This is a genomic window from Brevundimonas sp., assembly GCF_041648115.1.
Lineage (GTDB): Bacteria > Pseudomonadota > Alphaproteobacteria > Caulobacterales > Caulobacteraceae > Brevundimonas.
Genome location: NZ_JBAZPR010000008.1, coordinates 1 through 178,930 on the forward strand (window position 1 = coordinate 1; position 178,930 = coordinate 178,930).

178 protein-coding genes, 1 tRNA gene and 2 pseudogenes are annotated in these 178,930 nt (G+C 66.6%); 73 read left to right on the forward strand and 108 right to left on the reverse strand.

The window, feature by feature from the left end; genetic code table 11:
* Window positions 1-1,132: 1,132 nt before the first annotated feature.
* Entirely contained in the window at window positions 1,133-1,582 is a 450-nt protein-coding gene (locus WC597_RS08465; RefSeq protein ID WP_372692916.1) for a hypothetical protein, read from the reverse strand.
* A 110-nt stretch (window positions 1,583-1,692) separates the two neighbouring features.
* Here WC597_RS08465 and WC597_RS08470 point away from each other — a divergent pair, with 110 nt between their 5' ends.
* The gene (locus tag WC597_RS08470) at window positions 1,693-2,349 is read left to right on the forward strand and encodes a hypothetical protein (RefSeq protein WP_372692917.1); all 657 of its coding nucleotides are present in this window, start codon (window positions 1,693-1,695) and stop codon (window positions 2,347-2,349) included.
* A 241-nt stretch (window positions 2,350-2,590) separates the two neighbouring features.
* Complete coding sequence (locus WC597_RS08475) at window positions 2,591-3,601, forward strand: tyrosine-type recombinase/integrase (RefSeq protein WP_295218479.1); 1,011 nt, start codon at window positions 2,591-2,593, stop codon at window positions 3,599-3,601.
* A gap of 95 nt (window positions 3,602-3,696) precedes the next feature.
* Here WC597_RS08475 and WC597_RS08480 read toward each other — a convergent pair.
* Window positions 3,697-3,786: transfer RNA gene (locus WC597_RS08480), tRNA-Ser, on the reverse strand.
* A 139-nt stretch (window positions 3,787-3,925) separates the two neighbouring features.
* On the opposite strand from WC597_RS08480, the gene msrA reads away from it, so the two are divergent.
* The 7 genes from msrA (at window position 3,926) to WC597_RS08515 (ending at window position 11,101) form a co-directional block, all read left to right on the forward strand.
* Entirely contained in the window at window positions 3,926-4,576 is a 651-nt protein-coding gene (gene msrA / locus WC597_RS08485; protein WP_372692918.1) for a peptide-methionine (S)-S-oxide reductase MsrA, read from the forward strand.
* A 72-nt stretch (window positions 4,577-4,648) separates the two neighbouring features.
* A complete protein-coding gene (locus WC597_RS08490; protein WP_372692919.1) occupies window positions 4,649-5,986 on the forward strand; it encodes a 2-oxoadipate dioxygenase/decarboxylase family protein in 1,338 nt (445 codons plus the stop codon).
* Between the two features lie 52 nt (window positions 5,987-6,038).
* Entirely contained in the window at window positions 6,039-6,326 is a 288-nt protein-coding gene (locus tag WC597_RS08495; RefSeq protein WP_372692920.1) for a type II toxin-antitoxin system RelE/ParE family toxin, read from the forward strand.
* Window positions 6,326-6,625, forward strand: a complete 300-nt coding sequence (locus WC597_RS08500; RefSeq protein WP_372692921.1) for a HigA family addiction module antitoxin — start codon at window positions 6,326-6,328, stop codon at window positions 6,623-6,625. The genes WC597_RS08495 and WC597_RS08500 overlap by 1 nt, the downstream gene beginning before the upstream one ends.
* A gap of 77 nt (window positions 6,626-6,702) precedes the next feature.
* On the forward strand, window positions 6,703-8,550 hold the full coding sequence (locus tag WC597_RS08505; RefSeq protein ID WP_372692922.1) for an acyltransferase family protein: 1,848 nt from the start codon (window positions 6,703-6,705) through the stop codon (window positions 8,548-8,550).
* 153 nt (window positions 8,551-8,703) lie between these two features.
* Window positions 8,704-10,665, forward strand: coding sequence for a glucans biosynthesis glucosyltransferase MdoH (gene mdoH / locus WC597_RS08510; protein ID WP_372692923.1), 1,962 nt, complete (start codon window positions 8,704-8,706; stop codon window positions 10,663-10,665).
* Between the two features lie 118 nt (window positions 10,666-10,783).
* On the forward strand, window positions 10,784-11,101 hold the full coding sequence (locus tag WC597_RS08515) for a hypothetical protein (protein WP_372692924.1): 318 nt from the start codon (window positions 10,784-10,786) through the stop codon (window positions 11,099-11,101).
* A 15-nt stretch (window positions 11,102-11,116) separates the two neighbouring features.
* Here WC597_RS08515 and WC597_RS08520 read toward each other — a convergent pair whose 3' ends face one another.
* The 5 genes from WC597_RS08520 to WC597_RS08540 all read right to left on the reverse strand — a co-directional run bounded on the left by WC597_RS08520 (window position 11,117) and on the right by WC597_RS08540 (window position 13,735).
* A complete protein-coding gene (locus tag WC597_RS08520) occupies window positions 11,117-11,401 on the reverse strand; it encodes a GNAT family N-acetyltransferase (RefSeq protein WP_135193402.1) in 285 nt (94 codons plus the stop codon).
* Window positions 11,402-11,470: 69 nt separating this feature from the next.
* Window positions 11,471-11,854, reverse strand: coding sequence for a hypothetical protein (locus WC597_RS08525; protein WP_372692925.1), 384 nt, complete (start codon window positions 11,852-11,854; stop codon window positions 11,471-11,473).
* 10 nt (window positions 11,855-11,864) lie between these two features.
* Complete coding sequence (locus WC597_RS08530; RefSeq protein WP_372692926.1) at window positions 11,865-12,500, reverse strand: DUF4870 family protein; 636 nt, start codon at window positions 12,498-12,500, stop codon at window positions 11,865-11,867.
* Between the two features lie 83 nt (window positions 12,501-12,583).
* Window positions 12,584-12,982: a dihydroneopterin aldolase gene (folB, locus tag WC597_RS08535; RefSeq protein ID WP_372692927.1), complete on the reverse strand. Its 399-nt coding sequence runs from the start codon at window positions 12,980-12,982 to the stop codon at window positions 12,584-12,586.
* 3 nt (window positions 12,983-12,985) lie between these two features.
* Window positions 12,986-13,735 carry an SDR family oxidoreductase gene (locus WC597_RS08540; RefSeq protein ID WP_372692928.1) on the reverse strand — a complete coding sequence of 250 codons (750 nt, stop codon included), beginning with the start codon at window positions 13,733-13,735 and terminating at the stop codon, window positions 12,986-12,988.
* Between the two features lie 267 nt (window positions 13,736-14,002).
* Between WC597_RS08540 and WC597_RS08545 the strand changes: the two genes are divergently transcribed.
* From WC597_RS08545 to uvrC, 6 genes are all read left to right on the forward strand, one after another.
* The gene (locus WC597_RS08545) at window positions 14,003-14,959 is read left to right on the forward strand and encodes a hypothetical protein (RefSeq protein WP_372692929.1); all 957 of its coding nucleotides are present in this window, start codon (window positions 14,003-14,005) and stop codon (window positions 14,957-14,959) included.
* A 76-nt stretch (window positions 14,960-15,035) separates the two neighbouring features.
* A complete protein-coding gene (locus WC597_RS08550) occupies window positions 15,036-16,067 on the forward strand; it encodes a CBS domain-containing protein (protein WP_372692930.1) in 1,032 nt (343 codons plus the stop codon).
* A 170-nt stretch (window positions 16,068-16,237) separates the two neighbouring features.
* Window positions 16,238-16,708: an NUDIX domain-containing protein gene (locus tag WC597_RS08555; RefSeq protein ID WP_372692931.1), complete on the forward strand. Its 471-nt coding sequence runs from the start codon at window positions 16,238-16,240 to the stop codon at window positions 16,706-16,708.
* A 42-nt stretch (window positions 16,709-16,750) separates the two neighbouring features.
* The gene (locus WC597_RS08560) at window positions 16,751-17,356 is read left to right on the forward strand and encodes a hypothetical protein (protein ID WP_372692932.1); all 606 of its coding nucleotides are present in this window, start codon (window positions 16,751-16,753) and stop codon (window positions 17,354-17,356) included.
* Complete coding sequence (locus WC597_RS08565; protein ID WP_372692933.1) at window positions 17,353-17,799, forward strand: DMT family transporter; 447 nt, start codon at window positions 17,353-17,355, stop codon at window positions 17,797-17,799. The genes WC597_RS08560 and WC597_RS08565 overlap by 4 nt, the downstream gene beginning before the upstream one ends.
* Window positions 17,800-18,009: 210 nt before the next feature.
* Window positions 18,010-19,875, forward strand: a complete 1,866-nt coding sequence (gene uvrC / locus WC597_RS08570) for an excinuclease ABC subunit UvrC (protein WP_372692934.1) — start codon at window positions 18,010-18,012, stop codon at window positions 19,873-19,875.
* A 6-nt stretch (window positions 19,876-19,881) separates the two neighbouring features.
* On the opposite strand, the gene WC597_RS08575 is transcribed toward uvrC, so the two are convergent.
* Entirely contained in the window at window positions 19,882-20,253 is a 372-nt protein-coding gene (locus tag WC597_RS08575) for a PIN domain-containing protein (RefSeq protein ID WP_372692935.1), read from the reverse strand.
* Window positions 20,254-20,262: 9 nt separating this feature from the next.
* Complete coding sequence (locus WC597_RS08580) at window positions 20,263-20,550, reverse strand: antitoxin (RefSeq protein WP_372692936.1); 288 nt, start codon at window positions 20,548-20,550, stop codon at window positions 20,263-20,265.
* Window positions 20,551-20,567: 17 nt separating this feature from the next.
* Here WC597_RS08580 and WC597_RS08585 point away from each other — a divergent pair, with 17 nt between their 5' ends.
* Genes WC597_RS08585 through pgsA form a run of 4 tightly spaced genes read left to right on the forward strand, consistent with a single transcriptional unit; the run spans window position 20,568 to window position 22,592 of the window.
* Window positions 20,568-21,188: a carbonic anhydrase gene (locus tag WC597_RS08585; protein WP_372692937.1), complete on the forward strand. Its 621-nt coding sequence runs from the start codon at window positions 20,568-20,570 to the stop codon at window positions 21,186-21,188.
* 26 nt (window positions 21,189-21,214) lie between these two features.
* A complete protein-coding gene (locus tag WC597_RS08590; protein ID WP_372692938.1) occupies window positions 21,215-21,502 on the forward strand; it encodes a type II toxin-antitoxin system ParD family antitoxin in 288 nt (95 codons plus the stop codon).
* On the forward strand, window positions 21,499-21,954 hold the full coding sequence (locus tag WC597_RS08595) for a PIN domain-containing protein (protein WP_372692939.1): 456 nt from the start codon (window positions 21,499-21,501) through the stop codon (window positions 21,952-21,954). Before WC597_RS08590 ends, WC597_RS08595 begins: the two co-directional genes overlap by 4 nt.
* A complete protein-coding gene (gene pgsA, locus WC597_RS08600; protein ID WP_372692940.1) occupies window positions 21,951-22,592 on the forward strand; it encodes a CDP-diacylglycerol--glycerol-3-phosphate 3-phosphatidyltransferase in 642 nt (213 codons plus the stop codon). The genes WC597_RS08595 and pgsA overlap by 4 nt, the downstream gene beginning before the upstream one ends.
* On the opposite strand, the gene WC597_RS08605 is transcribed toward pgsA, so the two are convergent.
* Together WC597_RS08605 and WC597_RS08610 are read right to left on the reverse strand one after the other, a co-directional pair.
* Window positions 22,589-23,107 (reverse strand): TIGR02281 family clan AA aspartic protease, encoded by a 519-nt coding sequence (locus WC597_RS08605; protein ID WP_372692941.1) that lies wholly within the window; start codon window positions 23,105-23,107, stop codon window positions 22,589-22,591. The genes pgsA and WC597_RS08605 overlap by 4 nt on opposite strands.
* Before the next feature lie 75 nt (window positions 23,108-23,182).
* A complete protein-coding gene (locus WC597_RS08610; protein ID WP_372692942.1) occupies window positions 23,183-23,404 on the reverse strand; it encodes a DUF1289 domain-containing protein in 222 nt (73 codons plus the stop codon).
* A gap of 157 nt (window positions 23,405-23,561) precedes the next feature.
* On the opposite strand from WC597_RS08610, the gene WC597_RS08615 reads away from it, so the two are divergent.
* Both WC597_RS08615 and WC597_RS08620 read left to right on the forward strand, forming a co-directional pair.
* Window positions 23,562-23,714: a hypothetical protein gene (locus tag WC597_RS08615; protein ID WP_167762455.1), complete on the forward strand. Its 153-nt coding sequence runs from the start codon at window positions 23,562-23,564 to the stop codon at window positions 23,712-23,714.
* A gap of 116 nt (window positions 23,715-23,830) precedes the next feature.
* Window positions 23,831-24,628: a crotonase/enoyl-CoA hydratase family protein gene (locus WC597_RS08620; protein WP_372692943.1), complete on the forward strand. Its 798-nt coding sequence runs from the start codon at window positions 23,831-23,833 to the stop codon at window positions 24,626-24,628.
* A 21-nt stretch (window positions 24,629-24,649) separates the two neighbouring features.
* Here WC597_RS08620 and WC597_RS08625 read toward each other — a convergent pair whose 3' ends face one another.
* Genes WC597_RS08625 through WC597_RS08635 form a run of 3 tightly spaced genes read right to left on the reverse strand, consistent with a single transcriptional unit; the run spans window position 24,650 to window position 27,628 of the window.
* Complete coding sequence (locus WC597_RS08625; protein ID WP_372692944.1) at window positions 24,650-25,654, reverse strand: HlyD family secretion protein; 1,005 nt, start codon at window positions 25,652-25,654, stop codon at window positions 24,650-24,652.
* Between the two features lie 37 nt (window positions 25,655-25,691).
* A complete protein-coding gene (locus tag WC597_RS08630) occupies window positions 25,692-26,459 on the reverse strand; it encodes an ABC transporter ATP-binding protein (protein WP_372692945.1) in 768 nt (255 codons plus the stop codon).
* Entirely contained in the window at window positions 26,456-27,628 is a 1,173-nt protein-coding gene (locus WC597_RS08635; protein ID WP_372692946.1) for an ABC transporter permease, read from the reverse strand. Before WC597_RS08635 ends, WC597_RS08630 begins: the two co-directional genes overlap by 4 nt.
* Before the next feature lie 214 nt (window positions 27,629-27,842).
* Between WC597_RS08635 and WC597_RS08640 the strand changes: the two genes are divergently transcribed.
* The 6 genes from WC597_RS08640 (at window position 27,843) to WC597_RS08665 (ending at window position 36,298) form a co-directional block, all read left to right on the forward strand.
* On the forward strand, window positions 27,843-29,936 hold the full coding sequence (locus tag WC597_RS08640; RefSeq protein WP_372692947.1) for a S46 family peptidase: 2,094 nt from the start codon (window positions 27,843-27,845) through the stop codon (window positions 29,934-29,936).
* Window positions 29,937-30,123: 187 nt separating this feature from the next.
* Window positions 30,124-32,199: a S46 family peptidase gene (locus WC597_RS08645; protein WP_372692948.1), complete on the forward strand. Its 2,076-nt coding sequence runs from the start codon at window positions 30,124-30,126 to the stop codon at window positions 32,197-32,199.
* Window positions 32,196-32,705, forward strand: a complete 510-nt coding sequence (locus tag WC597_RS08650) for a GNAT family N-acetyltransferase (RefSeq protein ID WP_372692949.1) — start codon at window positions 32,196-32,198, stop codon at window positions 32,703-32,705. The genes WC597_RS08645 and WC597_RS08650 overlap by 4 nt, the downstream gene beginning before the upstream one ends.
* 206 nt (window positions 32,706-32,911) lie before the next feature.
* Window positions 32,912-33,487, forward strand: coding sequence for a TetR/AcrR family transcriptional regulator (locus WC597_RS08655; protein WP_372692950.1), 576 nt, complete (start codon window positions 32,912-32,914; stop codon window positions 33,485-33,487).
* Window positions 33,487-35,184, forward strand: a complete 1,698-nt coding sequence (locus tag WC597_RS08660; protein WP_372692951.1) for an MFS transporter — start codon at window positions 33,487-33,489, stop codon at window positions 35,182-35,184. The genes WC597_RS08655 and WC597_RS08660 overlap by 1 nt, the downstream gene beginning before the upstream one ends.
* Window positions 35,185-35,197: 13 nt before the next feature.
* On the forward strand, window positions 35,198-36,298 hold the full coding sequence (locus WC597_RS08665) for an HlyD family secretion protein (RefSeq protein WP_372692952.1): 1,101 nt from the start codon (window positions 35,198-35,200) through the stop codon (window positions 36,296-36,298).
* Here the strand turns inward: WC597_RS08665 and WC597_RS08670 are convergent.
* The 4 genes from WC597_RS08670 to WC597_RS08685 all read right to left on the reverse strand — a co-directional run bounded on the left by WC597_RS08670 (window position 36,295) and on the right by WC597_RS08685 (window position 42,576).
* Window positions 36,295-36,507, reverse strand: coding sequence for a hypothetical protein (locus tag WC597_RS08670; protein ID WP_372692953.1), 213 nt, complete (start codon window positions 36,505-36,507; stop codon window positions 36,295-36,297). The genes WC597_RS08665 and WC597_RS08670 overlap by 4 nt on opposite strands.
* A gap of 151 nt (window positions 36,508-36,658) precedes the next feature.
* A complete protein-coding gene (locus WC597_RS08675; protein ID WP_372692954.1) occupies window positions 36,659-38,092 on the reverse strand; it encodes an efflux transporter outer membrane subunit in 1,434 nt (477 codons plus the stop codon).
* A complete protein-coding gene (locus WC597_RS08680; RefSeq protein WP_372692955.1) occupies window positions 38,092-41,370 on the reverse strand; it encodes an efflux RND transporter permease subunit in 3,279 nt (1,092 codons plus the stop codon). The genes WC597_RS08675 and WC597_RS08680 overlap by 1 nt, the downstream gene beginning before the upstream one ends.
* A 3-nt stretch (window positions 41,371-41,373) precedes the next feature.
* Window positions 41,374-42,576 carry an efflux RND transporter periplasmic adaptor subunit gene (locus tag WC597_RS08685; RefSeq protein WP_372692956.1) on the reverse strand — a complete coding sequence of 401 codons (1,203 nt, stop codon included), beginning with the start codon at window positions 42,574-42,576 and terminating at the stop codon, window positions 41,374-41,376.
* 170 nt (window positions 42,577-42,746) lie between these two features.
* On the opposite strand from WC597_RS08685, the gene WC597_RS08690 reads away from it, so the two are divergent.
* A complete protein-coding gene (locus WC597_RS08690; RefSeq protein ID WP_372692957.1) occupies window positions 42,747-43,316 on the forward strand; it encodes a TetR family transcriptional regulator in 570 nt (189 codons plus the stop codon).
* 69 nt (window positions 43,317-43,385) lie between these two features.
* Here WC597_RS08690 and WC597_RS08695 read toward each other — a convergent pair whose 3' ends face one another.
* Both WC597_RS08695 and WC597_RS08700 read right to left on the reverse strand, forming a co-directional pair.
* Window positions 43,386-44,660: a sugar MFS transporter gene (locus WC597_RS08695; protein ID WP_372692958.1), complete on the reverse strand. Its 1,275-nt coding sequence runs from the start codon at window positions 44,658-44,660 to the stop codon at window positions 43,386-43,388.
* A 203-nt stretch (window positions 44,661-44,863) separates the two neighbouring features.
* Window positions 44,864-47,665: a TonB-dependent receptor gene (locus tag WC597_RS08700; RefSeq protein WP_372692959.1), complete on the reverse strand. Its 2,802-nt coding sequence runs from the start codon at window positions 47,663-47,665 to the stop codon at window positions 44,864-44,866.
* 289 nt (window positions 47,666-47,954) lie between these two features.
* Between WC597_RS08700 and WC597_RS08705 the strand changes: the two genes are divergently transcribed.
* Together WC597_RS08705 and WC597_RS08710 are read left to right on the forward strand one after the other, a co-directional pair.
* Complete coding sequence (locus WC597_RS08705; RefSeq protein ID WP_372692960.1) at window positions 47,955-49,760, forward strand: alpha-amylase family glycosyl hydrolase; 1,806 nt, start codon at window positions 47,955-47,957, stop codon at window positions 49,758-49,760.
* A complete protein-coding gene (locus WC597_RS08710; protein ID WP_372692961.1) occupies window positions 49,757-51,397 on the forward strand; it encodes an alpha-amylase family glycosyl hydrolase in 1,641 nt (546 codons plus the stop codon). Before WC597_RS08705 ends, WC597_RS08710 begins: the two co-directional genes overlap by 4 nt.
* An 8-nt stretch (window positions 51,398-51,405) precedes the next feature.
* Here the strand turns inward: WC597_RS08710 and WC597_RS08715 are convergent, their stop codons facing one another.
* Complete coding sequence (locus WC597_RS08715) at window positions 51,406-52,425, reverse strand: LacI family DNA-binding transcriptional regulator (protein WP_372692962.1); 1,020 nt, start codon at window positions 52,423-52,425, stop codon at window positions 51,406-51,408.
* Between the two features lie 103 nt (window positions 52,426-52,528).
* Here WC597_RS08715 and WC597_RS08720 point away from each other — a divergent pair, with 103 nt between their 5' ends.
* The 3 genes from WC597_RS08720 (at window position 52,529) to WC597_RS08730 (ending at window position 58,705) form a co-directional block, all read left to right on the forward strand.
* On the forward strand, window positions 52,529-54,595 hold the full coding sequence (locus WC597_RS08720) for a glycoside hydrolase family 97 protein (protein ID WP_372692963.1): 2,067 nt from the start codon (window positions 52,529-52,531) through the stop codon (window positions 54,593-54,595).
* A gap of 181 nt (window positions 54,596-54,776) precedes the next feature.
* Window positions 54,777-56,315, forward strand: a complete 1,539-nt coding sequence (locus tag WC597_RS08725; RefSeq protein WP_372692964.1) for an MFS transporter — start codon at window positions 54,777-54,779, stop codon at window positions 56,313-56,315.
* An 8-nt stretch (window positions 56,316-56,323) separates the two neighbouring features.
* The gene (locus WC597_RS08730; protein ID WP_372692965.1) at window positions 56,324-58,705 is read left to right on the forward strand and encodes a glucan 1,4-alpha-glucosidase; all 2,382 of its coding nucleotides are present in this window, start codon (window positions 56,324-56,326) and stop codon (window positions 58,703-58,705) included.
* Window positions 58,706-58,762: 57 nt separating this feature from the next.
* Here the strand turns inward: WC597_RS08730 and WC597_RS08735 are convergent, their stop codons facing one another.
* From WC597_RS08735 to WC597_RS08785, 11 genes are all read right to left on the reverse strand, one after another.
* Complete coding sequence (locus WC597_RS08735; protein WP_372692966.1) at window positions 58,763-59,458, reverse strand: TorF family putative porin; 696 nt, start codon at window positions 59,456-59,458, stop codon at window positions 58,763-58,765.
* A gap of 77 nt (window positions 59,459-59,535) precedes the next feature.
* Window positions 59,536-60,879, reverse strand: a complete 1,344-nt coding sequence (locus WC597_RS08740) for an ammonium transporter (RefSeq protein ID WP_372692967.1) — start codon at window positions 60,877-60,879, stop codon at window positions 59,536-59,538.
* 236 nt (window positions 60,880-61,115) lie between these two features.
* Entirely contained in the window at window positions 61,116-62,222 is a 1,107-nt protein-coding gene (leuB, locus tag WC597_RS08745) for a 3-isopropylmalate dehydrogenase (RefSeq protein WP_372692968.1), read from the reverse strand.
* Window positions 62,222-62,806 carry a 3-isopropylmalate dehydratase small subunit gene (leuD, locus tag WC597_RS08750; RefSeq protein WP_372692969.1) on the reverse strand — a complete coding sequence of 195 codons (585 nt, stop codon included), beginning with the start codon at window positions 62,804-62,806 and terminating at the stop codon, window positions 62,222-62,224. Before leuD ends, leuB begins: the two co-directional genes overlap by 1 nt.
* Complete coding sequence (gene leuC / locus WC597_RS08755; protein WP_372692970.1) at window positions 62,799-64,256, reverse strand: 3-isopropylmalate dehydratase large subunit; 1,458 nt, start codon at window positions 64,254-64,256, stop codon at window positions 62,799-62,801. Before leuC ends, leuD begins: the two co-directional genes overlap by 8 nt.
* Window positions 64,249-65,466, reverse strand: coding sequence for a 2-isopropylmalate synthase (locus WC597_RS08760; protein ID WP_372693081.1), 1,218 nt, complete (start codon window positions 65,464-65,466; stop codon window positions 64,249-64,251). The genes leuC and WC597_RS08760 overlap by 8 nt, the downstream gene beginning before the upstream one ends.
* 32 nt (window positions 65,467-65,498) lie before the next feature.
* A complete protein-coding gene (locus tag WC597_RS08765; protein ID WP_372692971.1) occupies window positions 65,499-65,750 on the reverse strand; it encodes an ACT domain-containing protein in 252 nt (83 codons plus the stop codon).
* Window position 65,751: 1 nt separating this feature from the next.
* Window positions 65,752-67,464 (reverse strand): acetolactate synthase 2 catalytic subunit, encoded by a 1,713-nt coding sequence (ilvG, locus tag WC597_RS08770; protein WP_372692972.1) that lies wholly within the window; start codon window positions 67,462-67,464, stop codon window positions 65,752-65,754.
* A gap of 19 nt (window positions 67,465-67,483) precedes the next feature.
* Entirely contained in the window at window positions 67,484-68,497 is a 1,014-nt protein-coding gene (ilvC, locus tag WC597_RS08775) for a ketol-acid reductoisomerase (protein ID WP_372692973.1), read from the reverse strand.
* Between the two features lie 3 nt (window positions 68,498-68,500).
* Entirely contained in the window at window positions 68,501-70,240 is a 1,740-nt protein-coding gene (locus tag WC597_RS08780; protein WP_372692974.1) for a dihydroxy-acid dehydratase, read from the reverse strand.
* A gap of 90 nt (window positions 70,241-70,330) precedes the next feature.
* A complete protein-coding gene (locus WC597_RS08785; protein ID WP_372692975.1) occupies window positions 70,331-70,483 on the reverse strand; it encodes a hypothetical protein in 153 nt (50 codons plus the stop codon).
* Between the two features lie 257 nt (window positions 70,484-70,740).
* Here WC597_RS08785 and gap point away from each other — a divergent pair, with 257 nt between their 5' ends.
* The 3 genes from gap (at window position 70,741) to fba (ending at window position 74,339) form a co-directional block, all read left to right on the forward strand.
* Entirely contained in the window at window positions 70,741-71,748 is a 1,008-nt protein-coding gene (gene gap, locus WC597_RS08790; protein WP_372692976.1) for a type I glyceraldehyde-3-phosphate dehydrogenase, read from the forward strand.
* 164 nt (window positions 71,749-71,912) lie between these two features.
* The gene (gene pgk / locus WC597_RS08795; protein WP_372692977.1) at window positions 71,913-73,109 is read left to right on the forward strand and encodes a phosphoglycerate kinase; all 1,197 of its coding nucleotides are present in this window, start codon (window positions 71,913-71,915) and stop codon (window positions 73,107-73,109) included.
* A gap of 144 nt (window positions 73,110-73,253) precedes the next feature.
* A complete protein-coding gene (gene fba / locus WC597_RS08800) occupies window positions 73,254-74,339 on the forward strand; it encodes a class II fructose-bisphosphate aldolase (protein WP_372692978.1) in 1,086 nt (361 codons plus the stop codon).
* Between the two features lie 317 nt (window positions 74,340-74,656).
* Here fba and WC597_RS08805 read toward each other — a convergent pair whose 3' ends face one another.
* Window positions 74,657-74,902, reverse strand: coding sequence for a hypothetical protein (locus WC597_RS08805; RefSeq protein WP_372692979.1), 246 nt, complete (start codon window positions 74,900-74,902; stop codon window positions 74,657-74,659).
* On the opposite strand from WC597_RS08805, the gene WC597_RS08810 reads away from it, so the two are divergent.
* The 3 genes from WC597_RS08810 to WC597_RS08820 are packed head-to-tail and all read left to right on the forward strand — an operon-like array spanning window position 74,901 to window position 76,713.
* Complete coding sequence (locus WC597_RS08810; protein WP_372692980.1) at window positions 74,901-75,410, forward strand: hypothetical protein; 510 nt, start codon at window positions 74,901-74,903, stop codon at window positions 75,408-75,410. The two genes, WC597_RS08805 and WC597_RS08810, sit on opposite strands and share 2 nt — an antisense overlap.
* Window positions 75,407-76,399 carry an RluA family pseudouridine synthase gene (locus tag WC597_RS08815; protein ID WP_372692981.1) on the forward strand — a complete coding sequence of 331 codons (993 nt, stop codon included), beginning with the start codon at window positions 75,407-75,409 and terminating at the stop codon, window positions 76,397-76,399. Before WC597_RS08810 ends, WC597_RS08815 begins: the two co-directional genes overlap by 4 nt.
* An 8-nt stretch (window positions 76,400-76,407) precedes the next feature.
* Window positions 76,408-76,713 carry a GNAT family N-acetyltransferase gene (locus tag WC597_RS08820; protein WP_372692982.1) on the forward strand — a complete coding sequence of 102 codons (306 nt, stop codon included), beginning with the start codon at window positions 76,408-76,410 and terminating at the stop codon, window positions 76,711-76,713.
* Here WC597_RS08820 and WC597_RS08825 read toward each other — a convergent pair.
* The gene (locus WC597_RS08825; protein ID WP_372692983.1) at window positions 76,710-76,844 is read right to left on the reverse strand and encodes a hypothetical protein; all 135 of its coding nucleotides are present in this window, start codon (window positions 76,842-76,844) and stop codon (window positions 76,710-76,712) included. The genes WC597_RS08820 and WC597_RS08825 overlap by 4 nt on opposite strands.
* A gap of 25 nt (window positions 76,845-76,869) precedes the next feature.
* Window positions 76,870-78,453 carry a DUF5605 domain-containing protein gene (locus WC597_RS08830; RefSeq protein ID WP_372692984.1) on the reverse strand — a complete coding sequence of 528 codons (1,584 nt, stop codon included), beginning with the start codon at window positions 78,451-78,453 and terminating at the stop codon, window positions 76,870-76,872.
* A gap of 296 nt (window positions 78,454-78,749) precedes the next feature.
* On the opposite strand from WC597_RS08830, the gene rpoH reads away from it, so the two are divergent.
* Complete coding sequence (gene rpoH / locus WC597_RS08835; RefSeq protein WP_135193456.1) at window positions 78,750-79,637, forward strand: RNA polymerase sigma factor RpoH; 888 nt, start codon at window positions 78,750-78,752, stop codon at window positions 79,635-79,637.
* A 48-nt stretch (window positions 79,638-79,685) separates the two neighbouring features.
* Here rpoH and WC597_RS08840 read toward each other — a convergent pair whose 3' ends face one another.
* From WC597_RS08840 to WC597_RS08875, 8 genes are all read right to left on the reverse strand, one after another.
* Window positions 79,686-80,498: a two-component system response regulator gene (locus tag WC597_RS08840; protein ID WP_372692985.1), complete on the reverse strand. Its 813-nt coding sequence runs from the start codon at window positions 80,496-80,498 to the stop codon at window positions 79,686-79,688.
* 74 nt (window positions 80,499-80,572) lie between these two features.
* Window positions 80,573-81,868, reverse strand: coding sequence for an adenylosuccinate synthase (locus WC597_RS08845; protein WP_372692986.1), 1,296 nt, complete (start codon window positions 81,866-81,868; stop codon window positions 80,573-80,575).
* A 132-nt stretch (window positions 81,869-82,000) separates the two neighbouring features.
* On the reverse strand, window positions 82,001-83,158 hold the full coding sequence (locus WC597_RS08850; protein WP_372692987.1) for a phosphoserine transaminase: 1,158 nt from the start codon (window positions 83,156-83,158) through the stop codon (window positions 82,001-82,003).
* A 46-nt stretch (window positions 83,159-83,204) separates the two neighbouring features.
* Window positions 83,205-84,128 (reverse strand): DnaJ C-terminal domain-containing protein, encoded by a 924-nt coding sequence (locus WC597_RS08855; RefSeq protein WP_372692988.1) that lies wholly within the window; start codon window positions 84,126-84,128, stop codon window positions 83,205-83,207.
* Window positions 84,129-84,216: 88 nt separating this feature from the next.
* On the reverse strand, window positions 84,217-87,915 hold the full coding sequence (locus tag WC597_RS08860; protein ID WP_372692989.1) for a glycoside hydrolase/phage tail family protein: 3,699 nt from the start codon (window positions 87,913-87,915) through the stop codon (window positions 84,217-84,219).
* A 169-nt stretch (window positions 87,916-88,084) separates the two neighbouring features.
* The gene (locus WC597_RS08865) at window positions 88,085-88,684 is read right to left on the reverse strand and encodes an NlpC/P60 family protein (protein WP_372692990.1); all 600 of its coding nucleotides are present in this window, start codon (window positions 88,682-88,684) and stop codon (window positions 88,085-88,087) included.
* Window positions 88,681-89,328, reverse strand: coding sequence for a DUF2163 domain-containing protein (locus WC597_RS08870; protein WP_372692991.1), 648 nt, complete (start codon window positions 89,326-89,328; stop codon window positions 88,681-88,683). Before WC597_RS08870 ends, WC597_RS08865 begins: the two co-directional genes overlap by 4 nt.
* Before the next feature lie 3 nt (window positions 89,329-89,331).
* On the reverse strand, window positions 89,332-89,943 hold the full coding sequence (locus WC597_RS08875; protein WP_372692992.1) for a TIGR02217 family protein: 612 nt from the start codon (window positions 89,941-89,943) through the stop codon (window positions 89,332-89,334).
* Between the two features lie 131 nt (window positions 89,944-90,074).
* On the opposite strand from WC597_RS08875, the gene WC597_RS08880 reads away from it, so the two are divergent.
* Complete coding sequence (locus tag WC597_RS08880) at window positions 90,075-90,707, forward strand: DUF805 domain-containing protein (protein ID WP_372692993.1); 633 nt, start codon at window positions 90,075-90,077, stop codon at window positions 90,705-90,707.
* A 112-nt stretch (window positions 90,708-90,819) separates the two neighbouring features.
* The gene (locus tag WC597_RS08885) at window positions 90,820-91,539 is read left to right on the forward strand and encodes a DUF805 domain-containing protein (RefSeq protein WP_372692994.1); all 720 of its coding nucleotides are present in this window, start codon (window positions 90,820-90,822) and stop codon (window positions 91,537-91,539) included.
* Window positions 91,540-91,593: 54 nt separating this feature from the next.
* On the opposite strand, the gene WC597_RS08890 is transcribed toward WC597_RS08885, so the two are convergent.
* The 8 genes from WC597_RS08890 to WC597_RS08925 all read right to left on the reverse strand — a co-directional run bounded on the left by WC597_RS08890 (window position 91,594) and on the right by WC597_RS08925 (window position 95,616).
* Window positions 91,594-92,142, reverse strand: a complete 549-nt coding sequence (locus tag WC597_RS08890) for a phage tail tape measure protein (protein ID WP_372692995.1) — start codon at window positions 92,140-92,142, stop codon at window positions 91,594-91,596.
* Window positions 92,132-92,317, reverse strand: coding sequence for a phage tail assembly chaperone (locus WC597_RS08895; RefSeq protein WP_372692996.1), 186 nt, complete (start codon window positions 92,315-92,317; stop codon window positions 92,132-92,134). Before WC597_RS08895 ends, WC597_RS08890 begins: the two co-directional genes overlap by 11 nt.
* Entirely contained in the window at window positions 92,314-92,604 is a 291-nt protein-coding gene (locus tag WC597_RS08900; RefSeq protein ID WP_372692997.1) for a GTA-gp10 family protein, read from the reverse strand. Before WC597_RS08900 ends, WC597_RS08895 begins: the two co-directional genes overlap by 4 nt.
* Window positions 92,605-92,694: 90 nt before the next feature.
* Window positions 92,695-93,105, reverse strand: a complete 411-nt coding sequence (locus WC597_RS08905; protein ID WP_055753040.1) for a phage major tail protein, TP901-1 family — start codon at window positions 93,103-93,105, stop codon at window positions 92,695-92,697.
* An 85-nt stretch (window positions 93,106-93,190) separates the two neighbouring features.
* Entirely contained in the window at window positions 93,191-93,604 is a 414-nt protein-coding gene (locus tag WC597_RS08910; protein WP_372692998.1) for a DUF3168 domain-containing protein, read from the reverse strand.
* Complete coding sequence (locus tag WC597_RS08915; RefSeq protein WP_372692999.1) at window positions 93,601-93,891, reverse strand: phage head-tail adapter protein; 291 nt, start codon at window positions 93,889-93,891, stop codon at window positions 93,601-93,603. The genes WC597_RS08910 and WC597_RS08915 overlap by 4 nt, the downstream gene beginning before the upstream one ends.
* A gap of 2 nt (window positions 93,892-93,893) precedes the next feature.
* Window positions 93,894-94,157 carry a head-tail connector protein gene (locus WC597_RS08920; RefSeq protein ID WP_372693000.1) on the reverse strand — a complete coding sequence of 88 codons (264 nt, stop codon included), beginning with the start codon at window positions 94,155-94,157 and terminating at the stop codon, window positions 93,894-93,896.
* 220 nt (window positions 94,158-94,377) lie between these two features.
* On the reverse strand, window positions 94,378-95,616 hold the full coding sequence (locus WC597_RS08925) for a phage major capsid protein (RefSeq protein WP_372693001.1): 1,239 nt from the start codon (window positions 95,614-95,616) through the stop codon (window positions 94,378-94,380).
* Window positions 95,617-95,891: 275 nt separating this feature from the next.
* Between WC597_RS08925 and WC597_RS08930 the strand changes: the two genes are divergently transcribed.
* Both WC597_RS08930 and WC597_RS08935 read left to right on the forward strand, forming a co-directional pair.
* Window positions 95,892-96,473, forward strand: a complete 582-nt coding sequence (locus WC597_RS08930) for a hypothetical protein (protein ID WP_372693002.1) — start codon at window positions 95,892-95,894, stop codon at window positions 96,471-96,473.
* 115 nt (window positions 96,474-96,588) lie between these two features.
* Complete coding sequence (locus WC597_RS08935) at window positions 96,589-97,383, forward strand: hypothetical protein (RefSeq protein ID WP_372693003.1); 795 nt, start codon at window positions 96,589-96,591, stop codon at window positions 97,381-97,383.
* Here the strand turns inward: WC597_RS08935 and WC597_RS08940 are convergent.
* The 9 genes from WC597_RS08940 to WC597_RS08980 all read right to left on the reverse strand — a co-directional run bounded on the left by WC597_RS08940 (window position 97,370) and on the right by WC597_RS08980 (window position 104,365).
* A complete protein-coding gene (locus WC597_RS08940; protein WP_372693004.1) occupies window positions 97,370-97,771 on the reverse strand; it encodes an HK97 family phage prohead protease in 402 nt (133 codons plus the stop codon). The genes WC597_RS08935 and WC597_RS08940 overlap by 14 nt on opposite strands.
* 191 nt (window positions 97,772-97,962) lie before the next feature.
* Entirely contained in the window at window positions 97,963-98,193 is a 231-nt protein-coding gene (locus WC597_RS08945; RefSeq protein WP_372693005.1) for a hypothetical protein, read from the reverse strand.
* Complete coding sequence (locus WC597_RS08950; protein ID WP_372693006.1) at window positions 98,190-99,362, reverse strand: phage portal protein; 1,173 nt, start codon at window positions 99,360-99,362, stop codon at window positions 98,190-98,192. The genes WC597_RS08945 and WC597_RS08950 overlap by 4 nt, the downstream gene beginning before the upstream one ends.
* 127 nt (window positions 99,363-99,489) lie before the next feature.
* Window positions 99,490-100,560 carry an acyltransferase family protein gene (locus WC597_RS08955; RefSeq protein ID WP_372693007.1) on the reverse strand — a complete coding sequence of 357 codons (1,071 nt, stop codon included), beginning with the start codon at window positions 100,558-100,560 and terminating at the stop codon, window positions 99,490-99,492.
* 38 nt (window positions 100,561-100,598) lie between these two features.
* Window positions 100,599-101,726: an SGNH/GDSL hydrolase family protein gene (locus WC597_RS08960; RefSeq protein ID WP_372693008.1), complete on the reverse strand. Its 1,128-nt coding sequence runs from the start codon at window positions 101,724-101,726 to the stop codon at window positions 100,599-100,601.
* Window positions 101,726-102,013: a hypothetical protein gene (locus WC597_RS08965; RefSeq protein ID WP_372693009.1), complete on the reverse strand. Its 288-nt coding sequence runs from the start codon at window positions 102,011-102,013 to the stop codon at window positions 101,726-101,728. Before WC597_RS08965 ends, WC597_RS08960 begins: the two co-directional genes overlap by 1 nt.
* A 189-nt stretch (window positions 102,014-102,202) precedes the next feature.
* A complete protein-coding gene (locus tag WC597_RS08970; protein ID WP_372693010.1) occupies window positions 102,203-103,375 on the reverse strand; it encodes a DNA-packaging protein in 1,173 nt (390 codons plus the stop codon).
* Window positions 103,347-103,880: a hypothetical protein gene (locus WC597_RS08975; RefSeq protein ID WP_372693011.1), complete on the reverse strand. Its 534-nt coding sequence runs from the start codon at window positions 103,878-103,880 to the stop codon at window positions 103,347-103,349. Before WC597_RS08975 ends, WC597_RS08970 begins: the two co-directional genes overlap by 29 nt.
* Before the next feature lie 26 nt (window positions 103,881-103,906).
* Entirely contained in the window at window positions 103,907-104,365 is a 459-nt protein-coding gene (locus WC597_RS08980) for a YcgN family cysteine cluster protein (RefSeq protein WP_372693012.1), read from the reverse strand.
* Window positions 104,366-104,482: 117 nt separating this feature from the next.
* On the opposite strand from WC597_RS08980, the gene WC597_RS08985 reads away from it, so the two are divergent.
* Window positions 104,483-104,797: an endonuclease domain-containing protein gene (locus tag WC597_RS08985; protein WP_372693013.1), complete on the forward strand. Its 315-nt coding sequence runs from the start codon at window positions 104,483-104,485 to the stop codon at window positions 104,795-104,797.
* A 149-nt stretch (window positions 104,798-104,946) separates the two neighbouring features.
* Here WC597_RS08985 and WC597_RS08990 read toward each other — a convergent pair whose 3' ends face one another.
* From WC597_RS08990 to WC597_RS09000, 3 genes are read right to left on the reverse strand one after another with little or no spacing between them, the layout of a single operon-like run.
* Window positions 104,947-105,285, reverse strand: coding sequence for a multidrug efflux SMR transporter (locus WC597_RS08990; RefSeq protein WP_372693014.1), 339 nt, complete (start codon window positions 105,283-105,285; stop codon window positions 104,947-104,949).
* Window positions 105,282-105,860 (reverse strand): TetR/AcrR family transcriptional regulator, encoded by a 579-nt coding sequence (locus tag WC597_RS08995; RefSeq protein WP_372693015.1) that lies wholly within the window; start codon window positions 105,858-105,860, stop codon window positions 105,282-105,284. The genes WC597_RS08990 and WC597_RS08995 overlap by 4 nt, the downstream gene beginning before the upstream one ends.
* 45 nt (window positions 105,861-105,905) lie before the next feature.
* The gene (locus WC597_RS09000; RefSeq protein WP_372693016.1) at window positions 105,906-106,499 is read right to left on the reverse strand and encodes a hypothetical protein; all 594 of its coding nucleotides are present in this window, start codon (window positions 106,497-106,499) and stop codon (window positions 105,906-105,908) included.
* 103 nt (window positions 106,500-106,602) lie between these two features.
* Between WC597_RS09000 and WC597_RS09005 the strand changes: the two genes are divergently transcribed.
* From WC597_RS09005 to WC597_RS09020, 4 genes are all read left to right on the forward strand, one after another.
* Window positions 106,603-108,417: an ABC-F family ATP-binding cassette domain-containing protein gene (locus WC597_RS09005; protein ID WP_372693017.1), complete on the forward strand. Its 1,815-nt coding sequence runs from the start codon at window positions 106,603-106,605 to the stop codon at window positions 108,415-108,417.
* 280 nt (window positions 108,418-108,697) lie between these two features.
* A complete protein-coding gene (locus WC597_RS09010; protein ID WP_295173307.1) occupies window positions 108,698-108,892 on the forward strand; it encodes a hypothetical protein in 195 nt (64 codons plus the stop codon).
* Window positions 108,889-109,677 (forward strand): hypothetical protein, encoded by a 789-nt coding sequence (locus tag WC597_RS09015; RefSeq protein WP_372693018.1) that lies wholly within the window; start codon window positions 108,889-108,891, stop codon window positions 109,675-109,677. The genes WC597_RS09010 and WC597_RS09015 overlap by 4 nt, the downstream gene beginning before the upstream one ends.
* Window positions 109,674-110,642, forward strand: a complete 969-nt coding sequence (locus tag WC597_RS09020) for an alpha/beta hydrolase (RefSeq protein ID WP_372693019.1) — start codon at window positions 109,674-109,676, stop codon at window positions 110,640-110,642. Before WC597_RS09015 ends, WC597_RS09020 begins: the two co-directional genes overlap by 4 nt.
* 21 nt (window positions 110,643-110,663) lie before the next feature.
* Here the strand turns inward: WC597_RS09020 and WC597_RS09025 are convergent.
* Window positions 110,664-110,810, reverse strand: a pseudogene (locus WC597_RS09025) (IS5/IS1182 family transposase); the annotation flags it as partial.
* 69 nt (window positions 110,811-110,879) lie between these two features.
* Window positions 110,880-111,063, reverse strand: a pseudogene (locus tag WC597_RS09030) (IS5/IS1182 family transposase); the annotation flags it as partial.
* 81 nt (window positions 111,064-111,144) lie between these two features.
* Between WC597_RS09030 and WC597_RS09035 the strand changes: the two are divergent.
* Entirely contained in the window at window positions 111,145-111,564 is a 420-nt protein-coding gene (locus WC597_RS09035; protein WP_372693082.1) for a tetratricopeptide repeat protein, read from the forward strand.
* Here WC597_RS09035 and WC597_RS09040 read toward each other — a convergent pair.
* From WC597_RS09040 to WC597_RS09080, 9 genes are all read right to left on the reverse strand, one after another.
* A complete protein-coding gene (locus WC597_RS09040; RefSeq protein WP_372693020.1) occupies window positions 111,561-112,088 on the reverse strand; it encodes a methylated-DNA--[protein]-cysteine S-methyltransferase in 528 nt (175 codons plus the stop codon). The two genes, WC597_RS09035 and WC597_RS09040, sit on opposite strands and share 4 nt — an antisense overlap.
* A complete protein-coding gene (locus WC597_RS09045; protein WP_372693021.1) occupies window positions 112,072-113,163 on the reverse strand; it encodes a bifunctional transcriptional activator/DNA repair enzyme AdaA in 1,092 nt (363 codons plus the stop codon). The genes WC597_RS09040 and WC597_RS09045 overlap by 17 nt, the downstream gene beginning before the upstream one ends.
* Before the next feature lie 58 nt (window positions 113,164-113,221).
* Window positions 113,222-113,431, reverse strand: a complete 210-nt coding sequence (locus WC597_RS09050) for a helix-turn-helix transcriptional regulator (RefSeq protein ID WP_372693022.1) — start codon at window positions 113,429-113,431, stop codon at window positions 113,222-113,224.
* Entirely contained in the window at window positions 113,424-114,125 is a 702-nt protein-coding gene (locus WC597_RS09055; protein WP_372693023.1) for a hypothetical protein, read from the reverse strand. Before WC597_RS09055 ends, WC597_RS09050 begins: the two co-directional genes overlap by 8 nt.
* 68 nt (window positions 114,126-114,193) lie before the next feature.
* Window positions 114,194-115,969, reverse strand: a complete 1,776-nt coding sequence (locus WC597_RS09060) for an SLC13 family permease (protein ID WP_372693024.1) — start codon at window positions 115,967-115,969, stop codon at window positions 114,194-114,196.
* A 109-nt stretch (window positions 115,970-116,078) separates the two neighbouring features.
* Window positions 116,079-117,212, reverse strand: a complete 1,134-nt coding sequence (locus WC597_RS09065; protein WP_372693025.1) for a hypothetical protein — start codon at window positions 117,210-117,212, stop codon at window positions 116,079-116,081.
* Window positions 117,209-117,544 (reverse strand): PadR family transcriptional regulator, encoded by a 336-nt coding sequence (locus WC597_RS09070; RefSeq protein ID WP_372693026.1) that lies wholly within the window; start codon window positions 117,542-117,544, stop codon window positions 117,209-117,211. The genes WC597_RS09065 and WC597_RS09070 overlap by 4 nt, the downstream gene beginning before the upstream one ends.
* Window positions 117,545-117,711: 167 nt before the next feature.
* Window positions 117,712-120,768 (reverse strand): TonB-dependent receptor domain-containing protein, encoded by a 3,057-nt coding sequence (locus WC597_RS09075; protein ID WP_372693027.1) that lies wholly within the window; start codon window positions 120,766-120,768, stop codon window positions 117,712-117,714.
* 401 nt (window positions 120,769-121,169) lie between these two features.
* Window positions 121,170-124,058: a TonB-dependent receptor domain-containing protein gene (locus WC597_RS09080; protein WP_372693028.1), complete on the reverse strand. Its 2,889-nt coding sequence runs from the start codon at window positions 124,056-124,058 to the stop codon at window positions 121,170-121,172.
* Between the two features lie 387 nt (window positions 124,059-124,445).
* Between WC597_RS09080 and uvrB the strand changes: the two genes are divergently transcribed.
* From uvrB to WC597_RS09095, 3 genes are all read left to right on the forward strand, one after another.
* Complete coding sequence (gene uvrB, locus WC597_RS09085) at window positions 124,446-126,800, forward strand: excinuclease ABC subunit UvrB (RefSeq protein WP_372693029.1); 2,355 nt, start codon at window positions 124,446-124,448, stop codon at window positions 126,798-126,800.
* A gap of 631 nt (window positions 126,801-127,431) precedes the next feature.
* Window positions 127,432-128,256, forward strand: a complete 825-nt coding sequence (locus WC597_RS09090; RefSeq protein WP_372693030.1) for a DUF3883 domain-containing protein — start codon at window positions 127,432-127,434, stop codon at window positions 128,254-128,256.
* Window positions 128,257-128,448: 192 nt separating this feature from the next.
* Entirely contained in the window at window positions 128,449-128,799 is a 351-nt protein-coding gene (locus WC597_RS09095; RefSeq protein ID WP_372693031.1) for an endonuclease domain-containing protein, read from the forward strand.
* 145 nt (window positions 128,800-128,944) lie between these two features.
* Here WC597_RS09095 and WC597_RS09100 read toward each other — a convergent pair whose 3' ends face one another.
* A complete protein-coding gene (locus tag WC597_RS09100; protein WP_372693032.1) occupies window positions 128,945-129,763 on the reverse strand; it encodes a hypothetical protein in 819 nt (272 codons plus the stop codon).
* Window positions 129,764-129,948: 185 nt separating this feature from the next.
* Here WC597_RS09100 and WC597_RS09105 point away from each other — a divergent pair, with 185 nt between their 5' ends.
* Together WC597_RS09105 and WC597_RS09110 are read left to right on the forward strand one after the other, a co-directional pair.
* Window positions 129,949-130,515, forward strand: a complete 567-nt coding sequence (locus tag WC597_RS09105) for a hypothetical protein (RefSeq protein ID WP_372693033.1) — start codon at window positions 129,949-129,951, stop codon at window positions 130,513-130,515.
* A gap of 292 nt (window positions 130,516-130,807) precedes the next feature.
* Window positions 130,808-132,292 (forward strand): DEAD/DEAH box helicase, encoded by a 1,485-nt coding sequence (locus tag WC597_RS09110; protein ID WP_372693083.1) that lies wholly within the window; start codon window positions 130,808-130,810, stop codon window positions 132,290-132,292.
* Between the two features lie 211 nt (window positions 132,293-132,503).
* Here the strand turns inward: WC597_RS09110 and WC597_RS09115 are convergent, their stop codons facing one another.
* The gene (locus WC597_RS09115) at window positions 132,504-133,850 is read right to left on the reverse strand and encodes an OmpP1/FadL family transporter (RefSeq protein WP_372693034.1); all 1,347 of its coding nucleotides are present in this window, start codon (window positions 133,848-133,850) and stop codon (window positions 132,504-132,506) included.
* 162 nt (window positions 133,851-134,012) lie between these two features.
* A complete protein-coding gene (locus WC597_RS09120; RefSeq protein ID WP_372693035.1) occupies window positions 134,013-134,780 on the reverse strand; it encodes a competence/damage-inducible protein A in 768 nt (255 codons plus the stop codon).
* Between the two features lie 99 nt (window positions 134,781-134,879).
* Here WC597_RS09120 and map point away from each other — a divergent pair, with 99 nt between their 5' ends.
* The 8 genes from map (at window position 134,880) to WC597_RS09160 (ending at window position 139,794) form a co-directional block, all read left to right on the forward strand.
* On the forward strand, window positions 134,880-135,698 hold the full coding sequence (gene map, locus WC597_RS09125) for a type I methionyl aminopeptidase (protein WP_372693036.1): 819 nt from the start codon (window positions 134,880-134,882) through the stop codon (window positions 135,696-135,698).
* 267 nt (window positions 135,699-135,965) lie between these two features.
* Complete coding sequence (gene radC / locus WC597_RS09130; protein ID WP_372693037.1) at window positions 135,966-136,691, forward strand: DNA repair protein RadC; 726 nt, start codon at window positions 135,966-135,968, stop codon at window positions 136,689-136,691.
* Complete coding sequence (locus tag WC597_RS09135; RefSeq protein WP_372693038.1) at window positions 136,688-137,212, forward strand: GNAT family N-acetyltransferase; 525 nt, start codon at window positions 136,688-136,690, stop codon at window positions 137,210-137,212. Before radC ends, WC597_RS09135 begins: the two co-directional genes overlap by 4 nt.
* A gap of 56 nt (window positions 137,213-137,268) precedes the next feature.
* The gene (locus tag WC597_RS09140) at window positions 137,269-137,511 is read left to right on the forward strand and encodes a BolA/IbaG family iron-sulfur metabolism protein (RefSeq protein WP_372693039.1); all 243 of its coding nucleotides are present in this window, start codon (window positions 137,269-137,271) and stop codon (window positions 137,509-137,511) included.
* Between the two features lie 4 nt (window positions 137,512-137,515).
* Window positions 137,516-138,415, forward strand: coding sequence for an oxidoreductase (locus WC597_RS09145; RefSeq protein ID WP_372693040.1), 900 nt, complete (start codon window positions 137,516-137,518; stop codon window positions 138,413-138,415).
* 92 nt (window positions 138,416-138,507) lie between these two features.
* The gene (gene grxD / locus WC597_RS09150) at window positions 138,508-138,861 is read left to right on the forward strand and encodes a Grx4 family monothiol glutaredoxin (protein ID WP_159849390.1); all 354 of its coding nucleotides are present in this window, start codon (window positions 138,508-138,510) and stop codon (window positions 138,859-138,861) included.
* Window positions 138,861-139,298 carry an acyl-CoA thioesterase gene (locus tag WC597_RS09155; RefSeq protein ID WP_372693041.1) on the forward strand — a complete coding sequence of 146 codons (438 nt, stop codon included), beginning with the start codon at window positions 138,861-138,863 and terminating at the stop codon, window positions 139,296-139,298. Before grxD ends, WC597_RS09155 begins: the two co-directional genes overlap by 1 nt.
* Window positions 139,299-139,386: 88 nt before the next feature.
* Window positions 139,387-139,794 carry a type II toxin-antitoxin system PemK/MazF family toxin gene (locus WC597_RS09160; protein WP_372693042.1) on the forward strand — a complete coding sequence of 136 codons (408 nt, stop codon included), beginning with the start codon at window positions 139,387-139,389 and terminating at the stop codon, window positions 139,792-139,794.
* A gap of 116 nt (window positions 139,795-139,910) precedes the next feature.
* Here WC597_RS09160 and WC597_RS09165 read toward each other — a convergent pair whose 3' ends face one another.
* A complete protein-coding gene (locus WC597_RS09165) occupies window positions 139,911-140,291 on the reverse strand; it encodes a hypothetical protein (RefSeq protein WP_372693043.1) in 381 nt (126 codons plus the stop codon).
* A gap of 275 nt (window positions 140,292-140,566) precedes the next feature.
* On the opposite strand from WC597_RS09165, the gene WC597_RS09170 reads away from it, so the two are divergent.
* Window positions 140,567-141,673, forward strand: a complete 1,107-nt coding sequence (locus WC597_RS09170) for an NADH:flavin oxidoreductase/NADH oxidase (protein ID WP_372693044.1) — start codon at window positions 140,567-140,569, stop codon at window positions 141,671-141,673.
* Between the two features lie 7 nt (window positions 141,674-141,680).
* On the opposite strand, the gene WC597_RS09175 is transcribed toward WC597_RS09170, so the two are convergent.
* The 3 genes from WC597_RS09175 to rpsD all read right to left on the reverse strand — a co-directional run bounded on the left by WC597_RS09175 (window position 141,681) and on the right by rpsD (window position 145,314).
* On the reverse strand, window positions 141,681-144,041 hold the full coding sequence (locus tag WC597_RS09175) for an EAL domain-containing protein (protein ID WP_372693045.1): 2,361 nt from the start codon (window positions 144,039-144,041) through the stop codon (window positions 141,681-141,683).
* Window positions 144,042-144,140: 99 nt separating this feature from the next.
* On the reverse strand, window positions 144,141-144,521 hold the full coding sequence (locus WC597_RS09180; RefSeq protein WP_372693046.1) for a hypothetical protein: 381 nt from the start codon (window positions 144,519-144,521) through the stop codon (window positions 144,141-144,143).
* 175 nt (window positions 144,522-144,696) lie between these two features.
* Window positions 144,697-145,314, reverse strand: coding sequence for a 30S ribosomal protein S4 (gene rpsD / locus WC597_RS09185; RefSeq protein ID WP_372693047.1), 618 nt, complete (start codon window positions 145,312-145,314; stop codon window positions 144,697-144,699).
* 251 nt (window positions 145,315-145,565) lie between these two features.
* On the opposite strand from rpsD, the gene WC597_RS09190 reads away from it, so the two are divergent.
* A complete protein-coding gene (locus WC597_RS09190; protein ID WP_159849368.1) occupies window positions 145,566-145,787 on the forward strand; it encodes a hypothetical protein in 222 nt (73 codons plus the stop codon).
* Between the two features lie 16 nt (window positions 145,788-145,803).
* On the opposite strand, the gene WC597_RS09195 is transcribed toward WC597_RS09190, so the two are convergent.
* From WC597_RS09195 to WC597_RS09235, 9 genes are all read right to left on the reverse strand, one after another.
* Entirely contained in the window at window positions 145,804-146,739 is a 936-nt protein-coding gene (locus tag WC597_RS09195; protein WP_372693048.1) for an MBL fold metallo-hydrolase, read from the reverse strand.
* 86 nt (window positions 146,740-146,825) lie between these two features.
* Complete coding sequence (locus WC597_RS09200; protein WP_372693049.1) at window positions 146,826-147,437, reverse strand: superoxide dismutase; 612 nt, start codon at window positions 147,435-147,437, stop codon at window positions 146,826-146,828.
* A 107-nt stretch (window positions 147,438-147,544) separates the two neighbouring features.
* On the reverse strand, window positions 147,545-147,769 hold the full coding sequence (locus WC597_RS09205; protein WP_372693050.1) for a hypothetical protein: 225 nt from the start codon (window positions 147,767-147,769) through the stop codon (window positions 147,545-147,547).
* A gap of 40 nt (window positions 147,770-147,809) precedes the next feature.
* On the reverse strand, window positions 147,810-148,649 hold the full coding sequence (gene fghA / locus WC597_RS09210) for an S-formylglutathione hydrolase (RefSeq protein WP_372693051.1): 840 nt from the start codon (window positions 148,647-148,649) through the stop codon (window positions 147,810-147,812).
* Window positions 148,646-149,068: a type II toxin-antitoxin system VapC family toxin gene (locus WC597_RS09215; protein WP_372693052.1), complete on the reverse strand. Its 423-nt coding sequence runs from the start codon at window positions 149,066-149,068 to the stop codon at window positions 148,646-148,648. Before WC597_RS09215 ends, fghA begins: the two co-directional genes overlap by 4 nt.
* On the reverse strand, window positions 149,065-149,319 hold the full coding sequence (locus WC597_RS09220; protein WP_372693053.1) for a hypothetical protein: 255 nt from the start codon (window positions 149,317-149,319) through the stop codon (window positions 149,065-149,067). The genes WC597_RS09215 and WC597_RS09220 overlap by 4 nt, the downstream gene beginning before the upstream one ends.
* 13 nt (window positions 149,320-149,332) lie before the next feature.
* Window positions 149,333-149,716, reverse strand: a complete 384-nt coding sequence (locus tag WC597_RS09225) for a VOC family protein (RefSeq protein ID WP_372693054.1) — start codon at window positions 149,714-149,716, stop codon at window positions 149,333-149,335.
* Window positions 149,717-149,718: 2 nt separating this feature from the next.
* A complete protein-coding gene (locus tag WC597_RS09230; protein ID WP_372693055.1) occupies window positions 149,719-149,934 on the reverse strand; it encodes a hypothetical protein in 216 nt (71 codons plus the stop codon).
* Between the two features lie 92 nt (window positions 149,935-150,026).
* Window positions 150,027-151,133, reverse strand: coding sequence for an S-(hydroxymethyl)glutathione dehydrogenase/class III alcohol dehydrogenase (locus tag WC597_RS09235; protein WP_372693056.1), 1,107 nt, complete (start codon window positions 151,131-151,133; stop codon window positions 150,027-150,029).
* 216 nt (window positions 151,134-151,349) lie between these two features.
* Between WC597_RS09235 and WC597_RS09240 the strand changes: the two genes are divergently transcribed.
* Window positions 151,350-152,060 carry an NAD-dependent deacylase gene (locus tag WC597_RS09240; RefSeq protein ID WP_372693057.1) on the forward strand — a complete coding sequence of 237 codons (711 nt, stop codon included), beginning with the start codon at window positions 151,350-151,352 and terminating at the stop codon, window positions 152,058-152,060.
* Window positions 152,061-152,121: 61 nt separating this feature from the next.
* Here WC597_RS09240 and WC597_RS09245 read toward each other — a convergent pair whose 3' ends face one another.
* Window positions 152,122-152,673 carry an OmpA family protein gene (locus WC597_RS09245; protein WP_159849344.1) on the reverse strand — a complete coding sequence of 184 codons (552 nt, stop codon included), beginning with the start codon at window positions 152,671-152,673 and terminating at the stop codon, window positions 152,122-152,124.
* A gap of 426 nt (window positions 152,674-153,099) precedes the next feature.
* On the opposite strand from WC597_RS09245, the gene WC597_RS09250 reads away from it, so the two are divergent.
* Entirely contained in the window at window positions 153,100-153,897 is a 798-nt protein-coding gene (locus WC597_RS09250; protein ID WP_372693058.1) for a hypothetical protein, read from the forward strand.
* Here WC597_RS09250 and WC597_RS09255 read toward each other — a convergent pair.
* The 5 genes from WC597_RS09255 to WC597_RS09275 all read right to left on the reverse strand — a co-directional run bounded on the left by WC597_RS09255 (window position 153,894) and on the right by WC597_RS09275 (window position 158,217).
* Window positions 153,894-154,220 (reverse strand): YnfA family protein, encoded by a 327-nt coding sequence (locus WC597_RS09255; protein ID WP_372693059.1) that lies wholly within the window; start codon window positions 154,218-154,220, stop codon window positions 153,894-153,896. The two genes, WC597_RS09250 and WC597_RS09255, sit on opposite strands and share 4 nt — an antisense overlap.
* 13 nt (window positions 154,221-154,233) lie before the next feature.
* Window positions 154,234-155,040, reverse strand: coding sequence for an RNA methyltransferase (locus WC597_RS09260; protein ID WP_372693060.1), 807 nt, complete (start codon window positions 155,038-155,040; stop codon window positions 154,234-154,236).
* On the reverse strand, window positions 155,037-155,270 hold the full coding sequence (locus WC597_RS09265) for a hypothetical protein (RefSeq protein ID WP_372693061.1): 234 nt from the start codon (window positions 155,268-155,270) through the stop codon (window positions 155,037-155,039). Before WC597_RS09265 ends, WC597_RS09260 begins: the two co-directional genes overlap by 4 nt.
* A complete protein-coding gene (locus WC597_RS09270; protein ID WP_372693062.1) occupies window positions 155,270-156,289 on the reverse strand; it encodes a S1/P1 Nuclease in 1,020 nt (339 codons plus the stop codon). Before WC597_RS09270 ends, WC597_RS09265 begins: the two co-directional genes overlap by 1 nt.
* Before the next feature lie 65 nt (window positions 156,290-156,354).
* On the reverse strand, window positions 156,355-158,217 hold the full coding sequence (locus WC597_RS09275; RefSeq protein ID WP_372693063.1) for a monovalent cation:proton antiporter-2 (CPA2) family protein: 1,863 nt from the start codon (window positions 158,215-158,217) through the stop codon (window positions 156,355-156,357).
* A gap of 165 nt (window positions 158,218-158,382) precedes the next feature.
* On the opposite strand from WC597_RS09275, the gene WC597_RS09280 reads away from it, so the two are divergent.
* From WC597_RS09280 to WC597_RS09300, 5 genes are all read left to right on the forward strand, one after another.
* A complete protein-coding gene (locus tag WC597_RS09280) occupies window positions 158,383-160,230 on the forward strand; it encodes a von Willebrand factor type A domain-containing protein (protein ID WP_372693064.1) in 1,848 nt (615 codons plus the stop codon).
* A 61-nt stretch (window positions 160,231-160,291) separates the two neighbouring features.
* Entirely contained in the window at window positions 160,292-160,699 is a 408-nt protein-coding gene (locus WC597_RS09285; RefSeq protein WP_372693065.1) for a CBS domain-containing protein, read from the forward strand.
* Window positions 160,700-160,775: 76 nt separating this feature from the next.
* Window positions 160,776-161,345 (forward strand): hypothetical protein, encoded by a 570-nt coding sequence (locus WC597_RS09290; protein ID WP_372693066.1) that lies wholly within the window; start codon window positions 160,776-160,778, stop codon window positions 161,343-161,345.
* A 90-nt stretch (window positions 161,346-161,435) separates the two neighbouring features.
* Window positions 161,436-163,820, forward strand: coding sequence for an ATP-binding protein (locus WC597_RS09295; RefSeq protein WP_372693067.1), 2,385 nt, complete (start codon window positions 161,436-161,438; stop codon window positions 163,818-163,820).
* 179 nt (window positions 163,821-163,999) lie between these two features.
* Window positions 164,000-165,493 carry a P-loop ATPase, Sll1717 family gene (locus WC597_RS09300; RefSeq protein WP_372693068.1) on the forward strand — a complete coding sequence of 498 codons (1,494 nt, stop codon included), beginning with the start codon at window positions 164,000-164,002 and terminating at the stop codon, window positions 165,491-165,493.
* A 79-nt stretch (window positions 165,494-165,572) separates the two neighbouring features.
* On the opposite strand, the gene WC597_RS09305 is transcribed toward WC597_RS09300, so the two are convergent.
* The 12 genes from WC597_RS09305 to WC597_RS09360 form a co-directional block, all read right to left on the reverse strand.
* The gene (locus tag WC597_RS09305; protein ID WP_372693069.1) at window positions 165,573-166,757 is read right to left on the reverse strand and encodes an acetyl-CoA C-acyltransferase; all 1,185 of its coding nucleotides are present in this window, start codon (window positions 166,755-166,757) and stop codon (window positions 165,573-165,575) included.
* 57 nt (window positions 166,758-166,814) lie between these two features.
* Window positions 166,815-167,786, reverse strand: coding sequence for a flavin reductase family protein (locus WC597_RS09310; RefSeq protein WP_372693070.1), 972 nt, complete (start codon window positions 167,784-167,786; stop codon window positions 166,815-166,817).
* An 82-nt stretch (window positions 167,787-167,868) separates the two neighbouring features.
* Entirely contained in the window at window positions 167,869-168,558 is a 690-nt protein-coding gene (locus tag WC597_RS09315; RefSeq protein WP_372693071.1) for a response regulator, read from the reverse strand.
* Window positions 168,558-171,245 carry a DUF4118 domain-containing protein gene (locus WC597_RS09320; protein ID WP_372693072.1) on the reverse strand — a complete coding sequence of 896 codons (2,688 nt, stop codon included), beginning with the start codon at window positions 171,243-171,245 and terminating at the stop codon, window positions 168,558-168,560. The genes WC597_RS09315 and WC597_RS09320 overlap by 1 nt, the downstream gene beginning before the upstream one ends.
* Window positions 171,246-171,824 carry a K(+)-transporting ATPase subunit C gene (gene kdpC, locus WC597_RS09325; RefSeq protein ID WP_372693073.1) on the reverse strand — a complete coding sequence of 193 codons (579 nt, stop codon included), beginning with the start codon at window positions 171,822-171,824 and terminating at the stop codon, window positions 171,246-171,248.
* Window positions 171,825-171,834: 10 nt separating this feature from the next.
* Window positions 171,835-172,116 (reverse strand): hypothetical protein, encoded by a 282-nt coding sequence (locus WC597_RS09330; RefSeq protein ID WP_372693074.1) that lies wholly within the window; start codon window positions 172,114-172,116, stop codon window positions 171,835-171,837.
* A 23-nt stretch (window positions 172,117-172,139) separates the two neighbouring features.
* Window positions 172,140-174,221, reverse strand: a complete 2,082-nt coding sequence (kdpB, locus tag WC597_RS09335) for a potassium-transporting ATPase subunit KdpB (protein WP_372693075.1) — start codon at window positions 174,219-174,221, stop codon at window positions 172,140-172,142.
* An 18-nt stretch (window positions 174,222-174,239) separates the two neighbouring features.
* Window positions 174,240-175,949: a potassium-transporting ATPase subunit KdpA gene (kdpA, locus tag WC597_RS09340; protein ID WP_372693076.1), complete on the reverse strand. Its 1,710-nt coding sequence runs from the start codon at window positions 175,947-175,949 to the stop codon at window positions 174,240-174,242.
* Between the two features lie 18 nt (window positions 175,950-175,967).
* Window positions 175,968-176,051: a potassium-transporting ATPase subunit F gene (locus tag WC597_RS09345; RefSeq protein ID WP_372693084.1), complete on the reverse strand. Its 84-nt coding sequence runs from the start codon at window positions 176,049-176,051 to the stop codon at window positions 175,968-175,970.
* Window positions 176,052-176,318: 267 nt separating this feature from the next.
* Window positions 176,319-176,936 (reverse strand): DUF1190 domain-containing protein, encoded by a 618-nt coding sequence (locus tag WC597_RS09350; RefSeq protein WP_372693077.1) that lies wholly within the window; start codon window positions 176,934-176,936, stop codon window positions 176,319-176,321.
* Between the two features lie 5 nt (window positions 176,937-176,941).
* Window positions 176,942-177,355, reverse strand: coding sequence for a DUF350 domain-containing protein (locus tag WC597_RS09355; RefSeq protein WP_372693078.1), 414 nt, complete (start codon window positions 177,353-177,355; stop codon window positions 176,942-176,944).
* Between the two features lie 28 nt (window positions 177,356-177,383).
* Entirely contained in the window at window positions 177,384-178,031 is a 648-nt protein-coding gene (locus WC597_RS09360; protein WP_372693079.1) for a DUF2491 family protein, read from the reverse strand.
* 138 nt (window positions 178,032-178,169) lie between these two features.
* On the opposite strand from WC597_RS09360, the gene WC597_RS09365 reads away from it, so the two are divergent.
* Entirely contained in the window at window positions 178,170-178,865 is a 696-nt protein-coding gene (locus WC597_RS09365; protein WP_372693080.1) for a YjfI family protein, read from the forward strand.
* Window positions 178,866-178,930 lie beyond the last annotated feature (65 nt).

The following is a 178,930-nucleotide window of genomic DNA, read 5'->3' on the forward strand; positions in this document are numbered from 1 at the left end:
GCAGCTGGGCGTCGCTCACCGTCGTTCTCCTAGCTGGTTGGACAGCCAAATGTTGCGTCTCGAGCGCCATCCTAAACACAGCCTAGAGGGTATTGGACCCGTGTCAGGAGATAACGGACTCTGACATTGAAAACACCTGACCCCCAGTGGGGACCATTAGGAATATCATCCTGTGGAGGATGATGCACACACTACGCACACCTGCGGCCCACCTAAACATTTGTTTTAAAACAAAAAATCTCGGGCGCACCCGACACCAAAGTGGTGCCAACACTGTCACACTTCCTTCATATTCCGAATACCTCAGTAAAGTCATGCACTTGGCCGGAGCCAACTTGGCGCCAACTTCGCTGCAGATCACTGCGTTAGAAGCGCGTAAAAAACGACGGCAGGTGGCCCAGCTCTGGCTTTGGCGCGGCCTCTTTCGAGGCCGTTTCCGGCATCGGGGACGTCGGGTCCGCAGGCATACCCTCCCCCTCCTGCTCCGAACGTTCCGGGACGGTTTGATTGGGCGCCTCGGCCGTGTCGGTTTGGACGACCTCCGTCCTCGGCGAAGGGCACGGCAAGTCCCCAGCCGGCTCCAAAGGTTCAGTTGCTTCGACCAAGACCTCCGGCGGCAATGGAGCGGAACCCTGGCCCCGACCCTGGCGCCGCAGGACCTTTGATCGCGCCCCTACGACTGCGACCGACCCAAGCCTCAACAACCCGTTTACGGCGCCCGCAACACTCGCTTCGAATTGGTCGAGCGCGCGGTCGATGCGGACACGAAACTGAGGATCCGTCTTTGACCTTTGTCGCCCCAAATAGGCGAGCGACCCCAGCCAGATCAGAACCGACAGCCAAGCGCCCTGGACGAAGCAGAGGCCGGCCCAGTCGAGGTGAGGCGCAATCCAATAGGCGGATCGCAGCTCCTCCGCAGCGAGCTCGACCACCCCTCCGTAGGGATGGCGAAGCGGAACGGTATGGATCGGCGCGCTGCTCAGGAGCGACTGGAGATCGGCCTCAAATGCACGGAGACTGTAGCCGATCGCCGTCGGCCCAGCGCGCCACGCCACGACGACCCAGACCACCACCAACCCTACGCGCAGCCACCGTGTGGCCTGGCGCTTCGCGGCGACGTAGGACCGCATGGTCAGCGACCGTTCAGGGAATTCAGGTGGTCTTCGCGCTTCAGGTGGTGTGCGACAAATGCATTGTAGAGGCCCCAAAGACGTTCATCGCCATCGGGATAAAACCTTCTGAAAGGTGACGGCGGTTGTAGACCAAACATTTCCGCTGCGCCCTTGGTGATGTCCTCTTTGATTTCTGTGAGCGGGCGCGTCGGGGCCAATTCCGGCTCAAAGATCTTCGCAGCGATCAGCAGCGACAGGCTCGTGTTCACGAAGCCGAAATAGGCGGCGCTCTTGGTGAAGTAGTTCTCCTCCGTAGCGCGATATTCCCGGATAATGAGCTCGGCGAGCTCGCTGATGGTGCAGTGTGACTTCGCGGAATAGCGGCGAAGGAAGTCTGCACTCTCCTCCGACAGACGGAGGTTCAGGCGGTGTTTGTGCAGTTTTCTGGACGGCTTGGGGTGTGACGGCATGGCTCTCTCCTGCGACCTAAGTCACCCCTACTAGCACCATAAACGGAAAACGTAATCCGGCTCCGCTTTTTGTTATTGACCTGAAATCTACCGGCACATACGGTTTCTCCATGAGCGATTATTTCCCCCCGTCCCACCTCGAAGCGGAGCATTTCCAAGCTTCGGAAGCGACCGTAATCACCGATGTTAACCCTCCGGTGCAGCGCTTATGGCGTCGCCGAGGCCTTTTGCCTGAATCCGAGGGGTGGGCAATGTTTAGCCCTCAAGAACTCCTACAAATGTCTTTGAGAAAAGTGATGCGCGAGATGGGCATGCCGCATGTAGACATTCTCATAGATTTGAGCGACGTCGTACTACAGGCAGAGGCTTGGGCGGCTACACATCCTGGAGCCATGAATTATCAGGACGGTCTCGATCCGGAGGTTCATCCTGGAACGCTATTTATTAAACCTCCACGGAGCCGTTACGCATGGTCAAGCACACCTTGGGATGACAGCTTCGACCTTAAGCTTGCCGCTGACTTAGAAAGTCTCGGCGAAATGCTGGCCAGCGAGGATAAGGAGCTATCCAACGGTATCGCGCTAATCGATCTCAAGGCGCTTGGTTTGGGCGTCGCTGAACGGGCTGGTACGGCGCTCTGGAATGTTAAGGCCGGCCCTGGTGACCATGACATCAACTTCGCTCGGATGGCAGCAAGCCAAGGCGACAAAGTAGCTCAGAAGGCCGTCGAAGCCATCGGTTATGAGTGGGACGTCAGCAAGCTATGAGCAGGCGCATTCCAGCGCGACCCACCATTCTGGAACCACGCGGCCTGAACCGCGAGCAAGCCAGCCTGTACGTCGGCATCAGCGTCTCAAAGTTCGACCAACTCGTGCTCGACGGTCGAATGCCAGCGCCCAAGCGCATCGACGCTCGAAAAGTCTGGGACCGACACGCCTTGGACACCGCATTCTGGGCTCTTCCGGACGATGGACCCGACCGCAACGAGAATCCTTGGGACGCGGCAGCGTGAAGAAAAAGCCCACTCACGTCAGCTACTACCACGACAAACACGGCAAACTTCGATGGCGATATCGGCGTGCCGGCTGCCCCGAGTCTCAGACGACTGAGCCGTTCGGATCGGAAGCTTGGTGGGCTTGGTATAATGCCGCGTCTATGGCTCAGCCTAGGCCAGTTGCGGAGAGCCGTAGTGCGCCGGGCTCCATCCATGCTCTCGGCGTCGCCTATTATGCATCGGCCGATTTCAACCGGCTCCGGCCCAGCACCCAGCGCACCTACAAGGGCATCTTCGACCGGTATCGCGACAAGTACGGCGCTAATCCGGTCGCGCTCCTAGAGCCGCGTCACATTCGCGCGCAGATGGACGCGATGGCGGCAACCCCTGCCGCAGCGAACAACATGCTGAAGGTTCTTCGGGCAGTGATGCGCTTTGGCGTGGAGAGGGGATTGGTGCGTACCAACCCAACGACCGTCGTGCGGGTGCTGCGGTACCGGAGCGAGGGCTTCCATACCTGGACCGAGACCGAGGTCGCAGCTTTCGAGGCCAAATGGCCCGTTGGGACCAAAGAGAGGCTAGGGTTCGACCTGCTGCTTTATACGGCCCAACGCTCAGGTGACGTGCGTCAGATGACCGTCCATCAGGTCCGCGACGGACGTGTTTTAGTGCGGCAGGAAAAGACAGGCCAGCTGGTCGATATCCCACTTCACCCAAAACTTCAGGCTTCGCTGGCGGCTCAAAAGATCGAACATCTGGCGCTGCTGACGACCCATTACGGCAAGCCCTTCACAGAGAAGGGCTTCGGAAACTGGGTGAGCAAGGCGGCCGACCGCGCCGGGCTGCCGCACTGCTCGGCCCACGGTCTACGCAAAGCAGCGGCCCGTCGTTTGGCTGAAGCCGGATGCTCTGCTCACGAGATCATGGCAATCACCGGCCACCAAACCCTCAAAGAGGTCGAGCGCTACACGCGCGAGGCCGGTCGACGCAATCTCGCCGATTCCGCCATGAAGCGGATCGGCTGAGCCAACGAAACAGGAACACTTTTGTCTAACATCGCTCCTGCGGTTAGACATATCAGGAGCTATAAGACTGATTATGCTTGGAAAAATTAAGAGCGTGGCGGACAGAGAGGGATTCGAACCCTCGGTAGGCTTTCACCTACACACGCTTTCCAAGCGTGCGCGATCGACCACTCCGCCACCTGTCCGTTTCACGCCACGTCTTGCGCGCCGCCGGAGGTCGATCCGGCGGGAGGCGGGCCTGATAGAACACCCTCGCCCCCTCGGCAAGCGCCTCTCGCATCCCCATATGGACTTCAACGCCATTTTCCGATGAGGGAGCCGCAAATGCTGTTCAAGAAAAGCCCCGAAATGCCCACGACCGAGACCGCCCTGCCCGGCCGCGCCGAGCCCCTGGCCACCGACGCGAACCACTATGTCAGCGGCAATCCGCTGAAGGGGCCCTATCCCGAGGGTTTCCAGACCGCCATCTTCGGAATGGGCTGTTTCTGGGGCGTGGAGCGCATCTTCTGGTCGTTGCCGGGCGTGTGGGTGACCTCGGCCGGCTATGCTGGCGGGATCACGCCGAACCCGACCTATGAGGAGACCTGCACCGGCCGCACCGGCCATACCGAGGTGGTCAAGGTCGTGTTCGATCCGTCCGTCGTCACCTATGGCGAACTGCTCAAGGCCTTCTGGGAAAACCACGATCCGACCCAGGGCATGCGCCAGGGCAACGACATCGGCACCACCTATCGCTCGGCCATCTACACGCTGAACGCCGAGCAGCAGGCCGAGGCCGAAAGCTCGCGCGACGCTTATCAGGCCGCCCTGACCAAAGCCGGGCGCGGAGCCATCACCACCGAGATCGAACCGGCCGGCGAATATTTCTACGCCGAGGGCTACCACCAGGGCTATCTGGCCAAGAACCCGGCTGGATACTGCGGCATCGGCGGGACCGGCGTGGTCTGCCCGATCGGGGTCGGCGTCGACGCCTGACGCTTCCATGCGGCCGCCGGGTTTCAACCGGCGGCCGACCGGCCTATGAGCGACGAAAAAGTGGGAGCGATCATGTCCGCCTTCGTCCATCCTGACGAGATCCGCAGCCGGTTCTCGGCCGCCCTGTCCGCCCTGTACCGGGCCGAGGTGCCGCAATACGGCGACCTGCTGACGCTGGTGGCGGACATCAATGCGCAGACGTTGAAAGCCGATGCCGGCGGTGCGGATCGGCTGGCGGCGTCCGGCGAACTGGCGCGTCTGTCGGAAGAGCGCCACGGCGCCATCCGCGTCGGCACGGCCGATGAATTGGCCACCATCGCCCGCGCCTTTGCGGTCATGGGGATGCAGCCGGTCAGCTATTATAACCTGGCGCCTGCCGGGGTGCCGGTCCATTCGACCGCCTTCCGCCCCGTCGATCCGGCGGCCCTGGCGCGCAATCCGTTCCGGGTCTTCACGTCGCTGCTGCGGCTGGAGCTGATCGAGGACGACGCCTTGCGCCAGGAAGCGGCCGCGAACCTGGCCCGCCGCGACATCTTCACCCCCGGCGCGCGTGAGTTGATCGAAACGGCGGAGGCCGCCGGCGGCCTGGACGAGGCCCAGGCCGACCGATTCGTGTCCGAACTGCTGGAAACCTTCCGCTGGCACGCCCAGGCGACCGTCAGCGCACAGACCTACGAACGCCTCGTCGCCGCCCACCGCCTGATCGCCGATGTGGTCAGCTTCAAGGGCCCGCACATCAACCACCTGACCCCGCGCACGCTGGACATTGATGCGGCCCAGGCGGCCATGCCCGCGCGCGGCATCACGCCCAAGGAAACCATCGAGGGCCCGCCCGCCCGCGCCTGTCCCATCCTGCTTCGCCAGACCAGTTTCAAGGCGCTGGAGGAAGCCATCGCCTTCCCCGGCGCGGAAGGCCCAAACCCTGGAGAAATGACCGCTGGAACCCACACCGCCCGCTTCGGCGAGATCGAACAGCGCGGCTGCGCCCTGACCCCCGCCGGACGCGCGCTGTATGACGCCGCCCTGGCGTCAAAGGATTTCTCGGCCCTGCCCGACGACTGGGACGCGCTGCGACGCGGCGACCTGGCCTGGTTCCGCTATCGCGCGACGCCTGAGGGTCTCGCCGCCCGCGCCGAGACCGCCGATCTGGACGCCCTGATCTCCGCAGGCCACGTCGTCGCCGAACCGATCACCTACGAGGACTTCCTGCCCGTCAGCGCCGCCGGCATCTTCCAGTCCAACCTGGGCGCCGAGGCGCGCGCGGCCGCCTATGCCGTCGATCCGGCCAAGGCCGACTTCGAGCAGGCGCTCGGCCGCCCGGTCCAGGACGAAATGGCCCTCTACCGCGCGGAACAGGATGCCTCGATGGCGGCTACGCTAAAAGCGTTGGGACTGACCGTCCCAATCTAAGTCTCCGTCAACCGTCACTTGACACACGTCACATCGATAACGATGTTGCCTCGTGCAGATCGAGAGCATCAGACACAAGGCGCTGCGGCAGTTCGCGGAGACCGGGAGGGGCAAAGGCCTGCCCGGCGCCCTGATCGGCCGTATCACCAATATCCTGGCCTATATCGACGCGATCGCAACGGAAGACGAACTGCTGGTCCCGCCCAACTTCGGCGCCCACAGACTGACGGGAGATCGCACGGGAACCTGGTCTCTGACGCTCACCCGGAACTGGCGGCTGACGTTCCGTATCAACGCGGCCCTCGGCATTGAGGACATGGACCTGGAGGATTATCACTGATGGCCATCCAACTTCATTCCGCCTTCGCAGTTCATCCCGGCGCTTGGCTGCGTGACGAACTGGTCACGCCCAGGGATCTCAGCGTCACCGCCCTGGCCGAGGCGCTGGGTGTGACGCGTCAGGCCGCCAGCAATCTGCTGAACGGCAAGGCAGGCGTGTCGGCCGAAATGGCCATCCGGTTCGAGAAGCTGTTCGGCGTCAGCGCCGATACCCTGATGCGCATGCAGGCTCGGCACGACCTGTCCAAGGCCCGCGCCCACGAACAGAACATCAGGGTTCGGCCGCTGGCCGCCGCCTGATCACTAGGCCCGCTTCCCACCGCCCGCGTCCATCCGGCGTCTTGCCTGATCCGCGTCCCCGGATCATAGAGCCGCTCGTGAACCCGTCCGCAGCCCCGTCCGTGCGCCGTTACGATCTCGACTGGATCCGGGTCGGCGCCTTCGGTCTGCTGATCCTGTATCATGTGGGCCTGGTCTACGGGGTCTATGACTGGCACATCCACAGCGCCCACACCTTCGAGTGGATGCGCGAAGCCATACTGATCACCAATCCCTGGCGGCTGACCCTGCTGTTCCTGGTGTCGGGGGCGGCGCTGCGGTTCATGACGTTCCGGCGCACCCCGCGCCAGGTTGCCCGCACCCGGTTCGCGCGTCTGGTCCCGCCGCTGATCTTCGGAGCGCTGGTGCTGGTGCCGATCCAGTCGTGGATCGAGTCTATGGACAAGGGCGGCTGGCCCGGCGGCCTCGCGGGCTATGTCGCCTGGCTGGGACATGAGTTCAGCTGGAGCGGCATCGCCGACGGCATCCCCGTCAACCACCTGTGGTTCATCGTCTATATCGCGGTCTACAGCCTGGTCGCCGTCCTGTTGTGGCGCGTGCCGGGCCTGATCGACCGGATGGGCGACGGTCTGGAAAAGGCGCTTCAGGGGCCGTGGCTGCTGGTCCTGCCGATCCTCTATCTGATCGCCATCCGCATCGGCCTGTTCCCCTGGTTCGGCCTGACCAACACCCTGCACAACGACTGGTACAATCACGCCCTGTCGCTGGTCGCCTTCCTGTTCGGCTTCAGCATCGTCAGGCGCGAGAGCCTGTGGCGCACGATGGAGCGCTATCGCTGGATCGCCCTGGCCCTGGCGGCGGTCGCCCTGCCGATCATGATGATCCAGGTCTGGCATCCGGGCGGCCGCGCCTTCTGGGGCGTGCCCAAGGCGGTCGTCTACGGCATCGACCAGTGGACGGTGATCGTCGCCATCCTGGGCTTTGGCTCAAGACATCTGCGCGACCGGGGCGGGCGGGCGCTGAACTATCTGACCCAGGCCACCTTCCCCTTCTATCTGGCGCACCAGACGGTGCTGGTCGCGGCGGTCTGGATCATCCGTCCCGCCAACCTGCCGGCGCCCATCGAGCTGCTGTCCCTGATCGCCATCACCTTCGTCGGCAGTCTGGCGGTCTATGAGGTCGTGCGGCGCATTCCCGTCATTCGTCCGCTGTGGGGGCTGAAGCCGCTGGACGACCGGCCCTGGCCGCTGGACCTCCAGGCCCTGCTCAAGCCCCGACTGCGCTATCACCGCCGGCGTCGCCTGCTGGGCGTGGGCGTCGCCGCGCCGCTTCTGGCCCTGACGGTCGTGGCCGCCGCCATCCTGGCCTACCCCGGCTTCAACAACGCGACCCAGTATCTCAGCGAACTGGGCGGGGCGACCGCGCGCGCGCCGATGATCTTCAATGGCGGGGTCTTCGTCGCCGGGGTCATGGCGGCGCTGGCGGGCGTCGGTTTCGGCCTGGCCGTCTATGCCCTGACCGGGGCGCGGGTCGCCGGGGCGGTCATCGCCGTGGTCTTCGTCCTGGCGGGGGCGGGCATGTCCGCCTCGACCCTGTGGCCCTGGCCCGATCCGCGCCACATGGTCATCAACCTGGCGCTGGGCATTCAGTTGGCCCCGGTTCTTCTGCTGTGGGGTCTGGCCAAACGCCGCGACCTGCCGCGCCTGAAGATCTTCCTGGCCGCTACCTTCGTGATCATGGCCATTCTGACGGTCCTGACCAAGCATCTGGTCCTGCCCGGCACGGTCAACAACGCCAACGTCGGCTGGTGGGAACGCCTCTACGCCATCGTCCTGGTTTGTTGGGTAGGGGTTGCGGCCTGGGTTCTGGACCGTAAACTGCTGTCGGTCGCCACGGAATCGTCGGCTCCTCGCCCGTCTTCCGCCGCGATCGAAGCTTCGCTGTAGATTTTCCCCCTCTTTTTTTGCCCATATCAACATTGCGTGATTGAAAATCGCGCGAATGTGATCGAGTATGGGGTTCGTGCTGCAGTGCAGCACTCCGCGTCTTCCCCAGCCCTCGGGAAGACATCCGGTTCACACGGGGGCGTCCAGAGCGGCATGAACAAGCTGGCGATCCGGCCTGTCGAACAGGCTGAAATCGAGACGACGAACCTGGCTTCCGGGCCCGCCTGGTCGTGGCTGCCCGACGAGGCGCCGCTGGCCATGCCGGTCCAGTCCCTGGCCGCGCCCGACGCCGTCGCCGACGTGACGCCCGCGACCTCGCCGCGCACGGTGGCCATGCGCCGCCTGATGCTGCTGGCCGGCACTATCGTCATGACCGGCCTGTCGGCCATCACCCCCTTCTACCTGTACGCCCGCAAGGGGTGGGACGGGACCGAGATCCTGGCCTTCGGCATCTTCATGGTGCTGATCACCGCCATCTCCTGCTGGTTCGTCAGCGGCCTGATGGGTCTGTTCGTCATGCTGCGCGGCAAGGACCAGGCGGACCTGGCCTTCTCGCCGCACCCGCCGCTGCCCCGCACCCGCACGGCCCTGCTGATGCCGCTGTATAACGAAGACGCCCGCGCCTCCTTCGCCCGCCTGGCGATGATCGACGGCTCGCTGGCCCGCCTGGGCGCATCCTCGGCCTTCGACATCTTCGTGCTGAGCGATTCGACCAAGGAAGACGCCGCCGCCGACGAGCGCTCGGTCTTCCAGTCGTTCCGCCTGGCCGCCAACTCCAAGGCCTTCTATCGCCGCCGCACCGACAATGCCGAGCGCAAGGCCGGCAACCTGGCCGAATGGGTCCGTCGTTTCGGCGGCGCCTATGAGAATATGATCGTCCTGGACGCCGACAGCACCATGGCCGGCGAGACCCTGCTGCGCATGGTCGACGCCATGGAACGCAATCCGGGCGTCGGCCTGATCCAGACCGCCCCGGTCATCATCAAGGCCCGCACTATCTTCGCGCGCGTGTCTCAGTATTCGGTGCGCCTGTACGGCCGCGTCGCCGCAGCGGGTCTCGCTTACTGGACCGGTTCGGAATCCAGCTACTGGGGCCACAACGCCATCCTGCGCACCCGCGCCTTCGCCGCCTGCTGCGGCCTGCCGCATCTGAAAGGCCGCAAGCCCTTCGGCGGTCACGTCATGAGCCATGACGTCGTCGAGGCCGCCCTGATGCGCCGCGCCGGCTGGGCCGTTCACGTCACCGCCTCACTGGACGGATCGTGGGAAGAGACCCCGCCGTCGATCACCGACTTCATCCGCCGCGACCACCGCTGGTTCCAGGGCAATCTGCAGCACCTGGGCCTGATCACGGCCAAGGGCCTGTCGCCCATGAGCCGCCTTCAGCTGGCCATGGGCTGCATGGCCTATCTGTCGTCGCCCCTGTGGCTGGCGTCGCTGATGGTCGGCCTGTTCATCCAGATGTTCTATCCGGTCGACTGGACCAGCTTCTTCTACATCCTGAACCCCCAGTTCACCCCCTTCATGCTGGCCTCCTTCCTGTCGGGCGTGCTGCTGATCGGGCCCAAGTTCATGGGCGCCGCCCTGGTCCTCAGCCGCCCGGCCGAGCTGCGCGCCTTCGGCGGCCGCCGCGCCATCGCCAAGGGTATGGCGGCCGAGATCGCCCTGTCGGCCATCCTGGCCCCCATCCTGATGGTCGCCAACACCAAGGCCTTCATCCAGATCGTCTCGGGCCACGACACCGGCTGGTCGACCCAGCAGCGCGAGGCCGATGGCCTGGCCTGGTCCGACGCCCTGCGCGCCATGCGCTGGCAGATGATCGCCGGCGTCGGCTTTATGATCCCGCTGTGCGTTCGCCCCGACCTGGCCACCTGGTTCGCCCCGATCGTCCTGCCTCTGCTGCTGGCCGCCCCGATCACCGTCTGGACCTCGCGCGTGCGTTCAGGCGACGCCATGGCCGCCAAGGGCTATCTGGTCACCCCGGTTCAGGACGGCGTCAGCGTTTCGCCGGCTGTCCTGCACACGCCGCGCTCGCCGCTGCGTGCGGTCGCCGGCGGCGTCCTGGCCCCCGTCGCCGCGCCTGCGATGGTCCCGGCCCGCGCGCCCGAGCTCTGATCGAACCAAAAGCGATGCGTGGCGGCCACAGCGCCGCCACAACCGTTACAGCCACGCTCGACGTGCGACGGGATCGCGTCCACCTTCGACTTTCAGCTCCTGCTGTGGACCCGATTCCATGACCAACAAGATCAACACCGACGCCAAGCCTGACCTGCGGATCGTGGAAACCGAGTCCGCCGTTTATGACCTGATGCGCGCGCCCGAGACCACCGCCGACCGCGTCAAACGCCTTCAGATGGAGGCCCATTCCTTGGCGCTGGAAGAGATCGAGGCGCTGGAGAAACTGCTGCTCGACGCCGCCGCCAAGGCCAGGGCCATCGCCGACGGCGGCGACGCCTATCCCGTCGGCGCCCGCGAGATCGCCTCGCGCCTCGCCGCCGACCTGCCCACCAAGGCCGAGACCATCAAGACCATCGTCCACCGCGTCGGCTAAGCGGCGTCAGCGGCGTCAGGCCAGCACGTCATCGTAGTCAGGATGCCGCTTGTGCCATGCGACGGCGTAGCTGCAGCGCGGAAACAGCTTCAGGCCCGTCTCGCGCGCATGTTCGGCCATCGCCTGCATGAACCGCCCCGCCGCGCCCGATCCGCGCAGCGACTGTTCCGCCTCGACGTGCAGGATCATCCGCGCGTCGCCCTTCACGGCATAGTCGGCCCAGACCAGGCCCGAACCTTTGTCGTCGTCGAACGCCTGCTCGAACCGGTTGTCGCCTTCGAGGTCTTTGAACTGTCCCATGCGTCTCTCCTTTGACGGATCAACCGCCAAGGCTGCGAGGGCGTTCCGTAAGGCTCAGATAGGCCCGTCCTAGATCGGTTTGTTGTTCAGCAGGTTCAGCAGGCCGATCACGCTCTTGACCGTGAACCACACGCTCAACAGGAACCACGCCAGGAGGAACAGCAGCAGGAAGGGAATGCCGATCAGCACGACCGAGGCCACGGCGCTGATCGCGATCCCTACCCAGGCCGCGATGGTCCACCAGAACACCGACCAGAACAGCGCGATCTGCGCGTCGATATGCTGGCGCGCCATGCCCGTCGCCGTCCCGCGCGAAACATAGGACACCACCAACCCGATAAGGACCAGCACGTTCGCGCTGGGGATCGATAGGATGAACAGGCCCCAGGCGATCAGCGCCCCGACCTTGCCTTCGGACTCGCGTCCGGCGATGAAATTGGGTTCGTTGGTCATCGTCGGTCCTTCAGAACAGCCAGCTGCGGGGGTTGGGAACGCCCTGCCCGCTCTTCAGTTTCAGCACCCCGAACGCGCCGCGCGCCAACACCCATATCGCCAGGGCGAACAGAACCAGCACGCCGATGTTGACCACGATCAGCACCGCCCCCAGCACCGCCGCGATCACCGCGCCCCACAGGGTCCGTTTCTGATAGACGAAATGGCTGGCCTCCAGCGCATCCTGCCCGTCGTCGCGCCGCGTCACCGCCAGCAAGGCCACCAGGCACGACAGGCCCAACGTCGGCACCGCCAGCAGGATCAGCACATAGACCGCATACAGCCGCATCGGCACGACCGGCGCCGCGCGCCTCTCGGTCTCGACCAGCCGCTCACGCACATCATGCGTCACTGGCGCCTCGGGCTGAGGCTCCGGCTTCTGCGCAAACGGCGCCGTCGGCCGCGTCATCTGTCCCGACAGGTCGAAAGGCCTGGGCTCGGGCGGATCGAACAGGTCCGGATCGCGCTCGTCCTGAGCGACCGGCTCCGGCGCCCGCGCCCGCGCCCGCCCGGCCAGCGACGCCGGCGAGACGAAGCCGACCTGGGCATCGTGATCGTGATCGTCGTTGGGGACCGCAGGGTCTTTCGGATCGCCGGGCTCGGCCATGAACATCGCTTCTCACACACCGGACGCCCGGCTGGACTCAAGGTAGCGACAATGGCCGTCCGTCAGTTTCGACGCAACCGCCCTTACCGCCCCAGCACGATCTCGCACCCCGGCGCGATCACGCCCACCAGCGCTCCCGGCTTTTCGATCCGCACGACCGCCCGCAGCACCCGCCGGTCGTCTAGGCACGCCCGCGCCAGCCGCTCGGCAAACGTCTCGACCAAGCCCACATGCCCCTCGGCCGCAATCGCCCGCGCCGCATTGGCCACGGTCTCATAGTTGATGGTGTCGCCCAGCCGCTCGATGGGCCGGGGCTCCAGCTCCAGCGTCACGTCGATCACCAGCCGCTGCAGCCGCCCCTGTTCGTGGTCATAGACCCCGATCCCGGCCTCGACCTCCAGCCCGCGCACGAACACGCTCAGTCGCTCGAAACGCAGCGGTTCTTCCGCCGGAAACGGCGTCACGTGAGAGGATGCAACCACGCGCTACTCCTGGATGTCGGGGGTGCGCCAGGCCAGGTGCTGGCCCCCGTCGACGGCGATCATCTGACCCGTCACCATGCGGGCGTCAATCAGCCACAGCACCGCCTGCGCCACCGCCTCGGGACTGCCGGGCGTTTCCAGCAGGGTGGCGCGCGCCTCGGCGGCGAAATCCTCGGGCGTCTGATGGATGGACGGCAGGGTCGGCCCCGGCCCCACCCCATTGACCCGGATGCCCGGCGCCAGCGCCTGGGCCAGGGTCTGCGTCGCCCACCACAGGCCGTTGCGCGACAGGCTGTAGGAGAAGAAGCGCGGATCCGGCTTCAGCACCTTCTGGTCCAGCAGATTGACGATGGCCCCCTCGACGGCCTGGGCGGCGAACGCCTCGGCCAGCACGAGGGGCGCCCTCAGATTGGTCTCAAGATGCAGGTCCCAACTGTCGCGCGTCAGCCCGCCGACCCGGTCGTCCTCGAACACCGAGGCGTTGTTGACCAGCACGCCGACCGGCCCCAGCGCCTCGGCCGCCGCCGGAACCAGCGCCCGCACCCTGGCCTCGTCCGTCAGGTCCGCCTGCAACAGGCACGCGCGCCGCCCCAGGCCCGCGATCTCGTCGGCCAGGGTCCGGGCGTCCTCGCCCGACGCATGATGATGGATCGCTACGTCGAACCCGGCCTGGGCCAGCTTCAGACAGATCGCCCGCCCGATCCGCCGCGCCCCGCCCGTGACCAGGGCGACGCCGCGAGGTGAGTCAGTCAACCCGACCAAACTCGAACGCATTGAAGGCCGCGATGACGGCGATGAAGCCGAAGATGATGCCGAGAGCCAGCATGGGATGCTCCTGTTGTCGATCTTCGATTAGAGCGGGATGGAGCGGGGTTCAAGCGGGATGGGGTCCGGCTCATGGAAACTGGCTGAGCATCGGGTTGGCAGTCGCTGGGATTGCAACCTACAAGCGTTGACAAATCGCGTTAAATATAGAACGCCGAGATGGCTCGCAGATAGCGAGATTATGTGGCGGGGGCCATGAAGCCTACCATTTCTGAGTTCTCCTATGGGTTCGCACTAACCAACGAGTTGGTCGGCTGGGGTGATCTGGCCGCCGCTCCGGTTTTCCCGAGCCTCATTGAGGAAGGCCAGGCGGGCGGGGGATACGACGTTAAACTTGATCGGCCCGGCCTGCCGCTCTTTCTCCAGTTTAAGCGGTCCGATTTCATGACCCGGCGGTCAGCGCGAGAGTATCGCGCAGTCACTCGCCAGGGAGGGACGCTGGCTGTGCCTTATTATCGGTTCGCGGTGACCGAAGAGGTCGTTTCCCGCCAGCATGAGATGTTGCTGGATGTCGCGCCGAACTTCGTCTTCTATGCAGCGCCTCGCTTTCACCGGATTGAGGAGATCAACGCCGCATGGAGCGCGAACGCAGTGGCCAGCCGGTCGCAGTTTGTGGCGCCTCAGGCGATCGGCCCGCTCAGCCCCGGCCCCCATGCGGTCGCGTTCGACGGCGCCCGGGTCTGGACCTGTTCTGATCCGCGCGAGGTCCAAGGGCTTTCGAGCAGAGAGCTGGTCGAAAAGCTCCGCGGTGCCTTGAAAAATGACGATAGATCCCTCCGGGACAGATTGCCGGAGGTCACGCGCGAGCTCGCAGCGGCGGCTGCGCGGGGACGGTCCAGGATCGAGGACATAGAGCGCTCTGTGGCTGCACAGGCCGCTGCCAACAAGGCCCGTCGTAAAGCGGCCCGGCTACAGGAGATGGTCGTCAGTGGCGATGACCTTCCTCGTTTCGCGCCATCCGTGGCGCGTGAGGCGCGCACCTATGTTGAAGATCGTCTCGCAGATGCGGCGCTAGATGCACCCGATCCGCCCGCTGTTGAAGTGCGCACGCCCAAACCCCTTTCTCCCGCGTATCGGCTGCTGCGTGACGCCGCTGATAGCGCAGCGCGGACTTTCGATGCACAACTCGTCATCGTCCAGCCCACCGATTGAACTTCGGCCTAACCGATTAATCAGCGATACTGGCAGACCGGCGGTCTGATCTCCGATCATTAGGAATGATCCTTCTATGAAGCGTGAACTGCGATCCATCGCCGAGGATTTGAAGGCCGGCCGCACAGTCGAGCCGGTGACCGTGCGAACTTTCCTGTGGTGGTTCGAGGCTCAGCGCCGGGGTCCGGTGATTGTTCGCAATATCCGCAATGAACTCGAAGAGGCCGGGATTGTGACGGTCCCGGATTTCGAGTCGCGGTGGGTGGACGCGCCTATCAATTTCGAACTGGCCCAGACCGCCCAGAGCGATACGGCGCAAGACCCGGAACCTCCTGAGGAAGAGAACTGCGAAGAAGGCGACAGTTGGGTCACCAGAGACGCCACCTATCGTATCAGCAAGCTAGCGGCAGCGAACCAGGAGGTCATCCGCATCTCACCCGACGCGACGCTCGCCGAAGCCGTCACGCTACTACTCGCGCGAGATTTTTCACAGATTCCAGTCATGTCCAACGAGCGCGACGTCAAAGGCACGATTAGCTGGAAGAGTATTGGCTCACGTTTGGCGCTCGGGAGACCCGTCGCACCCGTGCGCGAATTCATGGAGCCAGCCCATGAAGTGCGCGCCGAGATCTCCATCTTCGATGCGATTCCCATGATCTCACGTTACGACTACGTCTTAGTCCGGGGCGAGCAGAACAAAATCACGGGTATCGTAACCGCCAGCGATCTCAGCCGGCAGTTTCAGACTCTTAGCGAGCCGTTCCTCCTTCTAAGCGAGATTGAAAATCTTGTTCGGAACATGATCGGCGAGAAGTTCAGCGTGCCCGAGTTGGCTTCCGCATTGGACCCCGGGGGGGCACAGCGAGAGGTGGCCAGCGTCGATGATTTGACCTTCGGCGAATACATCCGCCTGCTGCAACAGCCGGAACGCTGGGCTCGCTTGGAGTTGGCCATCGACAGAGTCCTGTTTTGTAAGGATCTCGATGCAGTTCGCGAAATTCGAAATGACGTGACACATTTCGATCCCGACGGGATCACGCCGGAAGAGGTCGAGCGCCTTCGAGATTTCAAGTCATTGCTTGAAACATTGGAAAACATCGGGCGCTGATGGGGGTCGGAAAAGCCTGTTTGCCAAGCCGAATGTCAGAAATCTAGCGATCCGTCGATGTCCGCTCATTGCGCAAAGCGGCCTCCACTCCGCACGTATTGCCGCTACCCTTCCCTCCCGGCCTATGGGTATGGTCACCGGATCGTCAGCCACTCCGCCCCAGCATCCGCATGACCTGGCGCATCCACGTCGAACCCTTCACCCGCCCCCTCTTCTTCGCCTGGTCGCGGCTGACGCGGGGCAAGACGCTGGGCGTGCGGGCGGTGGCGGTGGATGCGCAAGGGCGGGTGCTGATGGTGCGGCACACCTATCTGGCGGGCTGGTGGTTGCCGGGCGGCGGGGTGGATCGGGGCGAGACGACCCAGGCCGCCGTGGTGCGCGAACTGCTCGAAGAGGCCGGGCTGATCGCGCGGGCGGCGCCGCGCCTGGTCTCGATCCATTCCAACGACCGTTTCTTTCCCGGCGACCATGTCGTCGTCTTCCGCCTGGATGACTTCGACCGGGGCGAGCGCACCAGTCATGGCGAGATCGCCGAGGTCGGCTGGTTTTCGCCCTCCGACCTGCCCGCGGATGCCAACCGGGGCTGTCGCGCGCGTCTGGCCGAGATCTTCGACGACGCTCCGGTCGATCCGAACTGGTGAGAGACGTCCGCATCTGACGCAGGCGCGTGCCAGCGTTCGCCCATGACCCAAGCCGCCCCCGTCTATCGCGTCCGTTCGCAGCAAGTCTGGGACCTGGCCCGCGACGACTATCTGGCGGGCGAGCCGGCGCGCGTCGTCTGCCGCCGCTACGACCTGGGTATCTCGGCCTTTCGCGTTCGCGCCCGCAAAGCGGGCTGGCGACTACAGGATCAGGACGATCCAGACATGTATGATCCCGCCGTCGAGCTTGAGGACATCGAGGACATCGACCTGTCGGCCATGGCCCAGACGGCGCGGCGTCGCCTGCAACTGTCGCTGATGGACGGCGAGGCGACCGAGGCCCTGCGCTGGCTCAAGATTTTCGAGACCCTGTCCTCCATGACGCCCGAAACGCCCGCCGAAACCCGGAACGTGCACAGATTGCACCCTGAATTTTCGCCCGCACCGTCCAATCTGGACGAAGTGCACAGATTGCACCCTGTTTTCGATGACGCGGGTTCCGAACCCGACGAAGTGCACACATTGCACCCTGATTTCACGCCGCCCGCCCCTCCCCTGAACCGCGCCGAGCGCCGCCGCCTGCGTCACGCCCATCGCCAAAAGCCGACCTCCGCAACCGGCGAAAGCCGTGCTAGCCAAGGGCCATGAACCCGTCCCTGCTCGCCATCCTCGTCGTCATCCTGGCCGGCGGCGCCACCGCGCTCCAGGCGCCGACCAACGCCAAACTGGCCACGGCGGTCGCCTCGCCGGTCAACGCCGCCTTCATCTCCTTCGCCGTCGGCACGACGGTGCTGGGGATCGTCGCCGCCCTGATGCACACCCGGCCGGACTTCGCCGCCACGCGAGCCCTGCCCTGGTACGCCTGGCTGGGCGGGGCCTACGGCGCCTGTTTCGTGGTCGCCGCCGCCTGGGGCGTGCCGCGCCTGGGCGTGGCCATGACCATCACCCTGATGGTCGGCGGCCAGCTGTTGCTCAGTCTGGCGCTGGACCATTTCGGCGCCCTGGGCGTGCCGCGCCAGCCGCTGAACATCGGCCGCATCGCGGGCGTGGGCCTGGTTCTGGCGGGCGTCCTTCTGGTTCGGCGGTCGTAACTCTCACCTCCCCATTCGCGAAGGCGAATGGGGAGGACAGGCGGTCGCGTCAGCGAGCGCCAGGCGGGGGCGACTCGGTGTCTGACGCTGGCAGGGTCATCACCACTGCCCGAGTCGCCCCCTCCTGATCGCTGCGCGATCTGTCCTCCCCCCGCGCCTTCGCGCGCGGAGAGGTGACGCAAACGCCGTTGCCCCCCTATATCCACCCCGATGACCGAGGAGACGCGCGATTCGAACCTGACGGCCGCCGCCCTGATCGCCGACGAGGCGCGCCGGGCGCCGGACAAGCCGGGCGTCTATCGCATGTACGGCGAGGACGGGTCCTGCCTGTACGTCGGCAAGGCCAAGTCGCTGAAAAAGCGCATCGTCCAGTATGCGCAAGGCCGTTTTCACACCCAGCGGATCGGCCTGATGGTGGCCCAGACCCGGTCGATGGAGCTGGTGGTCACGGCGTCCGAGACCGAGGCCCTGCTGCTGGAATCCAACTTCATCAAGAAGCTGAAGCCGCGTTTCAACGTCCTGCTGCGCGACGACAAGTCCTTCGCCGAACTGATGATCCGCAGCGACCACCGCGCGCCCCAGGTGCGTAAGCATCGCGGCGCCCACACCACGCCCGGCCACTACTTCGGCCCCTTCGCCTCGACCTGGGCGGTCAATCGCACGCTGAACACGCTGCAGAAGGCCTTCCTGCTGCGGTCCTGTTCCGACAGCGTCTACGAGACCCGCACCCGCCCCTGCATGCTGCATCAGATCAAGCGCTGCTCGGCGCCCTGCACCGGCCTGATCTCGCTTGAGGACTACGGCGAACTGGTCACCGAGGCCGAACAGTTCCTGCGCGGCAAGTCGCGCGCCGTCATCGGCCGCCTGTCGCAGGAGATGCAGGCGGCGTCCGACGAGATGGACTTCGAACAGGCCGCCCGCGTCCGCGACCGCATACGCGCCCTGTCGGCCATCGCGATGGAGAACTCCGTCAGCGCCGACAGCGTCCCCGAAGGCGACGTGTTCGCCCTGCATTCCGACGGCGGTCAGGCCTGCGTCCAGGTCTTCTTCTACCGCGCCGGCCAGAACTGGGGCGGCCGCGCCTATTTCCCGCGCGTGGACAAGACCGATACGGACCCGGAGATCCTGGCCGCCTTCTTGGGTCAGTTCTACGAGGACAAGCCGATCCCGCGCCTGATCCTGTCCAACGTCCGCCCGCACGAGCTGGAGCTGCTGGAGGAGGCCTTCTCGATGAAGGCGGACCGCAAGATCGAGATCGTCCGGCCCCAGCGCGGCGAGAAACTGGCCCTGGTCGACCACGCCCTGACCAACGCCCGCGAGGCCCTGGGCCGTCGCCTGGCCGAAAGCTCGGCGCAAGGGAAAATCCTGGACGAGGTGTGCGAGGCCTTCGGTCTGGAGACCCGGCCCGAGCGGATCGAGATCTACGACAACGCCCATATCCAAGGCACGAACGCGGTGGGCGGAATGGTCGTCGCCGGCCCGGACGGGTTCCAGAAGTCGCAGTACCGCAAGTTCAACATCCGTGGCGAAGACCTGACGCCCGGCGACGACTACGGCATGATGCGCGAGGTGATGCGCCGCCGCTTCGCCCGCCTGGTCAAGGATGAGGAAGAGGGCGAAGACGCCATCCGCCCCGACCTGCTGCTGATCGACGGCGGCGCGGGGCAGTTGGCCGAGGTGCTGGCGGTGTTGGCCGACCTGGGCCTGGACGACATCGCCGTGGTCGGCGTGGCCAAGGGGCCGGACCGCGACGCGGGAATGGAAAAGTTCTTCATGCCCGGCAAACCGCCCTTCATGCTGCCGCTGAAGTCGCCGGCCCTCTATTACCTGCAACGCCTGCGCGACGAGGCCCACCGCTTCGCCAACGGCGCCCACGCCAAGCGCCGCTCGATGGACATCAAGAAGAACCCTCTCGACGAGATCGAAGGCGTCGGCCCCGGCCGCAAGAAGGCCCTGCTCCACGCCTTCGGCTCCGCCAAGGGCGTCGGCCGCGCCTCGGTGTCGGACCTGGTCAAGGTCGCAGGCATCAACCAACCCCTCGCCGAACGCATCCACGCCTTCTTCAGGAAGGCCTGAACTGTGTCACCACTCCAGCAGCTTCAGACCGGGAATGTCGCGAAAGTCGTCGCCGTTGCAGGTCACCAGAGTCGCTTCATCGACCAAGGCCTGGGCGGCGATCATCCGGTCCAGCACCTTGCGTCGCGAATATCCGGTGCGCGCTATGATCCGTCCGTATGCGGCGGCGTCGCGACTGTCGAAAGCCCTGTAACCGATCGTCTCAAGCAGCGCAGACAGGCGAGCGCGCCTGACTTCCGCCTGCCCGTCCAGAAAACCAGCTTCCATCTCGACCACTGTGATGACGGAGAAAGCCAGGGTGTCGCCGACGTCCTCCATCCGCGCACGTATGGTCGGATCGCCATCCCGCAGGTGGATGGCGACGCTGGTGTCCAGCATCAACAACGATCAAAGCCCTTTGCGGATCGGCGCGATGAAAGGCGGGCGCTTTCCAATGCTGGAAGGCTTTGGCAGCGCATCCAGCTTGGCCAACATTTCCTTCACCGAAGGTCGCTTGGGTGTCAGGGTCACGACGTCACCCTTGCGTTCGATCTCGACCTCGACGCCGGGACCGAACGAGATTTCCTTGGGAAGGCGTACGGCGTCGCTGTTGCCGCTTCGGAATGTTCGACTGGTGACAGCCATGGCGAGCTCCTTCGTATAGACACGTATACACGATTTATTGGCGGTGTTCAAAGCGCTACAGGCGCAGGATGAGCGACATCGAAGACGAACTGACCGCCGGCTATCGCCGCTTCCGGGCCGAGCACTGGCCGACGGCCCATGCGGAATATGAGGCGCTGGCCCAGGGGCAGAAGCCGCACACCCTGATCGTGGCCTGTTCCGACAGCCGGGCCGATCCGGCCCTGATCTTCGACGCCGCGCCGGGCCAGTTGTTCGTCGTCCGCAACGTCGCCAATCTGGTGCCGCCCTATGAGCCGGACGGTCGGCTGCATGGGGTGTCGGCGGCGCTGGAGTTCGGGGTCAAGGTGCTGAACGTCAAGCGAATCGTGGTCATGGGCCACGCCCATTGCGGCGGGGTCAACGCCATGCTGCACGGGGCGCCCGACAGCTGCGCCGACTTCGTGGCGCCCTGGGTCGCGCAAGGCACGCCCGTCGTCCAGCATGTCGCCGAGACCGTCGCACCCGATCAGCTGGAGCGCGCGGCCGAAGAGGCCATTGTTCGCCTGTCGATCCGAAACCTGCGCACCTTCCCCTGGATCGCCGAACGCGAGGCCAAGGGCGAGCTGGAGCTCAGCGGTCTGCATTTCGGCATCGCCGAGGGCGCCCTGACGGTCATGACCAACAAGCCGCGGTTCGAACCGTTGGCTTGAATGTCAAGGTTTGATATGGTGGACGCATGGGAACCAACGTCCATCTTACAGCCGAGTTGGAGAAGTTCGCCCGAGATCGGGTGAACGCGGGCCGCTACAACAATGTCAGCGAAGTCGTCAGGGACGGCCTGCGTCTGCTGCAAGATCAAGAGATCGCGCGACGCAGCGCAGAGGCGGCGCGCATCGAAGAAGAACGGCGCCTTCAGATCGAAAGCGAACGCCGCCTGGCCGCCCTTCGCGCCATGCTCGACCGCTGGGCAGTCCAACCGACCATCGACATCGGCCCCTGGACCCGCGACGAGCTCTACGATTGAGGATCGCCCTCGACACCAACATTCTCGTCTATGCTGAAGGCGTGAACGGGCCCGAACGCCGCGACATGGCCCGTCGCATTGTCGATCATCTTCATGTCGAGCATGAAATCGTGGTCGCCGTTCAATGCCTGGGCGAGCTTCATCGCGTCCTGACCGGCAAGGCTCGGATGCCGTCGCCCTTGGCGGCGGAGATGGCGCATGGATGGCGGCGGCTGGCGAACGTGGCGCCCAGCACGGAAGCCGTTCTTGTCGCCGCCTATGATCTGATCGACGGCCATCCGCATCAGATCTGGGACGCCATCATCCTCGCCGCCGCCGCCGAAGCCGGGTGCGGCCTTCTGCTTTCCGAAGACATGCAGGACGGCTTCGTCTATCGAGGCGTCACCGTCGCCAATCCGTTCGCGCAGACGCTGCATCCCCTGCTCGCGTCCCTGCTGGAGACCCCGTCATGACCGCCCACCGCGCCAATCCCATCCCCAACATCCTGACCGGCGCGCGTCTGGCGGCCGGGGTGGTGATGTTCGCCATGATGGCCGGCGCGGCGCCGGGCGCGCTGGAAGCCTGGCTTTCGCCGGAAACCCAAGGTCGGTTCAGCGTCTGGGCCTTCTGGATCTTCGTCATCGCCGCGTCCACCGACTGGGTCGACGGCTTTTTGGCCAGACGCTGGAACTCCACCACGCGGTGGGGGGCCATCCTCGATCCAATCGCAGACAAGGTGCTGGTGACCGGCGCCATCCTGGGCGTTCTGGCCTCGGGTTCGCTGCCGGGCATCGCCCTGCCCTGCGGCCTGATCCTGTTCCGGGAGTTCGCCGTTTCCGCGCTGCGCGAGACCATGGCCGGGCGGATCGAACTGCCGGTCACTTTGGCCGCAAAATGGAAGACGACGGTGCAGATGGTCGCTCTGGCCGCCCTTCAGTTGACCCTGTTGTGGGACGCCCTGGGCCTGCAGAATCCTGACGGCTCGCCGCTGGCCTGGCAGCCGGCGTTCGAATCCTTCGCCATCTTCCTGATCTGGTTCGCCGCCATCATCACCTTGTGGACGGGCTGGCAGTATTTCAGCGAAGCCCGTCGCCAGATGCGCGACCTCTAGGGTCTCAGCGTCAGACCGACGGGCGTGGCCTCGAAGGCCGACAGTCGGCCCAGATAGCTCATGCCCAGCAGGGAATATTCCAGGCCCTGCTCCACGACCAGGGCCTCGACCCCGTCCACGCGCGCCCCGGCGACCGAGACCGATTTCAGCTGCACCGGGGCGGCGCGCACGACGCCCGAGGCGGTCTGGACGCGGCCAGTGAAGTCCTCGGGTTCGGGATCGACGCCCAGGCGCAAGGCGTCCGCCCGCGTCAGGGCCACGACGCTGGCGCCGGTGTCCACCAGCACCCGCACCGCGCGACCTTCGATCCTGGCCTGGGCCCAATAGTGACCGTCCGCGCCCTTGACCACCTGGGCCGCCGTACCTGATGCCGGGGCGGTCGAAGCCGCGATCACAGGCGTCGCCGCCTGAGCCGCGCCGTCCCCCTCCAAATGCCGGATCGTCAGCGCCGTGCCGAACGAGGCCATGAGGGCGACGCCGAGCACAATGACGGACTGGAAATCGATGCGAACCATGTCCCCTGTCTAAGGGAGCGGCGTTTGGATGCCGTGAAACGACGTGGCTGACGAAAGCTTAAACCCCGAACCGCGCTAGCCCAGCTTGGCCGGATCGACCTGGGACCGCCGCATGGGCAAGTCGTCCATGACCGCCTCGCGTTCGGCGTCGCTGAGCGCGCGCCAGCCGGCGATCTCCTTGAGGGTGCGGAAACAGCCCAGGCACAGACCACTCTCGCCATCGACGGCGCAGACCATGACGCACGGGGTGGCGATAGCCTTGGGCGGTCCCGGCCTGGTCGGAGGCGGGACACTCATTGTGACACAGAAGCGAAAAACACTCCGACTCCTGACGAATAAATTTGCAAATTCATCAAACCGTCTTATATTGACCTCTGACGCGAAACGACTGAGGGTGGAATCCCCATTGGTACGACGCGTCTCTTTTCATCGTTCTGCGAAAGGAGACGCCAAGATGAACGATAAGGAGCGTAACCTCCAACACGCCATGATGTCCTTTGCCCTTTGGGGCGGGATGCTGGTCAACAGTCGGCATATGCCGTCGAACTCAAGCCGGGTGGTCAGCCATCCGTCGAACTTCGTACCCTATACGATCAAGAAACGCTGACGGCCATTTTCGGGCCCAGCCTGAAAAGCCCCGGTCTCGACCGGGGCTTTTGCAATTCCGGACTTGCCTGACGCGGCGTTCGCAGCCGATGACGGGCGCGAACACGGAGACGACGCATGGGCCTGATCGCCGAAGACCGCCAGGGCGCGATCCTGATCTGGACGCTGGACCGCGAGGCGCGGCTGAACGCCCTGCCCGACCTGACCGACGGCAACGAGGTTGCGGCGGCTTGCGAGCGGGTCAACGCCGATCCGTCGATCCGCTGTGTGGTCCTGACCGGCGCCGGGCGGGCCTTCTCCGCCGGGGGCGACCTGACCGCCATGCGCGACCGTCGCGACCTGTTCGAGGGATCGGGCGGCGCCATCCGCGAACGCTATCGCCGGGTCGTCCACCGGATCGTGCGGTCGCTATATGGGCTGGAGGTTCCGCTGATCGCCGCTGTCAACGGGCCGGCCATGGGGCTGGGCTGCGACATCGCCGGCCTGGCGGATATCCGCATCGCCTCGGATCGCGCCAGCTTCGGCGTGCCGTTCCTGAAGCTGGGCATCATTCCCGGCGACGGCGGATCCTGGCTGCTGCCGCGCAACATCGGATACGCCCGCGCCGCAGAGATGCTGTTCACCGCCCGCTCCATCGACGCCGCGACGGCTGCCGAATGGGGCTTGGTCAATCGCGTGGTCGCCAATGACAGCCTGATGGCCGAGGCCCTGACCACCGCCGCCCAGGTCGCGGCCCAGCCGCCCCAGGCCCTGCGCATGGCCAAGACCCTGCTGCGCCAGGGCCGAGACATGAACTTCGACCAGATGCTGGAGATGTCGGCCGCCATGCAGGCCCTCGCCCACCTGACCGATGACCATCAGGAAGGCGTCGCCGCAGTGCTGGAAAAACGGCCGGGCGATTTCACGGGAAACTAGGCGGGCCGCTGATCCGCTATCCTACTGGGCGCGCATCGCCTGGTTTGGGCCGACGCCGGCGGCGACGGCGCGCTTGGCGCCGGCGGTCTCGCCCGGTTTCATGAACTTGACCAGCACGCGCTGACCGATCAGAAGGGGCGCGTCGCCGGCGGAGGCGACCACTTCGACCACCCGCTCGTCGGTGCGTTGCGAGGGATCGTCGGAGGCCAGTTTGCGGGCGCCGAACACGGCCGCCCGACGCATCACCGCGCCGATATAGACCTTGGTGGCGTCGCCCTCGGGGCTGATCTCGACGGCCTGACCGTCGGTCAGGTTGGGCAGGTCGCTCTCGACCACCTCGGCGCGGACGATGCGCGGGGCCTCGGGCTCCAGGTCGAACATGTTCGAGACGTTCAGCGTCGAGGCGCCGGCGCCGGGGTTGGCGTAGCGGCGCACGATCCGGCCGTTGCTGGGCGCACGGATGATGGTCAGTTCCTGGTTGTAGCGGGCCTGATCCAGCTGGGCGCGTGCGGTCTGGACGGCGGCGGTCTGGGAGCCGAGGCGGGCCTGAGCCGTGGCGATGGCGTCCTGGGCCTGGTCCATCCGCTGGGCGGCGACGAAGTTGGTGGCGACCAGCCGTTGCAGACGTTCCTGCTCGCGCTGTGCGGTGCGGATGTCGACGCGGATCAGGGCCAGTTGGCTCTCGGCCTGGGCCACGGCGGCCTGGGCGCTCTGCACCGCCAGGCGAGGCTCTTCGTCCTCCTGGCGGGCCAGGATCTGGCCAGCGACGACGCGGTCGCCTTCCTGCACCAGGACATCGCGAACGATGCCGCCGCGACGGGCCGCGATCTGGATAATGCCGCCCTCGACATCCACCTTGCCGTTGGCGATGGCCGCATAGGGGCTTTCGACCTTGGTGGCCGCAGCCTTCTCCTGCTCGGACTTCTTTGTCTTGGCGGCGGACTGGAACAGCATGAAGCCGACCGCCAGAACGATCACCAGCAGCAGGCCGATCCAGGTACGTTTTTTCTTCAGAAAGCCGGGCATTGGCGTGTCGTCCTAAGAGGAGAATTCGTCGTGTCGGTTAGTGGGACGCCAGGATGGCGTTCGGATCGGGGATGCGGCGCTGGTCGTCCAGGATCTTGCCGTCCTCGATATGGATGACCCGGTCGGCCCAGGCCTCAAGGCGCGGGTCGTGGGTCACGCAGATCACGGCGGCGCCGTGTTCGGTGGCGGCGCGACGCAGCAGCTTGATGACCACCTGGCCGTTCTCGCCGTCCAGGGCCGAGGTCGGTTCGTCGGCGAACAGGATCTTGGGATCCTTGGCCAGGGCGCGGGCGATCGCGACGCGCTGCTTCTCGCCGCCCGACAGGGCCGCCGGCCTCTGGTGCAGGCGATGGCCCAGTCCGACTTCTTCCAGCGCCGTCGTGGCGCGTTTCCGGGCCTGGCCGGAGGTCAGCCCCTGGAACTTCAGCACCGTCTCGACCTGCTGCAGCGCCGTCAGGGCGGGGAACAGGTTGAAGCCCTGGAAGATGAAGCCGCAGTTATCCAGCCGGAACTTGTCGATCCGCCCCGAGGACAGTTTCCACAGGTCGTCGACATCCAGCACATCGACCCGACCCTCTTCGGGTTTCAGCAGGCCGGACAGGGCCGCGATCAGGGTGGACTTGCCCGAACCGGACGGTCCCATGACCATGGTCAGGTCGCCGTGTCTGGCGTCGAAATCGACGCCCTTCAGCACCTCGACCCAGGCCTTGCCGGACTTGAACCGCTTGACCAGGCTCTTGGCTTCGATGGCGAAGTCGCCGTGCTTGCCGTGAACCTTCGTATGCCCAAAAGACGTATCGGTCATCGCAGCAGGTCCGCCGGTTGGCTGTTCTTGAGGATGCCCAGCGACAGCAGGCCGGACACCATGGCGATGGCGATCAGGCCGATGCCGACCACGATCAGCAGCGACAGCGGCAGGGCGATGATCACCGCCCCCATCATCGCCAGCAACGACACCAGCCAGGTCAGGACGATGGCCGCGATGACGCCGACGACGCCGACCCAGAAACTGAGCTCGACCACGATCCGGCGAAGGCTGCCCATGCTGACGCCCAGGGCCCGCAGCGAGGCAAACTCCTTGATATTGGCCATGATGGCCCCGCGCAGGGTCTGCCAGGTGATGGCGACGCCGATGATGATCCCCAACACGACGCAGCCGCCGATGATGATGACCAGAATGCCTTCTTCGAACATGGCGCCGGCGTTGGCGTCGGCCAGTTGCTGCTTGGTCCAGGCCTTCCACTGACCGTTGCCCATGGCGTTCAGCTGAGCCACCACGACGGGCGCGCGGGCCGGATCGCGCAGCTTGACCATCAGCGGCCCGACGCGCGCGCCTGTGTCGGCCTGGCCCAGCATCCGCAGGGTGTCGCGCGACATGACCACGCCCGGCTGCATCATATTGGGATAGCCGCGCGTCACGCCGACGACGGTGACGGTCTGGCCATTATACAGGGCCTTGTCGCCCAGCTTGACGCCTAGGGTCGTCAGCGCCGTCTCATCGACCGCGACGGTGTAGGGTTGGCGCAGCGCATCGACCAGTTCCTGGGAATAGTCGGTCGGGATCGTCACCGAACCCGGACGGGTGTCGATGATGCTGGCCTGGACGAACTTCTGGCGCGGCGCGCCCTTGGAGGCGTTGTCGGCCTGGCTCTTGGTCGGATCGACGCTCTTGATGTTCTGGAAGGTGCCGCCTGCGCCGTCCAGCGGCATGACCTCGACCACCTCGGGGTGGTTGTAGGCCAGCGGGATGAAACGACGCGGCACGCCCGACGGTCCGCCGATCAGGCTCTTGGCGCCCGGCTGCATGATGAAGACATCGGCGTTCGACCGTTCGATGGTCGCGGTGAACCCCTTGCCGATGCCGATGAAGACCCCCGTCATCGCCAGGACCAGCAGCCCCGACAGGGCCAGGGCCATGACCGCCGCCATATAGCGGCGCCACTCGAACAGCAGTGTTGAAAGCGCAAGCGACATCGTCGTCGATAAACCCCCGGTACGTCCGCCTATCTGAGCGCGCGTCGCCTCACGGCCAAGTTAAATCGGGGTAAGGGTTCCGCCTCACGGACATTGCGGGTTTGAAATCCGGGGATTAAGGGCGATGCAGCCTCTTGGCGCCGGCCCTTCGTCGGCGCTAGTTACAACATAACAGATGGGACAGGCCGTCCCACGCTCCGGGAAACACGCCTCCATGTCCTTGCCCTCTCTTCGTCTCACCGCCTCGCTGGCCGCCCTCGGCGCCGCGACCGCCGTCCTGTCGGCCCCCGCCACCTCGGCCAAAGCCGACGAGGGCATGTGGACCTTCGACAACTTCCCCATCGCCACGGTGAACGAGAAGTACGGGACCAACATCGACCAGGCCTGGCTGGACCGGGTGCGCAACGCCGCCGTCCGTCTGCAGGGCTGCTCGGCCTCGCTGGTGTCGAACGAAGGCCTGGTGTTGACCAACCACCACTGCGTTGTCTCCTGCGTTCAGGATCTGTCCACGGCCGAGAACGACTACGTCAAGAACGGCTGGATGCCCGCCACCCGCGAGGAAGAGAAGAAATGCCCTGGGCAGACGGCCGAGATCCTGACCGACATCGTCGATGTGACCGACCGCGTCACCGGCGCCGGCGCCGGGCTTGAAGGCGCCGCCTTCGTCCAGGCCCGCGCCGCCGAGATCGACAAGATTCAGAAGGAGACCTGCGGCGACGACCAGAAGCTGACCTGCCAGGTCATCAGCTTCTATCGCGGCGGTCAGTACAAGCTGTACAAGTTCCGCAAGTATGACGATGTGCGCCTGGTCTTTGCGCCCGAGTTCCAGGCGGCCTTCTTCGGCGGCGATCCGGACAACTTCAACTTCCCGCGCTACGCCCTGGATGCCGGTTTCCTGCGCATCTACGAGGACGGCAAGCCGGTCGTCACGCCCAATCACCTGACCTGGAACGCCAATGCGCCCAAGGACGGCGACGTCACCTTCGTCGCGGGCAACCCCGGCTCGACCTCGCGTCTGCTGACCATGGCCCAGCTGGAGATTCTGCGCGATCAGCAGATGCCGCTGACCCTGATCCAGTCGTCGGAACTGCGCGGCCGCCTGCTCGAATATTCGACCACCGGCGAAGAGGCCAAGCGCGTCACCGTCGATCCGCTGTTTGGTTTGGAGAACAGCTTCAAGGTCTTCTACGGCCAGCAGGGCGCCCTGACCGATCCGGCCTTCATGGCGACGAAGCGTTCGGAAGAGCAGGAACTGCGCCAGCGCGTCGCGGCCGACCCGGCCCTGGCCCAGCGCATCGGCGATCCTTGGGCCGATCTGGAGCGCGTCTCGACCGCGCAGCGCGACCTCTACCTGCCCTATCGCCAGCTGGAGTCGGCGGCCGGCCAGCGATCGCAACTCTACAGCTACGCCAAGTCCATCGTCCGCGCCTCCAAGGAACGCGCCAAGCCGGTGGCTGAGCGCCGCGCCGGTTATTCGGACGCCGACATCGCCTCGCTGGGCCGTCGCCTGGCGACGGAAACGCCGATCTCGACCGATCTGGAGAAGATCTTCGTCGATTTCTGGCTGTCCAAGACCCGCGAATATCTGACCGTCGACAATGCGAACGTGAAGGCGCTGCTGGGCAAGGAAAGCCCCGAACAGGTCGCCGCGCGCCTGATCGACGGCACGCGTCTGGCCGATCCGGCCTTCCGCGCCCAGGCCCTGGCCATGACGCCGGAGCAACTGGCCGCCTCGGGCGATCCGCTGATCGCCTTCGTCCTTGCCAATGACGACGCGGCCCAGGCCGTCCGCACCCAGTGGGAATCGGCCGTGTCCGGCCCGACCAGCCGCGCCGGCGAGAAGATCGCCCAGGCCCGGTTCGCGGTTTACGGCGCCAACCTGTACCCGGATGCGACCTTCAGCCTGCGCCTGTCCTATGGCCAGGTGAAGGGCTGGACCTATCGCGGCGTGACGGTCGAACCCTTCACCCAGATCGGCGGCCTGTACGAGCGCAACACCGGCGCCGAACCCTTCAACGCGGCCGAGGACTGGCTGGCGGCCGAGGACAAGGTCAACAAGTCGACCGTCTATGACTTCGTCTCGACCAACGACATCATCGGCGGCAACTCGGGTTCGCCCGTGATCAACGCCAAGGGTGAAGTCATTGGCGCGGCCTTCGATGGGAACATCCACTCGCTGGGCGGCAGCTTCGGTTACGACCCCGAGCTGAACCGCACGGTGACGGTCTCGACGGCCGCCATCACCGAGGCCCTGCGCAACGTCTACAACCAGCCGCGCCTGCTGCGCGAACTGGGTGTGCGTCGCTAGGACCCAACGTCTCCTCCCCATTCGCCTCTTGCGAATGGGGAGGGGGACCGCGAAGCGGTGGAGGGGCTCTTCACCACCGCACCAGCGCCTGTCATGTATCGTAGAGCCCCTCCGTCACGGCGCTGAAGACGCGCCGCGCCACCTCCCCATTCGCTGCGCGAACAGGGAGGAGACATAGGATTATCCCATGCGCCCTCTTCTCCTCGCCTCCGCCGCCGTCCTCGCTCTCGCCGCCACTTCGGCGCACGCCGAAGAGGGCATGTGGACCTACGACAACTTCCCCATCGCCCGCGCCAACGCGACCCTGGGCACGAACATCGACCAGGCCTTCCTGGATCGGGTTCGGCTGTCGTCGGTGAAGTTCGGCGGCTGTTCGGCGGGGGTGGTGTCGGGCCAGGGTCTGCTGATGACCAACAACCACTGCGTCGCCACCTGCGTCGCCAACCTGTCCACGCCGCAGCAGCAGTATGGCGAGACCGGCTTCACGCCCAAGACGCGCGAGGACGAGCGCAAATGTCCCGGCGCGACGGCCGAAATCCTGACTGACATCTCCGACGTGACCGAGCGGATGCACAAGGCCGGCGAGGGTCTTGAGGGCCAGGCCTTCACCCAGGCGCGCGAGGCCGAGGCCGGCCGGATCGAGACCGAAGCCTGCGGCAATGATCCCAAGATCCGCTGCCAGGTCGTCAGCCTGTATCGCGGCGGCCAGTTCAAGCTCTACAAATATCGGAAATACAGCGACGTCCGTCTGGCCTGGGCGCCGGAAGACCGCGCCGCGACCTTCGGCGGCGATCTGGACAACTTCTCCTTCCCCCGTTTCGCCATCGATGCGGCTTTCATCCGCCTGTATGAAGATGACAAGCCGGTCGAGACCCCGACCCATTTCGTCTGGAACGCCGACAAGCCGACCGAGGGCGAGGCCGTCTTCGTCTCGGGCAATCCCGGCGCGACGCAGCGCCTGCTGACGATGGATCAGCTGGCCACCATTCGCGACGTGGTTCTGCCGCTGGATCAGCTGATTGCGTCGGAGTTGCGCGGGCGGCTGATCCGATACGCCGAAGAGGGCGAGGATCAGGCCTTCATCGCGATGGATCCCATCGTGGGCGTCGAGAACACCTACAAGCGTGGCCTGGGCCGGATGCGCGCCCTGACCGACGCCAACTTCATGACGGCCAAGGCGGCGGCCGAGGTCGACTTCATGCAGCGCTACGCCGCTACGAACGGCGCTGCCCCTGATCCGTGGGGCGCGCTGAAGGCCGTGCAGCCCATCGCCCGCGAACTCTACGCCCCCACCGCCCTGCTGGAAGGCGGCACGGCCATGGGCACGACCTCGGTCGCGGGCGGATCGCAGCTGTTCCAGTGGGCGCGCGCCATCGTGCGCGGCACGCAGGAGCGAGCCAAGCCGTCGGACCAGCGTCTGGCCGAGTTCGCCGACAGCCGCCTGCCCGGCGTCGAATCCGGCCTGTTCGCCGAACGTCCGACCTATCCCGAGCTGGAGCAGATCCGGCTGGAATGGTGGCTGTCCAAGACGCGCGAATGGCTGACGGTCGACAGCCCGCACGTCCGTACCCTGCTGGCCAAGGAAAGCCCCGAGGGTCTGTCGGCCCGCGTCGTCGCCGGCACGAAACTGGCGGACCCGGCCGTGCGCCGCGCCCTGTGGACCGGCGGTCTGGCGGCGGTTCAGGCCTCGGACGATCCGCTGATCCAGTATGTGCTGTCGATCGACGCCGACGCCCGCGCCGTTCGCGCCGAGTGGGAGAACAAGGTCAAGGCGCCGACCGACCGCGCTTCGGAACAGCTCGCCGTCGCCCGTTTCGCCGCCTATGGCGACGCCGTCTATCCCGACGCCACCGGCACCCTGCGCCTGACCTATGGCCAGGTCGAAGGTTCGGACGTGCCGGGCCAGCGGTTTTCCGCCTTCACCACCTTCGCCGGCCTGTGGGACCGGGCCACCGGCGCCGAGCCTTTCGCCGTCGCGCCCAAACTGCTGGCGGCCAGGGACCGGATCGACCCGAACGCGGTGATGGACATGGCGGTCTCGACCGACACCATCGGCGGCTCGTCCGGCTCGCCCGCCATCAACGCCAAGGGCGAGATCATCGGGGCCAACTTCGATTCCACCGTCCTGACCCAGCGCAACGCCTATGGCTACGACCGCGCCGTGAACCGCAGCGTGATCGTAACCACCCAGGCCGTGACCGTCGCCCTGCGCGACGTCTACGGCATGGACCATCTGGTCGAGGAGCTGGGCGTAACCCGGTGAGCGAGGTCGTCTTCCGCGCCGCGACGCCCGACGATGTCGCCGCGCTGCACCCCCTGATCGAGCGCGCCTATCGCGGCGACACGGCCAAGGCGGGATGGACGCACGAGGCGGACCTGTTGTTCGACGACCGGACCAGTGCGGACGAGCTGACGGCCCTGATCGCCGATCCCGACCGGGTCGTCCTGCTGGCGCATCGCGACGATGTCCTGATCGGCTGCGTCCAGGTCGCCCGCGTCGGCGAAGACCGGGCCTATCTGGGCATGCTGACGGTCGAGCCGACCTTGCAGGCGTCCGGCCTGGGCCGCCGCCTGCTCGCCGCCGCCGAGGTCGAGGCCGTCGCCCGGTTCGGCGCGCGTCGCATGGAGATGACGGTCATCCGCCCCCGCACCGAACTGATCGCCTGGTACGAGCGACGCGGCTATGCCCCCACCGGCGAGACCCGCCCCTTCCCCGTCGATCCGCCCCGGCCGGAACTGGCTTTCGTGGTGCTGGAGAAGGCGCTCTGACGTGATCCTTCTCCCGTTGGGAGAAGGTGGCCAGAAGGGTCGGATGAGGGTCGGCTGGTGGGCCAGGTCGTACGGCCGACCCTCACCCTTTCACGCCAGAACGACGGCTGTCGCCGCCGTGCGCTCAAGCCCTCTCCCAATGGGAGAGGGAAGATGCACGTGACCTCTTGAAAAACGGACACCAGTGTCCATTTGAGCGTGCTGCCATGTCAAACCCCGCCCTCAAACCTGTCCGCAAGGACGCCGTCCTGAACCGCGCCGCCGTGCTGGAAGCCGCGCGCGCGGTCTTCGCCGACCAGGGTCTGGACGCGCCGCTGGACCTGATCGCCGAAAAAGCCGGGGTCGGGCGCGGCACCCTCTATCGTCACTTCACCGACCGCACCGAACTGGCCTTGGCGGTGCTGGAGGCCGATGTGGCGGACCTGGGCCGGCGCACCGCCGAACAGGGGGAGGATCCGTCCGCCTTCTTCTGGTTCCTGGATCGGCTGGCCGAGGACATGGTGCGCAATGCGGGGCTGGCGGGGGTCGTGCGGAACGTGCGGTCGCCGGATGCGCTTACCCCCTTGCGGCAGAGCTTGATGGAGGCGGGCGCCGCACCGCTGGCGCGGGCCCAGGCTGCCGGCCTGGTGAGGGAGGATCTGCGGCCGATGGACATCCGTCTGATCGCCACCCTGCTGGGCGCCGGCTTCCAGGGCGCCGACGCGGCCGAGCGTCAGGCCGTGTCGCTGCGAACCCGCGCGATCATCCTCGATGGACTGAAGCCTCGCGGGGGACTGCTCTGATGGCCCGCAACAACTGGCACCTGCCGTGGGAACAGTATGTCGAGACGCTGAAGCCGCACGAGCGGCCGATGATGCCCGGCTCGCCCGCCACCCCCGACCATTCGTGGCCGATGCGGATCCAGTACGCCCTGACCGGCCTGCTGGTCGCCATGGTCGGGTCGCTGGGCAATGCCGCCGTCACCGCCAACATCCAGAACCTGCAGGGCTCGCTGGGGATCACCATCACCGAGGCCGCCTGGCTGCCGGTCGTCTTCGTGATGACCAACGCCTGCATGAACCTGATCCTGGTCAAGTTCCGGATGCAGTATGGCCTGCGCCTGTTCACCCAGATCTTCCTGGGCGCCTTCGTGCTGGTCTGCGCCGCCCACCTGTTCGTCGACAACTATCAATCGACCCTGCTGGTGCGCGCCATCGCCGGCATGGCGGGCGCGGGCCTGAGCAGCCTGGGCTTTCTTTACATCATCCAGGCCTTCCCGGCGGCGCACCGCTTGAAGGGGCTGATCATCGGTATCGGCCTGGCCAGTTTCGCCGTGCCGATCTCTCGCCTGGTCATGCCCGGCCTGTTGCAACTCGGCGACTGGCGCGCCTTCTACATGTTCGAACTGGGCCTGTGTCTTGTCGCCTGGGGCGCGGTGCAGGTGGTCAAGCTGCCGCCGTCCGAGCGGCTGCGCGTGTTCGACCGGCTGGACTTCCTGACCTTCGCCCTGTTCGCGCCGGGGGTGGCCCTGCTGTGCGCCTCCCTGGGCCTGGGGCGGATCGTGTGGTGGACGCAAGCCCCCTGGATCGGCTGGGCCCTGGTCGGGTCAATCGTCCTGCTGACCGCCGCCTTCCTGGTCGAGCACAATCGGAAAAACCCGCTGATCAACACCCGCTGGCTGACGGGGCCGGACCTGCTGCGCCTGTTCGGGGCCATCCTGCTGATCCGCATGGTGCTGACCGAACAGACCTCGGGCGCGGTTGGGTTTCTGACGGTCGTCGGCCTGGGACCGGACCAGTTGCATGGGCTGTTCGTCGTCATCCTGCTGTCGATGATCGCCGGCACCCTGGTCAGCGCCTTCACCCTGAATATGGAGAAACTGAACAAACCGATCGCCATCGCCCTGGCCCTGATCGCGGTCGGCGCCTGGATCGACAGCCACTCGACGGTCCTGACGCGTCCGGCCCAGCTCTATTTCAGCCAGGCCCTGATCGCCTTCGCCTCGGCCATGTTCATCGGCCCGGCCCTGATGATCGGCATCGCCAAGGTGCTGACCCAGGGCAAGCAGAACCTGATCAGCTTCATCGTCATGTTCAGCGTGCTTCAGAACGTGGGCGGTCTGGCCGGCGGCGCCCTGACCGGGACGTTGCAGATCGTCCGCGAGAAATACCATTCCAACCAGTTGGCGGCCGGCATCTCGGCCCTTGACCCGCAGGTCGCGCTGCGCCTGCGCCAGCTGTCGGGCGCCTATGCGTCCACCATCACCGACCCGGCCCTGCTGAACGCCGAGGGCGCGGCCCTGCTGAGCCGACAGGTGACGCAACAGGCCAATGTGCTGGCCTACAACGACGTCTTCCTGGTCATCGCCGTGATCGCGGCCCTGGGCTGCGCCTGGGTGACCGTCACCCACCTCCGCCCGCGCTGGAAGGCGCGCCGCGACGCCAAGACCAACACTGCTGACGCCGCTGCCCAGGCCGCCGCCGTCGCAGCCGCAGATTGAACCGAGACCCGCCATGACCGACGCCGCCCCGCCCGCCACCGCTCAACCGGCTCCTGCCGCCGCCCCCGCTCTGGCGCCTGCGCCGAAGAAAAACGTGCTGTGGACCGTGATCGCCGCCGTCGTCGCCCTGCTCGGGGTGCTGGCGGTGCTCTACGCCTGGCAGCTTCCGCCGTTCAAAGGCGCGATACAGCGCACCGACAACGCCTATGTGCGCGGCCAGGTCACCATCATCAGCCCGCAGGTGAACGGCTATGTGGTCCAGGCGCCGGTTCAGGATTTCCAGACCGTGCAACAGGGTCAGTTGCTGGCCCAGGTCGATGACCGCATCTATCGCCAGCGGCTTGAACAGGCCGAGGCCAGCCTGCATTCGGCGCAGGCCGCCCTGTCCAACTCGACCCAGACCCAGGCCTCCGCGCGCGGTTCGGTGGCCCAGCAGCGCGCCTCCATCGCCGCCGCCGAGGCGACCCTGACCCGCGCCCAAGCCGACGCCAATCGCGCTCGCACCCTGAAGGCCGGCGGCTGGGTGGCTCAGGCCAATGTCGACATCGCCGAGGCCGCCCTGCGCAGCGCCCAGGCCCAGGTCGCCCAGGCCCGCGCCGCTGAGGGCATCGCCGAGACCGGCGTCACCTCCGCCGTCGTCGGCCGCGACAGCCTGGCCGCCGCTGTCGAGAACGCCCAGGCCGCCGTGCGCCTGGCCCAGATCGATCTGGCGAACACCCGCATCACCGCCCCGCGCCCCGGCCGTCTGGGCGAAATCGGCGTGCGCCAGGGCCAGTATGTCACCGCCGGAACCCAGCTGATGGGCCTGGTCCCCGACGTGGTCTGGGTCACGGCCAACATGAAGGAGACCCAGATGAAGAACATCCGCGTTGGCCAGCCGGTCGAGATCACCGTGGACGCCCTGGGCGGCCAGACCCTGCGCGGCCACGTCGAACGCATCGCCCCCGCCGCCGGCAGCGAGTTCAGCGTCATTCGCCCCGACAACGCCACCGGCAACTTCACCAAGGTCGCCCAGCGCATCCCCGTCCGCATCCGCATCGATCCCGGTCAGGAAGCCGCCGGGCGTCTGGCGCCCGGAATGTCGGTGGTGGCCAAGGTGAATACCGCGGGTTAGGTCGAGGCCGCCCAGCGGGGCGACAAGCTGGCGGCCAGTAGATGCACGTCGTGCGTCCGCATCCGCTCGAAGTTACCCAGCCCCAAGGCCAGGGCGCGCATGATCTCGGTCTGGCGCGTGTGTTCGGGATGGGCGGGCAAGGACGATTCCGCCCGCGCCAGCTCTGCATCCAATTCCGCCATCATATGGGCCAGTATCCCGTCGTTCATCTGATCCTCCATCGCGCCGCCGACCGCCGAAAACAGTTAGAGCACGGCGAGAACAAATGCGGAACAAAATGTTCGCAAGAACTGTGGACGAACGAAAAGGGCCGGGCGATGCGTCGCCCGGCCCTTCGTCATTTCCGCTGTCGCGAACCGGTCAGCTGTCGGTCTGCCAGCCGCCGGCCAGCGCCCGGAACAGGGCGATCTGGTAGGTGGTGACCAGGGCGTCGGACTGGGCCAGGGCGGCGTCGGCCGCCGCCTGGGTGCGTTCGGCGTCCAGCACCAGCAGGAAGCTGTCGGCGCCGGCGTTGAAGCGCAGGCGCGACAGGTCGGCGGCGCGGGCCGCCTGGTCACGCGCCTCGGTCAGGGCCGCACGGCGGTCCAGTTCGTTGGCGTAGTTGCTGAGCGCCGTCTCGGTTTCCTGAAGCGCCGTCAGCACCGTCTGGTCGAAGGTCGCGAGCGCCGCGTCCGAACGGGCGCCGGCGGCCTTGATCTGAGCTCGCGCGGCGAAGACATTGGGGAACGACCAGCTGATCAGCGGACCGAAGCTAAAGCGCGTATTGCCAGAATCGCCCAAGCCGTCGGCGTCCAGCGCCGTCGAACCATAGGAACCGCCCAAGGTTATCCGCGGATACAGATTGGCGGTGGCCACGTTCACACGGGCGGCGGCGGCGGCCAGGTTGGCCTCGGCCTGACGCACGTCGGGGCGACGGGCCAGCAGGGCGGCACCATCGCCGACCGGGATCGGTTGGCTGAGTTGCGGCGGGCGAACGCAGGCGGCGGCGGCCTGGCTGGCCTCGGCGGGGGTGACCCCGGTCAAGGTGGCCAGGCGGAACAGCGCCTCGTTGCGGGCCGCGCGCAGGGTCGGCAGGGTCGAGGCCGTCTGAGCCAGGGCCGCGCGGGCGCTGGCCACGTCCAGACCGGTGCCGGCCCCGCCGTCGAGCAGGGTCTGCGTCAAGTTGGCGGTGTTGCGTTGCAACTCCAGTGTCCGTTCGGCCACCGCGATCTGCGCATTGGCCGAGCAGGTGTCGGCATAGGCGCGGGTCGTCTCGGCCGCCACCGTCACCTGGACCGTGGCCAGGGCGGCCTCGGCGGCGCGGGCGTCGGCGCGGGCGGCGCGGATGGTGGATTCCACCCGGCCGAACAGGTCGATCTCGTAGGATGCCTGAAGACCGACGTCATAGGTGTCGATCTCGGGCGCGTCCTGACCGGCGGGCAGGCCCTGGACCGTGGCGGCCGAGGCGCGGCTGCGCTGGGCCTGGGCGCTGGTCGTCGTGGTCGGGAAGCGGCCCACGCGGGCCTCCGACAGCGACGCCCGAACGGCGCGCAGGTTGGCGAAGGCGGCTTCGAGCTGGTTGTTCTCGGCGAAGGCCTGCTGGATCAGGGCGTCCAGCGTCGGGTCTTCATACAGCCGCCACCAGTCGTCTCGCGCCGCAGCGGTCGAGACGGTGGGGCTGGCCGAGCCGACGAAGCCCCCCGTCCCGGCGACGGGCAGGTCGGCGATGGGCGCCTTGGGGCCGACCGCGCAGGCGGCGAGCAGGGCGCTCGACGCTGCGGCGGTCAGGAAGCTGAGGGTCTTGTTGCGGGTCATCAGATGTCCCCTCCCCGGCCGGTCGCGGGCGCCGGAGCGTTCGGATCGGTCAGGTCGCTGGTTTCGTCGTAACGCACGGCCGTATCTGGGGTCGTGGTCGGCTTGGGCTTGGGCTTTCCACCTTGCGGCAGCTTCGATGACAGCCAGCGGCTGACCACATAGAAGACCGGCGTGAAGATCAGGCCGAAGAAGGTCACGCCCAGCATGCCCGAGAAGACGGACGTGCCCAGCGATTGCCTCATCTCCGCGCCCGGACCCGTCGCCAGCATCAGCGGCACGACGCCGAGGATAAAGGCGAACGAGGTCATCAGGATCGGACGCAGACGGGTCTTGGCGGCGGCGACCGCAGCCTCGAACCGGTTCATGCCCTGGTCTTCTTCGGCCTGTTTGGCGAACTCGACGATCAGGATGGCGTTCTTGGCCGCCAAGGCGATCAGAACGACGAGCCCGATCTGGACCAGGATGTTGTTGTCCAGACCCCGCAGGTTCACCCCGATGATGGCCGCAAGCAGACACATCGGCACGATCAGAATGACCGCCAGAGGAAGCGTGAACGCCTCATACTGAGCCGCCAGCACCAGGAAGACGAACACCACCGCCATCATGAAGATCATGGTGGCGCCGGAACCGGCCGCCTTCTGCTGATAGGCCAGACCCGTCCATTCGTAGGAGAAGCCCTGGGGCAGGGTCTGCGCGGCCATGTTTTCCATGATCTGCAGCGCCTCGCCGGAAGACACCCCGGCTGCGGCGTTGCCCTGAAGCTCGGCCGCCGGGAACAGGTTGTAACGCACGATCCGGGCCGGACCCGAGTCGTTCACCAGATTGGCGACCGAACCGATCGGCACCATGGCCCCCGACGTGGACTTGGTCTTCAGGTTGGCGATGTCGGCGATGTCGTCGCGCGACGTCGGCTCCGCCTGCGCCGTCACCCGGAAGGTGCGGCCCAGCATGTTGAAGTCGTTGACGTAGGACGAGCCGAGATAGACCCCCAGCGTGTTGAACACGGCGCCGGGCTGGACGCCCAGCATCAACGCCTTGTCGCGATCGACGTCGGCGGTGATGCGCGGCGAGGCGGTGTTGTAGATCGAGAAGACCTGGCTGACCTGGGTCGGCGCCTGGGCGGCGGCGCCCATCATGGCGAAGGTCGCGCCTTCCAGCGGACGATAGCCGGCGCCTTGGCGATCCTGGATCATCATCGAGAAGCCGTTTCCGGTGCCCAGGCCCTGCACCGCGGGGGGAGCGATGACGAAGATCTGTGCGTCCTCGATCTGACCGGTGGCCTGGGTGATGGCCCCGGCCAGCGCCGTAGCCGCCTCTTCCTTGGTGCGATCCTCGAACGCGTTCAGACGCACGAAGATGGTGGCGGCGTTGGAGCCGAACGAGAAGCTGGAGCCGTCCAGGCCGGCGAAGGCCACGGTGCCGTTCACCCCGGGCGTGCCCTGGATGATCTTGCTGGCGCGTTCCATCACCGCCTGCGTGCGATCCAGCGAAGCGCCGGCCGGCAGTTGGATGACGCCGATCAGGAAGCCCTGATCCTGCTCGGGAATGAAGCCCGAAGGCGTGTCGATCAGGCGCCAGGCCGTCAGGCCCAGCAGACCGGCATAGATGATTAGCACCAGGCCGACCGTCCGCACCAGACGCGCCGTCAGGCGGCCGTAACGGTCCGACAGCCAGTCGAAGCCTTCGTTGAACTTACGCCCGGCCCAGCCGGCGTAATAGACGATCGCGCCCAGGACGCCCGGCTTGCGGGCATGCACATGGTCCTTCTTGTGCGGCTTCAGCAGCAGGGCGGCCATGGCCGGCGAAAGGGTCAGGGAAATGAACAGCGAGATGATCGAGGCCGAGGCGATCACGACCGCGAACTGGCGGTAGAAGATGCCGGGGATGCCGGGCACGAACATGGTCGGGATAAAGACCGAGATCAGCACCAGACCGATGGCGATCAGAGCGCCGGAGACTTCCTGCATCGATCGGTAGGCGGCCTCCTTCGGACTGAGGCCTTCGCTGATGGCCCGTTCCACGTTCTCGACCACGACGATGGCGTCATCGACGACGATGCCGACCGCCAGGACCAGGGCGAACAGGGACAGGGAGTTGATCGAATAGCCCAACGCCAGCTGCACCGCGAAGGCGCCGACCAGGGACACGGGAATGGCGATGATCGGGATGATCGCTGCGCGCCAGCTTTGCAGGAAGACCAGAACGACGATGACGACCAGAACGATGGCCTCCAGCACGGTGTTCTGGACGGATTTCACCGAGGCGGCGACGAATTCGGTCGGATTGTAGGGCACGGAGACGTTCATGCCCGCCGGAAGATCGGCCTTGATGGCGTCAACCTCGGCCAGAACCCGATCTGCGGTGCCCAGCGCGTTCGCGCCCGGCTGCTGAACGATCGCGACGCCGACGCCGCGCTTGCCGTCGAAGAAGCCGCGGATGCCGTAGTCCTGGGCGCCCAGTTCGATCCGCGCCACGTCGCGCAGATAGGTGACTCGACCTTGGGCGTCCGTCTTGAGGACGACCTTGGAGAATTCGTCGGGATCGGTCAGACGGCCCTGAACCTGGATCGGCAGCTGGAACGAGGCGGCGCTGTTGGGGAACGGCGGCTGGCCGATGGAACCGGCGGCGGCCTGAACGTTCTGGGCGCGCAGGGCCGCGACGATCTCGGGGCCCGTCAGACCGCGCTCGGCCGCCTTGGCCGGATCGATCCAGATGCGCATCGAATAGTTGCCGCCGCCGAACACCTGAACCGCGCCCACGCCTTCGACGCGCAGAAGACGGTCCCGCAGCGTCGAGTTGGCGTAGTTGCCGACATAATCGTTATCCAGCGTCCCGTCGGGCGACGTCAGACCCAGGATCATCAGGAAGCCGCTCTCGGCTTTGTTGACCACGACGCCCGTCTGGCGAACCGCCTCGGGAAGGCGGGGTTCGGCCAGGGCGACCCGGTTCTGGACCAGCACCTGTGCAGAATCGAGGTCGGTTCCGGGCTGGAAGGTCACGGTGATCGCCACCGCCCCGTCCGAGGTGGACGAGGAGGTGATGTAGAGCATGTTCTGGACGCCGTTCACCTCCTGCTCGATGGGGGCGGCGACGGTCTCGGCTAAAGTCTCGGCCGAGGCGCCGGGATAGGCGGCGTTGATGGTGATCGTCGGCGGCGCGATCTGCGGATACTGCGACAGGGGCAGCAGCGGATAGGCGGCGATGCCGATGATCGTGATCACCACCGCGATCACGGCCGCGAAGATCGGCCGGTCGATGAAGAAGCGGGAGATGTTCATGGCTTAGCCAGCGGGAATGGAGTTGGCGAACGAGGCGCTGGACGCCGGGGCCGCCTGGGTGACGGGCGCCTGCGAAGCATCGGCCGCGACCGGCTGGATCTGACCGTTCTTGGGCGTGACCTTCGAACCCGGCTGAGCCGCGCGTTGCAGGCCGGCGATGATGACGCGGTCGGTCGGGGCCAGGCCCGAACGCACGACGCGCAGGCCCTGTACGATCGGGCCGAGCTGGACCGCCTTGTTCGTCACGGTGCCGTCGGCGTTGACCACGGCGACGGTGCGGCGGGCCTGATCGGTGCCGATGGCCGAGTCCGGCACCAGCAAGGCGTCATACGAACCGGCGCCGGCGACCTGGGCGCTGCCGAACATGCCGGGGCGCAAGAAGCCGTCGGCGTTGGGCAGAATGGCGCGCAGGCGGATGACGCCCGAGTTCGTGTCCACGGCGTTGTCGGAGAAGTCGAGACGGCCGCTGTGCTTGTAGGTGCTCTCGTCCTGCAGACGGACGTTGACGGTCGCGCCCTGATTTGCGCCGCCTTCACGCAGATACTTCAGCAGGACAGCTTCGGAGCCGTCGAAGACGAAGTGGATCGGGCCGCCCGAGATGATGGTGGTCAGCACGTCCCCGGCCGACGAACCGCCGGCGATGACATTGCCCGGATCGACGCGACGGTCGGACACGCGGCCCGAGGTCGGCGCAGTGACGCGGGTATATTCAAGGTTCAGACGCGCCGTGCGCACGGCCGCGTTGGCGGCGGCCAGATTGGCCTGGGCCGCGTCTACTGCGGCCTTGTTGGAATCATACTCGGCCTTGGACACCGCCTGCGAGGCCAGCAGGGTCTCGCTGCGGGCCAGGTTGGCGCGGCTCAACGTGACCTGAGACTGCATCTGGGTCACCTGGGCCTGGGCCTGGGCCAATGCAGCCTGCGCCGGACGAGGGTCCAGGGTGAACAGCAGCTGGCCGCGCTGGACCATCTGACCGTCGCGGAAATGGACCGCCTGAATAAAACCGCCGACGCGGGCCCTCACCTGCACGTTCTCGATCGCTTCGAAGCGGCCCGTGAATTCGTCCCAGTCGCGCACCTTCTGCTGCAACGGCGTCGCCACCGTCACCGGTGGCGCGCCTTGCGCCGGAGCTTCCGCCTTGGGGGAACAACCATAAAGCGCACCCGTCGCCATGACGGATACAGCCGCAATCTTCAGCCCGCGCATCTGCGCATTCTCCCTGTCGGAGGTAAATCCCAGTCGTGCGGACAGAGGCCGATGGGGAGTCGGCCTTGTCAACGCGTGGTGACTTAATGATCGGGGCCATGCCGCTTGTCAACAGGCGTTGACAAAGCCATATGTGATCTACGGTTATTCACCTGTGGAGTGTCATCACCTTGTTATGTCCCGGCCCACGCCCGAGGAACGCCGCCGCGACCCGCACGGCCATTCTCGATGCTGCGCGTGAGAGATTCGCGGCGGACAGTTACGACGACGTGGGCATGCGCGACATCGCGCGGGACGTCGGCGTCGATGCGGCGCTGATCAGCCGCTACTTCGGATCCAAGGACGACCTGTTCCTGGCCGCGCTGGACAGCTGCGGCGACGGCAGCGCCCTGATGTCAGGCGAGAAGGGTGATTTCGGCCGGCGCGTGGCCCACGAGATCGTCTTCGAACCCAAGAAGGCCGAGAAGCTGAAGGGCATGTCGATCATGCTGCGCTCCATCGGTTCGGCCAAGGCGTCGGAGATGGTCCAGACCACCTGCGCCCAGCGCTTCTTCGGGCCGCTGGAAGAATGGCTCGCCGGACCGGACGCCACGGTTCGCGCACGGGTGCTGGCCGGCTTACTGATGGGCATGTCCGTCAGCCGCGAGCTGGGCGGCGGCAGTTTCGATCTGGAACCCGCCGAGTGCGAGCGGATGCGCGACCGGCTGGCGCCGATCCTTCAGGCCCTGATCGACGGCTGATCACACCCCGGAATGCAAAAGGGCGCGGAGGGAAACCTCCGCGCCCTTTGTCATGTCCAGCGACCGGTCTCAGTGCGAGGCGGTCGAGGTCACCTCGGCCCGCGCCTTGGTGCGGATGCAGGCGATGGCGAAGACGGTCAGGCCGACATAGCCCAGCATCGGCACGATGAAGGCCGGTTGCAGCCGGCCCGCCGCATCGGCGATGTGCGCCGCGACCTGGGGCAGAAGGGCGCCGCCGATGATGCCGAAGACCAGCAGACCCGAGGTCGCCGAGGTCGGGGCGGTGGACCGCTCCAGCGTCAGGGTGAAGATGGTCGGGAACATGATCGAGTTGAACAAGCCGATCGACAGCACGGCGTATGCCGCCGTCGGGCCGCCGATCTGGCTGACGATCAGGCACAGGATCCCCGCCGCCACGGTGCAGCAGACCAGGACGATGCCGGGACGAACCTTGGTCAGGACGGCCGAACCGATGAACCGGCCGACCATGGCGCCGCCCCAGTACAGCGCGACCATCTTGCCCGCGGTCTCGATGGGGGCGTTCAGGATGTCGGGGCTTTCCAGGAAGTTGGTCAGCATGCCGCCGATGGCGACTTCGGAACCGACGTAGAGGAAGATGGCCAGGGCGCCGAAGATGGCCCAGGGCGAGGACAGCGCCTTCAGCGGCGAAACAGCGTTGGTCGTGGCGGGGGCGGCGGCGTTGATCTTCTTGCGCGCCGTGAAGATGAAGACGGCGACCAGGGCGAAGAAGGATCCCATGCCCAGGAAGGCCATGTCGATGCTGCGCAGCGACTGGGTGCGCGTGGCGACGGTGACGACCGCGCCGGCGGCGAAGACGCCCCCCGTCAGCAGGACGTGCGACCCCAGCCACGGGCCGATCGTCGTGCCCAGCGAGTTGAAGGCCTGCGACAGGTTCAGGCGGCTGGACGCGCCCTTGGGGCTGCCCAGTTCGGCGACCAGCGGATTGGCCGCGACCTGCAACAGGGTCACACCCGAGGCGATGACGAACAGGGCGATCAGCACGCCCGGATACCAGTCGGCGGCCGTCGCGGCCGGCACGATCAGACAGCCCGCGACCATGACGATCAGGGCGCCGATGATCGAACGGCTGTAACCCAGCTTGCTCAGCACCGAGGCGGCCGGCAGCGACATCAGCCCATAGGCGATGAACCAGGCGAAGGTCGTCAGGAAGGCCTCGGCGTTGTTCAGGTCAAACACCCGCTTCACCGCCGCGATCAGCGGATCGATCAGCGAGGTGGCGAAGCCCCAGGCGAAGAACAGCGTAGTGACATAGGCGAAGGCCAGGCCCGCGCCCTGGCGTTTTCCGGTGTCCGGAACGGTCATGGATGTGATCCCCCAGTGAAACAGAACGGCCGCGCTGTGCTCGCACGGTTCTCGTCTCGCTTGGTTCCGACATCGCGCGACAGGCGTCCAGCCGAAAAGCGTCGTCTGTAACGAAACTTTCCCAGGGACCGTCGGCGCCGCAGGCAAAGAAAAGGGCCGCCTCGCGGACGCGGCGGCCCAAGTTTGCTCAGAAGAGGGGGAGATCAGAACTTGTAGTTCATCCCGACCGCGAAGGTCCGGCCATAGCTCTGATAATCGATGGTCTGGCGCTCATCGCCGTTCTGGAAGGTCTTGAACGGTTCGTCGGTCAGGTTGTTGACCTGGGCCAGGATGGACAGACCCTCCAGAGGACCGGCCTGGAACTGATATCCGATCTGGGCGTCGACGACGGTTTCCGCCGCCACCGAACGCAGGGTGCGGCCGTTGCCGAAACCGGCGACCTCGCCCAGATAGTCCGAGCGGTGACGGGCCGAGATGCGCGACTGGAAGCCGTAGCGCTCATAATAGAGCGTGCCGTTGATCACGTTCTCCGACAGGCCCGGCAGGGCCGTCGGGGCCTGGGTCGGATCGGGCTGGACCTCGCTGTCCGTCGTCGAGGCGCTGAACTGGGCGCCGAAGCCTTCCAGCGCCGGATGGAAGATGTCGAACGGCGCCGAGATCGAGAACTCCAGCCCCTTGATCCAGCCGCCTTCGCCGTTGTCGGGGGCGCCCACCAGACCTTGACGCAGGGCCGGCTCGGGGTTGGTCGGCGAGATCGTGCCGATCGGATAGCCGGTGAAATCGACGATCTGGTTGCGGTTATAAACGTAGCTTTCCAGGTTCTTGTAGAAGGCCGCCAGCGAGACATAGCCCTTGCGGTTGGCGAAATACTTCTCGAACGACAAATCCACGACGTCGGCGATGAACGGCCGCAGTTCGGGATTGCCGCCCCCGCCGCCCCATGGCGACTGGTTGATGTCGGTCGATTGAGCCAGACCGGCGTTATAGCTGAAGTTACGCGAGGCGCGCATGTCGTCCATGCGCGGACGGGCCAAAGTGCGTGAGGCCGCAAAGCGCGCAAACATGTCGTCGCCGACCTGCAGGATGAAGTTCGAGCTGGGCAGGATTTCCAGATACTCGGCGCCGCCATTGACGGCGATGGTTTCGGACACGCCCGGCCCGACCTGACGCGCCGAGAAGCCTTGGCTCTGCTGATTCGTGTAAACGAACTGCATGCCGACATTGCCGGTCAGCGGCATGCCGAACACGTTGTGGTCGATGTTGGCGCGGATGTAGCTGGTCGAGACCTTCTCCGTCACCTCCCAGTTGCCCGCCGTGACATCGGCGTTCGGGTTGCGAATGCGGTTCAAGGCGCCGCTGTTGACCAGACCGAGCGCGTCATAGCTCAGCACGGCGCTGATGCCGAGATAGCCCAGATCGGTCGGAGCCAGCAGGAAGGCGCCCGGCACCGTCAGGTCGCCCCCGCCGGGGACGCCGAGATAGAACTGATCGTTGACGAAGCTCTTCTGACGTTCGGTGTAGTTGAAGCCGAAGTCGATCGACTTGAACGGGCTCTGGTGCAGTTCGCGCGTGGCGCTGAGGCGAACGGCCTTGATCTCGTCCTCGATGGACGGTGTGTTCATATAGCCGGCCTGGCCGCCGGTGATCACGTCTGAGCCCCAACCCTGCGGGCTGGTGATGCGGATCAGCGCAGGGTCGGCATAGTTCAACTGGCTGGTGAAACGGGTGACGCCGTCGTCGGTCAGTTGGAAGCCAAGCGTGTCCAGCGCGCCGTTGATGTTGCGGCCGGTGCCGGCGTTGGTTTCCAGGATGATGTCGTTGCGTTCGACCTTGGAGTAGCTGAGGTCCAGGGTCGCCGACCAGTCGTCGTTCAGGACGAACTCGGTGTTCCAGCCCAGGGCCGTAATGTTGCTTTCACGCTTGTTCAGGTCGTTGCGGACGACGCCCTTGATGTTGTCCCACGTACCGGCGACGATCAGGCCGTCGTCGACCGTATAGCCGGGACGCAGCGACGGCCCCGGACGGCAGACGGCTGAGGGCACGTTCACGGTGCAGTCACCGGACGAACCGCCCCAGGCCAGCGGGAACTCGATGCCGCGCAGGACCTGGGTGTTCTTGAACTCGGAATAGAAGGCGTCGATCGTGGAGTGAATGCGGTCGTTCGGGCGCCATTCCAGCACGCCCATATAGCCGCTGCGCTCCAACTCCGACGACATCACATAGGGCTTTACGCCGCCGGTCAGCAGATTGCCGTCGGTGTAGTTCGGATAGCCCCAGGCGTTGAACCTTTCCGACTGATAGGGCGAGTTCATGCGGGCGTAGCCCAGGGCCACGCCCAGGGTGCCGTCCAGGAACTGGTCGATGTAGGAGACGGTGTAGCGGTCGCCCTTGTCGGTCGTGCCCGAGTTCAGGGCGCCGATGTCGTTCCACTCGCGGCGATAGTTCAGCGCCAGGGCCTGACGGCCATAGGCCAGCGGGCGCACAGTGCGCAGGTCGACGGTGCCGCCCAGGCCCTGGCCGATCAGCGATGAATCGGGGGTCTTGTAGACGACGACGCTCGACAGCAGTTCGGCGGGGAACTGGTCGAACTCGACGCCGCGGTTGTCGCCGGTGGTGACCAGCTCGCGCCCGTTCAGCAGGGCGGTGGTGAAGTCGGGACCCAGGCCCCGGATCGAGATCGCCTGGCTGCGGCCGTCCAGGCGCTGCATCGTCACGCCGGGCAGGCGCGCCAGGGATTCGGCGATGGAGACGTCCGGCAGCTTGCCGATGTCTTCCGACGAGATGACCTCGACGATCGAGGTGTTGTTGGCCTTGGCGTTGATCGACGCCTCGATGGAGCGACGGATGCCGGTGACGACGATCTCGCCCACCTCGGTCGCCTGATCGTCGGCCTGAGCCGTCGGAGCGGCGGTTTGAGCGTGGGCGGAACCGACCGCCATCAGGGCGGCGGCGCCGAAGGCGACGCTGGACAGCAGGCGCGCGCGCCGGTTGAGACGTTGGAACATGATCATCCTCCCTGGGGCTGATCGCGATTCTGAACGTCGCGATCTGAAGCCGTCGCAAAAATATGCAAATCTTTGGCAAGGTTGCAAGCAGTTAATGTAACCGCCCGATTTCGGCCCTCCCCCGGCGTCGCTCCAAGCCCCTACACACCGGAAAAACAGCAATGAACGGCGACGCTTGCGCTGCGTTGCAGCAAATTAAACCCGCGTTGACAGGCCCGGCCATTGCTGCAAAATCTTGCAAATCGATCTGGAAGGCTTTGCATTTTCCAGACGGCAGGGAGCGAGCGTCATGAGGAAGAGGACCGCCGTCCGAAACGGACTGCACGCCATGGCGGCCGCAGCGAGCCTGCTGATCGCCTCCAACGCCAGCGCCGACAGCCTCGCCGACCTGCGCCAGCGCCTGCCCCAGGACGAGGTGATCTATTTCCTGCTGCCGGACCGGTTCGCCAATGGCGATCCGTCGAATGATCACGGCGGCTATCTAGCCGAGCGGCTGAAGAGCGGTTTCGACCCGGCCGACACGGATTTCTATCACGGCGGCGACCTGGCGGGCGTGACCCAGCGGCTGGACTATATCCAGGGCCTGGGCGCGACGGCGGTCTGGCTGGCGCCCGTCTTCAAGAACAAGCCGGTCCAGTCGGATGGGAACTATACCGGCGCGGCCCACCACGGCTACTGGATCACCGACTTCACCACCGTCGATCCGCACTTCGGCGACGAGGCGTCGATGCGCGCCCTGGTCGAGGCGGCCCATGCGCGCGGGATGAAGGTCTATCTGGACATTGTCGCCAACCACACCGCCGACGTGATCCAATATCGCGAATGCCCGGAAGGCCGCTGCGCCTATCGCAGTCGCGCCGACTATCCCTACACGCGTCGCGGCGGCGGCGGCGGCGCGCCGATCAACGACGGCTTCGACGGTCGCGACTTCTCGCGCCTGACCGGGCCCGACTACGCCTATACGCCATACGTCCCGGCGGGCGAGGAGAACGCCAAGGTTCCGGCCTGGCTGAACGACCCGATCCACTATCATAACCGGGGCGAGAGCACCTTCGCGGGCGAGAGCTCGCTGGACGGGGACTTCGCGGGTCTGGACGACCTGCTGACCGAAGATCCGGTCGTGATCCAGGGCATGATCGACGTCTTCGGCGGCTGGATCGACAAATACGGCATCGACGGCTTCCGCATCGACACCGCCCGCCACGTGAACCCCGCGTTCTGGCAGGCCTTCATCCCCGCCATGATCGCCCGCGCCGAGGCCAAGGGCATTCCCAACTTCCACATCTTCGGCGAGGTCTATGATCCCGACCCGGCCGTGACGGCGCGGTTCACCCGGGTCGACGGCTATCCGGCCGTGCTCGACTTCCCGTTCCAGAAACAGGCGGTGGATGCAGCGTCCGGCAAGGTCGGGACCGACGCCCTGGCCAAGCTGTTCGACGCCGATACGATCTATGACAAGGGCGCCGACACGGCCGCCATCCTGCCGACCTTCCTGGGCAACCACGACATGGGCCGGGTCGGCTTCTTCTTGAAACAAGCCAATCTGAACGCGAGCGACGCCGAGCTGCAGTCGCGCATCGCCCTGGCCCACGCCCTGATGATGTTCAGCCGGGGCGTGCCGACCCTGTATTACGGCGACGAACAGGGCTTCGCCGGCGCGGGCGGATACGGAAACTCGCGCCAGGACATGTGGCCCAGCCAGACCCCGGTCTATGCGAACGAGACGCCCGTCGGCGGCCGACAGCCCGCCTATTCCACCGACGCGCCCCTGTATCGCGCCATCTCCGAAATGGCCCGCATCCGCGCCGCCGAACCGGCGCTGCGACGCGGCCGTCAGGTGGTGCGCGCCTATGGCGACAAGCCGGGCCTGTTCGCCATTTCGCGCATCGGCCAGGACGGGGGCGAGGGCGGGGGTGAAATCCTGATCCTGTTCAACACCTCCACCACGCCCGTCGCCGCCCAGGTCGAGGTGGAGCCCGGCTCGCTTCGGTGGCAGGGTCTGCGTGGTGATTGCGCCGTCCAATCCTCGGCGCCCGCCAGTGTCGCCGTCCGCGTCCCTCCCCTCGATTACCTCGTCTGCAAGAGCGTCCCGTGACCGCCCAGCCTCTCGATCTTTCCACGGCTGACGCCGCCCCTGCCCTCGCTCACGACTGGTGGCGGGGGGCGGTCCTGTACCAGATCTATCCACGCAGTTTCGCCGACTCGAACGACGACGGCGTCGGCGACCTTAAGGGCATCACCGAGCATCTGGATCACGTCGCCTCGCTGGGAGTGGACGGGATCTGGCTGTCGCCCTTCTTCACGTCGCCGATGAAGGACTTCGGCTACGACGTGTCGGACTATTGCGACGTCGATACGATCTTCGGCACGCTGGCCGACTTCGACGCCCTGATCGCGCGCGCTCATGGCCTGGGCCTGAAGGTCGTCATCGATCAGGTGTTCTCCCACACCTCGGACGAACACCCCTGGTTCATCGACAGCCGCGCCAGCCGAAACGGCGAACACGCCGACTGGTACGTCTGGGCCGACGCCAAGCCGGACGGTTCGCCGCCGTCGAACTGGCAGTCGGTGTTCGGCGGCCCGGCCTGGACCTGGGACGCGCGGCGCGGCCAGTATTACATGCACAACTTCCTGGCCTCCCAGCCTCAGCTGAACGTCAGGAACCCGGCGGTGCAGGACGCCCTGATCGCGGCGGCGCGGTTCTGGCTGGACAAGGGGGTGGACGGCTTCCGCCTGGACGCCATCAACTTCGCCATCCACGACCCCAGCCTGCGCGACAACCCGCCCATCGCGGACGGCAAGAAGCGCACGCGGCCGTTCGATTTCCAGGACAAGATCTACAACCAGTCCCACCCCGACATCATCGGCTTCCTGAACCGCGTCCGCGCCCTGACTGACAGCTATGAGGGCCGGTTCACAGTGGCGGAGGTGGGCGGCGACCATGCCGATCGCGAGATGAAGGCGTTCACCGCCGGGAACGACCGGCTGCATTCCGCCTACGGCTTCCTCTACCTCTATGCCGATGCGCTGAAGCCCGAACTGATCGGCATGGGCGACAGCATGTGGCCGGACCAGCAGGGTGAAGGCTGGCCCTCCTGGACCTTCTCGAACCACGACGCGCCGCGCGCCGTCTCGCGCTGGGCCGAGGGCCGCGACGAGAAGGCCTTCGCCCAGATGGCCCTGCTGCTGCTGATGTGCCTGCGCGGCAATGTCTTCGTCTATCAGGGCGAGGAACTGGGCCTGCCCCAGGCCCAGGTGCCGTTCGAGCGACTGGTCGATCCCGAGGCCATCGCCAACTGGCCCCTGACCCTGGGCCGCGACGGCGCCCGCACCCCGATCCCCTGGGTGGCGTCGGCGCCCAACGCCGGCTTCTCGACGATCGAGCCCTGGCTGCCGGTCGATCCGCGCCATCTGACGCTGGCCGTCGATGCTGAGGAGGCCGATCCGACCTCGACCCTGCATGTCGCCCGCCGTGTCATCGCCCTGCGCAAGGCCCATCCGGCGCTGCGCCTGGGCGGTCTTGAACTTGTCGAGGCGCCCCAGGGTCTGGTGGTCTTCCACCGCTTCGAACGCGTTGACGGCGGTGAACGCCTGTTGTGCGTCTTCAACCTGGGCCACGCTCCCATCGACTGGTCGCCGCCTGCGGGTGCGCGTCGCCTTGAGGCCATCAACTGGACCGAGGCGGACGGACAGACCCTGTCGCCCCTCGCCGGCCTGTTGTTTTCGGTCTGAGGATGGGGTCAGCCGCCGCAGGTCTCGCGCACGATCAGCTCGGTGGGCACCCGCTCCGACCGGCCGGCGCCGACGTCGGCGCCGCCGTGGTCCAGCAGTTTGGACACCATCAGCCGGCCGGCCTTCATCGTGTCCTGGGCGATGGTGGACAGGGCCGGGCGCGAGTAGCGGCTGAACGGCACATTGTCGAAACCGATAACCGAAACCTGGCCCGGCACGTCGATACCGGCGTGCAGCAGGGCGCGCACGGCGCCCAGGGCGATCTGGTCGGAGGCGGCCACCACCCCGTCGAAGGCGACGCCGCGTCGGATCAGGGCGTCCACCGTGGACTCGGCCGACTCGACCTCGAAATGGGCCGATACGATCAGGTCCGGCTCGACCGCCAATCCGGCCTGGGCCAGGGCGTCCAGATAGCCGCGGTGCCGCTGCATCGACTCGGGCGGATCCAGATCGCCCAGGAAGACGATGCGCTTTCGACCCAGCCGCGCCAGATGAAGCGTCGCACGCCGTCCGCCCGAGATATTGTCCGAGCCGATCGAGCAATAGTCCTGATCCGGCAGTTCGGCGCCCCAGACGACGAAACGATGGTCGGCGTCCACCAGTCGGTTGAAGGCCGAGTGCAGGCTGGATTGCCCCAGGAAGATCACCCCGTCCGCACGACTGGTGTTCAGCGCGCCCGACAGCTCGTCATAGTTGGCGGGCGAGATATGGCTCATCAGCAAATCACAGCCACGCTCGCGCGCCGCCTCGCCCACCCCGGCCAGCAGTTCCAGGAAGAAGGGATCGCTGAGGCGCCCTTCGCGGCCCTGCGGGCGCGGCACGACAAGGGCGATGGTGCCCTGGGCGCCGATGGGGCCCGCGGGCATGTGGCGGCGGAACGGATAGTCGTGCTCCTTGGCCAGCTTCCAGATCGTCTGTTTGGTGCGGTCGTTGACGGCGGGGCTGTCGTTCAGCGCGCGCGAGGCGGTGGCGATGGACACCCCCGCCAAGCGGGCGATGTCTTCCAGACGGGTTGTCTTGCGGCTCAAGGTCGCGGGTCCTCACGACAGCGTTTCGACGCTGCAAATTTTTCTGCAAATATTTCAGCCACCGTTCGCGGCGGTTGGCAAGAGGCGGCGTAACGGAGTTCCCATGATGCAGCGCAGATCCTTCCTGGCCCTCGGCGGCGTTTCGATCCTGGCCTTCGGCGCCACCGGCGTTCGTGCCCAGACCACGCCGACCCACGCCCGCGCGTCGTCGCCGGGTGGGGTGCTGACGGTCGAGGCCTTCACCGACAACGACGGCCGGCCGATGTATTCGGTCCTGCGCCAGGGCCGGGTCGTGGTGGCGCCGTCCAAGCTGGGCTTCCTGCTGACCGACGCCCCCGCCATCGAGCGCGGTCTGGCCCTGACTGCCGGTCAGCCGGTCACGATCGACGACACCTGGGAGCAGCCCTGGGGCGAGCGCCAGTTCATCCGCAACCACTACAACGAATGGCGCGTCGCCTATGCCGAGACCGGCGGCCTGCAACGCCACGTGGACGTGGTCTTCCGCCTGTATGACGACGGCCTGGGCTTCCGCTACGAGTTCCCGGACCAGCCCGCGCTGAAGACCGTCCGCATCGGGTCGGAGCTGACCGAGTTCAACCTGGCCGAAAACGGCGAGGCCCTGTGGTGCCCAGCCTGGGAATGGAACCGCGAGGAATACCTCTACAGCCGCACGCCCATCGATGCGGTCGGCAGCGCCCAGACCCCGATGACGGTCAAGGGCCAGTCGGGCCTGCATGTCTCGATCCATGAGGCCGCCTGCATCGACTACGCCGGCATGAACCTGCGTCGCTCCGAGGGCACGAACTTCCGCGCCCAGCTGACGCCTGGCCTGACCAACGCCGCCGTGGTGCGCGCGGCGCCGTTCAACACCCCGTGGCGCACGCTGCAGATCAGCGACACCGCCGCTGGCCTGATCGACTCCAGCCTGATCCTGAATCTGAACGAGCCCAACAAGCTGGGCGACGTGTCGTGGTTCAAGCCGATGAAATACGTCGGCGTCTGGTGGGAGATGCACCTTGAGCTGAAGAGATGGAACTCCGGCCCCAAGCACGGCGCCACCACCGAGAATACGATCAAGCACATCGACTTTGCGGCCCAGAACGGCTTCGGCGGCGTCCTGGTCGAGGGCTGGAACAAGGGCTGGGACGGCCAGTGGTTCGCCAACGGTTCGGACTTCAGCTTCACCGAGGCCTACCCCGATTTCGACATCGAGGCGGTCTGCGCCCACGCCCGGTCCAAGGGCGTGCAACTGATCGGCCACCACGAAACCGGCGGCAACGCCTTCCATTATGAGCAGCAGCTCGAACCGGCCATGGCGCTGTATGAACGTCTCGGCGTCCATTCGGTGAAGACCGGCTATGTGGCGGATGCGCAGGGCGCGCGCGTCGCCGGACCGGACGGACAGATGGTCATGGCCTGGCACGAGAGCCAGGCGATGGCCCAGCACCATATGAAGGTCGTCGAGGCCGGCGCCCGCCACAAGGTGGCGATCAACGCCCACGAGCCGTTCAAGGATACGGGCCTGCGCCGCACCTATCCCAACATCATCAGCCGCGAAGGCCAGCGCGGCATGGAATATTCGGCCTGGGGCAACCCTGGCAATCCGCCCGAGCACGAGCCGAACCTGGTCTTCACCCGCCTGCTGGCCGGGCCGATGGACTACACCCCCGGCATCTTCGGCATGGAGACGCGCAGCCCCGGCGGCGTGCAGACGACCTGGGCGAAACAGCTGGCGCTGTATGTCGTCATCTACAGCCCGATCCAGATGGCGGCGGACCTGCTGGTCAACTATGAGGCCAATCCGGGACCGTTCCAGTTCATCAAGGACGTGCCGGTCGACTGGAGCGAAAGCCGCACGCTGGACGCCGCCATGGGCGACTATGTGGTGACGATCAGGAAGCAACGCGGCACGGACGTCTGGGCCCTGGGCGCCGTCACCGACGAGCACCCGCGTGTCCTGACCGCGCCGCTCGACTTTCTGGACGCCGGCCGCCGCTACCGGGCCGAGATCTACCGCGACGGTCCCGACGCCGACTATCGCGGCAAGCGCGAGGACATCGTCATCGAGCAGCGCGAGGTGACTTCTGCGGACGTGCTGACCCTCGCGCTCGCCCCCGGCGGCGGCCAGGCCATCCGCTTCGTGCCGCTAGGCCGGAGCCGTCGTCAATGAGCATCGCCACTAATGTCCTTCTCCCCTCGGGGGAGAAGGTGGCTCGCGGAGCGAGACGGATGAGGGGGCTGGTTCAGCATCCCGATCGTCTGACGCGCAATCCGCACCCGGCAACCTCCTCATCCGAGCGGCTTCGCCGCCCACCTTCTCCCCCGAGGGGAGAAGGGTCGGGTGTGCGCCCATGACCCTCCTCGCCCACCGCCCGCGCCTGTCCGGCCTCGCGATCTGGAACATGTGCGTCGGCTTCTTCGGCATCCAGATCGGCTTCGGTCTGCAGAACGCCAACACCAGCCGCATCTTCCAGACCCTGGGCGCCGAGGTGGATTCGCTGGCCATTCTGTGGATCGCCGCGCCGCTGACGGGTCTGCTGGTCCAACCGATCATCGGCCATTTCAGCGACAAGACCTGGACGCGGTTCGGGCGTCGTCGCCCCTATTTCTTGGTCGGCGCCATACTGACCACCCTGGCCCTGATCGCCATGCCCAACAGCCCCAGCCTGTGGTTCGCCGCGGCCATGCTGTGGATCATGGACGCCTCGATCAACATCACCATGGAGCCGTTCCGCGCCTTCGTCGGCGACAACCTGCCGGAGGAGCAGCGCACCGCCGGCTATGCGATGCAGAGCTTCTTCATCGGCGCCGGCGCGGTCTTCGCCTCGACCCTGCCGTGGCTGCTGTCCAACGTCTTCAACATCGCCTCGACGGCCGAGGCGGGCGTCGTGCCCCTGTCCGTCAAGATCGCCTTCTATGTCGGCGCCGCCAGCCTGTTCGCAGCCGTGCTGTGGACCGTGCTTTCGACCAAAGAATACAGCCCCGACCAGATCGCCGCCTTCGAACGCGCCAAGCAGAAGGCCCTGGGCGCCCCCGCCGACGACGGCCCCGAGGCGCCGGCCCGCAGCGTCCAGGGCTGGATGACTTCGGGCCTGGTCTGCGCCGTCCTGGGCGCGCTGGGCTTCGTGCTGATTTCAGTGCTGGATCTGGAAAAGGAGCTGCTGGTCCTGGCCGGCTTTTTCGCCGGTTTCGGACTGCTTCAGATCGCGATCGGCGTGATGCAGCGCCGCCGCATCACCAACGCCGCGACCGAAATCCTGAACGACATCTTCCGCATGCCCGAGACGATGCGTGGCCTGGCCATCGTCCAGTTCTTCAGCTGGTTCGCCCTGTTCGCCATGTGGATCTACACCACCGCCGCCGTGACCCGCGTCCATTACGGCACGACCGACACGACCTCGGCCGCCTACGCCACGGGCGCCGACTGGGTCGGGGTTCTGTTCGGCGTCTATAACGGCGTCGCGGCCCTGGCGGCCTTCACCCTGCCCATGCTGGCCAAGCGGATCGGGCGAAAGGCGACCCATGCCCTGATGCTGCTGCTGGGCGCGGCGGGCCTGTTCGGCGTCTTCGTCATCCGAGAGCCAGGCCTGCTGTGGCTGCCGATGATCGGCGTCGGCTTCGCCTGGGCCTCGATCGTCTCCATGCCCTACGCCATCCTTTCGGCGGCGGTGCCGGACCGGAAGATGGGCGTCTATATGGGCGTGTTCAACATCTTCATCGTCGTGCCGCAACTGCTTGCCGCCACCGTCCTGGGCCTGATCCTGAAGACCCTGTTCGACGGCCAGGCCATCTGGGCCCTGGTGTTGGGCGCCGTCTCCTTCGTGCTGGCTGCGGTCAGCGCGCTGTTCGTCCGCGAGTCCCGCTCGCTTCCCCCCACGCGCAATCCGTGAGGACCTCCATGCGTATGTCAAAGACCCTCTGCCTCGCCGGCGTCGCCAGCCTGGCCCTCGCCTCCGCCGCCTCGGCCCAAGCACAGTCCCAGTCGGTCGCCCCCGGCGCACCGGGCGCGCCGCCCGTCTGGTCCAGCGCCGCCAAGACCGGCGCGGGCGCGTCGTATGAAGCCTATGTCGATGGCCAATACCGCGACGGCGGCCCGACCGGCGCGGTGTCAAAGGTCTGGTTTTCCATCGCCGACGGCGTCCTGACCGAGACCATGTACGGCCTGATCCATGAGGCGCAGATCAAGGCCCTGCGTTTCGTCGGCGTGACCCACGACGGACTGGTCGTGGAGGGCGACGACACCACCAGCCGCACCGAATACCTGCATGTCGATGCTCAGGGTCGCCCGCTGTCGCCCGCCTATCGCGTCCTGACCCAGGACAAGAACGGTCGGTTCGAGATCGAGAAGCAGATCTTCAGCGATCCTGACCGCAACGCCCTGGTGCTGCGCGTCACCATCAAGGCGCTGAAGGGCGAGGTGACGCCCTATCTGATGCTGGAGCCGCACATCGCCAACACCGGGATCGATGACCGGGGTGCCGTAACGCGGGATGGTTTTCACGCGTGGGAAGGCAACACTCACCTGTTTCTCAAGCCCAGCGAGGCTTTCGAAAAGGCCAGCGTCGGCTTCGTCGGCGCCTCCGATGGTCTGACCGATCTGAAGGACGGCAAGCTGGACTGGACCTACGCCTCAACGGGCGATCAGGCCGGCAACACCATGATGACCGGCGCCCTGCCCCACATGCGTGAAAGCAGCCGGATCACGCGTGACTTCGTCATCGGTTTCGGCGCCAGCGAGGCCGAGGCTAGAGCGGCGGCGGATGGGTCGTTCGCGACCGGCCTCGACGAGGTGCTGGCTCGCTTCAACGGCGAGGGCGAGCGCATCGGCTGGGAGGACTATGTCGCCTCTCTGACCGAACTGCCGCGCATCGCCGAGCAGGCGACCGACGGCGGCAAGCTGGCATATGCCTCGGCCCTGATGCTGAAGGTGCAGGAAGACCGCACCCACGCCGGCGCCCTAATCGCGTCCCTATCCAATCCGTGGGGCGATACGGTGGACGCGTCCAAATCCTCGACCGGCTACAAGGCCGTCTGGCCGCGCGACTTCTATCAGGTGGCCATGGCCCTGGCGGCGCTGGGGGACAAGGAGACGCCGCTGGCGGCCTTCAACTACCTGCCTCAGGTCCAGGTCGGCCCGAACACGCCAGGCAACACCGGCGTCGGCGGCTGGTTCCTGCAGAAGACCCACGTCGATGGCGAACTGGAATGGGTCGCGGTCCAGCTGGACCAGACGGCCATGCCGATCATGCTGGGCTATCGTCTGTGGAAGATGGGTTGGCTGTCCGACGCCCAGATGACCGAGCACTACACCGCCATGCTGAAGCCCGCGGCCGACTTCCTGGTCGATGGCGGCAAGATCGGCCTGTTGTGGAACGATGCCGAGATCAAGCCGCCCTTCACCCAGCAGGAACGCTGGGAGGAGCAGCAGGGCTATTCGCCGTCCAGCACCGCCGCCGTGGTCGCCGGCCTGACGGTCGCGGCCGAAATGGCCCGCGCCTCGGGAGATGCGACGGGCGCGACGCGGTATCAGATCGCCGCCGACAGCTATGCGTCCAAGATCGAAGACCGGATGTTCACCACCAACGGCGACTTCGGCGACGGTCGCTACTTCATCCGCATCACCCAGAACGAGAACCCCAACGACAAGGCCCCGATCGGCGCCGCCAACGGCCAGATCGCGCCGGCTGAGGATCGCGTCGTGGACGGCGGCTTCCTGGAACTGGTCCGCTACGGCGTGCGCAAGGCCGACGATCCCCACATCTTGTCCACCCTGCCCGTCTATGACGACCAGTCGCTGGAGCCGCTGTATCGCGTTCGCTACGACTTCGGCCCCGAGGGCGACAAGACGCCGGGCTGGCGCCGTTACGGCGTCGACGGCTATGGCGAAGATCATCTGACGGGCGCCAACTACGGTGTCGGCGGCGAGATGAGCCCCGGTCAGCGCGGCCGGGTCTGGCCCTTCTTCACCGGCGAACGCGGCCACTATGAACTGGCCCGTGTCAGCGTGAACGGCGCCCCCTCGGCCGCCGATATCGCCGCCATCCGCCAGACCTATGTGCGCGGCATGGAGCGGTTCGCCAACGACGGCCTGATGCTGGCTGAACAGGTCTGGGACGGCGTCGGCGACCCGACCGTCAAGGCTTACGCCCTGGGTCAGAACACGGATTCGGCCACGCCCCTGGCCTGGACCCATGCGGAATATCTGAAACTGTTGCGGTCGCTGGCCGACGGCAAGGTCTGGGACAGCTACGACCCCGTCCACGACCGTTACGCCCGATAGACAAAAGGCCCCGGAGATCGCTCTCCGGGGCCTTTCTCTTTTAAGTCTGTCGCTGCATCAGAACGCGAGCTTGATGGCGCCCACGATCCGGTCTGCGGCGCCCGGCACGCCATCGACGTCGGTGTCGTAGTAGCGGACGTCGATGCCGACCTTGTCGGTCAGAGCATAGCCCACGCCGGCGTTCCAGGTGGTGTAGTCGTCGGTGACGTTCAGCCACTGCTTGCCGACGGCGCCCGAGACCGTCCACTTGTCGGCCGGGCTGAAGGCGGCGTTGACCTCGGCATAGGTCGCTTCGTCGTCGATGCCGAAGAAGTCGGGCGAGTAATAGACGGCGGCGCCGAAGGTGGCGGGCCCGACGGCGCGCGAAGCCGCAGCCTTGAACTCGGCGTAGCTATAGTCCGCGGCGTCCGGCTCTCCGACGTAGAGGTAGCCGATCACGCCGAAGTCCAACGCGAAGCCGCCGGCCTCGGTGCGATAGCCGCCGTACAGATCGACTTCCGCGTCGGTGTCGTCGCCGAAATCGACATTCGAGGCCCAGGCGCCGCCGTAGAAGCTGCCCGAGGTCAGATCGACCCCGCCCTGGATGGCGGGATCTTCGCCCGTCTGGCTGAAGCCGCGGAACACATAGTCGCTGACGACGCCGACGTTCCAGGCCACATCGACGGTGCTTTGAGCCGAGGCAGGCGCGGCGAGGCCGATCAGGCCCGTGGAGAGAGCGGCGGCGGCGGCCGCGCGGATCATGGTCTTCTTCATGGTTTATCCCCTTGTTTTGATTGTTTTATGCAGTCGGAAAGAAAGGGCGCGGATTGGGAGCTGCGCCCGATCCTCCATCAGTTTTCTAGTGCTTCGCCGTGAAGCGAGGTGTCCAGACCGGCGGCTTCCTCGGCCTCGCTCACGCGCAGGCCCGTGGTGAACTTGCAGATGAACAGAATGATCAGGGTGCCGACGGCGCTGTAGACGATGGTCCACAACAGGCCCAGCGCCTGGGCGCCGACGTTGGCGCCTTCCGACAGGCTGTTGATCGCGGTCGTGGCGAACACGCCGGTCAGCAGGGCGCCGATCAGACCGCCTGCACCGTGGATGCCGAAGGCGTCCAGGCTGTCGTCGTAGCGCAGCAGCTTCTTGATCCAAACCGACGAAGCGTAGCAGACCGGACCGGCAATCAGACCGATGATCACAGCGCCCTTGGGATCGACGAAGCCGGCCGCTGGCGTGATGGCGACCAGACCTGCCACGACGCCCGACAGCATGCCGACCAGCGAGACCTTCTTCTTCTCGATGAACTCGACCAGCTTCCACGTCAGGGCGCCGGCGGCGGCGGCCAGGATGGTGTTCAGCAGCGCCACGCCCATCAGGTCGTTGGCGGCGCCTGCCGAACCGGCGTTGAAACCGATCCAGCCGACCAGCAGCAAAGAGGCGCCGATCATGGTGAGAACCGGGTTATGCGCCAGGATCGGCTCGACGCCATAACCCTTACGGCGACCCAGGAAGATGGCGCAGACCAGACCCGCGACGCCCGAGTTGACGTGAACGACTGCGCCGCCCGCGAAGTCCAGCACGCCGGCCGAACCCAGGAAGCCGCCGCCCCACACCCAGTGACAGATGGGCGCATAGACCAGCAGCGACCACAGGGCGGTGAACAGCAAAAGCGCCGAATATTTCATACGCTCGGCGAAGGCGCCCGTCACCAGCGCAGGCGTGATGATGGCGAAGGTCATCTGGAAGGAGATGAACAGGAACTCGGGAATGCCCGGCAGCAGGGCGTTGGCGGTCTGGAGAGAGACGCCGTTCAGGAACAGCATGTCCAGGCTGCCGATATAGGGTTGAAGCCCCGCATTGGGATTGGCGCCGAAGGCCAGGCTGTATCCGGCGATGAACCACACCAGCGATACCACGGCGAAGACGCCGACGGACTGGGTGATGGTGGCGATCACGTTCTTCTTGCGAACCATGCCGCCGTAGAACAGCGCCAGACCGGGGAGGGTCATCAGCAGAACCAGGGCGGTCGAAGTGCCGAGCCATGAGGCCCCGGCGCTGTCCAGTTCAAGCGCGGCCTGATGGCCCAGCAAGGTCGGAGCGGCGTCCTGCGCATTGGCCGCGCCTGCGGCCATGAGACAGAGTGTTGGAAGAAGGAGCCCTGCGGCCCCCATAAGTCGGTTCGTTGTCCGCGACATGAGCTAGTACCCCCTATGCAATCTCGCAGTTGCGAAGGTTTTACTGCAATCGCGAAACACGCAAGGGGATTCACCGCAGTCGGTGCAACTTTCTTGCAACGGTCATGATTAAAAATGACGATGGCGCACGAACCGTGCGGTTCGCGCGCCCATCTGAATAAATCATGTCTTTAAGGCCAAGGTTTGAAGGCAGGATTTTCATCCGTCGCTCAGACCGATTTTAACCTTTTCGACCATCACGCCCAGTGCATCTGCACCCGATGCGCCGCCGCCCAGTGAATGGCGCGGATGGCGTCGATGACGGCCTCGGTCGCCGCCCGCGTGCCCAGCGCCCCGCCCAGATCGGCGGTCACGGCGCCGGCCGCCAGCACGGCGGCGACGGCGGCCTCGATCGAATCGGCCTCATCCTCCAGCTTCAGGCTGTGACGCAGCAACAGGGCCGCCGACAGGATGGTCCCGACCGGGTTGGCCAGATCCTGACCCGCGATGTCCGGCGCCGAACCGTGGATCGGCTCGAACAGCCCCGGCCCGCCCGCGCCCAGCGAGGCGGACGGCAGCAGGCCGATGGAGCCGCCCAGCACAGAGATCTCGTCCGACAGGATGTCGCCGAACATGTTCTCGGTCAGGATGACGTCGTATTCGCGCGGCTTCCTGATCAGGTGCATGGCCATGGAATCGACCAGCGCGTGTTCCAGCTCGATCTCGGGGAATTCCTCGGCATGGATGCGGGTCACCACCTCGCGCCACAGGCGGCTGGTCTCCATGACGTTGGCCTTGTCGACCGAGGTCACCTTGCCGCGACGCTGTTGGGCGGTCTGGAAGGCGGCGCGGGTGACGCGCTCGATTTCGGGCACGGTGTATTCGCACAGATCGGTGGCGCGGTCGGCGGTGCGGGTCTTCTCGCCGAAATAGACGCCGCCGGTCAGTTCGCGGAAGACGATCAGATCGACGCCCTCGACGATCTCCTTCTTCAGCGGCGAGCGATGCGCCAGCACAGGCGAGACTTGCAGCGGGCGCAGGTTGGCGAACAGGCCCATGGCCTTGCGGATCGCCAGCAGGCCTTCCTCGGGCCGACGCTTGCCGCCGTCCCATTTCGGACCGCCGACGGCGCCCAGCAGCACGGCGTCGGAGGCGACGCAGGCCGCACGCGTGGCCTCAGGCAGAGGCTCGCCGGTCTCGTCGATGGCGGCGCCGCCGATCAGGTGTTCGGAGAACTGGAAATCATGGCTGTAGAAGTCGCCGATGACGGCCAGCACCTCGCGCGCGGCGCGCGTCACCTCGGGTCCGACACCGTCGCCGGGCAGCAGGACGATGTTGTAGGTCTTGGGGGCGGCGTTGGTCATCAGACAGTCTCTCTCGATCGCTCGAACGCTTCGATCTCGGGCATGTTTGCTTGCAGCCAGCCCAGGGTGTCCACCCCGTCCAGCAGGCATTGGCGGGCGAAGGATTCGACCCCGAACGGCACGGGTTCGGCATTGCCGCGCTGAATCTGATTGGCCTGGAGGTCGATCGTAACCGGCTGATCCGGTTGCGACGCCAGATCGTCCCAGACGGCCTGGCTGACGACGATGGGCAGCAGGCCGTTTTTCAATGCGTTCGATGTAAAAATGTCAGCGATCTCGGTCGAGATCACGGCCTTGAACCCATAGTCCAGCAAGGCCCAGGGCGCGTGTTCGCGCGACGAACCGCAGGCGAAGTTCTTGCCCGCCAGCAAGATGCGATGCTCAGCTGGGTCGATCCGGTTCAGAATGGCCTCGGGCTTTTCCGAACCGTCATCTTCGTAACGCCAATCATAGAAGGCGGCCTTGCCCAGACCTTCGCGCGTCGTCGTGGTCAGGAAACGTGCGGGAATGATCTGGTCGGTGTCGATGTTGGCCTGGCTGAGCGTGACCGTTTTCGATGTCAGCACCTGGAACGGTTCAGACATTTTGCGCTCCTACTGTCTCGCGCGCGGCGCTCGACTGCTTGAGGGAGGCCGCCTCATTCAAATAGACGCGCGGATCGGTCAGCACACCGGCCACCGCCGTCGCCGCCGCCGTCGCCGGACTGGCCAGGATGGTGCGGGCGTCCTTGCCCTGGCGACCTTCGAAATTGCGGTTCGACGTGGATACGGCAAGCTGCCCCGGCGCGACGAAATCGCCGTTCATGGCGATGCACATCGAACAGCCGGGAATGCGCCATTCGGCCCCGGCGGCGATGAAGACCTGATCCAGCCCCTCGGCCTCGGCGTCGCGACGCACGGCCTCCGATCCCGGCACCACAAGCATGCGCAGACCCGGTTTCACCTTGCGGCCGCGCAGCACATCGGCGGCGGCGCGCAGGTCGGGCAGACGCCCGTTGGTGCAGGAGCCGATGAAGACCACATCGACCGGCTGGCTGGTCGTCGCCTCCCCGGCCGTGAAGCCCATATAGGCGATGGCCTTGCGGTCTGAGTCCGACTGCGGCTGGGGCACCGGCGACCCGATGGGGGCGCCCGCATCCGGCGTCGTGCCCCAAGTCGCCATCGGACGTATGGCGGCGCCATCGATGGTCACTTCCTTGTCGAAGACCGCGCCCGGATCGCTGGACAGTTTCAGCCACTCGGCCGTCGCCGCCTCATAGTTGGCGGGGACGTGCTTGCGACCGCGCAGCCAATCGATGGTCGTCTGGTCCGGCGCGATCATACCGGCCCGCGCGCCGGCTTCGATGGACATGTTGCACAGGGTCATCCGCCCTTCCATGTCCAGCGCGCGCACCACCTCGCCGGCATATTCGATGACATAGCCGGTGCCGCCGCCGAAGCCGATGGCGGCGATGACGGCCAGGGCGACGTCCTTGCCCGACACGCCCGGCTGTAACGCGCCCGTCACCGTCACCCGCATGGCCTTGGCCTTGCGCTGCAACAGGCATTGGGTCGCCAGCACATGGCCGACCTCGGACGTGCCAATGCCGAAGGCCAGGGCCCCGAAGGCGCCGTGGGTCGCCGTATGGCTGTCGCCGCAGACCACGGTCATGCCCGGCTGGGTCAGACCCAGTTCCGGCCCCATGACATGGACCACGCCGCGGTCGTCCGAATCCCAACCAGCCAGCGGCACGCCGTGGGCAGCGCAGTTGCGCTCCAGCGTGTGCACCTGGGCCTCGGCCTGGGCGGTGACATAGGGTTTCAGCCCGTTCAGCCCCGCCGGCAGGGTCGGGGTCGAATGGTCCAGGGTCGCATAGGTCCGGTCGGGGCGGCGCACCTTCAGACCCCGCGCCTCGATATCGCTGAAGGCCTGGGGGCTGGTGACCTCATGGACCAGGTGCAGGTCGATATACACCACCCCCGGCGTATCGGCCGTTTCCGTCCGCACGACATGGGCGTCCCAGACCTTGTCGAACAGGGTTTTGGGATCAGGCATACTGGGCCACGACCTCGGACACGCCATCGACACGGTCGATGATGGCGATCAGCTCCGCATCGTTGATCTCGCCGATCTGGTCCGCACGCGACTTGAAACCGACGACGACGGCGGCCAGACGTTCGCCCTCAATGGGACGGCCGATGGTCTCGGCCCGCTTGGCGATGGCGTGGCGGCCCGAGTGTTTGCCCAGCACGAACCAGCTGCCTTCGAAGCCCACATCCTGGGGCCGCATGATCTCATAGGTGCGACTGTCGGCCAGCATGCCGTGCTGATGGATGCCCGCCTCGTGGGCGAAGGCGTTGATGCCGACCACCGACTTGTTGCGGGCGATGACCGTCTCGGTGATCTCGCACAGAATCTTGGAGGCGCGCACCAGGTGGCGGCTGTCGGCGCCGGTCGTGACGCCATAGCGATCCTCGCGGACCTTCAGGGCCATGATGACTTCTTCGATGGAGGCGTTGCCGGCGCGTTCGCCGATGCCGTTGATCGCGCCCTCAACCTGACGGGCCCCGCCTTCGATAGCGGCCAGGGAGTTGGCGACCGCCATGCCCAAGTCGTCGTGGCAGTGGGCCGAGAAGATCACGTTCGGATGGCGCTTGTGGATGCGTGCAGCCAGGGCCGCGAAACGCTCGCGCACCTCTTGCGGCGTCGCATAGCCGACAGTGTCGGGCACGTTCAGCGTCCGGGCGCCGGCGTCAGCGGCGGCCTCCAGCACATCCGCCAGGAACTCCGGCTCGGTGCGGAAGGCGTCCTCGGCCGAGAACTCGACATCGTCGAACAGGCTGCGGGCGTATTCCACCGAACGCACGGCGGTCGACAGCACCTCGTTGGTGGACATTTTCAGCTTGGCGTTGCGGTGGATCGGGCTGGTGCCGATGAAGACATGGCAGCGGCGATGCGACTTGGGCGCCGGAGCCAGGGCGCGGAAGCTGGCGTCGATGTCCTTCTCGTTCGAGCGCGACAGGGAACAGAAGACCGGCCCCTCGATCTCGCCCGCCACGCGGCGGATGCAGTCCTCGTCGCCCGGCGAGGCGGCGGCGAAGCCGGCCTCGATGACGTCGACGCCCAGGTCGCGCAGGACATGGGCCATCTTCACCTTGGCCTGGGCGGACATGGAGAAGCCGGGCGCCTGCTCCCCGTCCCGCATCGTCGTGTCGAAGACGATGACGCGGTTGGGATCGGCCGCGATCTCCTCGGTGCGGGATATGCCCGATACTCGTACCTCTTCGGGGGTAATCATCACGCGGCCTCGGATTGAATAATGTCGGCGCCGATACGGCGAACGCCGAACAGCCGGTCGATCTGGCGACCCAGGTTGTCCATGCAGCGGCCGGCGTCGCGGCCGCGCACGGTCAGAGCGATCTTGCGGAACGTTCCTTCTTCGGCCATCGCCATGCCGTCGATGTGGAAGCCGCGGCGCTCCACCAGGCCGATGAGACGCTGAAGCGAACCGTCCGCACGGTCGATCTGGATGTGGATCGTGTCGCTCATCTCAGGAGCCCTCCATCATTTCAGCATTGCTCTTGCCCGGCGGAACCAGCGGCCAGACATTGTCTCGGGGATCGATGACCACATGGGCCAGGCAGGGGCCATCGGCGGCCAGCAGGCGCTGGATGCCGTCCGACACCTGATCACGGCGATCGATACGGAAGGCCTCGATGCCGAAGGCTTCGGCGACCTTCACGAAGTCCGGGTTGTCGGACAGGTCGATCTCGGAATAGTTCTCGGCGAAGAACAGCTCCTGCCACTGGCGCACCAGGCCCAGCGAGGAGTTGTCGATCAGCACGATCTTCAGCGGGATGCCGTAACGCTTCAGCGTCGCCAGCTCCTGGATGTTCATCATGAAGCCGCCGTCGCCGGCGATGGTCACGACCGTAGCAGACGGATCGGCCAGCTTGGCGCCGATGCCAGCGGGCAGACCGAAGCCCATGGCCCCCAGGCCGCCCGAGGTGATGTGGGCTTCGGGCCGCGAGAAGCGGCAGTGCATGGCCGCCCACATCTGATGCTGGCCCACGTCGCAGGCGGCGACAAAATCGTCGCCCGCCGCTTCCGAGATTTCCTTCAGCAGGGCCGGGGCATAGACCCCTTCGCCCGGCGCGTCATAGCGGTGCGCGCCGGCCTCGGTCGCCCGAGCGCAGTCGTCGGCCCAGGTCTGGATGTCCAGCGCTGCACCCGCACGCATCCGCGCCGTCAGGGCCTCGACCCCTTCAGGCAGTTCACCGACGACAGCGACATTGGCCGCCCGCAGCTTGCCGACTTCCGAGGCGTCGATGTCGAAATGGACGATGCGGGCGTTCGGAGCGAACTCGGCCAGCTTGCCCGTGGCGCGGTCGTCAAACCGGGCGCCGACGACGATCAGCAGATCGCTGTCCTGCACCGCGTTATTCGCAGCGCGCGTCCCGTGCATGCCCAGCATGCCCAGCATGCCCGGCGCGTCGGTCGGGATAGTGCCCAGGGCGTTCAGGGTCGAGACTTGGGGGATGCCGGTCGCGACGACGAAGGCGCGCAGTGCCTCTGTCGCGCCGCCGATCTTCACGCCCCCGCCGATATAGACCAGCGGCTTTTTGGAGGCACGGATCGCAGCCTCGGCGGCGGCGATGGCGTCGTGATCGACGCGCGGCGTCTCATTGGGGATGTGGAAGCCGTAGTCGTCGCTGGTCGTGGCGAACTGCACGTCCTTGGGCAGATCGACCAGGACCGGGCCAGGGCGACCCGACCGGGCGATATAAAAGGCTTCCTCGATCGCGGCCGGAACCTCGGCGGCCGAACGGACCAGGATCGAGTGTTTCACGATCGGCAGGGTGACGCCCAGGATGTCGATCTCCTGAAACGCGTCGGTGCCCATCAGACCTTGCGCGACATTGCCGGTGATGCAGACGATCGGCACCGAGTCCATCATCGCATTGGCGATGCCCGTGACCAGATTGGTGGCGCCCGGACCCGAGGTGGCGATGCACACGCCGACCCGACCACTCTTGCGCGCATAGGCGTCGGCGGAGAAGGCCGCGCCCTGCTCGTGGCGGACCAGGATGTGCTTCAGCTTCGACCCGGCCAAGGCGTCATAGACAGGCATGATGGCGCCGCCCGGATAACCGAACACCACCTCCACGCCCAGCCGCTCCAGGGTGGAGACCAGCAGGCGCGCCCCCGACTGGGGAGCGGCCTCGGCTGAGGTTTTGAAGGCGGCGGCGGTCATCAGGATCATCCGGTCTTTAATGCTGGGCTCAGGCCGCTTCGGACTTGGGCGTGTTCAGCCAGGCCATGCGCTCGCGCAGGCGGGCGCCGACCTGTTCGATCTGGCTTTCGCGGTCCGCCTTCAGCCAGGCTTCGTACTGCGGCTTGCCGGCCTCGTTCTCGGCGATCCAGTTGCGGGCGAAGGCGCCGCTCTGGATCTCTTCCAGAATGGTCTTCATGCGGGCCTTGGTCTCTTCGTTGACCACGCGCGGGCCGCTGGCGACGGCGCCGTATTTAGCGGTCTCCGAGATGAAGTGGTGCATCTTCGAGATGCCGCCCTCGTAGAACAGGTCCACGATCAGCTTCAGCTCGTGCAGGCATTCGAAATAGGCGATCTCGGGCTGGTAGCCGGCCTCGACCAGGGTGTTGAAGCCCTGAATTACCAGTTCCTTGGCCCCGCCGCACAGGACCGCCTGTTCGCCGAACAGATCGGTCTCGGTCTCTTCGCGGAAGGTGGTTTCCAGCAGGCCGCCGGTCGCACCGCCGTTGCCCTTGGCGTAACCCATCGCCCGGTCACGGGCCTTGCCGGTGACGTCCTTCTCGATGGCGAACAGGCTGGGCACGCCGCGACCGCGCTGGAACTCGCGACGGACCAGATCGCCCGGTCCCTTCGGCGCGACCAGGATCACGTCCATGTCGGCGCGCGGGGTGATCCGCTCGTAGATGATCGAGAAGCCGTGGGCGAACAGCAGGGCCGAGCCCTCCTTGGCGTTCGGCTCGATGATGTCGCGATAGACCTCGCCCTGGACCATGTCCGGGGTCAGGATGGCGATGATGTCGGCGCCCTTGACGGCTTCGGCCGGCTCGGCGGTCGCGACGCCGTCCTCGGTGGCGTGTTTCCAGCCCGTGCCGCCGTGACGAACGCCGGCGACCACGTCATGGCCGCTGTCCTTCAGGTTCTGGGCGTGGGCGCGACCTTGCGAGCCATAGCCGATGATGGCGATGCGCTGGCCGGCGATGGCGCCGGGGCGGATGTCGTCGTTGGTGTAGATGGTGATGGCCATGGGTCAGGCGTCCTGAGCAGCAGTTGTCTTGTGAGACGCCGGAACTTGAGCCGGCGGGGGGTTGGGGATGGTGACGGCGCCCTGGGCCGCAGAGGAGACCGAGGCGCGGTATTTGGCGAAGACACCTCGCGCCGGGCGGACTACGTGGGGCGTAAAGCCCGCCCGGCGCGTCGCCAGATCGACATTGACGTCGATGCGGCGGTTGGTGACGTCGATGGTGATGCGGTCACCATCGCGAATGAGTGCGATCGGGCCGCCGACGGCGGCTTCCGGCGAAACGTGTCCGGCGACGAAGCCGTAGCTGGCGCCCGAGAAACGGCCGTCTGTCAGCAGGGCGACGTTGTCGATCTTGCGGCCCTTCAGGGCGGCGGTGACCTGCAGCATCTCGCGCATGCCCGGACCGCCCTTGGGCCCTTCGTAGCGGATGATGATGACATCGCCCTCGCCGACCGAACCGTCCTGAACGGCGTGGAAGGCGTCTTCCTCGCTGTCGAAGACGCAGGCCGGGCCTTCGAACGTATCGACCTTGTGGCCCGTCAGCTTGATGACCGCGCCTTCCGGGGCCACATCGCCATAGATGACGGCGTAGCTGCCGCGCGCCATGACGGGGGCGTCGAAGCTGGTCACGACCACCTGGCCCGGCGTCTCTTCGGCTTCGGCCGCCTCGGCGAACAGGCTGCGGCCGGTGACGGTCGGGGTGTTCACGATCTTGCCCGCCTCGGCCATCCGTTGCGTGACCAAACGGGTGCCGCCGGCGGCGAACAGGTGCGAGGCCAGGAACCGGCCGCCCGGCTTCAGGTCGCAGATGACCGGCGCCTCGACGCAGGCCTGGTGGCAGTCCTCGACGCCGAAATCGACGCCGGCTTCCGCCGCGATGGCCGTCAGGTGCATGACCGCATTGGTCGATCCGCCCGAGGCCGAAACGGCGACGGCGGCGTTCTTCAGGCTGGCGCGGGTGATGTATTTGCGGGCCGTGTCACCGGAGAAGACGCGCTCGACGATGATCCGGCCACAGCGCTCGCCCTCGGCCGCCTTGTTCGGATCGACGGCGGGCACGTCGTTGGCGCCCATCGGCGAGATGCCCATGACGGACAGGGCCATCGCCATGGTGTTGGCGGTGAACTGACCACCGCAGGCGCCGGCGCCGGGGCAGACGGCCTGTTCGACCGCTTTCAGGCCCGCGTCGTCCAGGGCGCCGGCCGAATGGGCGCCGATGGCCTCGAACACCTCCTGGACCGAGACCTCCTTGGTCCCGATCACGCCGGGCATGATGGTGCCGCCGTAATAGACCAGGCCGGGGATATCCATCCGCGCCAGGGCCATGGCCGCCGCCGGGATGGTCTTGTCGCAGCCGACGATGCAGACCACGCCGTCCAACTGGTGGCCTTCGATGGCCAGTTCGATGCTGTCGGCGACGACCTCGCGGCTGATCAGCGAGGCCTTCATGCCCGCCGTGCCCATCGAGATGCCGTCGGTGACGACGATGGTGTTGAAATCAACCGGATAGCCGCCCGCCGCGACGATGCCGGCGCGCACGTCCTTGGCCAGGCGGTCCAGGTGCATGTTGCACGGCGTGACCGTCGACCAGGTGTTAACGATGCCGATCATCGGCTTGTCGAAGTCGGCGTCCTGCATGCCCGCAGCGCGCAGGTACGAACGGGCCGCGGCCCGGTTCGGGCCAGCCGTCACCGCCGCGCTGCGCGCGTTGGGCTTTCTGGGCTCGGAGGTAGAATCTTGCGTCATCGGTCCGGTTCTTTTGGAACCGCCAAGCACAAAAAACCCCGCTTCCTTTCGGGAGCGGGGTGGTGCGAGGCGATCCTGAGTGCGTTTAGGTCAGGTCGCGTGCATCCACGCCGCTTGCGTAAGCAGGCCGAGAAGTACGAGGGTAATGAGGAATACAGGGCTTTCCAGGCCGGCCGGCGCGCGAACGGCCGCCACCGCCTTCGCGGTTCGCCCCTTCATCATGTCGCGCGTCATCGTGGCCACGGGTGGCTCCCTGTTCTGACGCCAAGAAACCATAGGCGCTGGACAGGCACAACCCCTGTCGCAAAAATTTTGCGCATTATCTCGAAAAGAACCGCCTCAAGGGTGTTTCTTGCCCAAAGCTGACAACGCCGCATCTGGAAGCGTAACCGTCCATCACATCATGTTACGCGCGCGGGGTTGAAACCCATCCGCGACCGCTCCATTGAGACGCCAACCTATATACACCGCTCAACACCTACCGTTCAGAGGAGCCTCCCATGACCGTTCGCGTCGCCATCAATGGTTTCGGCCGCATTGGCCGCCTTGTCCTGCGTTCCATCGTCGAGCACGGCCGCACGGACATCGAAGTCGTGGCGATCAACGATCTGGGCCCCGTCGAGACCAACGCCCACCTGTTCCGCTACGATTCGGTTCACGGCCGCTTCCCCGGCACGGTGACCTCGGGCGAAGACTGGATCGACGTCGGCACGGGCAAGATCAAGGTCACGGCCGAACGCGACCCGGCCAACCTGCCGCACGCCGAACTGAAGGTGGACATCGCCTTCGAATGCACCGGCATCTTCACCTCCAAGGACAAGGCCAGCGCCCACCTGAAGGCCGGCGCCAAGCGCGTCCTGGTCTCGGCCCCCGCCGACGGCGCCGACAAGACCATCGTCTTCAAGGTCAACCATGAGGTCCTGACCGCCGACGACATCGTCGTGTCGAACGGCTCGTGCACCACCAACGCCCTGGCCCCGGTCGCCAAGGTGCTGAACGACCTGTTCGGCATCGAGCGCGGCTATATGACCACCATCCACTCCTACACCGGCGACCAGCCGACGCTGGATACGATGCACAAGGACCTGTATCGCGCCCGCGCCGCCGGCCTGTCGATGATCCCGACCTCGACCGGCGCCGCCAAGGCCCTGGGCCTGGTCCTGCCGGAACTGAAGGGCAAGCTGGACGGCTCGTCGATCCGCGTCCCGACCCCGAACGTCTCGGTCGTGGATCTGAAGGTCGTCTCCAGCCGCGACGTGACGGTCGATGAGATCAACGCCGCGCTTCAGGCCGCCGCCGACGGTCCGATGAAGGGCGTCCTGTTCACGACGACCGATCCGCTGGTCTCGCACGACCTGAACCACATCCCCGCCTCCTCCACCGCCGCCCTGCCCCAGACCCAGGTCGTCGACGGCAAGCTCGCTCGTGTCCTCAGCTGGTACGACAACGAATGGGGCTTTGCGACGCGGATGGCCGACACGGCCCTGGTGATGGCGAAGTTCCTGTAAGCCGAAAACGTCTCCTCCCCACAGCGTGGGGAGGGGGACCACGAAGTGGTGGAGGGGCTCTTTCCACCGCACCGAACTCGGGGCCAGAGCCCCTCCGTCACGGCGCAAGCGCGCCGCGCCACCTCCCCATCGCTTCGCGACAGGGAGGAGACAGGGAAACGATCATGACCTTCCGCACCCTCGACGACGCTCACGACCTCGCCGGCAAGACGGCTTTGGTCCGCGTGGACTTCAACGTCCCGATGGAGGGCGGAAAGGTCACGGACGACACCCGGCTGCGGGTCGCCCTGCCGACGATCCAGCGTCTGCGCGACGCAGGCGCCAAGGTCGCCCTGCTGGCCCACTTCGACCGTCCCAAGGGCCAGCGCGTCCCGTCAATGAGCCTGAAGCCGGTCGTCCAGCCGCTGGAGGAACTGCTCGGCGCGCCCGTCCGCTTCGCCGACGACTGCATCGGCCCGGACGCCGTGGACGCCATCCGCGACCTGGACGCCGGCGGCGTGGTCCTGCTTGAAAACGTGCGCTTCCACGCGGCGGAAGAGGCGAACGACCCCGTGTTCGCGCAAAAGTTGGCCGACCTGGGCGACCTCTACGTCAACGACGCCTTCTCGGCCGCCCACCGCGCCCATGCCTCGACCGAAGGGATCGCCCACCACATCCCCGCCTACGCCGGCGAATCCATGCGACGCGAACTGAACGCACTGGACGCCGCTCTGGGCAATCCGCAGAAGCCGGTCATCGGCATCGTCGGCGGCTCCAAGGTCTCGACCAAGCTGGACCTGCTGAAGAACCTGGTCGGCAAGCTGGACCGGCTGGCCATCGGCGGCGGCATGGCCAACACCTTCCTCTATGCGCAAGGCGTCGATATCGGCGGTTCGCTGGCCGAAAAGGACATGACCGACACGGCGCGCGAGATCTTGGCTGAAGCCCAAGCCAAGGGCTGCGAAATCCTGTTGCCGGTCGATGTCGTCGTGGCGACCGAGGTCAAGCCCGGCGCCGACGCCCGCACCATCAAGACCGGCGAGCCGCTGCCTGCCGACGACAAGATCCTGGACGCCGGTCCCGACACCGTCGCCCGCCTGAACGCCGCCATCGACGCGTCCAAGACCCTGATCTGGAACGGCCCCTTGGGCGTGTTCGAGGTGCCGCCCTTCGACGCCGCCACCGTCGCGGCGGCCAAGCACGTCGCCGAACGCACCAAGACCGGCGCCCTGATCGCGGTGGCGGGCGGCGGCGACACCGTCGCGGCCGTCAGCCATGCCGGCGTCACCGCCGACCTGACCTTCGTCTCCACCGCCGGCGGCGCCTTCCTGGAATGGATGGAGGGCAAACCCTTGCCCGGCGTCGAGGCCCTGCGCGACTGATCGGCGGCGATGCAGGCGGATCACGCCTGCGCCCTATCGTCTGGCTGGAACGAAAAGCGGTTGTAACGCGGCGTGACTTCAACACGCCGCGCGGCTAGTCTCTCGCCCAATCAAAAAAGACTACTCGGCTCAGGAGACTACCCAATGGCGCGCATCACGCTGCGACAGCTGCTCGACCACGCGGCAGAGAACGACTACGGCCTGCCCGCCTACAACATCAACAATATGGAACAGGGTCTGGCGATCATGGAGGCGGCCCACGAGGTCAATGCTCCCGTGATCATTCAAGCCTCGCGCGGCGCCCGAAACTACGCCAACGACATCGTCCTGGCCAAGCTGATCGACGCCCTGGCCGAGCTTTATCCGCATATCCCGGTCTGCATGCATCAGGACCACGGCAACGGCCCGGCGACCTGCGCCACCGCCATCCAGTACGGCTTCACCTCGGTGATGATGGACGGTTCGCTGGAAGAGGACGCCAAGACCCCAGCCTCCTACGAGTACAACGTCGATGTCACCCGCCGCGTCACCGAAATGGCCCACGCCTGCGGCGTTTCGGTCGAGGGTGAACTGGGCGTGCTGGGTTCGTTGGAGACCGGCATGGGTGAAGCCGAAGACGGCCACGGCTTCGAGGGCGTCCTCGACCATTCGCAACTGCTGACCGACCCGGACCAGGCCGTCGATTTCGTCGCCGCCACCAAGGTTGATGCGCTCGCCATCGCCATGGGCACCAGTCACGGCGCCTACAAGTTCTCGCGCCAGCCGGACGGTGAAGTCCTGGCCATGAATGTGATCGAGGAAATCCACCGCCGCTTGCCCAACACCCACCTGGTGATGCACGGCAGTTCTTCCGTGCCGCAGGACCTGCAGGACATCATCAACCAGTACGGCGGCGAAATGCCCCAGACCTGGGGCGTGCCGGTCGAGGAGATCCAGCGCGGCATCAAGCACGGCGTGCGCAAGGTCAACATCGACACCGACAACCGCATGGCCATCACCGGCGCGATCCGTAAAGCGCTGGCGGAAAAGCCGGGCGAGTTCGATCCGCGCTTCTATCTGAAGCCCGCTAAGGAGGCGATGAAGAAGCTCTGCATGGAGCGCTACGTCCAGTTCGGCTGCGAGGGCCAGGCGTCCACGATCCGTCCGCTCTCCACCGCCCAGATGGCCAAACGCTACGCCTCGGGCGACCTGGATCCGTCCTTCCGCGGCGCATCCGTCAAGGCCGGCTGAGACGTCTAGACCGGGTAGCGACCGCTCAGTTCGCGCCGCACCCGGCGAACGTCCCATTCGGCCCGGTCCAGCGCGTCGCGTGCGTCTCGGGCGTTGCGACGCGCATCGCGGATCTCTCCTCCAGCCTCCGGTCAGGCACTGGTCCTTGCTCATGGTCGTGCGACTGCCCCGCGCCGCCACGGCGACCGCCGACCGCAGTTTGGGTATTTGCATGCGAACCACTCGTTGTCTGGCTTTGACGGCACTCAACTTCGTGCAAAAATGACCGCATGCAAAGTTCGCTCTCGCCAGAACATGTCCGAAGCTTGGTCGTTGAGTCAGCGAAATCGCTTCGACCTGCACCACTGACAATAGAGACGCCAGAGATAAGTCAGCGAAACGATGATGCCGGAGCCAGTTGGGTAATTCGCACAGCCATCAAACGTCCAGATGATCGCCAAGCCTGGGCTATCACTCGTCTGCGCTTCACCCAGGCGATTCGTGATCGTCTGCTTGAGCTTGGCGATGAGCGTTACCCAATCCTTGAGGTGCTTTCTCCCGAAGAGTGGCGCGCCGCCCATCATGCTTGACGCCAAGGCTCTGTTGACGGTCGCCAACGGTCTCGTGGGATCAAGGCGCAAGGGCGCACCCAACCAGGCATCGCTCCGTCGCGCGGTCTCGACGGCCTACTACGCCCTTTTTCATGCGCTGGCGGCCAAAGGCGCGGATACGCTTGTGGGGCGGACCAAACGCAAGACATCGCGCTACTCCTTGATTTATCGCGCGTTCGAGCATTCCCGAATGCGGCAAGGATGCGAAGCCATCGACAAGGCGATTCTCGCGCCCAAGATACAGGCCGCGCTCGGAATCGCGGTCGCGTCGCAGGAGTTGCGAGATGTCGCCGTAGCATTCGTCAATCTACAGAAGCGAAGACACTGGGCGGATTACTCAGCGAGCGGCGCAATCACGCGAGCCGATGCGCAAGACCTCGTGGATCAAGCCAAGTTTGCCATTGACCAGCTCAACGCCGCCGACGCCGAGGAACGCGCGAACTGGCTTGCCCTGCTGCTGACGTCGGCACGAGAATCGTGATTGACGAGGACGATGTCTCGTCCGCCGAGGTGCTGGAGGCGCGCATCGACGCGTCCGGCGTCCGCCTGGACAAGGCGCTGGCCGACGCCTTCCCGACCCTGTCGCGCGCCCGGCTCCAGGCCCTGCTGGCCGACGGCGCCGTCACCCGCGACGACGTCGTCCTGACTGGCGGTTCGGCCAAGGCCCAGCCCGGCCTCTACGTCGTCGCCCTTCCGCCCGTGGCCCCCGCCACGCCCCAGCCGCAGGCCATCCCCCTGACCGTCCTCTACGAGGACGCCGACCTTATCGTCATCGACAAGCCCGCAGGCATGGCCGCCCATCCGGCGCCCGGCACGCCCGACGGCACCCTGGTCAACGCCCTTCTGGCCCACTGCGGCGACAGCCTGTCGGGCATCGGCGGCGTCGCCCGCCCCGGCATCGTCCACCGGCTGGACAAGGACACCTCCGGCGTCATGGTCGCCGCCAAGACGGACCGCGCCCACCAGGGCCTGTCCGCCCTGTTCGCGACCCACGACATCGAGCGCACCTACATCGCCCTGACGCGCGGCGCACCGTCGCCGTCCAAGGGCCGGATCGAGACCCGCATCGGCCGCTCCACCGGCGACCGCAAGAAGATGGCTGTGCTCAAGGCCGGCGGCCGCGAGGCCATCACCGACTATGTCGTCCAGACCACCTTCGGCGAACCGGCCAAGGCCGGCGGCGCACCCATGGCCGCCCGAGTCGCCTGCACCCTGCACACCGGCCGCACCCACCAGATCCGCGTCCACCTGTCGTCCAAGGGCTCGCCCATTCTAGGCGACGCGACCTATGGCTCCGGCAGTCCGGCGATCCCCGTGCGCGCCGCCATCGCCGAGGCGGAGCTGTCGCGCCAAGCCCTCCACGCCGCCGTCCTCGGCTTCGTCCATCCCGTCACCGGTGAACAGATGCGCTTCGAAACCGCGCCCCCCACTGATATGTTGCGCCTCGAAGCCCTGCTGTCCGAACTCTGAGACCCGCCATGCTCGATCCCGAAATCCACGACAACGCCGAGCTGAAACGCTACGAACTGCCCGTCGATGGCGAGGTGGCGATCGTCACCTATAACCTGTCGCCGCCCAATCTGATGATCACCGAAACCCTGGTCCCGGAACGGCTTGAGGGTCAGGGGATCGCCAGCCGCCTGGCCAAACATGTGCTGGCCGACGCCAGGGCCCGCGACCTGCTGATCCTGCCGGTCTGCCCCTTCTTCTCCGCCTATCTTCAGAAACACCCCGAACACGCCGAGGCGGTTCACCCGACCTATCGCGGCATCCTGGGAATCTAGGATCCGGCGCCGAACACCCCGGTCATGGCCATGACGAACAGGCCCACGATCGCAATGGCCGACACGCCGGCGGCGACTGCCCCCACGGCCAGGACAACGATCAGAACCCGTTCGCGCACGCTCTTTTTCATGGCTGCCATCTAAGCGGTTCGAACGTCAAACGTCCACGCGCGTCAACCGCACCGCCATCCATTGCCGCCCCGGCAAGGTCAGGGTCGGTCGCGCCGGATCGCGGAAGAAGTATTTGGTGTCGTCGCGCTTTTGCATCGTGAACTCGCCCGGCACGGCCTCGACGGTCATGTTCCAGGTGTCGATCACATCGACCTTGAACCGCTCGCCGCCGACGATCTCGTCGCGGGGCAGATCGACCGCCCATTCCGTCGGCGCCGTATCCCCGAAATAGCGCAGGTAGTACCGGCCCGGCACGCCACCCAGATGCTGCTCCCACCATTTGTCGATCGGCTCGACCCCCGGCTTTGGCCCCGCCTCCATGAGGGCCTTCAGGAAGGCCAGCCGCGGCGCGCTCTCGCCACGCAGCGCCCCGCCCTCGCCCAGCCAGAACTCGCCGCCATCGACCGGGAAACACTCCGAATGGCCGACATAGGCCCCGGCGATCAGACCGTGCCAGAAGGCCCGCACCATCTGCGGCCCGGTCAGGTTCCCCCAACGCTCGTCCAGCGAGCCCTCATAGCAAACTTCATCGAAGATCACGGCCTTCTGCCAGACGCTGCGATAGGTCTCGGCCCGCGCATCATCCATAACGGCCGATCCGTTCTGGATGCTGGAATGCGTCACCCAGGGCTTGCCGTTGTCGTACAGCCTGCGCCAGTTATGGATCGATCGCAGCCGTCCGTACGGATCGTTGGCCTGCACCAGCTGGAACAAGCGATCCCAGTCCGTGTCCGTCTTGGTCTTCAGGATGTCGAACTCGTTGGCCATCGACCACCAGACGTTCCGATAGGCCGCCAGCCGCGCCACGACATAGCGGACGTAGCGGTCGTCCGCCTCGATCGGCATCTCGTCGAACCCGTATTTGCCGTCATAGGGGTGAAACAGGATCACGTCCGCCTGGATTCCAAGGTCCACCAGCGCCGCCACGCAGGACTCCAGCCGTCGGAAATAGGCCGGGTTGAACCGCGTCAGGTCCCAGTCCTTGTCGCCGGATCCGGTCTTCTCGAACGGGAACAGAGCCTCGTTCGTCTTCACCGAGGCGTTGGGGAAGACCAGCATCCGCATCTTGTTGAACGGCGCGACCTTCAGCGTCTCAAGCGTCTGCCGCCGCTTCGCCTCCGGCTGGTGCGTCCAGCCGTAAGCGGTCGTGCCGATCTGGCGGAACGGCGTCCTGTCCGCGTGGGCGAAATGATAGGTCTCCACCACGCCGACCGGCCCGTGATTGCCAGACGACGGCGCCACCGCCTCGAGCTGACCCGACCGACCGTTCAGCGCCGCAACAGCGCTTTCGCTTGTCCAACGCCACGCCCCCGTCTCGGGCGGCGAGAACCGGATGCGCCAGGTGTCATCCCCGTCAAAAAAGCCAGGCGCCCGCACCGTGGTCCGACCGTCGGTGAAGACCCCGACGACCTCGACCGCGTATGGATTACCCGGGACCGTCGCCTCCAGTGCGACCTCGAACAGCCCCCATCGCTCAACCCGTTCGGGCGTCGCCGCCTGCACCGTCCCTGCCAATCCCAAGGCCGCCGCCGTCGCCAGCGCGCCCCTGCGTGTCAGTTCAAGTCCCATTCGCTCCTCCCCAGGAGTCATTTGTTACCGGTGTCATACAGGGCGCAAGGCGACGGCGACAAGCGCGTCAGCCTGCCGCGTCGGCGCATCTTGAATAGCAACTGACAAAGTTCTATATAGGACATTGATCGGCGCGAGTGGCGCCAGGGCCACGGTCACGCTTTCGTGTGACGATCCGCCTCTAAAAATGGCGGCAACCCATCGCTACTTCACCGGTTGAGGGGTGAGACTTCGGCGCACGCACCGTGGCCGATGACGAAGAGCCCGCTCGTTTAGACGGTCGGAGGGACCTGTATATGGCTGCCAATAGTACGCTCGCGGTGATGTCGCCTGAACAAGGCCTGTCGCGTTATCTGACGGAAATCCGCAAGTTTCCGATGCTGACCAAGGACGAGGAGTTCATGCTGGCGAAGCGCTGGTCCGAACACCAGGACGCCGAGAGCGCCCACCGTCTCGTGACCTCGCACCTTCGTCTCGTGGCCAAGATCGCCATGGGGTATCGCGGCTACGGCCTGCCGATCGGCGAAGTGATTTCCGAGGGTAATGTCGGCCTCATGCAGGCCGTCAAGAAGTTCGACCCGGACAAGGGCTTCCGCCTGGCCACCTACGCCATGTGGTGGATCCGCGCCTCGATCCAGGAATACATCCTGCGCAGCTGGTCCCTCGTGAAGATGGGCACCACGGCTGCGCAGAAGAAGCTGTTCTTCAACCTGCGCAAGGCCAAGAGCCAGATCTCGGCCTTCGAGGAAGGCGACCTGCACCCCGAACACCTCGCCGCCATCGCCACCAAACTGGGCGTCAGCGAGGAAGAGGTGACCAACATGAACCGTCGCCTCGGCGGCGACGCCTCGCTGAACGCGCCCCTGCGCGCCGACGGTGAAAGCGAATGGCAGGACTGGCTGGCTGACGACACGGCCGTGTCCCAGGAAACCCAACTCGCCGAAGACGAGGAAAAGGGCATCCGCATGAGCCTCCTTCAGGAGGCAATGGAAGAGCTGACCGATCGCGAGAAGCACATCCTGACGGAACGTCGCCTCAAGGACGACCCCGTCACCCTGGAAGAACTCGCCGGCCAGTACGGCGTGTCGCGCGAACGCGTGCGCCAGATCGAGGTCCGCGCCTTCGAGAAGCTGCAAAAAGCCATGCGCGCCGCCGCCGAAGAGCGGAACCTGGTCGACGCCTGATCGAGAATAACCTGTCGCGCTTTATCGGCGCGACAGGCCTCTATCGCCTCAGGACGCTCGCGCCATCAGCGCCGTTTGCTCTGCGGCCTTGGCCGTTGCGACCACGGCGCCGATCGGCTGGGCCAGACCGACCTTGGTCACCTGACCGCCGGCCAGATAGGCCTGCAACGTCGCCACGACCATCGCCAGCTTGGCGTCAGCCGTCTTGATCGCCAGCCCGTTCAGCGTCTCGGCCTGCTGTCGAATGGCGCGCGTCGCTTGCGACGGATCCTGATCGAACTGCGCCATGGCTGAAACCAGGATGCGGATCGCCTGATCCTTCACTTCGGCCGGCCCACCGCCTGCCGAACCGTCGCTGCGTCGTTTGCGCGCACCGGAAAATTCGCCCGAGTTGAACCGCCGCCGATCCGGCCCGACATAGCCGACCGCTTCGATCCACGGCCGGGGCTTCAACGCGACGTTCTCGACCCGCTTGAACAGGTCGCCGGTCGTGAACGGCTTTCTCAGAAACTCGTGGATGCCGGAATCGCGCGCGCCCTTGATGGCGGCGGCGGTCGCCTCGCCCGTCACCATGATGATCGGCGACATTCGGCACGACATGCTGGACCGGCGTATCCGCCGCGCCAGCGTCTCGCCGTTCAACGTCTCGCCGGACCGCTCGGTGAAGATCATGCCCGGCTCGACGTCGCGCAGCAGCTCAAGCGCCCGCTCCTCGTCGGTCTCGGCATAGACCTCGCGCGCGCCCATCCCCTTCATGATGTCCGTCAGCAGTCGTGCGGACGACAGATTGGGGTCGATGATCACCACCCGCCTGACGGCGGGTTCGATGCGGCTCAAGGTTCTGGCGTTGGCGGCGAACACGTCCGTCTCCCGGTTGGAGCCGTTATCCTTACCGCGCGCTGGTTAAAGCCTGTTGAATCAACGAAACCGTCGCCTCACCCTTGGAAGGGATCCCGCATCAAAATCGTGTCGTCCCGTTCAGGGCTGGTCGATAGTAGGGCCACAGGCGCGCCGATCAGCTCCTCGATCCGTCGCACGTATTTGATGGCGTTGGCGTTGATGTCCTTGAAGCTGCGGACCCCGGCGGTGCTTTCGCTCCAGCCTTCCAATTCCTCGAACACCGGCTCGGCGGCGGCCTGGGCCTTCAGGCTGGACGGCAGATAGTCCAGAACCTCGCCATCGACCTTGTAGCCGACGCAAATCTTCAGCGTCTTCAACCCGTCCAGCACATCCAGCTTGGTCAGGGCGATGCCGTCGATGCCGTTGATCGCCACCGACTGACGCACCAGCACGGCGTCGAACCAGCCGCAGCGACGCGCCCGGCCCGTATTCACCCCGACCTCGCGGCCGACGGTCGCAAGATGTTCTCCGACCTCGTCGTCAAGCTCGCACGCGAACGGGCCTTCGCCGACCCGCGTCGTATAGGCCTTCACGATCCCCAGCACATAGCCGACGCCGCGCGGGCCGATGCCCGACCCCGCCGCCGCCTGCCCCGCCACGGTGTTGGAGCTGGTCACATAGGGATAGGTGCCGTGATCCACGTCCAGGAAGGCGCCCTGCGCGCCCTCGAACAGCACGCGTTTGCCGTCCTTCTGCGCCTGATCCAGCACCCGCCACGCCGGCTTCACATAGGGCAGGATCTTGGGCGCGATCTCCAACAGCGACGCCAGCAGCGCGTCGGGGTCGATCGGCTCAAGCCCCAGCCCCGCGCGCAACGGATCGTGGTGCGAACGCAGCCTGTCGATCTTGACCCTCAGGTCGTCTTCGTTGGCCAGGTCACAGACGCGGATGGCGCGACGCCCGACCTTGTCCTCGTAGGCCGGACCGATGCCACGCCCGGTCGTGCCGATCTTGGCCCCCGGCGCGCTCGCCGCCGCCTCGCGCGCCACGTCCAGCGCAGGGTGGATCGGCAGGATCAGACAGGCATTGTCGGCGATGGTCAGGATTTCGGGGCTGATGGCCACGCCCTGGGCCTGGATCTTCTCGATCTCGCCGACCAGATGCCAGGGATCGACGACCACGCCGTTGCCGATGATCGACGGCTTGCCCTGCACCACGCCCGACGGCAGCAGCGCCAGCTTGTAGACCTTGCCGTCCACGACCAGCGTATGGCCCGCGTTGTGACCGCCTTGGAACCGCACGACCATGTCGGCGCGGTTGGACAGCCAGTCCACGATCTTGCCCTTGCCCTCGTCGCCCCACTGGGCGCCGACCACCGCTACGTTCGCCAAGGTCCGTACTCCGCCTTAGCGTTCTCCTCGGAGAACGCGTCAAAACCAGCAGGCGCCGCATCTTCGCGGCGATCTGAATGCGGGCGCAGCCTATAGCGGGGGAATCATCCGATGTCGTCCCAGAAGTCGGATTTATCCGATCTCCGAGACCGCCGTTTCGAACGCCCATTCCAACCACGGCGTCGCTGCGACCACATCGGCCGTCTCGACCGTGCAGCCGCACCATAGCCTCAGGCCCGGCGGCGCGTTGCGGTGGGGCTCCATGTCGAAGACCGCCGCCTCGTCTTCCAGCAAGGCCTTGAACCGCACGACGAAGGCCTTCTGCGCCTCGGCGTCCAGCGCGGCGATCCGTGCATCGGTGAACTTCAGGCAGACCGAAGTCGTCGATCGGATCTCCGGCCGATCCGGCAGGAAGGCGATCCAGTCCGTCTTCTCGACCCACGCCGCCAATGCCGCATAGTTGGCGTCCGTGCGCCGGATCAACTCGCTCAGACCGCCGATGCCCTTCGCCCAGTCCAGGGCGTCGATCCAGTCCTCGATGGTCAGGATCGAGAAGGTGTTGATCGCCACCCCGTCCGCCAGCGCCCGGTCGAACCCCTTGCCGTCCGTCAGCCGCAGCAACTTCGGTATCGCCCGATCCGGCCGATACGTATCCAGCCGCTCGATCGCGCGCGGCGACAACACCATCACGCCGATGCCCGCTTCGCCGCCCAGCGCCTTCTGAAAGCTGAAGGTCACGACATCCAGCTTGTCGAACGGCAAGGGCATGGCGAAGGCGGCCGAGGTCGCGTCGCAGATGGCCAGCCCCTTGCGGTCGTCGGAAATCCAGTCGGCGTCCGGTACGCGCACGCCCGAGGTCGTGCCGTTCCACGGAAACACCACGTCCCTGGACCAGTCCGCCTGGCTCAGATCCGGCAGCTCGCCCCACGGCGCCGTCAACGCTTCGGGCTCCAGCCCCAGATGATCCTTCACGTCCGCCAGCCAGGTCAGGCCGAAGTTCTCGAACGCCACGACCTGCACCGGCCGTTGCCCCAGCATCCCCCACAACGCCGCCTCGACCGCGCCGGTATCGGACCCCGGCGTATAGAGCATCACATGGCTCTCGGGCACTTCCAGCACCTCGCGCGTCAGCCGCAGGCCATGCGCGAACCGCTCCACGACCTCCGGCGCGCGAATACCCCGACCCAGCAGATTCGACGGCAAGGCGACCAGCGCATACCCCGGCCGCTTGGCCGTCGGCCCCGCCGAAAACCACGGCCGCGCCGGCTTCACATCAGGCTTCACGATCATGCTCTTTCCCCTTGGCGCTACCGCGCCTCGCGCGACTTGAGCGCGCTCAACGTCCCGGCGTATAGGGCCGCTTGGCCCGCCATTCCTCGGCGAACCGGGTCAGGGCCTCGTCCGGCTCGTCCGGCAGCGTCACCACCAGCCGCGCCAGCAGATCCCCGCGTTTGCCCGCCGCATAGGCCCCCCGCGCCTTCAGCCGCAGGATCTTGCCCGAGTTCGACCCCGCCGGGATCGTCATCTGCACCACGCCCTCGGGCGTCGGCACCCGCACCTTGGCGCCCAGCACCGCGTCGGGAACCGACACCGGCAAATCCATCGTCAGGTCCGCGCCGTCGCGCTTGTAGATCGGATGCGTCTCGATCTTCAGCTCGATCAGCGCATCGCCGTTCTCGGCCCCGCGCCCCGGCGATCCTTGCCCGCGTAGACGGATCGTCTGGCCTTCCGACGCGCCCTTGGGAATGGTCACGTCCAGAGTGCGCCCGTCCGAGAACTGGATCCGCCGTGTCGCACCCGCGATGGCGTCTTCGAGGCTGATGTCCAGCGTCGCCTTCACGTCCTGGCCGCGCGAGGTGAAGTCCCGCGCGCCGCGCTGGCGCCCACCCCCGCCGAACATGCCGAACAGGTCGTCCAGATCGACGCCTTCGAAGTTGCCGCGCCCCCCCGGTCCGCCGGCGCCCGCAAAGCCGCCGCCCTGTCCGAAGGGACTGCCGCCCGCACGACCGCCCCCGCCGAAGCCGCGATATTGTTCGTTGCCGTCGTTGTCGATCTGGCCCGCGTCGTATTTGGCGCGCTTGTCCTTGTCGCCCAGGATATCGAAGGCCGCCGTCACCCGCTTGAACTTGTCCTCGGTGATCTTGTCGCCGGGGTTCTTGTCGGGATGCAACTCCTTGGCGAGCTTGCGATACGCCTTCTTGACCTCGTCCGCGCTCGCGCCCTTCGAAACGCCCAGTTCCTTGTAGGGGTCGCCTGCCACGTCCGTTGCCGCTCCAACTGAAAAACCGAGAGGCCGTCAGTTAAGCCATGCCTTAGCCGCCGCAAAGGGCCGGACCCACCCTATTTGCTCAGACCAGCGCAATTTCCGCCCCGACCTCAGCTTCTGGACCCCAGCCGAACCCCTCGCCCCACTGCGTCACTGCAATCCGCGTCGTAGCCGTCACGCCTTCGGGGAAGTCCGCCGCCAGGTCCGCCGCAGCATAGGACGCCGACCGCCCCTCAACCTCCATCGTCCGAACCACGACATCATCATCCAGCACCCGCAGCCGAAACCGCATGGGATCGACCGCCGCCGTCTCGCCATCCCAGCCGTCGCCAAACAGCCGCACGCGCGGCGTCCAGCGGACCTCCAACCCATCCGCTGATGCTTCAACCGCCAGACCGCACGGCGACCACGGCCGGTCATGCCCGCCCCTCGACGTAAAGGCCGCCTCGCTGAACCCCGCCACGCCCGGCGCCGCCCCGGCCGGTCCCGCGCGACAGACCAGCGGCAGGCCCCGCTCCCCTCGTCCGATCTCCGCCCGCGCCAGCCGGTCGTCCAGGAACACCACGACCGATCCCGCCTCGGCGCCCGACCGCATCTCGGCCTCGGTCCCCTGCTGCCCGCGCAACAGACCCGTCAGCCGCCACGTCCCCGGCCCGACCAGCACCGCCGACCGATACTGCACGATCTCCCAGCCCGAAGTCGTCTCGACCGCCAGCGCATTGCCGCCACCCAGCACCGCCGCCTCGACCGCGCTCTCCGGCGCCGCACCCTCGACCCGAACGACCACCGCATTGGCCTCATCCCAGCGATGCTGTACCCCTGGCCCCAGCGCGGCGACCAGCACCCCGACCGTCGCCGTCGTCTCGACATCCGCCCGCGCCGTCAGCGTCTCCGCCGATGCCCCCGCATGCAGCCGCATCGTCCGCCAAGGCTCAGCCGCCACGGCCACGACCGGCCGACCATCCTCCTCACGTCCGATCAAGGGCGGCAGATCCATCACCCTCACGAAGGGCGCCCCGACCACCGCCGGCGTCTCGCCCCCACGCCAGACCCCGTCATCCTCGACGACCCGCCGCGCGATCACCGGCTCCAGCACCGCCGACGGCGTCTCGTCCGCCGTCGTCCGCATCACGCGCCAGTCACCCGGCCGACCTTCCAGCCGCACCCCGTCCCCCGGTTCCAGCCGCAAGGCCTCCAGCGGCCCCAGCGCCAGGGTCTTCGCCTCCACGCCGTCGCCATCCAGCGCCCGCTGCGCCGCCGCCTTCGCCAATCCGCCGCCGCACACCAGCGGAAGATCCAGATCGATCCCGCCCGCCGTCGCCGCTTCATCCTCCGACCGCACGACCACCGCCCCGGTCTGATAGTCCGCCGTCTCGTCGATGAACCGCACCCGCGCCTCGCCCGCGCGCGCCTCCAGCGTCCGCGTCGCCGTCTCCGCCGCGCCGCCGTCGGGCAAGGCCAGCGCCTCGCCCGCAATCTCCGCCACCGTCTCCACACGCCCCAGCACGGCGACCCGTCCGTCACGCTCAGCCGCCACCGCGTCAAACGCCGCCAGCAACGGCTCCAGCGCATCGCGCGTCCGCATCGGCCGGTCGATCACATAGCCGGCCGCCGCCCCCTCGACGCCCTCGACCGACATCTCCTCCGGCGTCAGCCCGCCCCGGCTCAGCACCGCCTCGATCAGGTCGCGTCGGTCCCCCGCCAACCGCCCGTTCAGCCAGTGCCCGGCCCGCCACGCGCCTGCGTCCGCCCAGACATCCCCCCTTGCCGGGAACGCCGGATACGGCCGCGCGTCCCAGCACCAGGCGTCCGCCGCCTCCAGCATCCGCCCGCCATAGACCCTCGATGCGGGATTGTTCTCGGGGTCCACATAATGCCCCAGCACCGCCTCCAGCGCCGCCCGCTGCACCGCGTCGTCTCGCACGCCCGTCGATCCCGGCGGCAGATGGCTCTCGCTGCTCTTGGGGTCCTGAAAAAGGTTCGGCGCATTGCCGCCCCGGTCCACCGCCGCACAGCCGAACTCCGACAGCCGCACCGGCTTCATCCCCGGAACCCAGGCCGTCGGCGTCGCGCTCCGAACCCCGCCCGGCCGGTCATGGTGCCGGTTCGACCACCACCCCTTCAGGTCCTTGGGCCGAAACACCCAGTCCTCGCCATACGCCCCATCGACGATGGGCGTCCGCACCTGCGCCACCCGATCCGCCTCGTTCGCATAATACCAGTCGAACCCATCACCGCTCGCGACGCGCGCCGCCAGATAGGCCGGGTCCGCCGCCCCACCGAACGTCGCCGCATCCACGCCCCCGCCCCCCTCGCGCCAGTCCGTCAGCGGCGGATACCAGTCGATCGACACATGATCGATGGTCTCATCTGCCCACAGCGGATCGAGATGAAACACCACCTCCCCGCCCGCCTGCCGCCCGAAATATTCGCTCCAGTCCGCCGCATAGGACAGGGCCACGCCCGGCCCCACCACCGCCCGGCATTCCGCCGCCAGCGCCCGCAACTGAACCACCGCCGGAAAGCCCCCAGCTGCATCCCGCGTCCAGGTCACGCCCCGCATCTCGGACCCGATCAACACGCCGTCCGCCCCCTCCTCGGCCGCGATCCGGGCATAGTGCAGCGCCATCCGCCGCAGTCCCCAATCCTCGGTCCCGCCGAACAGGGCCGCGATCTCCGCCGTCGCCCCCGCCCCGTCCACGCCCGCCACACGCCCGCGCCACGGATAGCCGGGGCAGTCCATGAAGACGAACGGATACAGCGTCACCTCCAGCCCCCGCGCCTTCAGCTCGCGGATCGCCTGACGCACGCTCTCGTCCGACGGCGTCCCGCCATAGGCCGGCGCCCCCTCCACCCGACTGACCTCATAGGCGTCCTCGCGCGCCACCCCCGCCACGGACCAGGCCATCGACTCCGTCGCCTTGTCGCGCCGCTCCACCCCCGGCCGCACCCGGCATTCCCCGGCCCTCAGATCGCTGCCGAACCACCCGACCACCAGACTGACCCGCTTCAGGTTCGGCAGTTGCGCCTGCAGCTGATCCAACGATGCGATCAGGTCCGCCCGCCCCTCGCCGTTGTGCACATTCTCAGGCCGCGTCCGCGTCAGCCCCTCGCGCCTCACCACCGCCTCGGTCGCCAGGGCGAACTCCCCCGCGCCGGGGATCAGGCATACGCCCTCCAACATGTCCTCCAGCCGCGCCGCCTGCCCCCTCGGCCGCCGAAACACCTCGAAACTCAGCTGCGGAACCCGATCCCCGAACGGCCCCAGCGGCAGATCCTCGAACACCACATAGGCTGTGCCGCGATAGGCCGGCGCCGCCCCCTCGACCGCCTCGATCAACGGATCCGGCGTCTGCCCCTCGCCCCCGCGATGCACGCGCATCACGACGCCAGTCATGTCCATCAGCCGCCCATCGGCCCAGACCCGCCCGACCCCGTCGATCTCGCCCTCGCACAGGGCCACGGCGAAGCTCAGAGAATAGACATAGTCGACCGTCTTCGGCCCGCCCTTGCCCGCCCGTCCCTTGTTCTTGTTTTCCAGGAACCGCGCCGCCCAGATCACCTGACCCGTCACCCGCGCCCGTCCGAACACACAGGCCATCGGCGACCCTTCCGCCGTCCCCTGAACCTTCAGCGTCTCCAGCCGGGGCCCTGCCTGCCGCGCCGGCCCCAGCGAGCCCACTACCCGATTGTCGATCGCCCGCCCGAGGGTCGAGCCGATCACCCGCCCGATCCCGCCGCCGACCTGCTGGCCGACCGCGCTCAGAACAACCTGCGCCATCTACGCCTCCTCAAAATCGTCTCCCTCCCCCGCGGGGGAGGGGGGCCGCGCAGCGGCCGGGTGGGGGCGGCCCGGCAAGGCCGCACGGACCGCGCGTGTATCGCCCTGCCCGCCCCACCCGGTCTCGCCTACGGCTCGCCCTGCCCTCCCCGGTCGGGGAGGGAGATGTTCAATCCGGAAATCGAAACACCGCGACCAGCCGTCGCCGCCACCAAACGCCCATCCAGCTCTCGACCACCGCCCGCCCCCAATAGGCGTGGATCATCCTCGGCTCCGGTCCCACAACCGCGCTTAGAATGGCGCAATGCTTCACCGCCGCCCCCGCAGACATGCGAAACAGCAGAACGTCCCCCGTCCGCATCTCATCGACTGCGACAGGCCTCAGCCATCGCCACGCCGCCTCCAGCAACGTCTCGCGCCCGCCGACCTCGGCCCAGTCCGCCGAATAGGCCGGCAAGATCTCCGGCTCCTCGCCCGCCACCTCGCGCCACACCCCGCGCACCAGCCCCAGGCAATCCGCCCCCACACCCCTCACGCTGGCCTGATGCCGATACGGCGTGCCGAGCCAGGATCGGGCCGATGCAACGACAAGCGCACCAACCTCTCCCTCCCCCCGCGGGGGAGGGGGGGCGAGCCGGAGGTGAGACCGGGTGGGAAGGGCCCGGCACTCCGAGTCCGCTCTCCCTGCCGTCCCCACCCCGTCATCGCTGCGCGCTGACGCCCCTCCCCCGCGGGGGGAGGGAGAGTTCTTCGTCGCTCCACCCCTCACCGCCGGCTCCCGCCGTCGTTACGCGCACTCCCGGCCGGATACGCCGTCAGGAAGTCGTCCCCCGGCACATTCGGGAAGCCGCGAAAGTTCACCCCATTTGCAAACGTCCCGACGCAGGTCGCCCACCGCTTGTCGCAGACCCGCCCCGCCGTCTCCGCGACCCCGCACCGCTGATCCCCCAGCCGCGCATCGCACATCCGCCCATAGGTCCGCCCGACCACCCGCTCCAGCTTCGCCAGAGGCCCCTCAAGCTCGGCGACAAACCCACCCCCTTCGCGTCGGATTTTCGCCAGCATCCCCCCCCACAGCCGCACCTTCAGATCCGGCCGCGCCCAGTCCACCCGCCACAACTCGACCGTCGCTGCATCGAACAACCCCGCCGCTACATCCTCCTCATTGATGGCATCGTCGTCCAGCGCCCCCGCCGCCGAGACCGACCCCGCCGCCAGCCCCACGGCGCTCTCGCCCGCCCCCGCCGTCCAGCCGCTCGCGGCCCGACAGACCACGCCGTCCAACACCAGGTCCCGGTCGTGATCGGTGAACCCCATCACCGCCCCGTCACCCCGCTCCAGCCGCCAGACATGACACAGCGTCGCCGCCCCGCTCTCGATGCGGGCGGCCATTTCTTCCGGTATGTTCCGCATGGTTCAGACCCGAACCTCGAGCAGCGGCACCGCCGCCATCCGCCCGGCCTCGAAACTCTCCAGCGTCGTCTCGATCCGATCAGAGTCGAACCGCACCGGCGTGTCGAACTGGAAGCCCGCCGTCACCTCGACGCCCGCACCCGGCGCGCGCTCCAGCGTCACCGCCCCCGTCGTCTCATCCACCGTGAAATCCGCGACCTCGACGCCCCCGACCGCCACCCGCACCGATCCCTCGACCGGCTTGCTGACAGGCCGCTCCACGTCGCCATATCGCTTCACCAGATCGAACGCGGTCCGCACCCCGTCGCCCACACCCAGCGCCTGATCCCCGGCCGAAACCGTCCCGCCCGGCACGCACGACTTGAAGTCGGCGAAGTCCTTGAACCGAAACCCGTACAGCCGCCCCCGTCGCGCCTCGAAGAAGGCGACCAGCTCGGCCATGTCGTCCAGCGACCTCAGGTTCGCCCCGATCAGATACCGCCTGCGCCCCAGCGCCCAGGGCGTCGAACGCCGCTCGAACCCCGACGCCAGCGTCGTGATCTCCGTCCGTCGCTCCACCCCGCCGGTCGAACCGAACGCCAGCCGCGCAGGCAGGCGCACCTCGTGAAAAGCCATTGCCGTCTCCATTGTGGCCGCCTCCGTCTTCGGCCAAGGTTCGACGACGGCGCACCGGCCGCGCCCCTTGGATCGAGACATGAGAAGCGATGTTCTGAGCTTGGGGCCCGCGACGACGGCGCGAGTCCCCCATGCGCGGTGAGATTCTCCGGCACGATCCCGAAACCGGCGTCGGCCTGGTCAGCGGCGACGACCTCGCCCGCTACGATTTTTCATCCCGGTCGCAGGATCTGGCGGTCGGACGCCGCGTCGATTTCGTCGTCGCGGACGACGGCGCGGCGACCGACCTGATCGTTCTGCAGGACGCCCGCCCCCAACCCGTCGTCATCGCGCCCGAGCCGGACCTGGGCCTGTGGGGCTATTTCCGTCGCTGCGTAACCACGAAATACGTCGATGGAAACGGGCGCGCCCGGCGCAAGGAATACTGGTCCTTCGCCCTGTTCCACACCCTCATCCTGTTCCTGCTCTTCACGCCCGTCCTCGTTCTCGTGATCATCGATGCGGAGACGGGACGAGACATGCAGGCGCTCAGCATGACCGGCATCGCGCTGGCGGGCATCGTCATGGCGGGGCTGATCCTCCCCGGCGTCACCGTTCTGATCCGTCGCTTCCACGATGTCGGCCTCGGCGGCTGGCTCGTGCTGATCGGTCTCATTCCCTACGTCGGCGGGCTGTTCCTCTTTGTCGTCAGCCTTTTGCCCTCGCAACCGGCCGTGAACATCCACGGCGCGCCGCCCACGGGCATGGGCCAAATCGCAATTTGAGAGAAATTCTCAGGAACCGTTCGCCAAGCTTGACCTTTCAGTCCTGTCCGGCGCACGTCGTCCGGCGAAGTTCGCAAACTGCCGCTCGGCGGCGACAATCAAGGAGACCTCCGTGCGCGGTGAAATTCTCAGCTACGACGCCACGACCGGCGCCGGCCTGATCAGCGGCGACGACGGCGCCCGTTACGACTTCACCTCGGCCGCGCTCCAGTCGCCGGCCGTGCCCACGTCCGGCGTCCGCGTCGACTTCGTGCCCGAGGGCGGCGTCGCCACCCAGATCCTGATCCTCGCGGGCGCTGCGACCACCACCGGCGTCGCCGGCGGTTACGCCACTTCGGCCGCCTCCGCCGCTGTCGGCGCACCCGGCTCGGGCTTCGACTTCAAGTCCGCCATGCTGTCGTTCGACGGCCGCCTGCGCCGCTCGCACTTCTGGATCGGCTTCCTGATCATTTTCGGCGCCAATATAGTGCTCAACTTCATTCCCTTTATCGGCGCGCTGATCTCGTTGGCCCTGATCTGGTCGAACCTGGCCATTTCGGTGAAGCGCCTGCACGACATGGGCAAGACCGGCTGGCTGGTCGCCATCCCCTACGCCGCTTCCATCGTGCTGGGCATCGCCGCCGCCGTCATGATGGTCGCCGGCATCGCCGCCAGCGGCATGGACGAGAGCTATTACGAGAACAACCCGATGGCCGCCCTGTCCATGATGGGTCCGGCGTTCGGCATCTTCGGCATCATCATGCTGGTCAACCTGGCCTTCCTGCTGTGGGTCGGCATCACGGACAGCCAGAAGGGCGAAAACCGCTTCGGCCCGAACCCCAAGGGCGAATAGGCCTCAACGCCTGAACGACCTCCGCGCCGCCCCGTCCTCGACGGGGCGGCGTTTCTACATCCGCCGCGCACCCAGACTGACCGCCCGCGCCAGCATCTGCGCGATCTGCGCCTCGGACCGCAGCAGGGCCGGCGCGCCGCCGTCCACCGCCACATTGACGGTCACCCCGCCGCCCGAGCCTGCTAGACTGCCAACCGGCCCGATCTCGCCGCCCGTCGCGGGTCGAAACACCTCCGGCCCGCGCTCCCCGACCAGATAGGCCCCGCCGCCCAGTACCGGCCCGCCGTCCGCCCGCGCCCCGCCGAAACTGGACAGCACCGACTGGATCGCGCCGCTTAGTCCACCGCCTGGGCCGACCTGCGACCCCGCCGCCGCATTGACCGCGTTCAGCACCGCCCGCGCCAGTTCGGCCAGCGACACCTCCCCATCCGCCGCCGCCCTTGCCAGCGACCGCGTCAGGCTGTCGCCCGCGCGCCCGAACGCCTCCTCGATGGCGTCAGCCGCCTCCTGCGCCGGCGCCTTCAGCGCCTCCAGCGCCGCCCCAGCCTCCGCTGCTCTCAACGCGACCTGATCGATCCCGTCCCGCCCGAACTCATCCGCCATCCGGCCAACCCTCCATCAATCGCGCCAGCCCGTCACGCCCGAGCGGCGCCGTCCCGCGCGGCGCCTGCGTCAGCATTCGCCACTCCTTCAGCGACAGCCGCCAGAACGCCTCCGGCGCAACGCCCATCGCCGCCGCCAGCCTCAGCATCTCGTCCCACGGCGTCACGCCCGTCATCCTCCGGCTTGACCGGAGGACGCCGCAAACGCCTGCGCCACCGCGACCGCCGCCTCGCGCGGATCGACGCCGGCCACATTCGGCGCCTCGTCCCCGCCCCCGCGCAACACCGCCGCCAGCACCACCATCAGATCCCTCGCCGACAGCGTCTTCATCCGCTCCGCCACGGCCGCCAGCCCATCGACGCCCAGCTCAGTCTCGATCTCCGCCAGCGCCCCCAGCGTCAGACACACTCGTCGCCGCTCGCCGCCGATTTCAACGAGCATTTCACCCCGCACGCCGTTCATCACATCTCCGATTTCGATTTCGTGAGCGGTGAATCGTGATGCGTGATCAATGCCTCGCCTCACGATTCACGCATCACCATTCACGAGGCCTCATATCGCGCTGAACCCGATGGCCCCCGCGCTGGCCAGGCTCAGCGCAAACGTCGCCTCCCCCTCATGCTCGCCGGCGTATTCCAGCGCCGCCACCAGGAACGGCCCCTCCAGCACGCCGAAGTCCGGCACGATCAGCCGCCACCGCTTCGCCGCCTGATCGAAGAAGGCCTCGCGCACCAGCGCATCCGACGCCGCATCGCGGAAGATGCCCTGTCCCGACACCGCCGCCGACTTCACGCCCGCCCCCGCCAGCAGCTCGCGCCACCGCCCGGCGCTGTCGCCGTCCGTCGCATCGACCGTCTTCGCGTTCAGCGAAATCGTCCGCGCCCTCAACCCCGCCACCGTCGTGAACACGCCCGGCGCGCCCTCGATCTTCAGCAGCATGTCCTTGCCGGCCTGTGCCGTCATTCTGTCCTCGCTTTGCTCGTTGGTGGTGAGTCGTGAATCGTGAGCCGTGACGACCAGCCGTTCGCAGGCCGGCTACAGTCACGGCTCACGACTCACCATTCACCTCTTCCGTCACCGCCCTCAGCCGCACCACCGCATAGGTCCGCCGCCCGTCACCCGCCCGAAACACATCCGCGAACGTCGCCCTCAGCGTCGCCGTCCGCACGCCATCGGCCTCCAGCACCGCCTCGTGCAGACAGGCCCGCACCGCCGCCGCCACCGCCTTGGCCTCCTCCGATCCCGCGAACCGCGACACGCCCGTCAGCGTCAGCCGCTGCTCGACCCCGCCCCCGTCCGCCGCCACCGGCCGGCTCTCGCACCGCCCGATCACCAGATGCGGAAACTCTGCGTCTTCGGGCGCCTGATCCCAAACCCGCCCGCCCAACAGCGCCTCAACCGCCGCGTCGCCCTTCAGCGCCGCCAGCACCGCCTTCTGCAGCGCGCTCTCGTGATCCCTCATCGCACCCGCTCCAGATCCAGCGTCGCCCGACCCGGCCGCGCGTCCTCAATCACGACGATCCGCCAGTCCGCCCCGCCGAAGCGCAACACGCGCCCGATCATCAGCCGAGCATCCGCCCGCGCCTCCGCACCCATCGTCTCGACCGCCCGCCTCTGATCGCCCTCGCCGCGTTCGGTCCGCCGACGCGCCCCGCACTTCAGCCAGGCCGACCCCACCGCCTCGAACGTAACGCTGCGCCCGCCATAGGGCGTCTCGGCCTCGACCGGCTGAAACAGCCCCGCCAACACTCTCACAACCTCACCACGCGATACGGCGCGACCCAGCCCTCGACCGGCTCGACCGTCACCGGCTCCCCCCGCTCATAGGCCCGCAGCACCAGCATCAGGATCGCCAGCCGCAACGGCGCCGGCGAGGTCGATGTCAGGCCCAACCCCACATCCCCCTCGACCTTCGCCTGCGCCGCCGCGATCAAGGTCTGGATGAGCGCATCCTCGGCCTCATGCTCGACCCTCAGAAACAGCTTCGCCTCCGCCACCGTCACCGGCTGCGCCATGGCAATCTCCATTGTCAAAAATCAGACCTCTCCCTCCCCCACGGGGGAGGGTGGTCGAGCCGCAGGCGAGACCGGGTGGGGAGGGCCAGGCAATCCGTATCCGGTCGCCCTGCCACCCCCACCCGGCCGCTACGCGGCCTGCCCTCCCCCGCAGGGGGAGGGAGAAACGAGCGCCGTCACCATCAGCTCGCGCTGAACTTCGTCACCTTGCCCTCCGCGACTACGTCGCGGAGAACTTCATGACTTTCACAGCATCGAAGTTCTGCACCCCGCCGCCGACCCGCTTGGTCGTGTAGAACAGCACATAGGGCTTGGCCGAATAGGGATCGCGCAACACCCGCACCCCCGCACGATCCACGATCAGATACCCCCGCTGAAAGTCCCCGAACGCGATGGACAGGCTGTTGGCCGCCACATCCGGCATCGTCTCGATCTCGGTGACCGGATAGCCCAGCAGCGACGCCGTCTCGCCCAGCCGCGTCGCCGGCTGCCAGATGTAGTTGCCGTCCGCGTCCTTGAACTTGCGCACGGCCGAGACCGTCTTGCGGTTCATCACGAAACGCCCGTTCGGCCGGTACTGGGCCTTGGGCGCATAGACCAGGTCGATCAGCCGGTCCGCCGGACTGGTCGGCGCGAACCCGCCCGCCGCCCCGGACGCCACATAGCCGATCTGACCCCAGGCCTGGCCCGCGTCCGCCACGGTCGGATAGGTCAAAAAGCCCTTGGGCTTGTTCACCCCGTCGCCGTTGACGAAGGCCTGGGTCTCTTGCGCCGCGAAGGCGTCCTCGACCTCGGCCGCCAGCCATTCGTCCAGATCGACCATGGCGTCGTCCAGCAACGCCTGGGTCGCCGCCGGATTGGCGTAGAGATCGGCCGACGGGAACTCCAGCAGGGCCAGGGTCGCCGGATCCGTCTCGGGCCGCGCGGCCGTTTCCGCCACCCAGCCGCAGGCCACGCCCGCTGTAGACACAGGCTTCCTGAACACGCCCGCCGCCACCGTGCGCACCGTGGCGATCTCGCGCATCGGCGAGGCCGCCATCAGACGCCGCTCAATGGCCCGCTCGGTCTCGTACGGCACGACATAGCCGCCCGAGGTCGCCCCGCCCGACAGCCCCGCCTTGACCTCCAGCGCGCCCGACTGGCCGGTCTTCAGATAGCCATCCCAAGCCGCCTTCGCCTCGGGCGCAGCCACCGGCTCGGCAGGTTCGCCACCGATCATGCCGGCGATCTGGGGACGCCTGTTCTGGCTCATCACCCGATCCAGCCGCGCCTGAGCCGCCGCCACCGCCTGGTCGATGCGCGCCACCTTCTCCTCCAGCAGCACATCGGCCGCCGCCTTCTTCTCGATCTCGTCCAGCCGGACGTCGTTCGCCCCTTTGAACGCCTCGAACGCCGCCATCATCTCATGCACGACAGCGCGCGCCTCCGGCGAGCCGGAAGCCTGTTTGGTCTCTTTCATGGTGTCTCCGGTTTTAATGGAAGAGGCGGCGCAGGTTGGAACCTGCAAGCGCCACGTCGAAGCCTCAGAGCTTCGATCTCTTTGACGGCACGGGCGATTTCGCCCACGCCTTTGCAACGCACGGTAATCTTACCGTTCGCGCATCTTGAAAACGCTGATATGTCTGAAAAGCGAAACCCCGCGAGGGCCTTTCGGCTGTCGCGGGGCTCTATCAGTCCGAAACCGTATGCCTAGGCAGTGACGAGTTCCGGCTCACTCGGATGTCTATACGCATAGTGGCGAACGTAGTTCAACAAAGTCTTATAGAGCAGCTTAGGCCCGTCATATCCGACGAACGGATCGGGACATATCTGACGGCGGCTGGTTTTGACACGGACCGAGCGCTGCGCCTCTACATCTGGAACGCCCTCATAGGCGAAGCCTTTCACCTGCCCATTCAATCCGTTGAGGTCGGCCTGCGCAACAGGATCAACGCTCATCTGATCAATCTGTACGGCCCGAGGTGGTGGCAGGAGCAAGTGTTTCTGAAGATGGCCGGGCGTGAACGCGCTTCTGATATCGAGACCGCGTTGCGGCGCATACGCAACAGAGGCGCGTCGCTCGACACCGGCCAGGTGGTCGCCACGCTCTCGTTCGGCTTCTGGGCCAGCCTGCTTCAAAAGAAGTACAATCCTCCGTTATGGGGCGGACGTCTTTCCTCCGCCTTCCCCTATCTGCCTCCTGGGACCAGTCGCGGCGATCTCGCCAATCGCGTGAAACGTGTGGCCGATTTCAGAAACCGGGTCTGGCATCACGAGCCGATCATCAAAAAGGATCTGCTGGCTGAATACTCGGTCGCCATGGAGCTTCTAGGCTGAATATGTCCGGTGAAAGCAGGATGGGTGCGTCCCCATTGTCGTGTTCCAACCCTCATGCGACAGAAGCCGTGAACCTAAGGCGTGTCCTATTCATGCCGTCCTTGGACAAAGCCTGATGTCCCACCTCACGCCGCTCGAAAGCGCCGTCATGGACGCCATGGTCTGGCAGATGGGCGACGGCGTCCCCGATCTGGCGGCGCAGGCGGCGTCCAGTTCGCCGGGTCTGCGTCGCAACACCGGCGCCGGCCTCTATTCCCGGATCGTCGTCGATGCGGACCGCATCGCCGCAAACCCGGACGCCACCGGCCTGTTCGGCACGGTCCATGTCGTGGTCGGCGATCTGCCCGATCCCATCGGCTTCCAGATCGAGCTGCGCCAGGGGCGGCTGATGGCCCTGCACGGCCAGAGCTATGGTCAGGACACCCGCGCCATCGACTTCTCCAGCACACCCTTCGGCGAGGTCTTCACCGTCGACGCCCGTGGCCAGTCCGTCCTCTACCGCCCCGCCCGGCGCGCCCCCGATCCCGTCGCCCCCAGACCAAAACCCGCCGTCCGCCCGACCACACAGGCCCAGACCCCGACCAAACTACCAGTCGCCGCCGCCAAACCAGCGGACCCCGCCCCGACGCCCGACGCCGCGCCCGGCATCGGCGAAATCCTTGCCAGCGCCTCCAACCCGACCGCCTCTCGCGCCGGCAGGCTGGCCCTGGTCTATCTCGGCGCCTATGCGCTCGCGGTGGTGTTCGTCCTGTTCGCCGAACTCGTCCTGCATCTCGGCTGGGTCTTCGCCGCCATCGTCGCCGGCTGGGCGTTGCGCTACATCCACGGCTCGAAAGGCCGCGCCAAAATGGCCGACCTCGCCGACCACCTGGACCGCAACGGCGCCTTCGAGGCCCTCAAGCCAAACTGAACCGCGCGCCCGGCAGCATGGGAAACGTCACCAGCGACACCTCCCACAGCTCGACCGCGCTCAGCACCCTCAACCGCCCCTGACGCCGGGCCCGCGCCGTGCGGTATCCGATCGACAGTCCGTCCATCGCTCCCGCCCGGCTCAGCGCGCCTGCGAACCGCGCCTCGGCCGACCAGTCTTCGATCCGTCCGCGCACGAACAGGCCGCGCGCATCCTCGACGATCTGCTCCCACACCCCGACCGGCGCCCGCGCATCATGCTGGTTCAGCATCCGCACCCCCGCCGCGCCCGTCTTGCCCAGACTGTCCGCGAACGCCCCCGCCTGCACCACATCCCCGTTCAGATCCGCCACGCCCCACAGCGAGGCGTAGCCTTGGATAACTAGCACATCGGACCTCTCCCTCCCCCCGCGGGGGAGGGTGGTCGAGCCGTCAGGCGAGACCGGGTGGGGGCGGCCAGGCGACGCCCCCCCGGCCTCTTTTGTTTCCAGCAGTGCGGCCTTGCCTGGCCGCCCCCACCCGGTCGCTTCGCGACCACCCTCCCCGGAGCGGGGAGGGAGAGACCTGCGCGCATCATCCATCACTTCCCCTCCAACCGCCGCTCGATCCGCTCCACGGTCGCCGCCGTCGCCTCGCCCTGGACCTCCAGCCGCGCCAGTCGTTCGGCGACCAGCCTCTGTTCCCCGACCCGCTGCTCCAGCGTCGCGATCCGCGCCGCCGCGCCCCCGGCCCAGACCAGGCCGCCGATGGTCTGCACCGCCACGGCGATCAGCAACGCCGTCGGCACGCGCCGGATTTGATGTTCGGTCATTCGCCCACCCCCGCCATCCGCCGGCGTTCCTCGTTTGTCAGGAAGCTCGCCGCCTCCAGCCGCGCCCACAGGGCGTCCCGCTCGGGCTGCAGCGCCGACACCGCATCCAGGTCCGCCCGCACCTCGCACCCCGCGAACCGCTCGCCCAGCCAGCCCGTCATCGCCCCCGCCGCCTTCTTCACAAGCGGGATCACCGTCTGTCGCCAGAAGGCCGCATTGGCCTCGCGATAGTTGGCGTAGGTCGCGTCCCCCGGTATCCCCAGCAGCTGCGGCGGAACCCCGAAGGCCAAGGCGATCTCGCGCGCCGCCGCATGTTTGCCGGCCGTGAAATCCATCTCCGCCGGCGTCAGGCTCAGCGGCTTCCAGTCCATCCCGCCCTCCAGCAGGATCGGCCGCCCGGCGTTCGTCGCCCCCGCATAGACGTTCGACAGCTGATCCTTCAGCGCCTCGAACTGCCCGTCCGTCAGCCGCTCGCCGTTACGCGCGCCGTAAACCAGCGCCCCCGACGGCCGCGCCGCATTGTCCAGCAGGGCCTTGTTCCAGGCGCCCGCCGCATTGTGCGCATCCACCCCTTGCGCCGCCGCCTCCAGCGGCGACAGCCCATACCAGTCGTCCAGCGGGTGCCATAGCTTCAGGTGCATCACCGGCGCCCAGCCGTCCGCCGCCCGCCCGATCCGCACCGACCGTCCGTCTACGGAATAATCCCAGGCCTCGGGCCAGCCTGACCGGCCCGGAACCACCTTCACCCGATCCGACCGCAGCGCCCACAGCTCGTCCGGCGCCCCGTCTCCATCCGCATCGCCGGTCGCCTCGACATAGGCGTTGCCCGACACCTGCAGCGCGCCATAGACCGCCTCCATCAGCTCCGCCCCCGACTGCTCGGGATTGGGCCGACGCATCAGTTTCGCCAACGGATGCGCCTCGTCGCGCACCCCGTCCACGAACACCGCGAACGGCGCCGCCGCCGCCGCCTCGGCGATCATGCGGATGCAGCGATAGGCCACCGCATTCTTCTGATACCCCTCGCGCGCCAGGCTGGCGTAGTCGTTGGGCGTCCACCGCGGCCGCCCCACCCCCGACAGGGCGATCACCCCGCCCGCCCGGCTTTCCTTCGCCTCGGGCGCACGCACGCGCCCCGCCTGGCCGAACGGCCACCGGATCGAAACCATCACAATCTCCTCAGATTTCTCGTCCCTTCTCCCAGTGGGAGAAGGTGGCTCGAAGAGCCGGATGAGGGTCGGCTGGTGGGCCAAATCGCACGAGCCCCGCCCTCACCCTTTCGCGCAAGTCCGACCGCTACGCGTTCGGGCGCTCAAGCCCTCTCCCAACGGGAGAGGGGCGCATAACTTTCAACACCGGCCGCTCCACCCACAGATGCACGATGACGCCCGCGGCCAAACTCGCGAGCACCGTCAGCCCCACCACCGCATCCCCCGGCGCCGCGACCACCCCGCTCTCGAATAGCCGTCCCAGCGCCCGGATGACCAGCACATGCGTCAGATAGATCGAATAGGACGCATCCCCCATAAAGGCCGCCGCCCGCGCCAACCGCCCCGGCGCCACGTCCGCCCGCTCCATCCGCACCACGCCGAACACCAGCAGCGCGCTGGGCAGGCCCCAGATCAGCACCCGCCTCAACCCGTTCAACGGATCGTTCAACGCCCTCACATCGTCGATCCCGCCATAGCCGACGACCAGGCTCAGCCCGAACCCGACCATCGCCAGCCCGACCGCCCACCGCCCCAGCCGACGCGGCGCCTCCCGCCACACCGACGCGATCCCGACGCCCAGCAAGAACTCCAGAATGATCGGCGCGCCCCAGAACCTCAGCACCGGCGCCGCCACGACCAACCCGGCCGCCAGCATCACCGCATAGGCCCCGACCAACCCCCAGCCGACCCGCTTCCCACCCGCCATCGCCAGCCCGAACCCGGCGTAGAACAGCATCTCGAAACACAGGGTCCACCCCGGCCCCAGCGCCGGAAACGTCATCTCCAGTCCGCTGAACGGCCAGAACAGAAATGTCGCCACCGCCACCTCAGGGCTCAGCGTCCCGCCCCGCGCCATCACCACCAGGATAGGCAGCGACAGCAGCCAGTAGATCGGCGCCACCCTGCGAAACCGTCGCCACAGAAAGTCGCCGGCCGCGCCCACGCCCGCCTGTCCCCGCGTCGTCGTCGCGATGATGAAGCCGCTGATGACGAAGAACACGTCCACGCCCACCGCGCCGAAATCCTCCAGCGTCTCGCCCGCCAGAACCGTCTCCAGCCCCAGCCGCGTCCCCGCCAGGTCCAGCGCATGGGCGACGACCACCGCCGTCGCCGCCGCGAACCGCAGCCCCTGCACCCCGTAAAACCGCTCCCCCATCCGCCACGGTTAACATCGCGCGCGTAGAACAAACAACCTCAGATAATCACCCGCGCCCGCATCGCCTCGGCGATCCTGGCCTGACCCGCCGCATTGGGATGGACGGCGTCGAACATCAGTCCGCTGGCGAAACCGCCGCCGAACAGGGCCGTCCCGTCGATGGGCGCCGCCAGCCCCCGCGCCGCCGCAACCTCCAATACCGCATCCCGGATCGCGCCCTGGGCGGCATAGCTCGCCTTGCCCTGCGCCGGATCGGACGGACATCCCGTCATCAACAGCACGTCTCCCGTGGTCAGGCACCGATCCACCAACGCCCCTAGCCCGGCCTTGTAGGTCGCGATCGCCGTCCCCGCATTCCAGTCGTTGATCGTCAGGCAGACGACCGAAAGATCCGGCCCGGCCGCCGGGATCGACCCATAGGCGCGGTACGGCTGGTCTGTCGTGATCCAGTCCGCCACCTTGGCCCCGCCCCAGCCGGCGTTGATCACCCGCGCCCGCCGCACGTCCGACCGCCATGCGACCCCGCCCGAAATGAACACCGCCCCGCCCGAGGCCCAGCGCACCGTCACCGGCCCGCTCGTCTCGGGAAAGGCGACGGTCGTCACCTCCATCGACGCGGCCTTGGTCGTGTTCACGCTCGCGCGCACCACCCCGTCCGTCTCGACCGTCATCACCCCCAGCGCCGTATTGGTCACGGCCCACATGTCGAACCGATCCACGGCCGCGTCGGGCTGAAAGCTCCAGGCGCCAGCGGACGCCGCCGCGCCCGAGAACAGCTTGCCCCCCATCCCCGTCAGCGCATTGACGCCCCACCCCGCGCCCATCGTCACGCGCGGATCATAGGCGGAATAGCCCCCGCTCGCCCCGTCCGCCGCCCCTGCCCCGGCCACCGAGGCCGCCGACGCCGGAAGCCCCCGCCCGCTCATCATAACCGCCAGCCGCTCGGGCCAGGCGCCGGCCCGACCGTTCGGCGTCCACCCGCCGGAAACCCCGCCATAGCCTTGCGTCACGCTGTCGCCGATGCACAGCAGCCGCGCCTCGCGCCCGCCCGCCTGCATCGTCCGCACCGCCGCCGACCAGACGGGCAGGTCCGGCACGGAAAACCGAGACCGCCCCAATACCCCGCCCGGCGCCGCCGTCGTCGCCCCGATCTCGACGCCCGACATCAGTCGAAGGCCGCAACGATCTGCGTCGCCGTCGTCCCGGTCGCCAGCACCCGCCGCACCTGCACCGGCAACCACCCCACCGGATGGTTGGCGAAGGTCACGGCGTCCCCGTCCTCGCCCCCGACCGTCAGCACACGGATATTGCCCGCCGCCCCGACATACAGCGCCTTGGCATAGGCCGTCAGATCGACCGTATCGCTGGGCGTCACCGCCACCGCGCGCCGCGCCGGCCCGCTCGCATCGCGCCCATGGTTCAGCAATCCGTCCCGCTCGGGAATGGCCGGCATCTCGTCTCTCCTGTTCAAAAAAAATCTCCCTCCCCCCGCGGGGGAGGGTGGCTGAGCCGCAGGCGAAGCCGGGTGGGGGCGGCAAGGCGCCCCATCACCGATCTTGCGTGATCATCCGTGCGCCCCTGCCGGGCCGCCCCCACCCGGTCGCTCCGCGACCCCCCTCCCCGTTCCGGGGAGGGAAAAGCCCTAGAGCCTTCTTATCGATGGTCCCGCCGACTGCGGCCCCAGCATCAACCGCGTGATCGCCCATACCAGGGCGTCCGCCCGGTCCGGGCTAGGCCCGCCCTCGCACCCCAGGGCCAGCATCTCTTCCTCCAGCGCCGGAAACGCGTCGCAGTGGACCACCCGCCCCTGTTCGTAGAGCAGAGCCACCGGCTCGGCCCGCGCCGCCTTGGACCGCGAGGCGTGCACCATCTCGACCGGCGCGGGACAGTCGTTGGTCCTCAAGACCGCGCGCACCATGTCCCCGCCCTGATTGCCCTCGGCGACCACCTCGTGCGCCCCATAATCCCGCGCGGCCTGACAGACTGCCTTGGCCCAGCCGCCCGGCGACAGCCCCCGCACCGTCCGGTCGGCCAGAACGAAGGCCTGCCGATCCCTGCGACCGACCACCACGATCCCGCAGGCGTCGCCGCCCGCCGTCGCCGGCGGATCGACCGCCACCACCACCCGCTCCAGCTCGACCGGCCGCGCGCCCCTGGCCCGTTTCAGATCCTCGATATGGAACAGGGCGCCCTCGCCCTCTACCACCAGGCCTTCCAACTCCTGCGCCGCCAGCCGCGTCCCGCCATAGACGTCGTGCAGATGCGCCAGAAATCCGGGCGACAGGTTCTGCGCGTTCAACGCCGTCGCCGCCCGTTCCGTCACCGTCCCGGCCTCGGCCATCAGCCGCCTCAGCGCCGGGATCGGCCGGGGCGTCGTCGTCACCGCCAGCAGCGGCTCGTCCCCCAGCCGCAATCCGAATCTCAGGTTCGACAGCACCATCTCCGGCTTGCGCCAGGCGCAGAACTCGTCCGCCCAGGCCGCATGAAACTGCGGCCCCCTCAGACTGTCCGGGTCTTCCGCAGAAAACGCATAGGCCGCCGATTGATTGCCCCACACCAGCCGACGCCGCCCCGCTTCCCAGCGCGGCCGGTCACCCGGTTCCGCCAACGCCTTGATCCCCGACGCCCCCTCCACCATCACCTCGCGCACGTCGTGCAGGGCGGGGCCGACCAGAGCCAGGGTGATGCCGGGCAGCTCGCGCGCCATGATGTCGATCCAGACCGACCCGGCGAAGGTCTTGCCCGACCCCCGTCCGCCCAGCAGCAGCCAGGTCTTCAGATCATCGTCAGTCGGAAGACACTGATGGCTCGCCACCCGACAATGGCTGCGATGCAGCCTTAGCTCGCGCCCTTTCAGCAGCCTCGGCGTTCTTTTCTTCCAGAATCCGATCAAGCCTCTCGTGTTCGACGACCAGCTCCTGTCGGATTCGCTCGTCTTCTGCGGGATCGTAGGTTCGTCCACCCATCTCGTCCTCTTCGTTGTCGCTCAGGCACAGCAGCCGCATCGCCTCGACCGCCTTGGCCGAGCGCGCAATCACGCCGATCTGGCGCGCGACCTTCTCGGCTGCACCGGCTTCCTTGACGTCCGTTTCACAGACGCTCTCGGTCGCCTCTTCGATCTTGGCCTTCATCTTCAGGAACAGGGGCTCCATCCACCCGGCGCAGGACGCAGCCGTTTCGCGAGCGTCGCCGCAGCCGCCCTCTCCGTCATCCCGATTTCCCGTCATGCCCAAACCATAGCGCACCAGCGTCCTCAGGCCGGAAGAACGCCCACATAATTCGCCAACAGATTGTTTTCGCATCATTTCAACCAGCGTCATTGCGCTGGCTAGGGGGTGCTGCCCTATCAGTCCCGGCCCCGCTCGACCGCCCATTCCGGCGCCTCGAAGTCCAGCGCATCCTCCGGCTGGGCCAGCGACAGCTCCGAAATCGTCTGCCCCCGCACCGACACCCCGGCCGTATGCACCGTCTCGCGACTGCCCGAGATCAGATGATGCCACCCCGCCAGCGGCCGCCCCTCGTGCAGCCGGCGATAGGCGCACGACAGGGGCATCCACCCCAGCGCCTCGATGTTTCCGGGCGTCAGCTTGATGCAGTCCGGCACCTGCGCCTTGCGGTTCGCATAGTCCGAGCACGAACAGGCCTGGGAATCGAACAGCTTGCAATGCACCCGCGTCGGAATGACCTCGCCCGTATCCTCGTCCTCGAACCGGATCACGCAGCACAGCCCGCACGCATCGCACAGCCCCTCCCACTCGGACGGCGACATCTCGGCCAGGGTCTTGGTTTCCCAGTAGGGCGCCATCAAATCCTCCCCCGTCTGCGGGGGAGGGGGGCCACGAAGGGGTGGAGGGGGCGGACGCCGCACCACGCGCGACGCATCCCCTTGCCAAAGGCACAGCTTGTGATGGTGATGCACTCCATGAGAGCGCCGGTCCTTACTCAAAAACGCGCCAGAAGTCTCCGCCGGACGATGTCTTTGCCCGAAGTCCTGATCTGGCGGCGTATTCGAGGCTGCGGCTTTCGTCGCCAGCACGCCTTCGACGCCTTAATCCTGGACTTCTACCGCGCCAGAGATCGGCTCTGCATCGAGATCGACGGCCAGCAGCACGACCTCGCCTACGACGACCGCCGCGACGCCTATCTCGCCGAAAGAGGTATCCGCACCGTCCGCATTGCCGCCGTCTCTGTCCTCGCCGACCCAGACGCCGTCGCCGAATTCATCCTGTCCCTCTAGATTCTCCCCCGTTCACGGGGAGGGGACCGCGCGAAGCGTGGTGGAGGGGGCGGAAACGGGCTGGATGTGAAACGTCTGGCGCACCGCGCGCCTTCGCCCCCTCCACCGCTTCGCGGTCCCCCTCCCCCGCTACGCGGGGGAGGATTGTTTCAATGCCCCACCGTCTTGGAGAACAGGTTGATCACCACCACCCCGCCGACGATCATCGCCAGACCCGCCATCGCCGGCAGGTCCAGCCTTTGGCGGAAGACCACCGCCCCGATCACCGAGATCAGCACCACGCCCAGCCCGCTCCAGATCGCATAGGCGATCCCCACCGGCATCTGCCTCAGCGCGATCGACAGCAGGTAGAAGGCCAGCCCGTAACAGGCCGCCATACCCGCCGTGGGCCAGGCCCTGGTGAACTGCTGCGAGGCCTGCAGCAGGGTCGTCCCAGCCACTTCCAGCGCGATGGCGCCCAGCAGCGCCATCCACGTCACCGGGCTCATGCGTCGTTCGCCGTGATGGGATGTCCGGGCGTCAGCAGCGACAGCAGCGCCTTCCTCTGCTCCGGCGACACATTGTGCGTGCCGAAAATGTCCGACATCCACAACCCGTCCGCGATAAGCATCAGCATCAGGGCGTCGTCTGCCCCGACTGGATCGCGCGGATCGTCCACCTTCACCTTTTCCATCCAGCCGTTCCAGCGTTGCGACAGCGCTGGCTCGATGGCGCAGGCGGCCATGACGACGCGCCCGATGCTGACGTCCTGCGGCGTGAACGGCTCGTTGACCGTGGCCCTCAGATAGGCCCGCGCATTGCGACCGTAGGGTTCGGGATCGCGCGCCGCCTCGGCCAGTATGGCCTGCATATGCATCTCGCCGAGATTATCGATCATCCCCTCCAGCAGGGCGATCTTGGTCGAGAAATGGTGCAGCAGGGCGCCCTTGCTGACGCTCGTGCGCGCCGCCACCGCATCCAGCGTAAAGCCTGACGCCCCCAGTTCGGCGGCGACCTCCAGCGCCTTTTCGATGATTTCAGCGCGGGTGTCGTCGGGCGCACGGCGGCGTGTGGTCGTGTCCATACGCGCTACATACCAACCGGACGGTAACTGTCAAGACGTGCTAGATCAGGCTTGGCGCGGCGTCCGCCGACGGCTCCAAGCCACCCAGGCGATGCCCAGGATCGACACGAAGATGCCACCGAAGAACGCCCCCACCGCCGACAGGACGACGGCGAACATCCCTGTCATGAAGCCCTGACCCACCGCGATCACGGTCTGCGGCCCGGCACCGCTGTCGTAATCCGCCGACACCCTGTAGGTCCCGGCCCGGTCGATGCGGAACTTCTGGATCGACTGCCCCTGCCGTCCGCCGAAGGTGTAGGTCGAGCTGCCGCTCGGTGTTCGCGTCGCCACCGGGCTTCCGTCCGCCGCCTGGACCTTGACCGCCAGTCCGCCCACGTCTTGCACGACATAGACCCGCCCATCGACGACGCTGCGGAACTCCAGGAACACCGTGTGGTCGCCGGGTTTCAGCATCAGGTCGCGCGCGCCCGGCACGACGATCTGCTCCAGCCCGTCGTCCAGCGCCGGCAGTTTCGTGGCCATAATGACCACCATGATCACGATCTCACAGATCGCCGGCAGCACAGCCAGCAGATAGAAGATTCGCCCCGGCTTACGTTCTGGCGCTCCTCCGCGCCCGTTCGACGTCATATCCATCCCTGCATCCCCCGACTGCACACTGTGCACGAACTACACCGTGTCGCCCGGAAACCGTCAACGCCGATGGCGGTTCGGCCTCCCCTCCTCTATATGGCCGCCCATGGCAGCCAGACCCCCCCTCGTCGCACTCAAGGACGTCCGCCTTCAGGACGGCCAGCGCCCCCTCTTCGACGGCGTCGACCTCGCGGTCGAACCGCGCAGCCGCGCGGCCCTCGTCGGCCGCAACGGCGCCGGCAAGTCCACCCTGATGAAGGTCGTCATGGGCATGATCGAGCCCGACAGCGGCGACCGTTCGGTCCAGTCCGCCGTCCGCTTCGCCTATGTGCCGCAGGAACCCGTCATCACCGGCGAGACCCTGCTGGACTACGCCTCCTCCGGCGAGGCCGAGAGCTGGACCGCTGAATCCTGGTTGGCCACCTTCGGCCTGAACCCCGAGAAATCCACCCAGGGCCTGTCCGGCGGCGAGACCCGCCGCGCGGCGCTGGCCAAGGCCTTCGCCGAAGAGCCCGACCTGCTGCTGCTTGACGAGCCGACCAACCACCTCGACATCCTGGCCATCGAACTGCTGGAGAATGAGCTGATCCAGGCCCGGTTCGCCCTGCTGGTCGTCAGCCACGACCGCACCTTCCTGAACCGCGTCACCAACACCGTCCACTGGCTGGAAGGCCGCCGCGTCCGCACCCTGAGCAAGGGCTTCGTCGAGTTCGACGAATGGTCCTCCAGGGTCATGGAGGAGGAGGCCGAATCCCTGCGTCGCCTGACCAAGACCATCGAGCGCGAGACCGCCACCTTCTACTCCTCCATCACCGCCCGCCGCAGCCGCAACGAGGGCCGCGCCCGCTCGCTGAACGCGCTCCGCGCCGAACGCGCCGAGAAGATGAAGGACGCCCCGCGCGAGCTGTATCTTGGCGTCGATTCCGGCGGCACCTCGGGCAAGCTGGTCGCCGAGATCAAGGGCGTGTCCAAGGGCTTCAACGGCCGCACCCTGTTCAAGGACCTGACCACCCGCATCATCCGCGGCGACCGTCTGGGCATCGTCGGTCCCAACGGCGCGGGCAAGACCACCCTGGTCAAGACCCTGCTGGGCGAACTGCCGCCGGACGAGGGCACGGTCCGCATGGGCTCCAACCTGGAATCCGTCTATCTGGATCAGTCGCGCGAGGGGCTGAAGTCGGACATGACCCTGTGGGACGCCCTGACGCCCGGCGGCGGCGACTCCATTCTGGTGCGCGGCGTGTCCAAACACGTCGCCGCCTACGCCAAGGACTTCCTCTTTTCCGAGGCCCAGTTGCGCCAGCCGATCTCGACCCTGTCGGGCGGCGAGCGCAACCGCCTGCTTCTGGCAAGGGCGTTGGCCAAGCCCGCCAACCTGCTGATCCTCGACGAACCGACCAACGACCTCGACATGGACACGTTGGACAAGCTGGAAGAGCTGCTGGAAGGCTATGACGGCACCCTGATCCTGGTCTCCCACGACCGCGACTTCATCGACCGTCTGTCCACCTCGACCCTGGCGCTGAACGGGCGCGGCGACATTGTCGAGACCCCCGGCGGCTGGACCGATTTCATCCGCCAGAACCCCGGCTTCCTCCAGCCCGGCTCCAACCCCCGACCCCAGGACAAGGCCGCCGCCGAACGCGCCGCCGACAACCCAGCCCCCGCAGCGGTCAAGAAGGTCGGCAAGCTGACCTTCAAGGACACGCACCGCCTGAAGGAGCTGGAAGCCCTCATCGACACGCTTCCGGCGACCATCGCCAAACACGACGCGACCCTGGCCGACCCCGCCCTCTACGCCCGCGACCCCAAGACCTTCGACGCCACGATGAAGGCCGCCGACAAGGCCCGCGCCGACCTGGAAAGCGCCGAACTGGAATGGCTGGAACTGGAAGAGAAGAAGGCGGCGCTGGCGGGGTAGAGGCTGGTATGGCCCAAAGGACCGTCCTCTCAACCATACCAGCCTGAACCCAACCCCACCCGTCATCCTCGCCCTTCTGGCGAGGATCCGTAGACTCCGTCGGAGAAGCGACGCACCTCGTCAACACCGGGAGTCTGTATCCTGGGCACAAGGCCTAGGATGACGAGATTGGGGAAAGTCCGTCCGCCGCCGTTGTCTGCTTACGGAATTGGCGATCCGACTTGAAACCGGTGCGCGCGTCCCGATCTTGTGTTAGCGTGAAGACACCAAAGGAGGCTCCATGTCGTATATGCAGATCGCTTCTGAAGAGACCCTGCGCGCCGGTCGCAAGATCGTGGAACAGTATGGCAGCTGGTCGGCCGCCATCGCCAAAGGCGAGCGCCGCGACGACGGCGTCGTTGTGCTGCCTGCGCCACCTGCGGTTCAACCCGCCAGCAAGCCGACTCAGATCAAGAAGCCGGCCCGCGCCGCTTGACTGTCACCCTGGGGGTCGCCTGGGCGCTTTTCATCCTTGCGCCGGGCCTGGCGGTGTTCGCCGCCCTCTATACCTCGGGCGGCGGCAAGGTGGTCGCACCCGCCCCGCCGGCTCCCAACTCCTTCACAGCCCTGTCCATCGTCATCTTTGGCGCACTAGCGGCTCATGCGGCGGGCGCGGGCCTGTTCGTTCTCAACGACCTAGCCGCCCATCTACTGCCGTCGATCCATGTGCCCTGGAACCCGAACCCCTACGCCTACTTCCTGGCCGCGCGACCGAAGGACGACCCTTTCCTAGGCTTGGAGGCGTGGTTCCTTCTCAGCGTTTTGCTGGCCCTGTCCTACGGCGCCTATCTGGCGATGCGGGGGGCGATCAACCAGGCTGAACGCACCAGCATCACCCGTCAGCAGCAGGAACTGCCCCAAACGGCGACTCCCCTGTTCCGTTTCCTCTACGGGGGCTGGGCTTCGATCCTGACACAGCTCAGCCCAGAGCCTGACTACAACAAGCACTTGGCCGCCTATGTCGTCACCGACATGGAGATCGAGGACAGTTGGGTCGGCTACGAAGGCGAGGTCGAAAGCCTTTCCCTCGATACGGACAAACAGATCGTCGCCCTGACGCTGAAGAACTGCCAAGCTTTTCGCTTGGTCTCGACCCAGACCGGCCTCAGCCACAAAGTCGTCCGCCGCACCATCCCGATTCCTCTCATGCTGATCGAGCGGTCGCAGATCAAGAACATCGCCCTCCAGGTTGTCTTCCAGCGCAAGTCCCTTCCCAAATGACCCTGCGCACTCACCTCGTCGAGTTCGCCCCGCCCCAGCAGGCGGCGGTGCGGCGGATCAACGCCGTCCTCGCCCGCGCGCCGCGCCTGCGCACCGACGGCTGGCGTATCGATGCGGGTCAGCGGCTGTCGCTGTGGCTGGACGCCGCCGCCGGGCGGGTCACGGTCCCCCGCCTTCGCAAGCGCGGCGTGACGGTCGAGATCATCCAGACCGACGGCGACCATCCCGTCCCCTTGCGCATCCTGCATCCTGTCGGCACGCCCCGCGCCGTCATCCTGGACATCCACGGCGGCGGCTGGGTGCTGGGCAGCGCCGGGCTGAACGACCGGCTGAACGCTCATCTGGCCCACCACGGCTTCTGCGTCGTCTCGGTCGATTACCGCCTGCTGTCGGAACGTCGCCAGATCTATATCGACGCCGCCATCGCCGACTGTCTGGCCGCCGCCTACTGGACCGTGACCAACGTCGATCGGCTGGGCGCCTCGACCCTGTTCCTGACGGGCGAATCCGCCGGCGGGCATCTGGCGGCCCTGACCGCCGTGGCCCTGCGCGACCAGGGGCTGATCGACCTGGTGAAGGGCTGCGTCTTCACCTACGGCGTCTTCGACCTGTCGGGGACCGAGAGCGTGCGCTCGGCCGGACCAGAGACCCTGCTGTTCAACGGCCCGACCATGCGCGCCGACCTGGCCCGGTTGGCCCCTGATCGCGACGAGGCGGGCCTGCGCCGGCCCGACGTGTCGCCTCTCTATGCCGACCTGACCGGCCTGCCGCCCGCCCTGTTCATCGCCGGCGAGGACGACCCCCTGTTCGAGGACAGTCTGCTGATGGCCACCCGCTGGGGCGAGACCTCGGACGCCGACCTCATCCGCGTGCCCCAGACCCCGCACGGCTTCCTGCACTTCGGCGGCCCGGCCGCACGGGGCGCGCGCAGAGCGATCCGCACCTGGCTGGATGCTCGGATTTAGAGCCTTCGGGCCCCAGGTTCTGGACTCATAAGTTCTGAGCCAAAGTCTTGTTGAAGCGAGCAGTACGGCGGCGAGGAAGTTGCGGACGAGTTTGTCGAAGCGGGTGGCGACGCGTCAGAAGTGGTTGAGCTTGCAGAAGTAGCGCTCGACGACGTTTCGGTGTCGGTAGATGGCGGGGTCGATAATGGCCTGGGCTTCATGGCCTCGGTCGGCGACCAGAGCCTTGGCGGGTTTGAGGCTGTCGATCAGGGCCTCAACGGCGGCCTTGTCCGAGGCCCGACCGGCCGAGAGCACGATCCGCAACGGCAGGCCGTCCTGATCGACCAGGGCGTTGATCTTGGTGCTCAGTCCTCCACGAGAACGGCCGATGGCGTGATCCGGACCCCCTTTTTTCACCGGCGGCGTGCTGGTGGGCCCGGATGATCGCAGCCGCCGCCAAGGACGGCAGCACCGCCAAGGGCGCGACGGCCCTGCCGAACGTCTATGGCGACATCGCGCCCTGATGCTCGCCTCGGAAGCGGTCGAGGGGCGGCGCTATGACGAGGGCATCGCCTATCTGGATCGCGCGCTGAAAGTGCAGCCGAAAAACTGGCTGTTGCTCGTTGAAAAGGCCGCCGCCCTGCAAGGGCTGGCGCGTTGGAACGACGCCCTGGTGCTGGCTGACGCGGCCCTGGCGGACGACGACATGCTGATGGTTCTGCATCGCGGCCCGTTCCATCGCCGGCGCGGCTTCAGCCTGATCGAACTGGGCCGACTGGACGAGGCGAAGACTGCCTACGAGGCCGCGCTCGAAATCGATCCGGCGGACGCAAACGCCAAGCGCGAACTGGACTATATCGCACAGCTGAGGGCCGGCGCCCCGCCGACCGCGCCCCAGGTGATCTCTCCCCTGTCGCCAACGCCTGCGCCGCCGACCAGCTAAAGCAACCGGCCGCCGGCCTCGTGCGCCAGCAGCCAGCGCTTGCGCTCCAGCCCGCCGGCATAGCCGGTCAGCGTTCCGTTGGCTCCGATCACGCGGTGGCAGGGCACGATGACGCCGACGGGGTTGGCGCCGTTGGCCAGGCCAACGGCCCGCACGGCCTTTGGCGCGCCGATCGCGGTCGCCATCTGGCCATAGGTGCGCGTCTCGCCGGTCGGGATGTCGCGCAGCGCCTTCCACACCGCGCGTTGAAACTCGGTGCCGCCGGTCTTCACCTCGACAGCGTCGAAGGCGGTCAGGTCGCCGCCGAACCAGGCCTCGACCGCCTGGCGCACCGGCTGCGGCGCACGGCCTTCAGTCAGCACGACCTCGCCATAGTGGCGGCGCAGCAGCAGCCGCAGCCGCGCCTCGTAGTCGTGGAAGTCCAGCGCCCGCACCGCGCCGTCCGCATCGGTGACGACCAGCACCTCGCCCACGGGCGACGCGATCCGGTCCAGGGTCAGATGCATCTCAGGCTGCTTGGTCATGTCGCCGCTCCTCGATCAGGGTCCAGTACAGGGCGCCGTAAGCCCGCCACGGCCGCCACCACTCCGCGCGCGCCAGCAATCCGGCATCCGTGGTGTCCAGCCGGTCGCTGGGCGCATCCTCGCCGGCGTCGATCCAGTCGCCCGCTGGTCGCAATCCCGGCCGGGCCTCGACGGCCGCCCGCAGGACGGGATCGGCCGACGGGTCGCGCGTGATCGCCTCGGGATCGGCGGCGAGGTCGAACACGCGCCGCACTCGCGCCAGCACGCCGGGCAAGGCCTTCAGTTCGCCGACCCGCGCCTCGACCGACGCCTTGCCGGTCGAGGCGGGGCGCACTGTCACCGACCCGTCCGTGCCGTCCACGTCTACTCTCAGCCGTCGGGTCCATGCGCCGTCGGCCACCACCTCGTCCGCGACGCCGCGCATCGCCAAGGTCGTCATCATGGCGGTCCAGTCATAGGGCGGGCGATAGGACTGGCCGATCTTGACCACCCCGCCCGGCTCGCTTTCGATCCTGCGTCGCCGCAGGTCGGACGGCGCCCGGCCATACAGAGCCTGGAAGGTCTCGTTGAACCGCCGCACGCTGCCGAAGCCGGAGGCCATGGCCACCTCGGCCATCGAAAGGTCGCTCTCGTGGATCAACTGTTTGGCCAACAGCACGCGCCGGGTCTGGGCCACGCTGACCGGCGCAGCGCCCAGATGCGGGCGGAACAAGCGGCGCAGTTGCCGTTCGCCCATGCCCAGACGTGTCGCCAAGGCCTCCGCATTGCCCGTGTCCAGCGCCCCCGCCTCGATCAGGGCCAAGGCGCGACTGACCGTGTTCGACGTGCCGCGCCAGGCGCCCATCTCGGGCGCGGTCTCGGGCCGGCAGCGCAGGCAGGCCCGAAGCCCCGCCTCCTCGGCCGCCGCCGCCGTCGGATGAAAGATGACATTCTCCCGCTTCGGCGTTCTCGCCGGACAGACCGGCCGGCAATAGATCCCGGTCGAGGTCACGCCCGTGAAGAAACGCCCATCGAAACGCGCGTCCCGCGCCACCACGGCGCGCCAGCAGGCGTCCTGATCCAGAGGCTGTTCCATGAGGAAAGGATGCCCCCGCCGCCCCGCGATGTCTCGCGGTTTTCGGACATGGATCGGATCAGTCCTTGAGGAAGAACAGCCCCTCCACCGTCGTCTCCAGCGCCCGCGCCAGTTCCAGCGCCAGGACGGTGGAGGGCACGAAGACGCCGTTCTCGACCGTATTGATGGTCTTGCGCGACACGCTCGCCTTGTCGGCCAAGCTTTGCTGGGTCAGGCCTGCGGCGGTGCGCAGTTCCTTGAGCCGTGACCCCAGTCTTGGATCACCCATCGCGACCGGCCTCCCGGTCCAGCCAAGCGAACCGCAGGCCCGCCGACGCGCCGCCCAACGCCAGCACATAGGGTAAGGCCATCACGCCATAGTCCGCGCGCCACATTCCCAGACCCAGTGCGACCGTGACGCCGCTCATCAGCACCACGAAAGCCAGAATGATCGACCGCGCCCTCATCACCTGGGTCAGCTCGTCCTCCAACAGGCGGCGGTTCTTCTGCGCATGCCAGTCCCAGCCCATGACGAGGACGGGGATCAGCCAGCCGTACAGGACCGGAGTCAGTATCTGGATGTAGGCGCCGAAGTTGTGGTCCCCGCCCAGCACCCTCAGCATGGCGCTGTGGGCCTGCACTATGAACATCAGCATCATCACGGGATAGATAATCAGCTGTCGTGCGCGCACGCGCTGCAGCTTGTCGCGGCGCGACCCCTCTCCGCTTGCAGCGACATTGATCGGCTGGCCGGGCCTCCCGCACCAGGCCATAAGCCCCCCCACGATCAAGAGGCCAAGACCGACGCCCGCAGCCACATCTGCCGTCGTCGCTTGATCGCCGTCTGCCCCGACTAGAACGGCGAAGCCAGCGCCATTGACTAGGGCGGCGGCGCCGACGACCACAATCGCGATGCCGCCCCACCAGTATTTGCGCCGTTCCGTTTTCACCCGTAGCACGGCAGCGTTTTCGTCATTGTTCATCACAGCCTCCTGAAGTAACCTTGAGGTGACATATCACCTATAGGTTACACGCCGTCAAGAGGCGACCGTCACATGGGCCAGAACAGCAGGATCGTCGGCGGTCCGATGACCAGCACCAGCAGGCTCAAGGGTGCGCCCAGCTTCGGATAGTCCGAGAATTTATAGCCGCCTGGCCCCATGACCATGGTGTTGCACTGGTGTCCGATGGGGGTCAGGAAGTCGCACGCGGCCCCCACCGCAACCGCCATCAGGAAGGGGTCGGGCCGATGGCCCAGCTGCTGGGCCAGAACACCGGCGATGGGCGCCACGACCAGCACCGTGGCGGCGTTGTTCAGGAAGGGCGTCACCGCCATCGACGCGGCCATCATTCCCGCCACGGCGACCACCGGCGGAATGCCCTCGAAAAGCCCCTTGAGATGACTGGCGATCAGGTCGGCGCCGCCGGTCTGCTGGATGGCGTCGGACACGGGGATCAGCGCCGCGATCAGAACCAGCAGCGGCCCATCCAGCGCCGCATAGGCATCTCGCATCCGCAGGCCACCCAGGGCGACGATCACCACCGCGGCGCCGAAGAAGGCGATGGCCACGGGAAGGATGCCGAACCCCACCATCACCATCGCCGCCGCCAGCACCACCGCCGGCAGGTATTTGCGCCTCTTGCCGCCCAGCCGCACCTCGCGCTCGGCCAGCGGCAGCAGTTGCAGCGCCGTCAGCACCTTGGGCATCGCCGCCTCGGACCCCTGAAGCAGCAACACGTCGCCCGCCTGAAGCTTGGCCGTTCTCAGGTGCTGCGTCAGCTCATAGCCGCTGCGCGACACCCCCAGAAGGTTCAGACCGTGCTGGCCGTAAAGGTCCAACTGGCGCACCGACTGACCCGTCAGCGGGGATTTGGCCCCGACCACCGCCTCGACCAGATTGACCTCGTCCTTGGCCTGTTCCAGCAGCACCGGCCGGTCGCCCCGCACCAGCGTCAGCTTGGTCGCATCGATGAAGGCTTCCAGCGCCTCGTGGTCGCCCTTCAACAGCAGGGTGTCGCCCGGCTGGACCAAAGTATTGCCACGCGGCCTGGCGCGCCGCTTGCCGTCCCGGATCAGGGCCATGATCTCGACCGCGTCGGCCGCCAGCGCCACCAGGGCGGTGATCGTCGTCGGCGCCCGCATCCAGTCGTCCGGCGCACGCGCCTCGGTCAGATAGGCGTTGGCCGAAAGGGCCGCCGACAGGCCCAGCGCGCCGGTTCGATCCTTGGGCAGCAGCCGATAGCCGAACGCCAGAAACGCCAGCGCCGCCGCCGTCAGCGCCAGACCGACGGGCGCATAGTCGAACATCTGGAATGGTTGGCCGACGATGTCCTGACGCACCTCCGCGACCAGGATGTTGGGCGAGGTGCCCACCAGGGTCACCATCCCGCCCGCCATGGCGCCGAAGGCCATCGGCATCAGCAGGCGTGACTGGGGCGTGCCGGTCCTGCGCGACACCTGAAGCGCCACCGGCATCATGATCGCCAAGGCGCCGACGTTCTTGGTCACCATGGACAGCAGGGTCACCGCCGTCGTCAGAACCGGAACCTGGCTGCGTTCGGTCTTCAGGTGCGGCAAGACTCGCTTCAGCGCCATCTCGACGATACCGGACCGGGCGAAGGCCGCCGACACCACCAGGGCGCAGGCGATGATCACCGTCACGTCGTTGGCGAAGCCCGCGAAGGCGTCCTCCGCCGGAATCACGCCGACGGCGAGACCCGCGACCAACGCCGCCAGCGCCACCAGGTCATAGCGGAACCGACCCCAGATGAAGGCCGCCACCGTCAGGCCGACCAGGCCGAACGCCAAACCCTGTTGTAATGTCACGCGATGATCCCGCCCCCGTTGCGGCCTGAACGGCGCCGCTTGGCCCCAACGGTGCAGCCGTCCGAAGGTTCAGCAATCAACCGTCGGAAAGGGGTTACCTATCGCCCCCTCACCGCCCGACGACCAGTCGCGCCGCCGCCCGGACCACCCGTACCGCCTCGGCGGCGAAGGCCCACACCACGACCACCATCAGGATGGTCGCCACGCCGCCCACGTCCTCGCCGGAACGGCCGATCAGCACCCGCACCCGCTCCACGAACTCTGTCACGGTCCCGACCCAGATCAGCGGCGACAGGGCCGACCAGAACCAGACCCACAGCAGGCCCCAGGCCGCCGCGATCCCGAACGCCAGATCGCCCAGCGCCGTCACCCGCACATTGCCGCCCGACGCCGCCCGCATCAGGTCGAACCCGACACGGCACGCCGCGAACAGGGCGACCGGCCAATAGGCGGCGCTCACCATGTCGGCCAGGATCCGTCCATAGTCGACGCCATCGACGACCCCCGCCAGCTCTTCCGGCCGGATCGGCGCGACCTGAAGCAGGCCCGTCCACCACATCAGCACGACGGTCCAGCCGATGGCGCTGGCCACCGCGCGGGCCACCGGCGACATCTCGGCGCTCTTGCGGACGTCGGCGCCAGGCTTGGCTTTCGGCGAAGACCAGTCGCCCCGCGCCAGCCGCTGGCCCCACTGGTCGGCGTCGAAATCGCCGCCCAGTTCGAACAGGCCCAGATCCTTGACCCGCCACTTGGCGATGAAGTCCGGCTTCTTCTCCTGCCGCTCCAGCACGAAGCCGGCGACGGTCAGCAGTCCGATGATGGTCACGGCCCCGCTGAACAGGCTGGCGATGCCCTGCCCGATCGCCTGACCCACATAGACATCGCCGACCAGCACCCGCACCGCCAGCCCAACCAGGGTCACGCAGGCCATGACCGACAGCCCGACCTTCACCCCGAACATCCACCAGGGATAGAGCTCCGGCCCGATCAGCGCCTGAGGCCCCGAGCGATAGCGCGCCGCCACGGTCAGGGGGTGCCCGACCTCGCGCAGCAGGGCCTCGACCTCGTCGTCGCTGGGCGCACGGCTCAGACGCGCCTCCAGCGCCTCCAGCCGATCCATGATCTCGTCGCGCAGTTCGGCGACGATGTCGTCGCGACTGTCCTTTGGCAACTGCGCCGCCAAGGCCTTCAGATAACGTTCGACCAGGTCCATGCCGGTCTCTCCCTCTTTCCCGGTGTTCACAGCATCTTCTCCAGCGAGGCCGACAGGCCGCGCCATTCGGTCGCCAGCCGTTCCAGCATCGCCTCGCCGCGCGGCGACAGGCGGTAGAACCGCTTCTTGCGCCGCTCCTCCTCACGCCATTCGCTGTCGAGCAGGCCCTGGCTCTCAAGCCGGCGCAGCAGCGGATAGAGGGTGCTCTCCTCCATCTCGACCCCGACCTCGCCCAGGGCGACCCGCAGCGAATAGCCGTATTGCTCGCGCCTGAGGCTCGCCAGCACAGCCAGGATCAACGACCCCCGCCGCAGCTCCAGCCGCAAGCTCTCGAACAGCAGCGCCTCGTTGTTCTCGCTCACGCGCCATCCCCGTGCGTCACATAGTGTGTGATACACAGTGTATGGTACATACTGTGTGAGGGAGTCAAGCCTGGCATTGCGCCGTCTTGTCTATTCCGGCGCCCGGACAAAGAAAAAGGGCGGCGGACCGAAGTCCGCCGCCCCTATTCAGTTCGAGACAGTCGTTCTTAGAACGACTTGGAGACGTTGATGAACGCGCTACGTCCAACATAGTCGTAGCCGGAGTACAGAACGGTATCGCCAACCTTGTTGTAGGCGCCCTGCGAGATCGGCGGCAGATCCGCGTCGAACAGGTTGCGAACACCAGCGGTGATCGTGATGTCGTTCATCGAGTACTGGGCGGAGATGTTGTGCGTGAAGTACTCGTCAACATCGAAGACGTAGTCGGCCAGACCCGTGGCGCCGACGAACGCGGTCGAGTCCATCGCGTCGATCCATTCCACGCCATAACGAACCCGGTACGGACCCCAAGCGTAGCTGACATTGCCGGTCGCGGTCCACTCGGGCGAACCCAGGATTCCCTTCTCTTCGCGGATGGGATCATCCGAGAAGAGCTGGCTGTAGATTTCCAGGAACTGAGTGGCGCCCAGGTTCACGGTAACGCGGCCCGGACCGATGTCTGCGTTCCAACGCGCGTTGTAGTCGATGCCGCGAACCTTGTCGGTGGCGACATTGGTATAGCTGTCGCGAACCGTCAGAGCCTGCGTTCCAGCGTTACGCGGATCGATCAGACGGCAGAAGCCGTTGTCGGCGGTGAAGTCGGCCGGGTTGGAGTCGTAGCAGCGCGACAGGATGTTGGCGGCGCCGATACGGCTGACGCCGTTCTCGACGGTGATCTCGTAGTAATCGACGGCGAACGAGAGGTTGCCGAAGCCCGACGGAAGGGTCGGCTGCAGGATTACGCCGGCCGTGAAGTTCTTCGAGGTTTCAGCCGCCAGAGCGCCCGAACCCGCGCCACCCGAACTGATGACGGTGATGCCGTTCGTGGCGCTGAAGCCGGCCGGCAGGCCTTGGCTGGCGCAGTTGGCTGCACGGTTCGCGAAGACGCCAGGAGCGTCGTAGTTGTTGCAGGGATCGCTCGACTGGTTGAGGAAGCCGCTCGTTGCGCCCTGGAACTGTTCGAACAACGCAGGTGCGCGGTACGACGTGCCATAGGTGCTGCGAACCGACAGCCACGACACCGGCGTATAGACGAGGCCGGCCTTGTAGGTCGTGTCGTCGCCGTAAGAATCGTAGTCGGTGTAACGACCCGACAGGTTCAGGCTGAGTTCCTTAGCGAAAGGCAGGTTTGCCAGAAGCGGGATTTCCAGCTCGCCGAAGACTTCCCAGACCTGGTCCGAACCGCGCGTGGGCGCCGAAGTCGTCAGGTTGAACAGGTTGCCGTTGACGCTGTCCACAGGCGGCGAGTCGTTGATCGACGCATCACGCCATTCAGCGCCCAGGAAGGCGGTGACTTGACCGGCAGGCAGGGTGAACAGCGGACCGTCGATACCGGCCGAGATGGTCTTCTCTTCATACACGGTGGTGCCGGTCACAGGGCGGAAGACGTAGTCTTTCCAGTCCTGCGGCAGGGCGCCGCCGATGGTCTGGCTGGTCAGGAACGGCGCAGCGATACAGCCGGCGGTCGGGTTGGTGATGTTGACGGCGCAGGTGACCGAGCCCTGGACACCGGTCGGCAGAATGCCGGTGCGAACCAGGCGGGCGGGCGTGCCGGCCGGAGCAGCCACGACGTTCAGCGAGTCGCGCAGACGGTCGGTCAGGAACGATTCGAACACATAGGTCGAGTTCGAACGCGCATAGCTGGCGTAAACGTCATAGCGCCATTCGGGCAGGAAGAAGTCGCCACGGATGCCGGCGGTCGACTTCGTGAAGTCCACTTCCTGCGTGCTCGTGTCGTTGCCGAAACCGATGAAGGCGCGGACGCCGACGTTGGTCGTGGGCGTCGCCGAAGTCGGCTGAGGGCCCAGGAACGTCGAGAACTGCAGGTTGCCCGGGATCAGCAGGCTGCCCTTGTTGTAGTCCAGCGACAGTTGGCGATAACCGGTCTGGCTCGACTTGCGGCGGTTCACCAGGAATTCGCCATAGACCTCGGCGTTGCCGAGCGCCTTCAGGTCATACGATCCTTCGACGAAGGCCGTGCCGACTTCGACCGGCGAAATCAACGAGCGGTTCAGGAGGCGCGGCTCGAATGTGTCACGGATGTTCAGGTTCAGGCCCGTAGCGCCCACACCTTCAAAGCCGACGAGGCCCGTGCTGACGGCCGAGTTCGGACGGAAGCGGTTGAAGGTGCCGGCATAGGTGGTGGGAACGCCTGCGGCGCCAACGCCAGCGGTGCTGCTGGTGCCGATGGTGTTGATCGTCACGCCGTTCGAGCCGGTGCCGGTGACCGGATAGCATTTACGCTGGCCGGTCAGGGGATCGACGAAGTCGGAGAAGGCGCCGGTCGTGCGGTTCAGGCGGTAGTCGGTGTTGCAACGCGTGAACTCACGGTCGCCGAGGGTGATTTCCTCGCGGTTGTAGTATTCTGCCGAGCCGGACAGGTGGAAGCGATCGCCCTGCAGGCCAGCGACGACCGAGTAACGCGTCTGCTTGCCGGCGCCGTCCGCTTCCATAGGAGCATTCAGTTGGGCTTCGAGGGTGATCCCATCGATGTTGTTGCGCGTGATGACGTTGACGACGCCGGCGACGGCGTCGGAACCGTAGATCGACGAGGCGCCGTCCTTCAGGACTTCGATGCGCTCGATCATGGCGGTCGGCAGGACGTTCAGGTCGGCCGAGCCGACGGCGCCGCGCGAACCGGCGGGCGCAACGCGACGGCCATTCAGCAGGATCAGGGTGCGGGTCGCACCCAGGCCGCGCAGCGACAGGGTGTTGGCGCCAGGGCCACCGTCGGTCACGAAACCGCCGTAGGAGTTGTTGATCTGCGACGAACCGCTGGTGACGGCGGTGCCTTGCAGCACTTCGGTCGTGGAGGCGAAACCGGCCAGGGTCGACTCTTCGCGCGTCACGACCTGAATGGGCGACGGCGAGTTGTAGGTGTCGCGGCGCAGACGCGAGCCGACGACCACAACCTCTTCGACGTTCGTGGCGTCTTCGGCTTCGGTCTGGGCGTTCGTGCGGGTGGTGGTTTGTGCGGATGCGGCCGATGCCGAGCCGATGACCGCTACGGCAGCCAGGCCGGCGACCATCGTCGAGCCTAGAAGCTGGTTTTTCAATTTCAGCATGTGGTTGTACGCCCCTCTTCGTGAATCTGAACGATCCGTCGTTTACCAACGACCGAGTCCATCGGTCCTTACACGAAGGCCGATACGAAGCGACAGCAGGCCGGTCGCCTTTTGGTCACTTTCCGACCACCGGCGTTACATTTCCGCCACATAACGCTGATGTGACAAATGCGTCAAAAATGCGTGAAATGCAGGATTACGCGCACGGCTCGTTCACTACCAGTGCTGATACGTGGACGTTTTTTTTGAGCCACAACGTAAGCAGTGACTTTTTCGGAAGTGAACATTTTCGTGCGATTTGGGCGGCGAAGCTTGGCGTCTTGAGGCCGATGATTTTGCATTCAAGGCCAAAAAAGGGCGGCGGACCGAAGTCCGCCGCCCTTCCCAAACCAAGATCGCCCTTAGAACGATTTCGTCAGATTCACGAAGGCCGTGCGTCCCAGATAGTCGTAGCCCGAATACAGCGGAGCGTTGCCGACCCGGTTGTAGAAGCCGGACGAGATGGTCGGGGGGTCTTCGTTGAACAGGTTGCGCACGCCAGCGGTCGCCGTCCAGCCATTGGCCGAATATTGCACCGACGCGTTGTGCAGCCAGTAGTCGTCGACTTCCAGATCCAGATCGGACGTGACCGGATCTTCTTCATAGTAGGCATAGCTGTCGGTGCCCTGGATCCACTCGACGCCGTAACGCACGCGCCACTTGTCCCAAGCGTAGGAAACGTCCGTCGTGCCGGTGAACTCCGGATTGTTGAGCATACCGGTGAAATCTACCAGCGGATCTTCGGCGAACAGTTTGCTCGATATTTCCGTGTACTGCGTCACAGCCAAGTTGAACAACGCCGTGCCGGGACCGACATCCCTGCGATAACGCACGGTGTAATCCAGACCCTTAACATTGTCGGTGGCCAGGTTGATGTAGCTGTCCTGGACCGTCAGGCTGTTGTCGACCGTGCTGCGCGTGACCAGACGGCAGAAGCCGTTGTTGGCGGCGAAGTCGGCAGGGCTGGAATCGTAGCAGCGCGTCAGGATTTCGGCTGCGCCCGTCCGAGAGACGCCATTGTCGACCTCGATTTCGTAGTAGTCGACGGCGAAGGACAGAGCGCCCCAGTTGGACGGCAGCGGCGGCTGGAGAACCAGGCCGACCGTCATGTTTGTCGATGTTTCGGCCGACAGACCGGCGTCTGCGCCGCCCGAAGTGACGACACGAACGCTGGTGACCGACTGGAAGTCGCCCGGCAGGCCTTGGGCCGTGCAGTTGGCGACACGGTTCGGGTTCACGTTCGGCGCGCCGTAGTTGTTGCAGCGATCCAGCGTGTTGGACTGGAAGCCGGTCGTTGCGCCCACGAACTGTTCGAACAGGGCGGGCGCGCGATACGACGTGCCGTAGGTGCCGCGAACCGTGACCCAGTCGATGGGACGATAGACCAGACCGATCTTGTAGGTCGTGTCGTCGCCGTAAGAGTCATAGTCGGTGTAGCGGAACGAACCGTTCAGCGTAAGTTCCTTGGCGAACGGCATATCCGCCAGGATCGGTGCTTCGATCTCGCCGAACACTTCTTTCACCGAGTCCGAGCCGCGCGTGATGGACGAAGTCGAGAAGTTGTAGGTGTTGCCCAGTTGGCTATCGAGACCCGGCGTGTCGTCGATTTCCGATTCACGCCATTCGGCGCCGAAGAAGCCCATCACGCGACCAGCCGGCAGGCTGAACAGCGGACCATCGATGCCGAAGCTGACGACCTTCTCGGTGAACTCGGTCGTGCCGGTCACCGGGCGGAAGACGTAGTCGACCCAGTTCTGAGGCAGCACGCCGCCGATCGTCTGAGTGTTCAGAACCGGAGCGGCGACGCAGCCGGGATTGGCGCCCAGTTGAGCGCACTGGAACTGGCCCGGCGCGGTCTGGACGACATCCAGGCTCTCGATCAGGCGATCCGTCAGGAACTGCTCGCTGGTGTAGGTCGATTTGGAGCGCGAGTAGCTGAACGATGCGTCGTAGCGCCATTCTGGGATGAAGAAGTTACCCTTGATGCCCGCGACATAGCGGCCGAAATCGACTTCCTGCTCGGATTGGTCGTTGCCGAAACCGATGAAGGCGCGCACGCCGACGTTCTGGCCCTTGTTCAGGCCTTGATCGGCGAAGACGACGCTGTTCTGGAGGTTGGCCGGGATCAGCGGGCTGCCGACGGCATAGTCCAGCGCCAGTTGGCGGTACCCGGTCTGCGAAGACTTGCGACGGTTGAACAGGGCTTCGCCATAGATCTCGGCATCGCCGAGCGCCTGCAGCTGATAGCCTGCCTCGCCGTAAAGGGTCGTGATCTCGACCGGCGAGATCAGCGACTTGTTCAGCATGCGATCTTCGAAGGTGTCGCGCACATTGACGTCGTTGGCGCCGCCGCCGACGCCTTCGAAGCCGATCAGACCCGTGGTGACGGCCGAGTTCGGACGCCAGCGGTTGAAGGTCGTGCCGACCGCGCCTGCCGCACCGATGCCTGCGGTCAGGTTGGTGCCGATGGTGTTGATCGACACGCCGTTCGAGCCGGTCGTGGTGATCGGATAGCATTTCGACTGGCGGGTCAGCGGATCGATGAAGTCCTGACCGTTGCGGAAGCCGTCCGTCTGGCAACGCGTGAACTCACGGTCGCGCAGGGTCAGTTCGTCGCGCTCGTAGCGCTCGACCGAGCCGGCGGCCCGCCAGCGATCGCCGCTGGTTCCGGCCGTCAGCGACAGACGGGTCGAACCGCCGGCGCCATTGGCTTCCAGCGGCTCGTTGCGCTGGGCTTCGATCGTCACGCCGTCGATGTTCTTGCGGGTCTGGATGTTGACCACGCCGGCGACGGCGTCGGAACCGTAAACCGACGAGGCGCCGTCGCGCAGGATTTCGACGCGGTCGATCATCGCGGTCGGCAGCACGTTCAGGTCAGCGGCGCCGACAGAGCCGCGCGAGCCGGCCGGCGAAACGCGACGGCCGTTCAGCAGCACCAGAGTGCGGCTCGGCGACATGCCGCGCAGACCGATGGTGTTGGCGCCAGGGCCACCGTCGGTGACGTAGCCGCCGTAGGAGTTGTTGATCTGCGACGTGCCGCCTGTGACGGCCGTGCTTTGCAGCGCTTCGGTGGTCGAGGCGAAGCCCTGAAGGGTGGCTTCTTCGCGCGTCACGACCTGGGTCGGCGACGGCGCATTGTAGTTGTCGCGACGAATGCGCGACCCGATGACGACGACCTCATCGACGGTCGACGCTTCACCGGCTTGAGCGACGGAAGCATCCTGTGCCGCAGCAACGGATGGAGCGAACATCGCAAGCGATGCTGTAACAATTCCGCCGACTATGGTCGACGCAAGGAGATGGTTCTTACGGTTACGCATACGCCTCATTCACAATCTGTATTGACACGATACTTAACGACACCCGCGTATCTCGGATATGTATCACCGATATACGTAATATATCGATTGTGTGACAGCCCTAGGCGCAACCAAGAACAACCACAACTGAAAAAGTCACACAAAAGTTCGTAACGAGGTCAAATTAAGCGCAAAATGCCGCAGTTGAGGCCGCAACAAAGCACGATGTTTTTACATTGCGACGTTTTCTGGCCTTTTTTACTCCCAACATCCGAGATGAACCGTCTTGGCGCTCTGTGCGCTATGGCGTCATTCCGTAGCGCTCACTAAGTTCTGTTCATGAACCGTTCTTCGACGCCGAAGCCCGCCGCCGCAAAGCCGGCCAAGCCTGTTCACGTGCCCAATCCGGGCGTTCAGGAGGCCTCCGCCCAGTTTGTGCGCGATACCGGCAAGCCGGCCAAGTCCATGCCGGTGTTCGCGCCGGTCACCGGCCCGCGCCTGACCCCGGAGGAGCCCATCGCGGCGCCCGCCGACTGGGTGCCGCACCGCCCCTCGCACGAGGGCAAGAAGAAGGGTGGCCGCTTCCGGCTGGAGACGAAATACACCCCCGCCGGCGATCAGCCCGCCGCCATCGCCGAACTGGTGGCCCAGGCGGGCGCCGGCGACCGCGATCAGGTGCTGCTGGGCGTCACCGGCTCGGGCAAGACCTTCACCATGGCCAAGGTGATCGAGGAAACCCAGCGCCCGGCCCTTATCCTGGCCCCGAACAAGACTCTGGCGGCCCAGTTATACTCCGAGTTCAAGAGCTTCTTCCCGGACAACGCCGTCGAATACTTTGTCAGCTACTACGACTACTATCAGCCAGAAGCCTATGTTCCGAGAACTGACACCTACATTGAGAAGGATTCGTCGATCAACGAGCAAATCGACCGGATGCGGCACTCGGCTACTCGGGCTATACTAGAACGGGAAGATGTCATCGTCGTGGCGTCGGTCAGCTGCATCTACGGCATCGGGTCGGTGGAGACCTATACGGCGATGACGTTCACGCTGAAGGTCGGGGACCAGATCGACGAGGCCAAGCTGAGGGCGGATCTGATCGCGCTGCAATACAAGCGCAACGATCTGAACTTCGACCGGGGGATGTTCAGGAAGCGCGGGGACGTGATCGAGATCTTCCCGGTCCACCTGGAGGATCGCGCCTGGCGCATCAGCCTGTTCGGGGACGAGCTGGAGGCGATCCAGGAGTTCGATCCCCTGACCGGCAAGAAGACCGCCGACCTGACCGAGATCACCGTCTACGCCGCCAGCCATTATGTGACCCCGCGCCCGACGCTGAACCAGGCCACCAGCGGCATCAAGGCCGAGCTGAAGGAGACGCTGGACTGGATGGTCGAGAACGGCAAGCTGCTGGAGGCGCAACGCCTCGAACAACGCACCCGGTTCGATCTGGAGATGATGGAGGCCACCGGCAGCTGCGCCGGGATCGAGAACTATTCCCGCTGGCTGACCGGCCGCGCGCCGGGCGAACCTCCGCCCACCTTCTTCGAATACATCCCCGACAACGCCCTGCTGTTCGTGGACGAGAGCCACGTCACGGTCGGCCAGATCAACGGCATGTTCCGGGGCGACTACCGCCGCAAGTCGACGCTGGCGGAATACGGCTTCCGCCTGCCCTCCTGCATCGACAACCGCCCGCTGAAGTTCGAGGAATGGGAGGCCATGCGCCCCCAGACGGTGCACGTCAGCGCCACCCCCGGTCCGTGGGAGATGGAACAGGCGGGCGGCGTCTTCGTCGAGCAGGTGATCCGCCCCACCGGCCTGATCGACCCGCCGGTGGAAATCCGTCCGGTCAGCGGCGTGACCCGCAACCAGGTCGACGACGTCATCGACGAGGTCAAGGCGACGACGGCCAAGGGCTACCGCAGCCTGGTCACCACCCTGACCAAGAAGATGGCCGAGGACCTGACCGAATATATGCACGAGCAGGGCATCCGCGTCCGCTACATGCACTCCGACGTCGATACGCTGGAGCGGATCGAGATCCTGCGCGACCTGCGGCTGGGGACCTTCGACTGTTTGATCGGCATCAACCTGCTGCGCGAGGGTCTGGACATCCCCGAATGCGGCCTGGTCGCCATCCTGGATGCGGACAAGGAGGGCTTCCTGCGCTCCGAGACCTCATTGATCCAGACCATCGGCCGCGCCGCGCGCAATGTGGACGGCCGCGTCATCCTGTATGCCGACCGCATGACCGGCAGTATGGAGCGCGCCATCGCCGAGACGGACCGCCGCCGCGAACGCCAGGTCGCCTACAACACCGAACACGGCATCACGCCCGAAACGGTAAAACGCGACATCAAGGAGATCATGGACAGCCCCTATGAGTCGCGCGAGATGGATCGCCTGACCAGGCCGGGCGTGGCCGAGGCCTCCAAACCCTTCGTCGGCTCCAACTTCCAGGCCGCCCTGCGCGACCTGGAAGGCCGCATGCGCGAGGCCGCCTCCAACCTGGAGTTCGAGGAAGCCGGCCGCCTGCGCGACGAGATCAAGCGCATGAAGCTGATGGACCTGGAGTTCGCCAACGAAGCCCTGACCGGCGCGGGGGAAGCGGTCGATAAGTCGGCGCCGAAACGGTGGCGGGCGGATGCGGCGGCGGAAGCGCAGGAGCGGTTCAGGAAGGGGCGGCTGTAGACTGCCTCCTTCTCCGTGCAGATACAGACCTACGAATCAGGATAAATTATACAGATGGCAGCTCCACATGCTCACACTCGTCTATCTCCGGCCAATCTGCGCGTCCTAGGCGCAGCAATACATCTAACGCGAGAACATGGCCGGGCCCCGACACTTCAAGAAGTAGCAACAGCAGTGGGTTGAAAGCGAAATCCACCATTTGCGTTCATATGAAAAAACTTGAAGCAGCGGGACGAATACAGCGGAATTATAGACACGAAGTCATCATCACCCTTCTCTAGGTATTTTTCATTACTTTATGAACAACAGCCTGAATTTCGTAAGCCATTTTGCTGAATATAAACTGATCTGAGACACACCCTTCTCCCCCTGCGGGAGAAGGTGGCCGAGCGCAGCGAGGTCGGATGAGGGGTCACACCGGCCCTGACGATCCACGCCGAACCGACCCCTCATCCGGCCCTGCGGGCCACCTTCTCCCGCAGGGGGAGAAGGAAGGGTGATTAGCGCCCTGGTAAAGACCGTCGCCGCCATACTAACCTAAGGTTGGCGGGGGGATTGGGGTCGATCAGGGCAAGTATGGCCGCAACTGGGATGATGAGGAGTTGGACCTCATCGTCGCCGACTATTCACCATGCTCGACGACGCGGTCTCTGGTCGTCCGCTGATCAAGGCCCATCACGCCAAGGCGCTGTCCGATCAGATCGGCCGAACCGTCGGCTCAGTCGGCCAGAAATATGGAAACATCTCCGCAGTCCTGACCGAACTGGGCATGCCCAAGCTGAATGGTTTCGGTAGTCGGCCGAACTACCAAGAGGCCATCTTCTCCGCACTGGAACGCCATCTCGACCAGCACCCAGCAGCTTGGGACATCGGGATGCCATTGCGCGACTCCCTGCGGGCCCAAGCGACCGAACAGCCGACGTATGGAAGCGGGGTGTCGGAGCCCTCGACCGTGTTTGACCCGGTGCCCTTGCTGATGACCTCAGCTCCTCCCCTTGGCGCAGAAAGGCCCAGGCGACCCGCGGGCCTGTCGCGACTGGTTCGGAAGTTCGATCCGGCGGCTCGCGATCAGCGGAACCGGCAGCTTGGCCTGTTAGGCGAGGAGCGCATTTTCCACCACGAACGCGCCCAGTTGATCGCCCATGACCGGGCGGATTTAGCAACGAAGGTCGAATGGACGTCGCAGGAACGCGGAGACGGGGCCGGATACGATATCCGCAGCTTCGACCCCACGGATGGTCGTGAGCGACTGATCGAGGTGAAGGCCACGCGTGGTGGCGCATCGACGGACTTCTTCCTCACGCGAACGGAATGCGAGGTGGCGCAAGAGCGGCCTGACGCATGGCGACTTTACCGCGTGCATAGCTTGCCCGTCCGGCCGGAATTCTTCGTCCTCACGCCGCCGCTGGAAAGCGCGGTGGTGCTGACGCCGGAGGCATGGCGGGCGTCCTTCTGATCCCTTCTCCCCTTGCGAGAGAAGGTGGCCGAGCGGAGCGAGGTCGGATGAGGGGTTGCGCAGGCCTGGACGGTCGATCGCGAACCGACCTCTTATCCGCCCCTTTGGGGCACCTTCTCCCGCAAGGGGAGAAGGGAGGCGGGTGGGAGGTGTGAATTGCAATCTTGAGCGGATTTCGACACAACTTTTCTCATGGATGACTGGCTGCAATCCCGCGCCAAGGCGATGCGTCGCGAGCCCGTTCTCTATGAGCGGCGGCTGTGGGCGATCTTGCGGGATCGGAGGCTGGCGGGGCTGAAGTTCCGGCGGCAGGTGGTGATGGGGCGGTATATCGCCGACTTCGTCTGCCTGAGGCATCGGCTGATCGTCGAGGCGGATGGTCCGCAGCATGAGGATCGGGTCGAGGACGCCGAGCGGGATGCGTGGTTTCGCGAGCAGGGGTTTCGGGTGCTGCGGTTTCCGAACCAGATGATCGAGAACCATCGAGAGAAGGTATTGGCGGCGATTGTGGCGGCGACGCGGGAAGGGTTGATTGGGGATTAAAATCCCTTCTCCCCTTGCGGGAGAAGGTGGCCCGAAGGGACGGATGAGGGGTCGGTTTGACTTAAGCCGCTGAGGCTGGCGCAACCCCTCATCCGACCTCGCTCCGCTCGCCCACCTTCTCCCGCAAGGGGAGAAGGATCAGATGTTAGAGATCATCCAGCGTCTTCTCCCATTCCTCCATCGACACGATTTTGCGCAAGGGGCCGAGGTAAAGGTCGATCCCTTTTGAGATGCGGCGGTCCTGTTCGCGTTCGATGACGGGGTCGAGGCCGGCTTCGCGGAGTTGGTCTTCCAGGGCGGCGATGCGGCGGTCCAGCTGGACGCGGCGGGCCAGTTGGGCCTCGCTCCATTCATCGTTGGCGCGGGTTAGCTTCTGCTTCGCCTGCCAGTATTGGCCGCGCAGTTCCCAGTCGCTCTTGTCGCTGGTGTTCATGGCGAAGCGGCGCTCGGCTTCGGCGTGGTTCGTCAGGATGTCGAAGACCAGTTGCAGGGGGGCGGTCTTGAGCGTCAGGCGGGCGCCGCGCGACGAGGCGCTGCGGTCGGCCAGTTTGCGGTAGGTCTCAGCCAGGGCCGCCAGGGCGCGAGCCTGGGTGAAGTCCTTGGCGTGGAGGGCGCGGCCCGAGGCCTGGGCCGCCGCCTCGGCCAGGGCGGCGGGGTCGTTGGGGTCGGACTCGGGGGCGTCGGGCGCATCCTCGAACGGGCCGAAGTCGTCAGTTAGGGCGGGGGTCGGCGCGGGCGCCGGGGCGTCGGGCCTGGGCGGCGCCGCCTTTGCGGGCCTGGCCGGCGACCGGCGCGGGGCGTGGAGGTATCGGGACCAGCCCTCCTTCGTCGCACGGGCGCGCAGGGCGGGCACGGTGACGTCATAACGGGCGGCGACCTGACGCGCGTCGTCGCCGGCGAGGTAGTCCTTGCGGATCTGGCTCCAGATCTCGGGGGACACGATCTTGTATCTGCGTTTTTCCATGCCGCCAGTATGGGGCGGGCGCTACCTCAGGCCGGAAGACGGCCGATTTTCGATGTCAAACCGCTGAATTCATACAGATCGACATGTAAAGTCAGGCGCGCCAGCCCGCGTAATGACGCTGCTGTCCCCCTCCCCTTTCCCCGCCTGCGACCGATGCTGACGCAGCGATGAGTCACAAGGGGCGAATGAGCCAGGGCATACATCGTAAGATCCGGCCGGACGCCGTCTGGGCCGAGGTGCGCAAGGCGTGGGAGGACGGCGAGACGGCGCGGTCCGTCGCCGCGCGCTATGACGTCGGGGTCCATGCCCTGTGGAAGCGGCGCGAGGCGGAGGGGTGGAAACGGCCCGAGCCGACGCTGGGGCCGATCGAGCCGGCAGAAGGCTGGGACCGTTACATCCAGGCGCGGCGCGATGCGTTCACGGCGCAGTTGGAGGACGCGCGGGCGCTGGCGGAATGTCTGGCGGCGGCGATGACGGACGAGCGGCTGAGCCGGGCGCCGCACTGGCATATTCCGTGGCTGTATCACTGGCGCGCGACGCATCTGGGACCGGAGGCGAGCGCGCGGGATCGGGCGCGGGCGATCGAGACGGGCCAGCCGTGGGCCGAGCGGTTCTGGGACGCGGACGGGGCGCTGAAGCCACTGGCGTGGCTGGATCTGGAGATGGCGCGGCTGCATCCCGAGGACTGGCGCGCGGCGATCGGCCTGCCAGACGGACTGCCCGAGGCGGCGACGCGGTATGCGCCCGGATAGGGCCGGCAGTTGACTTATCCGTGATAAGCGCCCATTTGCGCGGCGTCGCACAATCGCGATCTCCGGCGTCTCCAGCGCGTGTGGGTCTGTTTCGGACCTGTCTGTAGAAGCCGCCGGCCCCTCATATCCATTCGCTGCCCGGACACGCGGGGCGGCGCCCGATCCACCCCGCAGGCCTCCTCCCCGAGGCCCCGTCGGGACTGGCGGTGCGCGGCCCGACGGCGTCATGCCATGGCTGATAGCGCCCTGCCGCTACGCGAAAGATACTGCTGTGAGCATCACATTCGAATCCATGGGCCTGAACAAGGCCCTGCTGCAGGCCCTGGCCTCGACCGGCTACACCAAGCCGACGCCGATCCAGGAAAAGGCCATCCCCGACGTCATGGCCGGCAAGGACCTTTTGGGCATCGCCCAGACCGGCACCGGCAAGACCGCCGCCTTCGCCCTGCCGATCCTGCATCGCCTGGCCGAGAACCGCATCGCCCCCAAGCCGCGCACGACGCGCGTCCTGGTCCTGAGCCCCACGCGTGAGCTGGCGACCCAGATCGGCGACAGCTTCAAGGCCTATGGCGCGCACCTGGGCTTCCGGGTCGCGGTCATCTTCGGCGGCGTGAAATACGGCGGTCAGGAGCGGGCCCTGCAACAGGGTCTGGACATCCTGGTCGCCGCGCCCGGCCGCCTGCTGGACCATATCCAGCAGAAGAACCTGGACCTGTCCTCGACCGAAATCTTCGTGCTGGACGAGGCCGACCAGATGCTGGACCTGGGCTTCATCAAGCCGATCCGCCAGATCGTCTCCAAGATCCCGGCCAAGCGCCAGAACCTGTTCTTCTCGGCGACCATGCCCAGCGAGATCGGCAAGCTGGCGGGCGAACTGCTGAAGGATCCGGTCAAGGTCCAGGTCACGCCGCAGTCGACCACGGTGCAGCGCATCAGCCAGTCGGTCGTCTATATCGAACAGGGTCGCAAGCGCGCCCTGCTGACCGAGATGTTCAGCGATCCGGAATATACGCGCTGCCTGGTCTTCACCAAGACCAAGCACGGCGCCGACAAGGTCGCGGCCTATCTGGAAGCCGGCGGCGTCGAGGCCGGGGCCATCCACGGCAACAAGAGCCAGCCCCAGCGTGAACGCACCCTGGCCGCCTTCAAGGCCGGCAAGCTGCGCGTCCTGGTCGCCACCGACATCGCCGCGCGCGGCATCGACGTGGACGGCGTCTCGCACGTCGTGAACTTCGAACTGCCGCACGTGCCGGAATCCTATGTCCACCGCATCGGCCGCACCGCGCGGGCGGGCAAGGACGGCACCGCCGTCAGCTTCGTCGCCGGCGACGAGATGAAGCTGCTCAAGGACATCGAAAAGGTCACGCGCCAGAAGATCCCGGCCATCGACCGCCGCAACGACAAGGCCCTGGGCCAGCTGGACGCCACCATCATGGCCACCGGCGTCGGCAAGAAGGCGACCATGCCGGAACGCGAAGGCGGCGACCGCAACGAAGGCGGCCGCGGCGAAGGTCGTGGCGGTCGTGGACGCAGCCGCGTTCCGCATCGCGACGGCGTGCGCCCGGAAGGCGGCGGCCAGCCTCACCGTCAGCGTCGCGCCCGTCCCGGCGAGACCCCGGCGGCTCCGCGTCCCGAACGCACCTACAACCCGCTGGGCAATGAGCGCGTGCCGTCGATCAACGACAACGTCAAGCCGGCGGAAGGCGAAATGAAGCGCCGTCCCCGTCGCCGCCCGTCCAATGGCGGCAAGGGCTACACCGGCGCCGCCAAGGGCTGATCTAAATCCTCCCCCGTTCACGGGGGAGGGGGACCGCGAAGCGGTGGAGGGGGCGAACGTCGCACGGCGCGAAACGTCGGAAATCGAGCCCGTTTCCGCCCCCTCCACCCCGCTTCGCGCGGTCCCCCTCCCCCGCTGCGCGGTGGAAGAATAAAAAAAACGGCGGCTCCTTCGCAGGAGCCGCCGTTCTCATGTCAGGCGTGTGCGGACCTTAGAAGGCCCAGGTCGCGCCCATCGAGAAACCGACGCCGTAGCCGGTGGCTTCGCCGCGCAGGTTCGAGACGACCAGGCCGTTGCCATAGACGTCGCGCGTGTCGTTGATCGCGGCGGTGTCGATGTCGATGTAGGTGACCGCGCCGTCCAGGGTCATCGCGCCGACCGTCTTGGACAGACCGGCGGCGTAGAGCCAGCGGTCGCCGTCCGGGATGCGTGCGGTGCGGTTAGCATCCGGGGTCGGGGTCGGGTCGTAGCCCAGGCCCGCGCGGAAAGTCATGGACGGATCGATCTTGTAGTCGAAGCCGATCGCGCCGGTGGTCACGTCGTCATAGTCCTGGACGATGGTCGAACGGCCGGTGGCGCCAAAGCTCACGCGGATGGCGTCGAACTCGCTCCAGCCGATCTGGTTGACCTGGGCGTTCAGGGTCAGGCGGTCGTTGACGGCGTAGCGCGCCGAGACCGTGGCGTACCAGGGGGTGTTGAAGCTGGCGACCCCGTCAGCCGAGACGTTGTTGGCGGCCAGAGCGCCCGTCAGACCCGAGATGTTCACGGCGCCTTCCAGTTCGTGCTCGATCTTGGAGCGGTAGGACACACCCAGGTCCAGCTTGCCGAAGTGCATCTGGGCGCCGGCGTTCCATCCGTAATCCCAGCCGTCGCCTTCCAACTGGTTGCGACCGTCGCTGGACGGCGCGACGACATAACCCGGCGCCAGGACAGCGGCCGACACGTTCGGCAGAGCCGAAGACAGGGTCGCCTTGGCGTACTGGGCGTCGAAGCCGACGCCGACGTCCAGCCAATCCGTGACGGTCATGGCGGCGACCAGGCTGACGTTGGCCGATCGCAGCTCAGACGTCAGGGCGTCGTAGCGGGCGAAGTCGGGCTGCTCGTACTTGGTGGTGAAGTTGTACGGCGCCTGGACGGCCAGGCCGACGTTGAAGCGGTCGCCGATCGGCATGGAGACGGCGAAGTTCGGCACGATGCCGCTTTCGACGACTTCATGGACGTGCGGGTCGCCGTTGACGGGAGCGGTGCGGCTGACGACGCCGCCGGGCGTCGGCACGTTGTAGGTCAGGCTGGAGCCACGGTCATCGACGTCGGAATCCAGGATCAGGCCGTGGGCGCCGACATAGACTTCACGTTGGGTTCCGGCGATGGCGGCGGGGTTCCACCACAGGGACTGAACGCCCTTGTCGGCGCCGACGCCGGCGTTGGCGCGGCCCTGGGCGCGCGTCGATTGTTCCTGAACATAGAAGGAGCCGGCCATGGCCGGGGCGGCGACGCCGGCCAGCAGGGCGGTCGTCAGAGCAAGCCCGCCCACGCGGGCGAAGTTCCTGGAGGTCATTTCAAACACCTAAGTAAACGTCGACCGCATTAGGCGCGGTCGATCCGGGGAGGAGCCCACTCAGCGTTCGCGGCGCGAAAGCGTTGCGGGCAAGGCCCCCATCGGACCGGAAACGGGCGAAACCGTGGCGCCTGAGCCGCACATGATCACGGCTTTGCGAGGTTACGTTGCGGCAACATCGATGCTCAGATTACGGAGTTCGTCGATCAAATCTTGCGCCGCAGCCTCAACCAGGCCCACGTCACGGCCACGGATGACCAACTGTGTTCCGATCTCGCCGACGCTGTCGTGCCCAAAAGGATAGCTGCCGAACGACAGGTCACGGCGCAGATTTGCGGCGGCCCGCAGCACATCGGCCACAGCCCCCTCGCCCACCCCACTGACCTTCAGCGTCCGGGAATGTACGACGGCGCCTGTGCGCAGGCGCGGCGCCACATCCTCAAGCATCGCCTGCATGATCTTCGGCACGCCGGCCATGACGAAGACATTGCCGATCTTGAAGCCGGGCGCGTCGGTGACCGGATTGGCGATCAGCACCCCGCCCTCAGGGATGCGAGCCATGCGACGGCGCGGGGCGTTGAAGTCGTCGCCATAGCGGCGCGCCAGGATGGCCATCGCCTCGGGATTCTCGGGCAAAGCCACGCCGAAGGCCGCCGCGACGGCGTCAGCGGTGATGTCATCATGGGTCGGGCCGATGCCGCCGGTGGTGAAGACATAGTTCCAGCGCGACCGCAGCGCGTCGAGCGCCTCGATGATCCGGTCGTGGTCGTCGCTGACGACCCGCGCCTCCATCAGGTCGATCCCCAGGGCGGCCAGGAAGCGGGCGATGGTGTTGGTGTTCGTGTCCTGGGTCCGGCCCGACAGGATTTCGTCGCCGATGACCAGGACGGCGGCGGTGGGCCCGGCAGCGGCGGGATTGGCGTCGGTCATGCGGGGAATCCAAACTCGGGGTTGAGGTTTCATGCTATAACGACCATCTGCGGCGAACGGATTGCGCCGTATCCTCGCCTTTTGCAGACCGATCGCCCCATGTACGAAACGCCCGAAATCGAAACCGACGTCCTCGTCCGCTCCAGCGCCATTCGCGTCCACGAAGCCGAAGACTTCGAGGGGATGCGCAAGGCCGGGCGTCTGGTCGCCGAGGCGCTGGACATGATCGCCGCCCATGTGAAGCCGGGCGTCCTGACCAGCACGATCGACGATCTGGTGCGCGAGTTCACCCTGGACAACGGCGGCCTGCCCGCCTGCCTGGGCTACAAGGGCTATGAGAAGACCGTCTGCACCTCGATCAACCACGTCGTCTGCCACGGCATTCCCGGCGACCGGGTGCTGAAGGACGGCGACATCGTCAACATCGATCACACCGTCATCGTCGACGGCTGGCACGGCGATAGCAGCCGCATGTATGCGGTCGGCGAGATCAATGCGCGCGCCAAGAAGCTGATCGACGTGACCTATCAGTCGCTGGATCTGGGTTTGGAACAGGTCAAGCCGGGCAATACGTTCGGCGACATCGGTTTCGCCATCCAGAAGTTCGTCGAGGCCCAGCGCATGAGCGTGGTGCGCGATTTCTGCGGCCACGGCATCGGCCGCGTCTTCCACGACAGCCCCAACGTCCTGCACTATGGCCGTCGCGGCGAGGGCGCCGTGCTCAAGCCCGGCATGTTCTTCACCGTCGAGCCGATGGTGAACCTGGGCAAGCCGCACGTGAAGGTGCTGTCCGACGGCTGGACCGCCGTGACGCGCGACAAGTCCCTGTCGGCCCAGTGCGAGCACACCATCGGGGTGACCGAAGACGGACTGGAAATCTTCACGGCGTCTCCGGCTGGGCTGTTCCGGCCGAACTGACTCCAGGCTTTCGTCATCCTCCGGCAAGCCGCTTGCGGCGCAGACCGGGGGACCCAGCGGCGCGCGCGAGCGCGAACCTGCCGCGGACACTTTCATTCGACATCATGCCGATGGACGCATCGCCTTCGGCGCCGCTGGGTCCCCCGGTCTTCGCTGCGCTTCGCCGGAGGATGACGAAAGAAGGTAGTGTTCACACACGTTGAGCTTGCACGCATCGTCGGATCGACCGATCCTGTGAAGGTTGCGCATCTGCGAGCCTGACGGCGTATGACCGACGAGATTTCGACCAAGCCGACCCCGCGCCACAGCGGCCATCGCGACCGGCTGCGTGAGCGGGCGGCGAAGGGGGGCCTGGGCGCCCTGCCCGACTATGAGCTGCTGGAGCTGCTGCTGTTCCGCAGCGTGCCCTACAAGGACGTCAAGCCGCTGGCCAAGGATATGCTGGCGCGGTTCGGGGGGCTGGAGGGGCTCGGGGCGGCCAGCCATGAGGCGATCGAGGATCAGGTCGCGCGGTCGATGGGCTATGTCGCCGGCAAGGCGACGCGGGCGGTCGCGCTGGACCTGCAGTTGATCTTCGACGTGACGCGGCGGATCGCGCGCGAGCCGGCCGCCAAGCGCGCCGTCATATCCTCGTGGACGGCCTTGCTGGCCTACGTCCGCGTCGCCTTGCAGCACGAGCCGCGCGAGCAGTTCCGGGTGCTGTATCTGGACAAGAAGAACCAGCTGATCCTGGACGAGGTGCAGAACCGGGGCACGGTCGATCATGCGCCGGTCTATCCGCGCGAGGTGATCCGGCGCGCGCTGGAACTGTCGGCCAGCGCCCTGATCCTGGTCCACAACCATCCGTCGGGTGATCCAACACCCAGCCGCGCCGATATCGAGATCACGAAACAGGTTGTGCAGGCCGGGCGCGCGCTTAACGTCGAGGTTCACGACCATCTGGTCGTCGGCCGCGACGGGGTGGCCAGCTTCAAGCAACTGGGCCTGATGTGACCGACGCCATTCTGACGACCGAGCGGCTGGTGCTGAGTCCCGTCTCGACTGACGATTTCGACGACCTGCTGACGCTATGGTCCAACGAGGACTTCACGCGTCACATCATGGGACGTGCGCTGGGGCGTGAAGAGGTCTGGTTCCGGCTGTTGCGCGACATCGGCCATTGGGTCGCGATGGGGCACGGCAACTGGACGATCCGGCTGCGCGAGGGCGGCGTGTATCTGGGCAGCGTGGGGGTGTTCGACTATCGCCGCGAGTTGGAACCGCCGTTCGATGCGCCCGAACTGGGCTGGGGCGTGGGGCCGGCGTTTCAGGGCAAGGGCTATGCGGCCGAGGCTCTGACGGCGGCGCTGGGCTGGACCGACCGGACGCTGGAGGGGCGCACCGTCTGCATGATCGCGCCGGAGAACCTGGCCTCGCTGAAGCTGGCGGCGCGGGTCGGTTATCGCCCCTATGCGACCGCGACCTACAAGGATCACACGGTTCAGCTGTTCGAGCGGCCCCGCTGTTCCGCGTAGGTCGGTATTAAGGTTTATCCGTCAAAATCGCGTCGAACGAACCGCGAGTCCTTTCCATGCCCATGTCCGTCGAAACGCTGCGCCAGCATCTGGTCGAGGCCTTTCCCGACGCCGTGATCGAGATCGAAGATCTGGCGGGCGACGGCGATCACTATCGCGCCCGTATCGTGTCCGACGCCTTCGCCGGCCTGGCGCGCGTGCGACAGCACCAACTGGTCTATGCGGCGCTGAAGGGTCAGATGGGCGGCGAACTGCATGCGCTGGCGCTGGAGACCTCGTCGCCGGTCAAGGAGGCCTGACCCCATGCGCTATCGCCCCTTCGGCGTTTCAGGCTCCGCGATCTCGAACCTGACGCTCAGCTTCGGCGCCGAGGCGTTGAAGCGGGGCCGCGAAGCGGGGCTGGACCTGCTGTATTCGGCGCTGGAAAGCGGCATCAACAGCTACCGGCTGGAGAATGCCGATCCTGTGGCGGCCGAGGTGCTGGGCGAGGCGCTGTCGCATGTGGATCGAAAGCTGGTTTACGTCAGCCTGACCTTGGGAGCCGGCGACGGTCGCGAGAGCGAACGGGACTTTTCCGCCCAGGGCATGACTGCGGCCATCGACCGGGCGCTGCACTTCTCGGGGCTGGGCTGGATCGACGTTGCGGTGCTGCACGAGCCGGGCGAGGCCGAACTGGCCCAGTCGTCGCTGAGCGCGCTGAAGGCCATGCGGGCGACCGGCCGTATCAAGCTTCTGGGCATCGCGGGCGGTGGCGAGGTGATGGACGCCTATGTCTCCACCGGCGCGTTCGACGCCCTGCTGACGCCGTTCGACATCAATGCCGGCTGGCAAATCCGCAACCGCATCCGGGCGGCGCGGGACCAGGACATGGCGGTCTTCGCCTACGACTTCCACACCGACCGCCGCAGCCGTGCGCCCGAGGCGCCAGTGTTCAAGAAGGGGCTGTTCGGCCTGGGCGGCGGCAAACGGCCCGTCGATACGTCCAAGAAGGACGCCTTCGGCTTTCTGTATCGCACGCAGAACTGGACCGCCGAGGCGATCTGCCTGTCCTACGTCCTGACCGATCCGTCGGTGTCCAGCGTGATCGTGACCGCGACGGACACCGATCGGCTGGCCACGCTGGCGGCTGCGCCCGAGCGCGACCTGCCGCCCGGCCTGGCGGCGCAGATCGAGATGGGCCGCGTCGTCGCCAGCGCGGCCTAAGCCGACCCGAATGCGCGACGCAGAACGTCGCGCACGCCTTGACCGCGCCCTCTGCTCTCCCTAGCTGACGGGCTTCACGAAAGGCCTATCCCGTGACCGACACCGTTCAAGCCGCCGATCCCGCCCACGCCTTCATCGGCGAAACCGTCGCCCAGAACGACGTCGTGCTGTTCATGAAGGGCACGCCCGACCAGCCGCGCTGTGGCTTCTCGTCCCTGGCGGTGCAGATCCTGGACCATGTGGGCGCCGCCTTCGTGGGCGTGGACGTGTTGCAGGACGAGGCCCTGCGCGAGGGCATCAAGAGCTTCACCGACTGGCCGACCATCCCTCAGCTCTATGTGAAGGGTGAATTCGTCGGCGGATCGGACATCATCCGCGAGATGTTCCAGGCCGGCGAGCTTCAGGCCCTGATGGTCGAGAAGGGCGTGCCGCTCGGCGAGGCCTGATGGCCCGCAAGACGCTGACGCCGCGCGAGGACCGCGAGGTCTTCGTCGTGCCGCTGGACGTGCGGCCCGAGCACATCGACGCCAATGGACACGTCAACAACGTCGTCTATGTCGGCTGGCTTCAGGACGCCGGCACGGCCCACTGGAACGCGCGCTTCGACGAGGCGACGCGGGCGAAATGGTCGTGGGTCGCGACGCGGCACGAGATCGACTATCTGCGCGGCATCGAGCCGGGCGCCCATGGAGTCGTCGCCCGCACCTGGGTCGGCGATCCGCAGGGGCCGCGCTTCACCCGCTATGTCCGCATCGAGGACGCCCAGGGCCGCGTCTGCGCCCAGGGCGTCACCGAATGGGTGCTGGTCGACGCTGCGACCCTGAGGCCCCAGCGCATTCCGCCCACGATGCTGGCGGTGTTCGAGACGCAAAAATCGAGCTGAGCACAAGCAGGACAATCAGCCTGGGTTGCGGTTGACAACGTCTTGAGTTGAAATCCATGGTCGTCCGACATCCTTTGGACGCATACCATTGCCATCGGCGCAAACTCTGAAGCTCAAGGCCGCTCCGGCGGTTCGCCAGATGTACTGGTGCGATTTTTGGTCGGATTCCACCACACCTGAAATGGGCAAGAAACGGCCTGTGGTCATCGTTTCCTACAAGAACAGCCTTCATGGCGTGGCGCTGGTCGTCCCGACTTCAACCGACCCACAGGAGGGCGCGAGCGCCCGATGGGCGCACAAGCTGTCTTTCCAGCCAGACGGCGCAAGGGACTCCTGGGTGGTTTGCAACCATCTCTATACCGTCAGCACAAAGAGGTTGGAGCCGTTGAAGGGCACCGCCATTCCCCGACTTTCCGAAGATGAGTTCCACCAAATCCTGACCTTGATCCAGGCGTGGATGCCACAAATCCCAGCGCAGGGCACAGCCAGGAGTTGACAGTTGAGCCTGAGCCTACCATCTTACTTTCACTCGCGGCCTCGAAAGAAAGAGTGTCCGTTTCCCGAAAGGGAGTGACTGGCGAAGGGCGTCCGCAAGGACGCCCTTTCGTTTTTCTACTTCAGAGGATTGATGATCCGCGCCGGGGTTCCGGGCTCCAGACCCAGGTCGGCGTAGGTCCAGCGCAGTTCGACGCCGTTGGGGACCAGGGCCTTGCACAGGTCTTCCTTGGTGCGACGCAGGGTGATCTCGGCAGGCGTGGTGTCGGAGACCGACAGTTCGAAATCGGACGCCTGGGTGCAGCCGCTGGAATCGACGCGAGCGACCAGGGCGCCGTCGGCGAAGCGGGCCTCGCGAATGGCCTCGGCCGGCGGGGCGTCGTTGCGCGTGACATTGACCGAGACGTTCTCGCCCGCATCGCTGTCATAGATGACGCAGGCCGACAGCAGCGGCGCGACCAGGGCCGCGACCGCCAGACCCTTGACGAGGCCGCGCATCACTGATCCGAGGCCGGGGCGGTGATGACCCGCGTGGTCGGCTTTTCGGTCGAGACGATGATGCAGCCCGACAGCAGCGGGGCGGCGATGGCGATGGCGAGAGCGAGACGAAGCATTTGGGTTCCCCTTTGAAAGCTTGACCCTTTGTGCCGCGAGGACCGGTTCAACACACGTGAATAATCGGCAAGCTGGATGAACATTTGGAAAGGGTCGGGGTTGAATGCGTCCGCAACTGCCATAGCTACAGTCCCTCCCCTCGCTTCGGATCGCCTCTCATGAGCCTGTTGTTCTCGCCCCGCGCCGTGGGGCCGCTGACGCTGAAGAACCGCGTCGTCATCGCGCCCATGTGCCAGTATTCCGCGGTCGACGGCGTGCCCCAGCCCTGGCACGTGCAGCACCTGGGTCGGCTGACCATCTCCGGCGCAGGCCTGGTCATCGTCGAGGCGACGGGGGTCGAGGCGGCGGGCCGCATCAGCCCGGACGACACCGGCCTGTGGAACGAGGCCCAGGAAGCCGCCTTCGCCCGGATCATCGCCGACATTCGCACCTACAGCGACACGCCCATCGGCATCCAGCTGGCCCACGCCGGGCGCAAGGCCTCGACCAGCGCGCCGTGGAAGGGCGGCGGCGCCTTGAAGGCCGAAGGCGGCGCCTGGGAGACGTTCAGCGCCTCGGCCGAGCCGTTCAAGGACGACTGGCACACGCCGACGGCGATGACCCCGGCCGATATGGACCGCGTGGTCGTCGCCTTCGAGGACGCCGCGCACCGGGCGGACCGGGCCGGGTTCGACCTGGTCGAACTGCACGCCGCCCACGGCTATCTGCTGACCCAGTTTCTGTCGCCCCTGTCCAACCACCGCACGGACGATTTCGGCGGCGGGTACGAGAACCGGGCGCGCTTCCCCTTGCGGGTGGCCCAGGCCCTGCGCGACGCCTGGCCCCGGACCAAGGCGCTGGGCGTGCGGTTCAACGGGTCGGACTGGGTCGAGGGCGGCATCGCCCTGGACGAGGTCACGGCCTTCGGGCAGGCCCTGCATGACATGGGCTATGACTATCTGCACCTGACGTCGGGCGGCAATGTCGCGCGCGCCGACATTCCGGGCGCCGAGCCGGGCTATCAGCTTGCGTTCGCGCAGGCCGTGAAGGCGGCGACGCCCGACGCCAACGTCATGGCCGTGGGCATGATCTTCGATCCGCAGCAGGCCGAGGACATCGTGGCCTCGGGTCAGGCCGACCTGATCGCCATCGCCCGTGCGGCGCTGGACGACCCAAACTGGGCGCACCATGCGGCCGTGGTGCTGGGCGACGACGAGGGCCTGCCGCCGCAGTACGTGGCTGCGAGCAAGGCCTACTGGCCGGGCTACGACAAGGCCAACGCTTAAGGCCTGATCAGGCGGCCTTCTCCAGCGCGGGATCGACGGCCCACAGCACCCGCGCCGCCGCCTGGACCTCGCTCTCGGCCGTCTTTTGCGGACGGCCGAGCAGATAGCCCTGGACCTCGTTGCAGCCTTGGTCGCGCAGGAAGGTCAACTGTTCCAGCGTCTCGACGCCCTCGGCCAGGACCGGGATGTGCAGGCTCTCGCCCAGAGCCAGGACGGCGCGGATGATGGCGGCGGATTGCGGTCCGCCGTCCAGCTCGGACATGAAGGAACGGTCCAGCTTGATCTTGTCGAACGGGAAGGCGCGCAGGGTGGACAGCGACGAATAGCCGGTGCCGAAGTCGTCCATGGCGATGGAGACACCCAGCAGCTTGAGCTGGCGCAGCACATGGGTCGTGCGCTCCATATCCGTGATCATGGCCGTCTCGGTGATCTCAAGCTCCAGCCGGGCCGGCGACAGGCCCGTCTCGATCAGGACCTGATGCACCAGGCGCGGCAGATCGACGTGGCCCAGCTGGACCGGCGACAGGTTGACGGCGATCTTGTGCGGCTCGGCCCATCCGGCGGCCTCGGCGCAGGCGGTGCGCAGCACCCACTCCCCGATCGGCAGGATCAGGCCGTTCTCTTCGGCCAGGGGGATGAAGTCGGCCGGCGAAATGAAGGTCCCGTCCGGCTGGATCCAGCGCAGCAGAACCTCGTAGCCCGTGATGTCGCCGGTATCGACGGCGGCCTGAAGCTGCCAGTTCAGGCTGAACTGGCCCTGGTCCAGGGCCTCGCGCATCTGCTGGGCCATGCGACGGCGGTTGCGCACCGCCTCGTCCATCTCTTCCTCGTAGAAGCAGACATCGGTCCCCAGCGAGGCCTTCGCCCGGTACATGGCCAGGTCCGCGTCATTGATCAGGGCGGACGGGTCATGGGCGTCGTCGGGCCAGATCGCGATGCCGGTGCTGAGGCCGCAGGCGACCTCGGCATGGTCAAGAATGACGGGTTCGGTGACCGCGTCACGCAGGCGCGCCACCAGGTCCAGGGCGTCGTCGCGGTGGCGGATCGGCATGACGGCGACGAACTCGTCTCCGCCCAGGCGGGCCACGAACTCGTCATGACGCAGGCAGGCCCGCATCCGTTCGGCGATCTGGACCAGCAACTGGTCGCCGGCGGCGTGGCCGTGGACGTCGTTGACCTCCTTGAACCGGTCCAGGTCCATGGCGAGCAGGGCGACCTTGGTCGGGGCGTTGTGGTCCGAGGTCTGGCGCGTCAGCCATTCCAGGAAGGACGAACGGTTGGGCAGGCCGGTCAGGCCGTCGTTGCGCGCCAGATGGGCGATGCGACGTTCCTGGGCCAGGCGCATGCGCAAGTCGCGCACCGCATAGATCATGACATCGGTCACGACGGCGTGTCGGCCATCGCGCCGCACGGCGATCTCGACCGGGATTTCGGTCTCGCCCGCGCCGACCAACTTGGACTGTGTCAGGCCGCCTACCGTCAGGTCGGCGGTATTGGACAGCCAGCGCGACAGCGGCTCGCCGACCAGGGCGTCATGCGCCACTCCGGCCAGGTCGGCGAAGGCGGCGTTGGCGGCCAGGATGAGGCCGTCCTGAGCCACCACCATACCGTCCACGCTGCCTTCGATCAGATGGTCCAGGCGCGCCTTGGCCTGGAGCCGGGACTGCATGTCCAGAGCGTGGCTGGCGACGCCGGTGCCCAGCATCATCAGGCCGACGGCGGATGCCGCGAAGGCCAGGACGATGTTGGCGCTGTTGCTGGCGATGTGACCCGCCGACGGCGCGAGCGGAATGACGGTCATGGCCGCCATGCCGGTGAAGTGCAGCGCGACGATGCCCAGCACCATCAGGGCGACGGGCGCAACCTGTCCCGAACGCCGCGCGCGGTTGAACGCCAGCCCACCGAACAGGACGGCCCCGACGATGGAGGCGACGACATAGGCGGTCGACCAGTGGATGACGGCGTCGGTCGCAAAGGCCGCCATGCCGGTGTAGTGCATGGCCACCACGGTCAGACCGAACAGCACGCCGCCGATCTCGGCCGAGAACCGCAGGGTCCGCGAGGCGACCCAGAGCGCCAGGGCGCTGCCCCCGATGGCCACGCCCAGGGAGACGCCGGTCAGAACCGGTTCGTAGCTGACGCTCGTGCCGGGCTCATAGGCGATCATCGCCACGAAATGGGTGCACCAGATCGTCGCCCCGGTCGCCACGGCGCCCATGAAGGCCCAGGCCAGGCGCGTGCCCTTTTCGGCGGCGCGCAGGCGGCGATAGAGGCGGAAGGTGATGATGGAGCCGATCAGGCAAAGACCGGCGGCGAGCCCCACCAGCCAGAGATTATGATCGTCGGTCAGGCACGTGAAAAAACGCATGAAAGCTACAGACCGTGGAGAAGACAGCCTGGCTTCATAGCAGCAGAGAATTTAATCAGACGCGCCCGAACAGGCTTAACCAATCCCTACACGGACGGATCAGGAGCGCGGCAGCTGATAGGGGTTGTTGACGCTGATGGGCGAGCCGGGCGGCAGGCCCAGTTCCTCGAACGACCATTTCAGCTCGACGCCCTCGACCAGGTCCTGACGGCACTTGTCCTCGTCGATGCGACGCAGGGTGATGACGGCGGCGCCGCCCTGCAGGCTGACGATCGGGATCAGGTCTTCCTTCGCGGTGCAGCCGTTCGAGCTGACCCAGAAGACGGCCTCGTTCTTGGTGAAGGCGGCGGCGTGGATCGGCTCCAGCGCGCCGGGCATGCCCTGTGTCGAAACGGTCGGCTCGCTGGCGGTGGCGCAGGCGGCAAGACTCGCCGATGCGGCGGCGATCAAAGCCAAGCGTCCGATGATGGAGTCGCGCACAGACGACCTCCCCTGTCTCTCAAAGCCTGAACGGGCCGAGAATGCGCCTGTTCGCCCGTGGAGGGAACAGGGTAAAAACGAAAGGCCCCGGACGAATCCGAGGCCTTTCAAACTGAAATCCAGAAAGCGGCTCAAGCAGGCCGAAGGCCGATAGCCGCTCTGAAGAAAGCTCCGCTTACGAAGCGTAGTATTCGACGACCAGGTTCGGTTCCATCTTCACGGCGTACGGCACGTCCGACAGTTCCGGCACGCGGACATAGCGGACGGTGAACGAACGGTCCGACAGTTCCAGGTAATCCGGCACGTCACGTTCCGACGACTGCTGGGCTTCGATGACCAGAGCCATGTTGCGCGACTTTTCCTTCACCGAGACGACGTCTTCCGGCTTCACGCGGTAGGAGGCGATGTCGACCTTCTTGCCGTTGACCAGGACGTGGCCGTGGCTGACGAACTGACGGGCGGCCCAGACGGTCGGGACGAATTTGGCGCGATAGACGATGGCGTCCAGACGCGATTCCAGCAGGCCGATCAGGTTTTCCGAGGTGTTGCCCTTGCGACGCGCAGCTTCGTCGTAGGTCTTGGCGAACTGCTTCTCGGTGATGTTGCCGTAGTAGCCCTTCAGCTTCTGCTTGGCCTTCAGTTGCAGACCGAAGTCCGAAACCTTGGACTTGCGACGCTGACCGTGCTGGCCGGGACCGTAAGAACGCTTGTTGACCGGCGACTTGGCGCGGCCCCACAGGTTCTCACCCATGGCGCGGTCGATCTTGTATTTGGCGCTGTGGCGCTTGGACATTCTATTCTCTTTTCAACGATACGGCCCGGCATCCCCTCGATTGGGAATGCGATCTCAACGGCGGTCCACGCATCTTCCGTCATCAATCCGCGGCTCCGTCGAAACGGATCCGTGGAAGGCGGCGCTTATGGCCAGAGGGGCCGACGGAGTCAAGCCGGACGGGCCGTTAAACACGATGGAATGGAACGATCGACCGGTTCCACCCTTCATTCGATGCAACCGAACACTGCACGAGGACAAGGAGGAGTGGAATGCAGACTGAATCCAAAAGCTTTCAGACCGGCCTGTCCGATCAGGCGGTGGAAACCCTGAAAAAACAACTGGTCGATCTGGTCGAACCCCTGACCGATCATCAACTGCTGGACCTCGCCGACGGCATCCACGAGATGCTGCGCCAGCGCCGCGCGGTCAGGCAGCACCATGCCGAACGCATGAACGAGCGCGTTCGGCAGGGCGTGGACCTGAGGGTCTGATCTCTATTTAGCCGCCCTACTTGGCCGACTGAGCCTCCGAGATGAACATCGCCCGGCCCTCGCGGGTGGCGATCTTGCCCAGGCCCGGGAACGGGAAGTGATAGGCGTAGATGTGGGCGCCCGAGTTGCGCAGCGCCGTCACCTGGTCCAGCCGCGCCTTCTCGCCCGCCGCCTGATCGTCGTCATAGCCGACGTTCCAGTCAGGATGTTCCACCGACAGGATCCAGTGGTGCATCAGGTCGCCGGTGTAGAGCAGTTGGTTCTGGCCGTCGGCGATCAGATAGGCGACGTGGCCGGGCGTATGGCCGGCCGTGTCCTGGGATTGGACGCCCGGCGCGACCTCGCCGCCGGGTTCGAAGGCCTGGACCTTGGGCGTGATGATGCGCACCAGATCGCCAAGCTCAGGATTGGCGCGGATGGACGCCCATTCCGCCTGCGACATCCGGATCGCTGCACTGGGGAAGGCCAGGCCGCCGTTGCGGATCAGGCCGCCGACATGGTCCGGGTGGCCGTGCGAGATCAGCACGTCGGTGATCGAGGACGGATCGACGCCCGCCTTTTGCAGGCTGTCCATCAGTTGACCCTTGCCCTCGCCCAGGCCGGTGTCGAACAGCATCGTCCGGTCGCCGTTCCTGACCAGCAGCGGATGGATTTCCAGCATGATCGGATCGGCCGGCTGGCCGGCGGCGGTCAGGGGTGCGGCGACCGCCTGCCGGGTCAGGCCGACGCCGAACACCTTGTTGTCATTCGGTACGGGGTTTTCGCCGTCGAACAGGGCGATGGCGTCCAGCGCGCCGATCTTGAAGCGATAGACCGGCTTTTCCGCCGGTGCGGCGACCGTCTGCTGGGGCGTGGGCGGAGCGTGGTCGCCGGGCTTCTGCTCGCTCGCCGGCTGCTGGCACGCCGCCAAGGTCAGGCAGGCCAAGGCCGCCCCCGTCATCATGATCCGCATCGCTTCAATCTCCGTGTGCCAGAGCAGAATCGAAAACGCCCGCCGGAGGTTCCGGCGGGCGTCGTCATGTCTCGATCTTTGGCGCCTTATTTGGCGGCGGCGTACAGTTCGTTGACCTTGTTCCAGTTCACGACCGACCAGAACGACTTCAGATAGTCGGCGCGGCGGTTCTGGTATTTCAGGTAATAGGCGTGCTCCCAGACGTCGGCGCCCAGGATGACTTCGCCGCGCTCGTCCACGACATCCATCAGCGGATTGTCCTGGTTGGGGGTCGAGGTGATCTTCAGCTTGCCGTTCTGCACGATCAGCCAGGCCCAGCCCGAACCGAATTGCGCTGCGCCGGCGGCGTTGAAGTCTTCCTTGAACTTGTCCATCCCGCCGAGATCGCTTTCGATGGCGGCGGCGAGTTCGGCCGAGGGTTCGCCGGCTTGGTCCGCCGGGGCCAGCAGTTCCCAGAACAGGCTGTGGTTCCAGTGACCGCCGCCGTTGTTGCGGATGGCCTTGGGGGCGGTGGAGATGCTGGTGAAGATTTCTTCCAGCGACTTGCCCTGCAGACCGGCGTCGGCGTCGACGGCCTTGTTCAGGTTGTCGACATAGGTCTGGTGGTGCTTGTCGTGGTGGAAGGTCATCGTCTCCTTGTCGATGGCCGGCTCCAGCGCGTCATAGGCGTAGGGCAGCGGGGGCAGGGTGAAGGCCATGGGAGAGCTCCTTTTCCGACAGATCTTGATAGGCAGCACATAGGCGCCCGTTCGTGAAACCCAAGCGACAAGACCCGGATTCGTTCCGACTTATCGGCCCGGAACGGTCAAGCTGGCAAGTTCGCCTTCAGGCATTCGCGCACCGCGCGCTTCACGTCGCCCGGCGCATTGGGCTCGTCCACGCCCTCGGCCGCGAAGACGGCGCGCACGGCGGCGTCCAGACCTTTGGGCAGGGCCTCGATCACCTTCTTCTGGCCCTTGGCGTGCAGGCAATAGCCCACCTCGCGGCACAGGGCGGAAAACATCGGTTCGTAGAGATCGGGAGCGCTCATGGCGCCCCTCTATCACCGCCGGGCGATCAGCGACAGTCGGTCAAGCCTTCAACCGCCCGGCATGGAAGGCGACGTGGTCGGCGATGAAGCTGGCCATGAAGAAGTAGGAGTGGTCGTAGCCGGGCTGCATGCGCAGGGTGATCTTCTGGCCGGCGGCGTCTGCGGCGGCTTGCAGCAGTTCGGGCTTCAGCTGGTCGTTCAGGAAGCTGTCGGCGTCGCCCTGGTCGATCAGGATGTCGTCATAGACCCCGCGTGCGGCGCCGGCCGCGATCAACTTGGCGGCGTCGTGGCGGTCCCAGGCGGCGCGGTCATCACCGAGATAGGCGGTGAAGGCCTTTTCGCCCCAGGCGCACTGGGCCGGCGAGCAGATGGGGGCGAAGGCGGACACGGATCGGAACAGATCGGGATGGTTCAGCGCCAGGGTCAAGGCGCCGTGACCGCCCATCGAATGGCCGCTGATGGCGCGGATGCCCGTGGTCGGGAATTCGGCGTCGATCAGGGCGATCACTTCCTCGGTGACATAGGTCTCCATGCGGAAATGCGGCGCCCACGGCGCTTGCGTTGCATCGACATAGAAGCCAGCGCCCTGGCCCAGGTCATAGGCAGGATCGTCGGCGACGCCGTCTCCGCGCGGGCTGGTGTCGGGGGCGACGATGATGACGCCGTGTTCGGCGGCGGCCTGGTAGGCGCCGGCCTTTGTGGTGAAATTGTTCTCGGTGCAGGTCAGGCCCGACAGCCAGATCAGGACCGGGAAAGGCCCCTCGCCCGCCGGCGTGAAGACCGACAGGGTCATGGGCGTGCCAGTCGTTGTGCTGTCGTGCTTCAGATAGCGGAGGGTTCCGCCGTGGACGATGTGGGTCTTGGTGGTCTCGAAGGTCATGCGACGGTTTCCGACGAACTCAACAGGCGAACATCCATTCCCTCGACCTTGCCCAACTTCCGGGCCAGCTTGAGGTCGGCTGTAACGAGCGGGATACCCCGCCGCCGCGCCATCACGGCATACAGGCAGTCGGTCATCGAATGGTTCAGGTCGCAAGCCAGGGTGAAGGCTTCGGAGATCAGCCCCCGGTGATCCACCAGATCGACCACCTGCGGGATGATGGACAGGTTCTCTGTCGCCGACGACGACTGCAACTCGTCACGCACGACATAGCGGCGAAAGACATTCGCCACCTCGATCAGCATCAGGTCAGGCGCGACCGCCGGACCATGGGTCCGACGCGCCTCCATCGCCGCATCCGCCAACGGATCATCGACGAACCATTTGACGACGACGCTGGCGTCGAAGACCGCGCTCACCGATCACGGTCTTCGCGGATCAGAGCGGTGGAGTCGAGCGACGAGCCGCGAGTCTGCTCGCGGGATCGTCGGGAGGCGTTTTCAAAGCGAGCCTCGACGTCCATGGCCTCGCGAGCGGCCATATCCCTGAACTTCTGCTCCAGGGACATGTTCTCAGCCTTCGCCATCACCTTGAGGCGAGCGACGATGCCGTCATCCAGATCGCGAACGAGAACCTGAGCCATGAAGCGATGATAGCGCAATGCTATCATCGCGCCAAGTGCCTCACCCCACCCGGTGCATCGCGACGATCTTGTTGCCCGACGGATCGCGCAGATAGGCCAGGATCATCGGGCCGAACGGGCCTTGGCGCTCGCCGGGCGGATCCTCGATGGCGCGACCGCCGGCGGCGGCGCCGGCGTCGTGGAAGGCCTGGACCATTTCGGGCGTCTTGGCGGCGAAGCCGATGGTGCCGCCATTGGCGTGGCAGGCCGGATCGCCGTCGATCGGCGCGCCGACCGCGAAGGCGCCGCGCAGGGTCCGCCACCAGTAACGGCCCTTGGGATCCGGCCCCTGTCCCGGCTCGACGCCCAGGGCGCCGAGCGCCGCATCATAGAATTTGCGCGACGCCTCGATGTCGTTGGCGCCGACGGTGACGTGTGTGAACATGGTCAAACCTCCCGATCTTTGGATTCTGTTTCTATTACCGCAACATAATGCCACGACGAGTTCGTGGTCATCAGAGCAAAGCGATCAGCCATGTCATGCTGGTTTCTAGTGATTTCCAAGTGATGAGATCTGTCCCGAGCATTCTTCCGCAAAGAGGAATCGACAACTTCATCATCCGTCAGATGCCGCGCCTGAAGACGACGCAGAACCTCGACCATTTCGCTGTCCGACAACGATCCAACCGGCAACCGTCGCTCGTAAGTTACCTTTAGCCCATCGTATCCGATAATGCGCCAAAAGCGGGCCATGGTCAGAAGACAACCACGCTGCGGATGCTCTTGCCCTCGTGCATCAGGTCGAAGGCCTTGTTGATGTCTTCCAGGCCGAAGGTGTGGGTGATCATCGGGTCGATCTCGATCTTGCCGTCCATGTACCAGTCGACGATCCTGGGCGTGTCGGTGCGGCCGCGCGCGCCGCCGAAGGCCGAACCGCGCCAGACGCGGCCGGTTACCAGCTGGAACGGGCGGGTGGCGATCTCCTTGCCGGATTCGGCGACGCCGATGACGACGCTCTCGCCCCAGCCGCGGTGGCAGGCCTCAAGCGCCTGGCGCATGACGACCGTATTGCCGGTGCAGTCGAAGGTGTAGTCCGCGCCGCCGTCGGTCAGTTGAACCAGATGCGCCACGACGTCCGGCACGTCCTTCGGATTGACGAAGTGGGTCATGCCGAAGCGACGGCCCCATTCTTCCTTGTCAGGGTTGATGTCCACGCCGACGATCATGTCGGCGCCGACCATCTTCAGCCCCTGGATGACATTCAGGCCGATGCCGCCCAGTCCGAAGACCACGGCGTTGGCGCCCGGCTCGACCTTGGCCGTGTTGACCACCGCGCCGACGCCCGTCGTCACGCCGCAGCCGACATAGCAGGCCTTGTCGAAGGGCGCGTCCTTGCGGATCTTGGCAACCGCGATCTCGGGCAGGACGGTGAAGTTCGAGAAGGTCGAGCAGCCCATATAGTGGGCGATGGCCTGGCCCTTGTAGCTGAAGCGCGACGTGCCGTCGGGCATGACGCCCTTGCCCTGGGTCGAGCGGATCGAGGTGCACAGGTTGGTCTTGCGCGACAGGCACGACTTACACTGGCGGCATTCCGGCGTGTACAGCGGGATGACGTGATCGCCGACCGCGACCGAGGTCACGCCCGGCCCGACTTCCACCACGACGCCGGCGCCCTCGTGGCCCAGGATGCTCGGGAAGATGCCCTCTGAGTCCAGACCGTCCAGCGTATAGGCGTCGGTGTGGCAGATGCCGGTGGCCTTGATTTCGATCAACACCTCGCCGGCGCGCGGCCCTTCCAGATCGACCTCGACGATCTCCAACGGACGTTTGGCCTCGAAGGCGACGGCGGCGCGGGTTTTCATGGGGAGAGCTCCTTGGTTTGCGCCTGTTTCTCACGAGCGACGCCGAGAAGGCCAGCCCGTCCGCCGATGAAGGCTGCTGAAATTTTTTGAGTGCACTATCGTGCAGATTTTTGAGATTGGTTCGCAGACACCCTTCGATGTCACCAGCCTTAGGCTGCACCTACGTCACAGGCGGACGTAGGCTGACCAAGCAGTCGAGACGCGCTAATCAGGGTCATGACCCATCGCAACCTCGTCGTCCTGACCGGCGCCGGCATATCGGCCGAGAGCGGCGTGCCGACGTTTCGGGCGGATGACGGGCTGTGGTGCGGGCATCGGGTTCAGGATGTGGCGACGCCGGAGGGGTATGCGGCCGATCCGGCCCTGGTGCAGGACTTCTACAATCAGCGGCGGCTGCAGTTGGCGGATGTTCAGCCCAATGCGGCGCATCGGGCGCTGGCGGAACTGGCTGCGCGGTGGGAGGGGGATTTCCTGCTGGTGACGCAGAATGTCGACGATCTGCATGATCGGGCGCACGCGCAGACGCCGCCGGCTGACGGGTTCGAACTGATCCATATGCATGGCGAGTTGTTGAAGGCGCGCTGCACCCGGTCGGGCGTGGTGATGGACTGGACGGCGGACATGGCGGCGGATCAGGCCTCGCCGCATCATCCGCAGGGCCTCATGCGGCCGCACATCGTCTGGTTCGGGGAGATGCCGCTGGAGATGGAGCGGATCGAGCGGGCGCTGGAGGCCTGCGACCTGTTCGTCTCCATCGGCACGTCCGGGGCGGTCTATCCGGCGGCGGGGTTCGTCCAGGCGGCGCGGTATGCCGGGGCGCGGACGGTGGAGATCAATCTGGAACCGACGCAAGGGGCGCGCCTGTTCGACGAGGGCGTCTATGGGCCGGCGACGCAAGCCGTGCCGGGCTTCTTCGACGGGCTGTAGATACGAAAACGGCGACCGCTGCGAAGCGGCCGCCGTTCGGGTCTTTCGAAGTCGAGGCGGGTTAGGCCAGGACGACGATGGTCACGCGGCGGTTCTGCGAACGGCCTTCCGGCGTGTCATTCGAGGCCACCGGCTGTTCCTGACCATAGGAGATGGTCGCCATGCGGTTCAGGGCGACGCCCTGACGGTTCAGGAAGCGACGCACGGCCTCGGCGCGCTGCTCGCCCAGCTCGTCATTGTGCTGGGGCGTGCCGGTCGCGTCGGTATAGCCCTGGATTTCCAGATAGACGTTCTTGTTCTCGCCAGCCAGGCGCTGGGCGAACTGGGCCAGGCGTTGCTCGGCTTCCGGCGACAGGGCCGCCGCGTCGGTGGGGAATTTCACGGAATCGTCCGACAGCACGACCTGATAGAGGAACTTGCCCTCGGCCAACTTGTGCGCGTCGTTGGCGCGCTGGAGCGCCTGACCCGCCGTGCCTTCGACGCCGGTCACGCGGGTATCGACGACTTCCACCTGATCACGCACGAAACGATGACTGGCGCAGCCGCTGGCCGCAAAGCCGAGGGCGATGAGGGCGCCGCCGACGACCGCCGTCCTGAGTTTCGATCTGCTCAAGTTCTGTCTCCTTCTTGCCGGGAGCGCCACACCCGTTTTTGCGCAAGATGAAAATGGCGTAGGGCACAAGGCGGAGTAATGACGTGCTTTGGGCAGGATCATGTCAGCTTGACCATAAAAAGATGGGGTATTTCGCGTTATTCTTGCGCGGACATGGAACCGGGCGGCCAGATCAACCGTTGCGCCGCCGACGGTCGTGGCCGGAGGGCGGGCAGGCTGATCTATCGCTGATCTGAAACGCCGTCCGGTTGTATTCGGCTCAGCGCCACTTTCCTGACGCGACCGAATGTTTTCAACAGGGCCTGATGTTTTTTACAGGCGTTCTGTTCTGATGACCATGCGGCGCGGTGTTCAACTGTCATCACGGATAGGCGATTGAGCGCCGGACGGGCACCGCGCCGGGCACGACGCTGGACGCTGGCGGCGATGCCGATTCTGGTCGCTCATGCCGGGTTGGCCCTGCTGATGACCGCGCGCGCGGAGCCGGAGCCGGTCGTGTCCGAGCCGCCGCTGATGATGGTCGAACTGGTCGAACCGCCGCCCCCTCCTCCCCCGCCACCGGCTCGGGTCATCGCCCCCGATCCCTCGCCCAAACCGGATGCGCCAGCCGCTGCGGCCCAGGCGGCCGCGCCGCCCAAGCCCGCGCCCCAGCGTCGCCCGCCCGCCGTTGCGGCGGCGCGCCCGCGCCTGGTCGTGACCAAACGCCCGCCCGACGTCGAACCCCTGCCCGCCGTGCCTGCGCCGCCGGGACCGCCCCTGCCCCTGCTGGGCGCGGCCCAGATCGCCGGCGCCATGACGGCGGGCGCGGGACCGGGCGGCGGAGGGGGAACGGGCGTGGGCGGCGGCGGCGGATCGGGCGGGACCGGGTCCGGCCCAGGATCGGGCGGCGGCTCGTGCGACATGGTGCGCTGGGTCCAGGACGCGGTGCGCGACGACCAGGCGGTGCGCCGCGCCGTCATCGACGCCTCGCAGGACATGAGCGCCAACGGACGCGCCATCCTTGTCTGGAACGGCGACTGGCTGCAGAGCCGCAATCAGTCGGGCAAGGGCCTGGCCGGCGTGCGTCAGGCCATCGCCCTGGAAGTCGCCTTCGCCCCCGCCGAGTGCAAGAACCAGCGGATGACCGGCCTGGCCTTGCTGAAGCTGGAAGACCGCCCCGGCGGCGCGCAACTGGCGCTGGGCAAGGGCAGCTGGCGCTGGTCGGACCTGCTGGGGGCGGGTTAAGCGGCCCTCGGGCCGAACAGAATGATCCCCGCGCCGACCAGGCAGACCAGGCCGCCCAGCACGTCCCAGCGATCCGGCGTCGTCTTCTCGACCACGGCCATCCAAACGAGCGACGCGCAGATATAGACGCCGCCATAGGCCGCGAAGGCCCGGCCCGCCGCATCGCTGGGGACCAGGGTCAGGAGCCAGGCGAAGGCGATCAGGCAGACGACGCCCGGCGCCAGCCAAAGCGGCGAGCGATCCAGCTTCAGCCAGGCCCAGAAGGCGAAACAGCCCCCGATCTCCGCCAGCGCCGCCAACGGATAGATCAGCAGAAGCTTCATTGCTGTTCTCCTATCACTCGCCGCGCGGCGGCTCGTTGCTTGAGGAGGCCTTTGCCGCCCGTTCGGCCGCCAGTTTGGCCAGCACCCGACCGCGACCGCGCGACAGGGCGTGGATGGCGCCGCGCATGGTGGCGACCTCCTGCTCCGAGAAGGCGGCGCGGCCCAGCATGACGCGCAGGTTCTGGCTCATCGAACGTTTCTTCTCGGGTGGATAGAAGAAGCCGCCGTTTTCCAGCTCTTCCTCCAGATGTTCGTACATGCCGACCAGCAGGTCGTTCGACGCCGGCGGCTCGCTGTCGCGGAAGCGCGGCGGCGGGGCGTCCAGGATCAGGGTGCGCCACTCATAGGCGTTGATCGCCACGGCCTGGGCCAGGTTCAGCGAATGGTGCCGGGGATCGATGGGGATGGTGACGATGCCGGCGCACAGGGCGATGTCGGTCGTCTCCAGCCCCGCGCGCTCGCCGCCGAACAGCAGGCCGGTCTTCAGGCCGGACGCCGTGTCGTCATACAGGATGCGGCCGGCATCGCGCGGGGTGCGGACCGGCTGGCGCGTCTCGCGCGGGCGGGCGGTGGTGGCGAAGACGGTGCTCAGGTCGGCGACGGCGTCCGCCACGCTGTCGAACACCCGCACACCCTCCAGCACCCAGTCGGCGCCCGAGGCCATGGCCCAAGCCCGCTCCTGGGGCCAGCCGTCGCGGGGCGTGACCAGGCGCAGGTCCGTCAGGCCGAAATTGGCCATCACCCGCGCCACGGCGCCGATGTTCTCGGCCATCTGCGACTTGTCGAGGATGACGGCGGGGGGGGTGAGGCTCTCAGTCACAGCTTGGATGGCCCCTTGCCGGTGACTGCTGCGACCGCATCGAGCCAATCACCCATCATCGCGGGATCGGCCGAGATGCCATCTGGCGTCAAAGGCAATCCCCCGAGCAATCCGGCCAGATCATCTGAACTCCGTCCGCTTCGCTCCCAATACGTCTCAAGGAAATGCGCCATGCAAAGATAGCTGTCTCGTATCGAGAGTTCCGGCGCGCCCAATGTGTCGATCGCCATCAGTCCTCGCCCACCATGGCGATCCAGGGATCGGTGGTTCCGGCCTCGACCTCGGCGACCTTGACGGCGGGCCAGCCGATGGAGGCGCTGCTCGAAGCGGTCCAGGCGGTGACGATGAAGTCGCGCAGTTCGCCGGCGCCCGCCGCCAGACGTTCGTTGACGAAGGCCGCGCCGCGCGGATCGGCGTCGCGGAAGCCGCCCGCCTTTTCCAGTCGATAGAAGGGGATCACCGTGCCGAGCGTCGTGGTCAGATAGGAGACGGTGCGCGCCTTGACGTCGAAGCCGTCCAGATCAGCGGCCGGCATGGCGGCCTCGACCGCGTCCAGACGGGCGACGCGGTTGGTGAACTCACCCTCGAACAGGGCGTGGGTCTGGCGCGAATTGGTGAAGCCTTCCGGGTTCGGGAAGTCGCCCCAGCCGTTGTAGTGAATGCTGGTGTGATGCGGCTGTGAGCCGTCGCCGACATAGTGGCCCATCACGCCGATGTCGCGCAGGATCAGGGCCTCGCGGCGGATGCGGTCGGCGCGGTACCAGGCCTGGCGCTCCATGTTGGTCTCGCGCTTTTCGGCGGCGTTCAGCACGCGCCAATAGGCGAAGTCGCGGCCCAGCTGCTGCCAACCGTCGATCATGGCGTAGGGCAGATAGCCGGCGTCGTTGACGTCCAGACCGGCCTTGGTCAGGGCGGCGTCATATTCGGATTTCAGGCGCGGCAGGTCGGCGAGGCTCATGCCGCGCTGGTCGAACACCCGGCCCTGGTCGTCCATGTCGATGAAGTGGGCGGTGTCGCGCTCGCGGTCGTGCGGCTGGCCGGCGCCCTTCCAGCGGTCGGGCTCGCGCGCCAGTTCACCGACGTCGGCGATGGCCGCCGGAGTGCGCAGGAAGGCGGGCAGATCATCGGGCAGAGCCCGCATCGCCGCCACGCCGATCAGTCGGTGGCCGGTATTGCCCCAGGCCGTGACGGTGACGGCCGGCGCGGCGACCGCGATCAGGGCCAAGGCGGCGATGGCGAGACGTTTCATGAGGCGACCTCGGAAAGACGGGAAGGCCTCGCTCTAGCGCATCGCTACGCCCGCCTCCACCCGCCTCAGACGTCGGCGGGTTCGCGCCGGATGTCCGGGGCCGCCGGGCCCGCCTCGTCTTCGTTCAGCAGACGGCCTTCGCGCTTGGGCTTGATGTAGGGGGCTGGCTGCGGCGTCGGCATATTGCCGCGCATCAGCTGGCGGCCGGCCTTGGCGTCCCCGGTCAGTTGCAGGTCCAGACGCGCCTCGTCGCGACGGCGCACGTCGCCGATGGTCTCGGCCGCCTGCGTCTCGTCCAGGCCCAGTTCGACCAGGGCGCGCTCTCCGAACTTCAGGGCGGATTCGAAAGTCTCGCGGATCTGGTAATCGACCCCGGCCTGGATCAGGCGCATCGAATGGCCCCGGTCGAAGGCGCGGACCATGATCTTGGTGGTCGGGAACTCGGACTTGACCAGTTCGACGATGCGGTCGGCGGCCTCGGGCTTGTCCACGCAGACCAGAACAATCTCGGCCTGTTCTGCGCCGGACGCCCGCAACGTGGCGAGCTGGGCGCCGTCGCCGTAATAGACCTTGAACCCGAACTGAGCGGCGGCCTGGATCATCTCGACGTCGTTCTCGATGATGGACACGTCCACGTCACGCGCCAGCAGCGGCTGGGACACGACCTGGGCGAAGCGGCCGAAGCCGATGATCAGCACCTGGCCGCGCAGGTCCTTGGCGAAGTCCACGCCGTCCGCGTCCTCGGCCGACACCACCGGCTTGGGCAGAAGCCGCTCGGTCAGCAGGCTGGTCAACGGCGTCAGAGCCATCGACAGGATGACGATGGCCGACAGCATGGCCCCGACCTGGGCGTCGAACAGGCCCGCCGTGACGGCCGCCCCATAAAGGACGAAGGCGAACTCGCCCCCTTGCGCGAACAGGGCCGCGCGCTCGACCGCCTCGTGGTGGGAGGCCTTGAACAGGCGGGCGACGCCATAGATGCCCAGCGCCTTGACCACCATGAAGACGACCACGCCGCCGACCACGATGCGCCAGTCGGTGATAACGACCGACAGGTCCAGCGACATGCCGACGCTGAGGAAGAACAGGCCCAGAAGGATGGCGCGGAACGGCTCCACGTCCGATTCCAGCTGGTGACGGAAGGTCGATTCCGACAGCAGGACGCCGGCCAGGAAGGCGCCCATCGCCATCGACAGACCGCCCAGCGACATGGCCCAGGCGGCGCCGACCACGACCAGCAGGGCGGCGGCAGTCATCACCTCGCGCCCACCATAACGAGCCAGCAGGCGGAAGATGGGATCGACCAGATATTTGCCGGCCAGCAGAACGCCGCCGACCGCCGCGACTGCGAAACCGATGGTCTGCCACAGGGGCGGCGCCTGTTCGTTCGCCACGCCCAGCACGGTGGCCAGGACGGCGACGATGGCCAGAAGCGGGACGATGGCCAGGTCTTCCAGCAGCAGGATGGAGACCGCCCGCTGGCCCGGCCCGCCGGCGATCTCGCCGCGTTCTTCCAGCATCTGCATGATGACGGCGGTGGACGACAGGACGAAGCCCATGGCGCCGACGAAGGCGACCGGCGCCGAAAAGCCCGCCAGCATCGCCGTCAGCGTCAGGATCAAACCGCAGAACAGCACCTGGGCTGCGCCCAGGCCGAAGATTTCCTTGCGCAAGCCCCACAGGCGCTTGGGCCGCATCTCCAGTCCGATGATGAACAGGAAGATGACCACACCGAACTCGGCGACGTGCAGGATGGTTTCGGGCTCGCGAAACAGCTTCAGGCCGAAGGGACCGATGGCGAGGCCCGCCGCCAGATAGCCCAGCACCGACCCAAGGCCGATCCGCTTGAACACCGGCACGGCGAACACGCCCGCCGCCAGCAAGGCGGCCGCCGCACCCAGATCCAGTCCTGTCGCCGCCTCGGCCATCACATTCCCCTCAAGCTTGGCCCCTATTGTGGGGGGCGTCGCGCGCGATTGCGAGATGGAGCCGAAGACACGGTCGAAGATCGCCGTGCGATGAGCGCCGTGGACGCCACAGTTTCGCCCCAGGACGACCCGCGACTGGCGTCAAGAAAACAACCGGAGGAAGCCATGTCTCGTCTCGCCCGGATCGCCGCCTTGTCGGTGTTGAGCCTGTCGATCGCCGCGCCGCCGGCAGCCCTGCCGTCCATCGCCATGGCCAAGCCTTTGGATGGCGAGGCGACACAGGCGGCCTGTGGGCCGCTGGGCTTCGACCTGGGCCAGCCTGCGCCGGTCGCTGCGCCTCCGGTGCGGCGGGTCAGCCCGCCGACGCCGCCCGTGAACATCACGCCGACCCGGAAGGAAGACCGCATCCAATACGGCGCGCCGCCTCCGCCACCTCCCCCTCCTCCCCCTCCGTCGGCCCCGCCAGCGCCGATGCGGCCGGCCATCATCCAGGGTTCGTCCGCTGCGTCAGGCTCGGTGAATGAACTCGTCGTCACCGGCTCGCGGATCATGCCGGGCGGGGTCGCCCCTGCGCCCGCCGACACCGAACGCTATCCCGATGCGACGCCCAATCCGGTGAAGCGGACCAGCGATCAGCCGGTCTCGACCTTCTCCATCGACGTGGACACCGCCGCCTATTCGAACGTTCGGCGCTTTATCGACGAGGGGCGCGCCCCTCCGAGGGACGCCGTGCGGGTGGAGGAACTGATCAACGCCTTCGACTATGACTACGCCCGGCCGACCGCGCAGAGCCGGCCATTCGCCATCACCACGGCGGTCGCCGCCTCGCCTTGGGCGACCGGGCGTCAGATCGTTCACATCGGACTACAAGGTTACGAACTGCCGACCGGGGAACAACGGCCGCTGAACCTCACCTTCCTGGTCGATGTGTCGGGGTCGATGCGGTCGACGGACAAGCTGGACCTGGCCAAGAAGGCGATGAACCTGGCCATCGACCGGCTGAGGCCGCAGGACACCCTGTCCGTGACCTATTACGCCGAGGGCGCCGGCACGACGTTGCAGCCGACGCGCGGCGACGAGAAGCTGAAGATGCGCTGTGCGGTGGCCAGTCTGCGCGCCTCGGGCGGCACCGCCGGGGCGACCGGCATGACCAACGCCTATGACCAGGCCCAAGCCAGCTTCGCCCGCGACAAGGTCAACCGGATCCTGATGTTCACCGACGGCGACTTCAACGTCGGGGTGACCGACGACAAGCGGCTGGAGGACTATGTCGCCGACAAGCGCGGGACCGGCATCTATCTGTCGGTCTATGGCTTCGGGCGCGGCAACTATCAGGACGCTCGGATGCAGACCATCGCCCAGGCGGGCAATGGAGTCGCGGCCTATGTCGGAGATCTGCGCGATGCGCGCCGGCTGTTCGGCCCGGCCTTCGACAAGGGCGCCTTCCCCATCGCCGACGACGTCAAGATCCAGGTCGAGTTCAACCCCGCGCGCGTCGCCGAATGGCGGCTGATCGGATACGAGACCCGGCTGTTGAATGAAGAGGATTTCGCCAACGACCGCATCGATGCGGGCGAGGTCGGATCGGGCGCCAGCGTCACGGCCCTGTATGAGATCACCCCCGTCGGCGGCCCGACCCAGGTTCCCGAGCGCCGCTACCCCGACAATCGCATCGGCGTGGGCGGCGGCGATCCGAACGGCGAGATCGGCTTCGTCCAGGTGCGCTACAAACAGCCGGGCCAGAGCCGGTCGGAGTTGATCCAGCAGCCGCTGACGAATGCTGCGTCCGGCCGGGTCGGCGCCCAGCCGCCGGAAGCGACCCGCTGGGCCATCGCCGTCGCCGGCTTCGGGCAGAAGCTGCGGGGCGATCCGTGGATGGCGGCCGACTATGGCTGGAACCGGATCGTCGATCAGGCGCAGGGGGCCAGGGGCGAGGATCCCTATGGCGACCGGGCCGAGTTCGTTCAGCTGGTCCGGGCAGCCGAGGGCCTGCCGGCCCAACGGACGCCCTGATCGGAACCGCCACGCTCGCGGCGGGTTTCCAGCGCAACGCTTCAGCTCAAGGAAACCCGCCATGAAGATCCGCGACGTGATGACCAAGGACGTGCATCTGGCCCGTCCCGCCGACACCATCCAGGACGTGTCCAACCGCATGGCCAAGGGCGGGTTCGGCTTCGTGCCCGTAGCGGACGGCGACCAGTTGATCGGCACGATCACCGACCGCGACATCGTGGTGCGCGCCATCGCGACCGGCGCCGCCTCCAGCGCGGCGGTGGTGGAGTTCATCACCCGCGATCCGCAGACGGTGCTGGACACGGACGACCTGAAGGTCGTGCTGGATCTGATGGGCGCCAAACAGATCCGCCGCGCGCCGGTGGTGGACAAACACGGTCGCGTCGTCGGCGTGGTCTCGCTGGGCGATCTGTCGACGCGGGTGAAGGAAAAATACGCCGGAGAGACGCTGGAAAGCATCTCGCGTTAAGACCTGCGTAACCGCGCCCCGACACCGGGCGTCAAGGATCGTCGTTCATGCTGTTCTTCGAATCTCGGAGGATGGCATGGCGCGCGCGCAGTTCCAGAAGGGTCAGAAGGTCTGGGTCGAATGTGTCGGCGCCTGGGCCTTCGTCGAACAGGTCCAGCCCGTATGGGCCAAGGGTTTCGAGGAACCCGTACGTGTCACCTATGACGTCGGCCTGGGGCGCGAGTTCACCGCCAACGAACTGATGCTGGCGACGGACGATCCGTCGGCGGACGAGGGCGTCGGCGAGTGGCGGCTGCTGCGCGCGCGCAACAAGTGGCAACTGCCCGAGGACTGCCTGCACCACCCCCACCCCGGCACCTACCCCGTGGTGGTGACCGACCGCGCGGACTGGGGCGGCTGGCGCGTGCCGGGCGCCGAATACGACCGTGACCCGCAGCAGATCGAGCTTCAGGCCCGGTTGATCGCCGCCGCGCCCCAGTTGATGCAGATCGCACAGGCCCTGGTGGACATGGTGTCGGAGGCGCCCGACGACGCCCCGCCCGCTGTCCTGACCCTGGCCCGTCAGGCGCGCGATACGCTGCAAGGCGTGACACGGGTTCTGGAACCGGCGCCGGATCGCCTGCTGTCGCCGGTCGCGGCGGCTTAAAATACCGTTAAAAGCGCGCGCCGAGCCTCGACAGGAATCCGCGACGCAGCCTAGATTCCCCCCACAGCAGATTTGCCGGAGGGACGGGGCTTGCGCGACGAGGAGCGGCGGGAAAATCGGTCGGGGCGTCGCGCCTCTGACCGCGCCCCCGGCGCGCCTGCCTGGTTGCGCGTTTCCGTGCTTGCCCTGGCCCTGGTCGCGACCGGCTATGTGTTTCTGGCGTCACGCGAAATCACGCGACCGACGCGCGATGTCAGCCGGCTGGAAGCCGAGAACCTGACGCTGAACACGCAACTGGTCGCCAGCCAGACCGCCGTCCTGATCCAGTCCGCCGACGCCGGCCTCGCCGCCGGTCAGACCGAAATCCGCGCGGGTCGTGCGCCGATCGACGTGGTCGAAGCCGCGCGTCGCGTCGCGCCCCAGGTCGGGTTCTCGCTGATCGGCCCCGGCGAGACCGTTCAGGCGGCCGAGGGCGAAGGCGCTGTCGCGGCGGCCAGCGCCAACATCGACGGCCTGCGGCTGGAGGCGCGGATGGACCCGCCGCTGCCGGCGTCGGGCGAGGCGCGGATCGTGTCGGCGGGCGGGGTCGTGCTAGCCTCCAGACGCGCCGCCGAAATCGGACAGCCGATCCGGGCGTTGATCGGCGTGGACGCCGCCGCCCTGGCCGCCCAGACGACGCCGCGCAATGTGACCATCGACGGCGAAGGCCGGATCGCGACCGCCGCGCGCACGACGCCGGACGGGCCATATGTGGTGACCCTGTCCAAGGGGGCGACCTCGTCGTTCCTGGACGACCTGTGGCTGGTGACCGTGCCGCTGATGCTGGGGCTGGGCGTCGTCGGCCTGTTCGTCTTCTACGGTTTTCGCCGGACCCGTCAGCACCGCGAGCGGGTCGCCACCGAGAAGCGGTTCCGCATCGCGGTCGAGGCCGCGCGTTGCGGCGTGTGGGAATGGGATCTGAAGAAGGACGAGGTCTCCCTGTCCGACTTCATGGCCGTGCTGCTGGGTTTCGAGCGCGGCGGCGTCAGTTCGGCCGAGGCCGTGATCGCCCGCGTCCATCCGCGATTCCAGGAAGATTTCCGCCACGCCCTGCGCCAGGCCGCGGCCTATGGCGCGTTCGAGATCACCTTTCCCGTTCCGGGCGCCGACGGGCGTGCGCGCTGGATCGACGCGCGGGGCCAGGCGCGTGGACCGCGTGGCGATGCGGGCTTTTCGGCCATCCTGGGCGTCGCGCTGGACATCACCGAGGCCCGCCGCGCCAAGGCCGCCGCCCAGGCCGCCGAGAGCCGGCTGCGTGACGGGGTCGAGAGCATTTCCGACGCCTTCGTCCTGTTCGACCGCCAGGGGCGGCTGATCCTGTGGAACCAGGCGTTCGAGGACGCCTTCGGCTTCGAGCACGGGGTGGTGCGGCGCGGCGCCCTGAAGGACGAGTTGAACCGGATCGCGGCCCTGGCGATCAAGGCCGAGCACCGTCCCGCCGGCGGGCGCGCGGGCCTGCGCGAGGTCGAACTGCACGACGGGCGCTGGCTGCAGTTGTCCGAACGGTTCACCTCGGAAGGGGGCTCGGTCGTCACCGCCGCCGACATCACCGCCATCAAACGCCAGGAGGCCGAGCGCCGCCGCGCCGCCGACGACCTGCGGGCCACCGTCGACCAGCTGGAAGCCAGCCGTGAGACGCTGGCGCTGCTGGCCCGCAAATACGAAGTCGCCATGACCCGCGCCGAGGCCGCCAACCAGGCCAAGTCCGAGTTCCTGGCGAACATGAGCCACGAGCTGCGCACGCCGCTGAACGCCATCAACGGCTTCTCCGAGATCATGGCCAGCGAGCTGTTCGGGCCGCTGAACGAGAAGTACAAGGGCTATGCCGGCGACATCCTGAAGTCGGGCCAGCACCTGCTCAGCCTGATCAACGACGTGCTGGACATGGCCAAGATCGAGGCCGGCAAGATGACCCTGCACTATGAGCCGGTGTCGCTGCGCGAGGTGTGCGAGGACGCCGTGCGCCTGATGCGCGGCAAGGTTCAGGACGCGGGGCTGAAGATCGCCGTCGAGGGCGGCGACCTGCCCGACATCGAGGCCGACTATCGCGGGGTCAAACAGGTGCTGCTGAACCTGATCTCCAACGCCGTGAAGTTCACGCCCGAGGGCGGGTCCATCGTCGTGTCGCTGAAAGGCTTCACCGGCCCGGCGGGCGAGGACCGCATCCGCGTCGCCTGCGCCGACACCGGCATCGGCATCGCCCCCGAAGACCTGGTGCGCCTGGCCCGCCCGTTCGAACAGGTCGAGGGCCAGCATTCCAAGACCACCCAGGGCACCGGCTTGGGCCTGGCCCTGACCAAGTCCCTGATCGAGATGCACGGCGGTAAGCTGACGATGGAAAGCGAGCCGGGCCTCGGCACGGTGGTCAGCTTCGACCTGCCGGTGAAACGGCCGGACCAGACAGTGCAGCCGATCCGGGCGGCGTTCGCGGCTTAGGGTTTGGTGGTCAGGGCAGGCCGCGCGGACGATCGCTTGTCACGGGCGACGCAACCGGCGTTCGGACAGGTGAACTTTGGCGTCACAACCCCGATTTGCGAAATGGCCGTTGGTTGGATTCCCGCAAAGGTCCAGCTAGTGCTTGCAGATCCTCACCAGAAACCGACTTGGCAACACGCATGGACCGGCTCGAACTCCTAAAAAACCTGTCGTTCGGATCCCAGGTTGCGGAAGACGAGATCGCGAGCCTCGGTTCGTACTTCGTCAAGACGGATCAGTGGAACCGGATTCTCAAGGGCGATATTGACATCGTTCGGGGCGAAAAAGGTGCCGGCAAAAGCGCGCTGTATCTGCTCCTCAACCAGAACCACGCAGAACTGCGAACGCGCGGAGTCTTGACCCTTAATGGCGAGAACCCCCGGGGAGCCACTGTTTTCAAGGATTTGGTGGCTGATCCTCCTGCAGCGGAGAACGAGTTTGTCGTTCTTTGGAAGCTCTACATCCTGACCTTGATTTGCCATCGCTTGAGGTCGGAGCAGATCGCGCCGGCTAAACTGGCAAAGATATTCGGGCAGCTCGAAGAGGCTGGTTTGATGGAGAGCGAGTTGAATCTCGCAAGCCTACTTCGCTCTGCCCAGAAATTTGCTCGCCGCCTGCTCACTATCGAGAGCTACGAGAGCGGCATTCAAGTCGATCCGGCGACGCTTCTCCCGACCGGGCTCACGGGCAAAATCACCCTTTCAGAACCGACGGCAAGCGCGAGGGAGTTGGGTGCCCAGTCAGTCGACGGAATGTTTCAAGCAGTTGAAAATGTGCTCGTTAGCGAAGGGCTCTCAATCTGGGTTCTGCTGGATCGCTTGGACGTGGCGTTCGCTGAGAGCCATGAGTTGGAGGCAAACGCGCTCCGAGCGCTCATCAAGGTCTACGGCGACCTCCGGGCGCTGGATCATATCGATCTCAAGGTCTTTATCCGAGAAGACATCTGGAAACGGATCACCGATAGCGGCCTGCGAGAGGCCAGCCATATTACAAAGTTCACGGTGCTGGACTGGAATTCTGCCTCGTTGCTCAACCTAGTTTTGCGTCGCCTTTTGAATAATGATTCGCTAGTCAACGCTTTCAACATTAACGCAGATGAGATATTAGCCGATACGTCGAAACAGGAAGCATTATTCGCGCGCTTCTACCCTGAAAAAGTTGAGCAAGGCCCTAAGACTCCGACGACTTTCAACTGGATGGTTGGGCGGCGCGCTGATTCGACTGGCAAAACTGCCCCTCGTGAACTTATCCAGCTTCTGAACAGCGTGAAAGATGAGGAAATTCGTCGGCTTGAGAAAGGCGGCCACCCTCCCGCGCCAGATCAGTTGTTTGATCGCTCAGTCTTTAAGCTCGCGCTACCGATTGTGTCGGACACGCGCCTTCGGACTTACCTCTATGCCGAGTACCCCAAACACAAACCGTTCCTTGAGCAGCTAGAGGGACAGAGAACGGAGCAGACCCCGGAAAGCCTCGCGGAAATCTGGAGTGTGACGCGTCCCGAAGCAATTCAAGAAGCCATCAAGCTGGTTGAGCTTGGCTTCTTCGAGGCACGTGGCACCAAGCACGAGCCTACCTTCTGGGTGCCATTCCTATACCGCGACGCTCTGCGACTAGTTCAGGGCAAGGCTGAATAGGCCAGCTGCGCTTTATTTGCGGCGTGCGGTTAAGCGATCTTGCAGTGCCGAAGCGTGGATTTAGCAGGCCGCGCCGCTCCTAAACCAACTCCACGCCCATCGCCGTCGCCTCACCGCCGCCGATGCACAACGCGGCCATGCCCCTGGTCTTGCCGTGAGCTTTCAGGGCGGACAGCAGGGTGGTCAGGACGCGTGCGCCGGAGGCTCCGAGCGGGTGGCCTAGGGCGCAGGCGCCGCCGTTGACGTTGATCTTGTCGTGTGGGATGCCGAGTTCCTGCATGGCGATCATCGGCACGATGGCGAAGGCCTCGTTGACCTCCCACAGATCGACGTCGTCGGCGCTCCAGCCCGCCTTCTTCAGCGCCTTTTGCAGGGCGAAGACCGGGGCGGTGGTGAACAGGCTGGGCTCGTGGGCGTGGGCGGCCTGGCTGACGACGCGGGCGACGGGCGTCAGGCCGAGCGCATCAGCCGTCGACTGGCGCATCATGACCAGGGCGGCGGCGCCGTCCGAGATCGAGGCGGCCGAGGCGGCGGTGATGGTGCCGTCCTTGCCGAAGGCGGGTTTCAGATTGGGAATCTTGGAGGGGTCGGATTTGGTCGGCTGTTCGTCGCGGTCGACGGTGACGGGACCCTTGCGGGTCTTGACCTCGACCGAGGCGATCTCGGCGTCGAAGGCGCCCGAGTCCTGGGCGCGCTTGGCCCGGCCGGCGCTCTCGATGGCGTAGGCGTCCTGCTGCTCGCGCGTGAACTGATAGACCTTGGCCGTGTCCTCGGCGAACTGACCCATCAGCTTGCCGGGGGTGTAGGCGTCCTCCAGTCCGTCCAGATACATGCTGTCGGAAATGACGTCGTGGCCGATGCGCGCGCCGCCCCGATGCTTCTGCATCAGATACGGGGCGTTGGTCATGGACTCCATGCCGCCCGCGACGATGACGTCGGCCGAGCCGGCGGCCAGGGCGTCGTGCGCCATCATGGCCGCCTGCATGCCCGAGCCGCACATCTTGTTGATGGTGGTCGCCTCGGTCGAGACGGGCAGGCCCGCGCCCATCCCCGCCTGACGCGCCGGCGCCTGGCCGAGGCCGGCGGGCAGGACGCAGCCCATGATGATCTGCTCGACCTTGTTCGGGTCCAGCCCGGCGCGCTCCAGCGCCGCCTTGACCGCCACGGCGCCCAGATCGGTGGACCTGGCGTCGGACAGCGCGCCCTGGAAACCGCCCATCGGGGTTCTGGCGTAGGAGACGATGACGACGGGATCGGCGGACATGGTGCGGCTTCCTCTATTTTCGCGAGAGATAGCGATCCGCCCGACCGATGGGAAGGATCAGGAGAAGTGCAGCCGCCGATACTTGCCCCGGAAATAGAGCAGCGGATCGCGTCGCGGCTCGAACCGCGCGCGCGTCACCCGGCCGATGATGACCAGGTGATCGCCGGCCTCGACGATCTGCTCGGCGTCGCATTCGAAACTGGCCAGGGCGCCCGACAGGATGGGCGCGCCGGTGTCCCAGGTCTCCCACGCCACGTCCTGGAACCGGTCGGCATGGGACCGGGCGAAGACGCCGGAAGTCGGCTGCTGGCCGATGTGCAGGACGTTGATGGCGAAATGCTGAGCTTGGCGGAAACGCTCGACGTTGGTGGACGAACGGGCCAGGCAGAACAGGATCAGCGGCGGGTCCAGCGACACCGAGGAGAAGGAGTTGGCGGTCAGGCCGACGGGCTGACCGGCCTCGTCCAGCGTCGTCACCACCGTCACCCCGGTCGCGAAACAGCCCAAGGCGTCGCGCAGGGTGCGGGGGTCGGACCCGGCCTGATACAGCATGGCCTCGCGCGGGGCTTGGCGTTCGAGAAAGCCCAGCAGGGCGGCGTTGTCGGCCTCGACCGGATCGGGACCGCTGTCCTTCGTGATGACCTGCACCGGCAAGTCGGGCAGCAGTTTTTCGACCTCGGGCGACACGGTCCCCTGCCCTTCGGCGACGATCACCAGGCAACTCGCCAAGGCCGGGCCCGTGACAGCGAGCGCGGGGGCCACGGCGTGTAGCACCACGTCCGAACAGACGATGGCGGGGCGCGAGGGGATTTCGGTCAGCAGGCGGCGCAAGGCGGTGGAGCCATCCTCCGCATCGTCGAACCCGGCCGCCAGCACGACGTGTCGCCCCGCCTCGACCAGAGCGCGCACCGACCGGCGCCAGTCGCCCGACAGACGCTCGGGCGCGCCGATCAGCAGGACGATGGGGTCCTCCGGGTCGCCCCAGCTTTCGACGTCGAGGCCTCCGATCCGGGGCGGCGATGCGGTCATGAGGCGAGGCGGTCCGGTCTGTGGTGGGGCGAGAGAGCCGTCCCTAATAAGGGAAGTCCGGCCGCTGACGCCAGCCGGACGATCAGACGTTCAGCCGATAACCGACGCTGGGTTCGGTGACCACCAGGGTCGGCTCGGCCGGATCGGCCTCCAGCTTGTGTCGCAGTTGGCCGACGACGACCCGCAGATATTGAACGTCGTCGGCATGGCCGGCGCCCCAGACGGTCTTGAGCAGATCGACGTGGCCCAGCACCTTGCCGGCGTTGCGCGCCAGATAGGCCAGGACGTCGTATTCCTTGGGCCGCAGCTTCACCCGCTCGCCGGCGCGGGTGACGATGCGGCGGTCCAGGTCGATCACGACATCCCCCGCCGTGACCACGCCGCCCGCGACCGGCGTCAGCGCACCCTGACGCAGGCCCGCCCGGATACGCGCCAGCAGTTCGCCGACGCCGAACGGCTTTTCCACATAGTCGTTGGCGCCCAGATCAAGCGCGACAATCTTCTCGGCCTCGCGGTCGCGGGCGGACAGAACGATGATCGGCCCCTGATAAAACTCGCGCGCCCGCGTCAGCACATCCTTGCCGTCCATGTCGGGCAAACCCAGGTCCAGCACGACGGCGTCGGGGCTCCACAGGGCGATGGCGCGCAGGCCTTCCTGACCGCTGTCGGCGCGGCGGGGTTCATAGCCGGCGGCGTCCAGAGCAGGCGCCAGGAAGCGGTGGATCTGCGGCTCGTCGTCGATGACCAGAACCTGGGGGCGAACGGCGGACATCACAGCAGATCCGGGTGGGTGGCGATGGACTTGGGCAGGCTGATCAGGATGCGGGCGCCGCGCTTGCCGTCGGCGTCGTCCTGGATCGGGCTGGCGGCGGCGATGCGGCCGCGCATGGCTTCGACGAAGCCTTTGGCGATGGCCAGACCGAGACCGGCGCCCTTGGCCCGATCCGTGGACTCTTCCATGCGGCGAAACTTGTCGAACACCCGTTCCAGTTCGGCGGTGGGAATGCCGCGCCCCTCGTCCTCGATGGAGATGACGACGGCGCCGCGATCCTCATAGGCCGCCAGTTCGATGGTCGTGCCGTCGGGGCTGTAGGCGATGGCGTTTTCCAGGATGTTGACCACGGCCTGTTCCAACAGGCCCGGATCCGCCTCCACCATGCTGAGCTGGGCCGGAAAGTCGCGCGTGACCTTGCGCCGGCCCAGGCGACGCGACACCCGGTCGGCGGCGGTGTTCAGGATGTCGCGCACATCGCTCCAGTCGGTGCGGACGTTCAGCCCGCCGCCCTCCAGCCGGGTCATGTCCAAGAGGTCGCCGACATAGCGCGATAGGCGTTCGGCCTCCTCGCGGATGCTGAGCAGCAGGTCGTCCCGGACCTCGGGCTTCAAAGTCGCGCCATAGTCGATCAGGGTCGTCGCCGAGCCAAGGACGGTGGACAGGGGCGTGCGAAGATCGTGGCTGACCGAGTTCATCAGGGCGGCGCGGAAACGGTCGGCGCGACGCAGGGTCTCGGTCTCCAGCGCCTGACCGGCCAGATCGGCCCGCTCCAGCGCCACCGCGCCCTGGTCCAGCAGGGCCATGGCCAGGCGTTCCTCGTCCGAGCCCGCCGCCACGGCCGAGGCGTCGATGCCCGCCACGCCGGCCCGGCCGCGCACGCCCTGCAAGGGCTGAAACCGCCAGTGGGTCTGCGGCAGGGTGCCGGTGCCGTGGCCCGTGACCTCGCCATGGGTCCAGGCCCAGCGGGCAGCCGCCATCGCATCGGGGGCCAGGGTCACGCCCTCGGGGCTGGCGCCGATCAGGACGATATCGTCCTCGTCCGGCAGCAGGACGACCGCCCCGGCGCCGGCGGCGGCCGAGGCCTGCTCCGCCAGGCTGCGGGCCGTGGTCGCGCGATCCTGACCGGCCGACAGGGTCTGGCTGGCGGCCAGCAGGGCCGAGACGGCGGCGGCGCGACGCTGGGCCGCTCTGGCCTGTTCGCGCACCCGTCCGGCTAAAGCGCCCGTGCCCAGGGCCACGCCCCAGAACAGCAGCAGCGTCAGAAAGTCGGTCGGCGAGCCGATCAGGAAGCTGTAGCGGGGCTGAAGGAACAGGAAGTTGTAGGTCAGGAAGGCCAGGGTCGCCGCCGCCAGCGCAGGCCGCAACCCGTTCAGCACCCCCGCCGCCACCACCGCCGCCAGATAGATGACGCCTAGGTCGACCCGCTCGAACCGGGTGTCGAGCAACAGGGCCGCCCCCGTCGCCGCCAGGACAAAGGCCGCGCCGGCCGGATAACCACGCCAGTCCAGCGCCGCCTTGACACCCGACTTCAACGCCGGTTCGGGCGCGGTCAGGTCGCCCTCGGTGACGACGTGGACCGCGACGCCCTGGGCCTTGCGCAGCAGTTCGGTCGCCAGCGCCCGACCGGTCCATTCGCTGAACCGTCCGCCGCGTGTCTTGCCGATGACGATCTGGGTGACGTTGTTCCTGTGGGCGTGATCCAGCACGGCGCGCACCACGTCGTCGCCGCTGATCGTCACGGGCCGGCCGCCAAGTTGTTCGGCCAGCTTGAAGGCCTCGGACAGCCGCCCCGCCGAGCGGGCGTCGGCGCGCGATCCGCTGGGCCGTTCGACGTGGGCCACCGACCAGGGGGCGTCCATCATCATGTCCGACATCCGCCGTCCGGTGCGAACCAGCGAGGCGGTCATGGCGTCGCCGCCGATCAGGACCAGGATCCGCTCGTTCGCCGCCCACGGCCCCGACACGCCCCGCTCGCGCAGGTGCGACAACAGCTGGTCGTCCACCGTCTGGGCCGCGCGGCGCAGGGCCAGTTCGCGCAGGGCCGTCAGGTTCTCGATCTTGAAGAAGTTCTCGGACGCCACCCGCGCCGTCTCGGGCAAATAGACCTTGCCCTCGGCCAGACGCGCCCGCAGATCCTCGGGCGTGATGTCCACGACCTCGATGTCGTCGGCGCCGGTCAAGGCGCTGTCGGGCACCGCCTCGCGCTGGCGCACGCCGGTGATGCGCAGGACGACGTCGGAGAGGCTCTCCAGATGCTGGATGTTCAGCGTGGTCCAGACATCGATCCCGGCGTCGCGCAGTTCCTCCACGTCCTGCCACCGTTTCGGGTGGCGCGAACCCGGCGCATTGGAGTGGGCGTATTCGTCGACCAGCAGCAGTTCGGGACGCCGCGCCAGGGCGCCGTCCAGATCGAACTCCATCAGCGCACGGTCGCGGTGTTCGATCGGCGCGCGCGGCATGACGTCCAGCCCGCGCAGCAGGCTCATCGTCTCCTTGCGGCCGTGGGTCTCGACCACGCCGACGACGACATCCAGCCCCTCGGCCTTTCGTCGGCGCGCGGCGCGCAGCATCTCGTAGGTCTTGCCCACGCCAGGCGACATGCCCAGAAACACCTTCAGCCGCCCGCGCTTGCGGCGCGGAGCGGCTGAAGGGCCGGGCGTGGTTTCGCTCGAAGTCTCGGGCAATCAGCCCTCCGCGCCGAAGCGGGCGTCCAGCGCGCGGTTGGTCAGCAGGACATTGACGTGCGGCTGGCCGATGAAGCCGAGGAAGGCCCCCTCGATGTGCGCGTCGATGATGCTCTGGACCTGCTGCACGCGAACGCCTCTGGCGCGGGCGATCCGCGCGGCCTGAAGCCGAGCGTAGGCCGGAGACACGTCGGGGTCGAGACCGGAACCCGAGGTCGTCACCGCATCGGCGGGGATGATCCCCGGGCCATCCTCGGCGCGGATCGTCTGAGCGCTTTCGGCGACGCGCGCGGCCAGGTCCTCATTCAGCGGCCCCATGTTGGAGCCGGACGAGGCGGCGGAGTCATAGCCGGCGCCCGCCGCAGAGGGGCGGGGATGAAGATAGGTCGCGCCCGCGAAGGGCTGGCCGATCAGGGACGAGCCGACGACCTTGCCGCCTGCGTCACGCACCAGGCTGCCGTCAGCCTGATCGGGGAAGAGGGTTTGGGCGATGCCGGTGACGGCCAGCGGATAGGCCAGCCCCAGCAGCAGGGTGAACAGAGCCGTCATGACGAGGGCCGGGCGAAGTTGGTTGACCATGATCGTCGCCTCAGAAGCTGGCCTTCAGCGTGGCTGCGGCGCGCGCGCCATAGCCGTCGCCGAAGTCGTGTTGATCGGTGTCGTGACAGCGAACGTCCACCGCCAGATTGCTGGTCCGCTGATAGCCGCCGGGGTAGAAGCCGTTCTTGGTCAGGTCGACGCCGTCCGGGATGGCGGGGTTATCCTGGGCCTTGGCCTCGCTGCACAGGCCCAGGCCGGCGATGCCGAGGATGCAGGCGGCGGCGAACCAGGCGTCGTTACGGCCCGAGGCCCTGGAGTGGGATTTACGCATGGAGATGTCCTTGGAAGCGCGCATCAGGCCAGGCCGAGCGCGGAAATGAGAAGGTCGATCAGCTTGATGCCGACGAACGGGGCGATCAGGCCGCCCAGGCCGTAGATCAGAAGGTTGCGACCCAGCAGGGCGCCGGCGCCGATGGCCCGGTATTTGACGCCCTTCAGCGCCAGCGGGATCAGGGCGACGATGACCAGGGCGTTGAAGATCACCGCCGACAGGATGGCGCTCTCGGGGCTGTGCAGATGCATGACGTTCAGCGCGCCGAGCGACGGGAGGGCGACCACGAACATCGCCGGAATGATGGCGAAATACTTGGCCACGTCGTTGGCGACCGAGAAGGTGGTCAGGGCGCCGCGCGTGATCAGCAGTTGCTTGCCGACCTCGACGATCTCGATGACCTTTGTCGGATCCGAGTCAAGATCGACCATATTGCCGGCTTCGCGCGCAGCCTGGGCGCCGGTCTGCATGGCCACGCCGACATCGGCCTGAGCGAGCGCAGGCGCGTCGTTGGCGCCGTCGCCGCACATGGCGACCAGACGGCCCTTGGCCTGTTCGGCCTTGATGAGGCGCATCTTGTCCTCGGGCGTGGCCTCGGCGAGGTAGTCGTCGACCCCGGCTTCCGAAGCGATGGCGGCCGCCGTCACCGGGTTGTCGCCGGTGATCATGACGGTGCGCAGGCCCATGCGGCGCAGGTCGGCGAAGCGCGCCTTCACGCCCGGCTTGACCACGTCCTTCAGGTGGATGACGCCGACCAGGGCGCCGTTCTGGGTGACGGCAAGGGGCGTGCCGCCCGAACGGGCGATCCGGTCCACGGCCTGGCGGAACTCGGCCGGGGCTGAACCGTCGGTCAGGTTCAGATCCTTGAGCACCGCATCGACCGCGCCCTTGCGCCAGCTGTCCTTGCCGACATCCAGGCCCGACTGCCGGGTGACGGCGGTGAAGGGAATGGCGACGCCGCCGGCCGGTTGATCGACCGAGACGCCGGCGTTGCGGCCCAGTTCGACAATGGAACGGCCTTCCGGCGTCTCGTCGGCCAGGGACGCCATGACGGCGGCGGCCAGGGCGGCTTCGGGACGGACGCCCGGAACCGGGATGACCTCGGTCGCCATGCGGTTGCCGAAGGTGATGGTGCCGGTCTTGTCGAGCAGCAGGGTATCGACGTCGCCTGCCGCCTCCACCGCACGGCCCGAGGTGGCCAGGACGTTCACCTTCAGCAACCGGTCCATGCCGGCGATGCCGACGGCGGACAGCAGGCCCCCGATCGTGGTCGGGATCAGGGTGATGAACAGGGCGCCCAGCACCATCGGATCCAAATCGACGCCCGAATAGGCGCCCAGGCCGACCAGGGTCACGACCGCGATCAGGAAGATCAAGGTCAGGCCGGCCAGCAGCACGGCCAGGGCCAGTTCGTTCGGCGTCTTCCTGCGGTCCGCGCCCTCGACCATGGCGATCATGCGGTCGAGGAAGGTGGAGCCCGGCTTGGCGGTGATGCGGACCTTGATCCAGTCGGAGACGACGGTGGTGCCGCCGGTCACCGCGGAACGGTCGCCGCCGCTTTCGCGGATCACCGGGGCGCTCTCGCCGGTGATGGCGGCCTCGTTGACCGAGGCCACGCCCTCGATGATCTCGCCGTCCGAGGCGATCACGTCGCCGGCCTCGGCCAGGATGATCGACCCGACCTCAAGCTCGGAGGCGTTGGTGGGAACCACCGTGCCGGTCTTGGGATCGACGATCAGCTTGGCCTTGGTCGTGACGCGGGTGGCGCGAAGGCTGTCGGCCGCCGCCTTGCCGCGTCCTTCGGCGATGCTTTCGGCGACGTTGGCGAACAGGACCGTGGCCCACAGCCACAGGGCCAGTTGCACGGCGAAGGCCGCAGACTGACCGCCGGCGATGGCAGCCGCCGCCGAGATCGTGGACAGGAGCGCCACGATCCAGGTGGTGAAGATGACCGGGTTCTTGATCAGTTTGACGGGGTTCAGCTTGACGAAGGCGTCGCCGACGGCGCGTCCGATCATCGCCCCGGAGAGCCCGCCCGCGAGGGGCGACGCACGGCCGCCCTCGCGTGGCCCCCCCCCGCTCGTGTCCAATGTGATTTGTGTCATGTCAGGATATCCGGGGGATCAGGCGCCGGCGACCGCGGCGAGCACCTGGAAGTGCTCGACGATCGGTCCCAGGGCGAGGGCGGGCAGGAACTGCAAACCGCCGAGGATGAGGATCACGCCGATCAGCAGGCCGATGAACAGGCCGTTGTCGGTGGGCAGGGCGCCAAGGCTGGGCGCCAGCTTGGGCTTGACGACCAGGCTGCCGGCGATGGCCAGGACGGCGACGGCCGGAATGAACCGCCCGAACAGCATCCCCAGACCCAGTGTCGTGTTCCACCAGGGCGCGTTGGCGGTCAGGCCCGCAAAGGCCGAACCGTTGTTCGCCGCCGCCGAGGTGTAGGCGTAGAGGATCTCGGACAGGCCATGCGGCCCCTTGTTCAACAGGCCCGCCAGCGCCGTCGGGAAGACGGCCGCCACGGCGGTGAAGCCCAGAATGGCGAGCGGCAGGATCAGCACCGCGATCATGGCGAACTGGATCTCGCGCGCCTCGATCTTCTTGCCCAGATATTCCGGGGTGCGCCCGACCATCAGGCCGGCGACGAAGACCGACAGCAGGGCCATGACCACCATGATGGCGATGCCCGAACCGACGCCGCCGGGCAGGATCTCGCCCAGTTGCATCAGGAACATCTGCAAGCCGCCGCCCAGGGGCATGAAGCTGGCGTGCATGGCGTTGACCGAACCGTTGGAGGCGCCCGTCGTGACGACGGACCAGACGGTCGACGCCGGTGCGCCGAAGCGTACCTCCTTGCCCTCCATGTTCACCGAGGCGTCCACATGGGCGGCGACCAGGGACGGCGGTGCTTGCGTCTCGATGACGTACATGGCGGCCGAGGATACGGTCAGCAGGATCAGCGCCGCCGCCGCCAGGGCCTTGATGTCGCGTCCCGCCAGGGCCGTGCGGCCGAAGGCGAAGAAGGCGGCCCAGCCCATGACGTTGATCGCCACGGCGGTCAGCAGATTGGTGATCGCATTCGGGTTCTCGAACGGATGGGCGCCGTTGACGTTGAAGACGCCGCCGCCGTTGATGCCCAACTGTTTGATCGCGACCTGGCTGGCCGCCGGGAACAGCGGCAGGGTCTGGGACCCGCCCTCGACGCCGGTCGCATGGACGTTGGCCGCCAGGCTCTGGACGATGCCGAGACCGGACAGGGCCACGGCCAGGATCAGGGCGGCGGGCAAGAGGACATAGAGTGTGGTGCGCGTCAGGTCGGCCCAGAAGTTGCCGACGCCCTCGCCGCGATTGGCGACGAAGGCCCGCGCCAGGGCGGCGGCGATGGTCGCGCCGGTGGCCGCCGAAACGAAGTTCTGCACCGTCAGCCCGACCATCTGGGTGAAGGTCGACATCGTCGTCTCGCCGCCATAGCTTTGCCAGTTGGTGTTGGTGACGAAGCTGACGGCGGTGTTGAAGGCCAGGTGCGGCGATACGCCCGCAAAGCCTTGCGGGTTCAGCGGCAACACGCCCTGCAGACGCAGGATCGCATACAGCAGCACAAAGCCCGCCAGATTGAAGGCCAGCAGGGCGCCGGCGTATCCAAACCAGCCCTGGCTGCGCTTCGGATCGACGCCGGCCGCGCCGTAGAAGACGGCCTCCACCGGCTTGAGCACCGGGTCCAGCCAGGTCCGTTCGCTGTTCCAGACGCGCGACATATAAACGCCGATGGGCCAGCCGAGCATTACGGCCAGCCCAAGGGTCAGGGCGATCTCGCCCCATCCTTGAATGTTCATGTTGTCCGTCCCGGTCCCTTAGAACCGCTCGGGCCGCAGCAGCGCCGCGACCATGTAAACGGCGACGGCGACCGCCCCCGCCCCCCAGAGTATGGCGATCATCGTCACACCCGTTTCAATGCTGTGGCCAGCAGGGCGAAGGCGGCGAACGCCCCTGCCCCCACCGCCAGAAAGATCACGTCGGCCAATCCGGCCTCCTCAAGCTCAAGTGAAGCAGGAGGAGATCACGCGGGGCCGTAACGGCGCGATGTGAATCCCGGCTCAGGGCATAAAGGAACCATAATGCGGGGCGGCGGGTGCAAAATTCAGAAAGCCTCCGACCCGCAAGGATCGGAGGCTTTCAAAATCGCCACAAACGCTTGGGTCGGATTAACCGCCGTAGCTGCGGCCGCCGCCGCCAAAGCCGCCGCGCGAGACGACGGTGGTTCGGCTCTGCACCCGCGTCGGGGCCTGACGCGCCACGTCGCCGTGTTCGCGCGCATTGGTCAGGGTCTTGCCGGTGCGGTAGTCGCGGTAGGTGTAGCCGCCACCGTAGCCGTTCGATAGCCGGCCTTCCCGGTCGCGATACAGAGGCCCGCCGCCGCGATAGCCGCCGTTCAGCATCTGGCCGACGATGAAGCCGGTCAGCAGCGGGGTGAAGAAGGAGCCGTTGCCGCCCTGGTTGTTGGGCTGGCATTGCGACGGTCCCCACTGGCCTTCGCATTCCTCGCGCGAGGCATAGCGGGGGGCGGTCTTGGCGGCCTCTTCCTGGGCCTTGGCCTGGGCGGTGTCGCATTCGGCAGGGGTGATGTCGTTGGCGGCCTTGCACTCGTCCAGCGACTGATAGGCCAGGGTCGGTTCGGGCTCGGGCGCCGGGACGCGCTGGGGCGAGCCGCAGGCGGCCAGGGAGAAGCTGGCGGTGGCCATCAGGCTGCTGACGTGAAGCACGCGCGAGCGCTTCAGCCGGCGCATGGTGTCTGTCTTGGGGAGGTCCTTGGAATCGGTCATGGCGCTCACGACGTCATGCAGGCGGCGTTGAGCAGGCCGACGCAGATGGAGATGGAGGCCAGATAGACGGCGGCGGCGATCTCGCCCGCCTCGATGCGGACGACCAGGTTACGGAAGGCCATGCGGCTGATGGTGACGAAGACCACGATCTGGATGATCCCGGCCAGCAGGGCCCAGGCCGCGAACTCCATCAGGCTGACGGTGTACGACAGGGCCGAGGCCAGAGGCAGGACATAGCCGATAAGGGCGCCGCCCAGCGCGATGGCGGCGGCGGTGTTGCCCTGACGGATCAGCGTATGTTCGTGATACGGCGTGACCCACTGATAGACCAGTTTGAAGGCCAGGGTGAAGGCGCCCGCCATGGCGAAGGCGATCAGGAAGGCGATCGCCCCTTGCTGAAATACGAACCAGTCGAACATCTGTCTTGCCCCTTAGGTAATCGCGCGCTCAGGCGCGGAACTCGGCCATTTCCAGCGGAATGCCGATCATGATTTCGTGCGTCGTCTCGCCGCCCTCGGGCTGCTGCTCCAGGGCGATCATCAGTTCGCGCCCGCCGCCAAGCTCGCGTGCATACAGCATGCAGGTCTGGAAGATCTTCGCATAGGGCGTGGTCGCGGCGCGGTCGTCCCAGACGCTTTCCCACAGGGTGACCGGCGGCTGGATCGCATCGCTCTCGGCGAACCAGAAACGGGGATAGTCGGGCAGCTCTTCGGCCGCGCCGTGGAAGACCGGCGCCGACAGGCGGTCGCGCCAGATGCGCCGTTCCCGCTCGCCCGGTGGATAGGCCGAAATCCAGGGCACGAACAGGCTGAAGTCATAGGATTCCAGCCCCGCCTCGTCGTCGCTCATGGCCTGAAGCATGACGTGGTCGTCGGTGTAGAAGCGATGGACGAACTGACCGCTGTCCAGACTGACCAACCCCTGCGCCGAGATATCCAGCACGTCGCGATCCAGGGTGAAATGGGTCTCGTCGCCCAGACGGCGCCAGGCCAGAGGGTCCAGCGACACGGTGCGGCCCACGGTGATGTTGCGCACTGTCGCCAGTCGATTGGCGGGCGCTGTCTTCTCCGACGATCCGAAAAGCTTCTTGAACATGGGCGACTATCTAGGCCCGATCCACGCCGACGGCGAGCGAACAGCGACGATGCGACCGAATGAGGCGGTTCATGCCCACAACTTCCGTCCGATCTTGCTTTGAGTCAAGCGTTCATGTTACGCGTTTCATGTAACGACATGCCGAATGACGCCTCATCCTCCTCCGCCGCAAACGACCGCATCCGTGCGTGGCGACAGGCGCGTCGCGAGGCGGGCCTGGTCAAGCTGGAGCTTTGGGCGCCCGCATCCGCACGGGAAGACATCAAGGCGGCCGTGCGCGCCATCGTCACAGATTCCACGCGCGGCCCGCACCTTGCCGGCCAAACCCTTGCCAGGCAGGCGCGCCGCCCCACTTCTGATCCCATCACCCCTGGAGACGACCACCATATGGACGCCGTGATCGAAACCCCCTGGACCGTGCCCGCCATCAAGTCGGCGCTGGACGGTTCCGCCCTGCTGCGCGACGGGGAAATGACCCTGCGCGTGGTCGAGGGCGCCGAGCCAGTGCTGCTGGCGACCATGCACGAATATGGCGACCTGCCGGTCTATCTGAGCGTCGGCGGCGCCCAGATCGTCTGTTCGGTCCTGCTGTGGCCCGTCGCCGAACAGGCCGACCGCCATGCCTTCAACGAGTTCCTGCTGAAGGCCCAGCGCGTGGTGCCCCTGTCCAACTTCGCCATCACCAACGTCGGTGGCGAAGACGTGTATGAGCTGATGGGCGAACTCTCTTGCAAGACGACGCTGCAGACCATCCTGATCGAACTGCGCACCCTGGCCGAGAATGCGATCGACGCCACCGAACTGCGTGAAACCTTCGGCGCCGACGCCGCCTGATCCCGGAAGACCGACCATGTCCATGCTCAGAAAACTGTCCGCCCTGTTTCGGGGTTCGGCCCATG

Coding starts and splice junctions, on each gene's coding strand:
- WC597_RS09190 (WP_159849368.1), top strand. CDS start 145,566: ATGCAGACTGAATCCAAAAGCTTTCAGACCGGCCTGTCCGATCAGGCG.
- WC597_RS08700 (WP_372692959.1), bottom strand. CDS start 47,665: ATGTTCCAACGTCTCAACCGGCGCGCGCGCCTGCTGTCCAGCGTCGCC.
- WC597_RS08975 (WP_372693011.1), bottom strand. CDS start 103,880: ATGACGCTGGTTGAAATGATGCGAAAACAATCTGTTGGCGAATTATGT.
- uvrC (WP_372692934.1), top strand. CDS start 18,010: ATGACCGAGGAGACGCGCGATTCGAACCTGACGGCCGCCGCCCTGATC.
- WC597_RS09300 (WP_372693068.1), top strand. CDS start 164,000: ATGGACCGGCTCGAACTCCTAAAAAACCTGTCGTTCGGATCCCAGGTT.
- WC597_RS08860 (WP_372692989.1), bottom strand. CDS start 87,915: ATGGCGCAGGTTGTTCTGAGCGCGGTCGGCCAGCAGGTCGGCGGCGGG.
- WC597_RS09315 (WP_372693071.1), bottom strand. CDS start 168,558: ATGTCCGCCGTTCGCCCCCAGGTTCTGGTCATCGACGACGAGCCGCAG.
- WC597_RS09240 (WP_372693057.1), top strand. CDS start 151,350: ATGACCCATCGCAACCTCGTCGTCCTGACCGGCGCCGGCATATCGGCC.
- WC597_RS09250 (WP_372693058.1), top strand. CDS start 153,100: ATGCCGATTCTGGTCGCTCATGCCGGGTTGGCCCTGCTGATGACCGCG.
- WC597_RS08620 (WP_372692943.1), top strand. CDS start 23,831: ATGGGCCTGATCGCCGAAGACCGCCAGGGCGCGATCCTGATCTGGACG.
- WC597_RS09220 (WP_372693053.1), bottom strand. CDS start 149,319: ATGATAGCATTGCGCTATCATCGCTTCATGGCTCAGGTTCTCGTTCGC.
- WC597_RS09290 (WP_372693066.1), top strand. CDS start 160,776: ATGGCGCGCGCGCAGTTCCAGAAGGGTCAGAAGGTCTGGGTCGAATGT.
- WC597_RS08820 (WP_372692982.1), top strand. CDS start 76,408: ATGCTCGATCCCGAAATCCACGACAACGCCGAGCTGAAACGCTACGAA.
- WC597_RS09205 (WP_372693050.1), bottom strand. CDS start 147,769: ATGAGCGCTCCCGATCTCTACGAACCGATGTTTTCCGCCCTGTGCCGC.
- WC597_RS08530 (WP_372692926.1), bottom strand. CDS start 12,500: ATGGCCGAGCCCGGCGATCCGAAAGACCCTGCGGTCCCCAACGACGAT.
- WC597_RS08910 (WP_372692998.1), bottom strand. CDS start 93,604: ATGAGGGATCACGAGAGCGCGCTGCAGAAGGCGGTGCTGGCGGCGCTG.
- WC597_RS09270 (WP_372693062.1), bottom strand. CDS start 156,289: ATGAAACGTCTCGCCATCGCCGCCTTGGCCCTGATCGCGGTCGCCGCG.
- WC597_RS09345 (WP_372693084.1), bottom strand. CDS start 176,051: ATGATCGCCATACTCTGGGGGGCGGGGGCGGTCGCCGTCGCCGTTTAC.
- WC597_RS09330 (WP_372693074.1), bottom strand. CDS start 172,116: ATGCGTAAATCCCACTCCAGGGCCTCGGGCCGTAACGACGCCTGGTTC.
- WC597_RS09275 (WP_372693063.1), bottom strand. CDS start 158,217: ATGGCCGAGGCGGCGACAGGACTGGATCTGGGTGCGGCGGCCGCCTTG.
- WC597_RS08500 (WP_372692921.1), top strand. CDS start 6,326: ATGGCCATCCAACTTCATTCCGCCTTCGCAGTTCATCCCGGCGCTTGG.
- WC597_RS08635 (WP_372692946.1), bottom strand. CDS start 27,628: ATGTCGCTTGCGCTTTCAACACTGCTGTTCGAGTGGCGCCGCTATATG.
- WC597_RS08990 (WP_372693014.1), bottom strand. CDS start 105,285: ATGAGCCCGGTGACGTGGATGGCGCTGCTGGGCGCCATCGCGCTGGAA.
- WC597_RS08675 (WP_372692954.1), bottom strand. CDS start 38,092: ATGACCCGCAACAAGACCCTCAGCTTCCTGACCGCCGCAGCGTCGAGC.
- pgk (WP_372692977.1), top strand. CDS start 71,913: ATGACCTTCCGCACCCTCGACGACGCTCACGACCTCGCCGGCAAGACG.
- WC597_RS08695 (WP_372692958.1), bottom strand. CDS start 44,660: ATGACCGTTCCGGACACCGGAAAACGCCAGGGCGCGGGCCTGGCCTTC.
- WC597_RS08545 (WP_372692929.1), top strand. CDS start 14,003: ATGAAGCCTACCATTTCTGAGTTCTCCTATGGGTTCGCACTAACCAAC.
- WC597_RS09305 (WP_372693069.1), bottom strand. CDS start 166,757: ATGTCCGCCGATCCCGTCGTCATCGTCTCCTACGCCAGAACCCCGATG.
- WC597_RS08670 (WP_372692953.1), bottom strand. CDS start 36,507: ATGAACGACGGGATACTGGCCCATATGATGGCGGAATTGGATGCAGAG.
- WC597_RS08565 (WP_372692933.1), top strand. CDS start 17,353: ATGAACCCGTCCCTGCTCGCCATCCTCGTCGTCATCCTGGCCGGCGGC.
- WC597_RS09230 (WP_372693055.1), bottom strand. CDS start 149,934: ATGGTCGAGGTTCTGCGTCGTCTTCAGGCGCGGCATCTGACGGATGAT.
- WC597_RS09145 (WP_372693040.1), top strand. CDS start 137,516: ATGCGCTATCGCCCCTTCGGCGTTTCAGGCTCCGCGATCTCGAACCTG.
- WC597_RS08825 (WP_372692983.1), bottom strand. CDS start 76,844: ATGAAAAAGAGCGTGCGCGAACGGGTTCTGATCGTTGTCCTGGCCGTG.
- WC597_RS08955 (WP_372693007.1), bottom strand. CDS start 100,560: ATGGGGGAGCGGTTTTACGGGGTGCAGGGGCTGCGGTTCGCGGCGGCG.
- uvrB (WP_372693029.1), top strand. CDS start 124,446: ATGAACCGTTCTTCGACGCCGAAGCCCGCCGCCGCAAAGCCGGCCAAG.
- WC597_RS08980 (WP_372693012.1), bottom strand. CDS start 104,365: ATGGCGCCCTACTGGGAAACCAAGACCCTGGCCGAGATGTCGCCGTCC.
- WC597_RS08720 (WP_372692963.1), top strand. CDS start 52,529: ATGATGCAGCGCAGATCCTTCCTGGCCCTCGGCGGCGTTTCGATCCTG.
- WC597_RS09285 (WP_372693065.1), top strand. CDS start 160,292: ATGAAGATCCGCGACGTGATGACCAAGGACGTGCATCTGGCCCGTCCC.
- WC597_RS08995 (WP_372693015.1), bottom strand. CDS start 105,860: ATGGACACGACCACACGCCGCCGTGCGCCCGACGACACCCGCGCTGAA.
- WC597_RS09040 (WP_372693020.1), bottom strand. CDS start 112,088: ATGACCAAGCAGCCTGAGATGCATCTGACCCTGGACCGGATCGCGTCG.
- WC597_RS09045 (WP_372693021.1), bottom strand. CDS start 113,163: ATGGAACAGCCTCTGGATCAGGACGCCTGCTGGCGCGCCGTGGTGGCG.
- WC597_RS09310 (WP_372693070.1), bottom strand. CDS start 167,786: ATGACCGCATCGCCGCCCCGGATCGGAGGCCTCGACGTCGAAAGCTGG.
- kdpB (WP_372693075.1), bottom strand. CDS start 174,221: ATGACACAAATCACATTGGACACGAGCGGGGGGGGGCCACGCGAGGGC.
- WC597_RS09225 (WP_372693054.1), bottom strand. CDS start 149,716: ATGTTCACACACGTCACCGTCGGCGCCAACGACATCGAGGCGTCGCGC.
- WC597_RS09050 (WP_372693022.1), bottom strand. CDS start 113,431: ATGGGTGATCCAAGACTGGGGTCACGGCTCAAGGAACTGCGCACCGCC.
- WC597_RS08880 (WP_372692993.1), top strand. CDS start 90,075: ATGCGCGGTGAGATTCTCCGGCACGATCCCGAAACCGGCGTCGGCCTG.
- WC597_RS09350 (WP_372693077.1), bottom strand. CDS start 176,936: ATGACCGATTCCAAGGACCTCCCCAAGACAGACACCATGCGCCGGCTG.
- WC597_RS09165 (WP_372693043.1), bottom strand. CDS start 140,291: ATGCGCGGCCTCGTCAAGGGTCTGGCGGTCGCGGCCCTGGTCGCGCCG.
- WC597_RS08520 (WP_135193402.1), bottom strand. CDS start 11,401: ATGGGACAGTTCAAAGACCTCGAAGGCGACAACCGGTTCGAGCAGGCG.
- WC597_RS09255 (WP_372693059.1), bottom strand. CDS start 154,220: ATGAAGCTTCTGCTGATCTATCCGTTGGCGGCGCTGGCGGAGATCGGG.
- WC597_RS08925 (WP_372693001.1), bottom strand. CDS start 95,616: ATGAAAGAGACCAAACAGGCTTCCGGCTCGCCGGAGGCGCGCGCTGTC.
- radC (WP_372693037.1), top strand. CDS start 135,966: ATGACCGACGAGATTTCGACCAAGCCGACCCCGCGCCACAGCGGCCAT.
- WC597_RS08705 (WP_372692960.1), top strand. CDS start 47,955: ATGAGGAAGAGGACCGCCGTCCGAAACGGACTGCACGCCATGGCGGCC.
- mdoH (WP_372692923.1), top strand. CDS start 8,704: ATGAACAAGCTGGCGATCCGGCCTGTCGAACAGGCTGAAATCGAGACG.
- WC597_RS09095 (WP_372693031.1), top strand. CDS start 128,449: ATGGATGACTGGCTGCAATCCCGCGCCAAGGCGATGCGTCGCGAGCCC.
- WC597_RS09155 (WP_372693041.1), top strand. CDS start 138,861: ATGGCCCGCAAGACGCTGACGCCGCGCGAGGACCGCGAGGTCTTCGTC.
- WC597_RS08525 (WP_372692925.1), bottom strand. CDS start 11,854: ATGACCAACGAACCCAATTTCATCGCCGGACGCGAGTCCGAAGGCAAG.
- WC597_RS08515 (WP_372692924.1), top strand. CDS start 10,784: ATGACCAACAAGATCAACACCGACGCCAAGCCTGACCTGCGGATCGTG.
- leuC (WP_372692970.1), bottom strand. CDS start 64,256: ATGCCTGATCCCAAAACCCTGTTCGACAAGGTCTGGGACGCCCATGTC.
- WC597_RS08590 (WP_372692938.1), top strand. CDS start 21,215: ATGGGAACCAACGTCCATCTTACAGCCGAGTTGGAGAAGTTCGCCCGA.
- WC597_RS09140 (WP_372693039.1), top strand. CDS start 137,269: ATGCCCATGTCCGTCGAAACGCTGCGCCAGCATCTGGTCGAGGCCTTT.
- WC597_RS08805 (WP_372692979.1), bottom strand. CDS start 74,902: ATGATGGGCGGCGCGCCACTCTTCGGGAGAAAGCACCTCAAGGATTGG.
- WC597_RS09110 (WP_372693083.1), top strand. CDS start 130,808: ATGGGCCTGAACAAGGCCCTGCTGCAGGCCCTGGCCTCGACCGGCTAC.
- WC597_RS08640 (WP_372692947.1), top strand. CDS start 27,843: ATGTCCTTGCCCTCTCTTCGTCTCACCGCCTCGCTGGCCGCCCTCGGC.
- WC597_RS09035 (WP_372693082.1), top strand. CDS start 111,145: ATGCTCGCCTCGGAAGCGGTCGAGGGGCGGCGCTATGACGAGGGCATC.
- pgsA (WP_372692940.1), top strand. CDS start 21,951: ATGACCGCCCACCGCGCCAATCCCATCCCCAACATCCTGACCGGCGCG.
- WC597_RS08735 (WP_372692966.1), bottom strand. CDS start 59,458: ATGAAGAAGACCATGATCCGCGCGGCCGCCGCCGCCGCTCTCTCCACG.
- WC597_RS09090 (WP_372693030.1), top strand. CDS start 127,432: ATGCTCGACGACGCGGTCTCTGGTCGTCCGCTGATCAAGGCCCATCAC.
- ilvC (WP_372692973.1), bottom strand. CDS start 68,497: ATGGCCATCACCATCTACACCAACGACGACATCCGCCCCGGCGCCATC.
- WC597_RS08810 (WP_372692980.1), top strand. CDS start 74,901: ATGCTTGACGCCAAGGCTCTGTTGACGGTCGCCAACGGTCTCGTGGGA.
- WC597_RS09020 (WP_372693019.1), top strand. CDS start 109,674: ATGACCCTGCGCACTCACCTCGTCGAGTTCGCCCCGCCCCAGCAGGCG.
- WC597_RS08870 (WP_372692991.1), bottom strand. CDS start 89,328: ATGCGGAACATACCGGAAGAAATGGCCGCCCGCATCGAGAGCGGGGCG.
- WC597_RS08950 (WP_372693006.1), bottom strand. CDS start 99,362: ATGGTTTCGATCCGGTGGCCGTTCGGCCAGGCGGGGCGCGTGCGTGCG.
- kdpA (WP_372693076.1), bottom strand. CDS start 175,949: ATGAACATTCAAGGATGGGGCGAGATCGCCCTGACCCTTGGGCTGGCC.
- WC597_RS08645 (WP_372692948.1), top strand. CDS start 30,124: ATGCGCCCTCTTCTCCTCGCCTCCGCCGCCGTCCTCGCTCTCGCCGCC.
- WC597_RS08655 (WP_372692950.1), top strand. CDS start 32,912: ATGTCAAACCCCGCCCTCAAACCTGTCCGCAAGGACGCCGTCCTGAAC.
- leuD (WP_372692969.1), bottom strand. CDS start 62,806: ATGTCTGAACCGTTCCAGGTGCTGACATCGAAAACGGTCACGCTCAGC.
- WC597_RS09235 (WP_372693056.1), bottom strand. CDS start 151,133: ATGAAAACCCGCGCCGCCGTCGCCTTCGAGGCCAAACGTCCGTTGGAG.
- WC597_RS08905 (WP_055753040.1), bottom strand. CDS start 93,105: ATGACGGCACAGGCCGGCAAGGACATGCTGCTGAAGATCGAGGGCGCG.
- map (WP_372693036.1), top strand. CDS start 134,880: ATGTACGAAACGCCCGAAATCGAAACCGACGTCCTCGTCCGCTCCAGC.
- WC597_RS09265 (WP_372693061.1), bottom strand. CDS start 155,270: ATGGCGATCGACACATTGGGCGCGCCGGAACTCTCGATACGAGACAGC.
- rpoH (WP_135193456.1), top strand. CDS start 78,750: ATGGCTGCCAATAGTACGCTCGCGGTGATGTCGCCTGAACAAGGCCTG.
- WC597_RS08665 (WP_372692952.1), top strand. CDS start 35,198: ATGACCGACGCCGCCCCGCCCGCCACCGCTCAACCGGCTCCTGCCGCC.
- WC597_RS08685 (WP_372692956.1), bottom strand. CDS start 42,576: ATGCGCGGGCTGAAGATTGCGGCTGTATCCGTCATGGCGACGGGTGCG.
- WC597_RS08680 (WP_372692955.1), bottom strand. CDS start 41,370: ATGAACATCTCCCGCTTCTTCATCGACCGGCCGATCTTCGCGGCCGTG.
- WC597_RS09355 (WP_372693078.1), bottom strand. CDS start 177,355: ATGTTCGACTGGTTCGTATTTCAGCAAGGGGCGATCGCCTTCCTGATC.
- WC597_RS09105 (WP_372693033.1), top strand. CDS start 129,949: ATGAGCCAGGGCATACATCGTAAGATCCGGCCGGACGCCGTCTGGGCC.
- WC597_RS08780 (WP_372692974.1), bottom strand. CDS start 70,240: ATGACGCAAGATTCTACCTCCGAGCCCAGAAAGCCCAACGCGCGCAGC.
- WC597_RS08740 (WP_372692967.1), bottom strand. CDS start 60,879: ATGTCGCGGACAACGAACCGACTTATGGGGGCCGCAGGGCTCCTTCTT.
- WC597_RS08920 (WP_372693000.1), bottom strand. CDS start 94,157: ATGGCGCAGCCGGTGACGGTGGCGGAGGCGAAGCTGTTTCTGAGGGTC.
- WC597_RS08960 (WP_372693008.1), bottom strand. CDS start 101,726: ATGTCGGGCGTCGAGATCGGGGCGACGACGGCGGCGCCGGGCGGGGTA.
- WC597_RS08630 (WP_372692945.1), bottom strand. CDS start 26,459: ATGACCGATACGTCTTTTGGGCATACGAAGGTTCACGGCAAGCACGGC.
- WC597_RS09200 (WP_372693049.1), bottom strand. CDS start 147,437: ATGGCCTTCACCCTGCCCCCGCTGCCCTACGCCTATGACGCGCTGGAG.
- WC597_RS09365 (WP_372693080.1), top strand. CDS start 178,170: ATGCCGAATGACGCCTCATCCTCCTCCGCCGCAAACGACCGCATCCGT.
- WC597_RS08625 (WP_372692944.1), bottom strand. CDS start 25,654: ATGCCCGGCTTTCTGAAGAAAAAACGTACCTGGATCGGCCTGCTGCTG.
- WC597_RS09100 (WP_372693032.1), bottom strand. CDS start 129,763: ATGGAAAAACGCAGATACAAGATCGTGTCCCCCGAGATCTGGAGCCAG.
- WC597_RS09360 (WP_372693079.1), bottom strand. CDS start 178,031: ATGTTCAAGAAGCTTTTCGGATCGTCGGAGAAGACAGCGCCCGCCAAT.
- WC597_RS09000 (WP_372693016.1), bottom strand. CDS start 106,499: ATGGATATGACGTCGAACGGGCGCGGAGGAGCGCCAGAACGTAAGCCG.
- WC597_RS08765 (WP_372692971.1), bottom strand. CDS start 65,750: ATGAGCGACACGATCCACATCCAGATCGACCGTGCGGACGGTTCGCTT.
- WC597_RS08560 (WP_372692932.1), top strand. CDS start 16,751: ATGACCCAAGCCGCCCCCGTCTATCGCGTCCGTTCGCAGCAAGTCTGG.
- WC597_RS08555 (WP_372692931.1), top strand. CDS start 16,238: ATGACCTGGCGCATCCACGTCGAACCCTTCACCCGCCCCCTCTTCTTC.
- leuB (WP_372692968.1), bottom strand. CDS start 62,222: ATGACCAACGCCGCCCCCAAGACCTACAACATCGTCCTGCTGCCCGGC.
- WC597_RS08575 (WP_372692935.1), bottom strand. CDS start 20,253: ATGCTGGACACCAGCGTCGCCATCCACCTGCGGGATGGCGATCCGACC.
- WC597_RS09055 (WP_372693023.1), bottom strand. CDS start 114,125: ATGAACAATGACGAAAACGCTGCCGTGCTACGGGTGAAAACGGAACGG.
- kdpC (WP_372693073.1), bottom strand. CDS start 171,824: ATGGTCAACCAACTTCGCCCGGCCCTCGTCATGACGGCTCTGTTCACC.
- WC597_RS08660 (WP_372692951.1), top strand. CDS start 33,487: ATGGCCCGCAACAACTGGCACCTGCCGTGGGAACAGTATGTCGAGACG.
- WC597_RS08985 (WP_372693013.1), top strand. CDS start 104,483: ATGAGAGCGCCGGTCCTTACTCAAAAACGCGCCAGAAGTCTCCGCCGG.
- WC597_RS08490 (WP_372692919.1), top strand. CDS start 4,649: ATGTCCGCCTTCGTCCATCCTGACGAGATCCGCAGCCGGTTCTCGGCC.
- WC597_RS08725 (WP_372692964.1), top strand. CDS start 54,777: ATGACCCTCCTCGCCCACCGCCCGCGCCTGTCCGGCCTCGCGATCTGG.
- WC597_RS08890 (WP_372692995.1), bottom strand. CDS start 92,142: ATGGCGGATGAGTTCGGGCGGGACGGGATCGATCAGGTCGCGTTGAGA.
- ilvG (WP_372692972.1), bottom strand. CDS start 67,464: ATGATCCTGATGACCGCCGCCGCCTTCAAAACCTCAGCCGAGGCCGCT.
- rpsD (WP_372693047.1), bottom strand. CDS start 145,314: ATGTCCAAGCGCCACAGCGCCAAATACAAGATCGACCGCGCCATGGGT.
- WC597_RS09005 (WP_372693017.1), top strand. CDS start 106,603: ATGGCAGCCAGACCCCCCCTCGTCGCACTCAAGGACGTCCGCCTTCAG.
- fba (WP_372692978.1), top strand. CDS start 73,254: ATGGCGCGCATCACGCTGCGACAGCTGCTCGACCACGCGGCAGAGAAC.
- WC597_RS09170 (WP_372693044.1), top strand. CDS start 140,567: ATGAGCCTGTTGTTCTCGCCCCGCGCCGTGGGGCCGCTGACGCTGAAG.
- WC597_RS08830 (WP_372692984.1), bottom strand. CDS start 78,453: ATGGGACTTGAACTGACACGCAGGGGCGCGCTGGCGACGGCGGCGGCC.
- WC597_RS09115 (WP_372693034.1), bottom strand. CDS start 133,850: ATGACCTCCAGGAACTTCGCCCGCGTGGGCGGGCTTGCTCTGACGACC.
- WC597_RS09080 (WP_372693028.1), bottom strand. CDS start 124,058: ATGTTCGCTCCATCCGTTGCTGCGGCACAGGATGCTTCCGTCGCTCAA.
- WC597_RS08900 (WP_372692997.1), bottom strand. CDS start 92,604: ATGAACGGCGTGCGGGGTGAAATGCTCGTTGAAATCGGCGGCGAGCGG.
- WC597_RS08465 (WP_372692916.1), bottom strand. CDS start 1,582: ATGCCGTCACACCCCAAGCCGTCCAGAAAACTGCACAAACACCGCCTG.
- WC597_RS09175 (WP_372693045.1), bottom strand. CDS start 144,041: ATGCGTTTTTTCACGTGCCTGACCGACGATCATAATCTCTGGCTGGTG.
- WC597_RS08610 (WP_372692942.1), bottom strand. CDS start 23,404: ATGAGTGTCCCGCCTCCGACCAGGCCGGGACCGCCCAAGGCTATCGCC.
- WC597_RS08550 (WP_372692930.1), top strand. CDS start 15,036: ATGAAGCGTGAACTGCGATCCATCGCCGAGGATTTGAAGGCCGGCCGC.
- WC597_RS08605 (WP_372692941.1), bottom strand. CDS start 23,107: ATGGTTCGCATCGATTTCCAGTCCGTCATTGTGCTCGGCGTCGCCCTC.
- WC597_RS09120 (WP_372693035.1), bottom strand. CDS start 134,780: ATGACCGACGCCAATCCCGCCGCTGCCGGGCCCACCGCCGCCGTCCTG.
- WC597_RS08470 (WP_372692917.1), top strand. CDS start 1,693: ATGAGCGATTATTTCCCCCCGTCCCACCTCGAAGCGGAGCATTTCCAA.
- WC597_RS09075 (WP_372693027.1), bottom strand. CDS start 120,768: ATGCTGAAATTGAAAAACCAGCTTCTAGGCTCGACGATGGTCGCCGGC.
- WC597_RS09280 (WP_372693064.1), top strand. CDS start 158,383: ATGTCTCGTCTCGCCCGGATCGCCGCCTTGTCGGTGTTGAGCCTGTCG.
- gap (WP_372692976.1), top strand. CDS start 70,741: ATGACCGTTCGCGTCGCCATCAATGGTTTCGGCCGCATTGGCCGCCTT.
- WC597_RS08895 (WP_372692996.1), bottom strand. CDS start 92,317: ATGACGGGCGTGACGCCGTGGGACGAGATGCTGAGGCTGGCGGCGGCG.
- WC597_RS08850 (WP_372692987.1), bottom strand. CDS start 83,158: ATGATCGTGAAGCCTGATGTGAAGCCGGCGCGGCCGTGGTTTTCGGCG.
- WC597_RS08585 (WP_372692937.1), top strand. CDS start 20,568: ATGAGCGACATCGAAGACGAACTGACCGCCGGCTATCGCCGCTTCCGG.
- WC597_RS08945 (WP_372693005.1), bottom strand. CDS start 98,193: ATGACCGAACATCAAATCCGGCGCGTGCCGACGGCGTTGCTGATCGCC.
- WC597_RS08615 (WP_167762455.1), top strand. CDS start 23,562: ATGAACGATAAGGAGCGTAACCTCCAACACGCCATGATGTCCTTTGCC.
- msrA (WP_372692918.1), top strand. CDS start 3,926: ATGCTGTTCAAGAAAAGCCCCGAAATGCCCACGACCGAGACCGCCCTG.
- WC597_RS09195 (WP_372693048.1), bottom strand. CDS start 146,739: ATGCGGATCATGATGACGGGGGCGGCCTTGGCCTGCCTGACCTTGGCG.
- WC597_RS08875 (WP_372692992.1), bottom strand. CDS start 89,943: ATGGCTTTTCACGAGGTGCGCCTGCCTGCGCGGCTGGCGTTCGGTTCG.
- WC597_RS08965 (WP_372693009.1), bottom strand. CDS start 102,013: ATGCCGGCCATTCCCGAGCGGGACGGATTGCTGAACCATGGGCGCGAT.
- WC597_RS08935 (WP_372693003.1), top strand. CDS start 96,589: ATGTCCCACCTCACGCCGCTCGAAAGCGCCGTCATGGACGCCATGGTC.
- fghA (WP_372693051.1), bottom strand. CDS start 148,649: ATGACCTTCGAGACCACCAAGACCCACATCGTCCACGGCGGAACCCTC.
- WC597_RS08730 (WP_372692965.1), top strand. CDS start 56,324: ATGCGTATGTCAAAGACCCTCTGCCTCGCCGGCGTCGCCAGCCTGGCC.
- WC597_RS09010 (WP_295173307.1), top strand. CDS start 108,698: ATGTCGTATATGCAGATCGCTTCTGAAGAGACCCTGCGCGCCGGTCGC.